Source organism: Prauserella shujinwangii, assembly GCF_003001955.1.
GTDB lineage: Bacteria > Actinomycetota > Actinomycetes > Mycobacteriales > Pseudonocardiaceae > Qaidamihabitans > Qaidamihabitans shujinwangii.
The window spans coordinates 111,365-336,697 of record NZ_PVNH01000008.1 but is presented as its reverse complement, the minus strand read 5'-3'; the positions used below and the strand labels follow the sequence as shown (position 1 = coordinate 336,697).

Genomic DNA, 225,333 nt, shown 5'->3' with positions numbered 1-225,333 from the left:
TTCACACCGAAGAGGTCACTGGTTCGATCCCAGTATCGCCCACCACGTTCACGGTCAGGCCCGGCAGTCGCCGGGCCTTTTCGTTTTTCCCTGTTTCTCCCTTGTTCAACCGCCGCGACCGGCGACTCCGTGCCCCGGCGTGAGACACGTCACGCGGTCGGCGGTACTCCCGAGCCGATCATGACCCGGCCGGTAACCCGCTTGCCGTAGTCATGCTTCCACTGATTACACAAGGTAGTGGTTGCTGGCTTGCGTCGATCACGCATCGTGACATTCTCGTTATGAAGTAACCCGGTGGATCCGCCTCTGGAGGGCGGGTAGCCGCATTGCCTCCTGTAACGCGGTGCCGAGCGTGACCGATACCACCGCAGGAATTCCCCGATCGGTTACCGACTGTGCATCGCAACTGATTACTCTGTGGAGTCGAGTTCGGTTCGCCGCCCGCGTCCGGATACGTCCCACACCACGTTGACGCGGGAGGCTCCATGGAAGAGTCGATGCGGCCGTCCTCACCCCCGCCGGGGGAGGACCTGCCACCCATCGACCTCCGCCTGGGGACCGGCCGTCCGGCCCGCTCCCTCCGTGTCGTCGGCGGCCGGGACGGCGCCGCACCGGTGCGCCCGGCCATGGCCTGGGAACGGCGGTACCGCGCCTGGGTGGTGCTCACCGACGTGCTCTGCGCCCTCGTGGTGATCGGCATCGCGACCGTGCTGATCGGCGGGCCCGGCCGCGTGGACGAGCCACACGCCCTCGGCACGCTGGGCGCGGTCCTGGTCGCGCTGCTCGCCAGCAGGGCGTGGGACATCCGGGTGCTGGCCGAGCCGACCGACGAGTTCCGCAGGCTCGGCCGGGCGTTGCTGGCCGCCGCCGTGGTCGTGGCCTTCGGCGGGCTGCTCGCGGGAGCGCTGGAGGTCCAGCCCTGGGTCTTCTACGTGGTGCCCGCCGTCGCGCTCGTCCTGTTCCCCGAGCGGTACCTGCTGCGCAGGCTGTTGCACCGGGCACGGGCCCGCGGCGAGTGCCTGCTGCCCGTGATGGCGGCCGGCCATCCCAGCACCGTCGCCGACCTGGTGGAGCGCACCCGGGTCGCCTCACACGTCGGCTGGCGGGTCGAGGCGGTGTGCACCCCGGCGGGGTCGGGCGACCACGGCGAGGTGAGCGGTGTGCCGGTCATCGGGCGGCTCGACGACCTCGCCGAGCACGTGCGCCGGGGCGGGTACCGGATCGTCGCGGTGACCCCGGACCAGTACTGGACGCCCAGCAGGCTGCAGCGCCTGGCGTGGGACCTGGAGAGCACCGGCGCCGAGCTCGTCGTGGCGCCCGTGCTGATGGAGGTCGCGGGCCCCCGGCTCAACGTCAGCGGGGTCCTCGGCATGCCGCTGCTGCGGGTCACCGCTCCGAGCTTCAGCGGCGGCAAGCGCCACGTCAAGGAGATCGTGGACCGGATCGGTGCCGCGCTGCTGCTCCTGCTGGCCGCGCCGCTCATGGTGCTGATCGCCACCGCGATCAGGGTGGGGGACGGCGGCCCGGTGATCTATCGGCAGCGGCGTGTCGGCCGCGACGGGGACACGTTCACCATGTACAAGTTCCGCACGATGGTGGTCGGCGCCGACCGGGTGCGGGACGCGCTGCGCGGCGGCAACGAGGGGGCCGGCCCGCTGTTCAAGATGCGCAGCGACCCGAGGGTGACCAGGGTCGGCGCGCTGCTCCGGCGCTACTCGCTCGACGAGCTGCCCCAGCTGTTCAACGTGGTCTCCGGCCGGATGTCGCTCGTCGGCCCGCGCCCGCCGCTGCCGGAGGAGACCGCCCAGTACGCCCCCGAGGTGCACCGCAGGTTGCTGGTGAAGCCGGGCCTGACCGGCCTGTGGCAGGTGAGCGGCCGCAGCGAGCTGTCGTGGGAGGAGAGCGTCCGGCTGGACCTGCGCTACGTCGAGGACTGGTCGCTCGCGCTCGACGTGGCGATCCTCTGGAAGACCGTGCGCGCGGTCCTCTACGGACGCGGCGCCTACTGAAGGACGGCACGAAAGCCGCTGGCGGGCGGCGGATAGCATCGACACGGCAAGCAAGCTCACGTGTCAAGGAGTCCACCGTGTCCCCATCGTCGTCAGTCCCGGCCGTGCCCTCGCAGCGCGTGGTGGTACCCGCCGGCACTACGGCGGGCGCGGCGATCCGCGCCGCGGGACTGCCCGGCAAGGGGCCGGAGGCCGTGGTCGTGGTGCGGGACTCCGACGGCGTGCTGCGCGACCTCGCCTGGACCCCGGAATCCGACGTGGAGGTGGAGCCGGTCGCGGCGGGCACCGAGGACGGCCGCAGCGTGATCCGGCACTCGGCGGCGCACGTGCTGGCCCAGGCGGTGCAGCAGGAGTTTCCCGAGGCCAAGCTGGGGATCGGGCCGCCGGTGCGGGACGGCTTCTACTACGACTTCGCCGTCGACAAGCCGTTCACGCCCGAGGACCTGCAGGCGCTGGAGAAGCGCATGAAGCAGATCATCAAGGGCTCGCAGCAGTTCTCCCGGCGCGTCGTGGACTCGGTGGAGGCCGCCCGCGAGGAGCTGGCGGACGAGCCGTTCAAGCTCGAGCTGGTGGACCTGAAGTCCGCGGGCGACTCGGTCGACACCTCCGAGGTCATGGAGGTCGGCGCGGGCGAGCTGACCATCTACGACAACCTGGACCCGCGCACCAGGGAGCGCGTGTGGAGCGACCTGTGCCGGGGCCCGCACGTGCCGACCACGAAGCACATCCCCGCGTTCAAGCTGATGCGGGTCGCGGCGGCGTACTGGCGCGGGGACGAGAAGAACCCGCAGCTGCAGCGGATCTACGGCACCGCGTGGGAGTCGGCGGAGGCGCAGGACGCCTACCTGGAGATGCTGGCCGAGGCGGAGCGCCGCGATCACCGCAGGCTCGGCGCCGAGCTCGACCTGTTCTCCTTCCCCGAGGAGATCGGCTCGGGGCTGCCGGTGTTCCACCCGAAGGGCGGGATCATCCGGCGCGAACTGGAGAACTACTCGCGCCGGCGGCACGAGGAGGGCGGCTACGAGTTCGTGAACACCCCGCACATCACCAAGAGCGGGTTGTTCCACACCTCCGGCCACCTGCCCTACTACGCGGACACGATGTTCCCGCCGATCCCGTTCGAGGGTGAGGACTACTACCTCAAGGCGATGAACTGCCCGATGCACCACCTGATCTTCCGCTCGCGCGGCCGGTCCTACCGGGAGCTGCCGCTGCGGCTGTTCGAGTTCGGGACGGTGTACCGGTACGAGAAGTCCGGCGTCGTGCACGGCCTGACCCGGGTGCGCGGGCTGACCATGGACGACTCGCACATCTACTGCACCAAGGAGCAGATGCCGGGCGAGCTGCGGTCGCTGCTGCGGTTCGTGCTGGACTTGCTGGCCGACTACGGCCTTTCCGACTTCTACCTGGAGCTGTCCACCCGCGGCGAGTCCGGCAAGTTCATCGGCGAGGACCAGGAGTGGGAAGAGGCGACCGAGATCCTGCGTGCGGCGGCCAGGGAGTCCGGGCTCGAGCTGGTTCCCGACCCCGGCGGCGCCGCGTACTACGGCCCGAAGATCTCGGTGCAGGCGCGGGACGCCATCGGCCGTACCTGGCAGATGTCGACCATCCAGCTGGACTTCAACCACCCCAAGCGGTTCGAGCTGGAGTACACCGCGCCGGACGGCTCGCGGCAGACCCCGGTGGTCATCCACCGGGCGCTGTTCGGCTCCATCGAGCGGTTCTTCGGCGTGCTCACCGAGCACTACGCGGGCGCGTTCCCGGCGTGGCTCTCGCCGGTGCAGGTGGTGGGCATCCCGATCGCCGACGAGCACGTCGAGCACCTGCGCGGCGTCGAGAAGGCGCTGCGAGGGCGTGGGGTCCGCGTCGAGGTGGACACCGGCGACGACCGGATGCAGAAGAAGATCCGCACGCACACCACGCAGAAGGTGCCGTTCCTGCTGCTGGCCGGCGGCAAGGACGTCGAGGCGGGCGCGGTCTCCTTCCGGTTCCGCGACGGCAGCCAGCTGAACTCGGTGCCCGTGGCAGAGGCGGTGGAGGCCATCGCGGGCTGGATCGGGCGCAGGGAGAACGCCTCGCCGGACGCGGAGGCGCTGGGGGCCGTCGTTGGCGGATGATCGCGGGGACGGTGGCCCGGATCTCGTGGGCCAGGACGGGGTGGGTATCCCGGACGCGCTGCAGCGCCTGTGGACCCCGCACCGCCTGGCGTACGTCCAGGGTGAGAACAAGCCGGAGGACGACGAGCCGAAGGGCTGCCCGTTCTGCCGCCTCGTCGGCATGGCGGACGACGAGGCGCTGATCCTCGCCCGCGGCGAGACCGTGTACGCGGTGCTGAACCTGTACCCGTACAACCCGGGGCACCTGATGGTGGTGCCGTACCGGCACGTCGCGGACTACCCGGACCTGGACCGGGCCGAGACGCTGGAGCTGGCCGAGTTCACCCAGCGGGCGATGCGGGTGATCCGGTCGGTGTCGGGCGCGCACGGCTTCAACATCGGCATGAACCAGGGTGTGATCGCCGGCGCCGGCATCGCGGCCCACCTGCACCAGCACGTGGTGCCGCGGTGGGGCGGCGATGCCAACTTCATGCCGGTGGTCGGCCACACGAAGGTGCTCCCGCAGTTGCTGGGGGACACCCGCGCGCTGCTCGCCGACGCCTGGGAGCACCACGTGCCCTGAGTGGCTCGTTACTGACGAATCCCGCCAGTAACGAGCCACTCAGGAACCCTCCGCGCGGCGCTCAGGCCTGCAGGACGGCCTCGATGTTGAGGTCGATCTTCACCTTGTCGCTGACCACGGCGGTCGGGATGGTGGCGCCGACCTCGAAGTCGCCCCGGCTGATCTCGGTGGTGGCCGAGACACCGATGACCTTGCTGCCCTCGGTCAGGCCGGGGCCGAAGCCACCGAGCTCCGCGGTGAGCGTGACGGGCCTGGTGACACCGTGAATGGTCAGCTCGCCGTCGATGAGGTAGTCCTCGCCGTCGGTGCGGATGCCGGTGGAGCGGAAGCCGAGCGTCTCGAACCGCTCGACGTCGAGGAAGTCGGAACCCTTCACGTGGGCGTCGCGCTGCTCGTTGTTGGTGTCGAAGCTCGCGGCGCGGATGGTCGCGGTCGCCGAGGAGCCGGTGATGTCCTCGCCGGTCACGATCTCGCCCTCGACGTCGCGGAAGCGCCCGCGCACCTTGGACACCCCGAGGTGCCGGACGGTGAAGGTCACGTCGGAGTGGACGGGGTCGATGGCCCAGGCACCCGCGACGTAGCCGGGAATCTCGGTGGTTGCGCTCGTCATGGTCGTTCCTCCTGCAAGATCCGGGGGTCGCGCTCGATGGTTGAGCGCTCAACCAAGAGCGTAGCAGAAATAGTTGAGGGCTCAACCATAGGTATCATGGAACACATGTCCGGAACTCGTTGGCTGACCGATGCGGAGCAGCGCGTGTGGCGCGACTTCTCGGTGGCCGTCAACATGCTGCGCGCGCACCTGGAGTCGCAGCTCCAGCGGGACGCGGGCATGCCGCACGCGTACTACGAGATCCTCGTCGTGCTGTCCGAGGCGCCGGGCCGGGTGCTGCGCATGAGCGAGCTCGCGCTCGCCACCCGCTCCTCGCGCAGCAGGCTCTCGCACGCGGTCGCCAGGATGGAGGCCAACGGCTGGGTGCGCCGCGAGTCGTGCGACACCGACAAGCGCGGGTCGTTCGCGCAGCTCACCGCCGCCGGGCTGGCCGCGCTGGCGGAAGCGGCCCCCGGGCACGTGGAGGCCGTCCGGGAGAGCCTGTTCGACGTGCTCACCCCCGACCAGGTGCGGCAGCTGGGCGAGATCAGCGCCGCGATCAGGGGCAAGCTGGCGCCCCGGTGCGCCGAGGCCGAGGCCGCCGAACTGGAGCGGCTGGAGCACGGCGACTGAGGCCGGCGAGGTCCGGCACGGCCGGCTCACGGTGTGTGATCCGCGCGGCCTCCCGCGTGTCCGAGGGCATCCGTGCAGGTTGCGTCGGTGTGGCTCGATAGGGTTCGTTCGGCAACCCGACCACGCGGCACCGTAGGACCGATGCTCAACATCTTCGCGCGCGCCTCCGTCTCCCGTGTCACCGATCCGATCGGTGCCGCGCTGGTCCGGGCTGGCCTCACCCCCAACGGCATGACCCTGCTGGGCACCGCGGGCGCGGTCGCCTGCGCGCTGGCCCTCTTCCCCAACGGCATGCTGCTCGCCGGCACGTTCACCGTGTGGGGGTTCACCATGCTCGACCTGCTCGACGGCGCCATGGCCAGGGCCAGGGGCGCGGGCACGCCGTTCGGCGCCGTGCTCGACTCCACCTGCGACCGGCTCGCCGACGGGGCGCTGTTCGCCGCCATCGCGTGGTGGGCGTTCGCCGTCGCGGGCAACCACCGCGCGGCGGCGGCCGCGCTGCTGTGCCTGGTGCTCGGGCTCGTCATCTCCTACGTCAAGGCCAGGGCGGAGGCCTCCGGGCTGCACGGCGACGGCGGCCTGGTCGAGCGGGCCGAGCGGCTGATCCTCGCCCTCGTCGGCACCGGGCTGGAAGGGTTCGGCGTGCCCTACGCGGTCGAGGGTTCCCTGTGGCTGCTCGCCGTGCTCTCCGTGGTGACCCTGCTCCAGCGGATGGCCGCGGTGGCCCGCTCCGCGCGGGAGGCGCACCCGTGAGCGGACTGGGCCAGCGGCTCGGCGCCCTCGGCTACGCCGCGGGGTGGCGCCTCGTGCGCTCGCTGCCGGAGCCGCTGACCACGTCCGCGTTCGCGCTGGGCGCCGACCTGGCGGCCCGGCGGGGCGGGGCCAAGGTGCGCCAGCTGCGCCGCAACCTGGCTCGCGTCGTGCCGCAGGCGGGGACCGAGGAGCTCGACGACCTCACCCGGCGCGCGCTGCGCTCGTACGCCCGGTACTGGCAGGAGGCGTTCCGGCTGCCCGCCATGGACCTCGGCGCGGTGCGGCGCGAAGCCGACCGGTCGATCACCGGCGTGGAGAACCTCGACGCCGCCCTCGCCGAGGGCAACGGCGCGGTGGTCGCGCTGCCGCACAGCGGCAACTGGGACGTGGCCGGGGTCTGGCTGGTGGGCCATTCGGGATCGTTCACGACCGTCGCGGAGCGGGTGGAACCCGCGTCCCTGTACCGCCGGTTCGTCGCGTACCGCGAGTCGCTCGGCTTCGAGGTGGTGCCCGCCGACGGCGGCGGGGCGTTCCGGACCCTCCTGCGGCGGCTGCGGGAGAACCGCGTGGTGTGCCTGGTCGCCGACCGCGATCTCACGGCCTCGGGCATTCCCGTCACGTTCTTCGGCGCGGAGGCCAGGATGCCGGGCGGGGCCGCCCGGCTGGCCGCCAGCACCGGTGCCGCGCTGCTGCCGGTCGGATGCTGGTTCACCGACGGCGGCTGGGGGCTGCGGGTGCACCCGAGGATCAGGGTCAACGCGAGGGCCGAGGTGCCCGCCGCCACCCAGGCGCTCGCCGACGTGTTCGCGGGCGACATCGCCGCCCACCCGGCCGACTGGCACATGCTGCAGCGGTTCTGGCTCGACGACCTGCCCGAGGGCCACCCGGCGCTGGCGCGGGGAGCCGGTGCGCCATGAAGATCGGCATCGTCTGCCCCTACTCGTTCGATGTGCCGGGCGGGGTGCAGGGACACGTCGTCGACCTCGCCAAGGCGCTGCTCGCGCGCGGGCACCGGGTGTCGGTGCTGGCGCCCGCCGATGAGGACGCCGAGCTGCCGGGCTTCGTGCATCCGGCGGGCCGCGCGCTCGGCATCCCGTACAACGGCTCGGTGGCGCGCCTGCAGTTCGGGCCCGTGTCCTACGCCCGGGTCCGCCGCTGGCTGCGGGACAACGAGTTCGACGTGCTGCACCTGCACGAACCCGCCGCGCCCAGCCTCTCGCTGCTGGCCCTGAAGGTCGCCGACGGGCCCATCGTCGCCACGTTCCACACCTCGACGCCCCGCTCCCGCACACTGTCGGCGTTCCAGCCGGTGCTGCGGCCGCTGCTGGAGAAGATCACGGCCCGGATCGCGGTGTCCGCGCTGGCCAGGCGCGTGCAGGTGGAGCATCTCGGCGGGGACGCCGTGGAGATCCCCAACGGGGTCGACGTGGGCTTCTTCGCGGACGCCCGCCCGCTCGACGGCTACCCGCGCACCGGTGGCACGGTCGGTTTCGTCGGCCGCTACACCGAACCCCGCAAGGGCATGGGCGTGCTGCTGGAGGCCCTGCGGATCCTGGCCCCGGAACTGCCAGGACTGCGCCTGCTCGTCGTCGGCAGGGGGGAGGAGGAGACCCTGCGCCGCCAGGCCGGCCCCGCGCTGGCGGACCGGATCGACCTGCTCGGGCAGGTCGACGACGAGACGAAGGCGAGGGCGCTGCGCAGCGTCGACGTCTACTGCGCGCCGAACGTCGGCGGCGAGAGCTTCGGCATGATCCTCACGGAGGCGCTCGCCGCGGGCACACCCGTGGTCGCGAGCGACCTCGACTCGTTCCGCCGCGTGCTCGACGACGGCCGCGCCGGGGTGCTCACCCCCACCGGTGACGCCCGTGCGCTCGCGGCCGCCCTGCGTGGGCTGCTCGCCGATCCGGACCGGCTGGCGCGGCTGTCCGCCGTGGGCACGGAGCGGGTCGCCCGGTACGACTGGGCGACGGTGGTGACGCAGGTGCTGCGGGTCTACGAGACGGCGGTCGCCGCCGATCCGCGCACCGTCTCGCCCGACCAGGAGACCGTGCGGTGACCGCGTTGCTCGTGGTGCTGGGGGTGGTGGCCGCCGTCGTCGTGCTCGGCGGGTTGTGGCTCGTGGCCACCGCCAACCGGCTCGACCGGTTGCACGTGCGGATGGACGCGGGCTGGGCCGCCCTCGACTCCGCGCTGGCCCGGCGGGCGGTGGTCGCCCGCACGGTGGCGGCGAGCGTGCTGCCGGGGGAGGAGGGCGAGGCCCTGCGCGCCGCGGCCGCGGGAGCCGAGTCCGCGCCCCGGCCGGAGCGGGAACTGGCGGAGAACGAGCTCACCCGTCTGCTGGCCGAACTGGACCGCGGTGGCCTGCCCGGCCCGCTCGCCGACGAGCTGACCGACGCCGAGGAGCGCGTGGTCATCGCGCGGCGGGTGTACAACGACGCGGTACGCGACGCGCTGGCGCTGCGGCGCAGGCGGCGGGTGCGGTACTTCCGGCTCGCGGGCCGGGCACGGCAGCCCGAGTACTTCGAGATCGCCGAGCCGGATCTCACCACCGCCGCGAGCAGGCCCACCCCGGTGACGACCGCGCGGGTGCTGCTGGTCGACGAGGCCGGGCGGGTGCTGCTGTTCCAGGCGCGGGATGTCGGCACCGTCGAGTCGTTCTGGCTGCCCGTGGGCGGCGTCGCCGCCGAGGGGGAGGACCTGCGGACGGCCGCGGTCCGCGCGTTGCGCGCGGAGACGGCCGTCGAGCCGGACCCCGGCGAGCTCGTCGGCCCGGTGTGGCGGCGCCGCGTGCGGTACAGCTCCGAGGGCCGCCCGTACGAGGGAGACGAGTGGTACTTCCTCACCGAGCTCGACGGGGCGCGGCCCCGGATCGACCCCGCGGCCTTCGCCGAACCCGGCGTGTCCTCGGTCGGTGACCACCGCTGGTGGTCCGCCGCCGAGCTGCGGGACTGTGCGGAGCCGGTGTACCCCCTGCAACTCGGGGAGCTGCTGCCCGGACTGCTGGCCGCCGGCTGGGACGGGCGCCTGCGCTCCGTCCGCTGAGGGTGGCGCGTGGCACACTGGCCACCATGGTGGACGAGGCAGACGACGCGGCGTGCGACGTCGCGCACGGCCGGGCGGAGGCCGCCGGCGGCGACCGCACGCTGGTGGCCGTGTTCGCGTCGCCGGTGGCGCGCTCCCTGCTGACCTTCGGGCACGAGCTCGGCTTCCGGCCCGTGCTGGTGGAGCCGGACTCCGCGCGCGCCGCGGCCGTGGACTCCGGCGCGGAGGTCGTCTCAAGGGTGCCCGAGCTGGATGAGGACACCGATCTCGTCGTGACCGACCACCACCGGGACGAGCTGGGGGAGCTGCTGCGCGAGGCGCTGGCGTGGCCGAAGGCACGGTGGATCGGCGTGCTGGGCAACCCCCGCCACCCCGGTCCGCACGTCGGCGCGTTGACCGCGCTCGGTGTCGGCCCGGACGACATCGCGAGGGTGCACCGGCCGGTCGGCCTCAACATCGGCTCGCGCACCCCGCCGGAGATCGCCGTCGCCACGCTGGCGGGGCTGATCGCGGATCGCAACGGCCGCCCGGGCGGCTTCGAGTTCTGACGGATGCCGCTGGGCGCCCCAGGATGGCGGCCGGGTCACGGCGCCGAGGTGACGGGCACCGGCGGCGATGGCTGCGGCGCGTCGGATCCCGCGCGGAGCGACGCCAGCGCCGCCGCCGCGAGGAGAACGAGCGCCAGCCCGCCCAGCGCCGCCCCGGCCTGGTACGGGCGCTTCGACCGCCCCTGGTGTGCCCGGGCGCCGAGCACACCGAGCACGATGGCGACGACGGCCGTCGGCAGCGCGAGCCACGCGTTGAGCGGGACCAACGGAATCGACACCGCGCCCAGCACGAGGACCAGGGGTGCGGTCCACCGCGGCCACGGCGCCGACCGCAGGGCCGGGTCCGGGGCGCCGGGGTCCCGGTCGGTTCCGGCGGCGACGCGTTCCACCGGGCCCAGCGCGGTCAGCACCTCCTCCACGTCGCGGGTGCCGACCGGCTGGGGTCGCTCGGCGAGCGCGTGATCGATGTGCTCGGCCACGGTGCTGACGACCTCGTCCCGGGATGCGGGGTCAGCGTGCCGCAGCGCACGATCGAGATCGGCCAGGTAGGCGTCGACGAGCTCGGAACCCGCTCGCGACGGCTGCGATCCGCTCATCGTTCACGCTCCTTCCAGCGTGGCGTCGACGGCCCGCCAGAACAGTGGCCACGTCGCCTTGAAGGTCGTCAGTGCCGCGTTCCCGGCCGGAGTCAGGGTGTACCGGCGAGGAGGACCGCTCCGCGGCTCCCGCAGGGGTGTCCGCGGCGAGTTGCTGGACCCAGCGGTGGACCGGCAGCGCGGAGGCCGCGGCCGGGAACACCCTCTACACCTTCGACACGGTCGGCGGCTGGTGCTACTCCGGCAGCACCGTCACCTCCACGCCCGGTTGGCGCTACGAGGGGGTGACGGCCACCGACGCCGGGGTGGTCGCCAACGAGGGACGTTCGTACGCACGGCACGAGTTCGGGCCCGGAGTGGGCGGCATCGACATCCAGCACCCGATCGAGTGCCTGCGGGTCAAGGGCCAGCCCCGTCCGTCGTCCACCGCCGACTACGTCTGCGGCATCCACCAGCCCGGACCCGCCGCCGGTGAGCCCGCGGGCCGCCTGCGCCGCGACACCCGGTGGAGGCGGCCCGCCACCGGCTCAGTGGGCCGCCGCGGCGACGTTCTCCGGCATGGGGTCGTAGCGGACGTGCCTGCGGGTGAACGTGGCACTGCCCGAGGTCAGGGAGCGCAGGTCGATCGCGTACCGCAGCAGTCCGGTCGCGGGCACCTCCGCTCGGACCACCGTCTGCCCGCCCTCCGCCGACTCGGTGCCGAGCACGCGGCCCCGGCGGGACGACAGGTCGCCCAGCACCGTGCCGAGGTGCTCGTCCGGCAGCGTGATCGTGACCTCGTCGAGCGGTTCCAGCAGCACCATCCTCGTCTTCGTGGCCGCGTCCTTGAGCGCGAGGGCCCCCGCGGTCTGGAAGGCCGCGTCGGACGAGTCCACGCTGTGCGCCTTGCCGTCGAACAGCGTGACCCGTACGTCCACGACCGGATGGCCGTCGACGAGTCCCTTCTCCAGCTGGGCTCGCACGCCTTTCTCGACGCTCGGGATGAACTGGTGCGGCACGGCGCCGCCCACCACCCGGTCGACGAACTCGAAGCCCGCGCCCCGCTCCAGCGGTTCCACCTCGATGTCGCACACGGCGTACTGGCCGTGCCCGCCGGACTGCTTGACGTGCCTGCCGTGCCCGGAGGCCTTGCCCCCGAACGTCGAGCGCAGCGGGATCCGCACCTCCTGCGTCTCGACGTCCGCGCCACCCGCCCGCAGCCGCGACAGCACCACGTCGGCGTGTGCCTCGCCCATGCACCACAGCACGAGCTGGCCGGTCTCCGCGTTGCGCTCCAGCCGCAGGGTCGGATCGCCCGCCACCAGCCGGGAGAGGTTGCGCGCCAGCGCGTCCTCGTCGCTGCGTGTCTTCGCCACCACGGCGACCGGGAGCAGCGGTTCCGGCATCCGCCACGGCCGCATCAGCAGCGGGTCGTCCGGGTAGGAGACCGTGTCGCCCGTCTCCGCCGACCCGATCTTGGTGAGCGCGCACAGGTCGCCCGCCACGCAGAACGGCACCTCGCGCAGGGTCTGCCCGAGCGGCGAGTACACGTGCGCGACGCGCTCGTCCGTGTCGTGGTCGGCATGGCCGCGCTCGGCGAGCCCGTGGCCGGAGACGTGCACGGGCCGCTCCGGGCGCAGCGTCCCGGAGAAGACCCGGACCAGCGACACCCGGCCGACGTACGAGTCCGCCGCGGTGCGCACGACCTCCGCGGCGAGCGGCCCCGCTGGGTCGGCCGCCAGCCGCGGCCTCGGCACGCCGTCGGGGGAGGTGACCTCGGGCACGGCGTGCTCGAGCGGGGAGGGAAACGCGCGGGCGATGCCGTCGAGCACCTCGGCAAGGCCCACCCCCGTGGCGGCGCACACGGGGATCACCGGGTGGAACGAGCCCCGCGCGACGGCGGTCTCGAGGTCGGTGATGAGCGTGTCCTCCGGGATGTCCTCACCCGCGAGGTAGCGGTCCATCAGCGTCTCGTCCTCGCTCTCGGCGATGATGCCCTCGATCAGCTCGTTGCGCGCGCCGGTGAGCCGTTCCAGGTCGGCCGGGTCCGGCTCCCCGAGCACGGGCGGGTGACCCGCCGAGTAGTCGAAGAACCGCTGCGTGATCAGGCCGATGAGGCCCTGCCGCCCGCCGCCCGCGGGCAGGTACAGCGGAAGCACGCCCGCGCCGAACGCCTCCTGGCACGCGGCGATCTCGCCCTCCACGTCGGCGCGCGGATGGTCCAGCCGCGCGATGACGACCGCCCTCGGCATGCCCACGGCGGCGCACTCCTCCCACAGCGCGACCGTCGCCGGGTCGACGCCTTCGCCCGCGCACACGACGAACAGCGCGGCGTCCGCCGCGCGCAGCCCGGCGCGCAGCTCGCCGACGAAGTCCGCGTACCCGGGGGTGTCGATGAGGTTGATCTTGACGTCCCCGTGCTTGACGGGGGCCACGGCAAGGCCGACCGACCGCTGCTGGCGCACCGCGGCCGGGTCGTGATCGCACACCGTCGTGCCGTCGACCACCGACCCCGCGCGGGTGAGCGTGCCGGAGGCCACGAGCAGCGCCTCGGCGAGGGTCGTCTTCCCCGCCCCGGACGGCCCCACCAGCACGACGTTGCGGACCTTGCCGGGGTCGGATACAGCGACCGCGGCCCCGGCGTCGATGGTCTTCGCTTGCTTCTCGGCCATGGCGGGCCTCCTTGCGCCGACGACGTTGTCGAGTGGTCTGTGTCCTCGATCACACACCCGTTGCGGGTCACCGGCAAGGGTCCGTCCGGTGCCACCGGAAGTGGACTGCTGAGATCGCCGCGTACTGGCCTGTATCGGCGGTCCACGTGCGACGTACAGTGGAAGGGAGAAACCCCGATTTCGTGAAAGGCTCCCGCAGTGTCAGACGCCCAGTCCCAGCACACCTCCCTGCCCGAGACCGGCACCGCCCGCGTGAAGCGGGGGATGGCTGAGATGCTCAAGGGCGGCGTGATCATGGACGTCGTCACGGCCGAGCAGGCCAAGATCGCCGAGGACGCGGGCGCCGTCGCGGTGATGGCGCTGGAGCGCGTGCCCGCGGACATCCGCGCCCAGGGCGGCGTCGCGCGGATGAGCGACCCCGACCTGATCGACGGCATCATCTCCGCGGTGTCGATCCCGGTCATGGCGAAGGCCCGGATCGGTCACTTCGTCGAGGCGCAGGTGCTGCAGTCGCTCGGCGTGGACTACATCGACGAGTCCGAGGTGCTGACCCCCGCCGACTACGAGAACCACATCGACAAGTGGGCGTTCACGGTGCCGTTCGTGTGCGGTGCCACCAACCTCGGCGAGGCGCTGCGCCGCATCAACGAGGGCGCGGCGATGATCCGCTCGAAAGGCGAGGCGGGCACCGGAGACGTCTCCAACGCCACCACGCACATGCGGCGGATCCGCACGGAGCTGCGCAGGCTGACGGCCCTGCCCGAGGACGAGCTGTACGTGGCCGCCAAGGAGCTCCAGGCGCCGTACGAGCTGGTGAAGGAGGTCGCCGCGACCGGCAAGCTGCCGGTGGTGCTGTTCACGGCGGGTGGCATCGCCACGCCCGCGGACGCGGCGATGATGATGCAGCTCGGCGCGGAGGGGGTCTTCGTCGGCTCCGGCATCTTCAAGTCCGGCAACCCGGCCCAGCGCGCGGAGGCGATCGTGAAGGCCACCACCTTCCACGACGACCCGGACGTGCTCGCCAAGGTCTCCCGGGGGCTCGGCGAGGCGATGGTGGGCATCAACGTGGACGACGTCCCGGAACCGCACCGGCTGGCCGAGCGCGGCTGGTGATGCCCGGCTGATCCGCAGGGCCCGGCTTCCCGAGGGGAGGCCGGGCCCTGCGCTGTGTCAGCCGTGTCGCTGGTGGTGGGGGACCGTGCCCGTCTCGCCGCGAGCGTGCGCGAGCAGGCGCGGGTAGTCGGCGGCGACTCCCTGGAGCAGGGTCTCCACGGCTCGTTCGATCTCGCCGTCGCTGACCGGCGCGTGCCCGAACAGGACGCGGTAGTGCACGAGTGAGCCGAGCAGGTCGAGCGTGAGCTCCAGATCGGCGTCGTCGCGCAGATCGCCGCGGTCGCGCGCGGTCGCCAGCGTCCGCCCGACCGCCGCGCGGGGCGGGTCGAACAACGTCGCCATGAACCTCTCGCGCAGCTCGTCCCGGGCCGCGCAGTCCGCCAGCAGCGGCCCGAGCACGTCGGGCGGCAGGCACCGGAACGCGGCGAGGAACAGGCTCAGGCTTTCCCCGAGGTCGCACATCGTGCAGCCGGTGTCCGGAACGACGACCTCGCCCAGCCTGCGGGCGAGAGCGTCGAGTGCCAGGTGCTGGCGGGTGGGCCAGCGCCGGTAGACGGCCGGTTTCGTCGTGCCGGCTCGCCGGGCGACCTCCTCCATCCGGAGGCCGGCGTAGCCCGACTCGTCGAGGACGGCGAGCGTCGCGTCGAGCACGGCGGCGTCGATCTGGGTGTCGCGGGGGCGTCCCGCCCGCGACGGTTCCCGGCGAGGTTGCATGAGCGCATTCTACCGGATATATTACGTTTCGTAACGTAATGAAATGGACTCGTGGGGGATCGATGACCTCGGAAGTGACCGGCGAGGCCGGCTTGCGCGCCGGTGGCAGGGAGTGGGCCGGGCTCGCCGTGCTCGCGCTGCCCACGGTGCTGCTGGCGCTGGACAACACGGTGCTCTTCCTCGCCCTGCCGCACCTGAGCGCCGACCTCGCGGCGACACCCGTCCAGCAGCTCTGGATCATGGACGGCTACGGGTTCCTCATCGCGGGGTTCCTCGTGACGATGGGGAGCCTCGGGGACCGGATCGGCAGGCGCAGGCTGCTGCTCATCGGCGCCGCGGCCTTCGGCGCCGTCTCGGTCGTGGCCGCGTACGCGCCCAGCGCGGAACTGCTGGTCGCGGCACGCATGCTGCTCGGTGTCGCCGGGGCCACGCTGATGCCGTCCGCGCTGGCGCTGATCAGGCTGATGTTCCGGGACGCGCGCCAGCGAGGTCTCGCCGTCGGCGTCTTCGTCAGCTGTTTCATGGGTGGCGGGGCGATCGGCCCGCTCGTCGGCGGCGTGTTGCTGGAGCACTTCTGGTGGGGCTCGGTCTTCCTCGCCGGGGTGCCGGTGATGGTGCTGCTGCTGGGCGCCGCCCCGTTCGTGCTGCCCGCCGACCGGGGTAGCGGTGCGGGCAGGCCGGATCTCGGCAGCGTGGCGCTCTCGCTGGGCGCGGTGCTGCTCACCGTCTACGGGCTGAAGGAACTGGCCGGCGGTGAAGGGCACTGGCCCGCGCTGCTCGCCGTGCCGGCCGGCGTGGCGCTCGGGTACACCTTCGTCCGCAGGCAGCGGCGCCTCGCGGACCCGCTGCTCGACCTGCGGCTGTTCGGCGACCGGCTGTTCGGCGCCGCGCTGGTGATCCTGCTGCTGGCCATGGCCCTGCAGGGCGGGAGCTACCTGCTCGCCGGTCAGTACCTGCAACTGGTGGAGGGCCTTTCCCCGCTCCGCGCGGGGTTGTGGCTGGTGCCACCCGCGCTCGCGCTCGCGGCCGGTTCGCTGGCCGCGCCGCTGCTGGCCCGCCGGTTCGGGCCCGCGGTGGTGATCGCCGCCGGGATGGCGGTCTCGGCGGGCGGGTTCGCGCTGCTCACCCAGGTGGAGCCGGCCGGGGGCCCGGGGCTGCTGACGGCGGGACTGGTGATCGCTTTCCTCGGGGCCGCACCCGTCGGCGCGCTGGGTATCGACCTGATCGTCGGCTCGGCGCCGCCGGACAAGGCCGGATCGGCGTCGTCGGTGAGTGAGACCAGCGGTGAGCTCGGCATCGCGCTGGGCGTGGCGCTGCTCGGCAGCGTCGCGGCGGTGGTCTACCGGGCGAGCGCCGCGACCGGACTGCCCGGTGCGGCGCCGGACGCGGCGAGGGAGTCCCTGCCCGGGGCGGCCGCCGCGGCCGCCGACCTCCCGCCCGGCGCCGCGCTGGACCTGCTCGCGGCGGCCGCGGGAGCCTTCACGTCCGGACTGCATGTCGTGGCGGGTGTGGCGGCCGCCGTGTCCGCCGGTCTCGGGGTGCTCGCCGTGGTCGCGCTGCGGCGGGCGAGGACCCAGCCGGAGTCGTGACCGGGCCGCGCGTCAGGCCACCGGACAGAGATCGACCGAGGCCCGGTGCCCGTTGGCGCCCGCGAGCTTGGCGTCGCAGGTGACCAGCGGGACACCGAGCCGTTCGGCGAGAGCGACGTACGCGGCGTCGTAGGCGGTCACCGAGTGCCGGAGCTCCCAGATGCGCGGCAGGAGCTCGCGATGAGGTACGCGAGTGACCGGGGCTTGCGGCAGGAACTCCACCAGTCCGAGGTCCGCTTCAGGTCCGGTGCCGGAGAGCCCAGCAGTTCGAGGAACGCCGAGGCGTCGACCACGACGCGACGGGCGTTCACTCCTCGCTCCGGCCGGGGCGATCACCCTCGCGCAGCTCTCGCATCGTGGTGACGATCCACTCGCGGCTCAGGTCGGGGATCCGGAACTCCTCGACGGCGGTGAGCCAGGAGTCGAGGCTGGGTCCCTCGGTCGTGAGCCTGGCTTCCTCGCGTGCCACGTACGACTCCAGGGTCAGGGACCCCTGCGGTCGGGGCCACGAGCGTCCGCGAAGCCACCGTGCGGATGTTCGGTCATGCCGTCACGTTAGCACGCTACACCGACGGTTCCGGCGCTCGTCGTCACACGTGTTCGGAGACCATCACCGCGACCGTGCCAGGTTCCAGCGCCTCGAACACGTGCGGCTCGTCGCCGGGGTAGGCGATGTAGTCGCCGGGCGACAGTTCCACCGGGTCCTCGGCCACCCCGATCCGCGCCCGGCCCGAGGCCAGCACGACGTGCTCGACCACGCCCGGCATGTGCGGATCGGACTCGCGTGGCGGGCCCGGTTGCACGGTGATCAGATAGATGTCCCGGCGCGCGTTCGGCGGGCAGGACGCCAGCAGCGTCGCCACGTAGTCCGCCCGCTCGGAGGCCACCGCGGGGCCCTCGCCCGCGCGGATCACCTGTACCCGCGGGCGGGGCGGGTCCACCAGCCGCGCGAACGGCACGTCCAGCGCGACGCCGAGCGCCCACAGCGTCTCGACGCTCGGGTTGCCGGTGCCCGACTCGAGCTGCGACAGGGTGGACTTCGCGATGCCCGCCCGCCGGGCGACCTCGGTGAGGGACAGCCCCGCCCGGCGGCGCTCGCGCCGCAGGGACGCGGCGATCACCTCGAGCGGCGCCCCACCCGCGGCCCGGCCTGCCTCCTGCCCGTCTCCGGTCATGCGTTCGCTCCAGAAGTCCTCTTGTTCGCCTTGACGAACATGCTCACCTGTGTTCAGTATAGAAATCATGCGTTCGATATGGCGAACCCTGGACCGTGACCTGCTCCGCGACATCGGTCTGGTGTGCCTCGCCGACGGCATCGTCGGGGTGTCCTTCGGTGCCATCACGGTGAGTTCCGGGCTGCCGTTGTGGCTGCCCATGCTCCTCTCCGTCGTCGTGTTCGCGGGCGCGGCCCAGTTCATGTTCGTCGGCATCGTCGCCTCCGGCGGCAACCCGCTGGCCGCCGTGCTCGCCGGGCTGCTGGTGAACGCGCGGCACGTGCCGTTCGGCTTCGCGGTGGGCGACGCGCTCGGCGGCGGGTGGGCCCGGCGGCTGGCCGGCAGCCACCTGATGATCGACGAGACGGTGGCGTTCGCCCTGGCCCAGCGGGACCTCCAGCGCCGCCGCGCGGCGTACTGGGCGTGCGGGACCGGTCTGTTCGTGTGCTGGAACGCCGGCGTCGTGCTCGGCGCCTTCGGCGGGCGGGCCGTCAGCGACACCGCCGTGCTCGGTCTCGACGCCGCCTTCCCCGCGGTGCTGCTGGCGTTGCTGCTGCCGTCGCTGCGCGACCGGCGGGCGCGGCGCGCGGCGCTGGCCGGGGTCGCGATCGCGCTGGCCACCGCACCCTTCCTGCCCGCGGGACTGCCCGTCCTGCTCGCGCTCGGCGGCGTGCTCGCCGGGCTCGGCACGGACCGCGAGCCGGAACCCGAGGAGGTGCCGTCGTGACCACCCCGCTGGTCCTCGTCCTGGCCACCGTGGTGCTCGGCGCGGGCACCTACGCGTTCCGCCTCGCGGGGCCCCTGCTGCGCGCGCGGGTGGAGCTCTCGCCCCGCGTCGAGCGCCTGATGGCCGTCTCCGCCGTGGTGCTGCTCGCCGCGCTCGTCGCCACCGCCGCGCTGGTGGAGGGCCACGAGTTCGCGGGCTTCGCGCGGCCGGCCGGGGTCGCCGTCGGCGGCGTGCTCGCCTGGAAGAAAGCGCCGTTCGTGGTCGTTGTACTCATGGCGGCGGCGACCGCGGCCGGGCTGAGGCTGCTCGGCGTGCCCTGACCCGGACGAACCGCGAACGGCGGGTCCCCGCGCCGGTGCCGTCCCCTCGCCAGTAGGCTTGACCAGGGAAATCACCGGGAAAGGGTGGATGCCGGGTGTCGAGAACGCGACCGGTCGTCGGCGTGCTCGCCCTCCAGGGCGACGTGCGCGAGCACGCCGCGATGCTGGAGCGCGCCGGAGCGCGGGCGCTGCCGGTGCGCAGGCCGCGCGAGCTGTCCGAAGTGGACGGCATCGTGCTGCCGGGCGGCGAGTCGACCACGATGTCGCGCCTGCTGGACTCGTTCGAGCTGCTCGAGCCCCTGCGGGAGCGGATCGCGGACGGTCTGCCCGCCTTCGGCTCCTGCGCGGGCATGATCCTGCTGGCGAAGCAGGCGCTGGACGGCAGGCCCGACCAGCACCAGCTCGACGCGCTGGACATCGTCGTCCGCCGGAACGCCTTCGGCCGCCAGGTCGACTCCTTCGAGGGTGACCTCGAGTTCACCGGGGTCGACGGCGGGCCGGTGCACGCCGTCTTCATCCGCGCACCGTGGGTGGAGAAGACGGGCGACGGCGTGGAGGTGCTCGCCAGGATCCCCGACTCGGGGGAGGCGGGTGCCGCTGCGGATAGGATCGTCGCGGTCAGGCAGGCAGCGGTGCTCGCCACCGCGTTCCACCCCGAGCTGACGGGCGACGAACGGGTGCACCGGATGTTCGTGCGCCTGGTCGAGGACGCCCCCTAGGGTGCGGCGCGGAACCGTGCAGGCACCGATCGAGATGGAGGAGAGATGAGCGGCCACTCCAAGTGGGCCACCACCAAGCACAAGAAGGCCGCCCTCGACGCCAAGCGTGGCAAGCTGTTCGCGAGGTTGATCAAGAACATCGAGGTCGCCGCGCGCACCGGCGGGGGCGACCCGGAGGGCAACCCCACGCTGTTCGACGCCATCCAGAAGGCGAAGAAGAACTCGGTCCCGCAGGACAACATCGAGCGGGCGCGCAAGCGGGGCGCCGGCGAGGAGGCGGGCGGCGCGGACTGGCAGACGATCATGTACGAGGGCTACGCGCCGAACGGCGTCGCCGTGCTGATCGAGTGCCTGACCGACAACAAGAACCGGGCCGCGTCCGAGGTGCGCACGGCGCTGACCCGGCACGGCGGCTCGCTCGCCGACCCCGGCTCCGTGGCCTACCTGTTCAACCGCAAGGGCGTGGTGATCATGCCCAAGAACGGTCTCACCGAGGACGACGTCCTCATGGCCGTGCTCGACGCGGGTGCCGAGGAGGTCAACGACCTGGGGGAGAGCTTCGAGATCATCTCCGAGGCCGGCGACCTGGTCGCGGTGCGGACCGCGCTGCAGGAGGCCGGGTTCGACTACGAGTCCGCGGACGCGAACTTCCTGCCTTCGGTCAACGTCCCGCTCGACGCCGAGGGTGCCAAGAAGGTGTTCCGGCTGATCGACGCGCTCGAGGACTGCGACGACGTGCAGAACGTGTTCTCGAATTTCGACGTCTCCGACGAGGTGCTCGCGGAAGTCGGCTGAGGGCCGGGCAGGGCGGGCGCACCCGCGCCCGCCGATGCGGCACAATGCCCGCCATGAGCGAGATCGCCGCCGACCGTGACGAGGAACTGCGCGAGTGGATCGTCTCCCAGGGTGAGCAGCGCGGCAACGCGATCATCACCGTGGCTCCCGACGAGCACGGAGCCGGGTTCTCGTTCACCGTCTGCGCGTGGGCTCTGCACGGCGTGCCCGAGGCGGTCGTGATCGGCCTGCCCGACCAGATGGCACACGTGCTCCTCGACGCCTACGTGGACCGGGCCGCGGCGGGGGAGCGGTTCGAGCTGGGCGGGCTGTACCACGACTTCTTCGACGGCGTGCCCATCACCTTCGAGAAGGTGGCGCAGGGTCACTACGCGGAGTTCTTCGGCAGCGCGTTCCTCGTCTACCCCGACGGCGACTTCCCCGCCGTGCAGATCATCGTGCCGACCCCGGACGGCCGCTGGCCCTGGCATGCCGACGCGCCCGCCGGCTTCGCGGAGTGGCAGCCCGTGCTGACGGTCAGCGGCCGCCCGGAGAGCTGGACCCCGGGCGGCAACGGGCCCTGAACGTCCGAAGTGGACTTCTCAGGAATTCGCGCGGCGTTCCCCTCCCCGTCTCCCGCGCGCGGCCTGCCGCACACGGTCGCGGGAGAGAGTCCTCCCCGGCCCGCGTCGCGGGCCCGGACGAAGCGGAGGAGGCTGACGTGGGTATCTCTCGGCGAGGAGCACTGGGTATCGCGGGCGCTGTGGGGGCCGCCGGGCTGCTGGGTGCGAGCCCGGCCGGTGCCCGGGAGCGCGAAGGCCGCGCGGTGATCGGCAGGGCACCTGGTGACACGCTGCACGTGATCTCGTTCAACATCCGGTACGACGCGGGCGCCGCGCCGGGCAGCGCCGACTCGTGGACCGACCGCAGGCCCGTGCTCGCGGAGTTCCTGGAGACCGAGCGGCCGACCGTGCTCGGCGTGCAGGAGGCGCTGTACCACCAGGTGAAGCAGGTCGCCGCCGATCTGCCGCCGTACACCGACTGGATCGGCCTCGGCCGGGAGGGCGGCGGCCGCGGCGAGTTCATGGCCGTGTACTTCGACATCACCCGGGTGGAGCCGCTGGACTTCGACCACTTCTGGCTCTCGGACACGCCGTCGGTGATCGGCTCGAGGTCCTGGGGCAACACGGTCGTGCGGATGGTGACCTGGGTGCGGTTCCGCGACCGCCGCACCGGCAAGGAGTTCGTGCACGTCAACACGCACTTCGACCACCGGTCGGAGAACTCGCGGGTGCGCAGCGCGGAGCTGGTCCGCGACCGGATCGCCGGGTTCGACCCGGCGCTGCCGGTGGTGCTCACCGGCGACTTCAACACCCCGGCTCCCGGCTCGGAGTCGTTCCGCGTCCTCACCGGGGGCGGGCTGCGGGACACCTGGACCGAGGGCAGGCAGCTCACCCCGGCGTGGGGCACGTTCCCCAACTACCGGGACCCGGTCGAGGGCGGCACCCGCATCGACTGGGTGCTGGTGAACCCGGGGGTGAGCGTGCTCGCCTCGGCCATCAACCCGTTCCGCGTGGACGGCCGCTACCCGTCCGACCACCTCCCCGTGCAGGCTCTGGTCCGCCTCCACTGACCGCTCCGGCCGGTCTACTGCCTGGCGGTGTTCCGGCGAGTCCCGGCGAGTCCCGGCGGGCGCGGCCGGGATCGCCGGGTAGCCTTCGTGCTCGAACTGGTGTTCGTCGTGAAGGAGACCCGTGCGAGTGCTCGGCGTGGACCCCGGGCTGACCCGGTGCGGTCTCGGCGTGGTGGACGGCGGCCTCGGCCGCACGGTCACCTGCGTCGCCGTGGACGTGGTGCGCACCCCGGCCGAGGACGATGTCGCGGCACGGTTGCTGCGCATCTCCGGCGCGGTCGAGGAGTGGCTCGACACCTACCGCCCCGACGCGGTCGCCGTCGAGCGGGTGTTCAGCCAGCACAATGTCCGCACGGTGATGGGCACCGCGCAGGCGGGCGGGGTGGTGGCGCTCGGCGCCGCCCGGCGCGGGCTGCCGGTCGTCTTCCACACGCCCAGCGAGGTCAAGGCCTCCGTCACCGGATCCGGCCGCGCCGACAAAGCCCAGGTCACCGGGATGGTGACCCGGCTGCTCAACCTGGCGGAGAAGCCGAGCCCCGCGGACGCCGCGGACGCGCTCGCCCTCGCCATCTGCCACCTGTGGCGGGAGCCGATGCGGGCGCGGCTCGCCGAGGCGGAGGCGCGCGCGGCCGAACTGGCGCGCACGCACCGCAAGCGGCTGGCCGAGGCGGCCCGGCGCAAGGGCGGCAGCGGTACGGCGGGGACGAGAGGGGTGCGGCGATGATCTCGTCGGTGCGGGGCGAGGTGCTCTCCGTCGGACTCGACCACGTGGTCGTCGAGGTCGGCGGGGTCGGTCTCGCGGTGCAGGCGACGCCGGCGACGCTCGCCACCCTGCGCCGTGGCGAGCACGCGTTGCTGCACACCGCCCTCGTGGTGCGGGAGGACTCGCTGACCCTGTTCGGGTTCGCCGACATCGAGTCGCGCGAGCTGTTCGGACTGCTGCAGACCGTGTCCGGCATCGGTCCCCGGCTCGCGCTCGCGGCGCTCGCCGTGCTCGACCCGGACAAGCTGCGGACGGCGCTGGCCGAGGGCAACATCACCGTGCTCACCCAGGTGCCCGGCATCGGCCGGAAGGGCGCCGAGCGGCTCACGCTCGAACTGCGGGACAAGGTGCTCGCCGCGGAACCGTCCGCCGCGCCGGACCAGGACACGGCGGTCGCCGGCTCCGCGACGCGGACCGAGGTCGTGGAGGCGCTGGTGGGGCTCGGCTTCCCGGCCAAGCAGGCCGAGCAGGCCGTGGAGAAGGTGCTCGCGGCGGGGGAGGGCGGCGACACCTCCAGCGTGCTCCGGGCCGCCCTCGCCACCCTCGGCCGCAAGCGGTGACGCGGTCCCATGCACGATGAGCACATGGCCCAGTCGGACCCGGAGGCCGCCCCGCTCTCCGCGCTGCCCCACCGAGGCGAGCGCGAGGTCGAGACCACGCTCCGGCCGCGCAAGCTCGACGACTTCGTCGGTCAGCCGCGCGTGCGCGAGCAGTTGCAGCTGGTGCTCGAGAGCGCCCGCAGGCGCGGTGTCCCGCCCGACCACGTCCTGCTGTCCGGCCCGCCGGGGCTGGGCAAGACGAGCATGGCGATGATCATCGCCGCCGAGCTGGACGCGGCCATCCGCATCACCTCGGGCCCCGCGCTGGAGCGGGCCGGCGACCTCGCGGCGATGCTGTCCAACCTCGCCGAGGGCGACGTGCTGTTCATCGACGAGATCCACCGCATCGCCCGCCCCGCCGAGGAGATGCTGTACCTGGCGATGGAGGACTTCCGCGTCGACGTCGTCGTCGGCAAGGGACCCGGGGCCACCAGCATCCCGCTGGAGATCGCGCCGTTCACGCTGGTCGGCGCCACCACGCGGTCCGGCGCGCTGACCGGCCCGCTGCGGGACCGGTTCGGCTTCACCGGCCAGATGGAGTTCTACAGCCCCGAGGAACTCGAACTCGTCGTGGAGCGCGCCGCGACCATACTGGGCATTACCGTGGAACCGGAGGGCACCGCGGAGATCGCCCGGCGCTCGCGGGGCACGCCCCGGATAGCGAACCGGCTGCTGCGGCGCGTCCGCGACTACGCCGAGGTCCGCGCCGACGGCCGGGCGACCAGGGACGTCGTCCGGGCGGCACTGCGGGTGTACGACGTCGACGAACTGGGCCTCGACCGGCTGGACCGGGCGGTGCTGACGGCGCTGACACGTTCGTTCGGCGGCGGGCCGGTCGGCCTGTCCACCCTGGCGGTCGCCGTGGGCGAGGAGACGACGACGGTCGAGGAGGTGTGTGAGCCGTATCTCGTGCGTGCGGGTATGCTCGCGCGGACTCCCCGTGGCCGGGTCGCTACGGCGGCCGCGTGGGAGCACCTCGGGCTACGGCCGCCCCCGGAGTACTCGCCGGTCGACGGCTCGGCTCCGACCCTGTTCGACCAGCCGTGAACCGGGGTGCCCTTGTACCAGGTGCTGGCGTACCTCGCAGTACCTGGCACACTCGATAGAGCACATCCAGACAAAATACGGACGTCGCGCCGGGGAGGCAGGCGTCTGCTGAATGGAGAATTATGGAAGGCCTTTTCCTGCCGCTGCTGCTGATGCTGGTCGTCGCCATCCCGCTGGTGATGGGCACGCGCAAGCAGAAGAAGGCGATGGCGCAGCAGCAGGAGCTGCAGAGCAGCCTTGCCGAGGGTGACCGCGTGATGACCACGTCGGGTCTGTACGCGACCGTGGCCGACGCCAGCGACGACAGCACGATCGACCTGGAGATCGCCGAGGGCGTCGTGACCACGTGGCTGCGGCAGGCGGTCCGCGAGCGGATCAACCCGGTGGCCGACGAGGACACGGCGGACGCCGACGACGACAGCACCGACGGCACCGGCGGCACTGACAGCGCCGACGGCGCCACCCGCGCGTCCACCGACGGTGACTCCGAGCAGGTCGCCTCGTCGGTGGAGCAGGGCAAGAAGTAACCACCGCCGCTGTCCCGCCGGCGCCGCGCGGTGCCGGCGGGGGCCGAACGCTGTGTTCACGCAGCGCCGAGTAGTGTCTCGGTGCTGCGTGTGTGTCCGCCGTCTCACCAGGGCGGCCCGCACCCCGGCCAAGGCCCCGACAAGCTGCTGAACCAGTTCGAGGAGAACGACCGACCGTGGCACCTCCCGCCGGGCACATCCGCCCGGGACGCTACCTCGCCTTCTTCGTCGCCATCGTCGCCGCGTTGTACGCCCTGGTGTTCTTCACCGGCGACGGCAAGCCGACCCCCAAGCTGGGCATCGACCTGCAGGGCGGCACGAGGGTCACCCTGACCGCGCGCACGCCGGACGGCTCCGACCCGACGCGTGAGCAACTCAGCCAGGCACGCCAGATCATCGAGACCCGGGTCAACGGCATCGGCGTCAGCGGTGCCGAGGTCGTGCTCGACGGCGACAACGTCGTGATCACCGTTCCCGGCGAGGAGGGCGAGCAGGCGAAGAGCCTGGGCCGCACCGCCAAGCTCGGCTTCCGCAAGGTGATCACGGCGGTGCCCGCGGGCCAGCCGCAGGGCGGCCAGCAGCAGGGCGAGCAGCAGGGCGGTCATGACCCGTCCACGGCGCCGTCGGCCGAGCCGTCCCAGTCCGGGGAGCCGGACGGCACCAGCGGCGACGGTGGCGACAGCGCTGCCACCGGCGGTGGTGGCGGTGCCGCGGGCGCCGCGCCCGCGCAGGGCTCCGGCGGAGGCCAGGACGACAACGGCACCGACGGTACGGGCGACACCGGCGGTTCCGGCAACGTCCAGGACGAGATCGCCGAGCAGATCCAGGCCGCGAAGGAAGTGCGGCAGAACCCGGCGCTGGTCCCGCAGAACCCCAACGACCAGGCGGCGGTGGCGGCGGCCCAGCAGGCCCAGCAGCAGGCACTCGCCGCGCTGAACTGCGCGGCGCAGGACCCGCTCGTCGGCAACGACGACCCGAAGCTGCCGCTGGTGACCTGCAACGAGGACGGCACCGAGAAGTACGTCCTCGGCCCGGTGTTCCTGGAGGGCACCCAGATCGCGGACGCGACGTCCGGCTACAACGACCAGCGCGGCGCGTTCGTCGTCAACCTCAACTTCAAGAGCGAGGGCGCCGACATCTGGGCGGACTTCACGTCCAACAACATCAACGAGCGCGCCGCCTTCGTGCTCGACACGAAGGTCGTCTCGGCGCCGAACATCACCGTCGCCATCCCCGACGGGCGGACCGAGATCACCGGCCAGTTCAACCAGGCCGAGGCGAAGGAGCTGGCCGACGTCCTCAAGTACGGCTCGCTGCCGCTGTCGTTCTCGTCCTCGGACGCCACCACCGTGTCGGCCACGCTGGGGCTCGCCTCGCTGGAGGCCGGACTGATCGCGGGCGCCATCGGCATCGCCCTGGTGTTCCTGTACTGCCTGTTCTACTACCGGATGCTGGGTGTGCTGACCGTGCTGTCGCTCATCCTGTCCGGTGCCATCGTCTACGCGGTGCTCGTGCTGCTCGGGCGGTGGATCGGCTTCACGCTCGACCTCGCGGGCGTCGCGGGGTTCATCGTCGCGATCGGTGTCACGGCCGACTCGTTCGTCGTCTACTTCGAACGGCTCAAGGACGAGATGCGCGAGGGCAGGACGTTCCGCTCCGCCGTGCCGCGCGGCTGGGTCCGGGCCCGGCGCACGATCCTCGCCTCCGACGCCATTCTCTTCCTGGCCGCCGCCGTGCTGTACGCGCTCGCGGTGGGCGAGGTGAAGGGCTTCGCGTTCACCCTCGGCATGTCCACCGTGCTGGACCTGATCGTCGTGTTCCTGGTGACACATCCGCTGGTGGCCATCGTGGCGAAGTCGAAACGGCTGTCCAGCCCGCGGCTGTCCGGGCTGGGCGCGGTGCAGAAACTCGGCGAGCAGCGCCGCCGCGCCACCGGCCGGGTCGGCGCGGCCCTGAAGGAGGCGTGACGTGGCGGGCGGAGACAACACGGCGGGCGGCGACAACGGCACCGGCGGCACCGGCGGCACCGGTGTGCGGACCGACGCCACCGGCGGCGAGGCCACGCCCAAGCGGTCCGCGCTGCAGCGGCTCTACACCGGCACCGGCGCGTTCGACATCGTCGGGCACCGCAAGCGCTGGTTCGGCTTCTTCGCCGTGCTCGTGCTGGTCAGCCTCCTGTCGCTGGGCTTCAAGGGGTTCAACCTGGGCATCGAGTTCGAGGGTGGCACCCAGATCCAGCTGCCCGCACAGGGCGCGAACGGCCCGATCACGCCGGACGAGGCCAAGCAGGTGTTCTCCGAGGCGCTCGGCGAGCCCGCCTCGGAGGCGCAGCAGGTCGGCCTCGGCGACGCGGCCGCGATCCAGGTCCGCTCCAACACGCTGAACGCGGACGAGGTGGCGCAGGTCAAGCAGGCGCTGTTCGAGGAACTGCGGCCGCTGAACGCGAACGGCGAGCCCAGCCCGCAGGTCATCAGCGACAGCGCGGTCAGCGCGTCGTGGGGCGACGAGATCTCGGAGAAGGCGCTCATCGCCCTGGCCGTGTTCCTCGTGCTGGTGACCGTGTTCCTCGTCATCTACTTCGAGAAGTGGATGGCGGTGGCGGCGCTGGTCGCGCTGTTGCACGACATCGTGGTCACCGCGGGCGTGTACTCCCTCGTCGGCCTGGAGGTCACGCCGGCCACCGTGATCGGCCTGCTCACCATCCTCGGCTTCTCGCTGTACGACACGGTGGTGGTGTTCGACAAGGTCAGGGAGAACACGAGGGGCCTGCTCGGCCTGACCCGCCGGACGTACCCGGAGGCGGCGAACCTCGCGCTCAACCAGACGCTGATGCGGTCGATCAACACGTCGGTGATCGCGCTGCTGCCCGTGCTCGGGCTGCTCGTCATCGGCTACGTCCTGCTCGGGGCCGGCACGCTGCAGGACCTCGCCCTGGTGCTGCTCACCGGCATGCTGGCCGGGGTGATGTCCTCGGTGCTGCTCGCCACGCCGCTGCTGGCGGCGCTGAAGATGCGGGACCCGAAGTACCGCGAGCACGCCGAGCGCGTGTGGGCGCGCCGGGCCAGCCACGCGCGCAAGGAGGCCGAGCTGGACGTCACCGACGACGACGCGCTCGCCGCCGAGCTGCGCAGGGAGAAGGCCCTCGCGGCCGCCGCCGGGGTGCCCGCGCGGCATCCGAAGGCCGCGCCGAGGGGAGCCAGGCCGACGGGCAAGCGGAAGCGATGAAGGTCGACGAGGCACTGGACCTGATCGCCGAGATCCCGGACTTCCCCGAACCGGGGATCCTGTTCCGGGACCTCACCCCGCTGTTCGGTGACCCCGCCGCGTTCGCCACCGTGATCGACGCGCTCGGGGACGTGGTCGGCCCGGACGCCGACGTGCTCGCCGCCGTGGAGGCCCGTGGCTTCGTGCTGGCCGCCGCCGTCGGCTACGCGCGCGGGCTCGGTGTCGCCCTCGTCCGCAAGCCGGGCAAGCTGCCCTCGGTGGCCGCCCGCGTGGACTACGCGCTGGAGTACGGCACCGCCACGCTGGAGCTGCCGGAGGGCTCGCTGCGGGCGGGCCAGCGGGTGGCGGTCGTCGACGACGTGCTCGCCACCGGAGGCACGGTGGAAGCCACCGCGAAGCTGGTCGAGGGCGCGGGCGCCCGGGTGTCCGGGGTGGCCGTCGTGCTCGAGCTCGCGGCGCTCGGCGGCCGGGCCCGGCTCGCCGGACTGCCCGTGACCGCGCTGCGTACCTGCTGACCACGGTCGATCGCGGCTGAGCACGGGGGGAGCGGGCACAGACCGGCACCCTCGCGCGTTACGCTTGGTGTCTACCAAGACCGGCGACACGTGCGGAGGTGCGGGTGAGCCAGGAGCTCGATTCCGTCGTGACCGGCCGGTCCGGTGCCGAAGGGCCCGGATCCCAGCCGGCGCGGGCCGGGCAGCCGGGCGGTGCCACCAGGGCTCCCTCCGCCACCAGGCGGGTCCGGGCCCGGCTGGCCCGGCGCATCACCGCGCAGCGCGCCGCCTCCGTCAAGCAGGTGCTCGAGCCGCTCGCGGCCATCCACCGCGAGATGCACCCGAGCGCGGACCTCGCCCTGCTGCAGCGGGCCTACGACGTCGCCGAGGAGCTGCACCGCGACCAGCGGCGCAAGTCCGGCGACCCGTACATCACGCACCCGCTCGCCGTCGCCACGATCCTGGCCGAGCTGGGCATGGACACCACCACGCTGGTGGCCGCCCTGCTGCACGACACAGTGGAGGACACCGGCTACTCGCTGGAGCGGCTCAGCGGCGAGTTCGGTCAGAAGGTCGGCGAACTCGTCGACGGCGTCACGAAGCTCGACAAGGTGAAGCTGGGCACCGCCGCGGAGGCCGAGACCATCCGCAAGATGGTCATCGCGATGGCCCGTGACCCGCGGGTGCTGGTGATCAAGCTGGCCGACCGGCTGCACAACATGCGCACGATGCGCTTCCTGCCGCCGGAGAAACAGGCCCGCAAGGCGAAGGAGACCCTGGAGGTCCTGGCTCCGCTCGCGCACCGGCTCGGCATGGCCACCGTCAAGTGGGAGCTGGAGGACCTGGCCTTCGCCATCCTGCAGCCGAAGAAGTACGACGAGATCGTGCGCCTGGTCGCCGACAGGGCGCCGTCCCGCGACACCTACCTGCGCTGGGTGATCGGCGAGCTCACCACGCAGCTGGAGGGCTCCCGCATCAACGCGAAGGTCGAGGGCAGGCCCAAGCACTACTACTCGATCCACCAGAAGATGATCGTGCGCGGGCGGGACCTGGACGACATCCACGACCTCGTCGGGGTGCGCATCCTGGTGGACGACGTGCGGGACTGCTACGCGGCCATGGGCGTCGTGCACGCGCTGTGGCAGCCGATGCCCGGCCGGTTCAAGGACTACATCGCGCAGCCCCGGTTCGGCGTGTACCAGTCCCTGCACACCACGGTCATCGGGCCGGACGGCAAGCCGCTCGAGGTGCAGATCCGGACCCACGAGATGCATCGCACCGCCGAGTACGGCATCGCGGCGCACTGGCGGTACAAGGAGACCAGGGGAACGCACAACGGCAACGCCGTCGACATCGACGAGATGGCGTGGATGCGGCAGCTGCTGGACTGGCAGCGGGAGGCCGCCGACCCCGGCGAGTTCCTCGAGTCGCTGCGCTACGACCTCGCCACCCGCGAGATCTTCGTGTTCACCCCGAAGGGCGACGTGATCACGCTGCCCGTCGGGTCCACGCCGGTGGACTTCGCCTACGCCGTGCACACCGAGGTCGGGCACCGCTGCATCGGGGCCCGCGTCAACGGGCGGCTCGTGGCGCTGGAGCGCAAGCTGGAGAACGGCGAGGTCGTCGAGATCTTCACGTCGAAGGCGGAGGGCGCGGGCCCCAGCCGGGACTGGCTGTCGTTCGCCGTCTCGCCGAAGGCGCGCGCCAAGATCCGGCAGTGGTTCGCCAAGGAACGCCGGGACGAGGCGATCGAGACCGGCAAGGAACTGATCACCAAGGAGGTCCGCAAGGTCGGGCTTCCGCTGCAGCGGCTGGTCTCGGCCGACTCGATGGGCGCCGTCGCCACCGAACTGCGGCACTCCGACATCAGCTCGCTGTACGCGGCCGTCGGTGAGGGACACACCAGCGCCAAGACCGTCGTGCAGCGACTGGTGGCGCTCATCGGCGGCGTGGAGGAGGCCGAGGAGGAGCTCGCCGAGCGGGCCACGCCCTCCACCGTCACCCGCAGGCGCGGTTCCGGCGACGTCGGTGTGGTCGTCAAGGGCGCCAGCGACGTGTGGGCCAAGCTCGCGCGCTGCTGCACCCCGGTGCCCGGCGACGAGATCCTCGGCTTCGTCACCCGCGGCGGCGGGGTCAGCGTCCACCGCACCGACTGCACCAACGCCGACGACCTGCGTGCGCAGCCGGAACGGCTCGTCGAGGTCGAGTGGGCGCCGTCGGAGTCCTCCGTGTTCCTGGTCGCCATCCAGGTGGAGGCACTCGACCGGCACCGGCTGCTGTCCGACGTGACGAAGGTGCTCGCCGACGAGAAGGTGAACATCCTGTCGGCCTCGGTGACCACCTCGCGCGACCGGGTGGCGGTCAGCCGCTTCACGTTCGAGATGGGCGACCCGAAGCACCTGGGGCACGTGCTCAAGGTCGTGCGCAACGTGGAGGGCGTCTACGACGTGTACCGGGTCACCTCCGCCTCCTGACGCGGTCCCGGCCGGTTAGGGTCGCAGTCCATGACCGACGGGATCGAATTCGCACGCGACGGTGAGGTCGCCCGGCTGACGTTCGCCAGGCCGGAGAAGAAGAACGCGATCAGCTACGGCATGTGGTCGGCGATCCCGGACATCGTGGCCGACGTCGAGGGCGATTCCCGGGTCAAGGCGCTGGTGCTCACCGGCGCCGGGCAGGACTTCTCGGCCGGTGCCGACATCAGCGAGTTCGGCGACCTGCGGTCGACCGCGGAGGGCGCGGCCGCCTACGACGAGGCCGTGGCCGCCGCGGTGCGGGCGCTCACGGCGATGCGCAAGCCGAGCGTGGCGATGATCCGGGGCAACTGCATCGGCGGCGGCTGCCAGCTCTCGGTCGCCAGCGACTTCCGGTTCGCCGCCGAGGGCTCCCGGTTCGGCATCACGCCGGCCAAGCTCGGGATCGTCTACGACTTCCTGTCCACCCGGCAGCTGGTGGCCCTCGTCGGCCCCGCGCACGCACGCTACTTCCTGCTGTCCGGTCTGCTGATCGACTCCACGCGGGCGCGGGAGATCGGGCTCGTCAACGACGTCTTCGCCCCGTCCGCGCTCGAGGAGTCCACCATGGACTTCGTGGGCACCCTGTGCGCGCGATCGCAGGCGTCCATCCGGGGAATGAACCGGATCATCGAGAAGATCCTGTCGGGACACGAGGAGACGGACTCCGAAGTGGAGCGCATCCGGCTCGACGCGGTGCACGGTGAGGACTACGCCGAGGGCGTGGCCGCCTTCCTGGAACGCCGCACACCGACCTTCACCTACCGCTGACGCTCGTGCGGGGGAAACGTCGCTCTCACCACGTTTCCCACTCACGACCACCCCGTCAGATCGGCTCCCACGGCGACAGTGCGCAGGCCCGGCGCAGCAGCGCGGTCAGCTCCGGATCGACGGTGAGCTCCGCGTCGTCCACAGCGGACACCGGACGCGCCGGGTCGCCCGCGTTGCACAGGAACGCCGACCGGAGTGCGCGCACCTCGGCCAGCGGCACCGGGCGGGACGCGGCGGGCACCCCGAGCCGGGCGAGCCCGTCCCGGAGCAGCCGCTGGGTGACGCCGTCGAGCATGGGCGCCTCGGGCCAGACCAGCGTGCCGCCGCCGTCGACGAAGCCGATGTTCCACACCGACGCCTCGGACACCAGCCCCTCGTCCGTGACGAACAGGGCGTCGTCGAAACCCGCCAGCCGGGCCGCCCGCGCGTGGTGCAACAGCGGGAAGGTGCCCACGTGCTTCACCTCGGGCAGGTGCCGCTGGTACCGCACCGACCGCAGCCGGACCGGGCTGCCGTCCGCCTCGCCGGAGGGCGTGACCGTGACGAGGACGTCCGGGTCCACCGGCCGGTGCGCGTCGCCACGCGGGACGCCGAGCGAGCAGACGGTCACCCTGGCCCTGACGGTGCCCTCCGCGGGCACGGCGTGCCGCAGGAAGCCGCGTACCCGGCCGGGGTCCAGCTCGCCGCCGAACAGCAGCCGTGTGCCCGCGGCCAGCCGGTCCAGGTGCGGGCCGAGGCCGCGGACGTGGCCGTCGCGCACCCGCATCGTGGTGAAGTGGCCGTAGCCCGACACCGCGGCAACCGCGAGCTGTTCCGGGGTGGCGGGTGCGCCGTTGACCTCGGCCAGCACGCTCAGGCCGCCACGTCGACCCCGGTGAACTTCACCTCCATGGTGGGCTTGCCGCCGCCGGGGCTCGGGTCGAAGCTGCCGTCGTGCCCCGCCCTGGCCACCTTGTCGAGCACCCGCAGGCCGGCGTCGTCGATCGTGCCGAAGACGGTGTAGCTCGGGTCCAGCGGGGCGTCGCCGTAGACCATGAAGAACTGGCTGCCGTTGGTGTCCGGGCCGGAGTTGGCCATCGCGAGCACGCCGCGACCGTACTTCAGCTGGTCGAACACCTCGTCGGCGAACGTGTAGCCCGGGCCGCCGCGGCCCGAGCCCGCCGGGTCGCCGCACTGCAGCATCTGCAGACCCTGGGTGCTGATCCGGTGGCAGCTCGTGTCGGTGTAGTAGCCCTGCTCGGCGAGGCTGACGAAGCTGTTCACGGCGCACGGCGCGAGGGAACGGTCGAGGGTCAGCGGGATGTCCCCGGCGGTGGACCGGAGAGTGACCTGCACCGTCCCCCGCGAGGACACGTTCTTGCCGTCCGGCGGCTGCACGTCCTTCGCCGCCGGTTCCTCGGACGCGGGGTACTCGCACGTCGTCGGGTTCGGCAGCGGCTCCGGCCGCTCGGGAACCGACACCCGCTCGGTCGGGATGTCGATCTGCTCGCTCGGCGTGGTCGAGGGCGTGGCGTTGTCCGCCGCGGCGTCGTCCCCGTCTCGTGTGGCGAGGATCACGATGAGCCCGGCCACGACGACCACGACCCCGGCGGTCACGCCGACGCCGATGATCCGGCGTCGCTTCGCCCGTTCCGCCCTGCGCGCGAGCTGCCGTTCGAGCTTGCGCTTCGCGGCTTCGCGGCGCTGCTGGTTGGTCGCCACCTGCCCCTCCCAGTTCGTCTCGACGTCACCCGGCTGCGGTGGCGGCAGTCTATGGGCACGGCCTGTGAGGACCCTGTACAGGGGTTGGCTGGTCGAGCACCCGGGTGCTGATCGTCACGCCGCACCGGGCGCGGCCGCCCGCGCGCCGGGCGGTGGTGAGGCAGAACCGGACCCACATGTTCAGCTGGACCTCCTTCGCCATCCGCAGGCGGGTGTAGAGCAGGTCGACGATCCGGTTGGCCGGCCGCGCCCACACCTCGACCTCGAACCGCAGCGGCCGGCCGTCCCGCGGCGGCCGGGCGCGGAACTCGATCTGGCCCGCCTCGAGGTGCCCGGCCAGCGTCGCCAGGTGCAGGGACGTGGGCGTGCGGCGCACCACGCGCACGGGCCCGTCCCACGGGCCCGGCAGCCGCACCACGACCTCGTCTCCCGGCCGCAGCTCACCGCCCGCCGTGCGGACCGCCTCCACGGTCGTCACCTCGGCCGGGACGGAGCCGCCGAGGTCGGCGGCGAGCAACGCGACCAGGCCTTCCGCGGACATCGTCGCGCCCTCGACATCCACCGAGAACAGGCGGTGGAACAGCGGGCCGGTCCCCTCCCGCCACGGCTGGCTGCGCTCGTCGATCAGCTCCTCGGGCAGGGGCGGCGGCAGATCGGAGGCGTCGCCGCGCCGAGCCGACCGGTGCAGGGGCGTGACCGCCCACAGGTAACGCCAGGACACCAGCAGCACACCGGCCGTCGCCCTGGCGACGGCGGCCGCGCGCTCGCGCAGTACCGCTCCCACCTGACCTCCTCGCTGCGGGCCGGTCCACGGCGACCGACACTGGAACTGTTCCCCGGGCAGCGGCCCGCAACCACCGGGGCGGGCACCGGGCAGCGGAAAGGGGCGGTGATGATCAGCGGGCTGCTGTACCGCGGCGGGATCCGCGGTGGCCACCTGGAGCTGATGTCGGCGGGCGCGATGGGGCTGAGCATCGGGCTGTGGATCCGGGCCAAGACGGTCGACCAGCAGGCGCGCGGCAACGCCGAGCGCCGCGCCCTGTTCACCGGTTTGTGGGCGCCGACGCTGTGGCTGATCGGCGACACCCTGCGTGCCTACGAGTGAGCCGCCGTGCGGGAGCGGCTGCTCGGCCCGATCGACCACGCGGCGGCGCTGCGCGAGCTCGGGCGGCGGCGGATCAACTACACGCCCGGTGAGGTGGTGCCACCGGACTGGACCTTCGACGAGCACCGCTTCCACCTCGGTGACGAGGCGCCCGGCCCACCCGAGCCCGGCGGGTTGTGGGAGACCGCGTGCGACGCGCTCCGCGACTACGAGTTCACCCCGCCGGAGCTGATCCGTGCGGTGTACGACGCCCGTGCCCCGCTGCTGGGGCGGGACCTCCTGCTGGAGGGCCGGTTCTCGGTGCTGCGCTTCTACTTCGGCGTGCGCATCACCTCGGTCGTCGACGAGGCGAGCGACACGGAGCGGGTGTGGGGCTGGGCGTACCAGACGCTGGAGCAGCACCTCGAGCGCGGCCAGGTGCGCTACGCGGTGGTGAAGCACCTCGGCGGCGGCCGGGTCGAGTTCACGGCGACCAGCTACTCGCAGCCCTCGCCCGGGCTGGGACCCGTGCTGCGCCTCGGCTGGCTGCTCTTCGGCCGCCGTGCGCAGCTGCGGTTCTACCGCCGCTGCGGCGAGCGGATGCGGCACCTCGCGCACGCCGGTCCCGCCTGCCTTCCCGGGCCCGCCCGGTCCGGCGGCCTCGTGCTCGTGCCGTCCGGCTCCCGGCCCCGCGTGCTCGACCGGATGACGCTCCGGCGGCACCACCCCGCCCGGTGACGGGAAGGCGTCCGCATGCGCGGATGGCGAACATGTGTACGCGGACCGCAGGAACAATGCGGGATCGCGCTCGCTAGGGTGGGGGAAGTCGCTGTGGCGGAGGTGTGGATTCGTGCTCGTCGTCGGGTTCCCGGCCGGCGCTTTCCAGGCCAACTGCTACCTGCTCGCGGCGGGTGCGGGCGGCGGGTGCATGGTCGTCGACCCGGGGGAGGGTGCCGAGGAACCGCTCGCGGAGGCGTTGCGGGAGCATCGGCTCACCCCGGCGGCGGTGCTCGCCACCCACGGCCACCTCGACCACGTGTACTCCGCCGCGGCGGTCGCCGACGCGCACGGGCTCCCGCTGCACATCCGGCCCGAGGACCGCGTGCTGCTCGCGGATCCGCTGCGCGGGCTCGGCGCCGAGCTCGCCGCGGCGCTCGGCCCGGTGCGGCTCGCCGAGCCCGCCGAGATCGCCGACCTCGGCGAGGAACCGGTGGAGCACGCGGAGCTCGTGATCACACCGCTGCACACGCCGGGACACACGCCGGGTTCGGCGGTGTTCCGGCTGGACAGCGCCGAGGGCGGCACGCTCGCGCTCACCGGGGACACGCTGTTCGCGGGTTCGGTGGGCCGTACCGACCTGCCGGGCGGCGACGCCGCCGCGCTCGCGGGCTCACTCGAACTGCTGCTGCGGACGCTCCCCGGCGACACCGTCGTCCTGCCGGGACACGGGCCGACGACGACCGTCGCCAGGGAGAAGGCAACCAATCCTTTCCTGCGAGAGGACCAGAGGACATCGTGAACGAACCCGAGCCCGCCGCGCCCCGGCCCACTCCGGAGCCGGAGCGCATCCCGCTGTACGGCGAGGACGCCGCCGCGCGCAGGCGGCGCGGCCTTTCCGGGCTCGCCGGCGTGGTGCTCTTCGGCGCCGCGTTCGGCGGGATCGCCGGGCTGATCGGCGGGCAGATCGCCGGGCTGGTGGTCGCCGCGCTCGTCGCCCTGCCCCTGCTGTACGTGGTTCTGTTCAACATGCGGCGGCAGCTCTGGCTGGAGGGCACCCACGTCGTCGTGCGCACCTGGCGCACCCGGCGCATCGACCTGGTGGCCGCGCAGCGGCTGGACCTCCTCGTCACCGACGTCCGCGGCACGCGCACGGTGAGCCTGCTCGTCAACGCGAGGCAGCGGGGCCGGACGGCGAAGGTGGATCTCGCCGTCTACGCGGGCACCGGCGGGCGCGAGCTGGGCATCCTCGCGCTGCGCAGGCTCGCCGACGCGCTCGCGAACAACATCGAGGCGAACGGCCTGGTCTTCTCCGAGCTGCTCGTGGCACAGCTGCGCGCGGAGGCACGGGGTGACGCCGCGGCGGAACGACCGCTCTACCGGCTCGCGTCCGCGGCGCCCTCCGGCAAGCTCGCGCAGCGGTTCACGATGGACGCGGTGAGTCGTTTCGTGGCGACCCTGGAGTGACCACGGGCACGGCGCCGGCGGCCAGCCTGCGCTCGATCGCCGTGAGCTGGTCGCGGATCGCCTCCAGCTGGTAGACGATCTCCGGCAGCTCCTGCGCGGCGAACGTCGCGAGCCGCTCCAGCTGCCTGCCCGTCTCCCGCAGCTCGGCGAGCAGGTGCGCGATCCTGGGCACCGCCTCGGCCACGGCGGCCACCGCGCGGCCGGTGCGCCGGGCGGCGGCCCACGCCGCCCGCGGGAAGCCGACTGCCGCCATCTCCATCGCGCCTCCCAGCCGGGACGCCTGCCATGTCACGCCACTTCGTACCTCACTCCACCGGGGGCCGGTCGCGCGGGGCCCGCCGGTGTGCCGCCGGTGACCTGGAGGGACCGGTGTGACTGGGGTGACCGGTGTGACCGGCGGGCAGGGGCTCCCTGGTGGCGATGAGCGCGGCGAGCACCGTCGTGATCGGTACCGCCGCGATGATGCCGATGCTGCCCGCCAGCGTCCGCACGATCTCCTGGGCGATCTCCTGCGAGGCGAGGATCGAGCCGAGCCCGGCGTCGGACAGCGCGGCGATCAGCAGCACCGGCAGTGCCGCGCCGGAGTAGGCGAGCACGAGCGTGTTCACGGCGGAACCGACGTGGTCCCTGCCGATCCGCAGCGCCGAGCGGTACAGCTCGGGCCAGCCGAGAACGGGGTTGGCGCGGCGCAGCTCCCACACCGCGCTGGTCTGCGTCACGGTGATGTCGTCGAGCACGCCGAGCGCGCCGATCACGACGCCCGCGAGCAGCAGGCCACGCGCGTCGATGCCGTGCCCGAGCGTCGCGATGAGGCTCGACGTGTCCTCGCCCAGCCCGGTCAGCCGCGCGGCGGCCGAGAACACCGCCGAGATCACCCCGATCAGCCCGAGGCTGATCAGCGTGCCCAGGACGGCGACCGACGTCCGCGCCGACACCCCGTGGGTCAGGTAGAGCGCGACGAACATGATGAGTCCCGCGCCCGCGATGGCCACGAGGAGCGGGTTCTCGCCCGCGAGGATCGCGGGCAGCACGAACAGGGCGATGGTGGCGAAGCTCAGCCCCAGCGCGCCGAGCGCGGCCAGGCCCCGCCACCGGCCGAGCAGCAGTACCGCGCCCGCGAACACGCAGGCCAGCAGCGCCAGCGGCAGCCCGCGCTGGAAGTCGACGACCTGGTAGGACGCCGGGTCCGCGGGACCGGCGCCGCTGTAGGCCAGCACCACCTGGTCGCCGGCGGCGAACCGGGGCGTGCTCGGTTCGACCGGGACCGCGCGGCTGATGGTCCGGCCCGCCGCCTCGCCGTCGGTGAGCTCGATGTCGAGGCGCAGGCACTGCCTGCCGTCCGCGGGGGCCTCGCCCACCTGCACCTGGCCCTCGGCGAGGCACGGTCCGAGGGCCGCCGCCGTGACGGTGCCGTGGACGGGCACCCCGGACGAGTGCTCGCCCGCGACCGTCCGCTCGCCCCAGGGGTACAGCAGCACCACGGCGGTGACCGCCGCCAGCGCCAGCGGTGCGAGCAGTGCGGCGAGCAGGATCCGGACCCGGCGGGAGGCGGGCGGCGCCGGGCTGTGTCCGTGTCCGTGTCCGTGCCCGTGCCCGTGTCCATGGCCATGGACGTGACCGTGCCCGTCGGTGCGGCGCTCGCCGCGGGCCGTCGGCTCCGCGGCCCGGCGCCGCCTCCGGCCGGGCTCGGCGGCGTTCCCGGCGCGTTCGCGACCACGACGGGGCGGCGGCCCGTCCGGCACCCGGCGGATCGGCCCGGTGACGGCGGCCGGGTCACCGAGGTCACCGAGGCCACCGAGGTCGCTGGGGCGGTCGGGGTGGTCGCGCGGCACCCGGTCATCTTCCTGCACCCCGGTGCGGCCGTGCGGGCAAGGGGTGACGTGGCGGGACGGCCGCGGCCCCACGTCCGACCCCCAGCCGGACGTGAGCGCCGCCCGGCGCCCGCGCCACGCCACCCGTGGCAACCGTGTGCCCGGCAGATCCGACGACCGCGGTCACCGTTCGGTTCCGTGTCCGCCCGGAACGGCCCCGGCGCGATTCCGGTCGCCGAAACGGCGTTGTTGGCGGGCGTTTCCCGCGCGGCGATAGTGTCGGCCCGCACGCGGCGACGAGGAAGTGGTGGAGTGAGCGGATACACGACGAGCAGAGCGTTCCTGGAGGCACTGGCCGAGGCCGGGGTGCGGTACGTCTTCGCCAATCTCGGCAGTGACCATCCCGGGCTCGTCGAGACCTACGCCCAGGCCCGCGACGAGGGCTGGGCGAAGCGGCTGCCGGAGCTGGTGGTGTGCCCGCACGAGAGCGTGGCGATGTCGGCGGCGCACGGCTACGCGCAGGTGACCGGCGTCCCGCAGGCGGTCGTGGTGCACGTCGACTGCGGCACCCAGAACATCGGCGGCATGCTGCACAACGCCGCGAAGGGCCGGGTCGGTGTGCTCCTCTACGCGGGCGCGTCGCCGTTCACGCAGGAGGGCGAGCTGCTCGGCAGCCGCAACGAGTTCATCCAGTGGATCCAGGACGTGCACGACCAGCGGGGCATCGTGCGCGGCTACACCAAGTACGACAACGAGATCCGCACCGGGCACAACGTGAAGCAACTGGTGCAGCGCGCCCTGCAGATCGCGCGGAGCGAACCCGCGGGCCCGGTGTACCTGGTGGGGCCGAGGGAGGTGATGGAGGCGGACGTGCCCGAGCAGCACGCCGATCCCGCCCTGTTCAGCCCGGTCGCCCCTGCCGCGCTGGCGCCGGACGTGGTCGACCGGGTCGCCGGGGCGCTCGCCGGGGCCCGCTCGCCGGTGGTGGTGACCTCGTACCTCGGCCGGGACCCCGAGGCGGTGCCCGCCCTGGTCGAGCTGTGCGAGACGCTGGGCGTACCGGTGATCGAGTCGGTGCCCATGCACCTGAACTTCCCCGCCGACCACCCGCTGCACTGGGGCTACCAGTGGAACACCCAGCAGCCCAACCCCAGGCTCGCCGAGGCCGACGTGGTGCTGGTGCTGGGCAGCGACGTGCCGTGGATCCCCACCCGGAACCGGCCGGACGCCGGCGCGCGCCTGTTCGTGATCGACATCGATCCGGTCAAGGAGCAGATGCCGCTGTGGCACGTTCCCGCGGAGTGCTTCGCGCGCGCGGACCTGCGCACGGCCGTTTCCCAGCTGACCGCGCGCGCCCGCGAGCTGGCCGACCCCGCGGTCGTCGCCCGGCGCACCGAGAGCGCCGCCGCCGAGCACGAGCGGCAGCGGCGGGTGCTGGCGGAGCGGGAGCGTCCCGAAGGAACCGTGATCACGCCGGAGTACCTGGTCGCCTGCGTGCGGGAGGCCATCGACGACGACACGCTCGTGCTGACGGAGGCGATCACCAACTACCACGTCGTCAACGAGCACCTGCGCCGCAACCGGCCGGGGACGCTGATCGGGTCCGGCGGCGGGTCGCTCGGCTGGGCCGCGGGCGCGGCGATCGGGGTGAAGCTCGCGGCGCCGGACCGGACGGTGGTGTCCCTCGTGGGCGACGGCTCGTACCTGTTCGGGGTGCCGTCGTCGGCGCAGTGGGTGGCGCGGCGCTACGGCACCCCGAACCTCACCGTGATCTTCGACAACCAGGGCTGGAAGGCGCCGAAGCAGTCCACGCTGGGCGTGCATCCCGACGGGGTCGCCGCCCGCAACGACGACTTCGGCGTCGGCTTCGCCCCGGCGGCGGACCTGCCGGGCATCGCCGAGGCGGCGGGCGGTGCCTGGGGCCGCACCGTGCGCGACGCGGGTGAGCTCGCGAGCGTGCTCGCGGAGTCGCTGGAGATGGTCCGGTCGGGCCGGTCCGCGGTGGTGAGCGTGCGGGTCCCCGCCGTCTGACCGCGAGTCCCCCCGCTCCAGATCGCGAAGTTCGCGTTCGCGACGGCGAGCTCCGCGTTCGGCGACGAGCCGCGGGCGGCTTTCACTGAGCGGAAACACCGGTTGCCCGATCCCGTGCGGCTGACCACGATCGCCCGCATGAGCGGGCAGAGTGGCCATGCCGGAGACGAACGGTCGCCGAGGTCGGTGCTGGCCAGGGGACTGTCCCTGCTCGACGCGTTCCTTGCCGGGGACACCGAGCTCGGCCTCGCCGAGCTGGCCGACCGCAGCGGGCTGCCGAAGCCGACCGCCCACCGCCTGCTCGGTGAGCTGGTGGAATGGGGCGCGGTGGAACGGTCCCGCCCGGGCCACTACCGGCTCGCGGGGAAGCTGTTCCGGCTGGGTCAGCTCGTGCCCCGGCACCGGCAGCTGCGCCAGGCCGCCCTGCCGTTTCTCGAGGAGCTGCACGCGACCAGCGGGGAGAACGTCCACCTCGCGGTGCCGGACGACGGCTACACCCTGTTCGTGGAGAAGCTGAGCGGGACGGAATCGATGGTCGTCGGTTCCCGGGTCGGCGGGCGGATGCCGTCCCACTGTACCGCCACCGGCAAGGTGTTCCTCGCGTGGGGCGGGCGGGAGCGGCTGCGGCGGGTCGTCGACGCGGGGCTGCCCCGGCTGACGCCACGCACCATCGTGCTGCCCGGCCTGCTGCACCAGGACCTCGAACGGACGCTGGCCAGGGGAGTGGGCATCAACCACGAGGAGGCCGAACCGGGTGTGTCCGCCGTGGCGGCCCCGGTCCGCGGCGCGCGCGGCGAGGTGGTGGCGGCGCTGTCGGTCACCGGCTGCTCGCAGCGGCTCGACGTCGAACGCCTCGGCCGGGTGGTGCGGGCCGCCGCGGGCGCCCTGTCGGCCCGCCTGCCCGCACTCGCCGCCGGCCGCTGACCGGGCGGGTTCTCAGAACGCGGCGATGGTGCCCGGTGCCCGCTCGGCCCGGCTCAACGCGCGCAGCACGGCGGTCGGCCCGTGCCTGCGCACGGCCAGCCGGGAAAGCAGGCCGACCACTCGCTCCACGGCTCCCGGCGGCAGCGCGGGGCCCGGCAGCCCCACGCTCACCGCGAGGTCGTCGGAATGGACCGCGAGCTCCATCATCCGGGTGACCAGCAGGTCGTCGAGCCGCAGCGACCACGGCCCCCACAGGGAGAGCCGCACCGGCCGGTCGGCCACGCCCGGCAGCCGTCCGGCCAGGTCGCCGACGGCCGCGTCGAACCGGTCCGCGAGGGCCGCCGCACCGTCCGCCGCGGCGTCCTCGCCGCCGTGCCGGATGCGGACGTTGACGTCGTCGTCCAGGTCGGCGCCGATCCACTCGACCCGCTCGTAGTGCCCGAGCAGGGACACGGTCTCCTCGGCGGGCAGCGGCGAGGAGAGCAGCGGGGGCAGCGCGAGAACCTGGTAGGCCAGGTGCCCGGCCAGCCCGCCGACGCTGAGCTTGGGCAGCGCGCTCGGCTCGGGCCACGCCGCCGCGACAGCGGGTTCCCTGAGCAATGCCCCCGCCGCCCTCGCGGTGTCCAGGAAGTCCTCCCTCGTTCCGGCCATGTGCTCCACTCTCCTCGCCGAACGCCTCCACGCGGAGCTCAGCCTGCCACGAAACGGCGGCGGCGGGCCGCGAAACCGCGGCGAAACCGCCGTGCAGCCGGCGAGCCGCACGCTGCTCCCATGACATTCGAACCGACCCGGCCCGCGATCGCGGTCCGGGACCTGCGCAAGTCGTTCGGCGACCAGGTGGTGCTCGACGGCATCGACCTCACCGTGCCGAGCGGCACCGTCTTCGCGCTGCTCGGCCCCAACGGCGCGGGCAAGACCACGATCGTGCGCATCCTGTCCACGCTGATCGGCGCGGACGGCGGCGACCTGCGCGTCGCCGGGCACGACGTCGTCCGCGAACCCGACAGCGTGCGGGCCGCGATCGGCGTGACCGGGCAGTTCGCCGCGGTCGACAACCTGCTCACCGGTGAGGAGAACCTGCTCCTCATGGCCGCCCTGCACCACCTCGGCAAACGCGCGGGCCGGCGGCGCGCCGCCGAACTGCTCGACCGGTTCGGCCTCACCGAGGCGGCGCGGAAGCCGGTGGCCACCTACTCGGGCGGCATGCGGCGCAGGCTGGACCTCGCCATGGGTCTTGTCGGCGACCCGCGGGTGGTGTTCCTGGACGAGCCGACGACCGGGCTTGACCCGCGCAGCCGCCGCGGCCTGTGGGACGTGGTGAGGGGGCTGGTGGCCGACGGGGTCACCGTCCTGCTCACCACCCAGTACCTGGAGGAGGCCGACCAGCTCGCCGACCGCATCGCGCTGCTCGACCACGGCAGGCTGGTCGCCGAGGGCACCGCGGCCGAACTGAAGCGGCAGGTCCCCGGGGGCCACGTCCGGCTGTCGTTCTCCGATCCGCGCGACCTCGCCGCGGCCGCCCGCGCACTCGGCGGCGGCTCCGCCGACGACGACGAGCTGACCCTGCGGGTTCCCGGCGACGGCGGCGTCCGCTCCCTGCGCGCCCTGCTCGACCGCCTCGACGACGCCGGAGTGGAGGTCGGGGACCTGACCGTGCACACGCCCGACCTCGACGACGTCTTCCTCGCCCTCACCGGCGGGACCGACCGTGCCGACCGTGCCAAGGAGAGCGCCCGATGACACTGGTGACCACCAAGACCCTGTCCCGCGCCTTCGGCGACTCCACGACGATGCTGCGCCGCAGCCTCAAACACATGGTGCGGTACCCGTCGATGACGGTGACGCTCATCGGGATGCCGGTGGTGTTCCTGCTGCTGTTCGTGTACGTGTTCGGCGGCACGCTCGGCGCCGGGCTCGGCGGCGCGGCGGGCGGCCGCGCGGAGTACGCCAACTACGTCGCCCCCGGCATCCTGCTGATGACCATCGCCGCGAACGCGCAGGGCACCGCGATCTCGGTGGCGATGGACATGACGGAGGGCGTCATCGCCCGGTTCCGCACGATGGCGATCGCGCGGGTGTCGGTGCTGACCGGGCACGTGCTCGGCAGCGTGATCCAGGCCGTGCTGGGGCTGGCCGTCGTCACCGGGGTCGCGCTGCTCGTCGGGTTCCGGCCCACCGCGGGCCTCGCCGGGTGGCTCGCCGCGGCCGGGGTGCTCGTCCTCATCGCCTTCGCGATCACCTGGCTGTCGGTGGCGCTCGGCATGGTGACCAAGACGGTCGAGGCGGCCAGCAACCTGCCGATGCCGCTGGTGTTCCTGCCGTTCCTGGGCAGCGGGTTCGTCCCGCCGGAGTCGATGCCCACGGTGCTCCGCGTGTTCGCCGAGTACCAGCCGTTCACGCCGTTCATCGAGACCGTGCGCGGGCTGCTGCTGGGCACACCGATCGGCAACAGCGCGGTGCTCACCGTCGCCTGGTCCGCCGGCATCGCACTGGCCGGTTACGTCTGGGCGAAGGCGCTGTTCAACCGCGAGCCGGCGGCCTGACGGTCCGCCAGCACCGCCAGCGCGGCGGGCCGCAGCTCACCGGGGGTGAGGCCGGCGTACGCCGACACCGCGTCGGCGTACGCCGGCCCCGCCGCGTGCCGGGCCGCCTCCCTGGCACGCTCGGCCGACATCGTCGGCTGGAAGTTCCGCAGGTACTGGAACCGTTCCGCCAGGGCCACCAGCCGGACCCCGGACCTCGCCGCGTGCTCGTCGCCGGCCCGGCCGCGGTCGAGGTCCACCATGGCCAGTGCCAGCAGCAGCGCACCGCAGACCGGGAAGTCCACGAACGGCGCGGGCGGCCGGTCCGGGGAGCCGGCGAGCACGGCCCGCGCGTGCTCCGGCAGTTCCCGCACCAGGGGCTCGACGCGGTCGAGCCGGCGATGCTGGGCGTGGGCCACCACGACGACCGCCCGCACCTCCAGTACCCATGGCTCGAGCCCGGGGACGGCGCCGCCCGCCCGGCCGACCGCGTCGGTCAGCCGGGCGCAGGCGCGCCGCCACGCCGCAGCCCGCCCTCGACGTCGCCGCGGGCGAGCCGGATCTCGGCGCGGACGGCGAGGTCGAAGGTGACGAGGCCGAGGTCGTCCTCCACCAGGTCCGGAGCCACCCTGCTCAGCCATTCCTCGGCCTCGTCGACGGCCCCGAGCTGGAGGTTGGCGACGACCAGCGCCCAGCGGATGCCGATCGTGTCCGGCCAGGTGCCCGCCTCCTCCATCAGGGCCAGTGCCGCCCGCAAATGCCGCCTGCCCTCCTCGCCCCGGTTGATCTGCAGGCACAGCTCGCCCATCCGGGAGTGCGCCATGAGCAGCATCCACGGTGTCGCCTCGGCGGCGAACACGTCGATCATCCGCCGGCTCGCGGCCAGCGCCCGGTCCACGTCGCCCACGCCGTGCCAGGCGTAACTGGCGAGCGCGCTGGCGAACCCGGCAACCAGCGGCTCGTCGCCGTCGCACAGCTCGTCCAGCGCGGCTGGACCGGAGCCGGCGAGCTCCGGCAGGCGGCACAGCACCGTCGCGGCGGCCCGGACCGGGGTGTCCGGCGCGGCCGGCGGCAGCCTGCGCAGGGCGAACAGCGCCCGCGCGAGGTGGGAGCCCTGCACGGTCAGGCAGTACGCGGTGCACAGCGTGGCCGCCGCGCGGGCGGCCTCCGTGACACCGGGCTCCGGCCGGACGTGCGACAGCTGCCGGACGATCTCCGCGATGAGCGGCACCATCCGGGTGTAGTCGGAGTCGCCGATCCACAGGCCGCCGAGCGCGGCGGCCGTCGCGGCCACCGTGGCGGTGTCGTCCCGGGCGATCGCGTGCCGCAGCGCCTGCAGCAGGTTGTCCTGCTCCGCGCGGATCCGCTCGCCCTCCCGGCGCGGTTCGGGGCCGAAGACGGAGGCGTGATGCGCCGTTCCGAAGTCGCGGGCCCACGCCAGGAAGCCGCGCAGCGCGGAGTCCGTCTCGCCCGCGGCCTCCCGGTGCCCGGCGCTGAACTCACGCACGGTCTCCAGCATCCGGAAACGCGTGCCCGCCCGCTCCTCGGTGACCTTCAGCAGCGACTGGTCCACCAGGTGTTCGAGCAGCTCCAGCGCGTCGCCGCCGAGCACGTACGCCGCGGCGTCCGCGGTGAACCCGCCGGGGAACACCGACAGCGCCCGCAGTGCGGCCCGCCCGTCGTCGCCGAGGAGATTCCAGCTCCAGTCGACCACGGCGCGCAGGGTGTGGTGCCGTTCGGGGGTGTCCCTGGCCCCGCCGCGCAGCAGCGCGAAGCGGTCCGCGAGCCGCCGCGTGATCTCGGCGACCGACAGCACCCGCACCCGTGCCGCGGCGAGTTCGACGGCGAGGGGGAGACCGTCGAGGTGACGGCACAGCCGATCCACCTCCGCGGCGGGCAGGTCGGCGCCCGGCCGGGCGGCACGGGCTCGCCGGGTGAACAGCTCGACGGTGGTGGCCTGGTCCAGTTCGGGCAGCGGGTACACCGACTCGGACGTCAGCCCGAGCGGGGTGCGGCTGGTGGTGAGCACGCGCAGGTCCCTGGTCGCGGCCACCAGCCCGCGCACCAGGTCGGCGACCCCGGCGACGACGTGCTCGCAGTTGTCCAGCACCAGCAGCGCCGGACCGCCGCCGAGCGCGGCGGTGACCGCGGTGGCCGAGTCCGTGGCCGCCGCGCCGACCGGGGTCCGTCGCGACTCCCCGGCGCCGAGTGCCGCCGCCACCTCGTCCGCCACCTCGGTGTCGCGCGCGATCCCCGCCAGCGCGACGAAGTGCACGACGGGCAGCTCGGTCCGGTGCGCGACGGCGTGCGCGAGGCGGGTCTTGCCGAGTCCGCCGATGCCCACGATCGACGTGACCCGCGCCGTGCGGAGCAGTTCGGTCACCGCGGTGACGTCGGCCTCCCGGCCGAGCAGCGGGTTGGGCTCGTGCGGGACACCGCGCCGGACGGCCGGTGCGGTGCCGCGCAGCAGCTGCTCGTGCAGCGCCCGCAGCGCGGGGCCGGGATCGGTGCCGAGGTCGTCACGCAGGCCGCGGCGGTAGGCGTCGAACCGGGCCAGTGCCGCCGCGGGGCCCGCCGTCGCCGCCTCGCTGCGCAGCAGCTCGTGCAGTATCTCCTCGTCGCGGGACCGCCGGGCGAACACCCGGGCCAGCTCGCCGGTGGCCTCGGCGTACCTGCCCAGCCCGGCCAGCGCGAGCGCCCGCGTCCTGGCCAGTTCCTGGTGGGCCGGTGCGCGGTCCGCGCGCAGTGCGGCGACCGGATCCGCCCACCCGGGAGGAGGATCGTCCGGCGCCCCGTCCCACAGCGCGAGCCCCGCGTCGGCGTGGGACAGCGCGGCCGGATACTCGCCCGCCCGCAGGCACCGCGCGGCGGCGGTGGCGCGCCGGAGCACCGCCGAGGCGTCCACCTCGTCCTCCCGCAGTGCCAGCCGGTAGCCCGCCGGGGTGCTCTCGATCAGCTCGCCGCCCAGTCGCGCGCGGGCTCGGGAGACGAGGATCTGCAGCGCCTTGGTGGGGTGCTCCGGCCGGGCGTCCGGCCAGAGCCCTTCCACCAGCCGGGCGGTGCCGCAGCCGGTCCGCAGGTCGTCGGCCAGCAGCGCGAGCAGGCCCCGCAGCCGGGGACCGGTGATCTCCCGGCCGCGGTACGACACCCGCGTGAGCAGGACCAGCTCGACGGCCACCGCACCAGGTTAGCCGGGGGTGCCGGTCAGAACGGGTAGCCCGCGACGTCGCCGCGCACGGTCACCCAGCGGGTCTCGGTGAACGCCTCGATGTTCGCCGCCGCGCCGCCGAAGCGGGAGCCCGTGCCGGAAGCGCGCACGCCGCCGAACGGCGCGTGCGCCTCGTCGTTGACCGTCTGGTCGTTGATGTGCACGATCCCCGTCGGGATGCGGTCGGCGAGCGCGAGTCCCCTGTTCACGTCGCGCGTCAGGATGCCAAGCGAGAGGCCGTACTCGCTGGCCGCCGCCAGCTCGGCGGCCTCCTCCGCGGTGCGGAACCGGGCCACCGGCGCCACCGGGCCGAACACCTCCTGCTCGTAGGCGGGCACGGAGGGGCCGGTGTCGGCGAGCACCGTCGGCCGGTAGAACAGGCCGTCGTACTCGCCGCCCGCGGCGAGGGTCGCTCCGGCGTCCACACTGGACGTGACGAGGGAGTGGATCTTGTCGCGCTGCCGCTCGTCGATGATCGGGCCGAGTGCCACCTCGGCGGTCGCGGGGTCGCCGACGGGCAGGTGCGACGCCGTGTCCGCCAGCCGCGCGACGTAGTCGTCGTAGACCGACTCGTGCACCAGGTGCCGCCCGGTCGTCATGCAGATCTGGCCCTGGTGGAAGAACGAGCCCCACGCCGCGGCGCTCGTCGTCCGCTCCACGTCGACGTCGTCGAGCACGATCAGCGCGGAGTTGCCGCCCAGCTCGAGATGGGCGCGCTTGAGGTGTTTGCCTGCCAGTTCACCGACCGCGCGCCCGGCGGCGGTCGAGCCGGTGAAGGAGATGGTCCGCACGTGCGGGTCCTCGATCAGCGCGGCGCCGATGTCCGCGCCACCGGGGAGCACGTGCAGCACGCCCGGGGGCAGCCCCGCCTCCTCGAACACCCGGGCCAGCGCCACGCCGCCGCACACCGCGGTGCGCGGGTCCGGCTTGAGCACCACCGCGTTGCCGAGCGCGAGCGCGGGGGCCACGGACCGGATGGAGAGGATGAGCGGCGCGTTGAACGGGGAGATCACGCCGACCACGCCCGCGGGCACGCGTCGCGCCATGCTGAGCCGGGGTGCCTCGCTGGGCAGGATCTCGCCGAGCGAGTGCGAGGGGAGCGCGGCCGCCTCGTAACACTCCTGGGCGGCGACGTGCAGCTCGAAGTCCGCCTTGCCAGGGATGCTGCCCGACTCCCGCACGAGCCAGTCCCGCAGCTCGTCGGCGTGCGCGCGCCACAGGTCGCCCGCGCGGCGCAGGACGGCGGCCCGCTCGTGGAACGGCGCCTCCGCCCACTCCCGCTGCGCCTTCGCGGCCCGCTCGGCCGCACGCGCCAGGTCGGGCCCCGCCGCCGTGCCGACGCGGCCGAGGGTCTCCCCGGTGGCCGGCTCGGTGACGGCGGCGTCCCCGCCGTCGGCGCGCTCCCACGAGCCCGTGAAGATCCGGCCCTGCCACTCCTCGCCGTCGAGAAAGCCCACGGTGACTCCTTCTGCTGCTGCGGTTTCCGGGGGACGCGCGCCATCATGCGGCCCGCTCCGCGCTCGTCGCAGACGTGCTTTCCGCTGAGCGAAACGGCAGAGATTTAGCCATTGCTTATATAAGTGGCGACTGTTAGATTGCGATCGTGCACGCGTTCGACGTCCTCGGCGACCCGGTCCGCCGCCGCATCCTGGAGCTGCTCGCCGACGGCGAGCGGACCTCCGGGGCGCTCTGCGCGGTGATCCAGGGGGAGTTCGGCATCAGCCAGCCCGCCGTCTCCCAGCACCTGAAAGTGCTGCGGGAGAACGGGTTCGCCACCGTGCGCCCCGAGGGCACCCGGCGGCTCTACGCGGTGAACTCCGCGCCGTTGCGCGACGTCGACGTGTGGCTCGACCGGTTCCGGCGGTTCTGGACGCCTCATCTCGACGCGCTGGCGACCGAAGTGGCTCGCGGAAAACGGGAACGCCGGCTTCGTGGCTCCGGTGCGGTACCGGAGCCGGACCAGAGGAGGAACTCATGATCGACGTGCGGCACCAGATCAGCGCGGTCCGGCGGCAGCTGGGCAGCCGGACACTGGAGGCGGGGGAGGCGCGGGTGCTCTCCGTGAGCCAGGTGTACGACACCACGGTGGAGGACCTGTGGGACGCGGTCACCACCCCGGAGCGCATCGCCCGGTGGTTCATGCCCGTGTCGGGAGACCTGCGCCTGCACGGGCGATTCCAGCTCGAAGGGAACGCGAGCGGCACGATCGAGCGGTGCGATCCGCCGAAGAGCTTCGCGGCGACGTGGGAGTACGGCGGCGAGGTCAGCTGGATCGAGGTGCGCCTCTCCGCCGACGACGGGAAGGCCAGGTTCGAGCTGGAGCACACGGCGCACGTGAGCGACGAGCTCTGGGCCCAGTTCGGTCCGGGCGCGGTCGGCATCGGCTGGGACATGGCGCTCATGGGCCTGGCGCTGCACGTGGCGGGCGCTCCGCAGGTCGATCCGCAGGAGAGCGCCGCCTGGACGATGTCGGACGAGGGCAGGCGGTTCCTCACCGAGAGCGGCGAGCGCTGGTACGAGGCGAACGTCGGGGCCGGCACCGATCCTGCCGAGGCCAGGGCGGCGGCGGACCGGGTCGTCGCCGCGTACACCGCGCCACCGCCCGAGCAGGACTGAGCGGACGGTCCGGTGCGAGCGGCGCGCTCAGCCCGCGGGCACGGGCAGCCCGGTCTCGCGGAGCCTGGCCGCCGCACGGACGAGTGAGGCGACCGCCGGTGAGTGACCGGTCGGCGGCCAGGCGATCACCGTGGTGACGTCCGGCGCGTCGACGACCGGTACCGCGACGTGGTCGGGCCACTGCCAGGCACGGCTGGAGGCCGGGATGACGAGCAGTGTCCTGCCGAGTGCCACGAGCTGGGCGAGCTGCGACTGGGTGCGCACCTCCGGTCCGGGTCCGTCCGGGTAGGAGCCGTCGAGCCGGGGCCACCGGGCGAGCGGCAGGTCCGGCACGTCGCTGACCTCCGCCAGCGTGAGCTGGTCGCGCGCCGCGAGCGGATGCCCCGCGGGCAGGAGCGCGACCTGGCCTTCGACGCAGAGGTCCTCGGTGTCGAACCCGGCGAGGTCGTCGAACGGCCGGTGCATGAGTGCCACGTCGGCGTGCCCGTCGCGGAGCCGCCGTGCCTGCTCGCCCACCTCGCACAGGAGGACCTCGACCGGTGCGGCACCGGGTTCGCTCGCGGCCGTGTCGAGGAGCCGTCGCAGCAGCTCGTGGGACGCCCCGGCCTTCGTCACGAGCACCAGTGGCCGCCGCGGATCCCCGGCACGCCGCGTCCGGCGCGCGGCGGCCGCGACCGCGTCGAGGGCCGTCCTCGCCTCCCGGAGCAGCACCCCGCCGGCCTCGGTCAGTGCCACGCCGCGGCGGTCCCGGTCGAGCAGCCGGACCCCGAGTCGCCGTTCCAGCCCGCGGATCGCGCGGGAGAGGGGTGGTTGTGCGATGCCGAGCCGGTCGGCGGCGCGGCCGAAGTGCAGTTCCTCGGCGACAGCGACGAAGTACCTCAGCTCGCGGGTCTCGAGATCGTCCACACGGCCACCTCACGACAGATACCTGGCGGGTATCACAGTCTACTGAATCGGTCTTGGACGGCCCGCGCGCGGCGCGCCCAGCATGGAGGGGTGAACGACACGAAGACCGCGCTGGTCACCGGCGCGAACAAGGGAATCGGCTTCGCCATCGCCCGGGGTCTCGGGGCGATCGGTTTCACGGTCGCGGTGGGCGCGCGCGACGACGCCAGGCGCGAGGAGGCCGTCGAGCGGTTGCGTGCCGCGGGCACCGACGCGTTCGGGGTCGCCCTCGACGTCACCTCCGGCCACAGCGTCGCCGCCGCGGCGGCGGCCATCGAGCGGACCGCGGGGCGGCTCGACGTGCTCGTCAACAACGCGGGCATCTCCGGGCCGACCGAGGGCGGCGCGCAGGACCCGACGACGCTCGACCTCGACGTCGTCCGCACCGTGCTCGACACGAACGTGTTCGGGGTCGTCCGGGTGACGAACGCGGTGCTCCCGCTGCTCCGCCGCGCGGACGCGCCGCGCATCGTGAACGTGTCGAGCAACATGGGCTCGCTGACCCTGCGGACCGGACCGGTCATGGCCGCGTACGCACCGTCGAAGTCGATGCTCAACAGCCTCACGGCACAGTACGCCCGCAGGCTCGCCGACACGAACGTCATCGTGAACGCCTGCTGCCCCGGCTACGTCGCGACCGACTTCACCGGCTTCAACGCGCCGAGGACGCCCGAACAGGGCGCCGCGATCGCGATCCGGCTCGCCACCCTGCCGGACGACGGGCCGCGCGGCGGCTTCTTCGACGACGAGGGCGTCGTCCCCTGGTGATCCGGCGCTCCACGGCGGGGCACGGTTGACAGTGAGTCGAACGTGTGTTCGAATCGTGGGTGTGCGGTGGAATGCCCAGCGGGCCGAAGGGCAGACCGAGCAGGCGCTGCTCGGTCTGCCCGGGCTGCTGCGCTCGGTGCGGTCACCCGAGTTCTCCGGGGTCACCTTCCACGAGGTCTGCGCCCGGTCGGTGCTCAACAAGGTGCCCGGTGCGTCGCGGATGCCGTTCCGGTGGACGGTCAACCCGTACCGCGGGTGTTCCCACGCCTGCACGTACTGCTACGCGCGGGGTTCCCACACGTACCTCGACCTCGACCCGGGCCGTGACTTCGACACGCAGGTGGTGGTGAAGGTCAACGCGCCCGAGGTGCTCGCCGCCCAGCTGCGCCGTCCCAGCTGGACGAGGGAGCACGTCGCCATGGGCACCAACACCGATCCCTACCAGCGGGCGGAGGGCCGGTACCGGCTGATGCCGGGCATCATCAAGGCCCTCGGCGGATCGGGCACGCCGTTCTCCATCCTGACGAAGGGCACCGTGCTCACCCGCGACCTGCCGCTGCTGCGGTCGGTCGCCGCGGATGTCCCCGTCGGGCTCGGCGTCTCGCTCGCCCTGCTCGACCGCGACCTGCAGCAGCGGCTCGAACCGGGCACGCCCACCCCGCGGGCGCGGCTCGACCTCGTGCGGCGGGCCGCCGACGCCGGGCTGCCGTGCGGCGTGTTCGTCGCGCCGGTGCTGCCGTGGCTCACCGACACCACCGAGGCGCTCGACCGGCTGCTCGCCGCGGTGGCCGGTGCGGGGGCCACCGGGGTCACCGTGATCCCGCTGCACCTGCGGCCGGGCGCCCGTGAGTGGTTCACCCGGTGGCTCGGAGCCGAGCGCCCGGAGCTGGTGCCGCGCTACCGGGAGCTGTACCGCGGCGGCAGCTACGCCGATCGCGGATACCGGCGCGCGCTGGCCGAGCGGGTCGCCCCGCTCGTGCGGCGGCACGGGCTCGACCGCCGCTCCGGAGGCGAGGGGCGCGGGGTGCCCGGTGACGAGAACGCGCGGTGGCCGGCGGGCAGCATGCCACCGGCCCGCGGCGGAGACGGCCCGGCCCGCGAGGGCGACCAGCTGTCGCTGCTGTGAGCCGCACGCGCTGCGGGAGCCAGGAGAGCCGCGGGAGCCACGGGACTGCGAGGGCCGCGCGGTGCGGGAAACCTGGTGGCGGGCGGCCCCGGCCGGTTCGTTAGCCTTGGCCGTCGGGCGAGCAATCGCTGACCAGACCGCGACCACGCTTTTCCGAGAGGATCCTGCGACAGTGCTCCGCACTCACGAGGCCGGCACCCTGCGTGCCGAGCACGTTGGCCAGACCGTCACCCTCACTGGCTGGGTGGCCCGGCGGCGCGACCACGGCGGGGTGATCTTCATCGACCTGCGGGACGCGTCCGGCGTCGCGCAGGTCGTCTTCCGGGAGGGGGAGATGGCGGAGCGGGCCCACCACCTGCGCTCGGAGTACTGCCTCCGGGTCACCGGTGAGGTCGCCCGCAGGCCGGAGGGCAACGAGAACCCGGAGATCGCCACCGGCGACATCGAGGTCATGGTCACCGACGTGCGGGTGCTGTCCGAGTCGGCGGTGCTGCCCTTCCCGATCGACGAGCGCGTCGACGTGGGGGAGGAGGTGCGGCTGAAGTACCGCTACCTCGACCTGCGCCGCAGCGGCCCCGCGCACGCGATGCGCCTGCGCAGCGAGGTCAACCGCGTGGCGAGGACCGTGCTGCACGAGCGCGGCTTCGTCGAGGTGGAGACGCCCACCATGACCAGGTCGACCCCCGAGGGCGCGCGGGACTTCCTGGTGCCCGCGCGGCTGCGGCCCGGCTCGTGGTACGCGCTGCCGCAGTCACCGCAGCTGTTCAAGCAGCTGCTGATGGTCGGCGGGCTCGAGCGCTACTACCAGATCGCGCGCTGCTACCGCGACGAGGACTTCCGCGCCGACCGGCAGCCGGAGTTCACGCAGCTGGACATCGAGATGAGCTTCGTCGAGCAGGACGACGTGATCGCGCTCGGCGAGGAGGTCGTCACGGCGCTGTGGAAGCTCGTCGGCCGGGACATCCCGCGGCCGTTCCGCCGGATCGGCTACGCCGAGGCGATGGCCAGGTACGGCACCGACAAGCCGGACCTGCGCTTCGATCTGGAGCTGACCGAGCTGACCGAGTACTTCGCCGACACGCCGTTCCGGGTCTTCCAGGCACCCTACGTCGGCGCGGTCGTCATGCCGGGCGGCGCCGACCAGCCGCGCCGCCAGCTCGACGCCTGGCAGGAGTGGGCCAAGCAGCGCGGCGCCAAGGGCCTGGCCTACGTCCTGGTCGGCGAGGACGGCACGCTCGGCGGCCCGATCGCCAAGAACCTCGCCGAGCACGAGCGGGCGAACCTGGTCGCCACCGTCGGCGCGAAGCGCGGCGACTGCGTCTTCTTCGCCGCGGGCAAGCCGAACGACGCGCGGGCCCTGCTCGGCGCCGCCCGCGTCGAGATCGCCCACCGGCTCGGCATGATCGACGAGGACGAGTGGTCGTTCGTGTGGGTCGTCGACTTCCCCCTGTTCGAGGCCGCCGAGGACACCGAGGACGTCGCCCTCGGGGGCGGCACGTGGACGGCGCTGCACCACGCCTTCACGTCGCCGACGCCCGAGTGGATCGACAAGTTCGAGTCCGACCCCGGCAACGCGCTCGCCTACGCCTACGACCTCGTCTGCAACGGCAACGAGATCGGCGGCGGCTCCATCCGTATCCACCGCGCCGACGTGCAGCAGCGGGTCTTCCAGATCATGGGGCTGTCCGAGGAGGAGGCGCGGGAGAAGTTCGGCTTCCTGCTCGACGCGTTCCAGTACGGGCCCCCGCCGCACGGCGGGATCGCGTTCGGCTGGGACCGGATCGTCATGCTCCTCGCGGGCGCCGACTCCCTGCGGGACGTCATCGCGTTCCCGAAGACCGGCGGCGGCTACGACCCGCTCACCGGCGCCCCCGCGCCGATCACGGCCGCGCAGCGCAAGGAAGCCGGTGTCGACGCCACCCCGGCGAAGGCACCGGGGCGCGCGTAGCCGCTCCGGCCAACCCGTCACCGATCGAAGGATGGCCACACACCGGTCACGGTTGCCGAACTGGTGGTGGTCTTCGTTGCTTGCTCGCTAGTAGGGTCGAGAACAATGACAGTGGACGCCTCCTCTACCGACGATTCGACCGTCGGGGCGGGAGAGGAACTTCTGGCAATCGAGGCTGCGGTGGCCGCTGCCGAGTCGGTGCTCGCGCACCGTTTCGGCAGCGCGATCACGCTCGTGGACGCCGAGGAGCTCGCCGGCAGCGGGCCCGCCGTCGTGGTCAGGGCCAGGGTCTCCTCGTCCCCGTTCGCGCTGCCGCGCACGCTGGTCATCAAGCACTACCCCGGCGCGCCGGGGGCCGGTGAGGCCGACCCGTTCGCGCAGGAAGCGGCCAGCTACCAGCTGTTCACCGCGCTGCCGCCGGACGACCGCACCTGCCCCGAGCTGCTCGCCCACGACGCCGGGCAGCGCGTGCTGGTGATCGAGGACCTCGGCCGCGCGCCGACGCTGGAGGACAAGCTGTGCGGCTCCGACGCGCGGGCCGCGGAGACGGCGCTGCTGTCCTGGGCCCGCTCGCTCGGCAGGCTGCACTTCAGCACCGCCAGCCGGGAGGCCGACTTCAACGCGCTGCTGCGCAGGCTCGGGGGCCGCGCCAGGAACGTGGAGGGCTCGGGCAGCAGGACGGGCGTCGGCGACAGCACCGACACCACCCCGGTCGTCGCGTGCGCGCAGCTGCCGACCCTGCTGCAGGAGACCCTCGGCGTCACCACCTCCGAACCGGCGAGGGCCGCCGCCGAACGCGCCGCCGAGCAGTCCCGCTCGGCGTCCTACCGGGCGTTCAGCCCCGTCGACCTGTGGCCCGACAACAACCTGGTCACGGCCGAGGGCGTCCGGTTCCTCGACTTCGAGCGCGGCCGCGTGCGCAGCGCCCTCGTCGACGCCGCGCACCTGCGGGTGCCGTTCGCGACCAGCCCCGGCGCGCTCGCCCTGCCGCCCGGCATGAGCGAGGCGATGGTGGCGGCGTGGCGGGCCGAGGTCGCGGAGCTGTGGCCTGCCCTGGCCGACGACGACGAGCTGTCGGCGCACCTGCTCGACGCGGAGCTGCTGCTGGTGTGGCTGACCACGTGGGAGCTGCTGCCCACCCTGGCCGGCGTCCGGGAGGCCGCCCGCACGAGCAGGCCCGCCGCCCTCGTCACCCGGTGGCGCGAGCTGTCCGTGCACGCCGAGCGGGACGGTGACGCCGACGTGGCCGAGCACGCCGCCGCCGTCGCGGCGGCGCTCGACGCGCGCTTCGGGCCCGGCCTGGAGCTGGCGCTCTACCCGGCGTTCCGGTAGCCGCGGCGCGCGGCACCGACCATTCCCCGCGCCGTCCGCTCGGCGTTACCCGGGCATCATCGTGGGGGAGCCCGGATGGCCCATGGTGTCAGCCGTGAGCGACGACAGCGCGGGAATCCCGGACACCGCGATCACGGCGCGCAGGCTGGCCGTGCTCGGCGACTCCACGGCCGTCGGCCTCGGCGACCCGCTTCCGGACGGTCGCTGGCGCGGGGTCGGCCCACTGGTCGCCGGTGCGCTGGGGATCGCCCCGGACGGCTACCTCAACTGCTCCTTCACCGGCGCGCGCATGCGCTGCGTGCGCACCGAACAGCTGCCCGCCGCGCTCGCGCACCGCGCCGACGCGGCCGTGGTGATCGCGGGAATGAACGACACCCTGCGCTCGGACTTCGACCCCGCCGCGGTGGCGGCCGACCTCGGCCACGTGGTGACCGAACTGGCCGCCGCGGGCACGCTGACCGTCACCGTCCGCTTCCACGACCACGGCCGGGTGTTCCGGCTGCCCGGACCGCTCCGCCGCGCGCTGCGGACCCGCATCGACGCCCTCAACGCCGCCGTCGACACCGTCGTCGCACGGCACGGCGTGCCCTGCCTCGATCTGGGTGCCGTGCCGGGCGCCTACGAGCTGCGGGCGTGGAGCGTGGACCGGCTGCACCCGTCGGAGCTGGGGCACCGAATGCTCGCCCGGGGCGTCACCGCGCTCCTCGCCGACGCCGGCTACCGGGTGCCCGCTCCGGTGAGCCTCAGCTGTTCCGGCGGGGCGGCCGCGACCACCGCCGACCATGTCGCCTGGCTGGTGAGCAAGGGCGTGCCGTGGCTGTACCGGCGCGGCCGCGACCTCGTGCCGTACGCGGCGGGCATCATGCTGCGCGCCGCGGCGGAACGGGCCCGGCTGACCGGGGCCGGGCAGCGGCAGGCCACCCCCGCCCCGGCGCGGGAACTCCCCGACGAGCAGCGGATCCCCGGTCAGGCCGAGCTTCCCGCGCCCGCGGGCCTCTGACCGCGCCAGCCGTCCCCGCCGCCCGGCACGCGAACCCTGGCCGCGAGCCGTCCTGAGTGGCTCATGACATTCCACCCGCGCTGGCGGCGCCGACGGGCTCCCTGTCGGCGCCTCCGGCTACCGTCGAGGTGTGCACCAGGACGAACTCTTCACGGTGAACCCGGACGTGGCGCCCCCGCCGGAGCCGGTGCGGGACGCGGGACCCGCCCCCGTCCCGCCCGGCTCGCCGCTGGCCGTGCGGATGCGACCCCGGACCCTCGACGAGGTCGTCGGCCAGCAGCACCTGCTGGGTGAGGGCGCGCCGCTGCGCAGGCTCGTCGAGGGCGCCGCACCCGCGTCCGTGTTGCTCTACGGTCCGCCCGGCACCGGCAAGACGACGCTCGCCAACCTGGTGTCCACGGCGACCGGCCGCCGCTTCGTCGCGCTCTCCGCGCTGTCCGCGGGGGTGAAGGAGGTGCGCGGTGTGATCGAGGAGGCCCGGCGGCGCCGCCGGTACAACGCCGAGAACACGGTGCTGTTCATCGACGAGGTGCACCGGTTCTCCAAGACCCAGCAGGACGCGCTGCTCGGCGCCGTGGAGGACCGCACGGTCCTGCTCGTCGCCGCGACCACCGAGAACCCGTCGTTCTCGGTGGTGTCCCCGCTGCTGTCGCGCTCGCTCGTGCTGCAGCTGCGCCCGCTGACCGACGACGACGTGCGGGACCTCGTCCACCGGGCGCTCGCCGACGAGCGGGGCCTCGCCGGCGCGTTCACGCTCACCGCCGAGGCCGAGGACCACCTGGTGCGCCTCGCGTCCGGCGACGCCCGGCGCGCGCTCACGGCGCTGGAGGCGGCGGCCGACGCGGCGGCGGCCACCGCGCACCGCGAGATCGGGCTCGGCACCGTCGAGTCCACAGTGGACAAGGCGGCGGTCAGGTACGACCGGGACGGGGACCAGCACTACGACGTCATCAGCGCGTTCATCAAGTCGATCCGCGGTTCGGACGTGGACGCGGCACTGCACTACCTCGCGCGCATGATCGAGGCGGGGGAGGACCCGCGGTTCCTCGCCCGCAGGCTCGTCGTGCACGCGAGCGAGGACGTCGGGATGGCCGACCCGACGGCGCTGCAGTCCGCCGTCGCCGCCGCCCACGCCGTCCAGTTCATCGGCATGCCCGAGGGCAGGCTGGCGCTCGCGCAGGCCACCGTGCACCTGGCCACGGCGCCCAAGTCCAACGCCGTCATCACCGCCATCGACAACGCGCTCGCCGACGTCCGGGCGGGCCGGATCGGCACGGTGCCGCCGCACCTGCGCGACGGGCACTACGCGGGTGCGGCCGCGCTCGGCAACGCGCGGGGCTACCGCTACCCGCACGACGTGCCGGAAGGCGTGCTGCCCCAGCAGTACCCACCCGACGAACTGGTCGGCCGGGACTACTACCACCCGACCCAGCGCGGGACGGAGCGGACCCTCGCCGAGCGGGTACCCCGGCTGCGGCGCACGATCCGCGGCGAGACCGAGCGCGAGGAGCGCGCGTGACCTGCCCGGCGTGGCCGGTGGTGGGCGCCGGGTGACGGCAATCCAGGGTCGCCCGGCCGGGAAAGGGCGCGCGCGGTAGCCTGACCGGCAATCGCGCCGCCGGAGTTGGAGGAGGGAACGTGTCGGCAGGGCAGATCGCCGCGCTGATCGCCGCAGGCGCCTTCGTGCTGCTGGTGTTGTTGCTGGCGATCCCGTTGATCAAGCTCGGTCGCACCCTCGACGAGGCGACGATCGCGATCCGCAAGGCGCACGAGAACACCGACCCGCTGCTGCACGGGGCGAACGACACGATCACGCATGTCAACACCCAGCTGCAGCGGGTGGACGGCATCACGGCCAACGCGCAGACGGTGACCGGCAACGTGTCGGCGCTGTCGTCGGTGTTCACCGCGACGCTCGGCGGCCCGCTCGTCAAGACCGCCGCGTTGTCGTACGGCATCGGCAAGGCGGTCCGGGCGCGGCGCAGGAAGGACGCGGGCGACAGCGGCAAGCACACGCGCCGCGGGCTGAAGGGCGGCCGCCGATGAGGCGGCTGTTCTGGCTCGGCGTCGGCGTCGCCGCGGGCGTGGCCCTGTCCCGCAAGGCGACCGAAACCGCTCGTCAAGCAAGTCCCGCGGGGTTAGCCTCGAACCTGGGAGAGGCCATCAGCGAGCTGGCCGGGGCCCTGGGCGCGTTCGGTGCGGACGTCCGGGCCGGCATGACCGAGCGGGAGCAGGAGCTGAACGACGTGGTGGAGCAGCGCTCCGGGATCGCCCGCCGCACGGTGGCCCGGCGGGACGCGTCCGCGGGCAGGCACGCGGCGACCGCGCAGGCTCGGCGAGCGCGCCGGGCGGAGGGCTGAGCAGGACTCAGCGCCGCGCGCCCTCCGCCGCAGTGGCCGTCCCCGAACCCCGGCCCGGCGCACGAGCACGTGCCGCCAGGCCCCACCACAAGGAAGACCAGTGGAAACTCACGAGATCAACAAGCGCTTCCTGGACTACTTCGAGAAGCACGGGCACACCAAGGTGCCCAGCGCCTCGCTGATCCTGGACGACCCCACCCTGCTGTTCGTCAACGCGGGCATGGTGCAGTTCAAGCCCTACTTCCTGGGCGAGGTGCCACCGCCCTACCCGCGGGCGACGAGCGTGCAGAAGTGCGTGCGCACCGGCGACATCGACGAGGTCGGCAAGACCACGCGGCACAACACGTTCTTCCAGATGGCGGGCAACTTCTCGTTCGGCGACTACTTCAAGGAAGGCGCCATCGAGCGGGCCTGGGAGCTGATCACCACCGCGCAGGACGCGGGTGGCTTCGGCTTCGACCCGGACCGCATCTGGGTGACCGTCTACGAGAACGACTCCGAGGCCGCCGGGTTGTGGCGGGAGATCGCGGGCATCCCGTCCGAGCGGATCCAGTCGCGCGGCGGCAAGGACAACTACTGGGACATGGGCGTGCCCGGCCCCGGCGGTCCATGCTCGGAGATCTACTACGACCGCGGCCCGGAGTACGGCCGGGAAGGCGGGCCCGTCGTCGACGAGGACCGCTACCTGGAGATCTGGAACCTCGTCTTCATGCAGGACGAGCGTGGCGAGCTCAGCCCGAAGGAAGGCCACCCGCCGGTCGGCGAGCTGCCGAAGAAGAACATCGACACCGGCATGGGCGTCGAGCGCGTGGCCTACCTGCTGCAGGGCGTGGCCAACGTCTACGAGACCGACCTGGTCCGCCCGGTCATCAGCAGGGCGGAGGAGTTCTCCGGCCGCCGCTACGGCACCGACCACGCCGACGATGTCCGGTTCCGGGTCATCGCCGACCACGCCAGGTCCGGGGTGATGCTGATCGGCGACGGCGTCACCCCCGGCAACGAGGCCCGTGGCTACGTGCTGCGCAGGCTGCTGCGCCGGATCGTGCGTTCCGTGCGGCTGCTCGGCGTGCACGAACCGGTCCTGCCGGAGTTCGCCGCGGTCGTGCGCGACGCGATGGCGCCGTCGTACCCGGAGATCGCGCGCGACTTCGACCGGATCAGCGACGTGATGCGTGCGGAGGAGGAGACGTTCCTCGCCACGCTCACCAGCGGGTCGAAGATCTTCGACCTCGCCGCCGAGGAGACCAAACGCTCCGGCGGTTCCGTGCTGGCCGGGGACAAGGCGTTCCAGCTGCACGACACCTACGGGTTCCCGATCGACCTGACCCTCGAGATGGCGGCCGAGCAGGGCCTGTCCGTCGACGAGGACGGCTTCCGGACCCTCATGGAGGAGCAGCGGCAGCGGGCCAAGGCCGACGCCGCCGCCCGCAAGGCGGGGCACGGCGACCTTTCGGTGTACCGGCAGCTGCTCGAGGACCACGGCGAGACCCAGTTCCTCGGCTACACGGACCTGCAGGCCACGGCCAGGGTGATCGGGCTGCTGTCGGGCGGGGAGCCGGTGCGCAGCGTCCGCGAGGGCGGCAAGGCGGAGCTGATCCTCGACCGCACGCCGTTCTACGCGGAGAGCGGTGGCCAGATCGCCGACACCGGCGTTCTGCTCGGGCACGGGGTCGAGCTGCGGGTGCACGACGTGCAGAAGCTGGTGCCCGGCCTGTTCGTGCACCGCGTCGAGGTGCTCGCCGGTGAGGTGGGCCTCGACACCGAGCTCACCGCGTCGGTCGACGCCACCCGGCGCGCGTCGATCGCGCGCTCGCACTCCGCCACCCACCTCGTGCACGCCGCGGTGCGCGGCGCGTACGGCAGGCGCGCCGCCCAGGCCGGATCGCTGAACTCGCCGGGACGCATGCGGTTCGACTTCACCACCCCCGGTGCGGTGTCGGCCGACGTGCTCACCGAGGTCGAGGAGGAGGTCAACGACTACCTGCAGACCGACGTCGAGGTGCAGGCCTACACCACGACCAAGGACAAGGCGCTCGAGATGGGCGCGATCGCCCTGTTCGGCGAGAAGTACGGCAACGACGTCCGGGTGGTCGACATGGGCGACTACTCGCGCGAGCTCTGCGGTGGCACCCACGTCGAGCGCATCGGCCAGCTCGGCCTCGTGAAGCTGGTCGGCGACTCGTCGATCGGCTCCGGCGTGCACCGGGTCGAGGCGCTCGTCGGGCAGGACGCGCTGCGGTACGTCCGCAAGGAGCAACTGCTGGTGTCGCAGCTGGCGAACACGCTCAAGGTGCCCACCGAGCAGCTGCCGTCCCGGATCGACGACATGGTCACCCGGCTGCGCAACGCCGAGCGGGAGATCGAGCAGCTGCGGGTGCAGCAGGTGCTGTCGTCCGCCGGCTCGCTGGCCGACAAGGCACAGGACGTGGGCGGGATCGCGCTCGTCGCCGAGCGGATCGCCGAGGGCGTCGACGCGTCCGGTCTGCGGGCGCTGGCCGGTGAGGTCCGCAACCGGCTCGGCTCGCGGCCAGGTGTGGTGGCGTTGTTCGCGCCGTCCGGCGAGAAGCTGAGCTTCGTCGTGGCCACCACCGCGGCCGCGCGGGACCGCGGGCTCGCCGCGGGCAAGCTGGTGCCCGCCTTCGCCGAGGCCGTCGGTGGCCGCGGCGGCGGCAAGCCGGACATGGCACAGGGCGGCGGCAGCAAACCGGGCGGAATCGACCAGGCCATCACCGCGCTGCGGGCCGCGGTCGGCGCCGCGCCCACGGGGTGAGCGACGCGGCGAAGCCGGACCGGCCCGGGGCGGACGACCCCGGGGCCGGCCGGCGATTGGGCATCGATGTCGGTTCTGTCCGGGTCGGGGTCGCGCTGAGCGATCCGGCGCCGATCCTCGCCACGCCGCTCGCTACGCTGTCGCGTGATGCGGACAACGACAGTGACGTCCATGAGTTGGCCCGGCTCGTCGTTGAGCACGAGGTGGTCGAGGTGATCGTGGGACTGCCGAGGACGCTGGCGGACCGGCACGGTGCGGCCGCCACGACCGCGAGCGACTACGCCCGGCGGGTGGCGGAGCGCATCGTCCCGGTGCCGGTGCGGCTGGCCGACGAGCGGCTCACCACGGTGAGCGCGAGCCGGATGCTGTCCCAGCGGGGCGTCCGCGGCCGCAAGCAGCGAGCGGTGGTGGACCAGGCCGCCGCCGTGGAGATCCTGCAGGGCTGGCTCGACGCGCGGAACGCGGCGATCGCGAGGGGAGCCGGCTCGTGACCGATCCCTACGACCGGTACCCCAGCAGGCCGCGGATGCGGCCACCGCAGCGCCCGCCGCAGGCCGAGCCGCCGCCGGGGCGGCCCGCTCCCGGGGAGCCGCCGCCGGTCCCCCCGCGCCGCCCGCCCGGCCGCCCGCCGCGGCACGTGGCTCCCGAGCCGGGACCGGGCACGTTCGGGCAGCGTCAGCCGGGCGACGTGCCTCCCGGTGCGCACCCGGAGCGGCCCGCCCGGCCGCCGGTGCGCCCACCGGAAGCGGGGCCGCGCAGGCGGCGCAGGCCGCCGAACGACGGCGTGCCACCGGACGAGAACCCCACCGACGTCCTCGACCTCGGGCAGGACCTGTTCGCCGACGCCGACCCGCGGGACGACGAGTACGACGACCTCGTCGACGAGGAGATCACCGGCCGCTACTACGGCGGCGTGAACGACGCTGACGCCGACGACGGCGACGGCGAGGACGACGACGAGGACGGCTTCTTCGACGACGAGCGCGCGGAGCCCGAGTACTTCGGGGACGACCGCGACGACCGGCGCCCGCGCCGCCGCGGCAGGCGCCTGCTCGGCTGGGTGGCCGCGCTCGCGGTCATCGCCCTGCTCGGCGCGGGTGCGTTCTACGGTGCCCGCGAGCTGCTCGGCTTCGGCTACGACGACTACGAGGGCGCGGGGGAGCGGGACGTCGTGCTCCAGGTGGAGGACGGCGACTCCACCCGCGCGATCGGCGTCAAGCTGACGGAGCTGGACGTGGTGGCCAGCACCGAGGCGTTCATCACCGCGAGCCAGGAGGACGAGCGGATCCTCGGCATCCAGCCCGGCTTCTACGTCGTCAAGACCAAGATGTCCGGTGCGAACGCGGTGGAACGGCTCGTCCAGCCCGACGCCAGGGTGGGTGAGCTGCAACTGAGGCCGGGCACCCAGCTCGACGACATCGAGCAGCCCGACGGCACGGTCGTCGACGGTGTCTTCACACAGTTGTCCAAGGCATCGTGCGCCGAGCTGAACGGGGAGAGCACCTGCGTGCCGGTGAAGCGGCTGCGCGAGGTGGCCGCCACCACGGATCTCGCGGAGCTCGGCGTGCCGGAGTGGGCGGTCGCCGACGCGTCGAAGGCGCCGGAGGGCCGCAAGCTGGAGGGCATGATCGCGCCCGGCGTCTACGACGTGAAACCCGGCTGGGACGCGCGGACCCTGTTGAGCCACGTGCTGGAGACCTCGACCACGCGCCTGCAGGCCGCTGGGCTGCCCGACGCGGCCGGCGCGAGCGGCTTCAGCCCGTACGAGGTGCTGGTGATCGCGTCGCTGATCGAGCGGGAGGCGGTGAAGGCCGACTTCGAGAAGGTCTCGCGGGTGATCTACAACCGGCTCGACCAGGGCTGGAAGCTGGAGATGGACTCCACCGTCAACTACGTGCTGGACCGGCCCGCCGTCCGGACCTCCGCCGCCGACCGCGCCAAGGCGGGGCCGTACAACACCTACGCGGTCAGGGGACTTCCGCCGACGCCGATCTCGGCGCCGAGCAAGGAGGCGATCATCGCGGCGGAGAAACCGGCCGACGGTGACTGGATGTTCTTCGTCAAGTGCGAGGAGAACGGGCTGTCCTGCTTCTCCACCACCCTGGAGGAGCACCAGGCCAACGTCGACGACGCGATCCGGCGCGGTGTCTTCTGAGCCGGTGCGCCGCGCGGCCGTGCTCGGCAGCCCCGTGGCGCATTCCCTGTCGCCCGTGCTGCACGAGGCCGCCTACCGGGCGCTCGGGCTGCCCGGCTGGAGCTACGACCGGGTGGAGGTCGACGCCGAGGGCCTGCCCGGGTTCGTGAGCGGGCTCGGGCCGGAGTGGGTGGGCCTTTCGGTCACGATGCCCGGAAAGCGGGCCGCGCTGCGGTGCGCGGCGGAGTCGACCCCCCGCGCCCGGCTGGTCGGCGCGGCCAACACCCTGGTGCGGCTGGGCTCCGGCGGCTGGCGGGCCGACTGCACCGACGTGGACGGGGTGGTCGGCGCCCTGCGCGCGGCCGGTGGGTTCGTACCCGGCGGCCGTACCGGGGTGGTGCTGGGGGCCGGTGGCACGGCCGCCGCCGTGGTCGCCGCGCTCGCCGATCTCGGGGTGACCGACGTCCGGCTGGTGGTGCGCGAGCCCGCGCGGGCGACGGAGACGGCCACCTCGGCGGAGCGGGCCGGTCTCGGCGTGCGGGTGCTGCGCTGGGCCGAGGTGGACTTCGCGGGACTGGCCGCCGAGGCGGCGGTGCTGGTGAGCACCGTGCCGCCGGATGCCGTGCGGCCGCATCGTGCCGAGCTCGCGGCCGCGCCGTGCGTGCTCGACGTGATCTACCACCCGTGGCCGACGCCGCTGGCGGACGCGGTGCGCGAACGTGGCGGCCGCCTCGCCACCGGGCTGGACATGTTGCTGCACCAAGCTTTCGGGCAGGTGGAGCAGTTCACCGGGCGTCCCGCGCCGCGCGCCGCGATGCGGGACGCCCTGCGGGAGGCCACGGACCGGATCCTGCCGTTGCCGATCGGCTGAGACGACACAGGAGCGCCCATGCCCGGACCGGCCGAGTACCGCGCGCGGCTGCGAGCCGACTGCGCGCGCTGCGTCGGGCTGTGCTGTGTGGCTCCGGCGTTCACCAGGTCGGCGGATTTCGCCCTCGACAAGCCGGCCGGTGAGCCGTGTCCGAACCTCCGGGCCGACTTCGCGTGCTCCATCCACGACTCGCTGCGCGAACGGGGTTTCGCGGGCTGCGCCGTGTTCGACTGCTTCGGGGCGGGGCAGCACGTCGTCCAGGTGACGTTCGCCGGGAGCGACTGGCGCACCGGCCCGGAGACCGCCGGCCGCATGTTCGCCGTGTTCGGCGTCCTGCGTGACCTCCACGAACTGCTCTGGTACCTCAACGAGGCGCTCGCGCTGGAGGCGGCCCGGCCGGTGCACGCCGAGCTGCGCCGGATGTTCGCCGAGACGGAGCGACTGACCGGGCTCGGCGCCGGCGCGCTGGCGCGCCTCGAGGTGGACGCGCACCGCGCGGAGGCCAACGTCGCGCTGCGGCGAGCGAGCGAGCTCGCCAGGGCCGGAACGCGGGGTCCCGAGCTGCGGGGCGCCGACCTGCTCGGCGAGGACTTCCACGGAGCCGGCCTGCGGGGCGCCTGCCTGCGCGGCGCCCGGCTGCTGGGTGCCGACCTCACCGGTGCGGATCTGGACCGGGCCGATCTCACCGGCGCCGACCTGCGGGGCGCCGACCTGAGCCGGGCCGCGCTCGCGGACGCGCTCTTCCTCACCCAGCCGCAGCTGGACTCGGCCCGCGGCGACGGCGCCACGACGCTGCCACCGTGGCTCACCCGGCCCGCGCACTGGACGGCACATCCGGCGCGGTCCGGGCGGCGGCCACGACCGGGCGGCCGCTGAGGCACGGTCACCGGCGAGCGGTCCCCGGTTCAGTCGATGACCGCGGTGGCTTCGACCTCGACGAGGTGGTCGGGGACGTCCAGCGCGGCGACGCCCAGCAGCGTGGCCGGGGGCACGGGAGTGGTGCCCAGCTTCGCCGCCGCCCGGGAGATCCCCTCCAGCAGCGCGGACATCTTCTCGGGGGCCCAGTCGACGACGTAGACGGTCAGTTTGGCCACGTCGTCGAAGGATCCGCCGGCCGCGGCCAGGGCGGTGCCGACGTTGAGGTAGCACTGCTCGACCTGCGCGGCGAGGTCGCCTTCCCCGACGGTGGTGCCGTCGGCGTCCCAGGCGACCTGCCCGGCGATGAAGACCAGCCTCGTCCCCGAGGCGACCGACACCTGCCGGTAGACCTCGGTCTCGGGCAACCCGGCGGGGTTCACCAGGGTGATGGCCATGCTGCCTGCCTTCCTCGTCCGGGCGCCCGTGGGCCACGGCGCCCGGACCAGTGGTTTCTTGCGGTTACCCGGAAACCATAGGAGAGTGTTGGCTGCCGTGGAAGAACGCACTTTGTCGTGACGGGGGAACCTGATGGTGACCAAGCGGTTCCGGGACTCGCCCGGGCAAGCCGACCTCAGGCGCGCGGACTCGCTGGCGCGGGAGATCTTCTCGGATGTCGCCAACAAGTGGGCCTTGCTCATCATCGAGGCCCTCGGTGCGGGCACGCTGCGCTTCAGCGAGTTGCGCGACGAGGTCGAGGGCATCAGCCACAAGATGCTCACCCAGAACCTGCGCATGATGGAGCGCAACGGCCTGGTCGAGCGAACGGTGCATCCCACCGTGCCGCCGCGGGTCGAGTACACCCTCACCGAACCGGGACGAGCCCTGCGGGCGACGGTCGGCGGAATGTGCGACTGGACCCACCGGTACCTCGGCCACATCGAGGCGGCCCGCCGCCGCGCCGACGTCTGACGGCCACCAGGTCCCGATCACCGTCGCGGAGCGTTCCCGGCTAGCGTGTGGCCTCCGGCGGCCGCCACCTGACTGGGAGGTTCCGACATGGCCAGCAAGTTCACCGAGCTCGCGATCGACTGTGCCGATCCCCGCGGTCTCGCCCGGTTCTGGTGCTCGGTCCTCGGCTACGAGGTGCAGGACGACGACGGCGAAGTCGTCACCATCGGCTCGCCCCGGGTGCCGGAGGGCAGGAACCGTCCCGGCCCGGTGCCCCCGACGCTGACCTTCGCGCACGTGCCCGAGGGCAAGACCGGCAAGAACAGGCTCCATCTCGACGTCAACCCCACCGACCGGGAGCAGGCCGACGAGGTCCGTCGCCTGCTCGACCTGGGTGCCCGGCACGCCGACGTCGGCCAGGGCGACGCGAGCTGGGTCGTCCTCGCCGACCCGGAGGGCAACGAGTTCTGCGTCCTCGCGGACCGTTGCCCCTGAACCCGGCCGCTCCCGCGCCGCCGCCACCGGGGCGCGGATAACAGTTCACCTCGTGCTCATGTCGGGGCCCGTTGTCCCGCCTAGGGTGTCGGCGTGACTCGCAGACGTGTGCTCCTGCCGGCGCTGGCCGCCGTGCTCGCCCTGACCGCCCTGCCCGTCCCCGCCGGTGCCACGCCGGGGCCCGAGATCCGGTTCGCGACGTTCAACGCCTCGCTGAACCGCGGCGCGGAGGGTGAGCTGCTCGCCGACCTGTCCACCCCGGACGACCCGCAGGCCCGCGAGGTCGCCGAGGTGATCCATCGCAACCGGCCGGACGTGCTGCTGCTCAACGAGTTCGACTATGTGGCGGGCGGTGCCGCCGCCGACGCGTTCCGGGACAACTACCTGGAGGTCGGCCAGAACGGTGCCCGGCCCATCGACTACCCGTACGCGTTCGCCGCCCCGGTCAACACCGGTGTGCCCACCGGCTTCGACCTCGACCACGACGGCACCGTCGGCGGCGGCAACGACGCGCACGGCTTCGGGCTGTTCGAGGGGCAGTACGGGATGCTGGTGCTCTCGCGGTACCCGATCGACGCGGAGCACGTCCGGACGTTCCAGCGGTTCCGGTGGAAGGACATGCCCGGCGCGCTGCTCCCGGACGACCCGGCCACGCCGGCCCCGGCCGACTGGTACTCGCCCGAGGTGCTCGACGTGCTGCGCCTGTCGTCGAAGTCGCACTGGGACGTGCCGGTCCGCATCGGCCGCCGCACCGTGCACTTCCTGACCGCGCACCCGACGCCGCCCACCTTCGACGGTGCCGAGGACCGCAACGGCACCCGCAACCACGACGAGATCCGGTTCTGGGCCGACTACGTCACCCCCGGACGGGGCGGCTACGTCTACGACGACCAGGGCAGGCGGGGCGGCCTCCCGGCGGGCGCCCGGTTCGTGATCGCGGGCGACTACAACTCCGACCCGGTGGACGGCGACAGCGTGCCCGGCTCGATCGGCAGGCTGCTCGGCGCGCCACGCGTGCACGACACCCGGCCCGCCAGCCTCGGCGGCGTGGTCGCGGCGCACGAGCAGGGCGGTGCCAACGCGGAGCACGAGGGTTACCCGTGGTTCGACACCGCCGACTTCAACGACGCCGCGCCCGGCAACCTCCGCGTCGACTACGTGCTGCCGTCCCGGGGGCTCGTCGTGCGGGGCGGCGCCGTCTACTGGCCGGTGCCCGGCACGCCGCTGGCCCGGCTCAACGACGCCTCCGACCACCACCTGGTCCGGGTGGACGTGCTCGTGCCCTAGTGCTGGGCCGCGGAGAGACGCGCTGAACCTTTCTTGGTGGGGCACTAGCGTGGGGCCATGCGCATCGCCATCCTCGACGACTACCAGAACGTCGCCCTCGAGCTCGCCGACTGGGACTCGCTCGGCGCGGAGGTCGAGGTGTTCACCGAGCACGTCGCCGACCGCGACGAGCTGGTCCGGCGGCTCGCCGGGTGCGAGGTGGTCGTCGCGATGCGCGAGCGCACGCCGTTCCCCGCGGCACTCCTGGAACGGCTGCCCGACCTGCGGCTGCTGGTGACCACCGGGCCCCGCAACGCGTCCATCGACCTGGCGGCGGCCGAGCGGCTCGGCATCGTCGTGTGCGGAACGGGCTACCTGCCGCACCCGACCGCCGAGCACACGTGGGCGCTGATCCTGGCCGCGATGCGGAACCTGCCCGTGGAGGAACGGTCGGTGCGCGAGGGGGGCTGGCAGCGCACCGTCGGCCGCGGCTTGCACGGCGCGACACTCGGCCTGCTCGGTCTGGGCCGGCTCGGCTCGCGGGTGGCGCGGATCGGGCAGGCCTTCGGCATGCGCACGATCGCGTGGAGCCGGCACCTCACGCCCGAACGGGCCGCCGAGCACGACGTCACCGCGGTGTCCGAGGAGGAGCTGCTGCGCACCGCCGACGTGCTCTCGATCCACCTGGTCCTGAGCGAGCGTACCCGGGGACTGCTCGGCGCGGAGGAGCTGGCCCTGCTCAAGCCGACCGCGTTGCTGGTCAACACGTCACGCGGGCCGATCGTCGACGAGACGGCGCTGGTGACCGCCCTGCGCGAAGGCCGCATCGGGGGCGCGGCGCTCGACGTGTACGACGTCGAGCCGCTGCCCGCCGACCACCCGCTGCGGTCGCTGCCGAACACCGTGCTCACCCCGCACATCGGGTACGTGACGCGGGACCTGTACGAGGTGTTCTACCGCGACGCCGTCGAGGACATCGCCGCCTACCAGGCGGGGGAGCCGGTGCGCGTCCTGCGCCCCTGACCGCTCACGATCCGCGCAGCTCGGTGAGCACCGCGTCGGTGAACGCGGGCCACGCCTCGGCGGCCCACGGGCCGAAATCGCGGTCGGCGAGAGCAGCACAGGCCGCGCCCGCGTCCGGGTCCACCCACAGGAAGGTGCCCGACTGTCCGAAGTGGCCGAACGTGCGCGGCGAGCTGAGCGAACCCGTCCAGTGCGGGCTCTTGCCGTCCCGGATCTCGAAGCCGAGGCCCCAGTCGTTCGGTTTCTGGTGCCCGAAGCCGGGCAGCACCCCGGTCACGCCGGGAAAGGCCACCTCCGTGGCGGTCCCGAGGGTGTCCGGGGAGAGCAGCTTCGGCCGCTGCAGCTCGGCGGCGAACAGCACCAGGTCGTCCAGCGTGGACACCGCACCCGCGCCGGGCGAGCCCTCCAGCCGGGTGTTCGTCATCCGCAGCGGGGCGAACAGCGCCTCGTCCTGGTAGTCGCGGAAGGCGATGCCCGAATGCTCGGCCAGCGCGTCGGCGAGCTGCTCGAAGCCCGCGTTCGAGTACATCCTGCGCTGTCCCGGTGGCGCCATCACCCGGTGTTCGTCGAACGCGAGTCCGGCCGTGTGCGCCAGCAGGTGCCGGATCGTGGCGCCCTCCGGCCCGGCCGGGGTGTCGAGCTCCACCACGCCCTCCTCGACCGCGATCAGCGTGGTGTACGCGGTGAACAGCTTGGTGACCGACGCCAGCCGGAACACCCGGGCGCCGTCGCCGTGCCTGCCCAGCACGGTGCCGTCGGCGCTCACCACCGCCGCGGCGGCGTTGTCCACAGGCCACTGGTCGATCAAGCGCACGCTGTCCATGACCCCCACCCTACGAAAGGGCTGGAGCTCACGGGGTGGCCAGGTGCGTGGCGAACCAGTCCGCCGCCAGTCCGGCCACCTGTTCCAGCGCGCCGGGCTCCTCGAACAGGTGGGTGGCGCCGGGCACCACCTCGATCCGCGACGGCCCGCCGAGCCGCTCCGCGGCCTGCTCGTTGAGCCGCAGCACCTGGTGGTCGTGCTCACCGACCACCAGCTGCACCGGGCAGCGGACGCTGGGCAGCGCCTCGCCCGCGAGATCGGGGCGGCCGCCCCGGGAGACCACGGCCCGCACCCGCTCGGGGCGCCGGGCGGCCGCGACCAGCGCTGCCGCCGCGCCCGTGCTGGCGCCGAACAGCCCCAGCGGCAGCCGGGCGGTGGTCTCGTGCTCCGCGAGCTCGTCGACGGCCTCGACCAGGCGCCCGGCGAGCAGCGGCACGTCGAAGCGCAGCTCGCGCGTCCGTGCGTCCACCTGCTCCTCGTCCGGGCTGAGCAGGTCGAACAGCAGCGTCGCGAGCCGGTTGTCCTGCAGGGTCCTGGCCACGGCCACGTTGCGCGGGCTGAGCCGGGAGCTGCCCGAACCGTGTGCGAAGGCGACCACGCCTGCCGCGTCGGCCGGCACGGTCAGGTCCCCGCGCAGCGCCGCGGTTTCTGTGGTGACGACGAAGGGTGCGGTCATGGTTCACTCCCCGCCGCGACGGTCACGGGCGTCCTCGAGGATGCGGACGACCTCCTCGTCCGTGGTCTGCCGGAAGTCGGCGTACCACTGGCCGACGGCGCGGAACTCCGCGGGCTCGCTCGCGCAGATCACCTCATCGGCCTCGGCACGCAGGCTCGCCGCCGCCTGGGTGGCGCACACCGGAGCGGCGAGCACGATCCGGCGGGGGTGGTCCGCCCGCACCGCCCGGAGCGCCGCGGTGGCGGTCACGCCGGTGGCGAGGCCGTCGTCGACCACGATCACGTCCCGTCCCTCGAGCGACTCGGGGTCCCGGCCCCGCTGGTAGCGGTCGACGCGGCGGCGCGCCTCCGCGCGCTCCTCCGCGCACGCCCGGTCGAGGTCCGGGCGCGTCAGGCCGAGCATGGTCGTGCTGCGCTCGTCGTAGATCGCGGGTCCGTGCGCGGTGACCGCCCCGATGCCGAACTCCGGGTGACCGGGCGCGCCGATCTTGCGGGCCACCGTGACGTCCAGCGGCGCGCCGAGCTCGGCGGCGATCTCGGCGGCGACCGGGACACCGCCCCTGGCGAGGCCGAGCACCACGGGCCGGGCCCAGTCCCGGTCCCGCAGCAGCTCGGCGAGCCGCCGTCCCGCGTCCCGCCGGTCGGCGAAAGTCTCGTTCACGGTCGTGGTCCAGCGCGTCATGGGCTGACCTCCCGTCTGCACGCGTCTCAGCCGGGTTCGCCCCGGCGTTTGCGGTGGATGACCCAGGCCAGGTCGATCGCGCTGCCGACGGCGAGGACGCCCAGCAGCGCCGTTCCCCACAGCACGCCGGTGAACGCGAACAGGACGGCCCCGCCGATGCTCAGCACGATCGCGACCGACGCCAGCACGATGCGCAGGGTGAGTGCGCTGTAGGCCGGGGCGGCGCCCCCGAAGCCGCCCGTCGGGTCGTGGTAGTCGGGCAGGCCGCGCGCGTACTCCTCGCGGGTGCGCGGCTCACCGTGCCGTCGCCTCATGACCGGGGGATACCCGGGCGCACCTGGGCTCACACGCGAAAGCGGCTCCCCGGCGAGGGACGCCGGGGAGCCGCTTCGGCCCTGCTTCAGTCGCTTCCGTCCAGGTCGCTGGCGATGAGCTCGGCCACCGCGTCGAGGGCTTCCTGGGCGCCCTCGCCCTCGGCGGAGAGCACCACCTCGTCACCGTGGCCCGCGCCGAGCGTCATCAGGTTCAGCACGCTGCCCGCCGGAACCGGCGTGCCGCCGTTCCTGGCGATGGTGACGGGCACCGCCTGCGCGGCGGCCGTCTTCGCCACGAGGGCGGCGGGCCGGGCGTGCAGGCCGACCTTGCTGGCCACCGTGACCGTTCGCTGCGGCATGGCTGCTACTCCTCCTTCGGCTTGGCGCCGGAGGAGGACTTCTCCTCGGCCGGATCCCTGGGCGTCTCCGCGGCCACGATCTCCTCGTCCTCCTCGCGGCCCGGCGTGCGCATGTTCCACTTCGTGATGACGAACCGGAAGAGGAAGTAGTAGATCGCGGCGTAGACCAGGCCGATCGGGATGAGCAGCCACGCCTTGCTCGCCGCGGGCGCCCCGGCGTTGAGCAGGAAGTCGATGGCGCCCGCGGAGAACGAGAACCCGAGGTGAATGTCCAGCGCGTTGACGATCGCCAGCGAGAGACCGGTGAGCACCGCGTGGATGAGGTACAGCGGCCACGCGACGAACATGAACGAGAACTCGAGCGGCTCGGTGACACCGGTGATGAACGACGTCAGCGCGCCCGCGACCATGATGCCGCCGACGATCTTCTTCTGGCTCGGCCGCGCCGACTGCCAGATCGCCAGCGCCGCGGCGGGCAGGGCGAACATGAAGATCGGGAAGAACCCGGCCATGAAGATGCCGGCTTCCGGGTCGCCGGCGAAGAAGTTGTTGATGTCGCCGCCGTCGAAGATGAACCACACCGGCACGTTGAGCAGGTGGTGCAGGCCCAGCGGGATCAGCAGCCGGTTGAGCGTGCCGTAGAGGCCGCCGCCGATCACCGCGTCGCTGGTGACGGCCTCGCCGATGTTCTGCATGGCCGCGTCGATGACCGGGAAGATGAGCCCGAACACCACGCCGAGCAGCAGCAGTGCGACCGCGTTGATGATCGGCACGAACCGCCGCCCGCCGAAGAACGCCAGGTACTGCGGCAGCTTGACGCGATGGAACCGTTCCCACAGCTTGGCTGTCACCAGGCCGACGATGACGCCGGAGAGCACGCTGTAGGGCCATTTGGTGGGTGCCAGATACCAGCCCGCACTGGCTTCGGGGTCGAAACCCTCCAGGGAGTCGATGGGGGCGAAGACCTGGACCACCTTGTTGAAGACCACCCAGCCGACCACGGCCGCGACGGCGGTGGAGCCGTCGCCCTTGCGGGCGAAGCCGATCGCGATACCGACGGCGAAGATCAGCGGCAGGAAGTCGAACAGCCCGCCGCCCGCGGCGGCCAGCACGGCCGCGATGTCCTCGGTGGCCGGCCAGCGGCCGAGCATGTCGCCCTGGCCGAACCGCAGCAGCAGACCGGCGGCGGGAAGGGTGGCGATGGGCAGCATCAGGCTGCGGCCGAAGCGCTGGAGACCCGCCAGCCCTTTGCCTTTACCCTTCGATCCCGCCGCCGTGGTGGGGGCGCTCATCGGGTACCTCCATGTTTCGGAAGGTGGCCGGAATCCGGGGCACTCCGGTCCAGTTGCATGGTCACCTGGTAGTGATCTCCCCGGTACCAGGACGTCATGTCCTCCACCGGCTCCCCGCGCACGCTGGAGACCCTGCGGAAGACGAGGAGCGGGCTGCCGGCGCGGATCCCCAGCAGCCGGGCGGTCTCCCGGTCGGCGGACTCGGCCCAGACGGTCTGCCACGCCCGGTCGAAGCGGATGCCGTAGCGTTCCGCCAGCTGCGCGTAGAGCGACTGGGCCAGGTCCAGCTCGAGGAAGCCGGGCACCGCGCGGGGGTGGTACCAGCCGCGTTCGACGGCGAGTGGCACCCCGTCCGCGCGGCGCAGGCGGTGCAGGCGGAACGCGGGATCCCGCCCGTCGAGCCCGAGCGCGCCCGCCGTCGCGGCGGGCGGCCGTGCCCTGGCCGCGGTGAGCACCTCGGTGGTGGGCAGCAGCCCGCGGCGGCGCATGTCCGCGGTGAACGACATGAGGTAGAGCTGCAGCTCCATCCGCTTGCTCGCCGTGAACGTGCCCTTGCCGCGCACCCGGGAGAGCAGCCCCTCGTCCACGAGCCTCCCGATCGCCGAGCGCACGGTGAGCCGGGAGACGCCGTAGCGCTCCGCGAGCTCGCGTTCGGACGGGATCGGGGCACCCGGCGGGAGCTCCCGCTCCACGATCCGGCGCAGGATCTCCCGCAGCTGAGCGTGTTTGGGCGTGGGCCCGTCCACGACCCGGTCCACGGGGACGGAGGTACCGGTGAGCGAATCCATCGGCGCCTCCATGCTCGCGTCGACCGGCGAATATTGGTACGTTCCGGTCTAGACCATTTGCTGATGGGGCAGAATGCTCCGCTACCCGATCGGGTGTCAACCACCGTTACGGGTTCGTGTTCCGTAACCCAGAGATTCAGGAGGCCGCGATGGCGGACGACAGGCCGGAGAAGATCCTTGCGGCGCTCGGCGGCGCGGACAACGTGCTCGACATCGAAGGCTGCATCACGCGGCTGCGGTGCGAGCTGGAGGACGGGTCCGTCGTCGACGAGGCGGCGCTGAAGAAGGCGGGGGCGCACGGCGTGGTGCGGGCGGGCGACGTCGTGCAGGTCATCGTCGGACCGGAGGCCGACACGATCGCCTCGGACATCCAGGACCTGATGTGACGCTGGCGGTGCACAGCCCGGTGGCGGGCACGACGATACCGCTCGGTGAGGTGCCGGATCCGGTCTTCGCGCAGGCGATGGTGGGCCCGGGCGTCGCGGTCCGGCCGGAGGGCGGCCGTGCCGACGCCGTGGCTCCCATCGACGGGACGGTCGCGACGTTGCATCCGCACGCGTTCGTCGTCGCCGCGGACGACGGCCGGGCGGTGCTCGTGCACCTGGGCATCGACACGGTCAAGCAGCAGGGTGAGGGGTTCTCGCTGCACGTGGTGCAGGGCGAGTCGGTACGCGCCGGGCAGCCCGTCGTGAGCTGGGACCCCGACGCCGTGACGGCCGCGGGCTACTCGCCGGTCGTGCCGGTGATCGCGCTCGACGCGACGGACGGCACCCTCACCGCGCCGGGCCCCGGCGCGGCGGTCTCGGCGGGCGACGAGCTGTTCACCTGGTCCGGCTGACGGGGCGGCCCCGCAGGCCGGACCAGGTGCGCCGGGTCAGGCCGTGACGATCCGGCCGTTCTCGATCTTCACGTTGATCGGTGGGAGCGGTTCGGTGGCGGGGCCGTTCTTCACCTCGCCGGTGAAGGCGTCGAACAGCGAGCCGTGGCACGGGCACTTCAGCTCCGTGCCCTCGGGCTGCACCGTGCAGCCCTGATGGGTGCACACGGCGCTGAAGCCCGCGACGGTCGACTCGTCCTGCCGGGAGACGATCGCCTCGGCGCCGTCGGGCGTGGTGACGGACTTCGCCTCGCCGACCGGCACCTCGCTCACCGAGGCCAGTGCCTGTCCGCTCGGCGGCGCCGGGCTGGCGCCGCCCGCGTCGCCTCCGGAGGCCGCGGGGTCGCTTCCGGTTCCGCTGTCGCCGCAGGCCGCGAGGGTCACGCCCCCGACGGCGGCGCCCGCGATGGCGGCTCCGGTGGTGAGCACGGTGCGACGGGTGTGGGATTGGGCAGTCATGTGTCTGGACACGAGACGGCCACGAGCCCGGTTCAATCGCGAGGAGAATTGAACCCGGCCGGGGCCCCTCCCGTGTCAGGGACGAAGGCCTTCGGAAGAACCGGCTCGGGCGGGAGCGTGTGATGGTCGGCTGGACGTTGCGGCTGCTGGTGGCTCTGGGACTGCTCGGCTCCGCGTGGGTGCACCTGGTCGTGTGGCTCGACTGGGCCAGGTACACCGACGTGGTGGGCCCGCTGTTCCTGGTCAACGTGGGTGCGGGCGTGGTGCTCGCGGTCGCCGTGCTGGCGTGGCACCACTGGCTGCCCGCGCTGGGCGCCATCGGCTTCGGCGTGGCCACCCTCGCCGCGTACGTGCTGTCCCTCACCGTCGGCTTCTTCGGCGTGCAGGAGCAGTTCCGCACGCAGGCCGAGCTGTGGGGCGTGATCACCGAGGGCGCCTGCGTGGTGTTCGGGATCGCGCTGCTCGCCGTCCAGCGGGGCCGGGTCCGCGACGGCGTGGCCAGGGAGGGCAGCCGGGCGTGAACGAGGCGGCCGAGTCGCGGTTGATGCGCGCGCTCCACGACGAGCACGCCGCCGCGCTGTGGTCGTACGCGCTGCGCCTCACCGGAGGCGAGCGGACCAGGGCAGAGGACATCGTGCAGGAGACGTTGCTGCGGGCGTGGCGCCATCCGGGTGTCCTCGACCAGTCCCAGCGTTCGGCCCGCGCGTGGTTGTTCACGGTGGCCCGGCGGATCGCGATCGACGGCTGGCGCTCCGCCGCGGCCAGGGCGGAGGTGCCGACCGAGGCGCCGCCCGAACTGGCGGTACCGGACGGCACCGAGCGCGCGCTGCAGGGCTGGCTCGTGTCGGAGGCGCTCGCGGAGCTGTCGGCCCGGCACCGGGAGGTGCTGGCGCTGTGCTACTTCCGCGGGATGTCGGTCGCCGACGCCGCCCTGCACCTCGGGATCGCCGAGGGAACCGTCAAGTCCCGCACGCACTACGCCCTGCGCGCGCTGCGCATGGCACTGGAGGAGAAGGGGGTGACCCGATGAGCAGGCTCGCCGGAGCGGACCCCGACCCCTTCGTGACCTTCGACGCGGCCTATGTCCTGGGCGCCCTGTCCCCGGAGGACCAGGCGGCGTTCGAGCAGCACCTCCGGGACTGCGACGCGTGCGCGCGCTCGGTCCGCGAGCTGGCCGGGATGCCCGGGCTGCTCGCCCAGGCCGACCCCGTGCCCGAGGAGCGACCGTCCCCGGAACTGCTGCCCGCGCTGCTCGGCCGCGTCCGGCGGGAGCGGCGCCGGCGCCGGATCGCGGGCGGCGCGGCCGTGGCCGCCGCGGCGGCCGCGTGCCTGGCGCTCGTGCTCGCGCTGGTCCTGCCCGCCCGCGGCGAGCCGGGCGAGGCCACGGCGATGACGCCGCTCGGGGCGTACCCGGTGCAGGCCAGCGCGAGCGTCAGCGAGGCGTCGTGGGGCACGCAGGTGTGGATGTCGTGCAGCTACGACGGCGGCCGTGGGGGTGACTATGTCCTGGTCGCCGTCCGGCGGGACGGGCGGACCGACGAACTGGCGTCGTGGCACGCCCTGCCCGACGGCACGGCCGAGATGACGGTGGGCTCCCCGCTGCGCCCCGGCGACATCCAGTCGCTGGAGATCCGCGTGCCGGACGGGCCGACCGTGCTCCGGCTGCCCGTGTCGGGCTGAGCGGCGGTCCGGTCTCCCCGCCGTCCCGTGCGTCTGTCTGGGGTGGCCCGTTCCGGACGTCGCCTGTCTGGGGTGGCCCGTTCCGGAGACCGCCTGTCCGGAGTGGCTCGTTCCGGGCGACCCGGAGCGGGCGCACCCGGGCCGCCGCGCTCCCGTCCGGGTGAAATCCCTGGCCCACGGCAGCGAGCGGAGCTCTCGCTCCGGTTCGCTCTTGCCGCGCGTTCCGGCGAGGCCGGAGGCTGGAGGGGTGTACAGGGAACTCGTGTTCGCCGTGGCCGGTGCCGGTGTCGGCTGGGCAGGCGGCCAGGTGCTTGCCCGTGCCCGGCGCCCCGCCGCCGTGCCCGGCCGGTGGTGCGCGGCCGGCACCGCCGTGCTGTGGGCGGCGGTGGCCGCGCGGTGGTCGGCGGGTGGCTGGCCCGGATGGTGGCTGCCCGTGCCACTCGTCGTCACCGGGCTGACCGTCCCGCTGGCCCTGGCGGATCTCGCCCACCGGCGGCTGCCCGACGCACTGACCCTGCCCGCGTACCCCCTCGCGGGCGCGGCGGTGGGCGTCGCCGCGGTGGCCGGGCCCGGCGGCACCCTGGCCGGGAGAGCGGCGCTCGCGGCCCTGGTGTTCGCCGGCGCACACGTCCTCGTGCACATGGTCGCGCCGCACGCGCTCGGCGCGGGCGACGTCAAGCTGTCGGGCAGCCTCGGCGGCGTGCTCGGCGCGACCGGCTGGCCGGCCCTCGTGGTCGCCGCCTTCCTGGCGGCGGTGACCACGCTGGGTCTGGCCGGCGCGGCGGCCCTGCTCCGGCGGCGCCGGTGGCGCGGCGGGGTGCCGCACGGGCCGGGGCTGCTGGCGGCGGCGTGCCTGCTGACGGCCTTCCCCGGCGGTGGCATCGAACCGGGTCCGGAGGTGCACCTGGGTAGCTGAAGCACGGTCCGGGCCACGTGACAGGATCGTGGCGTGTTGCGCTGGATTACCGCAGGTGAATCACACGGACCCGCCCTGGCCGCCGTGCTCGAGGGCATGGTGGCCGGGGTGGGGATCACCACGTCCGACGTGAGCGAGCAGCTCGCCCGCAGGCGGCTCGGCTTCGGCCGGAGTCCCCGGATGGGGTTCGAGACCGACCGCGTCGAGTTCGTCGGCGGTGTCCGTCACGGCCGCACCCAGGGCGGGCCCATCGCGGTGCAGATCGAGAACTCCGAGTGGCCCAAGTGGGAGAAGGTCATGGCGGCCGATCCGGTCGACGCGGCCGAGCTGGAGGGGCTCGCCCGCAACGAGCCGCTGACCCGGCCCCGGCCCGGCCACGCCGACCTGCCCGGCATGCAGAAGTACGGGTTCGACGAGGCGCGTCCGGTGCTCGAGCGGGCCAGTGCACGCGAGACCGCGTCGCGGACGGCGCTCGGCACCGTCGCGCGGGCGTACCTCCGCCAGCTGCTGGGCGCCGAGGTGATCAGCCACGTCGTGTCGATCGGCGGGGCGCAGGCACCCGAGGGGCCGCTGCCGGAGCCCGGAGACCTGGCCGCGATCGACGAGAGCCCGGTGCGGGCGTTCGGCGACGAGGCGACGGAGGTGATGGTCGCCGAGGTCGACGCCGTGCGGAAGGCGGGGGACACCGTCGGCGGGGTCATCGAGGTGATCGTCTACGGGCTGCCACCCGGGCTCGGCTCGCACGTGCACTGGGACCGCAGGCTCGACGCGCGCCTCGCCGGCGCCCTGATGGGCGTGCAGGCGATGAAGGGGGTGGAGGTCGGCGACGGCTTCACCACCGCGCGCCGGTGGGGCAGCCAGGCGCACGACGAGATCGACCCCGGCACCGGGCCGAAAGGCGTCACCCGGCGGTCGAACCGGGCGGGTGGCCTGGAGGGCGGGATCACCAACGGCGAGCCGCTGCGGGTCCGCGTCGCCATGAAGCCGATCTCGACGGTGCCCCGCGCCCTGTCCACAGTAGACGTGGCGACGGGTGAGCCCGCCGTGGCCATCCACCAGCGCTCGGACGTCTGCGCCGTGCCGAGGGCCGGGGTGGTGCTGGAGTCCGTCGTCGCCCTCGTGCTCGCCGACGCGGCGCTGGAGAAGTTCGGCGGCGACTCGCTGGCCGAGAGCAAGCACAACGCCGAGGGATACCTGCGAGCGCTGGAGGAACGCTGGTGACACCGCGGGTCGTCGTGGTGGGACCGCCCGGGTCGGGCAAGACCACGGTCGGCAGGCTGCTGGCCGGCCGGCTCGGGGTCCGGTTCCGCGACACCGACGCCGACGTGGTCGCGCACACCGGCCGGGAGATCGCCGACATCTTCGCGACCGACGGCGAGCCCGCCTTCCGCGCGATCGAGGAGGAGCGGGTCGCGGTGGCGCTGGCCGAGCACGACGGCGTCCTCGCGCTGGGCGGGGGTTCGGTGCTGTCGCCTGCCACGCGGAAGCTGCTGACCGCGCACACCGTGGCCTTCCTCAACGTCGGGCTGAGCGAGGGAATCCGCCGCACCGGGCTGTCGTCGGCCCGGCCGCTGCTGGCCGGGGTGAACCCGAGGGCGACGTACAAGGCGCTGCTGGACGCGCGGCTGCCCGTGTACCGGGAGGTCGCCACCGCCGAGTTCGGCACCGACGGCAGGGGGCCGGATGCGGTGGCGGGCGAGATCGCCGCCTGGCTGGGCACGGGCCCGCCCGGCGCTGAATAGTCCTTTGTGGAGTAACGTGGCCGTCCCGGGTGCCGCCGGGAGACAACGCTGAGGAGCACGATGACCGAGCCGGTCCGCATCGAGGTGAAGACCGCGCGGCCGTACGAGGTCCTGGTGGGCCGCGGCCTGCTGGGCGAGCTGACCGAGGTGGTGCGGGACGCCTCGACGATCGCGGTGTTCCACCCGCCGACGCTCACCACCACGGCCGAGGCGGTCCGCGCGGAGCTCGCGGAGGCCGGGCTGGACGCGCACCGCGTCGAGATCCCCGACGCCGAGGAGGGCAAGTCGTTCTCCGTGGCGGCGTTCTGCTGGGAGGTGCTCGGCCGGATGGGCCTGGACCGCCGCGGCGTCGTGGTCGGCCTCGGTGGCGGCGCCGTCACCGACCTCGCGGGCTTCGTCGCCGCCACGTGGATGCGTGGCGTGCGGCTGGTCAACGTGCCCACCACCCTGCTCGGCATGGTGGACGCCGCCGTCGGCGGCAAGACCGGCATCAACACCGAGGCGGGCAAGAACCTCGTCGGCGCCTTCCACGAGCCGGCCGCCGTGCTGGCCGACCTCGCGACGCTGGAGACCCTCCCGCCGAACGAGCTGGTCGCGGGCATGGCCGAGGTCGTCAAGGCCGGTTTCATCGCCGATCCGCGGATCCTCGAGCTGATCGAGGCCGATCCCGCCGCCGCGCTCGACACCACGGGGGAGGTCCTGGCGGAGCTGGTCCGCCGCTCGATCCAGGTGAAGGCCGACGTGGTCGCCGCCGACCTGCGCGAGTCCGACCTGCGGGAGATCCTCAACTACGGGCACACGCTCGGGCACGCCATCGAGCGCCGCGAGCGCTACCGCTGGCGGCACGGCGCGGCGGTGAGCGTGGGGCTGGTGTTCGCCGCCGAACTCGCCCGGCTGGCCGGGCGGCTCGACGACGCCACGGCCGACCGGCACGGCACGGTGCTGCGGTCGCTGGGACTGCCGACCACGTACGACGCCGACGCGCTGCCGCAACTGCTGGAGAACATGCGCCGCGACAAGAAGACCCGCTCCGGCACGCTGCGGTTCGTGGTGCTCGACGGGCTCGCCAGGCCCGGGAGGCTGGAGGGGCCCGACCCGTCGCTGCTGGCCGCCGCCTACTCGGCGGTGGCCGCGGAGGGCGACGGCGGGGCCCAGGGCGGAGGGATGTTGCTGTGAACGTGCTCGTCCTCAACGGCCCGAACCTCGGCCGGCTCGGCAAGCGCGAGCCCGGTGTGTACGGCTCCACCACCTACGACGACCTGGTGCGGCTCTGCCTGGACACCGGACGCGACCTCGGCCTGTCCGTGGAGGTGCGGCAGACCGACCACGAGGGCGAGCTCGTCGGATGGCTGCACGAGGCCGCCGACGCGGGCAGCGCCGTGGTGCTCAACGCGGGCGCGTGGACCCACTACTCGATCGCCGTGCGCGACGCGGCCGCCCAGCTCACCGCGCCGCTCATCGAACTGCACATCTCCAACGTGCACAAGCGGGAGTCGTTCCGGCACCACAGCGTGCTCTCCGACATCGCGACCGGCCTCGTCGTGGGGCTCGGCGTGGACGGCTACGCCCTCGCGCTCCGCTGGCTCGCCGGCCGCGCGGACTGATCCCGCCCCGGCGGGCGCCGTCCCGGTATCAGCCGGGGTCAGCCGGGTCACTGCCCGGACACGCCGTACCGGGCCCGCAGGACCGTGACCGCCGCCGTGTTCGCCACGACGAGCACCGCGAACACCACGGCGAGCACGGGCGCGCCCGCGGCGAACAGCGCGATCGTGGCGGCGCCGAACACCAGCGCCTTCACCGCCAGCACCCCGGCGGTGGGCAGCGGGAACCGGGCGCGGGGTGCCGCGAACAGTCCCCACACCGTCGCCGCGAGCGCGGGCGCGCCGGCTCCGGCGGCGATCCGGACGGCGACCGGGGCGCCGAGCGTGAACCCCCAGTAGGCGAGGGCGCCCAGCGCGGCGAGCTCCAGCAGGAACGCGAGGATGTCGTTCGCCCAGCGGGCGCCGGTCCCGGTCATGCGGTGTCCCGGACCATCGGGTGGGTGAACTCGGACCGGGACATCAGGACCCCTTCGACTCCGGCACACCCGGCCGGGCGCGCATCCGGCGGCGACGAACCGCGTGAGCCCGATCATGGCAGGATGCCACCTGTTCGGGTGACCTGATCCGTAAACTGGGCCGCGTTCCGGCCGGGTCGCGGCGCGATCTCCGGTCACTGGGGAGGGATGGAGGTCCGCCGTCAGCATGCTCGCCACCGCTCACCGGCGCCGCCTCGCCGCCGTGGTGCCGTCCCTGCTGCTGTGCGTGGCGCTCGTGGCCGGGTGCACGACGGCCGGGCTGCAGGCCGAGGGGGCCCAGCCGCCGCCGGGGCCCGGTGCCCCCGGCCCGGCCGGGGACGCGCCGCGGGGCGAGCCGGGCACGCTGGTCACCGGGGAGCCGCGGGCCAGCCGCGGTGTCGTCGCGGCGGGCGGCGCCGACGCGGTCTACAACTACGGCCCCACCGTCATGGCCGACGGCGGCCGGATCCGGATGTGGTGGTGCAGCCAGTACGGCAGCGCGCGGCCGCCCGGTGACGACATCCTCTACGCCACCGCCGCGGCGCCCGACGGCCCGTTCACCGGCGTGGGCGGAGGGGCGCCGACCGCCGTGCTGTCCGGCGAACCGGGCCGCTTCGACGGCGTGCACACCTGCGACCCGTCCGTGATCCGCGTCGACGGCACCTACTACATGTACTACACCGGGGCCAGGGGCGATCACGCCGTCGGCAATGCGATCGGGCTCGTGACCAGCACCGACGGCGTCCACTGGAGCCGGGTGACCGACGGCCCGATCGTCACCCCCGCCCGCGACACGCACCGCGCCAACGACTACGGCGCGGGCCAGCCCGCCGCCGTGTACCTCGACGGCTGGTTCTACCTCATGTTCACCGACACCACCGGCCGCGCGGCGGGCTGGAACGGGGCAGGCCAGTTCCTGCTGCGGTCGAAGGACCCCGCGTTCGGCGCCGGGGTGCAGGCACTCGGCCCGGAGGGCTTCGTTCCCGTGCCCGGTACGGCGAGCCCGCGGGCGCACTCACTGGTCGACGCGTTCAGCGCGGACCTGATGTGGGTGGACGCGCTGGACGCCTTCGCGATCGCCCACCAGACCGCCGACGGCACGTCGGTGACGTTCTGGAACCGGGACTTCTCGGCCACCCCGTACCACCCCGTCGTCATCCCGAGCGAGTGGGAGGAGGGCCCGGGGCTGGTGCGCAGGCCGGAGGGACACGCGCCGGTGGACCCGCGCGAACCGTGCGGCCGGGTGCCGCTCGACGTGTTCCACGCGACCGTGATCGGGGAGGCGGAGGCGCCCACCGGGCTGCGGCACTTCGGCGTGGACCTGACCGGTGTCGACGGGTGCGCGACGCCGGATCGGGCGGTGGCCGTGCTCGACGGGTTCGCCGTGCCCTCGCCGGTGCGCACGATGGACGTGGTCGTGGACGGCAGGCTGCTCCGGGTGGACCGCCGGTCGGTCGCCCTCGAACTCGCCGACCACGTGCTCGCCGAGCGGCTTGCCGTGCTCGACCGGGTGCCGGTGGCCGCCCGGCTGGCGCCCGGAGCCCGCGCGGTGCGCGCGCCGGGCGAGGGCACCGGATTCGTCCTCGACGGGACCTTGTGGCCGGTCACGAGCGCGGCGGCGGTGGGGCGCAACGAGTCCACCCCCGAGCCGGTGAGCGGGCAGGAGTGGCGGAACTACCCGGCAGGGCCGACCCTGGGCCCGCGTTCCTGAGCGTCCTCCGCGGACGGCTCGCTCCCGCGCGGGGTGCCGATCCGGCCGCCGACCGCGAGCCCGAGACCGGCGGGGACCAGCACGAGCAGCGCCGTGAACGCCGCGCCCCCGGTGAGTGCCGCGCCCAGGGCGCTGACGCCGGTCTGGTCGACGAACATGCCGCGGCCGACCACGCTCAGCACGCCCGCCACCGGCCCGGCCACGAGCGCGGCGATGAACCAGGTGCGGCCCGCGTCGGCGAGCCGCGACCAGCCGTCGAGCGCGCCCCACAGCGCGGCGACACCCACCAGCATCGCCAGCAGCACGGCCTCGGTGACGGACGAGTCCGTGGGGTGGACGACCGCGATCTTCGCCCGCGCGACGACGGCCGCGGCGTGCAGCAGGGCCAGGACGAGCGCGCGCAGAACCCAGGACGGCATCGGTCCACTGTAACCGGCGCGGGGCCGGAACCCGCCCCCGCCGCGACGGCCTAGGGTGGAGGCCGTGCCAGAACTCCACGCCGGCCGCCGCGCGGCGCTCCGGGACCTGCTCGGCGCCGAGGACCTCGACGCGCTGCTCGTCACCGACCTGCTCAACATCCGCTACCTGACCGGGTTCACCGGGTCCAACGCGGCGCTGCTGCTGCACGCCGACGGCGACGACCGCACCGTCTTCTGCACCGACGGCCGCTACACCACGCAGGCGGCCGCCGAGGTGCCGGACCTGGAGCGGGTGCTCGACCGGGCGAGCGCCCCGGCGCTGGTGCGGCTGGCCGCCGCGCATCCCCGGCGGTTCGGCCGGACGGGGTTCGAGAGCCAGCACGTCAGCGTCGAACGGTTCGCCGAGCTGGACGGCATCGCCGAGGGGGTCGAGCTGCGGCGGGCGCCGGGGCTGACCGAGCGGCTCCGGCTGGTCAAGGACGACACCGAGGTCGCCGCCCTGCGCGCCGCCTGCGCGGCCGCCGACGCCGCGCTGACCGATCTGATCGAGCACGGTGGCCTGCGCCCGGGCCGCACCGAGCGGGAGGTCGCCAGGGAGCTGGAGAACCGCATGCTCGACCACGGCGCCGAGGGCGTGGCGTTCCCCTCGATCGTCGCGGCGGGCGCGAACTCCGCCATCCCGCACCACCGGCCCGACGGCACGACGCTCACCACGGGCGACTTCGTGAAGCTGGACTTCGGCGCCGTCGTGGGCGGCTACCACTCGGACATGACCCGCACCCTCGTCCTCGGCTCGCCCGCGGCCTGGCAGCAGGAGCTCTACGACCTGGTGCTCCAGGCCCAGGAGCAGGGCAGGGCGGCGCTGCGGCCCGGCGCCGAGGCCGCCGCCGTCGACGGCGCGGCCCGCCGGGTGATCGAGCAGGCCGGGCGCGGGGAGGAGTTCCCGCACGGCCTCGGTCACGGCGTGGGGCTCGAGGTGCACGAGGCACCGAGTCTGGCCACGACGGGCGCCGGTACACTGTCCGCCGGTATGGCGGTCACCGTCGAGCCAGGCGTCTACCTCGCCGGCCGCGGTGGCGTGCGCATCGAGGACACGCTCGTCGTGCGGGAAGGCACTCCCGAGCTCCTCACTCTGAGCCCGAAGGAACTCGTGGTCGTCTAGGCGGCCCACCCGGAACACGTACAGGAGAGCACCACCCGTGGCCACCACCAACGACCTGAAGAACGGCATGGTCCTCAACCTGGACGGCCAGCTCTGGTCCGTCGTGAACTTCCAGCACGTCAAGCCCGGCAAGGGCGGTGCCTTCGTGCGCACCACGCTCAAGCACGTGCTGTCCGGCAAGGTGGTGGACAAGACCTTCAACGCAGGCACCAAGGTCGACACCGCCACCGTGGACCGGCGTGACATGACCTACCTCTACAACGACGGCACCGACTTCGTCTTCATGGACGGCGAGACGTTCGACCAGATCAGCATCCCGCGCGAGATGGTCGGCGACGCCGCGGGCTTCCTGCTGGAGAACACGCCCGTCCAGGTCGCGGTGCACGAGGGCAACCCGCTCTACGTCGAGCTGCCGACGACGGTCGAGCTGGTCATCGAGCACACCGACCCGGGCCTGCAGGGCGACCGGTCCACGGGTGGCACCAAGCCGGCGAAGCTCGAGCCCGGTGCGGAGATCCAGGTGCCGCTGTTCGTCAACACCGGCGACAAGGTCAAGGTCGACACGCGGGACGGCCGGTACCTCGGCCGCGTCTCCAGCTGAGCCGCCGGTGAGCCAGGAACCCATGCGCAGGCGCGGCGGCGCCACCGGCCGCCGCGCCTCCCGCCGGCGTGCCGTCGAGCTGCTGTACGAGGCGGCGCAGCGCGAGACCGACCCGGTGACGCTGCTCGCCGAGCGGGTCGGCGCCCCGGAGGTCGAGCCGGTCGGCGACTACACGGTCACGCTGGTCGAGGGGGTCGCCGCGCGGCGGGAGCGGATCGACGAGCTGCTGTCCGAACACGCGCAGGGCTGGTCGCTGAGCCGCATGCCGCCGGTGGACCTCGCGATCCTGCGGCTCGGGGTGTACGAGCTGCTGTGGGCCGCCGACGTGCCGGACCCGGTCGCGATCGACGAGGCGGTGGGCCTGGCGAAGGAGCTGTCGACCGACGACTCGCCCCGGTTCGTCAACGGCGTGCTCGGCCGGATCGGGAGCATCGCCGACCGGCTGCGCGCCGTGCTCTGACCCGGCGCGACCGCCCGCCGCGGCCGCCCGGGCCGGGGCCGGTCAGTCCTCCTTCGACGGCCGCGCCTCGGGCGGGAGCACACCCCAGTCGATGAGCTGCTCGGTCAGCTCACCCGGCGTCATGTCGTAGATGATGGCGAGCGAACGCAGGTCCTCGGTGCGGATCGAGAGCACCTTGCCGTTGTAGTCGCCACGCTGGCTCTGGATGGTCGCGGCGTACCGCGCGAGCGGCCCGACCTTCTCCGCGGGTAGCTGCTGCAGCCGCTCCAGGTTGATCACGATCTTGGTCGCCGGCTCCGCTCCGGACGGGACCCGGCCCTCGGGCAGCAGCTCGACCACCGGGACGCCGTAGAAGTCGGCGAGCTCGGCCAGCTTCTGCACGGTGACGGCGCGATCGCCGCGCTCGTACGACCCGACGACGACCGCCTTCCAGCGCCCGCCGGACTTCTGCTCGACTCCGTGCAGGGAGAGGCCCTGCTGCTGGCGGATCCCGCGGAGCTTCGCCCCGAGCGCCTTGGCGTAATCGCCCATGTGGTGGTTCTCCGTTTCCTCGCCCGTTCGGCCCGGATGACCGACAGGGGACTCCTGAGTCGAATACTCAGAGTAATGGTTACTCGTTGTCGTCACCAGGTCAAGCAGATCAGCGCTGGCAGCGGTTGTGGACATCGGCACACCACCCGGAAGGCGGAGCGGCGGCACCTGCTACTGTCTGTGTGATCGCCCAGCTGGTCCAGGCGATCGACATCCTTTAAGGACCCGTCCGGTGAGGCGGGGAAGGAGGTCCACCGTGGCGTCACGCTCGCGTGGCGCGGCGGATCCGGCCGCGGAGCGCGAGCTGCTCTCGGCCGGTGATGTCGCGCGCACGATCGCTCGAATGGCCCATCAGATCATCGAGAAGACCGCGCTCGGTGCCGGGCCGGACGCCCCGCCCGTGTTGCTGGGCATCCCCACCAGGGGGACCCCGCTCGCCGCCCGGCTGGGTGCCCGCATCAGCGAGTTCTCCGGCGCCGCCGTCCCGGCGGGCGCCCTCGACGTCACCCTCTACCGCGACGACCTCCGGCGCAGGCCCACCCGCCCGCTGGAGGAGACGCAGATGCCCGAGGACGGCATCGACGACCGCGTCGTGGTGCTGGTCGACGACGTGCTCTACTCCGGCCGCACCATCCGGGCGGCGCTCGACGCGCTGCGGGACCACGGCAGGCCGCGCGCGGTCCAACTGGCCGTCCTGGTCGACCGCGGGCACCGCGAGCTCCCGATCCGCGCCGACTACGTCGGCAAGAACGTGCCCACCTCGCGCACCGAGGACGTCTCGGTGCTGCTCGCGGAGACCGACGGCCGCGACGCGGTCCTGCTCCGCGAGACGGGACAGGAGCGGCGATGAGGCACCTGCTGACCACCGAGAACCTGGCGGCCGACACGGCGACGGCGGTCCTCGACACCGCCGACGAGCTCAAGCGCACGCTCCTCGGCCGGGAGGTCCGCAAGCTGCCGACGCTGCGCGGCCGCACCGTCATCACGATGTTCTACGAGAACTCCACCCGCACCAGGGTCTCGTTCGAGATCGCCGGCAAGTGGATGAGCGCCGACGTGGTCAACGTCTCGGCGGGTGGTTCGTCGGTGGGCAAGGGCGAATCGCTGCGTGACACGGCGCTCACCCTCTCGGCCGCGGGCGCCGACTGCGTCATCGTGCGGCATCCCGCCTCGGGTGCCGCGCACCGGCTCGCCGGGTGGCTCGCCGACACCGGCACCTGCGTGGTCAACGCGGGCGACGGCACCCACCAGCACCCCACGCAGGCTCTGCTCGACGCCGCGACCCTGCGGGAACGGCTCGGCGGGCTCGCCGGGAGACGGGTCGCGATCGTCGGGGACGTGCTGCACAGCCGGGTCGCCCGGTCCAACGTGTACCTGCTCGCCACGCTCGGCGCGGAGGTCGTGCTCGTCGCACCGCCCACCCTGCTGCCGCCCGGGGTGGAGCACTGGCCGGTCACCGTGTCCCACGAGCTGGACGCGGAACTGCCCGCCGTGGACGCGGTGATGATGCTGCGGGTGCAGGCCGAGCGCATGCACGGCGGGTTCTTCCCCTCCGCCAGGGAGTACTCGATCGCCTACGGCCTCGGCGAGGCCCGCCTGCGGCTGCTCCCCGAGCACGCGGTGGTGCTGCACCCGGGCCCGATGCTGCGCGGGATGGAGATCTCCTCCGTCGTGGCCGACGCGCCGAGGGCCGCGATCACCGAGCAGGTCCGCAACGGCGTGCACGTGCGGATGGCGGTGCTCTACCACCTGCTGGCCGGAGAAGGGGAACAGGCTTGAGCGAGATCCTGATCAAGGGCGCCCGCCGCTACGGCGAGGGCGACCCGGTGGACGTGCTGGTCGCCGACGGGGTGCTCGCGGAGATCGGCAGCCCGGCCGCACCCGAGGGCTGCGAGGTGCTGGACGCGGCCGGGCAGGTGCTGCTGCCCGGGTTCGTCGACCTGCACACGCACCTGCGGGAACCCGGCCGGGAGGACACCGAGACGGTGGAGACCGGTTCCGCCGCCGCCGCGCTCGGCGGGTACACGGCCGTGTTCGCCATGGCCAACACGGACCCGGTCGCCGACAACGCCGTGATCGTCGAGCACGTGTGGCGGCGGGGCCGCGAGATCGGCCTCGTCGACGTGCACCCGGTCGGCGCCGTCACGGTCGGCCTGCGCGGCGAGCGGCTGGCCGAGCTCGGCACCATGGCCAGGTCCGAGGCCGGGGTCCGGATGTTCTCCGACGACGGGCACTGCGTGGCGGACCCGCTGATCATGCGGCGCGCGCTCGAGTACTCGACGGCGCTCGGCGTCGTCGTCGCCCAGCATGCCGAGGAGCCCCGCCTGACGGTGGGCGCGCAGGCGCACGAGGGCGCGCGGGCGGCGCGGCTCGGGTACTCCGGCTGGCCCGCGTCCGCGGAGGAGTCGATCGTCGCCCGCGACTGCATCCTGGCCCGGCACGCCGGGGCGCGGCTGCACGTCTGCCACGTGTCGACGGCGGGCACGGTCGACGTGCTGAGCTGGGCGAAGGACCGGGGCACGCGCGTGTCGGCCGAGGTGACGCCGCACCACCTGCTGCTCACCGACGAGCGGCTGGCCACGTACGACCCGGTGAACAAGGTCAACCCGCCGCTGCGCGCGGAGGACGACGCCGAACGCCTGCGCCAGGCCCTCGCCGACGGTGTGGTCGACTGCGTCGCCACCGACCACGCGCCGCACGCCCCGCAGGACAAGGACTGCGAGTGGGCGGCGGCCCGGCCCGGAATGCTGGGACTGCAGACCGCGCTGTCCGTGGTGGCGCGCACGATGGTGCGGACCGGCCTGCTCGACTGGCGCGGCGTGGCCAGGGTGATGAGCGAGCGCCCCGCCGAGATCGCCGGCCTGCCCGACCAGGGCAGGCCACTGGCCGAGGGTGAGCCCGCGAACCTGGTGCTCGTCGACCCGGACGCCGAGTGGACGGTGCGCGGTCCGGAACTGGCGAGCATCGCCGCGAACACGCCGTACGAGGGCATGCGGCTGCCCGCCGTGGTGACCGCCACGCTGCTGCGCGGGCGGATCACCGCGCGCGAAGGGAAGATTGGATGATGGACAGGTTGCTGTTGACGCTGCTGGTCGCGGCGTTTTTCGCGCTGTGCCTGTACGGCATGTGGCGCGGCTGGCGGCGGCAGGCACGCGAGCAGAGCGTGCGGCTGCCGCCGTTCCCGGAGGTCCCGGCGGAACGCGGTGAGCCGGTGCTGCGGGCCGGCGGCGTGTACGTGGCCACCACCCGCGCCGGGCGCTGGCAGGAGCGGGTCGTGACGCGCGGCGTCGGCCTCCGCGGCCGCGCCACGCTGCGCCTGTTCCCGGACGGGGTCGAGGTCGATCGCGCCGGTGCGAACGGATTCTGGATTCCGCGGGAGTCCATCGTGGACATCGGGACCGCGAAGGGCATGGCGGGCAAGGTGATGGGCACCGACAGTCTGCTGGTGCTGACGTGGCGGCTCGGCGAGACCGAGCTGGACACCGGTTTCCGGGGCGACGATCTCGGTCGCTATCCGGAATGGATCGAACAGGTCAAGGGAGGTGCCCAGGTATGAGGCGCGGTACGGACACCCGGGCACCGGCGGCGCTGGTGCTCGAGGACGGGCGGATCTTCCGCGGCAATGCCTACGGCGCCGAGGGGCGGACGCTGGGCGAGGTGGTCTTCTGCACCGGCATGACCGGTTACCAGGAGACACTCACCGACCCGTCCTACCACCGGCAGATCGTGGTGCAGACGGCGCCGCAGATCGGCAACACCGGGTGGAACGACGAGGACGACGAGTCGAGCCGGATCTGGGTCTCCGGCTACGTGGTCCGCGACCCCGCGCGGGCGCCGTCCAACTGGCGGGCCACCCGTTCGCTGGACGACGCGCTGGCCGAGCAGGGCGTGGTGGGGATCTCCGGGGTGGACACCCGTGCGCTCACCCGGCACGTCCGCGAGCACGGCGCCATGCGGGCCGGGGTCTTCTCCGGCGGCGCGGTCGGCGCCGACGACGACATGGTGCGCGAGGTGCTGGCGAGCCCGCCCATGAAGGGCGCGGACCTGGCGGGTGAGGTGACCACGCCGCGGCCGTACGTCGTGCCCGCGGAGGGGGAGCGCCGCTTCCGCGTGGCCGCGCTCGACCTCGGGATCAAGACCAACACGCCGAGGGAGATGGCGCGCCGCGGCATCGAGCTGCACGTGCTGCCCGCGACCAGCGGCATCGACGACCTGCTCGCCGTCGAGCCCGACGGGTTCTTCCTCTCCAACGGGCCCGGCGACCCGGAGACGCAGACCCACGCGATCGAGCTGACGAAGCAGGTGCTCGGCAGGGAGCTGCCGCTGTTCGGGATCTGCTTCGGCAACCAGATCCTCGGCCGTGCGCTGGGGCTGGGCACGTACAAGATGCGCTACGGCCACCGCGGCATCAACATCCCGGTGCTGGACGCCGACACCGGCCGCGTCGCGATCACCGCGCAGAACCACGGCTTCGCGCTGGAGGGCGAGCCCGGGGCGCGGTTCTCCTCGCCGTTCGGCTCGGCGCGGGTGAGCCACTACTGCGCCAACGACGGCACGGTGGAGGGCATCCGGTGCGAGGACGTGCCCGCCTTCTCGGTGCAGTACCACCCCGAGGCCGCGGCGGGCCCGCACGACGCGGCGCCGCTGTTCGACCAGTTCTGCGAGATGATGGAGAAGAAGGCCCGGTAATGCCGAAGCGCACAGACATCGAGCACGTGCTCGTGATCGGTTCCGGTCCGATCGTGATCGGGCAGGCCGCCGAGTTCGACTACTCCGGCACCCAGGCCTGCCGGGTGCTGCGGTCCGAGGGCCTGCGGGTGAGCCTGGTGAACTCCAACCCGGCCACGATCATGACCGACCCGGAGTTCGCCGACTCGACCTACATCGAGCCGGTGACGCCGGAGTTCGTGGAGAAGGTCATCGCTGCCGAACGGCCGGACGCGCTGCTGGCGACGCTCGGCGGGCAGACGGCGCTCAACTGCGCCGTCGCCCTGCACGATCGTGGCGTGCTGGAGAAGTACGGCGTGGAGCTGATCGGCGCCGACATCGACGCCATCCAGCGGGGCGAGGACCGGCAGAAGTTCAAGGACATCGTGCGCACCGTGGGCGGCGACGTGCCGCGCAGCGCGGTGTGCCACTCGATGGCCGAGGTCCGCGAGACCGTCGAGAAGCTCGGCCTGCCCGTGGTGATCCGGCCGTCGTTCACGATGGGCGGCCTCGGCTCGGGCATGGTGCACACCGAGGACGAGCTGGAGCGGATGGCCTCGCTCGGGCTGGAGGAGAGCCCCGTCACCGAGGTCCTCATCGAGGAGAGCGTGCTCGGCTGGAAGGAGTACGAGCTCGAGCTCATGCGCGACCGGCACGACAACGTGGTGGTCGTGTGCTCGATCGAGAACGTCGACGCGATGGGCGTGCACACCGGCGACTCGGTGACCGTCGCCCCGGCCATGACCCTGACCGACCGCGAGTACCAGCGGATGCGGGACCTCGGCATCGCGGTGCTGCGGGCGGTCGGCGTCGACACGGGTGGCTGCAACATCCAGTTCGCGGTCAACCCGGCCGACGGGCGGATGGTCGTGATCGAGATGAACCCCAGGGTGTCCCGCTCGTCGGCGCTGGCCTCGAAGGCGACCGGGTTCCCGATCGCGAAGATCGCCGCGCGGCTGGCCATCGGGTACACGCTCGACGAGATCACCAACGACATCACCGGCGAGACGCCCGCGTCGTTCGAGCCGACGCTGGACTACGTCGTGGTGAAGATGCCGCGGTTCGCGTTCGAGAAGTTCCCCGGCGCCGACCCGGAGCTGACCACGACGATGAAGAGCGTCGGCGAGGCCATGTCGATCGGCCGCAGCTTCCCCGAGGCGCTCGGCAAGGTGATGCGCTCGATCGAGACGAAGGCCGTCGGGTTCTGGACGGTGCCCGACCCGGAGGAGGGCCCGGCCGCGACGCTCGAGGGAACGCTGGAGGAGCTGCGCACCCCGCGCGAGGGCAGGCTCTACGCGGTCGAGCGGGCGCTGCGGCTCGGCGCCACGGTGCGGCAGGTGCACGAGGCCAGCGGTATCGACCCGTGGTTCATCGACCAGATCGCGCTGATCGGCGAGGTGGGCGCGCAGGTCAGGGACGCGCCCGTGCTTGACGCCGACCTGCTGCGCAAGGCCAAGCGCACGGGGCTGTCCGACCGGCAGATCGCCGCGCTGCGGCCGGAGCTGGCGGGGGAGGACGGCGTGCGCGCGCTGCGGCACCGGCTCGGCGTCCGCCCCGTGTTCAAGACCGTCGACACGTGCGCCGCCGAGTTCGCGGCCCGGACGCCGTACCACTACTCGGCCTACGAGTCCGATCCCGGCGCGGAGTCGGAGGTGGAGCCGCAGCCGGACCGGCCGAAGGTGCTCATCCTCGGTTCCGGCCCGAACCGGATCGGCCAGGGCATCGAGTTCGACTACTCGTGCGTGCACGCGGCGCTCGCGCTGCGGGAGGCCGGATTCGAGGCCGTCATGGTCAACTGCAATCCGGAGACGGTCTCCACCGACTACGACACCTCCGACCGGCTCTACTTCGAGCCGCTGACGTTCGAGGACGTGCTGGAGGTCGTGCACGCCGAGCGCGAGTCGGGCACGGTCGCCGGCGTCATCGTGCAGCTGGGCGGGCAGACCCCGCTCGGGCTGGCGCAGCGGCTGTCGGACGCGGGCGTGCCGATCGTCGGCACCCCGCCGGAGGCCATCCACCTCGCCGAGGACCGCGGTGCCTTCGGCGACGTCCTGGTCGGCGCCGGGCTGCCCGCGCCGAAGTACGGCATGGCCACCTCGTTCGAGGGCGCCAAGCGGATCGCCGACGAGATCGGCTATCCGGTGCTCGTGCGGCCCTCCTACGTGCTCGGCGGCCGGGGCATGGAGATCGTGTACGACGAGCCCTCGCTGGAGGGCTACATCGCGCGGGCGACGGAGGTCACGCCGGAGCACCCGGTGCTGGTCGACCGGTTCCTCGACGACGCCATCGAGATCGACGTGGACGCGCTCTACGACGGTGAGCAGCTCTACCTCGGCGGCGTGATGGAGCACATCGAGGAGGCGGGCATCCACTCCGGTGACTCGGCGTGCGCGCTGCCGCCGATCACCCTCGGCCGCACGGACCTGGAGTCGGTGCGCCGCTCGACCGAGGCCATCGCGCGCGGTGTGGGTGTGCGCGGGCTGCTGAACGTGCAGTACGCGCTGAAGGACGACGTGCTCTACGTGCTGGAGGCGAACCCGAGGGCGTCGCGCACCGTGCCCTTCGTGTCCAAGGCGACGGCGGTGCCGCTGGCGAAGGCCGCCTCGCTCATCATGACCGGCTCGTCGATCGACGACCTGCGGGCGTGCGGCGTGCTGCCCCGCGAGGGCGACGGCGGCCACCTGCCGGTGGACGCGCCGGTGGCGGTGAAGGAGGCCGTGCTGCCGTTCCACCGCTTCCGCACCCCCGAGGGGCACGGCGTGGACTCGCTGCTCGGCCCGGAGATGAAGTCCACGGGCGAGGTCATGGGCGTCGACACGGCCTTCGGGACCGCGTTCGCCAAGTCGCAGGCGGGGGCGTACGGCTCGCTGCCGACGAGCGGCCGCGTGTTCGTCTCGGTCGCCAACCGGGACAAGCGCTCGCTGGTGTTCCCCGTCAAACGGCTGGCCGACCTCGGCTTCGAGGTGCTGGCCACGCCCGGCACGGCGGAGGTGCTGCGGCGCAACGGAATCGACTGCTCGGTGGTGCGCAAGCACTCCGAGCCGCCCGCGCCGGGCGAGGACTCGCCGAACATCGTCGAGATCATCCTCGACGGCGGCGTGGACATGGTGATCAACACCCCGTACGGCAACAGCGGGCCCCGCGTGGACGGCTACGAGATCCGCACGGCGGCCGTGTCGCGGGACATCCCGTGCGTCACGACGGTCCAGGGGGCCGCGGCCGCGGTGCACGGCATCGAGTCGCTGATCCGGGGTGACATCGGCGTCCGCTCGCTGCAGGACCTCCAGTCGGCCCTGCGAGCCACCCGGTGACCGCTGTGGTGACGGCGGGCAGTGAATGGCACATTCCCTGCGTTCAACGCACGCAATGTGCCATTCACTGCCCCCGCTTCGGGGGGTGCGGGGCGTGACCGGGCGGTTCGGGGCGCGGCTGGCGGCCGCCGTGGCGGAACGGGGGCCGCTGTGCGCCGGGGTCGACCCCCACCCCGGGCTGCTCCGCGCGTGGGACCTGCCCGCCGACGTGAGCGGGCTGGAGCGCTTCGCGCTGACCGCCACCGAGGCCGTCGCCGGGGACGTGGCGGTGCTGAAGCCGCAGTCGGCGTTCTTCGAGGCGTTCGGGTCGGCGGGCATCGCCGTCCTGGAACGCGTGATCGCCGCGGGCCGGGCGGCGGGCGCGCTCGTCCTGCTGGACGTCAAGCGCGGTGACATCGGCTCCACCATGGCCGCCTACGCGGCCGCGTACCTCACCGACGGTGCCCCGCTGGCGGCCGACGCGGTCACCGTGTCGCCGTACCTCGGATTCGGCTCGCTGGAGCCCGCGCTGACGGCGGCCCGCGACTCCGGCCGCGGCCTGTTCGTGCTCGCGCGAACCTCCAATCCCGACGGTGCCGAACTGCAGAATGCCGTGCCACCGCGGGGTGGCACCGTCGCGCAGTCCATTGTGGATGAGGCCGCGGCGTGCAACGCGGGCGCGCGGCCCTCGGGGGACGTCGGCGTCGTCGTGGGCGCCACCAACCGGCCCGGGGAGCTGGACCTGGGCTCGCTCAACGGTCCGATCCTGGCTCCCGGATTCGGTGCTCAGGGCGCGGGGCCCGCCGAACTCGCGCGCCTCTTCGGCGGGCCGGACGGCCCCCTGCGGCACGTGCTGCCCGCGTCCTCCCGGGAGATCCTGCGGCACGGGCCGGACGCGGCCGCGCTCCGGGCCGCCGTCCGCAAGGCACAGGACGCGCTCGCCAGCCTACCCCGCTAGCGCGCGACGGAACGCTCCCACCGAGGTCCACGCCCAAGTTGATCTTGCACTACGCTGACCGGCGTGGCGTAAGGCGGGGTTTCGGAAGCGAGACCCGGAAACCGGATTCACAGGAAGTGAGCCGAGAACCGGCGAGCGAATGTGAGTAGGGTCGTCTCTGGCCGCGCCACGGCGCCCAGCCGCGGCGCGACCGGGCCGTGCGCGAGTTGCGCCAGATGGCGTACTCCGCGTTCCGGTCAGCGCACACCCCGCATTGTGGGTCCAGGTCAAGGGTGGGTACGGTCGCCACACCCACCCAGAATTTTGAGTAATACCGGAGGAAAACGTGGCACTTCCCCAGCTCACCGAGGAACAGCGTGCTGCGGCGCTGGAGAAGGCCGCCGCCGCCCGTCGCGCCCGCGCGGAGCTCAAGGAACGGCTCAAGCGCGGCGGTACGACCCTCGCCGACGTGCTGAAGCAGGCCGACGAGGACGAGGTCCTCGGCAAGATGAAGGTCTCCGCTCTGCTGGAGGCCCTGCCGGGCGTGGGCAAGGTGCGTGCGCAGCAGACGATGGAGCGTCTCGAGATCGCTTCCAGCCGTCGGCTGCGCGGCCTCGGCGACCGGCAGCGCAAGGCGCTGCTCGCCGAGTTCAGCGGCGAGTGAGCGAGCAGGACAACCGCGGCTCGATCCAGGCCGGCGCGCGCGCCGGCAAGCCGGCAGGCGGTGAGCCGGCGCCGGGAGGTCTCTCCCGGCCCCGGCTCACCGTCGTGTCGGGTCCCTCCGGGGTCGGCAAGTCCAGCGTGGTGGCCGAGCTGCGGCGCCTCGACCCCGGTGTCTTCTTCAGCGTCTCCGTCACCACCCGTGCGCCCCGGCCGGGTGAGGTCGACGGCGAGCACTACCACTTCATCGACCGTGCGACGTTCGACGCCATGGTGGCCAAGGGCGAGCTGCTGGAGCACGCCGAGTTCGCGGGCAACTGCTACGGCACGCCAAGGGCGCCCGTCGAGTCGGCGCTCGCGTCCGGGCGGCCCGCCGTGCTGGAGATCGAGCTGCAGGGCGCTCGTCAGGTGCGCCAGGCCATGCCCGACGCCCAGCTGGTGATGTTGCTGCCGCCGTCGTGGGGCGAGCTCGTCGGCAGGCTCACGGGCAGGGGCACGGAGCGTGACGACGCCGTCCAGGCCCGGCTGGCCGAGGCGGAGCGCGAGCTCGCGGCGGCCGGGGAGTTCGACGCGCAGGTCGTCAACGACGACGTGCGGGCCGCCGCGAGGCGGTTGCTAAGCTTGGTGTCCGGCGAACACCCTCCCTCCTGACGAATCGGAGCATTGCGAGTGACCTCGATTACGTTGGGTGCCCAGAGCGAGCAGCTCGAGGGCATCACCAACCCGCCCATCGACGACCTGCTCGAGAAGGTCAGCTCCAAGTACGCGCTGGTGATCTACTCGGCCAAGCGCGCCCGCCAGATCAACGACTACTACGCGCAGCTCGGCGAGGGCCTGCTCGAGTACGTGGGGCCGCTCGTCGAGCCGGGCCCGCGGGAGAAGCCGCTGTCGATCGCCCTGCGCGAGATCCACGCCGGGCTGCTCGAGCACACCGAAGGCGAGTAGCGCCCCGGTGGACCGCAGGCCCCGGGTCGTCCTCGGCGTCGGCGGGGGCATCGCGGCCTACAAGGCGTGCGAGGTGCTGCGCGGGCTCACCGAGTCCGGCCACGACGTCCGGGTCGTGCCCACCGAGGCCGCGCTGCGGTTCGTCGGCGCCGCCACCTTCGAGGCACTGTCCGGGCATCCCGTGCACACCGGCGTGTTCACCGAGGTGCCCGACGTCCAGCACGTGCGCGTCGGGAAGGACGCCGACCTCGTGCTCGTCGTGCCCGCCACCGCCGATCTGCTGGCGCGGGCGGCGCACGGGCTCGCCGACGACCTGCTGACCAACACGCTGCTCACCGCGCGCTGCCCGGTCGCGTTCTTCCCCGCGATGCACACCGAGATGTGGGAGCACCCGGCCACTCGGGACAACGTCGCGCTGCTGCGCTCGCGGGGCGCCGTGGTCACCGAGCCCGATTCGGGCAGGCTGACCGGCGCCGACACCGGCAAGGGCAGGCTCGCCGACCCGCGCGAGATCCTCGACGTCGCCCGGCTGCTGCTGGCACGGCCCGACGCGCTGCCGCGTGATCTGGAGGGCGTGCGGGTGGTCGTGTCGGCGGGTGGCACGCGGGAGCCGCTCGACCCGGTGCGCTACCTGGGCAACCGGTCGTCCGGCAAGCAGGGCTACGCGCTGGCCAGGGTCGCGGCCCAGCGTGGCGCCGCGGTGACGCTGGTGGCCGCGCACACCCTGGCGCTGCCCGAGCCCGCGGGGGTCGACCTGGTGTCCGTGTCCACCGCCGAGCAGCTCGGCAAGGCCGTGCGGACGGCCGCCGCGGACGCGGATGTCGTGGTGATGGCGGCCGCGGTCGCCGACTTCCGGCCCGAGAGCCTCGCCGAGCACAAGATCAAGAAGGCCGACGACGGTTCCGCGCCCGTCGTCACGCTGGCCCGCAACCCGGACATCCTCGCCGGTCTCGTCGCCGACCGGCGGCCCGGCCAGCTGATCGTCGGCTTCGCCGCCGAGACCGGTGACGAGCGGGGCGGGGTGCTCGACCACGCCCGGCGCAAGCTCGCGCGCAAGGGCTGCGACCTGCTGGTGGTCAACGCCGTCGGTGAGGGCAGGGCCTTCGAGGTCGAGGAGAACACCGGCTGGCTGCTGTCGGCGGACGGCGAGGAGCGGAAACTGCCGCTCGGTTCGAAATCGCAACTGGCTGCCACACTGTGGGACGTGGTGTTCCAGTCCCTGAGACGGTGACTACTCGGACGGCGTAACACGTAGACTGACCCGAGCGACTTCACCGTGGCCGGGCAGGCCGGGTCCGTGAACCGAGGGATGTGAGGATCGTCGTGACCGCGAACCGCAGGCTGTTCACTTCGGAGTCGGTGACCGAAGGTCATCCGGACAAGATCTGCGACGCGATCAGCGACTCCATTCTGGACAGCCTGCTCGGCAAGGACCCGCGCAGCCGGGTGGCCGTCGAGACGCTCGTGACCACCGGCCAGGTGCACGTCGCGGGCGAGGTGACCACCGAGGCCTACGCCGACATCCCGGCGATCGTGCGCGAGGTGATCCTGCGTATCGGCTACGACTCCTCGGCCAAGGGCTTCGACGGCAACTCCTGCGGCGTGAACATCGCCATCGGCGCGCAGTCGCCGGACATCGCGCAGGGCGTGGACACCGCGTACGAGTCGCGGTTGGAAGACGCCCTGGACGACCTGGACAAGCAGGGCGCGGGCGACCAGGGCCTGATGTTCGGCTACGCGTGCTCCGACACGCCGGAGCTGATGCCGCTGCCGATCGCGCTGGCGCACCGGCTGTCGCAGCGGCTGGCCGCCGTGCGCAAGGAAGGCGTGCTGCCGTACCTGCGCCCGGACGGCAAGACCCAGGTGACCATCGAGTACGCGGGGGAGCAGGCCGTGCGGCTCGACACCGTCGTGGTGTCGACCCAGCACGCCGACGGCATCGACCTGGACTCCATGCTCGGCGTCGACATCCGCGAGCACGTCGTCGCCCCCGAGCTGCGGCGGCTGGAGCTGGACAGCGAGGACGTGCGGCTGCTGGTGAACCCCACCGGCCGGTTCGTCATCGGCGGCCCGATGGGTGACGCGGGCCTGACCGGCCGCAAGATCATCGTCGACACCTACGGCGGCATGGCGCGGCACGGTGGTGGCGCGTTCTCCGGCAAGGACCCGTCGAAGGTGGACCGTTCGGCCGCGTACGCGATGCGCTGGGTGGCGAAGAACGTGGTCTCCGCGGGCCTTGCCACCCGGGTGGAGGTGCAGGTCGCCTACGCGATCGGCAAGGCGGCGCCGGTGGGCCTGTTCGTCGAGACCTTCGGCACCGAGACGGTCGACCCGCTCAAGATCCAGGCCGCGATCGACGAGGTGTTCGACCTGCGCCCGGCCGCGATCATCCGCGACCTCGACCTGCTGCGGCCGATCTACGCCGCCACCTCGGCGTACGGCCACTTCGGCCGGCCCGAGCTCGACCTGCCCTGGGAGCGCACCGACCGGGTGGCGGAGCTGCGCCGCGCGGTGGGCGCCTGAGCGTCTCTGGTACACCTCGGGGCGTGAGCCGCCAGGAGACCTCCCCCCTGTGGGACCTGCCGTCGTCCGGGCCCGAGCGGACCCGGCAGGCCGCGCGCGAGCGCGCCGGCGGCCGCTCCGGGAACAAGGGCAGGGGAAAGGGCAAGGGCCAGCGGCAGCCCGCGGACACCGACCCGATCGCCCGGGTGGTCGTCGACGTCCCGCTGGCGCACCTGGACCGCACGTTCGACTACCAGGTGCCCCGGGAGCTGGACGAGGCCGCGGTGCCCGGCTGCCGGGTGCGGGTGCGCTTCGCGGGCCAGCTGGTCGACGGCTTCCTGCTCGACCGCGCCGCGACCACCGAGCACGAGGGCAGGCTGGCGTTCCTGGAACGGGTCACCTCCAGTGAACCCGTCCTGCCGCCCCGGCTGGCCGCGCACTGCCGGGCCGTGGCCGAACGCTACGGCGGCATGCTGATCGACGTGCTCCGGCTGGCCGTGCCGCCCCGGCACGCGAAGACCGAGGCCGAGCCGCCGAGGGACCCCGCCGCCCCGCCGCCGCGGCCCGAGGCGGCCGGGTGGGGGCGGTACCCGAGGGGGCCCGCGCTCGTCGACGCGCTGCGCGAGGGCCGGACGGCGCACGCGGTGTGGCAGGCGCTGCCGGGGGAGGACTGGCCCGCCCGGCTCGCGGAGGCCGCCACCACCGTGGCCGCGGGTGGCCGGGGCGCGGTGCTCGTGGTGCCCGACCATCGCGACGTCACCCGGTTGCACGCCGCGTGCGCGGACCTCGCCGGGCCGGACGCGGTGGTGGCGCTGTCGGCCGACCTCGGCCCCGCCGAACGGTACCGGCGGTGGCTCGCCGTGCTGCGCGGAGCCGTGCGGATCGTCGTGGGCACCCGGGCCGCGATGTTCGCCCCGGTCGCCGATCCCGCGCTCTACGTCGTGTGGGACGACGGTGACGACCTGCACGTCGACCCGCACATGCCGTACCCGCACGTCCGCGACGTGCTCGTGCTGCGCGCCCACGCCGACCGCGCCTCGCTGCTCGTCGCCGGGTTCGCCCGCACGGCGGAGGCGCAGCTGCTCGTGGAGTCCGGCTGGGCCCACCCGGTGGTCGCCGACCGCGCCGAGGTGCGCGCCGCCGCCCCGCGCGTCACGCCGACGGGCGAGGACTTCGACATCGCCAGGGACGAGGCGGCCAGGGCGGCCCGGCTGCCCGCCGTCGCGTTCGAGGCCGCCCGGCAGGGGCTCGCCGCGGGCGCGCCCGTGCTCGTGCAGGTGCCCCGCCGTGGCTACGTGCCCGGGCTGGCGTGCGGGCACTGCCGCACCCCCGCGCGCTGCCGCCGGTGCGCGGGACCGCTGCTGGTGCCCGGCGGGGACGGCGGCGTGCCGAGACCGCCGAGCTGCCGGTGGTGCGGCGTCACCGACGCCGCCTACCGCTGCCCGGCGTGCGGCTCGCCGCGGCTGCGCGCGGTCGTCGTGGGGGCCAAGCGGACGGCGGAGGAACTGGGCCGCGCGTTCCCCGGCGTGCCGGTGCGCACCTCGGGTGGCAGCGAGGTGCTCGCCACCGTGCCCGCCTCGGCCGCGCTGGTCGTGGCCACCCCGGGCGCCGAGCCGGTCGCGGACGGCGGTTACGGCGCGGCGCTGCTGCTCGACGGCTGGGCCCTGCTCGGCCGCCAGGACCTGCGGGCGGCGGAGGAGACGCTGCGCCGCTGGATGGCGGCCGCGGGGCTGGTGCGCCCCGCGCGCGACGGCGGGCGCGTGATCGTGGGGGCCGACGCCGGGCTGCAGCCGGTGCAGGCACTGGTGCGGTGGGACGCCGCGTGGCACGCCGAGCTGGAGCTCGCCGAGCGGCGGGAGCTCGGCTTCCCGCCCGCGGTCCGGATGGCGAGCGTCGAGGGTGCCCCCGAGGCGGTGGCGACGCTGCTCGACGAGATCGCGCTGCCGGAGTCGGCCGAGGTGCTCGGCCCCGTGCCACTCGGCGAGGTGGACGACGACGGCCGCGCCGAGCGGGAACGCGCGCTGGTGCGGGTGCCCCGCCCGGACGGCAGGGCGCTGGCCGCGGCCGCGCACGCGGTGAAGGTGCTGCGCGACGCCCGCAAGGAGACCGCGCCGGTGCGCATCCAGCTCGACCCCCTCGACCTCGTCTGAGCCGCCGGGCTCCCCAATGTGGCATTCGTTGCGTCGGGTGCCACCAATGTGGCATCCGGTGCGTTGGACGTACCCAATGCCACATTGGGGAGCTTCGCGCGGAGCGGGTGGGGGTGGCGCTCTAGACTGGCCGGTGATGTTCGTCTTCCCCGCCCCCTCGGACCGCCGATGAGGCTCGTGTTCGCCGGCACGCCCGAGGCCGCCCTGCCCTCCCTGCGTGCCCTGATCGACTCCGCCAGGCACGAGGTCGCCGCCGTGGTGACCCGCCCGGACGCCCCCGCGGGGCGTGGCCGCAGGCTCGTCCGCTCGCCCGTGGGCGCGCTCGCCGACGAGCACGGCATCGAGGTGCTCACCCCGCCCAGAGCCGGGGACCCGGACTTCCTCGCCCGGCTGGCCGAGCTCGCGCCCGACGCCTGCCCCGTCGTCGCCTACGGGGCCCTGCTGCCGCAGCGCGCGCTCGACGTACCGCGCCACGGCTGGGTGAACCTGCACTTCTCGCTGCTGCCCGCGTGGCGTGGCGCGGCGCCGGTGCAGGCCGCGATCAGGGCGGGGGACGAGATCACCGGCGCGTCCACGTTCCGGATCGTGCCCGAGCTCGACGCCGGACCCGTCTTCGGCGTCGTCACCGAGAAGATCGGGCCCACCGATACGGCGGGGCAGCTGCTGGACCGGCTCGCGACCTCCGGCGCGCGGCTCCTGCTCTCCACGATGGACGGTATCGAGGACGGCTCGCTGGAGGCCGTGCCGCAACCCGCGGACGGCGTCAGCTACGCGCCCAAGGTCACCGTCGCCGACGCGCGGGTGGCCTTCGACCAGCCCGCCGTGGCCGTCGACCGGCACGTGCGGGCGATGACCCCGGAGCCGGGGGCGTGGGCCGGGTTCCGCGGCGAACGCCTCAAGCTGGGCCCGGTCGAGCTCACCGAGCCCGCGGGCGCGCCCGCGCTGCCGCCCGGCGAGCTGCTCGTCGAACGCGAACGCGTGCTGGCGGGCACCGCGACCACCCCGGTGCGGCTCGGTGCGGTGCAGGCGCAGGGCAAGAAGCGGATGGCGGCCACCGACTGGGCGCGCGGCAGCAGGATCGAGCGAGGAGAACGCCTGACATGACACCCGGCAGGGACCGCAGGCCCGCCAAGCCGTCGCGGCCGCCGCGCAGGCGGCCGGAATCCCGCAGGGAGACGCCGCGCAAGCCACCCGCCACCGACCCCGCGCGCCGGGCCGCACTGGACGTCCTGCGCGCCGTCAGCGAGCGCGACGCCTACGCCAACCTCGTGCTGCCCGAGCTGCTGCGCACTCGCCGCATCACCGGGCGCGACGCCGCGTTCGCCACCGAACTCGCGTACGGCGCCGCGCGGGCGCGGGGACTGCTGGACGCCGTCATCGGCGCCTGCCTCGAGCGGGAGCTGTCCAAGGTGGACTCCACGGTGCTCGACGCGTTGCGGCTGGGCACCTACCAGCTCCTGCGGACCCGTGTGCCCGAGCACTCCGCGGTGTCCTCCACAGTGGACCTCGCCAGGGAGGACGCCGGCTCGCACGTGGCCGGGTTCGTCAACGCCGTGCTGCGCAAGGTCTCCGAAAAGGACGAGGAGGCCTGGCTCGCCGAGCTCGCGCCCGATCCGGCGGACGACCCGATCGGCAACCTCGCGCTGCGCACGGCGCACCCGCGCTGGATCGCACGCTCGTTCGCCGAGGCACTCGGCGACACCGGGGCCGAGCTCGAGGCGGCCCTGCGGGCGGACGACAGCAGGCCGGAGGTGCACCTGCTCGCCCGTCCCGGTGAGATCAGCGCCGACGAGCTCGCCGCGGTCACCGGCGGTGAGGTCGCACCGTACTCGCCGTACGGGGTGCACCTGCCCGCCGGTTCCGGCGATCCGGCCGACTCCGAACCGCTCCGCGAGCGGCTGGCGACCGTGCAGGACGAGGGCAGCCAGCTGGCCGCCCTCGCCGCCGCCAACGCCGCCGTCGAGGGCAGCGACGAGCGCTGGCTGGACCTCTGCGCCGGGCCCGGCGGCAAGGCGGTGCTGCTGGGCGGGCTCGCCGCGACGTCGGGGGCGCGGGTCGACGCCGTCGAGAAGGCGCCGCATCGCGCGCGCCTGGTCACGGAGGCCACCGAGGGGCTGCCGGTGACCGTGCACGTCGTGGACGGGCGCGACCCCGGGCTGGCCGAGGGCTACGACCGCGTGCTCGTCGACGCCCCGTGCACGGGGCTCGGCGCGCTGCGCCGCCGCCCCGAGGCGCGCTGGCGCAGGCAGCCCTCCGACGTGCCGGAGCTGACCCGGTTGCAGGGCGAGCTGCTCGCCGCCGCGTACCGCCTGGTGCGGCCCGGCGGCGTGGTCACCTACGTCGTGTGCTCCCCGCACCTGGCCGAGACCGAGGGCGTGATCGCCGAGGCCGCCCGCCGCGGCGGGGCCGACGTGCTCGACGCCCGCGAGCTCTTCCCCGGTGTGCCGCACCTGGGTCCCGGTCCGTACGTGCAGCTGTGGCCCCACCGGCACGGCACCGACGCCATGTTCTGTGCCGTGACCCGCAAACGGTGAGCCGTGTCCTCGGGCTCGTCGCGGCGTCCTGCGGCGGGGTGGAGACCCGGTTCCGCACGGAGCTGGCCGCGCCCGCGGCCGCGCGGGGCTGGCGGCTGGCGATCACGCTGACGCCGGTCACCGCTCGCTGGCTGGCCGCCACCGGCGAGCTGGACCGGCTGCGCGAGCTGACCGACCTCGAGGTGCGCAGCGCGCCGCGGCTGCCCGGCGAGCCCCGCCCGCACCCCGATCCCGGGGTGTTCCTGTTCGCCCCCGCCACCGCGAACTCGGTGGCCAAGCTCGCGCTCGGGCTCGCCGACAACCAGGCGCTCACCGTTCTCGGCGACGCCCTCGGCGAGGACGGGGTCACCGTCGTCGTCGGCTACCAGGTGCGGGACAGCCGGTTCCGGCACCCGGCGTGGCAGGGTCATCTCGCCGCGCTGGCCGACGCCGGGGTGCGCACCCACCGGCTCCCGGCCGAGGGGCCGTGGACCGGGGTGCTCGACCTGTTGCCGTGACCCCGCCTTCTACACTGCGCCCGTGGCTTCCCAACCGCTGATCGCACCGAGCATCCTCTCGGCCGACTTCGCCCGCCTCGGCGAGGAGATCGCCGCCGTCTCCGGCCCCGGCGCGGGGAGAGCCGACTGGGTGCACGTCGACGTCATGGACGGCCACTTCGTGCCCAACCTGACGATCGGCCTTCCCGTCGTGCGGTCGCTGCTGAACACCACCGACATCCCGCTCGACATCCACCTGATGATCGAGGACCCGGACCGGTGGGCGCCCGGCTACGCCGAGGCCGGTGCGGACAACGTGACCGTGCACGCCGAGGCCGCGCACGATCCGGTGGGCATCGCCAGGGACCTCCACGCGGCCGGGGCGAAGGCGGGGTACTCGATCAAGCCGGGCACCCCGCTCGAGGACCACCTCGACACGCTGCGGCACTACGACACGCTGCTCGTCATGTCCGTGGAGCCGGGTTTCGGCGGGCAGGAGTTCATCCCGTCCGTGCTGGACAAGGTGCGGACCGCGCGCCGCCTCGCCGACACCGGGCACCTGCGGGTGCTCGTGGAGATCGACGGCGGGATCAACGCCGACACCATCGAGCAGGCCGCCGAGGCGGGCGTCGACTGTTTCGTCGCCGGGTCGGCCGTGTACGGAGCCGACGATCCCGCGCGCGCGATCGCGAGCCTGCGGGAGCGGGCCGCGCACGCCAGGGCGGCCACGACCCCCCACGCGGCGCGCTGACGTGCGGTTCACCGCCGCCGAGCGGGCCGCCATGGCCGACGCGCTCGCGCTGAGCGAAGCTGTGCGCGGCACCACCAGCCCCAACCCGCCCGTCGGGGCCGTGGTCCTGGACGCGGAGGGACACCGCGTGGGCGCGGGCGCCACCCGGCCGCCGGGTGGCCCGCACGCGGAGGTGGTGGCCCTGCGTGCGGCCGGGACCCGGGCGCGGGGCGGCACCGCGGTGGTGACGCTCGAACCGTGCGCGCACCACGGCCGCACGCCGCCGTGCACCGGGGCTCTGCTCGACGCGGGGGTCGCCGCCGTACGGTTCGCGGTCGCCGACCCCACCGCGCAGGCCGCGGGTGGCGCCGACGTGCTGCGGGACGCGGGCGTCGACGTCGCCGGAGGGCTGCTCGCCGAGGAGGCAGCGGCCGGGCCCCTGCGGGCCTGGCTGCACCATGCCCGCACCGGCAGGCCGCACGTGACGTGGAAGTACGCGGCGACCCTCGACGGCAGGGTCGCCGCCGCCGACGGAACCAGCAGGTGGATCTCCGGCCCCGGGTCCCGGGCCGAGGTGCACGCGATCCGGGCCGCCGCCGACGCCGTGGTGGTGGGCACCGGCACGGTACGGGCCGACGACCCGTGGCTCACCGTGCGCGGCCCCGGCGGCGAGCCCGCGGGCCGCCAGCCGCTGCGGGTCGTCGTCGGCACGGGGGAGGTGCCCGGCGGCGCCCGCGTGCTCGACGACGCCGCCGAGACGCTGCTGGTGCGCACGCACGACCCGGCCGAGGTGCTGGCGCGGCTGGCTGAGCGGGACGCCGTGGACGTGCTGCTGGAGGGTGGTCCGACGCTGGCGGGCGCGTTCGTCCGCGCCGGTCTCGTCGACCGGATCGTGGCCTACGTCGCGCCCGCACTGCTGGGTGCCGGACCGGCCGCGCTCGGCCCCGCGGGCGTGTCGACCATCACCGAGATACACCGCTGGCGGGTGGAAGGGGTCACCATGAGCGGAGAGGATGTCCGGATCTCCGCGGTACCGGCGGGCAGCGAGGGAGGCAGTTGAGTGTTCACCGGCATTGTCGAGGAGCTCGGCGAGGTGGTCCGGGTCGAGCAGGCGCCGGGAGCCGCGCGGCTGACGGTGCGCGGCCCGCTGGTGACGAGTGACGCCCGGCACGGCGACTCGATCGCCGTGAACGGCGTGTGCCTCACCGTCGTCGACGTCTCCGGCGGGGAGTTCACCGTCGACGTCGTGCACGAGACCCTGCGCCGGTCCAGCCTGGCGAAACTCGACGTGGGCCGGGGGGTGAACCTGGAGCGGGCGGTGCGCGCCGACGCGCGTCTCGGCGGGCACGTGATGCAGGGCCACGTCGACGGCACCGGCACGTTCCTCTCCCGCGAGCCCGAGGGCCTCACCCACTTCGCGCTGCCGCCCGAGCTGGCGCGCTACGTCGTGGAGAAGGGCTCCATCGCCGTCGACGGCGTCTCGCTCACCGTGGCGGCCGTGTCGCGGGAGGAGTTCGCCGTCGCCCTCATCCCGACGACGCTCGAGGCGACCACGCTGGGCCGGGTGGAACCGGGCGACCCGGTGAACCTCGAGGTGGACGTGCTGGCGAAGTACGTCGAGAAGCTGGCCGCCGCGCACCTCGCCGGGGTCTCGGTGGACAATGGCCCCGGCAAGGAGGATGCGTGACCATGACACAGGCCGGGGCCGGCACCTCGCTGGACGTCGAGAGCATCGAACGGGCGATCGCGGACATCGCGGAGGGCCGGCCGGTGATCGTCGTCGACGACGAGGACCGGGAGAACGAGGGCGACCTGATCTTCGCCGCCGAGAAGGCGACGCCCGAACTGCTGGCCTTCATGGTGCGCTACACGTCCGGGTACGTGTGCGTGTCGCTGACCCAGGAGGACTGCGACCGCCTCGACCTGCCGCCGATGTACCACACCAACCAGGACCGGCGCGGCACGGCGTACACGGTCACCGTCGACGCGGCGGACGGCATCGGCACCGGGATCTCGGCGGCCGACCGCAGCCACACCATCCGGCTGCTCGCCGACGCCGGGTCGAAGGCCGCCGACTTCCGCAGGCCGGGGCACGTCGTGCCGCTGCGGGCGAAGGACGGCGGCGTGCTGCGCAGGCCGGGGCACACCGAGGCCGCCGTCGACCTCGCGCGGATGGCGGGGCTGCGGCCCGCGGGCGTGCTGTGCGAGATCGTGTCCCAGAAGGACGAGGGCGACATGGCTCGGCGGGACGAGCTGGAGGTGTTCGCCGCCGACCACGACCTGCGCCTGATCACGATCGCCGACCTGATCGCCTACCGGCGGCGCAAGGAGAAGCAGGTCGAGCGGGTCGCCGAGGCCCGGATCCCGCTGGCCGCGGGCATCTTCCGCGCGGTGGGCTACGACAGCCTGCTCGACGGCATCGAGCACATCGCCTTCGTCTACGGCGAGATCGGGGACGGCGAGGACATCCTGGTGCGGGTGCACTCGGAGTGCCTGACCGGGGACGTGTTCGGCTCGCTGCGCTGCGACTGCGGCCCGCAGCTGGAGGCGGCCCTGCACGCGGTCGCCGACGAGGGCCGGGGCATCGTGCTCTACGTGCGGGGGCACGAGGGGCGCGGCATCGGCCTGCTGCACAAGCTGCAGGCCTACCAGTTGCAGGACGCGGGCGCGGACACCGTGGACGCCAACCTCGCGCTGGGCGTGCCCGCCGACGCGCGGGACTACGGCACCGGTGCGCAGATCCTGTGCGACCTCGGCGTGCGCTCGATGCGGCTGCTGACCAACAACCCGGCCAAGCGCGTCGGCCTGGAGGGCTACGGGCTGCGCATCACCGGGCGCGTCCCGCTGCCGATCTCGCCCAACCCGGAGAACCTGCGCTACCTGCGGACCAAGCGCGACCGGATGGGGCACGAGCTGGCGCAGCTGGAGCAGTTCGACGAGGTGGGTGCCGAGGTCGGGGACATCCGCAACGGAGGCGGAGGGCAGCTGTGAGCGGTGAGGGCAGGCCCGGGCAGGGGCTCGACCTGCGGGATTGCGAGAACCTGCGGCTGGCGGTCGTGGCCACCCGCTGGCACGAGCGGATCACGGACAGCCTGCTGGCGAACGCGCTGCGCACGGCGGGGGAGGCCCCGCTCGCGGAGGACCCCACCGTGGTCCGCGTGGCCGGGGCCGTGGAGCTGCCCGTGGTCGCGCAGGCGCTGGCGAGGGGACACGACGCCGTGGTCGCGCTCGGCGTGGTGATCCGGGGCGGGACGCCGCACTTCGACTACGTCTGCGACGCCGTGACGGCGGGCCTGACCCGGGTGGCGCTGGACGAGAGCACCCCGGTGGGCAACGGCGTGCTGACCTGCGACACCGAGCAGCAGGCGCTGGACCGGGCCGGGCTGCCGGACTCCGCCGAGGACAAGGGACGGGAGGCCACCGTGGCCGCGCTCACCACCGCACACGTGTTGCGCGGCCTGCGGCAGCCGTGGACCGAGCGAGGCTTCGTGTGAGTGACGTGATGACACGGGACAGCGTGGTGATCCGGCCGCGGCGGGTCGTGTGGATGGCCAGTGTCTGCGCCGTGGCGCTGGTGGCGGTGTTCGTGGTGGTCGCCCTGCTGCTGCGCAGCTCCGACACCGGCGTGATCTTCCAGACCAGCGACCAGGTCGCGATGGTCGGCGTCGGGCTGGTGCTGGCCGGGCTGACGATGCTGTTCGCGCTGCCGAGGGCGCGGGCCGACGCCGAGGGCATCGAGGTGCGCAACGTCGTGTTCACGCGGTACTTCCGGTGGTCGGAGGTGCTGTCGGTGAGCTTCCCGGACGGGGCGTCGTTCGCCCGCCTGGAACTGCCGGAGGACGAGTACTACTCGATCCTCGCCGTCCAGGCCGTCGACCGGCACCGGGCCGTCGAGGCGGTGCGCACCCTGCGCCGCCTGCACCGCGAGGCCCAGCCTTCATGACATTCGCGGATCACAGGGCGAGGTCGACGACGACCGGTGCGTGGTCGGAGGCGCCCTTGCCCTTGCGTTCCTCGCGGTCGACGTAGGCGTCGGTGACCGCGCCGGCGAACCGCGCGTTCGCGTAGACCAGGTCGATCCGCATGCCGTTGTTCTTCGGGAACGCCAGCTGCCGGTAGTCCCAGTAGGTGTAGGGCCGGTCGTACTTCAGCGCCCTCGGCACCACGTCGGTGAGGCCGGCGTCGCGCAGCATCGCGAGCGCCTTCCGCTCGGGCTCGGTGACGTGGGTGGCCCCGGTGAACAGGGAAACGTCCCACACGTCGTCGTCGGTCGGCGCGATGTTGAAGTCGCCGAGCACCGCGAACGGGCGCTCCCCGCCGGTCTCGGCGAGCACCGTCGCGTGCAGCGCCTCCAGCCAGGCCAGCTTGTACGCGTAGTGCGGATGCCCCGGCTCGCGGCCGTTGGGCACGTACACCGACCACACCCGCACGCCGCCGCACGTGGCGCCGATCGCCCTCGGCTGCCGGGCGTCCTCGTAGGCGGGCTCGTCCACCAGCCCGCGGGTGACGTCCTCGACGCCCACCCGGGACAGCACGGCCACGCCGTTCCAGCGACCGCTGCCGTGGCACGCCACGTCGTAGCCCAGCTCGGCGACCTCCGCGTGCGGGAAGGCTTCGCCGGAGCACTTGAGCTCCTGCAGGCACAGCACGTCCGGCCGGGCGGTGCCGAGCCAGCCGAGCAGCCGGGGCAGCCGCGCGCCGACCGAGTTGACGTTCCACGTGGCGATCCGCATGGGGCCGAGAATCCCACAACGGCCACTGTATAACGTCCTATACCGCACCGCGTTGGTGTGCCCGGGGCCCCGGTGTCATCCTGACGGGCATGGCCCGAGTACCGGCAAGGAAGCCGAAGGTCGTCCTGTTCGACGTCTTCGAGACCCTCGTCCAGCTCGCCCCGCTGCGGGACCGGTTCACCGAGGTGGGCAGGCCGGGCCACGAGCTGGAGCTGTTCTTCGCGCGCTGCCTGCGCGACGGCATGGCGTTCACGCTCGCGGGGGAGGCGCCGCGCTTCCGGGACATCGCCAGGGCCCAGCTCGCCATCACCTCGGGGCACACGCTGTCCGCCGACGCGATCGAGTACGTGCTCGACGGATTCGCCCTGCTGCCCCTGCAGCCCGATGCCGAGCCCGCGTTCGACCTGCTCGCGGCGGAGGACGTGCGGGCCTACGGGTTCACACAGGGCTCCGCGTCCGTGCTCGAGTCCATCCTGGACCGGGAAGGGCTGGCCGGGAAGCTCGCGGGCGTGCTCTCGGCGGAGGAGATCCGCGCGTTCAAGCCGCCCGCCCGCGCATACCACTGGGCCTGCGAGCGGGCGGGCGCTGCGCCGGAGGACACCGCGCTCGTGGCCGTGCACTCGTGGGACATCCACGGGGCCGTGCGGGCGGGGCTGCTGGCCGGGTTCGCCACCCGGCTGGAGGGCGCCGAGCACGCGCTCGCGGAGCGGGCGCACGTCACCGCGGAGCGCGTCGACCAGGTCGTGGAGGCACTGCTCGGTCTCGGCTGAGCGGGCACCGACGCGGAGGGGTTCGCCGGGCCGGTCGTACCCAGGCCATAGGCTGGGAGCGTGGCTGACCCGTCGACCTACCGCCCCTCCCCGGGAAGCATCCCCGAGGCCCCCGGTGTGTACAAGTTCCGCGACGAGCACCAGCGGGTCATCTACGTCGGCAAGGCCAAGAGCCTGCGCGGTCGCCTCAACTCCTACTTCGCCGATCTCGCCGGGCTGCATCCGCGCACCAGGCAGATGGTCACCACGGCCGCCGCGGTCGAGTGGACCGTCGTCTCCACCGAGGTCGAGGCCCTGCAGCTGGAGTACAACTGGATCAAGGAGTTCGACCCGCGGTTCAACGTCCGCTACCGCGACGACAAGTCGTACCCCGTGCTCGCGGTGACGCTGCACGAGGAGTTCCCCCGGCTGCACGTCTACCGGGGTCCGCGCAAGAAGGGCGTGCGCTACTTCGGCCCCTACGCGCACGCCTGGGCGATCCGCGAGACGCTCGACCTGTTGCTGCGCGTGTTCCCCGCGCGGACGTGCTCGGCCGGGGTGTTCCGCAGGCACGGGCAGATCGGCAGGCCCTGTCTGCTCGGCTACATCGACAAGTGCTCGGCGCCGTGCGTCGGCCGGGTGTCCGAGGAACGGCACCGCGAGATCGTCAGCGACTTCTGTGATTTTCTCGCCGGGCGCACCGACGTCATGATGCGCAGGCTCGAGCGGGAGATGGCGGAGGCGGCCGAGGCGCTGGAGTTCGAGCGCGCGGCCCGGCTGCGGGACGACCTCGGCGCGCTGCGCCGGGCGATGGAGAAGCAGGCCGTGGTGCTCGGCGACGGTACGGACGCCGACGTGGTCGCCTTCGCCCACGACGAGCTGGAGGCCGCCGTCCAGGTCTTCCACGTCCGGGGCGGGCGCGTGCGCGGCCAGCGGGGCTGGGTGATCGACAAGGTCGAGGAGATGGACGTGCCCGCGCTGGTCGAGCAGTTCCTCTCCCAGTTCTACGCCGAACAGGCCGAGCTGGCCGCCGAGTCGCCGGAGAACGGGTCGCCGGTGCCGCGCGAGGTGCTGGTGCCGGAGCTGCCCGCCGACGCGGACGCGCTCGCCGAGTGGCTGTCCGGCCTGCGCGGGGCCAGGGTGCGGCTGCGGGTCCCGCGGCGGGGTGACAAGCGGGCGCTCGCCGACACGGTGGCCCGCAACGCGCACGAGGCGTTCGCCCAGCACAAGCTGCGCAGGGCGGGCGACCTCACCGCACGTTCCGCCGCCCTGTCCGAGCTGCAGGAGCACCTGGGACTCGACACCGCGCCGCTGCGCATCGAGTGCGTCGACATCAGCCACATCGCGGGCAGCGACGTCGTCGCCTCGCTCGTGGTGTTCGAGGACGGCGTGCCCCGCAAGTCCGAGTACCGCCGGTTCGCGCTGCGCGAGGCGGCGACCGAGGGCGACGTCGCGTCGATCGCCGAGGTGGTGCGGCGCCGGTTCGCCCGCTACCTCAAGGAGAACGGGGACACCGAGCCGGCCGAGGACAAGCCCGGCATCGATCCGGAGACCGGCCGGCCGCGCAAGTTCGCCTACCCGCCCAACCTGCTGGTCGTCGACGGCGCGGGACCGCAGGCCACGGCGGCGGCCGACGTGCTGGCGGAGCTTGGCATCACCGACGTGGCCGTGGCCGGGCTCGCCAAGCGGCTCGAGGAGGTCTGGCTGCCCGCCGACCCCGATCCGGTCATCCTGCCGAGGACCTCGGAGGCGTTGTACCTTCTCCAGCGGGTCCGCGACGAGGCCCACCGCTTCGCCATCCGCTACCACCGCCAGAAGCGGTCCAAGCGGATACAGTCGTCCGCTTTGGACGGTGTTCCCGGGCTCGGTCAGGCACGGAAAGCCGCGCTGATCAAGCACTTCGGGTCGGTACGGAAGCTCAGGCAGGCGAGCGTGGAGGAGATCGCCGAGGTGCCCGGCTTCGGCAGGCGCACCGCGGAGACGGTCCACGCCGCGCTCGCCGGGCGACAGGGGGCCGGCGGCGGGGAGAACGGCGCCGGGAAGAACAAGGAAGGGGAGTCGGACGCGTGACGGACGACGAAGCCAGGACCTCCGGTATGGAGGTCGCCGTGGTCAGCGGCCTGTCCGGGGCGGGGCGCAGCACGGCCGCCAAGTGCCTCGAGGACCTGGGCTGGTTCGTGGTGGACAACCTGCCGCCCGAACTGATCTCCACCATGGTCGAGCTCGGCGCGCAGGCGCGCGGGGCCATCACCAAGGTGGCCGTGGTGATGGACGTGCGCTCGCGCGCGTTCACCGACGACCTCGCCTCGGTGATCAAGGACCTCGACGCGCGCGGCTACAAGCCGAGGGTGCTGTTCCTCGAGGCGACCGACCCGGTGCTCGTCAGCCGGTTCGAGCAGGTCAAGCGCGGCCACCCGATGCAGGGTGACGGCAGGCTCGTCGACGGCATCACGGCCGAGCGCGCACTGCTCGCGCCGCTGCGGGAGGAGGCGGACCTCGTGCTCGACACGTCCGCCCTCTCGGTGCACGACCTGCGCGCGAAGATCGAGGACGCGTTCGGCTCCGAGGCGAGCACCCAGACCCGGGTCACCGTGCTGTCCTTCGGCTACAAGTACGGTCTGCCGATGGACTCCGACCTCGTGATGGACGTGCGGTTCCTGCCGAACCCGTTCTGGATCCCCGAGTTGCGTGACCACAGCGGACTCGACGGGGACGTGCGCAACTACGTGCTGGGTCAGGAGGGCGCCGAGGAGTTTCTCGACCGCTACCACGAGCTGCTGCGCCTCATCGGCGCGGGCTACAAGCGGGAGGGCAAGCGCTACCTCACCCTCGCGGTGGGCTGCACCGGCGGCAAGCACCGCAGCGTCGCGATCTCCGAGGAGCTGGCCAACCGGTTGTCCAAAGAGGACGGCATGGCGGTGAAGGTGGTGCATCGGGACCTGGGCAGGGAGTGACAGCGATGCATGCCGTCGCGCTCGGGGGCGGGCACGGGCTGCACGCGACGCTGAGCGCGCTGCGGCGGATCACGCCCGACGTCACGGCCGTCGTCACCGTCGCCGACGACGGTGGCTCGTCGGGGCGCCTCCGCCGGGAGCTCGGCCTGCTGCCACCCGGTGACCTCCGCCAGGCGCTGGCGGCGCTCGCCGCCGCGGAGGACGGCGGCACGCTGTGGGCGGACGTGTTCCAGCACCGGTTCGGCGGCAGCGGCGCCCTCACCGGGCACGCCGTGGGCAACCTCCTGCTGGCGGGCCTGTTCGAGGTGCTGGGTGACCCGGTGGCGGGGCTGGACGAGGCCCGCAGACTCCTCGGCATCTCCGGCCGGGTGCTGCCGATGTCCGCCGAGCCGCTGGAGATCGAGGCGGAGGTCACCGGGCTGGAGAACGGAGAGGTGAGCCGGATCCGCGGGCAGGTGGCGGTGGCCAGCACGCCGGGCAGGGTCCGCAGGATCACGCTGCACAACCCCGGCCGGCCCGGCCGCCCTCCGGTGGCGTGCCGGGAGGCCGTGGACGCGGTGCTGTCGGCGGACGTCGTGCTGCTGGGCCCCGGATCGTGGTTCACCAGCGTGCTGCCGCACCTGCTGGTACCGGACCTGCACGACGCGCTGGTGCGGACGCCCGCCACCCGGGTCGTGGTCCTCAACCTCGTGCCGCAGCCGGGGGAGACGGCTGGTTTCTCACCCGAACGGCACCTGGACGTACTCTTCGAGCACGCTCCCCGGCTGCGGGTCGACGCGGTGATCGCCGACCGCGACTCCGTGCCGACCCCCGCGCGCCTGCGCCGCGCCGCGGCCGCGCTGGGCGGGCGTGCACATCTGGCTCGCGTGGCGGCCCCCGGGGAGACGGGCCGGCACGATCCGGATGCGCTGGCCGACTGTGTGCGAGAAGCTCTCGGGATCCCCGCGAGCGGTAGGGAGGGGCAGTAATGGCGATGACGGCTGCGGTCAAGGACGAACTGAGCAGGCTCGAGATCACGCGGACCGGCCCGCGCCGGGCCGAGGTGGCGTCGATGCTGCGGTTCGCGGGCGGCCTGCACATCGTGGCGGGCCGCGTCGTCGTCGAGGCCGAGCTGGACACCGGGTCGGTCGCCCGGCGGCTGCGCAAGGAGATCCACGAGCTGTACGGCCATCACTCGGACGTGCACATCATCTCCTCCGGGGGGCTGCGCAAGGGCACCCGCTACGTCGTGCGCGTGGTCAAGGACGGTGAGGGGCTGGCCAGGCAGACCGGGCTGATCGACCACCGGGGCAGGCCCGTGCGCGGACTGCCCGCCGCCGTCGTGTCCGGGGGAATCGCCGACGCCGAGGCCGCGTGGCGGGGTGCGTTCCTCGCGCACGGCTCGCTGACCGAGCCGGGCCGTTCGTCGTCGCTGGAGGTCACCTGCCCCGGCCCGGAGGCGGCGCTCGCGCTCGTCGGCGCGGCGCGCAGGCTGGGCATCCAGGCCAAGTCGCGGGAGGTCCGCGGCGCCGACCGGGTCGTCGTCCGGGACGGGGACGCCATCGGCGCGCTGCTCACCCGGCTCGGCGCGCACGAGAGCGTGCTGGCGTGGGAGGAGCGCCGGATGCGGCGCGAGGTGCGCGCGACCGCCAACCGGCTCGCCAACTTCGACGACGCGAACCTGCGCCGCTCCGCACGAGCCGCGGTCGCCGCGGCGGCCAGGGTGGAACGGGCGATGGAGATCCTCGGCGACACGGCACCGGACCACCTGCTCGCGGCGGGCAAGCTGCGCCTGTCCAACCGGCAGGCCTCGCTGGAGGAGCTGGGTCAGCTCTCCGACCCGCCGATGACCAAGGACGCCGTCGCGGGCCGCATCCGCCGCCTGCTCGCGATGGCGGACAAGCGCGCCAAGGAGCAGGGCATCCCCGACACCGAGTCGGCCGTCACCGCGGAGATGCTCGAAGAAGAGGTCTGAGCCCTGTTGTCCCCACCGCCGGCCGTGCAGTGAAGGCCACCATCACTGCGTCCAACGCACGCAGGGTGGCCTTCACGGCCTGCCCGGGTCAGTCGGCGAGCGCGGCGTAGGCGATCACCTTCGTGATCCGGGCCCGCACCAGGTACTCGCCGGGAACGGCGTTGCGCTGGCCGAACGACTCGGCCTGGTCGGCGCCCATGTACCGGCCGCCGATCCGCGTCGCCCAGCGCAGCATCTCGGTCAGGTCCGTGGACAGCTCCGCCCGCGCGGTGAACTGCGCGAAGGAGAACGGCGGCTCCTGGTCGTCGACGACGAGCGACAGGCGCGGGTCACGGCGCAGCGCCCGCCCCTTCACCGTGTCCTCGCCGGTGTTGAACACCAGCTCGTCGCCGTCGGGGCCCTCGTTGAGCACGAACCAGACCGGCGTCACGTGCGGCGAGCCGTCCGTCCGCGTCACGCCCAGCTTGCCGGTCCGCGTACCGGCGCTCGCGAACTCCCACCACTCCGCTCGTGTCATCTCCCGCATGCGGCCGACGCTACCGCGACCACCTCCCTGAACCGGTGCGGCACGCGCGGCTCGCCTAGTCTCCTGCTGTGCGTGACGACGAGGGGGCCGGGACGAGCGGCCCGGACGAGGCCCTGGCCCGCAGGCTGAAGGCGCTCGCGTGCACGGCCCCGCTGCACGACCTGGACGCCCGCAAGGCGAAGCTGGACTGGGCCGACGCCACCGTGTACCAGATGGCCGAGATCGCCCTGCACACGATCGATCAGGTGACGATCGCGATGGACTTCGACACCGGCGCCGACCACCAGCAGGTGGTCAACCGGCTGCTGCCGTTCATCGCCGCCCAGGCCCCGCACCGCCCCGCCACCGAGCACACCCGCGTCGCCCGCTGGGTGCTCGACAACCTGATCAACGTCGGCACCACCGACCGCGGCTTCCGCCGGGTCTACGGCTCCGTCGACGGCGAGGGCCGCTACCGGCGCCGCGCGTTCGACTTCAAGCTCCTCGTCGAGCTGGCCGCACCGGACGGCGAGGTGTACCTGCGCGCCACCGACGAGGCGATCAACGTCCTCGTCGGCGCGCTCGACACCGACGTCGAGTCGGCGCAGATCGCGGCCGAGGTGAAGCTGGAGAACCTGATCAACAGGGGACGGCTCGCCGACGCCAAGCTCGCCGCCGAGCAGGCCCGCTACCGCACCGTGCAGTACGGGGAGACGCTGCGGGCCAAGCTGGAGGCGACCCGCCGCGACGTCCGTTCCGTCGACTGGGAGCGCGAGGTGCCCGAGCTGCTGGACGCCGCGCTGACCCACATCGAGTCCCGGTTCCGCGCCGAGACCGCGATCCTGAAGAACATCACGGCCTCCCGCGACGAGGCGACCGACCCCGACCGCAAGCGGCGCGCCGCCGAGCTCGTGGACATCGTCGGGGACTGTGTGCGCAGGCACACCCAGCTGCAGTCCCGCCTGCAGGCCGCCGGTGCGGTGTTCCGCGCCGAGCAGGACCGCCAGCAGTTCTCCGGCCCGCCGCAGCGGGCCACGATCGACGTGTTCGGACAGCTGCTGGTGCCGACGCTCGGCCTCCCGCTGGCCGACGCGCTGCGGCCCGCGTCCGCGTTCTTCCATGCCGGGACCGGTATCGGCGTGCCGACCGTGCCGTCGCTGTCCGCCCTGGTGTCGCTGCTGCTGCGGCCCGCGCCGGAGCGGGACAAGGTGGTCGGCGAGGTGCCCGACCCCGAGCTGATGCCCGCCGAGGAGACCGACCGGTACAGCGACGAGCAGTGGCGGCTCGCCGACGAGCTGCTCGACCTGCCGGAGGTGCCGCGCAGGCTCTCCGGGCTGCTCGCCGAGGCACGGCGGAGCGACCCCGGTGTGGCGCGCCTCGTGGCACTGCGCGCGCTGCACGCCTATGGTCCCGAGGTCGGCGCCGCCGTCCGGCAGGGGGAGCGGCGGGTGCTGCTGGCCTTCGACGACGGCACCGCACTGGACGACCCGGAGTTCGGCGGTGCCGACCTGCTGCTGCAGTCGGCCGCCGTCACCAGCACCGACAGCTCCGGCAGCGGCGGCAGTGCCGGAGGAACCGGGAACCCGGAGAGCGAGGAGGTCGCGTGAGCGCCGCCTACACCACGGCCGACACCGAGGCCGCCGCCCGGCTCGTGGCCTTCGGCATGCGGCCGAAGCAGCTGCCCGGCCGCGACGTCGTGTACGCCGAGCTGGTGCGCCGCTACGGCGAGGACAGCGCCTTCAAACAGCTCACGCACTCGGTGGCCGCCGGGCTCGGCCTGCTCGTGCTGGAGGTCAGCATGCAGGCGGGCGCGGTGCTCGCCGCCACCGACGAGTCCGTCTTCGAGATCAAGATGGACAGCTACGCGCGGCAGAGCAAGATCCGGGAGCGGCGCGACACCGAGAAGGTCCTGCACGGCCTGATTCACCTGGCCACCGCCGCCCTCGGCTTTCCCCGCCCCGACGACCTCGCCAACGACACCTACATCGGACGGGTCAGCGTCGAGCAGGTGGACGGCGTGGTGCGCGAGGCCTGCCGCATCCTCGACGAACGGGCCGCGCGCGCCGAGGCCAACAACGACCCGCTGGCCGACGCGCCCGAGCTGGAGCAGGCGTGGCGTGCCTACGCCCGCCGCCCCGCCGCGGCGGCGACCAAGGACGGCAGGCTCGCGGCCGACACCACGCGCGGGATGGTGGCCAGGGCGCTGCGATTCCTGGCCGACCAGGGCTTCCTGGTGCCGGTGAGCGGCGAGCAGGGCGGGACCTACCGCACGACGCCGCGCTACCAGGTGCAGGTGCGGGAACTCGCCGCGGACGCCGCGTTCGACGAGCTGCTGGAGCTGGGGGTCGTCTCGGTGGCCGACGGCGGCGGGACACTCCGGGCCACCGCACCGGAAACGCTGTAGGACTGGGTAGGGGGAGCGGCCAGACATGTACGAGCTCGCGAGGGTGCGCCTGCACTCGGTCGGCCCGGCAGGCGCGCGGTACCAGGACGTCCTGCTGGACCTCAGCGGCGTCGGCGAGGTGGTGCGCGCACCGCGGCAGGACGCGCTGTTCGGCGCGGGCATCCACAGCGCCGGGAGCGGGCTGCCCCGCAGGCCCAGCCCGGCCAGCGTGCTGTTCCTGGAGAACGGCGGCGGCAAGTCCGTGCTGATCAAGCTGATCTTCTCGGTGATGCTGCCCGGCAGGCGGCAGGTGGTCGGCACCACCAGCACCCGCGTACTGGAGAAGTTCGTCGGCGGCAAGGACGTCGCGCACGTCGTGCTGGAGTGGCAGCACACCGAGACGGGCGAGCGGATCATCACCGGCAAGGTGTCCGAGTGGCGCGGGCACGTGGCCTCGGCCGACCCGGCGAACCTCGTCGACTCCTGGTACTGCTTCCGCCCTGCGCCCTCACTCGGGCTGGAGACGCTGCCGCTGACCTCCGACGGCCGCCTGCTCACCATGTCCGGTTTCCACGAGCGGCTCGCCGCGGAGCACGCCGAGGTGCCCGAGCTGGAGCTGTTCTGGACGCGCAGGCACCACGAGTGGACCGAGCGCCTCGACACGCTGGGCCTGGACACCGAGCTGTTCCGGTACCAGCGCGCGATGAACGCGGGTGAGGGCGAGGCCGCCGACGCGTTCGCGTTCGGCACCGACGAGGCGTTCGCCGAGTTCCTGCTCAAGGCCGTGCTCTCCGAGGACGAGCCGAAGGAACTCGCCGAGGTGGTGGCGACCTACGCGGACAACCTCGCGCAGCGGGGCGACCTGATGGTCGAGCGCGACTTCGTGGGCGGGGCGCTGGACCTGCTGGCGCCGCTCGCCGAGGAGGAGCGCCTGGCCGCCGCCTCCCGCACCCTCGCCGACCGGGCGCGGGCCGACCTCGCCGCGTTCGCCGGGGAGGTCGCCGCCCGGGAGCGGCTGGAGAGCGAGCGGCTGGACGGCCTGGCCGCGCACCTGGCGGAGGTGGCCGACGCCGAGAAGCTGGCCGAGGGCGACCAGCGCAGGCTCACCGCCGTCGTCACCGAGCTGCGCCGCGTGGTCGCGGGCATGCGGCTCGACGAGGCAGCCCGCGAGCGGGAGCACGTGGAGGCCGAGCTGGCCGAGGCGAAGACGCTCGCCGAGGCGTGGCGGGAGACCTCCACGGTGCTCACCCAGCTCAACGCCGCCCGCAAGGCACGGGACATCCGCGAGCTGGTCGGCGCGCGGGAGCAGAAGGCCCGGCCCGCGCTGGAGGCCAGGAACGCGGCCGCGGCGGCGCTCGCGCGGGGCCTGCTGGCACTCGCCGGGCAGGCGCAGGCGCAGGCCGACGAGGCGGACCGGACCGCGGAGGACCTGCGCGCCGAGGCGGAGCAGGCCCAGCGGGAACGCGACGACGCGGCCAACACCGCCGCGGGCAGGCGGGCCGAGGCCGACACCCTGACCCGCCGTATCGAGGAGGTGCGTGGCGAGATCACCCGGGCCCGCGGCGACGGCCTGCTGGAGCCCGGTGCCGGCGACTCCGGAGGTGCCGGGGCCCAGCAGGCCGTCGCCGACGCGGCCCGCGCTGCGGCGGCCGAGCGGGAGGCGGCCGCCGCCGAGCTGGCCCGCCGCGAGGCGGAGCTGGAGCGGGTGGCCGAGGAGCTCGGCGCCGCCCAGACGGCGGTCAACGAGGCGCACCGCACCGCGGGGTCCGCGCACGACCGGGCCGAGCGGGCCGCCGACGAGCTGGACCGGGCGTACCGGCGCACCGACTCGCTCGCCGCCGAGCCCCGGCTGCGGGAGCTGCTCGGCACCGACGACGTCACGCCGGAGACCGACACCCCGGCGCTGCTCGACCGGCTACGGGAGGCCCGCGCCACCGCCGAGGCCGAGCAGACCACCCTGCGCATCGAGGAGTCCGCCGACGAGCGCGCGCTCGCCGCGCTCGGGTCCGGCGGGCTGCTGCCGCCGCCGGAGGAGGTGCAGGCCGCGCTCGACGCCCTGGAGTCGGCGGGCATCACCGCCTGGTCCGGCTGGCGGTACCTGTCCAAGCTCACCGCGGCGCGGCGGGCCGAGGTGCTGCGCCGCGCCCCGCAGCTCGTCTCCGGCGTCCTGCTCAACGAGGCCGCGCAGGTCGACCGGGCCCGCGAGGTGCTCACCGAGCGGAGGCTGCTGCCCAGCGCGGCGATCGCGGTCGGCACCACCGCCGCGCTCGCGGAGGACCCGCCCGCCGCGCCCGGCGTCGAGTTCCTCGTCCCGCCCAACCCGGCGATGTACGACGAGGACGCCGCCGACGCCGAGCGGGAGGCTGTCGCGCGGCGGCAGCGAGACCGGCACCGCAGGCTCGCCGCCCTGGAGGAGGCGATCGGCACGGACGCCGCGCTCGCCTGGAAGCTGAGCACATGGCGGGAGGACTACCCGCCGGGCCGGATCGCCGTGCTCGCCGAGGAGGCGCAGGCGGCGGCGACCGCCCGCGACGCCGCCGACGCCGCCGTGACCGACGCCCAGGCCGCGCTGGACCGGCTGACCGCGAACCGGGACTCGCTGCGCGAGCGCGTGCCCGCCCTGCGCGGCGCGCTGCGGGACGCGGAGGAACGCGAGCGCGTGCTCGGCGGGCTCGCGGACCGCGCCGCCCGCATCCCGCAGTGGACGGAGGAGCTGGAGCGGGCGGCGGAGGCCGCCGACCACGCCGACGCGCTCGCCCGCGACGCGGGAGCGCGCGCCGCCCGGCTGCGGGAACGGGCTGCCGAGGAGCAGCGCACGGCCGACGGCCACCGCCGCACGGCGAGCGGCGCGCGGGCCGAGCTGGCCGAGGTGCCGGGCGGGGGTTCCGTCACCGAGGACGAGCCCGCGCCCGCCGAGCCCGTGGACGCGCTGCGGCGCGCGTACGCGTCGGCCGCGGAGGCCTACGCGAAGGTGGAGGTCGGCAGCGACCTGCGGGCCGAGCTGGAGCAGGCCGAGCACGCGGAGTCCACGGCCAGGGCGGCGCTGGAGAACCTGGACGAGGCCGTGCGGACCCTCGCCGGTGAGCTGCTGGAGACCCCGGACGGCTCGGACGCCGCCGCGCGGGCCGCCGCGCAATCCCGCGCGGCGCGGGCGGTGGCGGCGCTGGAGGACCGGCGTTCGGAGGTGATCGGCCTCGTCGCCACCCGCAAGGCGGAGCTGGAGCAGCTGCCGAAGCAGGGGGCGTCGCTCGACCTCGCCGAGAAACCCAAGGACATCGAGCACGGCCGCGAGCTGATCGACGCGGCGAGCGAGGAGGCCTCGGCGGCCACCCGCACGTGGGAGGAGCTGCGGGAGCGCCGGGCGGCCGCGCAGGCGACCCTCGACTCGGCCCGCACCTCGGCGTCCGGCTTCACGCTGCTCGCCGAGTCGCTCGCGCCCCACGTGCCCTCCGCCGAGCCGGACCGTGTCTTCGACGGCGACCTGGAGTCCGCCCGCGCGCGGCACGGCGAGCTGACCGCGGCGCTGTCCCGCGCGCAGGAGGCCGTGGACTCCGCGGAGAAGCGCGTACGCGCCGCCGCCGACGCGCTCGCGCAGTACGCGACCGACACGCGGTTCGAGAAGCTGACCACGCCCGTGCGGCAGCAGGTCGTCTCGGTCCGCAGGGACAACCTCCCGGCGCACGCCGAGGAGTGGGCGACGGCGTTGCGGCCGCGGCTGCGGACGCTGACCGACGACCTCGCGCAGATCGACCGGCACCGCTCCGGCATCGTCACCCGGCTGCAGGGCATGGTGGAGGGTGCGCTGCGGACCCTCCGCTCGGCGCAGCGGGTGTCCCGGCTGCCCGACGGCCTGGGGGACTGGTCGGGACAGGAGTTCCTGCGCGTCCGGTTCACCGAGCTGGAGGACGCCGCGCTCGCGGAGCGCCTCGGCGAGGTGGTCGACGAGGCGGCCGCGGGCAAGACGGGCGACGGCAGGGACGTCAAGCGCGACGGCATGTCGCTGCTGCTGCGCGGAGTGCACGCCGCCGTGCCGAAGGGCTTCCGGGTCGACATGCTCAAGCCGGACTCGGTGCTGCGCACCGAACGGCAGCGGGTCTCGGAGATCCGCGACGTGTTTTCCGGCGGCCAGCAGCTCACCGCGGCCATCATCCTGTACTGCACGCTGGCGGCGTTGCGCGCCAACAACCGGGGGCGGGTGCGCAACCGGCACTCCGGCGTGCTGTTCCTGGACAACCCGATCGGCAGGGCCTCGGCGGGCTACCTGCTGGAGCTGCAGCGCGCGGTCGCCAGGGCGCTGGGCGTGCAGCTGATCTACACCACCGGGCTGTTCGACGCGGGCGCGCTCAGCGAGTTCCCGCTCATCATCCGCCTGCGCAACGACGCCGATCTGCGCGCGGGCCGCAAGTACCTGTCGGTGGACGCGACGATCCGCCGCGAGCTGGACGAGCTGGCCGAACCGGACGGCGTGGCCAGGGTGTCCGCCACCCGCGTCTACGCGAAGCCGGCCGGCTGACGCTCGCCGGACGTCCCGGCGTGCCTCACTCCCGGCCGGTGACGGCGAGGCTGGTGCCGAGTCCGATCATCATCAGCCCGCCGGTGCCGCCGACCAGCTCCAGCCGCCGCGGCGAGCGGGCGAACCACGTCCGCGCGGCTCCCGCGACCAGCGCCCACCCGGTGTCCGACAGCAGCGCCACCACGGGCAGCACGATGCCGAGCAGCAGGATCTGCGCGGGCACGGCGCCCGCGGCGTGGTCGACGAACTGCGGCAGCACGGCCGCGAGGAACACGATCGACTTCGGGTTGGCGAACCCGACCACGAAGCCGTCCCGGAGCACCCGCGCCGTCCCGGCCCGCGTCGCCCGCACACCGGAGCCGAAGGCGCCGGCCAGCGCGCGCCGGTGCCGCACCGCCTGCACCCCCAGGTAGACGAGGTACGCCGCACCGGCGAACTTGACCACGGTGAACATGGTCACCGACTGCTCGACCAGCGTGCCCAGCCCGAAGGCCACGGCCACGACCTGCAGGTAGACCCCCGCGGCGTTGCCCACCACGGTCAGCAGCGCGTCCCGCCTGCCCACCGTCAGCGCCCTGCTGATCGTGAACAGCACGCTCGGCCCGGGCACGACGACCATCACGACCGTCAACGCCGTGAACGCGGCCAGCTGTCCCGGAGAGACCATGGCGGAAGCCTACTGCGCCCGGCCCCGGTCTCGTCGCGGTTCGCGCGGTCGCGACCACGGTTCGCGCGCACGAGCCGTGGGTGTCAGCCCCGTGCGGCGGGCTCGTCCGGCTCCGCCTCGTGCCCCGGCTCGCCGGGGGTGCGGCGCCGCCGCTTCAGCCCGGCCTCGTGCGCGTGCCGCCGGCCGCCGGTGAGCTCCCACGCCGCCTCCGCCAGCTCCCGGAACGGGGTGTAGTACAGCTCGTCGTACTCCTCGACGACCTGGTAGGTCCAGCGGCCCGGCAGCACGTTGCGGCCCAGCAGCTCGCGGGAGAGCCGGGCCGCCAGCTCCCCGTGCCCGGCCTCGTCCAGTCCCGCGATCGCCTGCTCGAGAGTGAAGTCGGCGGTGCCGGTGAGGCGGTGGAACGCGTACAGGTGCCCCCGGGCGATCTCGACCGCCTCGAAGGCTTCCGTCAGCTTGCCGACCGCCGCGACCGTGCCCGCCCCGGCCTCCGGAGTCTCCGTCATGCCCGCGGGAGTACCCGGCGGGCCACGGCCCGAAGCGGCGCGGGCGGGTGGCTGGGGGAGCGCTCGCGGCCCGGCGGAGACGGGTCCCCGGAGCCGCGCGAACCGCCGGACGGCGGCTCTCATCTTGATCGATTCTCCCAAAGGCCCAGCGTGGGGCACATCTCGCCCGGGGCCTGCGGATAGGCGCAGGCCAGCACGCTAGGGTGGCGGGTGAACCCGATGATGTGTAAGCCCGGTCATAGCCGGGCCGAGCCCCGAGGAGAGCAGAGCAGTGACGGTTCGCGTAGGCGTCAACGGCTTCGGCCGGATCGGTCGCAACTTCTTCCGCGCCGTGCAGGCCAGCGGCCACGACATCGAGGTGGTCGCGTTCAACGACCTCGGTGACGTCGCCACGATGGCCCACCTGCTCAAGTACGACAGCATCCTGGGCCGTTTCCCCGAGGAGATCGGTGTCAGCGACGAGGGTCTCGTCGTCGGCGGCAAGACCATCAAGGCCCTCGCCGAGCGCGACCCGGCGAACCTGCCGTGGGGCGACCTGGGTGTCGACGTCGTCGTCGAGTCCACCGGCTTCTTCACCAACGCCGACGCCGCGAAGGCCCACATCGCGGGCGGCGCCAAGAAGGTGATCATCTCGGCCCCGGCGAAGGGCGAGGACCTCACGGTCGTGCTCGGCGTGAACGACAAGGCCTACGACGGCTCGCAGACGATCATCTCGAACGCGTCGTGCACCACGAACTGCCTCGCGCCGCTGGCCAAGGTGCTGCACGACTCGTTCGGCATCGAGCAGGGCCTGATGACCACCATCCACGCCTACACGCAGGACCAGAACCTGCAGGACGGCCCGCACAAGGACCCGCGCCGCGCCCGCGCCGCCGCGCTGAACATCGTCCCGACCTCCACCGGCGCCGCCAAGGCCATCGGCCTGGTGCTGCCCGAGCTCAACGGCAAGCTCGACGGTTACGCGCTGCGCGTCCCGGTGCCCACCGGCTCGACCACGGACCTCACCGTCACGCTGTCGAAGAGCGCCTCGCTGGACGACATCAACGCCGCCTACCGGGCCGCCGCGGACGGCCCGCTGCGGGGCGTCCTGCGCTACAGCGAGGAGCCGATCGTCTCCACCGACATCGTCACCGACCCGGCGTCCTGCATCTACGACGCGCCGTTGACGAAGGTCATCGGCAACCAGGTCAAGGTCGTCGGCTGGTACGACAACGAGTGGGGCTACTCCAACCGCCTCGCGGACCTGGCCAAGCTCGTCGGCTCGAAGCTCTCCTGAGCCATGGCGGTGAAGACGCTCGACGACCTGCTGGGCGAGGGCGTTGCGGGCCGGCGCGTGCTCGTGCGCGCCGACCTCAACGTCCCGCTCGACGGGTCCAGGATCACGGACGACGGCCGCGTGCGCGCGGCCCTGCCCACGATCCGGAGGCTGGCCGACGCCGGGGCGAAGGTGGTGGTCACCGCCCACCTCGGCAGGCCGAAGGGCGCCCCGGACGACAGGTACTCGCTGCGCCCGGTCGCCGAGCGGCTCGGTGCGCTGCTCGGCGCCGAGGTGACCCTCGCCGGGGACGTCGTCGGCGAGCAGGCGAGGTCGGTCGTCGGCGGGCTCGCCGACGGCGGGGTCGCGCTGCTGGAGAACGTGCGTTTCGACCCGCGGGAGACCAGCAAGTCCGCCGACGAGCGGGCGGAGCTGGCCGGCGAGCTCGCGGCCCTGACCGGCCAGGACGGCGCGTTCGTGTCCGACGGCTTCGGGGTCGTGCACCGCAAGCAGGCCTCGGTCTACGACGTGGCGCGGGTGCTGCCCGCCTACGCGGGCGGGCTGGTGCTCGCGGAGCTGGACGTGCTGCGCACGCTGACCGGCGACCCGCGACGGCCGTACACGGTCGTGCTGGGCGGATCGAAGGTCTCCGACAAGCTCGCGGTGATCGAGGCGCTGCTGCCCAAGGTCGACCGGCTGCTGGTCGGCGGCGGCATGTGCTTCACGTTCCTCGCGGCGCAGGGCCACGGCGTCGGCAGCTCGCTGCTGGAGCAGGACATGGTGGACACCTGCAAGCGGCTGCTGGCCGAGGCCGGGGGCAAGCTCGTGCTGCCGGTCGACGTGATCGCCGCCGACGCGTTCGCGGCCGACGCGAACACCAGGACGGTGGCCTCGACCGGTATCGACGACGGCTGGCTCGGCCTCGACATCGGGCCGGAGACGGTCAAGGAGTTCGCCGCCGCACTGTCCCAGGCGAAGACCGTGTTCTGGAACGGCCCGATGGGCGTGTTCGAGATGGCGCCGTTCGCCGAGGGCACGCGCGGGGTCGCACAGGCGATCGCCGACTCGCCCGCGTTCAGCGTGGTGGGTGGCGGCGATTCCGCCGCCGCCGTGCGCCTGCTGGGCCTGCCGGAGGACGGCTTCTCGCACATCTCGACCGGCGGCGGCGCGTCGCTGGAGTACCTGGAGGGCAAGGAGCTGCCCGGGGTCGCGGTCCTGAACGAGGGAGAGTGATGGCGCGCAAACCGCTCGTCGCCGGCAACTGGAAGATGAACCTCAACCACCTCGAGGCCATCGCCCTGGTGCAGAAGATCGCCTTCTCGCTGCCGGAGAAGTACTACGCGAAGGTGGACGTGACGGTGCTCCCGCCGTTCACCGACATCCGCAGCATCCAGACGCTCGTCGACGGCGACAAGCTCCTGCTCACCTACGGGGCGCAGGACCTCTCGCCGCACGACTCGGGCGCCTACACCGGTGACGTCTCCGGGCCGATGCTCGCCAAGCTCGGCTGCACCTACGTCGCCGTGGGGCACTCGGAGCGCCGCGAGTACCACGCGGAGGACGACGAGCTCGTCAACCGGAAGGTACGGGCCGCGCTCAAGCACGGGCTCTCGCCGATCCTGTGCGTCGGCGAGCCGCTGGAGGTGCGCGAGGCGGGTGGACACCTCGAACACGCCACCGCCCAGCTGATCGCCGGCCTGAAGGGTCTCAAGGCCGACCAGGTGCGGAACACGGTGATCGCCTACGAGCCGGTGTGGGCCATCGGCACCGGCCGGGTCGCCACGCCGTCCGACGCCGAGGAGGTGTGTGCCGCGCTGCGCGCCGCGCTCGCCGACAAGTACGGCGCGGAACTGGCCGACGAGCTGCGGATTCTCTACGGCGGCTCGGTGAAGTCGGGCAACATCTCCGACCTCGTCAAGTGCGACAACGTCGACGGCGCGCTCGTCGGCGGGGCCAGTCTGGATGGTGAGGAGTTCACCAAACTCTGCGCCATGGCGGCCGGTGGGCCGCTACCCTGATCCCGTCGGGGACCCGCTAGTGTGGAGCCCTCCGCCACCCGCAGTACACAGAGGATGACATGAAGCTTTTCCTGCAGATCCTGTTGATCGTGACCAGCGTGCTGCTGATCGTGGCCGTGCTGCTGCACCGCGGTCGAGGCGGCGGGCTGTCGTCGCTGTTCGGTGGCGGAATGCAGTCGAGCCTGGCCGGCTCCAGCGTGGCCGAGAAGAACCTGGACCGCATCACCCTCGGTCTGGGTGCGGTGTGGGTCATCGCCATCATCGGCCTGGGTCTGCTGCTGAAGATCTGATGGTAGCGGCGTGCCCGCCGGGGTACGTCAACTTTCTGGTGGGTGTGAGGATTCATGGTTGGCGGTAACGCGATTCGCGGCACGAGAGTGGGTGCCGGTCCGTCGGGCGAGACGGAGCGCGGGGAGTCGGCTCCGCGGCGGCGGGTGTCGTACTGGTGTGCCAACGGGCACGAGTCGCGGCCCTCGTTCGCGATGGACGCCGAGATCCCCGAGGAATGGGACTGCCCCCGGTGTGGTTTGCCTGCCGGGCAGGACGAGGAGAACCCGCCGGAGGCTCCGCGCACGGAGCCGTACAAGACCCACCTGGCCTATGTGAAGGAGCGCCGCAGCGACGCCGACGGTGAGGCGATCCTCGCCGAGGCGCTCGAGCGGCTGCGTCAGCGCCGGGAGATCTGACCCGCGCCGGCGTCTCCGGCAGCGCACGGCACCTTCCCCAGGTCGAACCCGGGGAAGGTGCCGTGCACTGCTGCCGGGCTCACGACGTGGGCACCGGATAGCGGGCGCTGACCCGGAATCCGCCGTCCTCGGTCGGTTCCGTCTCGAAGGTGCCGCCGAGCAGGCGCGCCCGCTCGGCCAGCCCGGCGAGGCCGTGGCCGCCGGAGGGCAGCTCACCGGCGGGCCGCTCCCTGGCCCGGTCGTTGCGCACCTCGATCGAGAGGCCGTCCCGGTCGCTGCTGATCCGCACGAACGCCGTCGCGCCCGGTGCGTGCTTGTGCACGTTCGTCAGGCACTCCTGCACGGTGCGGTACGCGGCCGCGGACACCTTGGGCGGCAGGTCCTCGGGCAGGTGCTCGACGGAGAGCTGCACGGGCACGTCCGCGTTGCGGATCAGCGTGTGCAGGTCGGTGATGTCGGGATGCGGCCCTTCGTCGGCGTCGCAGCCCGACCGGAGGACCCCGACCAGTGCCCGCAGCTCCTCCAGCGTGTGCGTGCTGAGCCTGCGGATGGTCTGTGCGGTCCGTTGCGCCTCGCCGCTCGTGTTGGACGCCGACAGCGCACCGGCCTGCATCGCGATCAGCGTGATGTCGTGGGACACCACGTCGTGCATCTCCCTGGCCAGGCGTGCCCGCTCCTCGGCCCGCACGGCCTGCGCGTGCAGCTGCCGTTCGCGATCGCGGCTCGCGGCGAGCTCGGCGAGCCTGGCCGACAGCTCGGTCCTGGCGCCGATCAGCAGCCCGATCGCGATGGGCATGCCCGCCACGATCACGCCGTAGATGGCGTCGAGTGCGTGCTCGCGCCAGGTCAGCTGGGCGAACTCCGACATCGGCCACAGCACGAACCGGCACAGCCAGATCAGGGCCGCGCCGACCCACGTCTGCCAGTGCATCTGCCTGCGGGTGGCCAGGTAGCCGAGGGCGATCATGGCCGCGAGCTGGGCCCAGCCCGCGAGGAAGCCGGGTACGGTCGCCAGCAGCACGGGGAACGGCAGCCACCGGCGGAAGACGAGGGCGACGCAGCTCGCCGCCGAGAGGGCGAGCGAGTACGGCGGCGCCTCCTCGGGGAAGACAAGCCAGACGTCGAGCGTCGCCACCACGAGCACGACGGCGTCGACGGCGAGCTTGCGGACGAGCGGACGCTGGAACAGGCGGGATCCGGGTCGGGACGCGGCCGTGGTTCGCCGCTGGGGATGGTCGGCGGCCCCCGCGCCCGAACCGCCGACCGAAACTCCGGGGATGGAGAGTCCCTCTGTGGTCATGGGTATGGACCTCTCGTCTTGTGGACTTGTCTTTGAGAGGTCTTCATATCCCGTTCGGGACGCGTGATCTTGAACAAATGTGCGACTGTTAACGAATCACCCACATCGGAACGACCATCTCATTTTTCGCGCGTTCGTACCAGAGCTCCCCAATGTGGCACTGGGTGCGTTCAACGCACCGAATGCCACATTGGGTGCGTTCAACGCACCGAATGTGGCATGGGGGGCATCCGGCGGCCGGGGCTACACGTGGGGTGGCTGGTACACCTTGCCGAGCTCGCCCGCAGCGGCCCTGTCCAGCAGCCACAACGTCCGCCGCTGCCCGCGCGCGCCCGCCACGGGCAACTGCACCTCGCCGGCACCGGCGAGGGCGAGCGCCACCGCGCCCGCCTTCGCCTCACCGGTCGTGGCCAGCCACACCTCGGTGGCCTGCCGGATCGCGGGGAACGTGAGCGACACCCGCGTCGGTGGCGGCTTCGGGCAGTTGCGCACCGCCACCACCGACCGCTCGTGCTCGTACGCCGCGGGCGACTCCGGGAAGATCGACGCCGTGTGGCCCTCCGGCCCCATGCCGAGCAGCAGGATGTCGAACGTCGGCACGTCGCCGTGGTCCTCCGGCCGCGCGTTGGCGGCCAGCACCCCGGCGTAGGCGGCGGCCGCGGCGTCGGGGTCGTCCCCGAACTCCCCGTCCGAGGGCGCCATCGGGTGCACCCGCGCCGGGTCCACCGGTACGTGGTCCAGCAGCGCCTCCCGCGCCTGCTTCTCGTTGCGCTCGTCGGAGTCGGCGGGCACGAACCGCTCGTCGCCCCAGTAGACGTCCAGCCGCGCCCAGTCGATCGCGTCGCGGGCGGGGGACCGGTTCAGCTGCTCCAGGATCGCGATGCCGGTGCCGCCGCCGGTGAGCACCACCGACGCCGACCCCTTCGCGGCCTGCAGGTCGACGATCCGGGTGACCAGCCGGGCGGCGCAGGCCGCCGCCAGCAGGTCGCCGGTCGAGTAGACGAGTACTTCGGAACCGCTCATGATGCTGTGCTCTTCGCCGGTTTCCTCGTGGTCGTGGACTTGCCCGCCGCGGTGGACTTCTTGCCCGCGCCGAGCTTGCCGAGGCCGTTCAGGGCCGCCTCGTACACCTCGTCCGGGTCGAGCCTGCGCAGCTCCTCGATCAGGCAGTCCCGCGTGTCGCGGCGCTGCAGCGCGATCCGGCGCGCCGGCTGGCCGGGCTGCGTCAGTGTCCCGGTGCGGCCGTCGGGGCGGCTCAGCTCGATCGGGCCGGAGCGGCGCTCCAGCGCCACCGACACGATGCCCTGGGCCTCGGTCGTCTTCACCCGCCGCACCGGCACCTTCAGGTACTCGGCAAGCCACCCGGCGAGCAATTCGGTCGACGGCGAGTCGCCCTCGCCGGTCACCGTCGCCGCGGTGATCCGCTCGAACGGCGGCAGGTCCAGCGCCGACACCAGCTGCGCCCGCCAGTTGGTGAGCCGCGTCCACGCCAGGTCGGTGTCGCCGTCGGCGTACGACTTCGCGCGCGTGTGCAGCGCCCGGATCGGGTTCCGGTCGGCCGCCGAGTCGGTGATCCGCCGCTGGGCGAGCCGGCCGAGCGGGTCGCCCGCGGGGGCCTTCGGACCGCCCGTGGGCCACCAGGTGACGATCGGGGCGTCCGGCAGCAGTAGCGGCACCACCGCGCTCTGCGCCTCGCGGGCCAGCGGGCCGTAGAGCCGCAGCACGATCACCTCGCTCGCGCCCGCGTCGCCGCCGACCCGGATCTGGGCGTCGATGCGGGGCGCCGCCGTCCGCGCCCCCTTGGCCACCACGATCACCCGCGACGGGTGCTCCCGGCTGGCCTCGTTGGCCGCGTCGATGGCGTCCTCGAGCTGTTCGTCGTCCTCGGCGGCGATCACCAGGGTGAGCACCCGGCCCAGCGCCACCGCGCCGCCGCGCTCGCGCAGCTCCACCAGCTTCTTGTTCAGCTGGGACGTTGTCGTGGAAGGCAGGTCGATGATCACGGGCGCCTCCAGTGCCGTCCGCTGCGCGTCAGCATCTCGTCCGCCGACCCCGGTCCCCACGATCCCGGCGGGTACTGCTCCGGAGCGCTGCCCGACTTGGCCCAGTGCTCCAGGACGGGGTCGAGGATCCGCCAGGACAGCTCGACCTCCTCGTTCACCGGGAACAGCGACGGCTCACCGAGCAGCACGTCCAGGATCAGCCGCTCGTACGCCTCCGGTGACGACTCGGTGAACGCGTGGCCGTAGCCGAAGTCCATCGTGACGTCGCGGACCTCCATCGTGGTCCCCGGCACCTTCGAGCCGAACCGCATCGTCACGCCCTCGTCCGGCTGCACCCGGATGACCAGGGCGTTCTGGCCCAGCTCCTCGGTGGAGGTCGAGTCGAACGGCAGGTGCGGCGCCCGCTTGAACACCACGGCCACCTCGGTGACACGGCGGCCCAGCCGCTTGCCGCTGCGCAGGTAGAACGGCACCCCGGCCCAGCGGCGGTTCTGCACCTCCAGCGTCACCGCGGCGTAGGTCTCGGTGGTCGAGTCCTTCGGGAATCCGGCCTCCTGCAGCAGTCCCGGCACCTTCTTGCCGCCCTGCCAGCCGCCCGCGTACTGGCCGCGGGCGGTGGTCTCGTCGAACGGCCGCACCGGCTTGGTGGCGCCGAGCACCTTCACCTTCTCCGCCCGCAGCGCGTTCGGCTCGAACGAGACCGGCTCCTCCATCGCCGTGAAGGCCAGCAGCTGCAGCAGGTGGTTCTGGATCACGTCCCTGGCCGCGCCGATGCCCTCGTAGTACCCGGCCCGGCCGCCGAGGCCGATGTCCTCGGCCATGGTGATCTGCACGTGGTCGACGTAGTTGGCGTTCCAGATCGGCTCGAACATCTGGTTCGCGAACCGCAGCGCCAGGATGTTCTGCACGGTCTCCTTGCCGAGGTAGTGGTCGATGCGGAACACCGACTCCTCGGGGAAGACGTCGTTGACGATGGCGTTGAGCTCCTTGGCGCTGGCCAGGTCGTGCCCGAACGGCTTCTCGATCACCACCCGCCGCCAGACGTCGTCGGTGGACTCCGCCAGCCCGCAGCGCGCCAGCTGCTTGGTCACCACCGGGAACGCCCACGGCGGGATGGAGAGGTAGAACGCCGTGTTGCCGCCGGTGCCGCGTTCCGCGTCGAGGTCCTTGACCGTCTGCGCGAGCCGGTCGAACGCGTCGTCGTCGTCGAACGAGCCCTGCACGAACCGGATCCCTTCCGACAGCCGGTTCCACACCGCCTCGCGGAACGGCGTGCGGGCGTGCTCGGCGACCGCGTCGTGCACCTGCTCGCCGAAGTCCTGGTGCTCCCACTCCCTGCGGGCGAACCCGATGAGGGAGAAGCCCGCGGGCAGCAGCCCCCGGTGCGCCAGGTCGTAGATCGCCGGCATCAGCTTCTTGCGGGACAGGTCACCGGTGACGCCGAAGATCACCAGGCTGGACGGCCCGGCGATCCTCGGCAGGCGCTTGTCCCTCGGGTCGCGCAGCGGATTGTTCCACCGTCGTGTCATGAAGCGAGCTCCTGTACGGCGCGGACGAGTTCCGCGAGTCCGGCGGCCCGGTCGGTGAGGTGCAGCCGCAGCACCGGCCTGCCGCGGTCGGTGAGCACCTGGCCGTCGCCGAGCGCCTGCGCCAGCTGCAGGCTGCCCAGGGTGTACGGCCGGTCCGGCACGTCCAGGTCCTCCTCGACACCGCCGGTCAGCTGGAGGAAGACGCCGTTCTGGTGCCCGCCCTTGTGGTACTGCCCGGTCGAGTGCAGGAAGCGGGGACCCCAGCCGAAGGTCGTCTGCACGCCGGTCAGCTTCGCCAGCTCGGGCCGCAGCAGCGCCGCGGACGCGTCGTCGAGCCGGTCGAGGTAGGCCTGCACCGCGAGGTAGCCGTCGGCGGGCACGGTGTCCAGGAACTCCCGCAGGATGTCCGCGAGACCACCGTTGCCCGAGGTCCCCGCCGACGCGTACACCTGCACCGCACCGACCACCGTGGCCGGTTCGGCGCCGCCGCCGAGCCCGGCGGGGTCGTCCAGCAGGGAGCGGGCGGCCTGCTTCGCGGCCTCCACGTCGGGCTGGTCGAACGGGTTGATCGCGAGCAGCCTGCCCGCGATCGCCGTCGCGTACTCCCACAGCAGGAACTGCGCGCCCAGCGGGCCCCGGGTGGACAGCTTCGCGCCCGGCGCCGACGGCCCGATCACCACCGGGACCGCGTCGGTGCCCGCGTCGGCGAAGCCCGGCGCGTCCGGCCCCTCGACCACCACCGGCAGCAGGCCGGTGCCCTGCTTGCCGGTGGACTCGGCGATGAGCTGCTCGGCCCAGTCGCCGAACCCCGCGATGCCGGAGCCGGTGTCGGCGAGGACGACCTTCTCCGCGCCCGCGTCGTGCGCCGCACCCAGCGCCGCCGCCAGCCGCAGCGCCGGGTTGTCGGCGGAGTCGGCGGCCAGCACGTCGGCCACCACCGCCGCCTGGTCGAGCAGCCGCGCCACGTCGGCGCCGGCGAGCCCCGCGGGGACGAGACCGAACGCGGTGAGCGCGGAGTACCGGCCGCCCACGTTCGGGTCGGCGAGGAACACCCGCCGGTACCCCTCGGCCTCGGCCAGCTCGGCCAGCGGGGAGCCGGGGTCGGTGACCACGACGATCCGCCGGGCCGCGTCGATCCCGGCCTCGGTGAAGGCCCGCGCGAACACGCGCCGGTGACTGTCGGTCTCCACCGTGCCGCCGGACTTGGACGACACCACGAGCACCGTCCGGTCCAGGTCGCCGGCGAGCGCGTCGGCGACCTGACCGGGGTCGGTGGTGTCCAGCACGGTGAGGGCGACACCCTCGGTGCCGGTGATCACCTCGGGCGCGAGCGACGAGCCGCCCATGCCCGCGAGGACCACGCGGTCGATGCCCTCCGAGCGCAGTTCGGCCCGCAGCGCCTCGATCTCGCCGATGAGCGGGCGGGACGTCTTGTGCAGGGTCGTCCACGCCAGGCGGATGGCCGCCTCCGGCTCCGCGTCGGCACCCCACAGCGTGGGGTCCTGCGCGGTGAGCTTGCTCGCCACGCCGTCCACGAGGAGCTTGTCCAGCAGCGGAGCCGCGGCGGCGTCGAGCGCGGAGTCGTCCACCGAGACGGTGACTCCTGCCCCCTCTGCGGCCATCGGCGTCAGCCCTTCGCCCCGGCGAGCTGGCCGGACACGGTGTCCAGCAGCTCGGTCCAGGACTTGTCGAACTTCTCGACGCCCTCGTTCTCCAGGGTCAGGAAGACGTCGGTGACGTCGATGCCGACGGCGGCGAGCCGGTCGAACACCTCCCGTGCCCGGTCGGCGGTGCCGGTCACGGTGTCGCCGGTGATCTCGGCGTGGTCGGCCGCGGCCTCCAGCGTCTGCTCCGGCATGGTGTTGACCACGCCGGCGACCACGAGCCCGTCGACGTACCGGGTGTCCGAGTACGACGGGTCCTTCACGCCGGTGGACGCCCACAGCGGCCGCTGCGGGTTGGCGCCCTGCTCCTTCAGCGCCGTCCACCGCTCGCCGGCGAACAGCTCCTGGTACGCGGCGTAGGCGAGGCGGGCGTTGGCGATGGCGGCCTCGCCGCGCAGCGCCCTGGCCTCGTCCGTGCCGATCGCCTCCAGCCGCTTGTCGACCTCGGCGTCCACCCGGGACACGAAGAACGACGCCACCGACTGGATGGAGCGCAGGTCGTGCCCGTTGGCCGTGGCCTGCTCCAGGCCGGCGAAGAAGGCGTCGATGACCTCGCGGTACCGCTCCACCGAGAAGATCAGCGTCACGTTGACGCTGATGCCCTCGGCGAGGGTGCGGGTGATCGCGGGCAGGCCCTGCTCGGTGGCCGGGATCTTCACGAAGATGTTGGGCCGGTCCACGGTCTTCCACAGGTCGGCCGCCTCGGCCACGGTCCGGTCCGTGTCCCTGGCCAGGCCGGGGTCCACCTCGATGGACACGCGGCCGTCGGCCCCGCCGGTGGCGGTGTAGACGTCGCGGAACAGGTCGGCGGCGTCCCGCACGTCCGAGGTGGTCAGCTCCCGGACGGCGGCGTGCACGTCGGCGCCCCGCTCGGCGAGGGCGCGGACCTGCTCGTCGTAGGCGTGCCCGCTGGACAGCGCCTTCGCGAAGATCGTCGGGTTGGTGGTCACCCCCACGACGTGCTTGTCGCGGATGAGCTCGGCGAGGTTGCCGGAGGTGATCCGCTCCCTCGACAGGTCGTCGAGCCAGATCGACACGCCGGCCTGAGACAGCTCGGCCAGCCGGTCGGTGTTGCTCATGACTACATCCCCTTCGCTTGTCGGGTCGCGTCAGGCGTTCTTCGCCAGCGCGCGGCGGGCCGCGTCGACCACGGCGTCCGCGGTGAAGCCGAACTCGCGGAACAGCGTCGAGTAGTCCGCCGAGGCGCCGAAGTGCTCGAGCGAGACGACCTCGCCACCGTCACCGACGAAGCGGTGCCAGGGCTGCGCGATGCCGGCTTCGACCGCGACCCGTGCGCGCACGGTGGGCGGGATCACCGCGTTCCGGTAGCTTTCGTCCTGCTGGTCGAACCACTCGACGCACGGCATCGACACCACACTGGTGGGAACGCCCTCGGCCTCCAGCGTCTTCCTGGCCGCCACGGCCAGCTGGACCTCCGACCCGGTCGCGATCAGCACCACCTCGGGGGAGCCGTTGGACGCCTCGGCGAGCACGTAGCCGCCCTTGGCGACGCCCTCCGCGCTGGTGCCCTCGAGCACCGGCACGTTCTGCCGGGTCAGCGCCAGGCCGGAGGGCGCGTGGATGTCCTCCAGCGCGGCCTTCCACGCGGCGGCGGTCTCGTTGGCGTCGGCGGGCCGGATCACGTTCAGGCCCGGGATCGCCCGCAGCGCGGCCAGCTGCTCCACCGGCTGGTGGGTCGGGCCGTCCTCGCCGAGGCCGATCGAGTCGTGCGTCCACACGTAGAGGACCGGCGCCTTCATCAGCGCCGCCAGCCGCACCGAGGGCCGCATGTAGTCGCTGAAGATGAGGAACGTGGCACCGTAGGGCCGCGTTCCGCCGTGCAGGGCGATGCCGTTGAGGATCGCGCCCATCGCGTGCTCGCGGACGCCGAAGTGCAGGTTCCTGCCGTACGGCCGGGCCGTGAACATGCCGGTGCTGGCGCCGGCCGGGCCGAACGAGTCCGAGTTCTTGATGATCGTGTTGTTGCTCTCGGCCAGGTCGGCGGAGCCGCCCCACAGCTCGGGCAGCGCGTCGCCGATGGCGTTGAGCACCTCGCCGGAGGCCTTGCGGGTGGCGATGCCCTTGGCGTCCGGCGCCCAGCTCGGCAGGGCGTCCGCCCAGCCGTCGGGCAGCGAGCGGGTGCGGAGCCGGTCGGCGAGCCGCTTGCGCTCGGGATTGGCCGCGGCCCAGGCCTCGAACCGCTCCTGCCACTCGGCCCGCAGCTTCTCCGCGCGGTCGGCGATCGACCGCGTGTGCCGCAGCACCTCGTCGTCGACGGGGAAGCTGCGCTCCGGGTCGAAGCCGAGTGCCCGCTTCACCTCGGCCACCTCGTCGGCGCCGAGCGCGGCGCCGTGCGCCTTGCCGGTGTTCATCTTGTTCGGCGCCGGATAGCCGATGACGGTGCGCAGCAGGATGAACGACGGGCGTGTGGTCTCCGCCTTGGCGGCCTCGATCGCGCGCTCGAACGCCACGACGTCCTCGCCGCCGTCCACGACCTGCACGTGCCAGCCGTAGGCCTCGTAGCGCTTCGCCGTGTCCTCGGACAGGGCGATGTTGGTGTCGTCCTCGATGGAGATCTTGTTGTCGTCGTAGATGACGACGAGGTTGCCGAGTTCCTGCCTGCCCGCGAGGGACGACGCCTCGGCGGTGACGCCTTCCTCGATGTCGCCGTCGGAGGCGATCACGTACACATGGTGGTCGAAGACGCTCTCGCCCTGGGGAGCCTCGGGGTCGAGCAGCCCGCGCTCGCGGCGGGCGGCCATCGCCATGCCCACGGCGTTGGCGAGGCCCTGGCCGAGCGGGCCGGTGGTCGTCTCCACACCCGGCGTGTGGCGGTACTCCGGGTGGCCGGGGGTCCGGGAGCCCCACTTCCGCAGCTGCTTGAGGTCCTCCAGCTCCAGGCCGTATCCGGCCAGGAACAGCTGGATGTAGAGGGTCAGGCTGCTGTGCCCGGCCGAGAGCACGAACCGGTCGCGGGCAGGCCACTCGGGGTCGGCGGGGTCGTGCCGCATGATCCGCTGGAACAGCGAGTAGGCGACGGGCGCGAGGCTCATCGCCGTGCCGGGGTGACCACTGCCACAGTTCTCGACCGCGTCGGCGGCCAGGACTCGCACCGTGTCCACCGCGCGGGTGTCCAGGTCGGTCCAGTCCGCCGGGACGTTACGGCGCAGTAGACGGTTGATGTCGCTGGTGGAGGCGGTCTCCGACATATCCGACACTGAATCGGCTCCTGAATCTGCACGTAGTGGCTGTCGTTTCCGTGGTTACCCGGCGGCCCGGCCGCCACCGGTCATCTTAATCGATCCCGAAGCGTGGTATGCCCCGAATTGCGCCGAGGTGTTCCCGCACGTCGCGACCGGTCGCCGCCAGCCTAGCCGGTGCCGCCCCGGCGGCACGGACGGCTGACGCGGGCGCGGGACCGCCCCGGAGCGCGGGGCGCCACGGCGACTACTACGATCTGTCAAGGTGCCGGGCTCTCGCGTGGTCCGGCCCGCGGCCACCCCGAGTCCGACACAGGGAGCGAAATGTCGTTGGTGCACGCTGCGCACGGGCGCAGTGACCACACCAGCGCCGTGCATCGCACCGGCGAGCCGCAGCCCGGTGGCCGGCGGGGTGTCCGGCGGACGGTGGCCGCCTACGCGGCGCTGGCCAAGCCCCGCGTCATCGAACTGCTCCTGGTCACGACCATCCCGGCGATGTTCCTCGCCGGCAGGGAGATCCCGTCGCCCTGGCTGGTGTTCGCGACACTGGTGGGCGGCACCATGGCCGCGGGCAGCGCGAACGCGCTCAACTGCGTCATCGACGCGGACATCGACAAGGTCATGAACCGCACCAGGCGGCGGCCGCTGGTCCGCGACTCGGTGCCGAGGCGCGGTGCGCTCGTCTTCGGCCTGGTGCTGGGCGCCGCGTCGTTCGCCGTGCTCCTGCTCGCGGTGAACCTGCTGGCCGCGGTGCTCGCCGTCGCGACGATCCTGTTCTACATCTTCGTCTACACCCTCGGGCTCAAGCGCCGCACGCCGCAGAACGTCGTCTGGGGCGGCGCGGCGGGCTGCATGCCCGTGGTGATCGGCTGGGCCGCGGTCCAGGGCACCGTGGAGTGGCCCGCCTTCGTGATGTTCGGCGTCATCTTCTTCTGGACCCCGCCGCACACCTGGGCGCTGGCGATGAAGTACCGCGAGGACTACGAGCGCGCGGGCGTCCCCATGCTGCCGGTCGTCGCCACGCCGCAGCACGTGGCGCGGCAGATCGTCATCTACTCGTGGGTGATGGTGGGGTGGACGCTGCTGCTCGCGCCCGCCACCAGCTGGCTGTACGCCACGTTCGCGGCCCTCGCCGGCGCGTGGTTCCTCTTCTACGCCCACCGGCTGCACGCCACCGTGCGGCGCGGCGTCGCGACCAAGCCGATGGCGCTGTTCCACCGCTCCAACACGTACCTGATGATCGTGTTCTGTGCCCTCGCCGTCGACTCCGCGATCGGCCTGCCGGTGCTCGGCCTGCCGTTCTAGACCCGGCCCCGGCCCCCGGGCTGCTATCGTCACCCGGGTGGGTGGCGAGGAGACGAGCCGTCGACGGTTCCTGCGCGGGGCAGGGCTGGTGGGTGCCGCGGTCACGATTCCGGCGATCTCCGGCTACGTCGGCTACCGCTGGCCGCGTTCCGTCGCCGAGTCGGCACCACCGGCACCCGCGCCCGGGGGCACTGCCGCGAGCTCCGACGTCGAGCGGTTCGTCTCGCGCCCCGACCTGCGGCCACCGCGGGTGCGGATCACCCGTAGCCGTACCGCCGCCGCCCCGGCCGGGCCGAGGTACCTGCTGTTCGCCCCGAAGGGTTATCGCGAGGAGGGACCCGGCCAGCAGGGGTGCCTGATCACCGACCGGCGCGGCGAGCCCGTCTGGTTCCTGCCGTCCACCGGTCCGGACCGGGTGCCGATGGACTTCCGGGTGCAGACCTACCGGGGAGAGCCGGTGCTGACGTGGTGGACGGGCACCGTGCACGAGGGCTACGGCCACGGCTTCGGCGTGGTCTACGACCGCACCTACCGCAAGATCGCCGAGGTGCACACCGGCAACGGCCGCCAGGCCGACCTGCACGAGTTCCTCATCACCGACCGGGACACCGCACTGCTCGTGGCCTACCCGCCCGCGGCGGCCGACCTGACCCCCGTCGGCGGGCCCCGCCAGGGCTGGGTGTTCGACGGCGTGGTGCAGGAGGTGGACATCGCCACCGGCGAGGTGCTGTTCGAGTGGAGCGCCCTCGACCACGTGGGCATCGACGAGACGCGGAAGGAACTGGGCGGCACCGGTGGCCGCGACCAGCCGTTCGACTACTTCCACATCAACTCGGTGGCGGAGGATGCGAACGGCGACCTCGTCGTCTCGGCCCGCAACACCTGGGCCGTCTACGCCATCGCCCGGGACAGCGGCGAGGTCCGCTGGCGGCTCGGCGGCACGCGGTCGGACTTCGTGCTCCGCGACGAGGACGTGTTCGCCTGGCAGCACGACGCGCGACCACAGCCGGACGGCACCCTCTCCCTGTTCGACAACTCCGCATCCCCGCAGCACGGCGAGCGGTCGCGGGGCATGGTGCTGCGGCTGGACCCGGCCACCCGGCGGGCCACGGTGGAGCGGCGGTTCCGGCACCCGGCCGACCTGCTGGCCGACAACCAGGGCAACATGCAGCTGCTCCCGGACGGCCGCGCGCTCGTCGGCTGGGGCGCGCAGCCGTTCGTGTCGGAGTTCGCGCCGGACGGCGAGCTGCTGCTCGACGCGCGGCTGCCCGCGCCCGACCAGACCTACCGCGCGTACACCGCCGACTGGACCGGCAGGCCCGCCGACCCCCCTTCCGTCGCGCTCGGCCCCAACAACGCGGGCGGGCTGACCGTCTACGCCAGCTGGAACGGCGCGACGGAGGTCCGGGGGTGGCGGGTGCTCGCCGGTCCGCGGCCCGCCGCGCTGGAGCCCGTCGTCACCGTGCCGCGCGGCGGGTTCGAGACGGCCGTCGTGGTCCGGGCGGAGGGCCCGCACTTCGCCGTCGCCGCGCTCGACGGGGACGGCAGGGAGCTCGGCCGCTCGGAACCGGTGGCCCGCGAGCGCTGACCTGCCCCGCCCGGGAATTCTCGGCGGGGGAGACTCGTTATCCCTGCGCCAATCAACCCTTGTCGACGCGAAAGTGGGCTGCCGTTGTCCGTGTCCCCGTACGACCGGGAAACCGACACCACCACGATCACCGGGAGCGCCGGGAACGCCGCGAGGACCGAGCACGCCGGGAAACCCGGGAAACCCGGGAAATCGTCGGAGATCGCCGCGGAGCAGGAGTACCTCTCCCTGCTCTACGCCAAGCTCGACGAGGAACGGGAGCTGGCCTCCCGCAGGCTCACCGAGACGCTGCGGCAGAGCGGCGGCACCCCGCAGGCGGCCGCCGAGCGGGAGGCCGCGACGGCTCTGCACAGCGACCGGCTGGCCCAGCTGAACTCCGTCGAGCAGGGCCTGTGCTTCGGCAGGCTCGACTTCCAGCCCGGGTACGACGGTGACTCGCCCCTGCACATCGGCCGGGTCGGGCTGTTCGACGACAGCGACGACTACGCCCCGCTGCTCATCGACTGGCGGGCGCCGGCCGCGCGGCCGTTCTACCTCGCCACCGCCGCGTCCCCGGAGGGCGTCCGCAGGCGCAGGCACATCCGCACGCTGAGCAGGCGCGTGGTCGGCATCGACGACGAGATCCTCGACCTGTCCCAGGCCGAGGGCAACGACGATCTCGGCCTCGCCGGCGAGGCGGCCCTGCTGGCGGCGCTCGAACGCAGGCGCACCGGCGAGATGTCCGACATCGTCGCCACGATCCAGGCCGAACAGGACCGGATCATCCGGGCCGACCCGGGCGGCGTCCTCGTCGTGCAGGGCGGTCCCGGCACCGGCAAGACCGCCGTGGCCCTGCACCGGGCCGCGTACCTGCTCTACACCTACCGGCGCCAGCTGACCTCCCGCGGCGTCCTGGTGGTCGGGCCGAACAGCACGTTCCTCCGTTACATCGGGCAGGTGCTGCCGTCCCTGGGGGAGACGGGCGTGCTGCTGGCGACCGTCGGCGAGCTGTTCCCCGGCCTCGCCGCGACCGGGACCGACACCCCGGAGGCGGCCGGGATCAAGGGCAGGCTCGTGCTGGCCGACGTGCTCGCCCAGGCGGTGCGGGACTGCCAGCGCGTGCCGGACGACGTGCTGGAGGTGCCCGCCGAGGAGGGGACCCTGACGTTGGACCGCGCGACGTGCGAGCGGGCCCGGGAACGGGCGCGGCGCACCCTGCGGCCGCACAACGTCGCGCGCCGCGTGTTCGTCGACCGCATGCTGGACGAGCTCGCCGCGCAGGCCGCCGCGAACCTCGAGGCGAGCGCGGCCGAGGGCGTCCCGGACATCCCGCTCGCCGACGGCGAGGTCGCGGCCGACGACGTGCTCGACGCCCGCGACCGCGCCACGATCCGGCAGGAGCTGGCCGAGGACAAGGCCGTGTGGTCGGCGCTCAACGCGCTGTGGCCGAAGCTGAGCCCGCAGGAGCTGCTCGCCGACCTGCTCACCTCGCCGGAGCGGCTGGACAGCGCGGCCGCCGGGCTGCTGTCGGCCGACGAGCGCGCGGCCCTGCTGCGCGCGCCCGGTTCCTGGTGGACGCCCGCCGACGTGCCGCTGCTCGACGAGCTCGCCGAGCTGCTCGGGGAGGACGACACCGAAGCGCGCGCCGAGCGCGCCCGCCGGGAACGGGAGGAGCGCGCCTACGCCGAGGGCGTGCTGCACGTGCTCGAACAGGACGAGGAGATCATCGACGAGGAGGTGCTGCGGGTCCGCGACGTTCTCGACGCGGAGCTGCTCGCCGAGCGGCAGGAGCGCAGCAGCGCCCTCACCGCGGCCCAGCGGGCCGCGCGGGACCGCACGTGGACATTCGGGCACGTCATCGTCGACGAGGCGCAGGAGCTGTCGGAGATGGACTGGCGCCTGCTGATGCGCCGGTGCCCCAGCCGTTCGATGACCGTCGTCGGCGACGTCGCCCAGACGGGCTCCGCGGCGGGCACCTCCGCCTGGGGCGACGTGCTCGGCCGCTACGTCGAGGACCGCTGGCGGCTGCGCGAGCTGACCGTCAACTACCGCACGCCGGCCGAGATCATGGACGTCGCCGCCCGGGTGCTCGCCGAGATCGATCCCGCACTGCGCGCTCCCACCTCGGTGCGGGAGACCGGCGTGCCGCCGTGGTCGCTGCGGCTCGGCGCCGGCGAGCTCCCCGGACGCCTGCCCGGGCTCGTGGACGAGGAACTGCGCGCGGTCGACGGCGGCACGGTGGCGGTCGTGTGCGCCGAGCGGCTGCGGGACACGCTCGCGGACGCGCTGGCCGGGCACCAGGCCACGACCGAGGACGACAACCCCAGGGTGTCGGTGCTCGGGGTGGACCGGGCGAAGGGACTGGAGTTCGACTCCGTGCTCGTCGTCGCGCCCGACGAGATCGTGGCCTGCTCGGCGCGGGGCCGCAACGACCTCTACGTCGCGCTGACCCGGGCGACGAAGCGGCTCGGTATCGTCCACACGGGAGCGGAGCTGCCCGCTCTCGCGGGTGCGCACGAGCGCCGCCCGGCGCCCGGCTAGGGTGTCCGACATGCGCAAAGCTGGCACGATCATCGTTGTGGCGGCGGCCACGCTGGTCCTCGCGGCGTGTACGCCGTCCCGCGAGCAGCCGTCGGACCTGCCGCCCGGCACCGACCCCTCTCCGTCGCTGCGGTTGCCCCCGCCGCAGTCCACGCCGCCGCCGCAGGACCAGGTGTGCGCCGCCGACGACATCACGGTCACCGGGGAGTACGGCCAGGAGCCGCAGGTGCGGATCCCGGAGGACTGCGCGGCGCCCACCGAGCTGCTGCGCCGCGACCTCGAGGACGGGCTCGGCGAGGGCGTGGATCTGTCCGGCACCATCGAGGTGAACTACGCGCTGTTCACCTGGTCGGACGGCCAGCTGAAGGACAGCTCCTTCGGGGAGCAGCGCACGCTCAGCGTGACGCTCGGCCAGGGCGACGTCATCGAGGGCTTCAACGAGGCCCTCGTCGGGATGCGGCAGCAGGGCCGCAGGCTCGCCGTGGTCCCGCCCGACCTCGGTTACGGGGAGCAGAGCGGGCACCCGCTGCAGGACGAGACCCTCGTCTTCGTCATCGACGCCGTCCGGATCAACCCGACCGAGTAGCCGTTTCGCCTGGTCACCGGTCGTGAGTGTGTTCGGTTGTTCTAACCACGTTCTTCACTCACGACCGGTGACCGGCGCGTTCGGGGTCAGGGGAGCAGCAGGACCTTACCCGTGGTGCGCCTGCCCTCCAGGTCCTCGTGCGCCTGCCGGGCCTCGGTGAGCGGGTAGCGGCCGCCGACGCGGATCCGCAGTGAACCGTCGGCCACCGCGGCGAGCAGCTCGCCGGTCCGCCACTCCAGCTCGGCCCGGTCCCGCAGGTAGTCGCCGGTCTTCGGGCGGGTCAGGAACAGCGAGCCGCCCGCGTTCAGCCGCTGCGGGTCGATCGGCGGCACCGGCCCGCTCGACGCGCCGAACAGCGCGAGCATCCCGCGCACCCGCAGGCTGTCCAGACTTCCTTCCACAGTGGACTTGCCGACGCCGTCGTAGACCACCGCGACGCCCTCGCCGCCGGTCAGCTCCCGCACCGCCTCGGTGAAGTCCCGCTCGGTGTAGCGGATCACCTCGTCGGCGCCCGCCTCGCGGGCGAGCCGCTCCTTCTCCTCGGTCGACACGGTGCCGATCACGCGGGCACCCTTCGCCTTGGCGAGCTGCGTCAGCAGCAGACCCACACCGCCCGCCGCCGCGTGCACCAGGATCGTCTCGCCCGCCCGCACCGGGTAGGTGGAGTTCACCAGGTAGTGCGCGGTCACGCCCTGCAGCAGGGTCGCGGCGGCGACCTCGTCGGACACGCCGTGCGGCACACGCACGACGATGTCGGCGGGCACGAGCGTCCGCGCCGCGTACCCGCCGGGGGAGCCCTGCCAGGCCACCCGGTCGCCCACGGACACGTCCGTCACCCCGGCCCCGACCGCGGCCACCGTGCCCGCGCCCTCGAGCCCCGGCACGTACGGCAGGTCCACCGGGTAGATGCCGCTGCGCTGGTAGGTGTCGATGTAGTTCACCCCCGCGGCCGCGACGTCGACGAGTACCTGTCCCGGGCCGGGCTCCCCGGGGTCGACCTCGGCCGGCTCGAGCACCTCGGGGCCACCGGTCCGCTGGATCCGAATCGCCGTGGGCATGCGTCCTCCTTGTCGCGTGGGGTCGTCAGCGGGTGCAACTATGGCCATGACCACGATGTTCCTCCCCGGCTGGGGGAGATCCCTACACTGATCGCGTGGCTGAGTCCGAGAAGTCCGAGCAGACCGAGCAGACCCCCGCCCCGACGGCCCGGCACCTGTCCGCGGCGCGTGGCTTCGTCGCCGCGCACGGCAAGCCGGCGAAGGCCGTCGTCGAGTACCTCGGCAACGCCGGGGCGCGGGTGGTGCTGATCGGAGCCGACGGCGCCCTCGGCGACGTCGTGGTGCCCAGCACGGCGACCGGTGCGGCGCTGATCGAGGCGGTCGCCGACCTCGAACCCGCGACCTGGGACGCGGAGACGGTGAACGCCACCGTCATCGGGCCGGGGCACCGCCGCCGGATGGCCGGGCACCTGGCCAAGCGGCGGTGACCGCCCGCGCGGTTCTCGTCGGCTGCGCGAAGCTACCCGAGGGGGACGGGGACGAGCGCGCGGTGCTGCCCGCGCTCGCCGAGATCGGGGTCACCGCGGGCTGGGCGGTGTGGGACGACGATGCCGCCGACTTCGCGACCGCCGACCTGGTGATCCTGCGCGCCACCTGGGACTACACGGCCCGCCGCGCGGACTTCCTCGACTGGTGCGCCTCGGTGCCCACGCTGCGCAACTCGGTCGACGTGGTGCACTGGAACACCGACAAGACCTACCTGCTCGACCTGGAGTCGGCCGGGGTGCCGATCGTGCCGACCCGGCTCGTGCCTCCGGGCACCGAACCGGACTGGCCGGACGTGCCGTTCGTGCTGAAGCCGACCGTCGGCGCGGGCTCGCGCGGCGCGGCCCGGTTCGCCGGCGGCTCCGGTGACGCCGCCGCGCACCTGCGGTCGCTGCACCAGCGCGGCCACGCCGTCCTGCTGCAGCCGTACCAGTCCAGCGTGGACGCCGAGGGGGAGACCGCGCTGGTGTTCTTCGGCGGGGTGTACTCGCACGCGTTCACGAAGGCCGCGATGCTCACCGGCGCCGGGGTGGACGGCTCCGGCCTGTTCGTCTCGGAGAAGCTCGGCCCGGTCGAGCCCGAGCCGGGGTTCCGCGCGCTGGCCGAGGACGTGCTGGACGCGGCCGTCGAGCGGCTCGGCGGCAGGCGCGCCGATCTGCTGTACGCGCGGGTCGACGTGGTCCGCGGCGACGACGGCAGGCCGGTGCTGCTCGAACTGGAGCTCGCCGAACCGTCGCTGGGGTTCGCCCACGCCGACGCCGCGGCCCCGCTCCGGTTCGCGTCCGCCGTCCGCCAGCAGCTGCGCTAGCGATACCCCGGCAGACCACTGTCATGAGTGGCTCGTCACTGCCATTCTTCGTCAGTAACGAGCCACTCATGACACGCGGGGCGGACGGTCAGGCCGGGGTGGCGCGCTTGGCGGCGAGCCGCTCCGGCTTGGGCCAGCGGACGTTGCGCGCCCAGCCGAGCTTCTCGAACACCCAGATCAGCCGTGCGGAGATGTCGATCTGGCCGCGCAGGACGCCGTGCCGGGCGCAGGTCGGGTCGGCGTGGTGGGAGTTGTGCCACGACTCGCCCATCGACAGGATCGCCAGCGGCCAGAAGTTCGCGGCCTTGTCCCGGCTGGTGAACGGGCGCGAGCCGACCATGTGGCAGATCGAGTTCACCGACCAGGTGACGTGGTGCAGGAACGCGATGCGGACCAGGCCGGCCCAGAAGAACGCGGTCACGGCTCCCCACCAGGACCACGTCAGCAGGCCGCCGAGGATCGCCGGGAGCGCGAGGCTCAGCGTGATCCACAGCCAGAAGAACCGGTTCACCAGGCGCAGGTCGCTGTCGGCGAGCAGGTCGGGGGCGAACCGCTCGTAGTTCGTGACCTCGCGGTTGAACATCCACCCCATGTGCGCGTGCCAGAAACCGCGCAGCAGCGCGGCGGGAGAGGTGCCGAACAGCCAGGGGGAGTGCGGGTCGCCCTCCCGGTCGGCGAAGGCGTGGTGCCTGCGGTGGCTGGCGACCCAGAAGATCACCGAACCCTGCACGGCCATGCTGCCCGCGATGGCGAGGGCCACGCGCAGCGGGCGGTTCGTCTTGAACGCGCCGTGGGTGAAGTAGCGGTGGTAGCCCACCGTGACGCCGAGCGTCGCCACCGTGTAGAAGACGACGGCCAACCCGACGTCGACCCAGTTGAGGCCCCAGCCCCACGCGAACGGAACGGCGGCGAGCAGGGCGAGGAACGGGATCAGCAGGAACGCCTTGAGGACGATCATCTCGGTGGTGGAGCGCCGGCCCGAGACGAGCGGCTTGGAGCCGCTCGTCGTGGCGGGCGCTTCGGCGGAGGTGCTCATGGCTCGGTATGACCTCGAATCGACAGGAAGAGCTGGTCACCGGAACTGGTACCCGTTCGGACGCGGGCCGACACAGGGTACCGGCGCATCGGGGCAGCGGAATGGCCGGAGTGTGACGGCCGGGAGAAGGTCGGGTCAGCGGGCGGCGGCGGCCGCCTCGGCCGTGGGGGCCGGGTGCCTGCTGGTGGCCGGGCCGCGGTCGCGGGCGGCGCACCACAGCGACGCGGTCGCGACGATGACCAGCGCGGCGCCGAGGACGTGGAGGGAGACCAGCGCCTCCGGCACGCCCAGCGCGTACTGCAGGCTGCCGACCCCGCCCTGGGCGAGCGAGACGGCCCAGGTGGCGGCGTAGCGGCGCCACAGCGTCCCGGACGCGCCCGTGCGCAGCCACCGCAGGCCCAGCAGGGTGAGCACCACCAGGTAGCCCACGAGCAGCGCGCCGTGCACCTGCGCCAGCACCTCGATCGGGGCCTGCAGGCGGGGGGTGCCGGGGTCGCCGCCGTGCGGTCCCGCGCCGGTCACGGTGGTGCCCGCGACGAGCACGGCGCCCAGCGCGGCGACGAGCGCGACCAGCAGCGCCCTGCCCGAGGGAGGGACCCGCCAGCGGGGTGTCTCGTCGCCCTCGCCGAAGGCGTGCAACAGCAGCACGGAGAACCACACCAGCACGCTGGAGACGAGGAAGTGGACGGCCACCGTCCACCACAACAGGTGGGTCAGCACGGTCAGCCCGCCGATCGCGGCCTGGGCCACCACCCCGGCGGGCATGACCCACGCGAGCCGGAGCAGCCGCTGCCGCCCCGGGTGGTCGAGCACCACCCGCCACGCGACGAGCACGCACAGCGCGGCGACCAGGATGACCACGCCCGTCAGCAGCCGGTTGCCGAACTCGATCCACTGGTTGAGCGTCTCGTACTCGGGATGCTCGACGGGGAACATGCTGCCGGAGACGCACTGCGGCCAGGTCGGGCATCCGAGCCCGGAGCCGGTGACGCGCACGATCGACCCGGTGACGCCGATCCCGCCCTGGGTGACGATCGCGGCGACGGCGACCGCCCGCTGAACCGCCCACGACGGGTACGGCAGGCGGGCGACGAGCGAGGAGAGCTGCACGGCCCGAGTGTACGACCGTGCGTAGTGCCCGCTCGCGCCGGTGCCCGCCCGCGGTGAAGGCCACCCCGGGTGCGTTCGGCGCACTGATGGTGGCCTTCACCGCCCGCGCGCCGTGGGCGGGGTGGTGGTCAGGTGAGGCGGGTGGTGCGGGTGGCGAGGGCGGCGGCCACAGCGCCCCATGCGGCCAGCACGGCCAGCGGCCTCCAGCTCACCGTCCCCTCGGTGAGGGCGGCCCGCAGGCCCTCGGCGAGCGCGCCGGACGGCAGCAGCGCCACGATGTCCCCGGCCGCCCCGGGCAGCGTCGCGGGGGCCAGCAGGATCCCGCCCGCCAGCAGCAGCACGAACCACACGAGGTTCGCCAGCGCCAGCACGAGCTCGGGGCGCAGGGAGCCGCCCAGCAGGACACCGAGCGCCCCGAAGCTCAGGGTGCCCGCGACGAGCAGCACCACTCCGTAGGCGGCGCCGGAAAGGCTGGGCGCCCAGCCGAGCAGCGCGGCGACCGCACCGAGCACCACCACCTGCAGCGCGACGACGACGAGCGCGGCGGCGAGCCGGCCCGCCACCAGCAGCCAGCGCGGCAGCGCGGTCGCCGACAACCGCTTGAGCACGCCGTACCTGCGGTCGAAGCCCAGTGCGATGGCCTGTCCGGTGAACGCCGAGGACATGACCGCGAGGGCGAGGATCCGCGGCGTGATCCAGTCCACGCGGGCGAGGGACCCCTCGGTGGGCAGGATGTCGAGCAGGCTGAGGCCGACGAGCAGGGCAAGCGGGATGAGCAGGGTCAGCAGGATCTGCTCGCCGTGCCGCAGGGTGAGGCTGGTCTCCACCCGCGCGTGGGTCAGCAGCATCCGGCCGCGCCGCCCGCTCCCGGGCGCGGGGGTGAAGGTCCCCGGCGCGAAGCGCGGCCGGCCGGCGGACGGCGTGGTCGTCACGTGCGCAGCTCCCGTCCGGTCAGTTCGAGGAAGACCTCTTCCAGGTCCCGCTTGCCCACGTGCAGCTCCTCGGCGAGCACGCCCTGCTGCGCGCACCACGCGGTCACCGTGGACACGACCTGCGGGTCGACGATCCCGGCGACCCGGTAGGCGCCGGGCGCGGACTCGCGCACCAGGTAGCCCTCGGGCAGCGCGGCGGACAGCAGCTCGGTGTCGAGACCCGGCCTGGCCCGGAACCGCAGCTGGGCGTCGTCCGCGTGCTCGGCGGTCAGCGCGCTCGGCGACCCCTGCGCGATCACCCGCCCGCGGTCGACGATGACGATGTCGTCGGCGAGCGTCTCCGCCTCCTCCATAAGGTGCGTGGTGAGCAGCACGCTCACGCCGTCGGCGCGCAGCGCCTCCAGCAGGTCCCACACCAGGCGCCGCGCCTGCGGGTCCATGCCCGCGGTCGGCTCGTCGAGGAACACCAGCTCCGGCCTGCCGACGAGCGCGCACGCCAGGGACAGCCGTTGCTGCTGGCCGCCGGAGAGCCGCTTGAACGGCGTGCGCCGGGCGCCGCCGAGGCCGAGCACGTCGAGCAGCCACGCGGGGTCGAGCGGGTCGGCCGCGCACGCCGCCACGAGTCCCAGCATCTCCTCGGCGCGGACTCCGGGGTAGGCACCGCCGCCCTGGGGCATGACCCCGATCCGGGGCCGCAGCGCCGTGCCGTCGCGGCGCGGGTCGAGCCCGAGCACGCGCACGGTGCCCTCGTCCGGGCGGACGAAACCCTCGCAGATCTCCACGGTGGTGGTCTTGCCCGCGCCGTTCGGGCCGAGCAGGGCGAGCAGCCCGCCGCGCGGCATCTTCAGATCGAGGCCGTCGACCGCGGTCACGGACCCGAAGCGCTTCACCAGTCCGGTGATCTCGACGGCGTCACCCACGGAAACCAAGGGTACGGCGTGTGCTAGCTCGCGTCGGCGGGTGTCCCGTCCGCGCGCCGGCGGAACAGCAGCGGCGCCGCACGCCACGTCGCGAGTGCCGCGCCGAGGATGATGAGCCCGCCCGCGACGTAGGCCTGCGGCAGGATGTAGGACCGCCCGTCGAACGTGCTGCCGGTCGGCGGGATCACCAGCGCGAGCACCACGCTGAGAGCGGTCGCCGCCACGCGGAAGCGGGAGGTGCCCGCCGCCGCGGCGAGCGGGATCACCGCCCACAGCAGCCACCACGGCTGCATGGCCACGTGCAGCATCATGAAGGCGCCCAGCGACACGCCGAGGCCGATGATCGGCCGGTAGCGCCAGCGGAAGCTGTCCCACAGGAACTTGACCGTGATCGCGGCCGCCACGAGGTAGCCCAGCATGCCGAGGATCGCGATCACCGCCGCGGTGTGGTTGCCGAGCCCGAGCGCGACCCCGAGCACACCGCCGATCTGGCCCAGCTCGGCGATCGGCGAGATCCAGCTCCACACGACGCTGGGCGTGCCCAGCGCCCCGACCCAGCCGAAGCCGAGACCGGTGCTGAACCCGACGGCCACGGTCACCACGGCGAAGACGGTGAGCATCAGCGCGGCCGCACGCAGCAGATCGGTGATCCGGCCGTGCCAGCGCCGCGCGATCATCACCCCGAAGAAGCCCAGCGCGACGACGGCGTGGATCTTCACCATCGCGGCGAGCGAGATCACCACCGCCCCCAGCACGAGGTGGCGCAGTTCGCCGGGCGCCAGCGGGGGCGGGCTGTCCCCGGCGACCCGGATCGGCAGCCGCCGGATCCCGATCTCCAGCCCGGCCAGCATCAGCCCGATCCCCAGCGCCTCGTTGTGCGCGCCCGCCACCAGGTGGAAGAGCACGAGCGGGTTGAGCGCCCCGAGCCACAGCGCGGTGGCGGGCTGCACCCCGAACCGGCGCGCGAGCCGGGGCAGCGCCCACAGGATGAGGCCGAGGCCGGCGAGCGCGAGGGCCCGCTGCCACAGCACGCCCGCCGCCACGTTGGTGCCGACGACCGCCGAGATCCAGCTGCCCACCTGCAAGAACAGCGGCCCGTACGGAGCGGGCGTCTCCCGCCACAGGTTGGACACGCCCGCGGTGAGCGGGTCGGCGACGCCGAGCGCCTCCGCGGGGCCCATGGCGTAGGGATCCATCCCGCGGTGCACGATCTCGCTCTGGGCGAGGTAGCTGTAGACGTCCCGGGAGAACAGCGGGGGGATCAGGGCCAGCGGGATCACCCACGCCGCCAGCGTGCGCAGCAGCTGCCCGTCGCTCGCCAGCCGCGCCCGTCTCGGCCGGGCGAACCGGCCGAGCAGCAGCCAGGCGAGCACCATGAGGCCCATCCCGGCGAACGCGACGGCCAGCGACACGGTGGGGATGCGGGCGAACAGCCGGAGCACCGGGATTCCGAGCACGGGGTTGAGCACCGGCGCCGCGCCCGCGCCCAGCGCCCCGAACGCCAGCAGCAGCGAGCCGACCGTGCCCAGCGTGCGCACGACGTTCAGCGCGCGGACCTCGCCCGCGTCGAGCGGTTCCGGGTCGCCGGGGTGCACGGGGGAGCGGACGGCGGCCCCGGGGACGGCGGCGTGCCCGTCGCGCACGTCCTGCTGCCGCGTCCCGCTCTTGCCCGAAACCACCACGAGAGCGTATCGAGTGCCGCTGGACGTGAGTCCGGTCACTCGGATTTCGTGTCCCTTTGCCGGGGGCCGCGAAATACGACACACTTATGTTGTGAAAAAGCAGGGAGCCCGGGAGACCGGTGAGCAGGCGGGCGTGCGGCCCGTGCCTGCGGACCTCCCTGCCCAGCCGGCCTCCGGCGCCCCCGGGCCCCCGGCCGCCCCCGCCTCTTCGGTCGAGGGCAGGACCAGGCACGAGGTCGCCCGCCTGCTCCTCGAGCAGGGACCCCTGTCGGCGGTGGCCGTCGCGGAGGAACTGGGGATCAGTCCCACCGCGGTGCGCAGGCATCTGGACGCGCTGGTCGCCGACCACGAGGCCGAGACCAGGAACGCGCCTCGGCGGGGCCCGAGGGGCCGGGGCCGACCGGCCAAGTTGTTCCTGCTCACCGAGCAGGGCCGAGCCCGGTTCGGGCACGCCTACGACGACCTGGCGGTGTCCGCCATCCGGTTCCTCGCCGAGCACGCGGGCGAGGAGGCGGTGCGCGCGTTCGCCGAGCGGCGCGTCGCGTCACTGGTGGAACCCCACCGGGACGCGATCACGCGCAGCGGCGATCCCGCGACCAGGGCGGAGGCCCTCGCCACCGCCCTGACCAGGGAGGGCTACGCTGCGTCGACCCGCAGGGTCGGCGTGGGCGAGCAGCTCTGCCAGCACCACTGCCCGGTCGCCCACGTGGCAGCCGAGTTCCCGCAGCTGTGCGAGGCCGAGACGGAGGCCTTCGCCGAGCTGCTCGGGACCCATGTGCAGCGGCTGGCGACCATCGCACGCGGTGACGCCGCGTGCACCACACACGTACCCGCGGACAGCCCGCCGGGTATGCAAGAAAGTCATCGACGAACGTGAGAACGGAGCGAGAAGTGAGGACGACGCACGCGTCGTGGCGATGCTTCGGTCACCGGCGGCCCGGGTATGCGGCTGCCGTGGCGGGGCAGGGCCGCGCAGGTGCCGCCTGGCTGCCCGCATCCGTCGCCGCGCACGTGGATGACCGTGCTCCGAATGGAGGGACAACCGCATGACTGCCGCTGCCGAGCAGCGCAATCCCACCACCGCGCAGCTGAGCCAGGAAGAGACCATCGACTCCCTTGGCAAGTACGCGTTCGGCTGGGCCGACCCGGACGAGGCCGGTGCGAAGGCCCGGCGTGGCCTGAACGAGGACGTCGTCTCCGAGATCTCGGAGAAGAAGGACGAGCCCGAGTGGATGCGCGAGACGCGTCTCAAGGCGCTCAAGCTGTTCGAGCGCAAGCCGATGCCGAACTGGGGCGCCGACCTGTCGGGCATCGACTTCGACAACATCAAGTACTTCGTCCGGTCCACGGAGAAGCAGGCCACCAGCTGGGACGAGCTGCCCGAGGACATCAAGAACACCTACGACAAGCTCGGCATCCCGGAGGCGGAGAAGCAGCGCCTGATCGCCGGTGTCGCCGCCCAGTACGAGTCCGAGGTCGTCTACCACAAGATCCGGGAGGACCTCGAGTCGCAGGGCGTGCTGTTCCTCGACACCGACACGGCGCTGCGGGAGCACCCGGAGATCTTCAAGGAGCACTTCGGCTCCGTCATCCCCGCCGGTGACAACAAGTTCTCCGCGCTGAACACCGCCGTGTGGTCGGGCGGCTCCTTCATCTACGTGCCGAAGGGCGTGCACGTCGACATCCCGCTGCAGGCCTACTTCCGGATCAACACGGAGAACATGGGCCAGTTCGAGCGGACGCTGATCATCGTCGACGAGGACGCCTACGTGCACTACGTCGAGGGCTGCACCGCGCCGATCTACCAGTCGGACTCGCTGCACTCGGCCGTCGTCGAGATCGTCGTGAAGAAGGGCGGCCGCTGCCGCTACACGACGATCCAGAACTGGTCGAACAACGTCTACAACCTGGTCACCAAGCGCGCCAAGGCCGAAGAGGGCGCGACCATGGAGTGGGTCGACGGCAACATCGGCTCCAAGGTCACCATGAAGTACCCGTCGGTCTTCCTGATGGGCGAGCACGCCAAGGGCGAGGTCCTCTCGGTCGCGTTCGCGGGCGAGGGCCAGCACCAGGACGCGGGCGCCAAGATGGAGCACCTCGCGCCGCACACGTCCTCGACCATCGTGTCGAAGTCGGTGGCCAGGGGCGGCGGCCGCACGTCCTACCGCGGCCTGGTGAAGGTCGCCAAGCGGGCGCACCACTCGCGGTCCACGGTGAAGTGCGACGCGCTGCTGGTGGACACGATCTCGCGGTCGGACACGTACCCGTACGTGGACATCCGCAACGACGACGTGTCCATGGGCCACGAGGCCACCGTGTCCAAGGTCAGCGAGGACCAGCTGTTCTACCTGATGTCGCGTGGCCTCACCGAGGACGAGGCGATGGCGATGGTGGTGCGCGGGTTCGTCGAGCCGATCGCCCGCGAGCTGCCCATGGAGTACGCGCTGGAACTGAACCGCCTGATCGAGCTGCAGATGGAAGGAGCCGTCGGCTGACATGACGGTGACTGAGGAAAACACCGCCAACACAGCCTCGGCCGCCGAAGCGGTCGTCCCCGCGACCTCCCGCGGGGAGCGGTTCTCCTCCTACGACGTCGAGGCCTTCGAGGTCCCGGGCGGGCGCGAGGAGAACTGGCGGTTCACCCCGATGAAGCGGCTGCGGGGCCTGCACGACGGCTCCGCGGCCGCCACCGGTGAGGTCAAGGTCGACGCCGAGGCCGCGCCCGAGGTGCGGGTCGAGACCGTCGGCCGGGACGATGCCCGCCTCGGCGAGGCGGGCACGCCCTCCGACCGGGTCGCCGCGCAGGCGTACTCGGCGTTCACCGGCGCCACGCTCGTGACCGTGCCGAAGGAGACCAAGGCCTCGAAGCCGACGGTCGTCCGGATCACCGGCCCCGGCGAGGGCAGGACCGCGTTCGGGCACGTGCAGGTCCGCGCCGAGCGGTTCGCGGAGGCGGCGATCGTGCTCGACCACGTCGGCTCCGGCACCTACGCCGACAATGTCGAGTTCGTGATCGGCGACGGCGCGCAGCTCACCGTGGTCAGCGTGCAGGACTGGGCCGACGACGCCGTGCACGTGTCCGAGCAGCACCTGCGGCTCGGCCGCGACGCCACGCTCAAGCACATCGTCGTCACGCTGGGCGGCGACCTCGTGCGGGTCAGCCCCACGGCCACGTTCGCGGGCCCCGGCGGCGACGTCGACATGCTCGGCCTCTACTTCGCCGACACCGGCCAGCACCAGGAGCACCGGCTGTTCGTCGACCACGAGGCCCCGCACTGCAAGTCCAACGTGCTCTACAAGGGGGCACTGCAGGGCGACGGCGCCCACGCCGTGTGGATCGGTGACGTGCTGATCCGCGCCGCGGCGGAGGGCACCGAGACCTTCGAGCTCAACCGCAACCTCGTGCTCACCGAGGGCGCCCGCGCCGACTCGGTGCCGAACCTGGAGATCGAGACCGGCGAGATCGAGGGCGCCGGGCACGCGAGCGCGACGGGAAGGTTCGACGACGAGCAGTTGTTCTACCTGCAGTCGCGGGGAATCGCGGAGGAGCAGGCACGCAGGCTGGTCGTGCGCGGCTTCTTCCACGAGATCCTCATGAGGATCGACATCCCGGAGGTCCGCGAGCGGCTCGAGAACGCGATCGAGGCCGAACTGCAGGCGATCGGCGCCTGAGCGCGCTCCACCACCGTCTTCTGAGCCACTGACGAGAGAAACGAAGAGGCATGGCCACACTGGAAATCAAGGATCTGCACGCCGGCGTCGTCACCGACGAGGGCAGCAAGGAGATCCTCAAAGGCGTCAACCTGACGATCCGCTCGGGGGAGACCCACGCGATCATGGGCCCGAACGGCTCGGGCAAGTCGACCCTGTCCTACGCCATCGCGGGGCACCCGAAGTACGAGGTCACCTCCGGCGAGGTGCTGCTCGACGGCGAGAACGTGCTCGACATGGGCGTCGACGAGCGCGCCCGCGCGGGGCTGTTCCTCGCGATGCAGTACCCGGTCGAGGTGCCCGGCGTCTCGATGTCGAACTTCCTCCGTTCCGCGGCCACCGCGGTGCGCGGCGAGGCACCGAAGCTGCGGCACTGGGTCAAGGAGGTCAAGGACGAGATGGCCAAGCTGGACATCTCGGCCGAGTTCGCCGAGCGCAGCGTCAACGAGGGCTTCTCCGGCGGCGAGAAGAAGCGGCACGAGATCCTGCAGCTGGCCCTGCTCCGGCCGAAGTTCGCGATCCTCGACGAGACCGACTCCGGGCTCGACGTCGACGCGCTGCGCGTCGTGTCCGAGGGCGTCAACGAGTACACCGCGAACAACGACGTCGGCGTCATGCTGATCACGCACTACACGCGGATCCTCAAGCACATCCACCCGGACTACGTGCACGTGTTCGCCGGTGGCCGGATCGTCGAGTCGGGCGGTAAGGAGCTCGCCGACGACCTGGAGGAGAACGGCTACGTCGCCTACATCGAGAAGGCCGACGCCGCGGCCGTCTGAGCCGGGCGCGCAGGAGGACGAAAGGAGTTGGCGCGATGAGCACGACCCTGCCAGGCACCGCTGACTCGCTGCCCCTGGATGTCGCCGCGGTGCGCGCCGACTTCCCGATCCTGTCCCGCACCGTCCGCGACGGGAAGCCGCTGGTCTACCTGGACTCCGGGGCGACCTCGCAGCGTCCCGTCCCGGTGCTCGACGCCGAGCGGCGGTTCCTGGAGACGGCGAACGCGGCCGTGCACCGGGGTGCGCACCAGCTCGCCGAGGAGGCGACCGACGCCTACGAGGACGCCAGGGCACGCATCGCCGAGTTCGTCGGCGCGGTGCCGGGCGAGCTGGTGTTCACCAAGAACGCCACCGAGGGCGTGAACCTGGTCGCGTACGCGATGAGCAACGCGGCCACCGCGGGCCCGGAGATGGAGCGGTTCACGCTCGCTCCCGGCGACGAGGTCGTGGTGACCGAGATGGAGCACCACGCCAACCTCGTGCCGTGGCAGCAGCTGTGCCAGCGGACCGGGGCGACGCTGCGCTGGTTCGGGGTCACCGACGAGGGCAGGCTGGACCTGTCGAACCTCGGTGAGCTCGTCAACGAACGCACCAAGATGGTGGCGTTCACCCACCAGTCCAATGTGCTCGGCACCGTCAACCCGCCCGCGCCGATCGTGGAGCGCGCACGGCAGGTCGGGGCGCTGACGCTGCTGGACGCCTGCCAGTCGGTGCCGCACGCGCCGGTGGACCTGCACGAGCTGGACGTGGACTTCGCGGTGTTCTCCGGGCACAAGATGCTGGCCCCGTCCGGGATCGGTGTGCTCTACGGGCGGCGGGAGCTGCTCGACGCGATGCCGCCGTTCCTCACCGGCGGCTCGATGATCGAGATGGTGCGGATGGAGAGCTCGACCTTCGCGCCGCCGCCGCAGCGGTTCGAGGCCGGGGTGCCGATGACGTCGCAGGCCGTGGGCCTCGGGGCCGCCGTGGACTACCTGTCCGCGATCGGCATGGACCGCGTCGCCGCGCACGAGCACGTGCTCACGGAGCGGGCGCTCGCCGGGCTGGCCGGGCTTCCCGGGGTCCGGGTGATCGGGCCTGCCGGCACGGAGCTGCGTGGCGGCGCGGTGTCGTTCGTCGTGGACGGGGTGCACCCGCACGACGCGGGCCAGGTCCTGGACAGCCTCGGCATCGCGGTGCGCGTCGGCCACCACTGCGCGTGGCCGCTGCACCGCAGGATGGGCGTGCCCGCGACGGTGCGCGCCTCGTTCTACCTGTACAACGATGTGTCCGAAGTGGACGCCCTGGTGGAGGGTGTGCGCGAGGCGCAGAGGTTTTTCGGGGTGCGCTGATGGACCTGGAGAACATGTACCAGGAGATCATCCTGGATCACTACAAGAACCCGCACGGCCGCGGCCTGCGGGAGCCCTACGACGGTGAGTCGTTCCAGGTCAACCCGACGTGCGGCGACGAGGTGACGCTGCGTGTCCGGGTCGGCGACGGCACGATCGACGACGTCTCGTACGAGGGCCAGGGCTGCTCGATCAGCCAGGCCGCGACGTCGGTGCTCACCGACCTCGTCGTCGGGCACACCGTCGACGAGGCGCTGGGCACGATGGACGCCTTCGTCGAGCTGATGCAGGGCCGGGGGCAGGTCGAGCCGGACGAGGACGTGCTGGAGGACGGCGTCGCGTTCGCCGGTGTCGCCAAGTACCCGGCCCGCGTGAAGTGCGCGCTGCTCGGCTGGATGGCGTTCAAGGACGCGCTGGCGCAGACACCGCACGGCGACCGTGCGGCGAAGACCGTGATCGACTAGCGGCCGTCGGCGCTGCCGCGACGCGAAGAACGGGAGTGGAAGGCTCATGACCGAGGAACAGACCCAGGCCACCACCACGGAGAATCCGGAGAACCCGGCTCCGGAGCACCGGGACGGCCGCACGGCCGCGGACCTGCCCGAGCAGGCGCGGCCGAGCGCGGACGTCGCCAAGGTCGAGGACGTCGAGGAGGCCATGCGCGACGTGGTCGACCCCGAGCTCGGCATCAACGTCGTCGACCTCGGCCTCGTGTACGGCATCCGGGTGGAGCCGGACAACACCGCCACCATCGACATGACGCTGACGTCGGCGGCCTGCCCGCTGACCGACGTGATCGAGGACCAGACGGCGTCGGTGCTCACCGGCGGCGCCGGGCTCGTCTCCGACTTCCGCATCAACTGGGTGTGGATGCCGCCGTGGGGCCCGGAGAAGATCACCGACGAGGGCCGCGAGCAGCTGCGCGCCCTCGGCTTCACGGTCTGACCGCCCGCTCGCCCGCGCGTGCGTGCCGACGTGCTCACGCGCGGGCGGGCCGGGGCCTGCCGAACCCGGCCAGCGTGGGCCGCAGCCGCCCCGGAACCGACCGGAACAGGGCGGCCATCGCCGCCGCCGTTCCCGGCAGATCCTCCCGGCCCGACGTGAAGGCGCGCTGCCGCTCGGCGGGCAGCGCGAAGAACACGTCGAAGAACCCCGGCACCTCCCGGGGCGGCAGGGCGAGCAGCGCGCGCAGCGCGTGCCGCCGCAGCACGTGCACGGCCAGCGCGCTCGGCGACCACACCTCCCCGCGGGCCGCCCGCACCGCCGCTACCGGACCCCTCGGCAGCGTGGTGGCGATCGCGCCCGCCACCCGCGGTGCGAGAATCAGCGACGCCGCCACGCTGTACCCGGTCGCCGGGTGGACGAGACCGGCGGCGGCCCCGAACGGCACGGTGCGCCCCGGCCGGGGCGGCGGCGTGTCGAGCGGGATCCGGACCAGCTCCTCGGACACCTCGGAGCACCCCGAGGTGTCCACCCCGGCGGCCGCCAGCCGCCGGCGCAGCCGCCGGGCCAGCACCGCCGGGTCCAGCCCCGGCCTGCGCGCCAGCGAGGTCTCCTCGGCCAGCACGCGACCGTCGCCGAGCGGCACCCGGTACAGGAAGCTGGGGTCCGGTCCCGGCGGGATGCCGCGCCAGTCCATGAACACCGCCGTGTCGTCCGCTCCGGGGAGCGCCCGCGCGGGCAGCACCAGGCCGTAGGCCACCTGCTCGGCGCCGGGGACCCGGCGGGCGGGTGCGCCGCGGGCGTCCGCGACCACCCTGGCCGGGAGCCGCTCGCCGGACGCGAGCTCCACCGACGAGCCCGCGCCGCCGTGCCGTACCGCCACCGCGCGCCCGCTCACCAGCCGGACCCGGTCGTCGGCCAGCCACCGGCGCAGCCCGGCGTTGTCCAGCACCACGTACTCGCGGGGCACGGGGTGCGGCTCCCGCCCCGCCGCCAGCGCGGTGCCCGGTGCGGCCGCGACCGCCCCGGCGGGCAGGCCGGGCAGCTCGTCGCGCCACAGGCCGAACGTCCGTGCCCACGGGCGGTGCGGGTCGGGGTCGGCCACGACCGTGTGCAGCCCCGCCCGGGCGCACGCCCCCGCGAGCGCCAGCCCGGCGGGGCCCGCCCCGAGCACGACGACGTCCGCCACCCGGTGATCACACCACGTCTGGCGCGGCAGGTCACCTAGGGTGTCAGCTATGTCAGCAGCGCCGGATCCCCGAACGGAGCGCAGGGACGCCGAGCCGGCCCCGCCCGGCCTGACCGACCTGGCGGGCAGCCCCTTCCGGATCGACCGGGACCGCATCGCGGCCTCCCCGTTCTTCGCGCGGCTCGGCGGCGTCACGCAGGTGGTCAGCGCGGGTGGCTCCGGTCTGCTGCACAACCGGCTCACGCACAGCCTCAAGGTCGCGCAGGTGGCCAGGGCGATCGCCGAGCGGATCACCGGAGCCGAGGACTCCCGCGAGCTCGTGGCGAAGCTCGGCGGGTGCGACCCCGACGTGGCGGAGGCCGCCGCGCTGGGGCACGACCTCGGTCACCCCCCGTTCGGCCATCTCGGGGAGCAGGTGCTGGACCGGATCGCCCGCCACCGCTACGGCCTGGCCGACGGCTTCGAGGGCAACGCGCAGACGTTCCGGATCGTCACCACGACCGAGGTCGGCGGACCCACCCCGGTCGGGCTCAACCTCACCGCGGCCGCGCGGGCGGCGCTGCTCAAGTACCCGTGGGCGCGGCTGCACTTCCCGGACCCGCACCCCGCCCGGATGCGGGTGCCGCCGAGGGGCGCGGGCGAGCCGGACGGCGCACCCGGCACGGGGTCGAGCAAGTTCTCCGCCTACAGCACCGAGCTGGACGACCTCGTGCAGGCCAGGGCCCCGTTCACGGGGCGGGTCGAGCACTGGCAGCAGACGGTGGAGGCGTCGGTGATGGACATGGCCGACGACATCGCCTACGCCATCCACGACCTGCAGGACTTCCACCGCATCGGGGTGCTGCAGCACGCCTCGGTGGCCACCGAGCTCGGCCAGTGGCTGGCGCGGGTGGGGGAGCTGGCCGAGCTCAGCGAAGCGCAGCTGCGGTCGGCGGACCGCAAGCCGGGCCGCTCGCTGGAGCTGCTGCGCCGCCGCATGCACGCCAAGGACTCGTGGATCGTCGACGACGACGCGTTCGCGCAGGCGGTCGCGCGGGTGCGGGCCGAACTGGTCGACGACCTGCTCGCCAGCCCGTTCGACGGATCGATCGAGGCGGAGCAGGCGCTGGCGGCGTTCTCCGCCCGCTGGTCGGCCCGGCTCGTCGACGGCGTCCTGGTGACCCCGGCCCCGTCGACGCGCACCGGCCACGTGACCCTGCGTCCCGCGCAGTGGCACGAGGTGCAGGTGCTGAAGTTCGTGCACCGCCGGTTCGTGCTGCTCCGCGCCGACCTGGCCCTGCACCAGCGCGGCCAGGCCAACGTGCTGGCATCGCTGGTGGACGCGCTCGACGCGTGGCTGGCCGACCGGGACGAGGCGTCGCGGCTGCCGCGCAGGCTGCACGACCTGGTCGAGGTCGCCGGGGCGGAGTACGCGAGCCTCGCGCGTCGCGCCCCCGACCTGCTGGTCGGTGCCACCGGGGAGCCGGTCGAGGGCACCGACGCCGTCCGCGGGCTCGCCCGGGGCAGGGCGGTGGTGGACTTCGTGGCTTCGCTGACCGACAACCAGGCCGTCCGGATGCTCGACGCCATCGAGGGCCGCACGGCCCAGCCGTGGTCGGAGTCCTTCGTCCTGTGAGGAGGCGGTCGTGGCGCGCACGCGTGCGGTGAGTGGTGGCGGCCGGGCCGTCGAGGTGGAACCCGAGCGACTGGATCGCTGGTTCGCCCGGTTCGCCGAGCGCAACGACGGGGTGCGGGAGACCGTGCTCCGTCCCGAGCGGGTGGTGGTGACCGGGGGCGACGGCACCACGGCCACGGCGCGCGTCCCGTTCCCGCCGCTGCCGGGCGCGGCCGGGGAGGTGCGGCCGGGGCTGGCGGTGGCGCCGCTGGTCGAGCACGCCGGGGTGCCGCGGCGGCTCGGGCTGCTGCTGGTCCGGCTCGGCGGGCACAGCGTCGGCGTCGCCGAGGGCGGCCGCGTGCTCGTCTCCCGCACCGACCGGCACCTCGTGCACGGCCGCAGCGCGGCGGGCGGATGGTCGCAACAGCGGTTCGCCCGCCGCAGGGAAGGGCAGGCGAGGCAGGCGCTGCGCGCGGCGGCGGACGACGCCCTCGACGTGCTCGGCCCGCACCTGGGCGAGCTCGACGGCGTCGTGCTCGGCGGGGACCGGAAGGCGCTCGACGAGCTGCGCCGCGACCCGAGGCTGGAGCGGGTGTTCGCGCTGGCCGTGACCACGTTGCCCGACCTCGGCGAACCGCGCCGCACGGTGCTCGACGAGGCGGCCGGCCGCGCCCGCTCCGTGGAGATCGTCGTCCGCGACCCCGCCTGAAGCTCCCCAATGCCACAGTGGGTGCGTTGGACGCACCGAATGCCGCATTGGGTGCGCCGAACGCACCGGATGCCGCATTGGGTGCGTTGGACGTACCGGATGCCGCATTGGGTGCGTTGGACGTACCGGATGCCGCATTGGGTGCGCCGAACGCACCGAACGCCGCATTGGGTGCGCCGAACGCAACCGATGCCACATTGGGGAGGTGGCGCCGGGGGATGGGTGAGCCGGGTCACCGGGGCGAAAACCGGTGGACCCCGGTCCGTACACTGGGTGTCGTGGTCGTCCGGCTGGAATAGCTGTCCCCGCCCCGCGCGGGTGTCTCGCGCTGTCCGGTTTCCGACGTTCCCCTCACCACGGAGTCTCCTTTGATCACGGCCACGGGCCTCGAACTGCGTGCCGGTTCGCGCATCCTCCTGTCCGGCACCACCCTGCGCGTCCAGCCCGGCGACCGCATCGGCCTCGTCGGGCGCAACGGTGCGGGCAAGACCACCACCCTGCGCGTCCTGGCGGGGGAGGGGGAGCCGTACGCGGGCGAGGTGCACGTCGGCGGCGACCTCGGCTACCTGCCGCAGGACCCGCGCGAGGGCGACCTCTCCTTGTCCGCCAAGGACCGGGTGCTGTCGGCGCGCGGGCTCGACACGCTCGTGCGGGACATGGAGAAGGCGCAGACCGCCATGTCCGAGCTGGTCGACGAGGCCGAGCGGGACCGCGCGGTACGCCGCTACGGCAGGCTGGAGGAGCGCTTCGCCGCTCTCGGCGGGTACGCCGCCGAGAGCGAGGCCGCCCGCATCTGCGCCAACCTGGGGCTCGAGGAGCGGATCCTGGCGCAGCCGCTGAGCACCCTGTCCGGCGGTCAGCGCCGCCGGGTGGAGCTGGCCCGCATCCTGTTCGCCGCCTCCGAGGCGGGCGCGGGCGGCCGCTCGGACACGGTGCTGCTGCTCGACGAGCCCACCAACCACCTCGACGCCGACTCGATCAGCTGGCTGCGCGGCTTCCTCAAGGCGCACGAGGGCGGTCTCGTCGTGATCAGCCACGACGTCGAGCTGCTCGGCGAGGTGGTGAACAAGGTGTGGTTCCTCGACGCCACCCGGGCCGAGCTGGACACGTACAACATGTCGTGGCAGCGCTACCTCGACGCGAGGGCGACCGACGAGAAGCGCCGCAGGCGCGAGCGGGCCAACGCGGAGAAGAAGGCGGCGGCGCTGCAGCAGCAGGCCGCGAAGCTGGGGGCCAAGGCGACGAAGGCGGTCGCGGCGAAGAACATGGCGCGCCGCGCCGAGCAGATGCTCGCCGAGCTGGACGAGGAGCGGCAGTCCGACAAGGTGGCGCGGATCAAGTTCCCCGCTCCCGCGCCGTGCGGGCGCACGCCGCTCACCGCCGAGGGACTGTCCAAGTCGTACGGTTCGCTGGAGATCTTCACCGGCGTCGACCTCGCGATCGACCGCGGTTCCAAGGTCGTGGTCCTCGGTCTCAACGGCGCGGGCAAGACGACGTTGCTGCGGCTGCTGTGCGGGCTGGAGACGCCCGACACGGGCCGGGTCGTCGCCGGGCACGGGCTCCGGCTCGGCTACTACGCCCAGGAGCACGAGACCCTCGACCACGACGCGTCCGTGTGGGAGAACACCCGGCACCTCGCGCCGGACACCGGGGCGCAGGAGCTGCGGAACCTGCTCGGCTCGTTCCTGTTCAGCGGCGAGCAGCTGGACCAGTCCGCGGGCACCCTCTCGGGCGGGGAGAAGACCCGGCTGGCGCTGGCCGGGCTGGTGTCCAGCGCGGCCAACGTGCTGCTGCTCGACGAGCCCACCAACAACCTGGACCCGGCCAGCCGCGCGCAGGTGCTCGACTCGCTGCGCAGCTACACGGGTGCCGTCGTGCTGGTCACGCACGACCCGGGCGCGGTCGAGGCCCTCGAACCGGAGCGGGTGATCCTGCTGCCGGACGGCACCGAGGACCACTGGTCCGAGGAGTATCTGGAGCTCGTGCAGCTCGCCTGAAACGCCTGGTCACCGCTCGTGAGTGAGGAACGTGGTCCGCACCACGGAAAACACGCACGAGGGGCGGGCCGGGCGCTGAGACGTTCTTCCGGCCGATCTCGTTAGTTGCGGGTGAGCAAGCACTGAATCGGCCCAATATGGCCGGGTTTTCGGAGGTTTTTGCCTCGCCGTCTGGCATTCGGCGGCTGTCTGTTCGATCATTGCGGCAGGCAGGGGTCGAATGTGGCCCGAATTACCCGACCGGGGCGGAAGGTTTGGAAGGTGGATTGACGTGGCTGACCTGAAGAAGGGCGCGCGCATCACCGGAAACACGCGCGACAAGCTAGCCGCCGATCTGAAGAAGAAATACGAGAAGGGCGCGAGCATTCGGGCCCTCGCCGAGTCCACCGGACGCTCGTACGGATTCGTGCACCGGGTTCTCTCCGAATCGGGAGTGCAGCTCCGCGGCCGCGGCGGCGCGACCCGGGTCAAGAAGAAGTAGCGGCGGCACACGCGTCCGGATCGCCCTCGTCCCTGGTGTCCGGCCTGCCCGGGAAGAACAACACCGCGCCGAGCAGGACGACCGGGTACACCAGGTAGCCGAACCGGGTGGCGGGGGTGAGCAGGGTGAACGCGCCCAACCCCACCGCGATGCGCAGCAGCGCGTCGGCACCCGTCCCGGGTGGCCGCCGGACGAGCCAGACCAGTACCGCCAACGCGGCCGCACCGAGCAGGGCGAGTGCGACGGCCTTGCCCGCCGCGCCCGTCTCGGCGATCAGGTGCCCCGGCAGCGGGCTCGCCGCGGGTGAGCTGACCGCGCCCAGCCCGGCCGGGAACCGGATGACGTGTTCGGTGAACGCGGCCGGGTCGGCCAGCAGCACCGGGACGTTCAGCACGGCGCACCCGGCGCCGAACGTGGCGGCGTAGCGGCCGAGCGCGCCGCCGCCGAGCCTGCGCAGCACGAGGAAGCCCAGCACCACGGCCGCAGGCAGCACGATCAGCTTCGCGCTCGTCACGACCGCGAGCGTGACGGCCGCGGGCACGGGACGGTCGGTGGCGGCGAGGGCGGCCGCCAGGAGGAGCAGCCCGAGCATGGCGAGGTCGGGTCCGGCCACCGCGAACGTCAGCGCGGTGAACGGGCCGACGAGGGCCAGTTGCGCGGCGCGGACCGGCACGGCGCGCGTGCCGAGCACCCGCAGCGCCGCGACCACGCACCCGGCGGCGACCAGCGCGAACACGATCCGGGCGTCGGTGAGCGCGGCTCCGAGGGGAGTGCCGCCGAACAGAGCCCTCGGCATCCCGAACACGGCCATCACCGGCCCGTACGGCGTGTAGTCGAGCCAGTGGGGTGCCCGGCCGAGGGCCGAGACGTCGACGTAGGGCGTCCCGTTCTCCAGCAGCAGCCTCGCCGACCGCTCGATCACCCAGACCTCCGGCTGGGCGCTCCAGGCCCCCGGCGCCTCCTGCCAGTCGCCGCCGCCGAGCCTGCGCACGACGAGCGTGGCCAGGGGCGCCAGCATCCCGACCGTGCCGGCCGCGGCGACCCCGGTCCAGCGGGAGCGCCACCACGGCGCGCGGTCCCGGGGTCGCGCGGGGAGAAGCAGCAGCGCGACGGTGTGCAGCAGCGCCAGCCCGTACCCCGCCGCGGCGAAGGCGCCCCACACGCGGAAACCGAAGAACTCGTTGGTGAGCGCGACGGTGCCGGCGTACCCGCAGCACAGCAGGTAGAAGGCGGCGTCCAGGGGCAGCGGACGCTCGGCCCAGCTCCGGTGCAGCCACCGTGGAACCCCAGGTGCCGACACGTGTTCCCCTCCGCTGTCGAGCCCGCCGGTCGGACCCAGGCTAGGCGATGGCCCGCGCCGGGTGTCCCGCGGTGCCGGAAAATGTCGGTGGCGTCGGGAAGGATCTCCCAGCACACTGCGTTGTGCAGCTCAGATGGGTCAACAACCTTGACTATAGTCGAGGTTTGCGGTCGGTGCGGGAAGGTTGGGGGTCGTGGACAACACCTGGTCGTTGCTGAACGGGGCCATGCGGTCGGCGGACACGCCGAAGGGACTGCGCAGGGGCACGGTCCGGCGGGTCGCGGCTTTCGCCCGGCCGCACTGGGCGCGGCTCGCCGTGTTCCTCGGCCTCACCGTCGTCTCCGCGGTGCTCGCCGTGAGCACCCCGCTGCTCGCGGGCCGGGTCGTCGACGTCATCGTCGGCGGGGGAGCGGCCGCCACGGTCGCCTGGCTGGCCCTCGCCATCGCCGGGCTCGCCATCGCCGACGCGGCGCTCGGCCTGGTGGAGCGCTGGCAGTCCGCGCGCATCGGCGAGGGGCTGATCTTCGACCTGCGCCGGGCCGTGTTCGAGCACGTCCAGCGGATGCCCGTCGCGTTCTTCACCCGTACCCGCACGGGTGCGCTCGTGAGCAGGCTGAACAACGACGTCATCGGCGCGCAGCGGACGTTCACCGCGACGCTGTCCGGTCTGGTGACCAACGTGATCCAGCTGGTTCTCTCGCTCGCGGTGATGGTGACGCTGTCCTGGCAGGTCACGCTGCTCGCGCTGGTGCTGCTGCCGGTGTTCGTGCTCCCCGCGCGGCGGATCGGCCGCCGGATGGCCGCGCTGCAGCACGAGTCCGCCGAGCTGAACGCCGCCATGACCACGCAGATGACCGAGCGGTTCTCGGCGCCGGGCGCGACGCTCGTCAAGCTGTTCGGCAGGCCGCGCGCCGAGTCCGCGGAGTTCGCCGCCCGCGCGGGGCGCGTCCGCGACATCGGTGTGCGCACCGCGATGCTCACCCGCTGGTTCATGACCAGCCTCACCCTCGTGTCGGCGCTCGCGCAGGCGCTCGTCTACGGGCTCGGCGGCTGGCTCGCCCTGCGCGGCGACCTCGCGGCGGGCACGGTCGTGGCCCTCGCGCTGCTGCTCACCCGGCTCTACACGCCGCTGACGGCGCTGGCCAACGTCCGCGTGGACGTGATGACGGCGCTGGTGTCGTTCGAACGCGTCTTCGAGGTGATCGACCTCGATCCCATGATCAAGGAACGGCCCGACCCCGTGCCGCTGCCCGCCGGTGGCGTCTCCGTCGAGTTCGACGACGTGCGCTTCGGCTATCCGTCGGCCGACCGCTACTCGCTCGCCTCGCTGGAAGAGGTGTCCACACTGGACAACCGGGGTGGCGAGGAGGTGCTGCACGGCGTCAGTTTCCACGCGGCGCCGGGCCAGATGGTGGCGCTCGTGGGCTCGTCGGGGGCGGGCAAGTCCACCATCGCGTCGCTGTTGCCGCGCCTGTACGACGTCGACTCCGGCGCGGTCCGGCTGTCCGGGGTGGACGTTCGCGACCTCGCGTTCACGGACCTGCGGCGCACGGTCGGCGTGGTCACCCAGGACGGCCACCTGTTCCACGACACGATCCGCGCCAACCTCACCTACGTCCGGCCGGACGCGGGCGAGGAGGAGCTGTGGGACGCGCTCGGCAGGGCACGCCTGGCGGCGCTCGTCCGCTCGCTGCCGGACGGGCTCGACACGCTGGTCGGTGAGCGCGGTTACCGGCTCTCCGGTGGCGAGCGGCAACGGTTGACGATCGCGCGGCTGCTGCTCGCCCAGCCGAGGGTGGTGGTGCTCGACGAGGCCACCGCGCACCTGGACTCGGAGTCCGAGGTGGCGGTGGGCGAGGCCCTGTCCGACGCGCTCGACGGCAGGACCGCGCTGGTCATCGCCCACCGGCTGTCCACCGTCCGCGCGGCCGACCTGATCCTCGTGGTCGAGGACGGCGAGGTGGTCGAGCGCGGCACGCACGAGGAACTGCTCGCCGCGGACGGCAGGTACGCCGAGCTGTACCGCACGCAGTTCAGCGAGGGTGAGCGGGAACACGCCGCCGCCTGACGTCCGGGCATCGGCCCCCAGGGCCACCTTGGTTGCGGTGAACGCCACCAAGGTGGCCCTGGGGGCAGGAGAACACCGGAAGCGGAGACGAGGAGTGGGTGGATGGTCAGGGACGAACCGGTGCTGACGGTGCGCCCCGCACGGAGCGGCACTCGCGCGGTGGCGCTCGTGCTGCACGGCGGGGCTCAGTTCGGCGTCGCCTCCGTGCGGCCGTGGCGGCTGGCCTACCTCCGGATGGTCCCGCTGGCCAGGGCGCTGTCGGCCGCGGGCCGCCGGCACGGGCTCACGGTGGCGCTCCTGCGCAACCGCGTCCGCGGCTGGAACGCGCCGCAGCTCGACCCGGTGCGGGACGCCCGCTGGGCACTCGGCCGCCTGCGCGCGGAGTTCCCCGGCGCCCCGGTGGTGCTGGTCGGGCACTCGATGGGCGGTCGGGTGGCCCTGCGCGTGGCCGACGACCCCGCGGTCGTCGGGGTGTGCGCCCTGGCCCCGTGGACACCCGGCGACGAGCCGGTGGACGCCGTGCGCGGCCGGTCGGTGCTCATCGTGCACGGCACCCGCGACCGGATCACCGGGCCGGCCGACTCCCGCGCCTTCGCCGACCGCGCCCAGGCCACCGCCGCCCGGATCGCCCGGTTCGAGGTGGCGGACGAGGGGCACGCGATGCTGCGCCGCTCCCCGGTCTGGACCGGCCTGGTGACGGGGTTCACGCTGGCCACCCTGGGGATGCCGGTGACGGACGGCGAACCGCTCGCCTCGGCGTGGACCAAGCCCGCACCGCATCGGCTGCGAATACCTCTCTGACCGATGTCGCCCCGCCGCACCGGCCGGGTGACTCCAGCGGAAGGAGTGCCTTGACCACCTCGAGCGTCGACCGGCCCGGCACGGACGCCTGGCCCGGCCTGAAGACCCCGCCCCGCTCCGTGTTCCGCGCCCGAATCGCCGAGGCGCTGTTCCGGCGCGCCGTGCGGGCACTGGACGTCCGGGTGACTTTCCCCGACGGCACCCGGCTCGGCGCGGGCGGCCCCGGGGCTCCCGAGATGCGGCTGCACCGGCCGGAGACGTTCTTCCACCGGCTGGGGGTCGACGCCAAGATCGGCTTCGGCGAGGCCTACATGGCGGGCGACTGGTCGGCAGCGGATCCCGCGGCCGTGCTCACCCCGTTCGCCGAGCGGATGGCGACGCTGGTCCCGCCTCCGCTGCAGCGCTTCCGCCGGTTCGTCGACCGCGGGCAGCCCGCCGCCGAGTCCAACACGATCGAGGGCGCCCGGTCCAACATCCACCGGCACTACGACCTGTCGAACGAGCTGTTCGGGCTGTTCCTGGACGAGACGATGACCTACTCGTCGGCGCTGTTCGGCCCCGGCGACGACCTGGTCGCGGCCCAGCGCCGCAAGATCGACGGTGTGCTCGACCACGCCGGCGTCGGCCAGGGCAGCCGGGTGCTGGAGATCGGCACCGGCTGGGGCGAGCTCGCCATCCGGGCGGCCGCGCGCGGGGCGCACGTCACGTCCCTCACGCTGTCCGAGGAGCAGCGCACGCTCGCCACCAAGCGGGTCGCCGAGGCGGGCCTCGGCGACCGCGTCGAGGTGCGGCTGGAGGACTACCGGCAGGCCACCGGTGAGTACGACGCGGTGGTCAGCGTGGAGATGATCGAGGCGGTCGGCGCACGGTACTGGCCCGACTACTTCGGCGCCGTGGGCAGGCGGCTGCGGCCCGGGGGCCGGTTCGGGCTCCAGGCGATCACCATGCGGCACGACCGGATGCTCGCGGCCGCGTCCTCGTACACTTGGATGCACAAGTACATCTTCCCCGGTGGCCTGATCCCCTCGGTGGAGTCGATCCGGCAGGGCGTGGCCGAGCACACCGCGCTGCGGCCGCGGGCGGTCCGGGAGTTCGGCCAGGACTACGCGCGTACCCTGCGGCAGTGGCGGGAGCGGTTCCTGCACCGCTGGGACGAGGTGGCCGAGCTCGGCTTCGACGACGTGTTCCGCCGGATGTGGGAGTTCTACCTGGCGTACTCCGAGGCGGGTTTCCGCTCCGGCTACCTCAAGGTCCACCAGTTCTCGTTCGGCTGACGTGCGCACAACCCGATCGGGGTGCCGCACGTCCACACACCGGGGGAGTGCGGTTCACTAGGCGGCGACACGGCCGGAGACCGAATCGGGAGAGGCGATGACCTACGGCGGACACGGCGGGCACGGCGGCGGGCAGCGGCCCCATCCAGGGCGCCGTCAGCCGCCCCGCGGTCCCCGGGAGCACCAGCGTGCGCAGATGCTCCCCGTGCCGGGGAGGGAGGGCGCGCGGCAGCGCCCACCGCAGCGCACTCGGGTCGCGCCGCCGCCCCACCAGCCGCCGCCCGCGCGGCAGGGCCCGCCGCCCGGCGGCGGGAAGCCGAAGCGGAAGAAGTGGACCTTCGGCCGTGTCGCGCTGAGCCTGTTCATGGTGCTCGTGCTGTTCGTCGCGGGCACCTGGGTCTACCTGGAGTTCTCGATCAACCGGATCGACGCGCTGCCCGAGTACGACGGCAAGCCGGCCGCGGCCGAGGGCACCAACTGGCTGATCGTGGGCTCGGACTCCAGGGCCGGGTTGGACCCGGAGGAGCAGGCGAGGCTGTCGACCGGCGACTCCGGCGGCCAGCGCACCGACACGATCATGATCGCCCACATCCCCGACAACGACACGGCGCCGACACTGCTCAGCCTGCCGCGCGACTCCCAGGTGGAGATCCCCGGCCACGGCACCAACAAGATCAACGCGGCGTTCTCGTTCGGGGGCGCACCCCTGCTCGCGCAGACCGTCGAGCAGGCCACCGGACTGCGCATCGACCACTACGCGGAGATCGGGTTCGGCGGGTTCGCCAACATCGTCGACGCCGTCGGCGGGGTCGAGATGACCATCCCGGAGCGGATGAAGGACACCAAGACCGGCGTGGTGATCCCCGCCGGCGAGCAGACGCTGGACGGCGCGCAGGCACTCGGGTTCGTCCGCATGCGCTACAGCTCGGCCACCCCCCGCTCGGACCTCGACCGGGTGGCCAACCAGCGGAAGTTCATCGGCGCGCTGGCCGACGAGATCGCCAGTCCGGCCACGCTGCTGAACCCGTTCCACCTGTTCCCGCTGCTGTCCTCGGCGCCCGACGCGCTGACCATGGACTCCGGCGACCACCTGCACCACCTGGTCGGGCTCGCGTGGGCGATGCGCGGCATCTCCGGCGGGGGCGTGGTCACCACGACGATGCCGACCACGTCGGCCTCGGCGGAGTACTGGGACGAGGCGAAGTCGCAGCAACTGCTCGACGCCCTGCGCAACGACACCCCGGTGCCGGACAGCGTGATCGTCAACTGACCGTGCCGCGCCCGGCAACGCGAGTGCCGTGTTCGGGGCCGCGAGTGCCGCGTTCAGGGACGTGAGTTCCGCGGCCGGGCGCGCAGCACCTCGAGTGCCTTGTCGGCGTGCACGCTCATCCGCAGCTCGCTCTTGATGACCGCGAGCACGCGGCGGTCCGTGTCGACGACGAAGGTGTGCCTGCGGGTGAGCAGCGGGCCGAACCGGCGCCGCACGCCGAACTGCGCCGCGACCTCCCCCTCGGGGTCGGACAGCAGCGGGAAGTCGAAGCCGTGCGTGCTGGCGAACTCACGCTGCTTGCCGACCGCGTCCGGGCTGATGCCGACCCGGTGGGCGCCGACCTCCGCGAACTCGGCCGCGAGGTCGCGGAACTGGCAGCTCTCTGCCGTGCACCCCGGCGTCATGGCGGCCGGGTAGAAGAACAGCACCACCGGTCCCGTCTCCAGGAACTCCGAGAGCCTGCGCTGCGTCCCCTGGTCGTCGGGCAGCGTGAAGTCGGGCGCCAGATCACCGTGTCGCATGGCTGGAGAATACGGCAGGGCGGGTCAGCCGGCGTTCTTCCGGATCAGCGCCTCGACCTCGGCGGACGTGACCGGCCCGCCGAAGACGGGCCCGCGGGCGGCGACGATGCCGACCTCGCGCAACCTGCGGGCGTGTTCCAGGCCGCGGACGTTCTCGGCGCCCACCCGGTGCAGGCCGAGCTCCCGGCAGCGCCGCAGCAGCGTGGCCAGGTGCGTGCGGGCGCCCGCGGCGTCGGGCTCGTCGTCGGCGAAGGCGTCCACGAGCGGACCCGACACCACGACGAACCCCACGGGCAGCTTCTGCGCGTTGATCAGCTCCAGGTCGGCGGCCCCGGTGACGACCATCGCGATCTGCACGTCCAGCTCGGACAGCACGGACAGCGCCTCGAGCGCCTCGCCGCGCGGGTCGAGCAGCGCCCTGGTATCGGCGCACAGCCGCATCTTCCCCGGCGGGAACCCGGTCTCCTTCAGCTCGTCGCGGACCAGCCCGACGAGGTTGCTGTCGATGGCGAGCCGGTTGGGCAGTGGCAGGCACAGGTCCGGCGCGGCGGGGCCGAACTCGGCGCGCCAGCCCGCGGCCTGGCGCAGGGACGCGGCGAGCAGCCAGCGGCCGAGGGCGAGCGTCATGCCGGTCGTGTCGGCGAGCGGGTAGAACTCGCGGGGCCGCAGCTGCCCGTGCTCGGGGTGGTTCCAGCGCAGGGCGGCGTTGACGACCGCGATCTCGTTGCTGCCGTCGAGCTTGACGGTCGGCTGGTACTCGATCTCGAACTCGCCGTTCTCCAGCCCGCCCGCGATCACGGCTCCGATGCCGTAGCGGCGGCGGTCCCACCGGTCCAGCTCCGGCTCGAACAGCATCCACTGCGCGCGCCCGTTCTCCTTGGCGCGGTGCAGCGTGATCTCGGCGGCCCGGTGCAGGTCCTCCTGGGTCTGCCCGGCGGCTTCGCGGACGACGATGCCGACGCTGACGCTGACCCCGACGCCCCGGCCGCCGAGGTAGATGGGCTCGGCCAGCTCCGCCATCGCCTCCTCGACGAGGTCGATGACGTCGGTGCTGGTCAGGTTCCCGCGCAGGAGGACGGCGAAGCCGTCTCCGGAGAGCCGGGCGAGGAAGGCCTCGTGGTCGGTGAACACCGCCCTGAGCTTGCGGGCCACGTGGCGCAGCATCTCGTCACCGGCGCCGGGTCCCAGCCCGTCGTTGACGACCTTGAAGCCGTCGATGTCGAGGTAGACGAGTGCGATCTGCTCGCCGTCCGCGGAACCGGCGAGCGTCGCCTCGAGCCGGTTGACGAAGCTGCCCGCGTTGGGCAGGCCGGTGAGCTGGTCGTGCACGGTCTGCCTGCGCAGGGTCTCGTGCAGCAGGTCGAGCTCGCTGACGTCCTCGAACATCAGGACGGGGTACACCGGCTCCCGTTCGCTGCCGGGCAGCCCGGCGATCGTCAGTCTCGCGCGCACCGGGACGTCGTCCTCGGCGGAGGCGAGATCGAGCGGCTCCCGGACGCGGGGCCGCCGCACCGTGCCGAGGTCGGCGAACGCCGCCCGGATCAGCTCCGCGTCGGCGGCGGACTCGGCCAGCTCCGTGACCGGGGTGCCGCGCAGGTCGTCGACCTGGCGGCCGAGCATCTTGGCCAGCGCCGGGTTGGCGTCGACGATCCGGCCGTCCCGGTCGGTGAGCGCCACGCCGATCGGGGCGGCGTCGTAGAACGCCGCGAAGCGATGGACCAGCGCTTCCCGTTCGGCGTCAGCCTGCGCACGGGACTCCTCGGCCACCGCGCGGAGGACTCGTTCGAGTTCGTCGCCGGGTCGTGTTACCCCTTCCGCGTCAGCGAGCGTCGCCGCCCATCTCCGGACGATCTCCTCCACCCCTGGTGCGCCACCAGGTTCCGGCACACTTCACCTCTCCCGGAAGCGATGAGGGCCGACACACCGCCGTCAGGAGGTCGGGGAACCCCGGATCGGCGTGGGTCGGCCGAGAGCCTTGATACCGCATCATGCCCCGTCCGCCATGTCTACCGGCTGAAAGGGTGGTGGTGTGTCCTGCGGGGAACACGCTGTGTGATGATCACGCGTGTCCGTCGCCGCCGCTCACCGGCGGTGCAGCCGCACGGGGAGGCCGTCCACGGGCACGGGGAGTGACACGTAGTCCCACCGCACCGTGTAGTCCCTGGGCACGGTCCAGCGGTAGGCCCGCAGCATCTCGTGCAGCAGCAGCTTCACCTCCAGCGTGCCGAAGTGCAGGCCGATGCACTTGTGCGCCCCGCCGCCGAACGGCAGCCAGGCGTACCGGTGTGACTTGTCCTCCCTGCGGTCGTCGGCGAAGCGTTCCGGGTCGAACGTGTGCGGGTCGGTCCAGTACCGCGCGTCGAAGTGGTTGGCGGTGGGGGAGACCCCGACCAGCGTGCCCTCCGGGATGTACCGGCCGAGTACCTCGGTGTCCCTGACCGTCATCCGGGACAGGCTCGGCACCGGCGCCACCAGCCGGAGCGCCTCCTTGATCACCAGGTCGAGCGTCCGCAGGCTCTCGACCGCCTCGATGTCCGGGATGTCGTCGCCGAGCCGGAGCGACTCCTCCCTCGCCCGCTCCTGCCACTCCGGGTACCTGGCGAGGTAGTACGCGGCGGCCGCGCTGGTGATGGTCGAGGTGTCGTGCGCGGCCATCATCAGGAAGATCATGTGGTTGATTACGTCGGCGTCGGTGAACCGCTCGCCGTCCTCGGTGGTGGCCTCGCACAGCGCGGAGAACAGGTCGTCGCCCGGGGCCGCGCGCTTGGCGGGCAGGTTGCGGGCGAAGTAGCTCTCCAGAACCTTGCGCCCGTGCAGGCCTGCCGCCCAGCGCCCGCCGGGGACCGGAAGACGGACCACCGCCGTGGCCGCGCGGACGGTGTCGACGAACGCCCGGTTGACCGCGTGGGCCTCGGGGCCGCTGCGCATGTTCATGAACACGCGCGTGGCGACATCGAGCGTCAGCTGCTTGAGCGACCAGTACAGCCGGGGAGCCGGGTTCGACTCCCAGTCGGCGATGCCGGCCCGGAGCGTGGGCCCCATCTGGCCGACGTAGTTCACCAGCCGGTCGCGGGTGAACGCCTCCTGCATGATCCGCCGGTGCATGTGGTGCTCGCCGAAGTCGAGCAGCATCAGTCCCCGGTGGAAGAACCGCTCGATGAAGAACCGCCAGCCCTCCTGGGAGAACGCCTTGTCCTTGTTCACCAGTGCGATCTGGGTGGCCTCGGGGCTGGCGAGGGTGACGATCCGGCGGCCGAACGCGCCGGACCAGAAGACGGGGCCGTACAGCTCGATGCGCCGCAGCGCGTAGTCGACGCCGTAGCGCATGAAGTCGAGCGTGTGCCCGATCAGCGGCGGGCCCTCGTCGCCGAGAACCGGTTCGAGGCCGCTGCCCGCGGGCGGGGCGGCGAGCTCGCGCACGGGCCACCGCTTCGCGAGGATGCGCCGGTCCACCGCCCTGGGCAGGGGCAGGGCGGTGAGCGTGGGCACCCGTTCCCTGATGGTCCCCGTCATCCTGCCGACGGCCGACGTCATCGTCACCACCCCGTATTCGCTGTCGGAGCAACCGCCTCCACGGTCCCGTACTGTTGGCAATCTGACAAGAGGCGTCAACCGTTCGGTGCCGGAGGTCGCGGGTGGTCCCCCAAGGCCACCTTGGTCGCGTGAATCGAACGCAGCGGCGCACAGCGTCTCCGCCTGGGTGGCGGGGGGAGACGGGTGGGCCGCGACCAAGGTAGCCTGGGGGTCTGGCTCAGTCCCAGTCGAGGGCGGCGCCGCTGCGGTACTCGATCACCCTGGTCTCGAAGAAGTTCTTCTCCTTCTTCAGGTCCATCGCCTCCGACATCCACGGGAACGGGTTCTCCCGCTGCCCGAAGATCGGCTCGAGACCCAGCTGCCCCGCCCGGCGGTCGGTGATGAAGTGCATGTACTGCTCGCACAGCTCCGCCGAGAGGCCGAGCATCCCCCGCGGCATGGTGTCGCGGGCGTACGCCACCTCGAGCTCGCACGCCTCGGCGAGCATGTTCCGCACCTCACGCTGGAACTCCGGCGTCCACAGGTGCGGGTTCTCCAGCTTGATCTGGTTGACGCAGTCGATGCCGAAGTTCAGGTGGATCGACTCGTCCCGGAGGATGTACTGGTACTGCTCGGCGATGCCGACCATCTTGTTCCGCCTGCCGAGCGAGAGCACCTGCGCGAAGCCGGTGTAGAACCACATCCCCTCGAACACGACGTAGAACGCCACGAGGTCACGCAGGAAGGCCTGGTCGGCCTCCGGCGTGCCGGTCGCGAAGTCCGGGTCCTCCAGGTTGCGGGTGTACCGCAGCGCCCACGCGTCCTTGTCGGCGATCGAGGGGACCTCGCGGTAGGCGTTGAACAGCTCGCCCTCGTCGAGCCCGAGGCTCTCGCAGATGTACTGGAACGTGTGCGTGTGCACGGCCTCCTCGAACGCCTGCCGCAGGAGGTACTGGCGGCACTCGGGGTTGGTGATGTGCCGGTACACGGCGAGCACCACGTTGTTGGCCACGAGCGACTCGGCGGTGGCGAAGAAGCCCAGGTTGCGCTTGAGCATCCGCCGTTCGTCGGCCGTGAGCCCGTCCTCGGACTTCCACAGCGCGATGTCGGCCTGCATCGCCACCTCGGTGGGCATCCAGTGGTTGTCGCAGCCGGCCAGGTACTTGTCCCACGCCCAGCCGTACTTGAGCGGCAGCAGCTGGTTGACGTCGGCGCGGGCGCCCAGCATGGCCTTGTCGTCGACGCTGACGCGAGCGGCGCCGCGGGCGATCTCGCCGAGCCCGGTCGTGTCCGGTGTGTCCACAGTGGTCACGCTTGCTCCTTGCGGTGGATGGTTCACTGGCAGGCCTCGCAGCCGGGGTCGTCGACCCGGCACGCGGCGGGCTCCGGCGAGGGCGAGGGCGCGGCAGGGGCGACGGGAACGGCGTTGAGCTTGCCGTCGGTGCCCCGCAGGGTGCTTTTCTCGACGTGCGTGGCCGCCTGCGTCCGCAGGTAGTACGTCGTCTTGAGGCCCTTGCGCCACGCGTGGCGGTACAGCTCGTCGAGCTTGCGGCCGCTCGGCGACGCCAGGTAGAGGTTCAGCGACTGGGCCTGGTCGATCCACTTCTGCCGCCGCGACGCCGCGTCGACCAGCCAGCGGCTGTCCACCTCGAACGCGGTGGCGTACAGCCGCTTCAGGTCGGCGGGCACGCGGTCGATCTCGCCGAGGCTGCCGTCGAAGTACTTCAGGTCCGACACCATGACCTCGTCCCACAGGCCGCGCTCCTTGAGGCTCGCGACCAGGTGCGGGTTCACCACCGTGAAGTCGCCGGACATGTTGGACTTGACGAACAGGTTGCGGTACAGCGGCTCGATCGACTGGCCGACCCCGCAGATGTTGGAGATCGTCGCCGTGGGCGCGATCGCCAGCACGTTGGAGTTGCGCATGCCCGCCGTGCGCACGCGCTCCCGCAGCGTGTCCCAGTCCAGCGTGGTGGACGTGTCCACGTCGAGCCCGTCGCCCTCCCGCGCCCCGGCGAGCAGCCGCAGCGAGTCGATCGGCAGGATGCCCCGGCTCCACAGGGAACCGTCGAACGACTCGTACCGGCCGCGCTCGGCGGCGAGGTCGGCGGACGCGGCGATGGCGTGGTAGCTGAGGTGCTCCATGCTGCGGTCGGCGAACTCGACCGCCTCGTCCGACGCGACCGGCAGGCCCAGCGTGAACAGCGCGTCCTGGTAGCCCATGACGCCGAGCCCGATCGGCCGGTGCCGCAGGTTGGACCGGCGGGCCTCGGGGATCGTGTAGTAGTTGATGTCCAGCACGTTGTCGAGCATCCGCACCGCGGTGCGCACGGTGCGCCGCAGCCGCCCGGTGTCCAGCCCGTCCGCGGTCACGTGCCGGGCGAGGTTGACCGACCCCAGGTTGCACACGGCCACCTCGTCGGCGCTGGTGTTGAGGGTGATCTCGGTGCACAGGTTCGACGAGTGCACGACACCGGCGTGCTGCTGCGGGGAACGCAGGTTGCACGGGTCCTTGAAGGTGATCCACGGGTGCCCGGTCTCGAACAGCATCGTGAGCATCCGCCGCCACAGGTCCACGGCGCGCACGGTCCGGAACACGGCGATCTCGCCGCGCGCCGCGGCCGCCTCGTACGCGCGGTAGCGTTCGGCGAACGCCGTGCCGTAGAGGTCGTGCAGGTCGGGCACCTCGTCGGGGGAGAACAGGGTCCACTCGCCGTCCGCCTCGACCCGGCGCAGGAACTCGTCGGGAACCCAGTTGGCGGTGTTCATGTCGTGGGTCCGCCTGCGCTCGTCGCCGGTGTTCTTGCGCAGGTCGAGGAACTCCTCGATGTCGATGTGCCACGTCTCCAGGTAGGCGCAGGCCGCGCCCTTGCGCTTGCCGCCCTGGTTGACCGCCACCGCCGTGTCGTTGGCGATCTTGAGGAACGGCACGACGCCCTGGGAGCGGCCGTTGGTGCCCTTGATGTGCGCGCCGAGCCCGCGGACCGGGGTCCAGTCGTTGCCGAGCCCGCCGGAGTACTTGGCCAGCAGGGCGTTGTTGCGGTAGGAGCGGAAGATCGCGTCGAGATTGTCGTCCACGGTCGTCAGGAAGCAGGACGACAGCTGGGGGCGGGTGGTCCCGGAGTTGAACAGGGTTGGCGTGGAGGCCATGAAGTCGAAGGACGACAGCAGCTCGTAGAACTCGATCGCCCGCGCCTCGCGGTCGTCCTCGCGCAGCGCGAGACCCATCGCGACCCGCATGAAGAACGCCTGCGGCAGCTCGAAGCGCACTCCGTGCTCGTGCAGGAAGTAGCGGTCGTAGAGGGTCTGCAGGCCGAGGAAGCCGAAGTCGAGGTCCCGCTCGGGGCGCAGCGCCGCCGCGATCCGGTCCAGGTCGAACGTCGTCAGCTCCGGGCTGAGCAGCTCCAGCCCGACGGCGTGCCGGACGTAGTCGCGGAAGTAGGCCGGGTACCGCTCGGCCATCTCGGCCTGGTTCGCCTGCCGGGGCCCGCCCGCCAGGTGGCCGAGTGCCTCGCCGCGCAGCCGGTCCAGCAACAGGCGGGCGCTCACGCTCGAGTACGCGGGCTCCCGCTCGACGAGCGTGCGCGCGGCCATGACCTGCGCGAGCGAAAGCTCGTCGGCGGTGATGCCGTCGTAGAGGCTGCGCCGGACCTCGGTGAGCACGGGCTCGGCCGAGGTACCGGGCAGCCCGGCGACGGCCTCGGCGACGACGCGCGTGACGCGCTCCCAGTCCAGCGGCGCCACCGTGCCGTCGCCTGCCCTGACCCGGATGTCCTGCCGCGCGGGCCCTGGCCGTTCCGCCGCGCGGGCCCTGGCGCGTTCCTCCCGGTAGAGCACGTAGGCGCGGGCGACCTTGTGGTGGCCCGCGCGCATCAGCGCGAGCTCGACCATGTCCTGGATGTGCTCGATGTGCAGGGTCGGTTCCGCCCCGGCGTGCCGGAGCAGGGAGGCCTCGACCTGCCCGGTGAGCTCGGCGACGACGTGGTGCACCCGCGAGGAGGACGCGGCGCCGTCGCCCTCGACCGCGAGGAAGGCCTTGGTCATGGCCACCGAGATCTTGCCGGGGTCGAACGGCGACCCGCTGCCGTCCCTGCGGATCACCCGCACGGGCGGCGCTGCTGCTTCGGTCGTGGACGGTGGTGTGGAGGAGGTCCCCACGGACATGCGCGGCTCCTGGAAAAGGGTGTGTTCGGCCGGCCCGCGGGCCGGTGGGCGCGCGGGCGGCAGGGCGGTGTTCGGTATGGCTGCGGCGGGCTCGCGCCCTGGCTCTGGCAGGGCGCGGGGCCGGGCTCACCGTTGAGCCCGGCCGTGCGCCACCGGCTCGCAGGAGACTACATGTTGGGGTGGGTCAGGTCGTGGACCCCAATATGATCGCGTGTCGGGGTGGTCTTCCCCACGTGACCCGATCGGGGTCAGGTGCGCGCGGTGCCCACCCGGAAGTCCGCGGGGTCGAGCCCGCGGGTGCGCCTGCGGTACTCCGCGGTGCGTCCCGGCCAGTTGCTGACCACCCGGCCGTGCTCGTTGCGGTACCAGCTGCTGCAGCGGGTCCACACCGAGCGGGCGAGGCGCCGCTGCACCTCGGTGTCCCAGCGCTGCTCGGCCTCGGGCCGGACGTCCAGGTAGGCGCCGGGCCGCGCGGTGAGCCTGCGGACCGCGTCGCGCACGTACCGGGCCTGGCTCTCCAGCATGTAGATGATCGAACCGCCGCCGAGGTTGGTGTTCGGGCCGTACATCAGGAACATGTTGGGAAACCCGGGCACGGTGATGCCGAGGTGCGCCCGCGCGCCCTCGCTCCACGCCTCGGACAGCGGGCGGTGGTCGAGTCCGTGGATCTTGATGGGCGCGAGCAGGTCGAGTGCCGCGAAACCGGTCCCGTAGACGATCACGTCGGCAGGGTGCTCCGTGCCGTCGGCGGTCCGCACGCCGTCCGGTGTGATCTCGGCGATCCGCTCGGTCACGAGTTCCACATTGGACTTCGTGAGTGCGGGGAAGTAGTCGTTGCTGAACAGGACGCGCTTGCAGCCGATCTCGTAGTCGGGCGTCAGCTTCCGGCGCAGCCTCGGGTCGGCGACCTGCGCGCGCAGGTGCTTCTCGGTCTGCTTCTTGAACACCGGGATCATCACCTGCCACCGGGAAAGGCACTGCTGGGCGAACTCGGCGTAGAGCCAGAAGCTCAGCCGGTCGAGCGTCTGCACGAACGGCAGCGCGCGGAACAGCCGGTGGTGCCAGCGCCGGTAGGCGTGGTCGCGCTTGGGCATGATGTACTGCGCGGACCGCTGGAACACGGTCAGCCGCGCGGCCTTCGGCTGGATCTCGGGCACGAACTGGATCGCGCTCGCGCCCGTGCCGATCACCGCCACCCGCTTGCCGGTGAGGTCGCAGCCGTGGTCCCACTCGGCGGAGTGGAACGAGCGGCCGCGGAACGTCTCGATGCCGGGGATGGCGGGGAACGCGGGCCGGGAGAGCTGTCCGGTGGCGGGGATCAGTACCCGCGCCGAGTACTCGCCGCCGTCCGCGGTGCGCACCCGCCAGCGGGCACTGGCCTCGTCGAACTCGGCCGAGGTCACCTCGGTGCCGAAGCGGATGTGGGAGGTCACGCCGTACTTGCGCGCGGTGCCGTCGAGGTAGGCGTGGATGTCCGGCTGCGCCGAGTAGCGGCGCGGCCAGAGGTGGTTGCGTTCGAACGAGAACGAGTACAGCGGCGAGGGCACGTCACACCCGGCGCCGGGATAGGTGTTCTCGCGCCAGACGCCGCCGAGGTCGTCCGCCTTCTCGAGGATGACGAAGTCGTGGAACCCGGAGCGGCGCAGCTCGATCGCCATCGCCACGCCGCCGAAACCGGCGCCGATGATGAGCGCACCGGTGCGGACGGTGTCGTTCGGCGAGTTCACGGTCGTCATGCCGGGAAGGCTAGGTCGCCACCGGGGATGCCTCCAGCGGCAGGGCGGACAAGATATTGATATTTTCGGACACGTGACGGTGGACGACGTCGACGGTGCCCAGGTGGAGGTGCGGCGTCCCCCGGTGACCGACTGGGACTTCCCGCGGGGCGTCGGCAGCGTCGCGCTGCTCGCCGGTTTCGCCGAGGAGCTGGGCGTGCCCGGCGAGCGTGTGCTCCGTGGCACGGGCATCGACGCCGCCACGGCGCGGGACCCGCTGGGCCAGGTGGAGGCGCACCAGGAGCTCGCCGTCGTGCGCAACCTGCTCGCCGCGTCCGGGGACGACCCGGCGGAGCTGGGGCTGCGGGCGGGCCAGCGGTACCACGCCACGTCCTACGGCATCTGGGGCTACGCGGTGATCAGCAGTGGCACCGTGCGCGACGCGGTCGAGGTCGCCCTGCGCTACGTCGAGCTGACGTTCGTGTTCTGCGTCCCCGAGCTGCGCGGCGACGGCGACCTGGCGCAGCTGTGCTGCCACGACGAGGCGGTGCCCTCCGACGTGCGGCCGTTCCTGCTGGCGAGGGACATGGCGGCGATCTTCACGCTCATCCGGGAGCTGCTCGGCACTCCGCTGCCCGCGCGGGCGGTGCGGCTGCGGCTGCCCGAACCCGCCGATCCGGCGCCGTTCGCGGAGGTGTTCGGCACCGTCCCGGAGTTCGGCTGCGCGAGCAGTGGCGTCGTGTTCCCCCGTGAGCTGCTGGACCGGCGCATGCCGCAGGCCAACGAGCACACCGCCGCGCTGTGCGAGCAGCAGTGCGGGCAGCTCCTGGCCCGCCGCCGCGAGCGCACCGGTGTGGCCAGGGTCGTGCGGGACCGCCTGCTGGCGCCGGGCGGCTTGCGTTCCGGCATGGCGGAGGTGGCGGCCGGGCTCGGGATGACCGAGCGGACACTGCGGCGGAAGCTGGCCGCGGAGGGCACGAGCTTCCGGGCGCTGGCCGACGAGGTGCGGGAGGCCTTCGCTGAGGAGCTGCTGGCCACGGGTGCGCTGTCGGTGGAGCAGATCGCCTACCGCCTCGGCTACGCGGAGGCCTCCAGCTTCATCCACGCGTTCCGGCGCTGGAAGGGAACCAGCCCGCGCGCCGCCCGCTCGTGAGCGGCCTACCCGCCGAACCGGATCCGGAAGTCCTTCAGGTGCCCGCTCGCCAGCGGGCGGCGGCCCGCGAGATAGCCGAGCGGGCCGTCCGCGTTGACGTTCCAGCTCGCCGTGGCCGGTTGCGGCCGCCCGGCCGAACGCACCGCGCTGGTCCGGACGCCCTCGGCGGCCGCCTGCGCGATCGAGAACCCCGCGGGCGGCGCGGGCGCCGGGACGCCGCGCGGGACGAACGCGGCGGTGGCGATCCAGCCGGACGCGGTGCTCGCGGCGGCGGCGAACCCGCGCCCGTGCCGGAACTCGAGCGTGGCGAGGTCCTTGGGGATCGCCCACAGCGCACGTCCGCCGGCGAGCGACACCTCGCTGTCCACCCAGATCTCGGTGATGGTGGCGGTGGCGCGCAGTCCGTTGCGGACGACCACCGCGGCGAGCAGCTCGTGGTACGCGAGCGCGCCGGGCGGCCGGTAGTCGATCCAGGCGGTCCAGACGATCGCGCGGCCACCGAGGGTCACCGGCGTGACCTCGGCGGGCACGCGGGGCAGGTCGGCGCGCGGCACCGTCCACACCGAAAGGTACGCCTGCCCGGCGAGGTGCCACGGTTCGGGTGGGTACTCGGGCATCGACACTGTTCACCTCCAGGGCAGGAAGTCCGGCAGGTCGTCGTTCACGCGCTGGGTGAACGTCGGCGGCCGCTTCTGCAGGAAGGACAGGACGCCCTCGACGGCGTCCGGGTTGGTGGGGATGCTCGCGATGAGCCGGGAGTCCACCTCGTGCACGGGTGCGGGGGAGTCCACTCCGGACATCCGGTACAACAGCTGCCTGGTGACGGCCACCGAGACCGGGGCGGTGTTCGCCACCAGGTCGGCGGCGAGCTCGTAGGCGGCGTCGAGCAGCCGCTCCGGTTCGTGCAGCCGGTGCACGAGTCCGGCGGCCTGCGCCTCCTCGGCGTCGAACACGCGCCCGCTGATCATCCAGTCCATCGCCCTGCCGAGCCCGACGAGCCGGGGGAGGAACCACGCCGAGGCGCCCTCCGGGTAGATGCCGCGCCGGGTGAACACGAACCCGAACCGCGCGTCGGTGGCGGCCAGCCGGTAGTCGGCGGAGAGGGTGATCGTGATGCCGCCTCCGATGGCCGCGCCCCGGATCGCCGCGATCACCGGCTTGTTCATCGCGAACACCTGTTTGGACACGCGGCCCGCGGGCTCCTGCCAGTGCGCGCCCGGGCCGGTCTCGTCGAAGTCGAAGCCGCCCTGGGACAGGTCGGCGCCCACGCAGAAGTCGCTGCCCTCCCCGGTGAGCACGGCCACCCGGACGTCCTCGTCGGCGTCGGCGCGGGCGAAGGCGTCGGCCAGCTCGTCGGCCATGCGCACGGTGTAGCCGTTGCGCGCCTCGGGGCGGTGCAGCGTGACGGTGGCGACGTGGTCGGCCACCCGGTAGGTGATTTCGGCGTAGTCAGGCACGGCGTCTCCCCACGGTGTCGGTGCCCCTGACCGTATTGCACCCGCAGGCTTGCTGGCAACATGCCAATAACTCCAAAACAATCAAGCGTGCTTGATTTTTCCGTCGGCGGGTGTCACGCTCGGCGCCGACGGCGCAAGGAGGTGCTGGCGTGGCTGAGCTCGGGCCGATCCTGGGTGACCTCGCGGCGGAAAGCCAGGAGCTCGACGATCTGGTGGCCGGGCTGCCCGAGGGTGACTGGCGCCTGCCGACCCCGGCGGCGGGCTGGACGATCGCGCATCAGATCGCCCACCTCGCCTGGACCGACGACAAGGCCCTGCTCGCGGTGCGCGACCCGGACGGGTTCGCGGCCGAGGTCCGCGCGGCGCTCACCGCCGGGCCCGGCTTCGTCGACGAGGGAGCCACCGAGGGAGCCGCCGCCCCGCCCGCCGAGTTGCTGGCGTCCTGGCGCGCGGGCCGTGCCCGGCTGGCCGACGCCCTCGCCGCGGTGCCCGCGGGCACCAAGGTGCCGTGGTTCGGCCCGCCGATGAGCCCCGCCTCGATGGTCACCGCGCGGCTGATGGAGACCTGGGCGCACGGCCAGGACGTCGCCGACGCGCTCGGCGCCACCCGCACTCCCACCGCGCGGCTGTGGCACATCGCCCGGTTCGGCGTGCGCACCAGGGACTTCGCCTTCCAGCTGCACTCGCTCACCCCGCCCGCCGAGGAGTTCCGCGTCGAGCTGACCGCCCCGGACGGCGCCACCTGGAGCTTCGGCCCCGCGGACGCGCGGGAACGGGTCACCGGCAGCGCGCTCGGGTTCTGTCTCGTCGTGACCCAGCGGCGGCATCCCGCCGACACCGACGTGCGCGCCGGGGGACCGGCGGCCGAGGAATGGCTGCGCGTCGCGCAGGCCTTCGCCGGGCCGCCCGGCGAAGGCCGGAAGGCGGGGCAGTTCGCGTGACCCTGCGCATCGGCAACGCCTCCGGCTTCTACGGAGACCGCTTCTCCGCCGTGACCGAGATGCTCACCGGCGGGCCGCTCGACGTGCTCACCGGCGACTACCTCGCCGAGCTCACCATGCTCATCCTCGGCCGCGACCGGCTCAAGGACACCGCCCGGGGATACGCCAAGACGTTCCTGCGGCAGCTGGAGGACGGCCTGGGGCTGGCGAAGGACAACGGCGTCCGGATCGTCAGCAACGCGGGCGGGCTCAACCCGGCCGGGCTCGCCGACGCCGTGCGCGAACTCGCCGACCGTCTCGGCCTCGACGTCGCGGTCGCCCACGTCGAGGGGGACGACCTGCTGGAGCGGGCCGGGGAGCTCGGCTTCGGCTCCCCGCTGACCGCCAACGCCTATCTCGGCGCGTTCGGCATCGCCGAGTGCCTGCGCGCCGGCGCCGACGTCGTCGTCACCGGACGGGTCACCGACGCGTCGATGATCGTCGGCCCCGCGGCCGCGCACTACGGCTGGACCCGTGACGACCACGACGCGCTCGCCGGGGCCGTCGCCGCGGGCCACGTCATCGAGTGCGGCGCGCAGGCCACCGGCGGCAACTACGCCTTCTTCACCGAGCACGACCTCGGTGTCCCCGGCTTCCCGATCGCCGAGATCGAGGCCGACGGCACCAGCGTGATCACCAAGCACGAGGGCACCGGAGGGGTCGTCACCGAGGGCACGGTCACCGCGCAGCTGCTCTACGAGATCGCCGGGCCCCGGTACGCGGGCCCCGACGTGACCGCGCGGTTCGACACCCTCGACCTGCGGCAGGACGGTCCCGACCGGGTGCGGATCAGCGGCGTGCGCGGGGAGCCGCCGCCGCCACGGCTGAAGGTGTGCCTCAACGCGCTCGGCGGGTTCCGCAACGCGGTGACGTTCGTGCTCACCGGGCTCGACATCGAGGCCAAGGCGGACCTGGTCCGCACCCAGCTGGAGACCGCGCTGCACGGCAGGGCACCCGCCGAACTGACGTGGACGCTGGCGCGCACCGACCACGCCGACGCCGACACCGAGGAACGCGCCAGCGCCCTGCTGCACTGCGCCGTCAAGGACGCCGACCCGAAGGTCGCCGGGCGGGCGTTCAGCGGTGCCGCCGTCGAGCTCGCGCTCGCCAGCTATCCCGGCTTCCACGTCACCGCGCCGCCGGCGGACGCCTCGCCCTACGGCGTCTACACGGCCGCGTACGTCGACGCCGCCGAGGTGCCGCACGTCGCCGTGCTCCCGGACGGGACCCGGGTGGGCGTGCCGCACCCCGAACGGACCCGTGAGCTCGCCGACGTGCCCGAGCCCGCGCTGCCCGAGCCGTTGCCGCCCGGCCCGTCCCGGCGGCTGCCGCTCGGCACGGTCGCCGGCGCCCGCAGCGGCGACAAGGGCGGCAGCGCCAACGTCGGCGTGTGGGCCCGCACGGAGGGCGCGTGGCGCTGGCTGGCGCACACGCTCACCGTCGCCGAGTTCCGCCGCCTGCTGCCGGAGACGGCGGACCTGCCCGTCGCCCGGTACGTCCTGCCCAACCTGCGCGCGCTCAACTTCGTCGTCGACGGCCTGCTGGGGGAGGGTGTCGCCGCCCAGGCGCGGTTCGACCCCCAGGCGAAGGCACTCGGCGAGTGGTTGCGCGGCAGGTACGTGGAGATCCCGGAGGCACTGCTGTGACCGACCCGTTCCGCACGCCCGAGCGCGTGGCACTGCGCAAGACCGTGCGCCGTTTCCTGGAGGCCGAGGTGCTGCCCCACCTCGACGACTGGGAGCGGGCGGGCGAGCTGCCCAGGGACCTGCACCGCAAGGCGGGCGCGATCGGCCTGCTCGGCATCGGTTTCGGGGAGGACGTCGGGGGCAGCGGCGGCGACTTCGCCGACGCGCTCACCGTCACCGAGGAGATCCACTACGCGGGCGGCTCGGGCGGGCTCGTCGCGTCGCTGTTCACGTGCGGCATCGCGGTGCCCCACCTCGCCGCGGCGGGTGACGCCGAGCAGATCGCGCGGTGGGTCCGGCCCACCCTCGCCGGGGAGAAGATCGGCGCCCTCGCCGTCACCGAGCCCGGCGGCGGTTCCGACGTCGCGTCGGTGCGCACGACCGCGCGCCGCGAGGGGGACCACTACGTCGTCGACGGCGCCAAGACGTTCATCACCTCCGGCTGCCGTGCCGACTTCGTCACCACCGCCGTGCGCACCGGGGAACCGGGCGCGCACGGCATCTCGCTGCTCGTCGTCGAGCGCGGCACGCCCGGTTTCGCCGTCACCCGCAAGCTGGAGAAGATGGGCTGGCACTGTTCCGACACCGCGGAGCTGTCCTTCACCGGCGCCCGCGTGCCCGCCGCCAACCTCGTCGGCCCGGAGAACGCCGGGTTCGCGCAGATCGCCACCCAGTTCGTCACCGAGCGGCTCTCGCTGGCGGTGCAGGCCTACGCGACCGCGCAACGCGCGCTCGATCGCACCGTCGAGTGGTGCCGGCTGCGAGAGACGTTCGGCAGGCCGCTGCTGTCCCGCCAGCTGGTCCAGCACAAGCTCGTCGAGATGGCCCGGCGCGTCGACGTCGCCCGCACCTACGTGCGGCAGGTCGCGCTCCGGCACGTCGCGGGCGAGGAGGTCGTCGCCGAGGCCTGCTTCGCGAAGAACACCGCCGTCGAGGCGGGGGAGTGGGTGGTGAACGAGGCGGTCCAGCTGCACGGCGGCCTCGGCTACATGAGCGAGTCGGAGGTCGAGCGGCACTACCGCGACATGCGCATCCTCGGCATCGGCGGCGGGACCAACGAGATCCTCGCCGGCCTGGCCGCGAAGCGATTGGGGTACACGGCGTGAGCACACTGAAGTCCACTCTGGACACCACGGGTCCCGAGTACGCCGCCTACCGCGAGGCGATGCTCGCCAAGCTGGACGAGCTGGAGGCCGAGCACGCGAAGGCGGTGGCGGGCGGCGGCGAGAAGTACACCGCCCGCCACCGCGAGCGCGGCAAGCTGCTGGTGCGGGAGCGCATCGAGCTGCTGCTCGACGAGGACGCGCCGTTCCTCGAGCTCTCGCCGCTGGCCGGCTGGGGCAGCGACTTCCGCGTGGGCGCCAGCGTGGTCACCGGCATCGGCGTCGTCTCCGGCGTCGAGTGCATGATCATCGGCAACGACCCCACGGTGCGCGGCGGCGCGAGCAACCCGTGGACCACCCGCAAGATCTTCCGGGCGGCCGACATCGCGCTGGAGAACCGGCTGCCCGTCATCAACCTCGTCGAGTCCGGCGGCGCGGACCTGCCCACGCAGAAGGAGATCTTCATTCCCGGCGGCAGGCTGTTCCGCGACCTCACCCGCCTCTCGGCGGCCGGGATCCCGACGGTCGCGCTCGTGTTCGGCAACTCGACCGCGGGCGGCGCCTACGTGCCCGGGATGTCCGACTACGTCGTGATGATCGAGGAGCGGTCCAAGGTGTTCCTCGGCGGCCCGCCGCTGGTCAAGATGGCCACCGGGGAGGAGTCCGACGACGAGGCGCTCGGCGGCGCCGCGATGCACGCCCGGGTCTCCGGCCTCGCCGACTACCTGGCCCGCGACGAGCCCGACGCGCTGCGCCTCGGCAGGCGGATCGTGGCGCGGCTGAACTGGCGCAAGCACGGGCCCGCGCCCGCGCCCGCCACCGAGCCCCGCTACGACCCCGAGGAACTGCTGGGTGTGGTGCCCGAAGGGCTCAAGGTGCCGTTCGACCCGCGCGAGGTGCTCGCCCGCGTCGTCGACGGTTCCGAGTTCGACGAGTTCAAGCCCGAGTACGGCAACAGCCTCGTCACCGGCTGGGCCCGCGTGCACGGTTACCCCGTCGGGGTGCTCGCCAACGCGCGCGGGATCCTGTTCAGCGAGGAGTCGCAGAAGGCCGCGCAGTTCATCCAGCTGGCCAACCAGACCGACACCCCGCTGCTGTTCCTGCACAACACCACCGGCTACATGGTCGGCAGGGACTATGAGCAGGGCGGCATCATCAAGCACGGCGCGATGATGATCAACGCGGTGTCCAACAGCAAGGTGCCCCACCTCTCGGTGCTCATCGGCGCCTCCTACGGCGCGGGCCACTACGGCATGTGCGGCCGCGCCTACGACCCCCGCTTCCTGTTCGCCTGGCCGAGCGCCAAGTCCGCCGTCATGGGGCCCCAGCAGCTCGCCGGTGTGCTCTCGATCGTGGCGCGTGCGGCCGCCGAGTCGCGTGGCCAGCCGTTCGACGAGGCCGCCGACACGGCCATGCGCGAGGCCGTCGAGGCGCAGGTGGAAGCCGAGTCGCTGCCGATGTTCCTGTCCGGCAGGCTCTACGACGACGGGGTCATCGACCCCCGCGACACCCGCACGGTGCTGGGCCTGTGCCTGTCCGCCATCCACAACAACCCGGTCCGGGGTGCCCAGTTCGACGGCACCGGTTTCGGCGTCTTCCGGATGTGAGGCTGGAATTGATCGAGAACCTGCTCGTCGCCAACCGCGGGGAGATCGCGCTGCGCGTGTTCCGCACCTGCCGCGACTCCGGGATCGGCACCGTGGCCGTGTACTCCGACGCCGACGCGGGATCCCCGCACGTCGTCGCCGCCGACGCGGCGGTCCGGCTGCCCGGCAGCGCTCCCGCCGACACGTACCTGCGTGGCGACCTGATCGTCAAGGCCGCCACCGAGGCCGGAGCCGACGCCGTCCACCCCGGGTACGGCTTCCTCTCCGAGAACGCCGCGTTCGCGCGCGCCGTGCTGGACGCGGGGCTGACCTGGGTCGGCCCCGGACCCGAGGCCATCGAGACGATGGGCTCCAAGGTGGAGTCCAAGCGCCGCATGGCCGAGGCCGGCGTGCCGGTGCTGCCGGAGCTCGACCCGGACCGGGTCACCGAGGCCGACCTGCCCGTGCTGGTCAAGGCGTCCGCGGGCGGCGGTGGCCGGGGCATGCGGATCGTGCGCTCGCTCGACGGGCTCGCCGAGGCGGTCGAGGGCGCCGGCGCCGAGGCCGCGTCCGCCTTCGGCGACCCGACCGTGTTCTGCGAGCGGTACCTGGAGACCGGGCGGCACATCGAGGTGCAGGTGCTCGCCGACACCCACGGCACCGTGTGGGCGGTGGGGGAGCGGGAGTGCTCGATCCAGCGCAGGCACCAGAAGGTGGTCGAGGAGGCGCCCTCGCCGCTGGTCGATCCGGCGATGCGAGAACGGCTGTTCACCGCCGCCCGGCAGGCGGCCTCGGCCATCGGCTACGTCGGCGCGGGCACGGTCGAGTTCCTCGCCACCGCCGACGGCGAGTTCTTCTTCCTGGAGATGAACACCCGGCTGCAGGTCGAGCATCCCGTCACCGAGTGCGTCACCGGGCTCGACCTGGTGGCGCTGCAGCTCTCCGTGGCCGAGGGCGCGCCGCTGCCCCCGGAACCTCCACAGTGGACCGGCCACGCCATCGAGGTCCGGCTGTACGCCGAGGATCCCACCGCCGGCTGGCGGCCGCAGAGCGGGACGCTGCACGCGTTCGCCGTGCCCGGCGTCGCCGCCGAGTTCGCCGTCCCGGCGCGGTACGGGCTGCGGCTGGACAGCGGGGTGACCGGCGGTTCGGTCGTCGGCGTGCACTACGACCCGATGCTGGCGAAGGTGATCGCGTGGGGCCCCGACCGCGCGGCGACCGCGCGCACGCTGGCCTCCGCGCTCGCGCGAGCCCGCATCCACGGTGTCGTCACCAACCGGGACCTGCTCGTCAACGTCCTGCGCCACCCCGCCTTCCTGGCCGGGGAGACCGACACGGCCTTCCTCGGCCGGCACGGCCTCGACACGCTCGCCGCGCCGCTGGCGGGGGAGCGGGCGGTGCGTCTGTCGGCGCTCGCCGCGGCACTGGCGGAGGCCGCGCACAACCGGGCGAGCGCCACCGTGCTCGGCGGGCTGCCCGCCGGGTGGCGCAACGTGCCCTCGGCGCCGCAGCGCAAGGCCTACGCGGCAGGCGGCGCCGAGTACGAGGTGCGCTACCGGCACACCCGCTCGGGGCTGCGGGCCGAGGGGCACCCCGAGGTCGCGCTGGTGGCGGCGCATCCGGACCGGGTCGTCCTCGAGGTCGCGGGCGTCCGCAGGACGTTCGACGTCGGCAGGTACCCCGGCCTGGTCGCGGTCGACTCGCCGCTCGGCCCGGTGAGCCTGACCCCGCTGCCCCGGTTCACCGATCCGGACGCGGCGGTCGCGGCGGGCTCGCTGCTCGCGCCGATGCCGGGCACGGTCGTGCGGGTCGCGGTCTCGGCCGGGGACCGGGTGCGTGCGGGGGAGCCGCTGTTGTGGCTCGAGGCGATGAAGATGGAGCACCGGATCGCGGCGCCAGCGGACGGCGTCGTCACCGACCTTCCGGTGACGGCGGGCCAGCAGGTGGAGCAGGGTGCGGTGCTCGCGGTGGTCAGCGGCAGTGAGGAGCGGGAATGAACTTCGTCGAGTCCGCGGAGCGGCAGGCGCTGCGCGAGGCGGTCGCCGAGCTGGGCCGGAGCTACGGGCACGAGTACTACCTGGAGAAGGCCCGCGGCGGCGGGCACACCAGCGAGCTGTGGGACGAGGCGGGCCGCCTGGGCTACCTCGGCGTCTCGGTGCCGGAGGAGTACGGCGGCGGGGGCGCGGGCATCGGCGACCTCGCCGCGGTGTGCGAGGAGTTCTGCGCCGCGGGCACCCCGATGCTGCTGATGGTCGTCTCGCCCGCCATCTGCGCGACGGTGCTCGCGCGGTTCGGCACCGACGAGCAGAAGAAGCACTGGCTGCCTGGCTTCGCCTCCGGCCAGGTGCGCATGTCGTTCGCCATCACCGAGCCCGACGCGGGCTCCAACTCCCACCGGATCACCACCACGGCGCGGCGGGACAACGGCGGCTGGGTGCTGAACGGCCGGAAGGTGTACATCTCCGGCGTCGACGAGGCCGACGCCGTGCTCGTCGTGGGGCGGATGGAGGACGCGCGCACCGGCAACCTCAAGCCCGCGCTGTTCATCGTGCCCACGGACACGCCCGGCTTCGAGTACCGGGAGATCGCGATGGACCTGGTGTCCGCGGACAAGCAGTTCGGGCTGTTCTTCGACGACGTCCGGCTGCCCGCGGACGCGCTGGTCGGCTCCGAGGACGCGGCGATCGCGCAGCTGTTCGCGGGGCTCAACCCGGAGCGGATCATGGGCGCGTCGTTCTCGCTCGGCATCGCCAGGTACGCGCTCGGCAAGGGGGTGGGCTACGCGAAGGAACGCAGCGTGTTCGGCGCCCCGATCGGCTCCCACCAGGGGCTCGCTCACCCGCTGGCGCAGGTGAAGATCGAGCTGGAACTGGCGAAGCTGATGACGCAGAAGGCCGCGGCGCTGTACGACGCGGGGGACGACTTCGGCGCCGGAGAGGCCGCCAACATGGCGAAGTACGCGGGGGCCGAGGTGGCGATCAAGGCCGTCGACCAGGCGGTGCAGGTGCACGGCGGGAACGGCCTGGCGTCCGAGTACGGGCTCGGCACGCTGATCGGCGCGGTCCGGGTGGGCCGGATCGCCCCGGTGAGCAGGGAGATGGTGCTGAACTTCGTCGCGCAGCATAGCCTGGGCCTGCCCAAGTCCTACTGATCGGTAACACGAGGAGCCTGTTGTGAGCACGCTGGCGGGAAAGACCCTGATCATGTCGGGCGGCAGCCGGGGCATCGGCGAGGCGATCGCCGTGCGGGCCGCCCGCGACGGCGCGAACGTCGCGCTGATCGCGAAGACCGCCGAGCCGCACCCCAAGCTGCCCGGCACCATCCACACGGCGGCGAAGGCCATCGAGGAGGCCGGTGGCAAGGCGCTGCCGATCGTCGGCGACATCCGCGACGACGAGGCCGTCGAGGCGGCCGTCGCGCGCACGGTCGAGCAGTTCGGCGGGATCGACATCGTCGTCAACAACGCCAGCGCCATCGACCTCACGCCGTCGGAGTCGATCCCGATGAAGCGGTACGACCTGATGCAGGACATCAACGCGCGGGGCTCGTTCCTGCTGTCCCGCACCGCGATCCCGCACCTGCGCCGGGCGGAGAACCCGCACGTGCTCACGCTCTCGCCGCCGATCCGGCTGGAGGAGAAGTGGTTCGAGGCCGGTCACCTGGCTTACAGCATCGCGAAGTACTCGATGAGCCTGGTGACCATCGGCCTTGCGGCGGAGCTGCGCGGCGACGGCGTCGCGGCCAACTCGCTGTGGCCCCGCACGACCATCGACACCGCCGCGATCCGCAACGTGGTCGGCGCGGAGCTGGCGAGCCACTCGCGCACCCCGGAGATCATGGCCGACGCGGCGCACGCGATCCTCACCAAGCCGAGCCGGGAACTGACCGGCCGGTTCCTGATCGACGACGAGGTGCTGGCGGCGGAGGGCGTCACCGACTTCTCCCGCTACCGGATCGGGGAGCGGGAGGAAGACCTGCAGCTCGACTTCTGGGTCGAACCGGCCTGACCATGCGCCAGCCCCAACAGGAGCGCAGCAGGACCACTCGGCGGCGGCTGGTCGACGCCGCCGTCGAGTGCCTGGCCGAACGCGGCTGGAACGGCACCACGGTCGCGGTGATCGCCGAGCGCGCCGGCGTCTCGCGCGGGGCCGCCCAGCACCACTTCCCCACGCGGGAGGACCTGGTCGCCGCCGCCGTCGAGTACCTCGGCGAGGAGCAGATCAGCGAGCTGCGGGCCCGCGCGGCGGCGCTGCCCGACGGGCCGTCGCGGGCCGAGCCGGTCGCCGAGATGCTGCTCGACCTCTACACGGGCCCGATGTTCCGCGCCGCGCTGCACCTCTGGGTCGCCGCGTCGACCGACGAGAACCTGCGGGCGGTGCTCGTCCCGCTGGAGGCGCGGGTCGGCCGGGAGGCGCACCGGGTCGCCGTCGAGCTGCTCGGCGCCGACGAGGCCCGGCCCGGGGTGCGGGAGACCGTGCAGGCCACCCTCGACCTCGCCCGCGGCCTCGGGCTCGCCAACCTGCTCACCGACGACACCCGGCGGCGCAGGCAGATCACCCGCCAGTGGGCGAGGATCCTCGAGCCCGCCGTGGCCACCCGCACCGTCCGCGAGTCCGCCTGACGCGAGTCCCCCGCCCCGGCACGCGAGTGCCCCGTTCCGGACCTCCCGGCCGGTGCCGGATCAGTCGAACGGCGGCCCGGAGCGGGCGATCTCGTGCTTGGCCATGTGGCCGTCCTCGAGGTCGATCCGGACCGACGGTGACGGCGCGCTCGCCCGCCAGGCGTCCAGCACCTCCTGCGACTCCCAGTGCTCGAAGATGTTCACCCGGCTCGCCTCGAGCGGATCGGCGGAGATGGACAGGTCCAGGCAGCCGGGATACGCCCGCGCCCGCTCGACGAGCTGGCGGTGCCCGGCGACGAACCGGTCCCGGTTCTCCGGAGCCACGTGGACCGCGCCGGCGACGATGACCTGCATGGGGCACTCCTTCACGGAAGAGTCGGCGTTCCACCGGTGTCTACCGCCGCCGGGTCCGGAAGTCGTCGGTGCGCTGGTCAGCCGCGGGCGGGCGGGTCCTCGCCGATGTCCTCGAACCACAGGTCGGGCCGCCGCCGGACGAACCCGGCCATCAGCTCCGCGCACGTGGGGTCGTCCAGCAGGGTGATGCGCACGCCGTGCCCGGCCAGCCAGTCGTGCCCGCCGGAGAACGTCCGCGCCTCGCCGATGACCACGTGCGGGATGCCGAACTGCCGCACGAGCCCGCTGCAGTACCAGCACGGGGACAGCGTCGTCACCATGATCGTGTCGCGGTAGTGCGGCCTGCGGCCCGCGGCGCGGAAGGCGGAGGTCTCGGCGTGCGTCGAGGGGTCGCCGTCCTGGACGCGGCGGTTGCGGCCCCGTCCCAGCAGCTCGCCGTCCCGGCCGAACAGCGCCGCACCGACGGGCACGCCGCCTTCGGCCGCTCCGCGCCGGGCCTCGTCCAGCGCGACGGCCAGCAGCGCGGCGGGGTCGATCTCGTCCATGCGCCTCACCCTGGTCCGGTTGGCCGGTACGGGCAAGCGGGCCTGCCGGGGAACGGACACGGGTAGCGGACGAGCTGAGCGACCGCTTAGTATGTCGCTGCGCCGAGGTCGGTCTGGAGGTGAGCGTGAGCCGGGGTCAGTCGGACGCCGCGCCGAGCATCCGGAGTGCCAGCTCGCCGTACTGCTTGCCGAGCTCCTCCGGGGTCAGCGGCGCGCGATCGGAGTACCAGCGGGCGACGTCGATGCCGAGCGACAGCACCGCGCGGGCGGCGGTGCGCGGGTCGGTCGTGCGGAACTCGCCCGCCGAAACCCCGGCCGCCACAAGATCGCGCACGATCTGCTCGATCCGCCTGCGCAGGCCCGCGACCACGGCGTACTCTTGCTCCGGCAGCGCGCCGAGCTCGTACTGCACGACGCGGGCCACCGTGTGCCTGCGTGCGTGCCAGGCCACGAACTGCTCGACGATCGCCCGCATCGCGGCAGGCGGAGAGTCCGCGTGGGCCGCCGCCGCCTTCTCCACGACACCCAGTGCCTGCTCGTGGCCACTGCGGCTGATGGCGAACAGCAGGGCGGCCTTGGAGGGGAAGTGCACGTACAGCGCGGCCGGGCTCATCCCGGCGCTGCCCGCGATGTCGCGTGTGGTGGTGGCGTGGTACCCGCGGCTGGCGAAGGACTCGACCCCGGCCAGCATCAGCCTGCGCGCGGTCTCCGGCTGGACATCCGGCCACAACTCGGCCGACAGCGACAACGACATGGCAAGGATTGTAAGCGAGCGCTTAGTGTCCCCGGGCGCAGCGCCTGCGAGTAGAGGAGAACGCTACCAGTGAACTCGTTCAAGGACCGCGTCGCCATCGTCACCGGCGCCAGCCGGGGCATCGGCCTCGGCATCGCCAAGGAGCTGGTGGAGCGCGGAGCCAAGGTCTGCATCACGGCGCGCAAGCCGGAGCCGCTCGCGGCCGCGGTCGAGGAGCTCGGCGGCCCCTCCGTGGCTCTCGGCGTGCCCGGCAAGGCCGACGACGCCGACCACCAGCAGGAGGCGGTCGCGCGGACCCTCGAGACGTTCGGCAGCCTCGACCTGCTGGTCAACAACACCGGGATCAACCCGGTGTACGGCTCCGTCCTGGACGTCGAGACCGACGCCGCGGCCAAGATCTTCGCGGTCAACGTCCTCGCGCCGCTCGCCTGGATCCGGGCCGCCCGCGACGCGTGGATGGGCGAGCACGGCGGCGCGATCGTCAACGTCTCGTCGATCGCGGGCGTGCGCACGTCACCCGGCATCGGCATGTACGGCGTGAGCAAGGCCGCCCTCATCCGGCTGACGCAGGAGGTCGCCGAGGAGCTGGCGCCCCGGATCCGGGTCAACGCCATCGCCCCGGCGGTGGTGAAGACCAAGTTCGCGACCGCCCTCTACGAGAACCGGGAGGACGAGGTCGCCGCCGCGTACCCGATGAAACGGCTCGGCGTGCCGGAGGACATCGCGGGCGCGGCCGCGTTCCTGCTGTCCGACCAGGCCGGCTGGATCACCGGGCAGACGCTCGTTGTCGACGGCGGTGTCACGCTGGGCGGTGGCCTGTGAGCGTGCGGCTGTCCGGGGCCGGGGTGGTCATCACCGGCGGAGGTGCGGGGATCGGGGCCGCCATGGCCCGGCGGTTCGCGGCCGAGGGCGCCCGCGTCGTGGTCGCCGACCTCGACGGCGAGGCGGCGGGCGCGGTGGCCGAGGAGATCGGCGGCGTGGCCGTCGCCGGGGACGCCGCGGGGGAGGAGGGCGTGCGCGGGCTCGTCGCCACCGCGAAGGAGACCCTCGGCGCGATCGACCTGTTCTGCGCCAACGCCGGCGTCGCCCCGCTGGGCGGACCGGAGGTTCCCGAGGACGCCTGGGCCCAGGCCTGGGACGTCAACGTGATGGCGCACGTGCGGGCCGCGCGGGAGCTGCTGCCCGACTGGCTCGACCGGGGACGCGGTCACTTCCTCGCCACGGTGTCGGCGGCGGGGCTGCTCACCAGCCTCGGTTCCGCGCCGTACTCGGTCACCAAGCACGGGGCGCTGGCGTTCGCGGAGTGGCTGGCCGCGAGCTACCGGCACCGCGGCATCACCGTGCAGGCCGTGTGCCCGCAGGGCGTGCGCACCCGGATGCTCGCCGACAGCGGACCCGGCGGCGAGCTGCTCATGGGCCGGTCGGCCATCGAACCGGAACAGGTCGCCGACACGGTGCTGGAGGCGTTCGGGGACGGGCGCTTCCTCGTGCTGCCGCACCCCGAGGTCGCCGAGTACTACGCGGCGAGGGCGACCCAGAACGAGCGCTGGCTCGGCGGCATGAACAAGCTGCAGCGCAAGATCGAGAGCGTGCTCAACCAGTAGGTGCCGGGCGCGCCCGAGCCGGAAGGAGGGTGCCCGTGGCGACGGTCGAGACGGTACGGGGCGCGGTCGACCCGGCCGCGCTGGGCCGGGTGCTGGTGCACGAGCACATCTTCGTGCTCAGCCCCGAATTCCTGGCCAACTACCCGGAGGACGAGGGTTTCCGCGAGGAGGAGCAGGTGCCGCGCGCGATCGCGCGGCTGCGCGAGCTGGCCGCGGAGGGTATCGGCACGATCGTCGACCCCACCGTGATCGGGCTCGGCCGCTACCTGCCGCGGATCCAGCGCGTCGCCGCGGAGGTGGATCTCAACATCGTCGTGGCGACCGGTCTCTACACCTACCGGGACGTGCCGCACTACCTGCACTTCCGCGGCCCGGGCACGCTGCTCGGCGGGGAGGATCCGCTGGTCGGGATGTTCGTCGGCGACATCACCGAGGGCATCGCGGGCACGGGCGTGAAGGCCGGCGTGCTCAAGTGCGCCACGGACACCCCGGGCGTCACCAAGGGCGTGGGCCGCGTGCTGCGTGCCGTCGCCGCCGCGCACCGGGCCACCGGCACGCCGATCATGACGCACACGCACGCGGCGAGCAGGCAGGGGCTCGCCCAGCAGAACGTGTTCGAGGAGGAGGGCGTCGACCTGTCGCGGGTCCTCATCGGGCACTGCGGGGACAGCACGGACCTCGGCTACCTCATCGAGCTGGCCGACCGGGGCTCGCTGCTCGGCATGGACCGGTTCGGTGTGGACACGATCCTGCCGTTCGAGCAGCGCGTCGACACCGTCGCCGAGCTGTGCGCCCGGGGCTACGCCGGGCACCTGGTGCTCTCCCACGACGCGTCCTGCTACATCGACTGGTTCCCGCAGGCGGAGCTGCCCCGGCTGATGCCGAACTGGCACTACCTGCACATCACCCGGGACGTGCTGCCCGCCCTGCGCGGCCGCGGCGTCAGCGAGCAGGAGATCGAGACCATGCTGGTGCACAACCCGCGCCGGTTCCTCGAGGCCGGAGCCCGTGGGTGAGGAACGGGTCCGCGCGTCCGGGGCACGACACCGACCGGTCGGTATGCTGCCCGGCATGACGGGAGCCGGGGACGCCGACGAGCAGGGCTCGGTGCCACGCAGGCTGCTGTCGGTCGCGACCCGGCTGTTCGCCGAGCAGGGCTTCGACCGCACCTCCGTGCAGGAGATCGTGGCGGCCGCCGGTGTCACCAAGGGCGCGATGTACCACTACTTCGGGTCGAAGGACGACCTGCTGTACGAGGTGTACGCGCGGGTCCTGCGGGACCAGACCGAGCGGCTGGAGAAGTTCGCGGCCACCGCGGCGCCGATCCGCGAGCGGCTGTTCTCCGCGGCGTCGGACGTGGTCGTGAGCAGCATCGCCAGCCTCGACGACACGAAGATCTTCCTGCAGTCGATGCACCACCTCAGCCCGGACATGCAGCGGGCGGTCCGGGCCGAGCGGCGCGAGTACCACGAGCGGTTCCGCGGCCTGATCGAGGAGGGGCAGCGGGCGGGGGAGTTCCGCGCGGACAAGCCCGCCGAGGTGATCGTGGACTTCTTCTTCGGCGCCGTGCACCACCTCGGCTTCTGGTACCGGCACGAGGGCGAGCTCTCCGCGAAGGAGGTCGGCGACCACTTCGCGGACCTGCTGCTCGGCGCACTCCGGCCGGACTGACGCGGCGTTTGTAGGGTGGAGCCATGCCGGTTGATCACGTCATCGTCGCCACCACCACCGACTCGGAGGAGGCCGCGCGCACGCTCGCGGCCGGAGCCGTCGAGGCGAACCTCGGCGCGTGCGCGCAGATCGTCGGTCCGATCACGAGTGTGTTCCGCTGGGAAGGCATCGTCGAGAACGCCCGCGAGTGGCGGGTGGAGGTCAAGACCGCCGCGGACCGCGCGGACCCCCTCGTCGCGCACCTCACCGAGCACCACACCTACGACGTGCCCGAGGTGATCGTCACGCCGATCACGGGCGGGCACGGCGAGTACCTGTCCTGGTTGGTGACCGAAACCCGCGACTGACCGCTCGTGAGCGGGAAACGTGGTTAGAACCACGTTTCCCGCTCACGAGGCTGTGGCGCGCGGGCGGTCAGGCGGGCAGGTCGACGAGGTCCGCCAGCGTCGTGCGGTGCCTGCCGGGCGTGCCGAGCGCGATCTCGTCCGCCTTGGCGCGCTTGAGGTACAGGTGCGCCGGATGCTCCCACGTCATCCCGATGCCGCCGTGCAACTGCACGCACTCCTCCGCGGCGTGCACCGCCACCGACGCGCAGTAGGACTGCGCGACCGCCACCGCCACGCCGGTGTCCGGGCGATCCGAGGCCAGCGCGTCCGCCGCGTACCGGGCCGCCGCCCTGGCGGCCACCAGCTCCAGCCAGACGTCGGCGAGCCGGTGTTTCAGCGCCTGGAACGACCCCACCGGCCTGCCGAACTGGTAGCGCTCCTGCACGTAGCCCACCGTCTGGTCCAGGCACCACTGCGCGACGCCCAGCTGTTCCGAGGCGAGCAGGCCGGCGCCGGTGAGCAGCGCCCGGTCCAGTGCGGCAGCGGCGCGCTCCGGCCCGGCGAGCAGCCGCCCGCGCGCTCCCGACAGCGCCACGTCGGCGACCCGGCGCGTCAGGTCGAGCGACACGCGCTCGGTCACGGCGACGCCCTCGGCGGCCACGTCCACCGCGTACAGCGCGGGCCCGTCCGGGCCGGTCGCGGGCACCACGAGCACGTCGGCGGCCGACGCGTCGGCCACCGTGCCGACCCGGCCGGTCAGCGTCCCCTCCGGGTCGGCGCCGACCAGCTGCGGGAACGGCGCTCCCGGACCGGTCGCCAGCGGCACGGCGAGCGCCCCGGTGGCCTCGCCCGCGGCCAGCCGCCGCAGCAGCCCGGCGGCCTCCTCCCCGGCGGGGTCGGCGCCCAGCAGCGCCGTCGTCGCGAGCACCGCGCTGCCCAGGAACGGCACCGGGGCCACACTGCGGCCGAGTTCCTCCAGCACGAGCGCCGTCTCGCGGGTGGAGGCGCCCTGCCCGCCGCGTTCCTCCGGGACGTGCAGCCCGGCGGTGCCCAGCTCGGCGGCCAGCGTGGTCCACAGCTTCCGGTCGTAGGGCTCGGCGCTCTCGACGCGCGCCAGCAGCGCCGAGGCCTCGCAGCGGTCGGCGAGCAGGTCCCGCACGCTCGCCCTGAGGTCGTCCTCGACGTCGGAGTAGAGCAGGTCAGGGTCACTCATCGCGGCAGGTCCTTCCAGGCGACGTCCTTGTCCACGCGCGGCTCGGCGGGCAGGCCGAGCACGCGCTCGGCGACGATGTTGCGGAGGATCTCCGACGTGCCGCCCTCGATCGAGTTGCCCTTCGCCCGCAGGTAGCGGTAACCGGCCTCACGGCCAGTGAAGTCGACCTGCTCGGGCCTGCGCATCGTCCAGTCGTCGTAGGTCAGGCCCTCGTCGGCGAGCAGCTCGACCTCCAGTCCGGACAGCGCCTGGTTGAGCCGGGCGAACGCCAGCTTCATGCCCGAGCCCTCCGGTCCCGGCTCGCCCACGGCGAGCTGCTGGCGCAGCCGGACCCCGGCGAGCCGGAACGCCTCCACCTCGACCCACAGCCGCAGCAGCCGGTCGTGCAGGTCGGGCGTGCGCAACTCGGGCCGCTCCCGCCAGGTGCCGGCCACGACGCCGACCATCCCGCCCTCGCGGGGCAGCGCGTGGCCGCCGATCGCGACCCGCTCGTTCATCAACGTGGTCTGCGCGACCTTCCAGCCCTCGCCGACGGCGCCCAGCCGGTGCGCGTCGGGAATGCGCGCGCCGTTGAGGAAGACCTCGTTGAACTCCGCCTCGCCGGTGATCTGCCGCAGCGGGCGGACCTCGACCCCGGGATCGGTCATGTCGCAGACGAAGTACGTCATGCCCTGGTGCTTGGGCACGTCCGGGTCGGTCCGCGTGACGAGGATCGCCCAGCGCGCGGTGTGCGCGGTGGACGTCCACACCTTCTGCCCGGTCACCACCCAGTCCGCACCGTCGCGGACGGCGCGGGTGCCCAGCGCGGCCAGGTCGGAGCCCGCGCCGGGCTCGCTGAACAGCTGGCACCACACCTCCTCGCCGGTCCACAACGGACGGAGGAAACGCCGCTTCTGCTCTTCGGTGCCGAACCGCAGGATCGTCGGCGCGGCCATGCCGAGCCCGATGCCGATCCGGCGCGGGTTGTTGTCCGGCGCGCCCGCCGCCGCGAACTCGGCGTCCACCACCTGCTGCAGCGCGCGCGGCGCGCCGAGCCCGCCGAGCCCGGCGGGGTAGTGCACCCAGGCCAGGCCCGCGTCGAAGCGGGCGCGCAGGAACTCCAGCCGGTCGGTGGTGGCCGGATCGTGCTCGGCGAGGAACGCGGCGACCCGGTGCCGCAGCTCGTCGGCATCCACTATGGACTCACTCATCGGTGCTCACCCTCCGGGAGGTACTGCTTGAGCTCACGGCGCGCGAGCGACCGCTTGTGCACCTCGTCCGGCCCGTCCGCCAGCCGCAGCATGCGCGCCGCGGCCCACAGGCCGGCGAGGGGGAAGTCCTGGCTCACGCCGCCCGCGCCGTGGGTCTGGATGGCCTTGTCGAGGATCCACTCGACCGACGCGGGAGTCGCGATCTTGATCGCCTGGATCTCGGTGTGCGCGCCCTGGTTGCCCACCGTGTCCATCAGCCACGCCGTCTTGAGCACGAGCAGCCGCAGCTGCTCGACGCGCACCCGGGACTCCGCGATCCACTCCTGCACCACGCCCTGCTGCGCGAGCGCCTTGCCGAACGCGACCCGGGACGTCGCCCTGCGGCACATCAGCTCGATCGCCCGCTCGGCCATGCCGATCAGCCGCATGCAGTGGTGGATCCGGCCGGGGCCCAGCCGCGCCTGGGCGATCGCGAAGCCGCCGCCCTCCTCGCCGATCAGGTTCTCCGCGGGCACCCGCACGTCGTCGAACACCACCTCGGCGTGCCCGCCGTGGTCGCCGTCGGTGTAGCCGAACACCCGCATGCCGCGCTCCACCCGCAGGCCGGGGGTGTCGCGGGGGACCAGCACCATGCTCTGCTGCCGGTGCGGCTCGGCGCCGGGGTCGGTCTTGCCCATGACGATGAAGATCCGGCAGTTCGGGTTCATCGCGCCGGAGATGAACCACTTGCGGCCGTTGATGACGTAGGAGTCCCCGTCCCGGGTGATGCGGGTGGCGATGTTGCGCGCGTCGGACGAGGCCACGTCCGGCTCGGTCATCGCGAACGCCGACCGGATCTCGCCGTCGAGCAGCGGCTCCAGCCACTCCTTGCGCTGCCGCTCGCTGCCGAACATCGACAGCACCTCCATGTTGCCGGTGTCGGGCGCGGCGCAGTTGAGCGCGACCGGAGCCAGTTGCGGGCTGCGCCCGGTGATCTCGGCCAGCGGGGCGTACTGCAGGTTGGTCAGCCCGCCGCCGTGCTCACCCGGCAGGAAGAAGTTCCACAGGCCGCGCCTGCGGGCCTCGGCCTTCAGCTCCTCCACGACGGGCACCGTCGACCACTCGTCCTCCCTGGCCGCCAGCTGCTCGGCGAACACCGGCTCGGCGGGGTAGACGTGCGAGTCCATGAACTCCAGCAGGCGTTCCCGCAGCTCCTCGGTGCGCGGGTCGAACGCGAAATCCATCAGTCCTCCTTCAGGGTGGCGTTGCCGTGCGCCACGAGCGGAGCGACGCCGGAGCCGATCTCCTCGAACCCGGAACCGACCGTCTGGCCCTGGCTGAATCGGTAGTAGATGCCCTCGAGGATCACGGCCAGCTTGAAGAACGCCATGCCGAGATACCAGTTCAGTGCGGAGACGTCCCGGCCGGAGCGCTCGGCGTACCGGGCGATCACGTCGTCGGTGCCGGGATAGCCGGGCGCGGAGCTGACGTCGCTCACGAAGCTGAGGTTCAGCGTGTCGCGTTCCGCGTACGCCACCAGCAGCGCCAGGTCGGTGAGCGGGTCGCCGAGCGTCGACATCTCCCAGTCCAGCACGGCGTTGATGCGGTCGCCGTCGCCGACGAGGACGTTGTCGAGGCGGTAGTCGCCGTGCACGATCGACGCGGCCTGGGGTTCCGGGATCCGGGCCGCGAGCCGGTCGTGCAGCTCGTCGATGCCCGGCAGCTCGCGGCTGCGCGAGGCGTCGAGCTGCTTCTTCCAGCGGCGCAGCTGCCGTTCCAGGAAGCCCTCGGGCCTGCCGAAGTCGGCGAGCCCCACGGCGCCCGGATCCACCGCGTGCAGGTCGACCAGCGTGTCGACGAGCGCGTCCGCGATCGCCCGCGTGCGCTCGGGGCCGAGCTCGGCGAGCTGGTCGCGGCTGCGGTACGGGACGCCCGGCACGAACTCCATCACGTAGAACGGAGCGCCCAGCACGGAGTCGTCCTCGCAGAGCAGCAGCGTGCGCGGCACCGGAACCGCGGTCTCACCGAGCGCGCTGATCACCCGGTGCTCACGCTTCATGTCGTGCGCGGTGGGCAGGACGTGGCCGAGCGGAGGCCGCCGGACGACCCACCGGTTCGTCCCGTCGTCCACCACGTACGTCAGGTTGGAGCGCCCGCCTTCCACCACCTCGGCGCTCAGTGGCCCGGACACCAGCCCGGGCAGCTCCCGGTCGAGGTGCGCGCGCAGCCGCGCCAGCTCGAGACCGGGTGGATCCTGGTCGCTCATCCGACCTCCTCGTCATCGGCGACACGACGATACCGACCAGTCGGTATGTCACCCGAGTGCCGGGCCGCTCCCGGCCCGCGGTCACGGGACCAGCACGCCCACCGTCTCCGCGACGCAGGCCGGCTTGGCCTCTCCCTCGATCTCGATCGTCCACCGCACGATCGCCTGCTTGCCCTGCGCCGCGTCGGTGACCTCGACCAGCTCGGCGTTCGCGCGGATCCGCGAGCCGACCTTCACCGGCTGCGGGAAACGCACCTTGTTCAGGCCGTAGTTGATGCCCATGCGCAGGTTCTCGACGCGGTAGATCTCCTGGCCGAACATCGGGATCAGCGACAGCGTCAGGTACCCGTGGGCGATCGGCGCGCCGAACGGGCCCGCCGCGGCACGCTCCGGGTCGACGTGGATCCACTGGTGGTCGCCGGTGGCGTCGGCGAACAGGTTCACCTGTTCCTGCGTGACCGTGTGCCACGCACTGCGGCCGAGCGGCTCTCCGACGGCGCCGACGAACTCGTCGAGGTTCGCGAACACGCGCGGCTCGCTCATGCCTTCGGCCCTCCCGCGACGTAGACGACCTGGCCGGAGACGAACGACGCCCGGTCGCTGACGAGGAACGACACGACGTTCGCGATGTCCTCGGGCTTGCCCACCCGGCGCACCGGGATCTCCTGCGCGGCGGCCTTCTGGAACTCGTCGAACGGCACCCCGAGCCGCTCCGCGGTGGCGGCGGTCATGTCGGTGACGATGAAGCCGGGAGCGATCGCGTTGACGGTGACGCCGAACTTGCCCAGCTCGATCGCGAGCGTCTTGGTGAGGCCCTGCAGGCCTGCCTTCGCCGTGGAGTAGTTCGCCTGGCCGCGGTTGCCGAGCGCGGACGTGCTCGACAGGTTGACGATGCGGCCCCAGCCCTGTTCGGTCATGTGCCGCTGCACGGCGCGGCTCATCAGGAACGAGCCCCGCAGGTGGACTCCGATCACCGAGTCCCAGTCCTCGTCGCTCATCTTGAACAGGAGGTTGTCCCGCGTGATGCCCGCGTTGTTGATCAGCACGGTGGGAGCGCCGAGCCGCTCGGCGACCGTCCGCACCGCCGCCTCGACCGAGTCGGTGTCGCTGACGTCCACGCCGACGCCGACCGCGCGCCCGCCGTCGCCGGTGATCGCCTCGGCCCCGGCCTCGCAGCCGGACTGGTCCAGGTCGAGCAGCCCGACGGCGAACCCGTCGGCGGCCAGCTGCCGCGCGACGGCGGCGCCGATACCACGGCCCGCCCCGGTGACGATCGCGACACGGTCAGGGGACTCTGTCACTGGTACCTCCTCATCGAGTAAGCGTGCGCTTAGCAAGGTACTCGCAGCCTACCGCGACGCGCTGTGACGTCCATCATGCCGGTCCGGCCCCGGAGCGTGCCCAGGGCGAGCGCGGTGATCGCCAGGACCTCGTTCAGCGCCAGCGCGCGCTCGACCAGCCCCAGCGGGATCGCCCGCCACCACGGCGGCCCACCGGCGAGCATGACCGCCACCGCGCCGAGGATGACCCCGAACCACAGCAGCGACGTCACGGCGAGCGCCCGGGTCAGCCGCCGCCGGACGGGGGAGTGCGGGTGGACGGCGCGGGCGGCGAGCAGCACCGCCAGCGGCAGGCAGACGAACGCCACCACACTGGCGTACCGGTGGATGGTGCCGCCCAGGCTCGGGCCCACCGACCAGTCCGTCTTCTCGAACGCCACGATCGTGAGCAGCCCCGCCGTCCACAGCGCACCGAACCCGGTGACGGCCGAGCGCGCCCGCACCACGCCGTGCCGGACGAGCCCGCCGAACACCGCGGCGGAACCGAGGGCCACCAGCAGCACCGCGACGTCGAACAGCCACTTGCCCGGCCCGAGCGCGTACTCGCTGATCGTGCGCCGCACCGGGTCGACCCCGTGGGCGTAGGGCAGCACGTGCAGCAGCGCCATCAGCACCGCGCCGCAGGCCAGCCCCGCCAGTCCCGCCACCGCGAACGCGTTCACCCGGTTCGTCTCGCCCATCCGCTCACCGCCCGGCATGCGCCCTCCCTCCGTGCTCCTCCGTTCCGCGAGGTTAGGCAACCCGTGGCGAGATCCCGGTGAACGAACGGAGCCGCGCCCGCGTGTCCGCGATCCGCGCACGCGAGATCGCGTCGTGCGGCGCGGGCACGCGGGCACGGACGGCGGACACGGTTTAGGTGACGACGCGGTCCAGCACCGTGCGGAACACGGCCCGGTCGACCGTGGACGGGTCGGCGGCCAGCCAGTCCCCGATCTCGTGCACGAACGCCTCCGGCGTCAGCGGCGGCACCTCGGCGTCCCCGGCGGGACCGGTGCTGATCCGGCCCGCGCGGCTCGGGTACAGCACAAGCGCCCCGCGCACCTCCACCTCGGGCAGCAGCCGGCGGTACGCCTCGACGCCGTCCGCCAGCCGGGTGCCGCCACCGCGGAACCGCCGTCCGTCCCGCAGCAGCCCGCCGTCGGCGTCGAGCGTGTAGTGGCCGGGCAGCCACAGCTTCGACTCGATCAGCACGAGCCGCCTGCCGCACAGCACCGCGTGGTCGATGTCGGCGAACACCGAGTCCGGCCACGCGAGGCCGTGGAAGACCCGCGCGCCGGGCAGCCGGGTGAGGTAGCGGGACAGCAGGTCGGCGGTGAGCCGCTCGCCGACCTGGTCGGCGTCGGAGCCGGGACGGCCGAACACGGTCCGGCCGCCGAACTCGCCGCGGAACGCCCGCGCCGACCGCAGTGACCGCAGGTGCCTGCGCACCAGGTGGTACCCGCCCGCGACGGTGAGCGCGGTCAGCAGCAGCCACACCACCAGCAGCGGCACCGTGAAGTCGACCGGCAGCAGGAGCGGGCCGGCGAGCACGAGCAGGGCGGCCACCGCGGCGAGCCCGGGGGCGTGCCCCGGTGAGCCCGGGTGGGCGTAGTGCACCCGTTCGGCCGAGTCGACCGTGTGCCACCACGGGATCGCGCCGACGTCGAGCCGCACCGGCTGGGGGACGTAGTCGGGATCGTCGCCGAACCGCCGGGCCCGGTGCGCCCGCGGGGCCGAGCGGGGCCGGGCCCTGGTGACCGTGCTGCCCGCGGCGCGGCTCGCCTGCTCGTCCTCCGCGGGGTCCGGCTCGCCCGCTCCGCCCCGGTCGTACTCCGCGCGGCGCACCGGGTCGCCCAGCGTCTCGTAGGCTTCCCGCAGCAACCGGAAGGTGCCCGCGGTGCCGCCGGTGTCCGGGTGCATCGTCCTGGCCAGCGTCCGGTAGGCCGACTTGATCTGCGCGGGCGTGGCGTCCGGCCGCACACCCAGCAGCTCGTAGTAGTCGACGTCGTGCACGCATCACCTCCGGTGGGGGCGCGCTCACCCTATGGCGTCTGCGCTCGCGTCCGAGCACCGACCGCCCGGCACGTCCGAGTGGACCGGGGATGTGCTATGGCCCGGGCGTGCACCCGATGTGGCTTTCGGTGCGTCCGACGCACCGAAAGCCACATCGGGTGCGGTCGCGTCCCACCAGGGCGGCGGCCCGCAACCGGTCCGGACCGCGGTGCCTGCCCGCTGCCGGACGGCTGGTTACCCTGGTCCGCGTGCGGCCGGAGGATCTCGGCGGGCGGCCGATCGTGCTCGACGGCGGGCTCGCGACGGAGCTGGAGGCGCGCGGGCACGACCTGTCCGACGCGCTGTGGTCGGCCCGTCTGCTCACCGACGCACCGGACGAGATCGCGGCGGCGCACGCGGCGTTCTTCCGCGCGGGGGCCGAGGTCGCGATCACCGCGAGCTACCAGGCGAGCGTCCCCGGCTTCGCCACGCGCGGCCTCGGCGCGCGCGACGCCGAGGTCCTGTTGCGCCGCAGCGTGGATCTGGCCCGCCGGGCGCGGGACGAGGTGTCCGGGGACGGCCGCGCGCGGTGGATCGCGGCGTCGGTCGGTCCCTACGGGGCGTTCCTGGCGGACGGATCCGAGTACCGCGGCCGCTACGGGCTCACCCGGCGGGAGCTCGTCGCGTTCCACCGGCCGCGGCTGGAGGTGCTCGCGGAGGCCGGCCCGGACGTGCTGGCGCTGGAGACCGTGCCGGACGCCGAGGAGGCCGAGGCTCTGCTCGAGGCACTGGACGTGGTCGACGTCCCGGCCTGGCTTTCGTACACCGTGGACGGTGCGCGCACGCGCGCGGGGCAGCCGCTGCGGGAGGCGTTCTCCGTCGCGGCCGGCCGGGGCCGGATCCTCGCGGTCGGGGTGAACTGCTGCGCGCCGGGGGACGTCGCAGCCGCGGTGCGGATCGCACGCGAGGTCACCGGGAAACCCGTGGTGGTCTACCCGAACAGCGGTGAGGGCTGGGACGCCGTCCGGAGAGAGTGGACGGGCGAGTCGCGGTTCGCGCCCGGTGACGTCGCGGGCTGGCTCGGCGCGGGGGCGGCGCTCGTCGGTGGCTGCTGCCGCGTGGGGCCTGCCGACATCGCGGCGCTCGCCCGCGTGTGCTCCGCTGTGGACTGACGTCTCCGCACGGCACGCGGACTATCACTCGAACGGTGGGTTGTCCTGGTTCGGCTCGGCGCTTCCCGGCCGGTCATGTGAACCTGGGGTTCCGGGTACCCAGCGTTGTCCATTCGCGACATTCCGGCCGGTGGTGACCGCCGTCGGCCGAGGAAGGACGTGGAACCGGATGAACATCATGGAATCGTTCAACGACGCGCTCCGAGCGGTGATCACGTTCCTGCCGAAGTTCGCCGTCTTCCTGGTGATCCTGCTGATCGGCTGGCTGGTCGCCAAGGGGCTGCGCAAGCTCGTGCACGTCGTCCTCGACCGGCTGAACTTCAACCGGGCCGCCGAGCGCGGCGGCATCCAGCAGGCGCTCGCACGGTCCAAGTACGACGCCACCGGACTGATCGCGGCCCTGGTGTACTACGCGGTCCTGCTGATCGCGTTGCAGATCGCCTTCGGTGTGTTCGGGCCCAACCCGGTGAGCACGATGCTGACCGCCATCGTGGCGTGGCTGCCGCGCGCGATCGTCGCGATCGTGATCGTCGTGGTGGCGGCGGCGATCGCCAGCGCCGTGCGCGATCTGGTCGGCAGCGCGCTCAGCGGGCTCGGCTACGGCGCCGTGATCGCCAGGGTCGCGCAGGTGTTCATCGTGGCGCTCGGTGTCATCGCGGCGCTCAACCAGATCGGGGTGGCCACCAGCGTGACCACGCCCGTGCTGGTCACCGTGCTCGCCACCCTCGGCGGTGTGATCGTGGTCGGCGTCGGTGGCGGTCTGGTGCGGCCGATGCAGCAGCGCTGGGACGGCTGGCTCAACCGCGCCGAGCGCGAACTGCCGAACGCCAAGGCGCAGACGCAGGCCTACCAGCGGGGCCGGGAGGACGCGGCCAGGGTGGGTGCTCAGGACCCGCCCACCGAGCCGACGCCGCAGCAGCCCGCCGGGCAGGCGGGGGCGCCCAGGGACTACCCGGGGTGAGGTGACCCGGCGAGACAGGTGGGGTGTGGCCGAGGGCCGCACCCCACCGTCGTGCCCGGGCGGGTCCTCAGGAGAACAGCGACGGATCGAGGCCGGTGCCGGGCAGCAGTACGGGGCCCGCGACCGCGAGCAGGCACACCGCGGCGAGCCGCAGGGCGAACCAGTCCGTGCCCGCGGACTGCCATCCGGACTCGGCGGCGACGTCCTGCACGCCCCGCGCGTAGCCCGCCAGTTCCACCACGTCGACGCGGCCGCCACTGAACGCCAGGATGTCGCGGACGGCGGCGGCGTGCTGGTCGACCCTGGCGAGCAGACCCGGGGTGAGCGCGCCGAGACCGACGCCGGCACGGCTGAGCCGGTCCGCCAGCGACGCCAGCTCACGGCGCGCGGCGGACTCGTGCCACACGTGCAACCATCCGCTCATCGCCCGTAGCATACGAGCCGCCGTTCGCGCACGGCGAAACGGGGTGAACCACTCGTTCGTGAGTAGTGGTGGGAGCGGGTCGCGGCGCTCTCGGACAGTGACCTCGGGCCCACTCCCGGTAGCGCGAGACGGCGGTGCCGCCGGTTCACCGTGCGGCGCACCGGCCGCCCGGCGGCCACGGGCCACGGCGGACGTGGCGGGTGGACGCTCTAGTCTGGCCGCGTGACAGGGAGGTGCCGGTGAGTAGTGACGAGGGACGGCTGATCGCCGGCCGCTACCGGCTGCACAGCCGCATCGGCAGCGGAGCCATGGGCGTCGTGTGGCGCGCGGTGGACGAGCGGCTGGACCGCACGGTCGCGGTGAAGCAGCTGCTCCTGCCACCCGGGCTGAGCCAGGCGGAGGCCGAGAGCGCCCGGCAGCGGGCGTTCCGCGAGGGCCGGATCGCCGCGCGCCTGCAGCACCCCAACGCCATCGCCGTCTACAACGTCGCGGACGACGAGGGCAGGCCCGTCCTCGTCATGGAGTACCTGCCGTCGCGCAGCCTCGCCGCGGTGCTCGACGAACGCGGCACGCTGCCGCCCACGGAGGTCGCGCGGATCGGAGCGCAGACCGCGTCCGCGCTGGTCGCAGCGCATGCCGCCGGGGTGATCCACCGGGACATCAAACCCGGCAACATCCTTCTCGGCGACGACGGCGCCGTGAAGATCACCGACTTCGGCATCTCCCGTGCGGCAGGCGACATCACCGTCACGAAGACCGGCCTGCTGGCCGGGACCCCCGCGTTCCTCTCGCCGGAGTCCGCGCGCGGCGAGGAGCCCGGCCCCGCGTCCGACGTCTTCTCGCTCGGCGCCACGCTCTACGCCGCCGTCGAGGGCAGGCCCCCGTTCGGCTCCAACACGAACGAGATCGCCCTGCTGCACTCCGTCGCGACCGGCCGGGTGGACCCGCCCCGGCAGGCGGGGCCGCTGACCGGGCCGCTCAACGCGATGCTGCGACCCGAGACGGCCGCCCGGCCCACGATGGCCCGTGTCGTCGAGCTGCTCGGGGACGTGGCCGCGGGCAGGCAGCCCGCGGCCCCGGCGGATCCGCCGACCGTTCCCGCGGCCCCGCGCCCGCCCTCCACCAGGCTGGACCTGCACCCCGCGCCGGTGCCGCCCCCACCCGTGCCCGCGGAGGGTCCGCCGCCACCGGCACCCGGCGCTCGGTCCGGCAAGCGGGTCGTCCTGTCCGTGCTCGCCCTGCTGGCCGCCGCGGCCGTCGGCGTGCTCGTCGCGGAGCTGTTCGTCGGCGCGGGTGCCTCGACCTCGGCGAACGAGGATGCCGCGGGGAACGCGGCGGCCGCCACCACGACCGCCAGCCCCGCTCCGGCCGGCTCGGCCGCCCCCACCACGACCACGACGACCACCACCACGACCACGACCACCACGACGTCCGAGACGACCGACCCCGAGGTGCTGACCAAGGCGGTCAAGGACTACTACTCACTCCTGCCCCGGCAGACCGAACGCGCCTGGGAGCGGCTCGGCCCCGGGCTGCGCGCGCAGGGCCAGGAGGCCTACGAGCGGTTCTGGAACGGCATCGAGAAGGTCAAGATCGTCTCCGGCCCGCAGGTCGCCGGAACGAACGTGGTGGAGGTCGGTCTCGAGTTCAAGCGCGAGGACGGCGGCCGGATCCGGGAGATCCACCGGCTCGGCTTCGTCGCCGAGGAGGGGACCGCGCTCATCGACTCCGACGAGCTGGTGTCCTCCACACAGGTCGAGGACGGCGACCAGGACGACGACAACTGACCTGCCCGGACGCAGGGGTACCCGGCCCGGCCGTGCCCGGGGGTGAGATAGTGCTGCAGCCGCACACCGCGTCAGTGAACACCGGGGGAGCGTTGTCCGAGGAGAATCCGACCGAGCCACGCAGCACCGAGGGCACGGGCGACCACGGTCCCGACACGACCACTCCGTCCGGTGCGGCATCCGGCGACCAGGCGGAGGCCACCGTCGTCACCAGCGTGGCCAGCCCGTGGCCCGGAACCGACCCCGACGTCACCGCCGACGAAGCCCGCGACGCCACGGAATCCACGGAATCCACGGAATCCACGGTCACCACGGATACCGTGCCCGCCACGGATCCGGAGGCGACCGTGCGGACGGCCGTGGTGCGCCCGGATTCCGGCGAGGCCGGTGCCGACGCGGGACCCGAGCCCGGGGATTCCGGGGACGGCGGGGATGCCGAGCGGACGGCGTTGCTGGGCGCGGTGGCCGCTGATGTGGTGCCGGAGCGTGGTGCCGCGGGCGTGGGTGGGTCTGGTGCCGACAGTGGCGGCGAGCCCGGCGAGTCTGGGGAGCCCGGGGATTCTGGGGAGGCCGGGGGCACCGACGGCGCCGGGGATGCTGGTGGTGCCGGGGATGCCGAGCGGACGGCGTTGCTGGGTGTGGTGGCCGCTGATGTGGTGCCGGAGCGTGGTGCCGCGGGCGTGGGTGGGTCTGGTGCCGACAGTGGCGGCGAGCCCGGCGAGTCTGGGGAGCCCGGGGATTCTGGGGAGGCCGGGGGCACCGACGGCGCCGGGGATGCTGGTGGTGCCGGGGATGCCGAGCGGACGGCGTTGCTGGGTGTGGTGGCCGCTGATGTGGTGCCGGAGCGTGGTGCCGCGGGCGTGGGTGGGTCTGGTGCCGACAGTGGCGGCGAGCCCGGCGAGTCTGGGGAGCCCGGGGATTCTGGGGAGGCCGGGGGCACCGACGGCGCCGGGGATGCTGGCGGTGCCGGGGATGCCGAGCGGACCGCCTGGCTGGGCGCGGTGGCCGCCGGCCCGACGCCGGACCACGGCACGGAAACCGGCTCCGGAACCGACCCGGACACCCCGGCCGAATCCGCGGCGGCGTCCGCTGTGGACAGCACGGTCTCGCGGCACCGGCTCGTGGCGCGGCTGCGGAAGGCCGGTGTGGTCGCGGGCGCGGTGGCCGGCGCCCTCGCCCTGCTGTACGCGCTCGACCTGCTCGTCACGAGCGGTGACGTCGTCCGCGGCACCACGATCGCCGGTGCCGACGTCGGCGGGCTCGACCGCGCCGAGGCCGAACGGCACCTGCGGGACACCGTGGGGCCGCGCCTCGACGAGCCCATCCAGCTCTCCGCGGCGGGCACCATGCAGGCGCTGGACCCCACGGCGGTGGACCTGACCGTCGACTGGGCGGCCACCCTGGACATCGCGACCGACCAGCCGCTCAACCCGGTCACCCGGATCGCGTCCTTCTTCACCACCAGGGAGACCGGGGTCGTGTCCCGGGTGGACGACGAGCGCCTCGCCGCCGCCGTCGAACGGGTGCGCTCCGAGGTGGACCGGGAGGCGGCCGAGGGCACCGTCCGGTTCGACGGGGTCCGGCCCGTCCCCGTCGATCCGGTGCCCGGCAGGCGGCTCGACGTCGCGGCCACCACCGACCTGATCCTGCGGCACTGGGCCGGGCCGGGCCCGCTGCGGCTGCCCGTCGCGACGATCCCCGTCCTCACCACGCCGCAGTCGGTCCAGGACGCGCTGCGCCGGATCGCCGCGCCCGCCGTGTCCGCCCCGGTCACCGTCCACGGCGACGGGGCGGACGCCCAGCTGCCGCCCGCGGCCATCGCCCGGTCCCTCACCTTCGCCCCCGGCCGCGACGGCACGCTGCGGCCCCGGATCGACCAGGACGTCCTCGCCAAGGCGGCCGGGCCCGCGCTGGCGGACACGGAGAAACGCGGCCGGGACGCCCGGTTCTCGTTCCAGGGCACGAAGAAGGTGTCGATCGAGCCGTCGCGGCCGGGCCGGGAGATCGACTGGAACGCCACCTTCGCCGGACTGCCCGACGTGCTCGCCAGGGAGGACCGGCGCGCGGTCACCGCGAAGTACACCGAGCGGCCCGCCGCGCTGACCACGGAGGAGGCCAGGGCGCTCGGCATCCGCGAGGTGATCGGCGAGTTCACCACCGGCGGATTCGCCTACGACTCGGGCATCAACATCCGCGTCGTCGCCGAGGAGGTCGACGGCGCGGTCGTCAAGCCGGGGGAGACGTTCAGCCTCAACGGTTACACCGGTCCGCGCGGCACCGAGCAGGGTTACATCGCGGCCGGCGTCATCAAGGAGGGCGCGCCGTCCAGGGCCGTGGGCGGCGGGATCTCCCAGTTCGCCACGACGCTGTACAACGCGGCGTACTTCGCGGGCATGCGCGACACCGAGCACAAGGAGCACAGCTACTACATCAGCCGGTACCCGGAGGCACGCGAGGCGACGGTCTTCCAGAACCCGGACGGCAGCAGTGTCATCGACCTGAAGTTCACCAACGACGCGCAGACCGGGGTGGTCATCCAGACCATCTGGACGCCGTCGGACATCACGGTGCGCCTGTGGGGCACCAAGCGGTACGAGGTGGAGTCGGTCACCGGTGAGCGCCACTCGTACACCTCGCCGCAGACGATCACGAAGCCGGCGGGCAACTGTTCGCCGAGCAGCGGATCCAGCGGGTTCACCAGCAGCGACACCAGGATCATCCGGGACGCGGAGACGGGGGAGGAGATCCGGCGGGAGACCCGCACGGTCGTCTACAACCCGCAGCCCCGCATCGTGTGCGAGGAGCCCGAGCCCGAGGAACCCGAGGAGTCCGAGGAACCCGCCGAGCCCGAGGGCGCGGGGCAGCCGTCCGGTTCCGCCCAACCGGACGGCTGAGTTCCCTCACGAGGGCAGCAGCGGGCCGTCGAACGCGGCGAGGAGCGGGCCGGCCAGCAGCCCGACCGCGATCGTGACCGGCGCCGCCGCCAGCGCCACGGCACCGGCCTGCGGCGCCGGGCGGCCCGCGAAGTCGCCCGACCGCACCGCGGGCACGATCCAGCGCAGGTAGTAGAAGACACTCGCCACCGTGTTCACCACGGCGAGCACCACCAGCCAGCCGAAGCCCGCGTCCAGCGCGGCGGTGAACACGGTCAGCTTCCCGGCGAACACCGCCGTCGGTGGAGTGCCGACCAGCCCCAGCAGGAGCACGACGAGCGCCAGCGCGAGCCACGGATACCGCCGCCGCAGCCCCGTGTAGTCCGCCAGCGTGCGTGTCTCGGGCAGCGCGCACACCACCGCGAACGCGCCGAGGTTCGTCACCGCGTACGCCGCGAGGTACAGCAGCAGTGCGGGCAGCGCCAGGTCGCTGCGCGTCGCCGCGGCCACCGCCAGCAGGACGTAGCCGACCTGGCTGATCGTCGAGTACGCGAGCAGCCTGCGCACGCTGTCCTGGAAGAACGCCGCCAGGTTCCCCAGCGTCATGGTCGCCGCGGCGATGATCGCCACCACCAGCGGCCAGTCCAGGTCCGTCGGCGCGAGGACGGTCCCGGCGAACCGGTGGATCGCCACCACCGCACCGATCTTGGGGACCGTCGTGACCAGCGCGCCCACCGGTGGCCGCGCGCCCTCGGTCACGTCCGGCACCCAGAAATGCGCCGGAACCGCACCCGCCTTGAACAGCAGCCCGGCGAACAGCGCCAGCACCCCGACGGCCACGGCGGCCCCCGGTCCGCGCGGCAGCGACTCCGCCAGCACCCGGTACGCGGTGGCGCCGCCGCCGCCGAACAGCACCATCACCCCGAACAGCAGCGTCACCCCGAGCAGCGCGCCGAGCAGGTAGTACTTCAGCGCGCCCTCGGTGCCCGGCGCGTCCTTGGCGAACGCCGCCAGCGCGTACAGCGGGACGCTCGCCAGCAGGTACGCCGCCGCGAGCAGCATCGTGTCGGCCGCCCCGGCCAGCAGCACCGCGCCCAGCCCGCCGAGCAGGGTGAGCACGACGAACTCGGTCTCCCGCGCCGCGCCGCGGACCTCCCCGGCCGCCAGCGCGAACACGAGCAGCAGCGCGCCGAGCACGATCACTCGCGTCCCGGCGAGTGCGACGTCCACCGTGTACACACCGTCGAACGCGGGCGTGCCTCCGGCGGGCCAGCGGGCCACCGCCACCGCCAGCGCCGCCGCGACCGCCGCGGCGGCCAGCGCGCGGACGACCCACTGCCGGTGCCGCGGCAGGAAGGAGCCCAGCAGCAGGCCCAGCACCGCGGCCGCCGCCACCAGCATCTCGGGCAGCACGCGCAGCAGGTCACGGGACATCGAGGTGCTCATAGCACTCCCCGCGCCGCCGGTTCGATCACGTCGAGCAGGAACCGCGGGAACAGTCCGATCGCGACGGACAGGGCCATGAGCGGTCCGATCGCGAGCGTCTCGCTCACGGTCAGGTCGCCGGTCACCACCGTACGGCTCGGGCCGAGGAAGATCCGCTGGTAGGCCCGCAGCAGCAGGACGGCGGTCAGCAGCACCCCGAGCAGTGCCACGGCCGTGGCCACCGGGGCGCCGGAGAGCGATCCGGTGAAGATCTGGAACTCGGCGACGAAGCCGGAGAACCCGGGCAGCCCCAGCGAGGCGAACACGGCGAGCGCGGTGAGCCCGGCGAACGCGGGCAGTTGCCGCGCCAGCCCGCCGTAGGAACCCAGGTCATAGGTGCCGCCCCGGTCGTGGAGCACCCCGGCGAGCAGGAACAGCGCCCCGGTGATCAGTCCGTGGCTCACCATCTGCGTCACCGCGCCGGTGATCGCCAGCTGGCGCGCCTGCTCCTCGGACGCGGCGACCAGCGCGGCCGCGCCGAACGCGAGCACGATGTATCCCATGTGGTTCACCGACGTGTAGGCGATCATCCGCTTGAAGTCCCGCTGCGCCATCGCCACTAGCGCGCCGTACAGCACGCTCACCACACCGACCACGACGATCACCGGCGCGTACGCGCGCCAGGTGCCCGGCAGCACCGGCAGCACGATCCGGACGAACCCGTACGTGCCCATTTTCAGCAGGATCCCGGCCAGGATCGCCGAGCCCGCCGCGGGCGCCTCCACGTGCGCGGGCGGCAGCCACGTGTGCACGGGCACCGTCGGCGTCTTGATCGCCAGCCCCAGCACGAGCGCCAGCAGCACCAGCCCCGCCACGGCGCCCCGGCCCGCGGCCGGGTCCTGCCGCGCCAGCTCGACGATGTCGAAGGAGTGCGGGGAGGAAAGCAGGTAGAGCCCGAGGAACCCGAGCAGCAGCACCAGCGAGCCGAGGAACGTGTAGAGGAAGAACATGAGCGCGGCGCGCGCGGCGCCCCGGTGGCCCCACCCCGCGATCACGAAGTACATGCCCACGATGGACAGGTCGAAGAAGACGAAGAACAGCAGCAGGTCGAGCGCGGTGAACACGCCGAGACACACGGTCTCCAGGAACAGGAACAGCGCCGCGAACGCGCGCATCCGCCGCGTCCGGCGCACCGAGTAGACCGCGCAGGCCAGGAACAGCACCGCGGTCAGGGCCAGCAGCGGCAGACTGAGCCCGTCGGCGCCGACGTGGTAGCCGGCGCCGACGCTGGGGATCCAGCGGTGGTGCTGCTCGAACGCGTAGCCGTCGGGCGCGGGGGAGTAGGTCACCCACATCGCCGTGACGAGCGCGACCTCGACCGCGCTCGTGGCGATCCACGCCCAGCGCACCGTCCGGTCGCCCGCGCGGGGCACCGCGAGCAGCACGGCCGCCACCACCACGGGCAGGAAGATCACCAGGGTGAGCACGGATCCCCTTTCCTCAGAGCACGATCAGCAGCAGCGCGAGCACCGCGAGCGCCACCACCGCCTGCGCGTAGTACTGATGCAGCTGCCCGGTCTGCGGTCGCCGCGCGAGCCCGCCCAGCCACCGCCCGCCGCGCGCCACGCCCCGCACGGCCGCGTCGACCGTGGGCTCGAGCCGTGCGCCGGTGAGCCTGGCCGAGGCCAGGCCGGCCCGGGACACCGCCCGCACGCCGCCGTCGACCAGCCGGTCGTCGAACCGTGCCAGCAGGGTCGCGGCGACGTCGGCGGGCAGGACGACCGCCCGTCGTGCCGCGTGCTCGAGACCGAGCCACCCGGCGAGCGCGGGGGAGGAGGGCAGGTCGCCACGCCGCCGGACCGCTGCCGCCGCCGCGGCGGCGGCGAGCAGCGCGATCGCCGCCGACGTGGCCAGCTCCGCGCCCGTCGGTTCCGGCGTGGCGGCCGCATCGACGGTGTCGCCGAACGCGTGCCACACCGGCGGCAGGGCGAGCGCACCGCCGAGCGCCGCGCCCGCGGCGAGCGGGGGCAGCGGCGCCACCTGCCACCGGCGCACGCGCCGGGATCCCTCGGGAGCCGGGGCAGGCCCGTCGTCCGGCGGCGACCACACGAGCGCCAGCGCGCGGCCCGCGTAGCCCGCGCTGAGCGCGGTCGCGGCGAGTCCCAGCAGGTACAGCGGGACCGACGTGTGCAGCACGCTCGCCAGCACGGCGTCCTTCGCCGCCCACAGGGACAGCGGCGGGAGACCGGCGAGCGTCACGGCGCCCACCGTGAACGACAACCCCACCACCGGATCGCCGCGCGCGGCGGCCCGCAGCAGGGGCAGTTCCTGCGTGCCGAGGGCGGTCAGCCACGCGCCCGCGGCGAGGAACAGCATGCTCTTCGTCACCGCGTGGGCCGTCAGCTGTGCCGTGCCCGCCGCCACGCCGCCCGCGCCGGCGGCCATGACCATGAAACCCACCTGGGCACAGGTCGACGCCGCGAGCAGCTGCTTGAGATCACGCTGCACCACCGCCACGGCGCCGAGCGCCAGCGCGGTGAGCAGCCCGGCCCAGAGGGTCAGCGCCGCGGCCCAGCCGGTGGCCGCGAGCAGCGGCTGCAGGCGGAGCAGCAGATAGGCACCGGCCGCGACCATGGTCGCCGAGTGCAGCAGCGCCGACACCGGGCTCGGGCCCGCCATCGCCCGGGACAGCCAGAAGCTGAACGGCAGCTGCGCCGACTTGCCGAACGCGGCGAGCAGGACACCCGCCGCGGCCAGGTCGCGCCAGCCCGCGGGCAGGGTCCCGAGCTCGTCCAGTGCCAGCGCGGTGGCGCCACCGGCGAGCGCCGCGCCCGCCGCGAGGTACAGCCCGAGATCGGCGGCCCTGGTGGTGAGGAAGGCGATCGTGCCGGAACGGGCGCGGTCGGCGTCCTGCCACCAGAAGCCGATCAGCGCGTAGGAGGTGGCGCCCATGATCTCCCACGCCAGCAGCAGCGTGGGCAGGCTCGTGGCGGTGACGGTCACCAGCATCGCGTCGGCGAACAGCAGCAGGAAACCGCACAGCCGCGCGCGGGCCTCCGCTGGGCCGAACTCACCCGCGCCGAACACCAGCACGGCGAGCAGGACGACCCCGACGAGCACCACCAGCACCGCGGACAGCCCGTCGACGCGCAGCCCGAACGGCATCCCGGCGAGAAACGGCGCCGACACCGAGGGCCGCGTCACGGCGGCCGTGACCGTGAGCGCGAGGGTCACGGCCGCGGCGGGCAGCGCCACGGCGGGCGCCCAGCGGTCCGCGCGCCCGCCCGTGAGCAGCAGGGCCGCGCCCGCGACGAGGGGGACGGCGACGAGGACCCAGAGCACGGTCAGCCCCGCAGATCCGCGGCCATGTCCGTCATGTCCACGTCCCTGGCCCGGAACACCGCCGTGGTGACGGCGAAGCCCACGGCCATCTCGATCGCCATCGCGGTCACCGCCAGCACGACCACCACCTGCCCGTCCGGGCGGTCCGGGGCGGCGAAGTACCAGAACGCGGCCGACCCGACGAGCACCGCGTTGATCATCAGCTCCAGCCCCATCATGATCATCACGATGGACTGCTGCGACAGCGCGCCGAACAGGCCGACGCTGAACAGCGCCGCCGCCAGGAGCAGGTAGTCCTGCAGGCTCACCGGCCGACACCTCCCCGCACCGGGTCGTCGGGACGGTCCCGGTCAAGGCGGTCGCCGTAGCGGTCGTAGCGGCCCCGGTGCGTGGCCAGCACCACCGTCGCCACGATCGTCGCGAACAGCGCGAGCCCCAGCACGATCATCACGAGCATCTTCGAGCCCATGAGCGCCTCGCCCAGCGAGTACACCGGCTGCTCCGGCCGCGGCGCGCGGGAGGTCGGCCAGTCCACGAGGTAGACACCCGCCGCGAGGACCGCGAACGTGCCCCCGGCGATCGCCAGCGAGCCCTTCTGGTTGTGCAGCATGCTCATCGGCATCAGCCCGGCCGGGTTCATCATGTACATCACCATGAACACGACCATGATGACCATCTCCATGATCATCATGAGCACGACCAGGATCCCGAGGTAGGTCAGCTCCACGAGCAGGATCGTGCCCGCGCCGAAAAGGAACGACGCCAGCAGCGCGAAGGTCGCGCGCGCCATCGAGTCCACCCGGAACACCACGATCCCCGAGGCCACCGCGCCCGCGGCGCACAGCCAGAAGACGATCTCACGCCACACCGGACACACCGTCCCTCGTCCACTCGCGACTACAGCACCAGGATCGACACGAACAGGGCCTGCAGCAGCGTCGCCGGGATCAGCACGAGCCACGCCACCTCGGCGAACCGCTCCATCCGCACGGCCGGCAGCCGGTGCCCGGCCCAGACCAGCACCGCCAGCACCGCGGCCGTCTTGAGCACCGACCACAACCAGCCCGGCAGCAGCGGTCCCCCGCCCGCGCCGAGAAACAACGCGACGGCCATCCCGGCTCCGGACACCAGCAACACCCACCGGCCGGCCAGGAACACCAGCCGGTCCACACCGGACAGCTCGGCGAGCACGCCGCCCGCGACGTCCTGGCCCGTCGGCTGGTCGAAGGGCGGGCGGAACGCCATCGCCAGCACGGTGAGCAGGAAGACCACGAAGGCGACCGGCATCCACACCACGAACCACAGGTCCCGCTGGGCGGCCACGACGTCGGCCACCCGCAGCGAGCCCGCACCGATCGCGGCCGACGTCAGCGCGAACATGTGCGGCAGCTCGTAGGCCAGCCCCTGCGCGACGAACCGGTACCCCGCGACCAGCCCGAACATCGAGTTGGCACCCCAGCCCGCCAGCCACACCGCGCCCCAGGCCACGATCTCCATCGCGTTGAACCAGACGATGCCCACGGACAGGTCACCGACCGACCACCGGCCCAGCGGCGTCACGAGGGAGGCGAGCACCCCCGCGGCGAGCAGCGCGACCCCCGCGGTACGCCACAGCAGGGTGTCGGCGGCCGGCGTGCGGCGCCGCTGCTGCACCAGCAGGCCCGCCGCCGAGCGCACCGGCAGCAGCGCGGCCGCGGCCGGGCCCGGCGCGCCGGCCGTCCTGGCGCGCAGCGCGGCGTCGAGCGAGCAGGCGCCGGCCGCGAACACCGCGACCACGGCGGGCAGGAGCAGCGCGCTCCACCACGGACCTGGCTCAGGCACCGGCCACCTCCCGCGCGGCGAGCGCCTCCAGGTCCGGGTCGAGGCTCGCCACGGTGAGCCGGGCGAGTGCGAGTTCGCTGCCCCGCAGCAGCCAGGGCAGCGCCTCGACCGTCCACTGTGCCTGCTCGGCCCAGTCCGGCAGCGGAACGTCCTGGTCGAACCGGTCGAGCGCGGCCTCCGCCGCGGTGGCGTGGCGGCGCAGCCGCGCGAGCGCGTCGCCGGCCAGTTCGGGCGGCGGGGCGGCGTCCGCGGGCACGGCGCCCACGCCGGCCAGCGACCAGCGCAGCAGCGGGGACCGGCGCACCCGCCGGGCCCACTGGTGCAGCGGGCGGGCGACCTCCGCCGCGGCGAGGCCGGTCAGCACGCCGTCGCGCAGGCGGCGGGCGGCGACCGCCGCGCGGTCGTCCCCGGCGATCGACAGCAGCGTGGCGGCGGTGTCGAGATGGCGGGCCGCGCGCCGCCTTCCCGGCGGCCCCGGGCCCTCGCCCCACCACCAGGTCCTCCCGCCGGCCTCGGCGAGCCCGGGCGTGTCGACCTCGGCCTCCTGCAGCACGTCACCCTGCAGGACCGTGCGCACGACGAGACCCGCGGGCCAGCCGGGCAGCACCGGTCCCAGCGGGACGTGCAGCTGGTCGAGCGTCAGCCCGTCGCGGTCCTCGCCCCGCCCCGCCATCTCCGGCTCGGCTCCGCCGTGGACGGAGTCGGGGGCCGGCCGGCGCTGCCGGAAGGCGTCGCGCAACGTCGCCTCCGCGGCGGCCAGCTCGCCGTCCGCGTGCCCGGGATCGAGCACCGCGGCCCGCGCGCGGGGCGCGGGCAGCTGCTCCCACACGTGCTCCACCGCGTCGGCCGGTTCGCCCGTGGCGGGACCGGCGACCACGAGCAGGTTCGCCTCGGCCGGGCTCGCGGCCGGATACCATCCCCGGGTACGGATCAGCCGTTCGACGCGCAGGCGGGCCCCGGTGCCGCCCGGTACGGTGACCACCAGGGGGCGCACCGGGATCCGGCGCAGGAGCAGGGCGGTCAGGTCCGTCACGTCCACCGCAGCGCTCCTTCCCGCCCGGCATAGACCACGCCGACCAGGAGGATCCCGAGGAAGACGAACATCTCCGTCACCGCCTTCGCGCCCTGCTCGGCGACGACCACCGCCCACGGGTACATGAAGACCATCTCCATGTCGAAGGCGAGGAAGATCATCGTGATGGCGTACCAGCGGACATGGAAACGGGAGACCGCGTGCTCGGCCGCGTCGTGCCCGGAGAGGAACGGCCGCGCGCCCGCCCTGGTGCCGCCGAGGCGCAGCAGGTACGCCACCCCGTACAGTCCGCCCGCCGCGGCGAGCACCAGGGCGAGCGCGACCAGCGCGCCGGTGAGCGCCACCTGCACCTCCCTGCGACCGGAGCGGGATGTTGGCGCCTGTCGGCTACCCGGAACGGCCGGTTCTATGCATACGGTCGGCGGGAGACCGCGCCCGCCCTCGTTTGCTGCCCTACCCCCCTAGGGTATAAAGTGGGAGCATCGCCCGGCGGACGAGGAGATGGCGAGATGCGCGGATACACCGGAGACAAAGAGGCGTACCTGAAGCGGTTGCGCCGGATCGAGGGGCAGATCCGCGGCCTGCAGCGGATGGTCGAGAACGACGAGTACTGCATCGACGTGCTGACGCAGATCTCGGCGGCGACCAAGGCGCTGCAGTCCGTGTCCATCGGCCTGCTCGACGAGCACCTCAAGCACTGTGTGACGGAGGCCATCGCCGAGGGTGGCCGGGACGCCGAGGAGAAGGTCCGGGAGGCCAGCGAGGCCATCGCCCGGCTCGTCCGCTCCTGAGCCAGACACACCGACATCGCGAGAAGGGAAACGTTGATGACCCAGACGACCTACACCGTGACCGGCATGACCTGCGAGCACTGTGTCCGCTCGGTCACCGAGGAGGTCGGCGCGATCGAGGGCGTCACCGACGTCGCCGTGGACCTCCCCACCGGCGCGGTGACCGTCACCAGCGCGCACGAGGTCGACGACGCCGCGGTGCGCACCGCCGTCGAAGAGGCCGGATACGAGCTGCGGCCATGACCTCGCACGTCGACACGAGGCCGGGCGCCGCGCACGAGGTCGAGCTCGCGATCAGCGGCATGACCTGCGCGTCGTGCGCCAACCGCATCGAGCGCAAGCTCAACAAGCTCGACGGCGTCACCGCGAGCGTCAACTACGCCACCGAGAAGGCCACGGTGTCCTACCCGGCGGACGTCGAGCCGGAGCGGCTGGTCGCCGAAGTCGCGGCGGCGGGCTACGCGGCCACCCTGCCGCGGCCCGAGCCCCCTGCGGACCAGGGGGACGGCCAAGGCACCGGGGACGTGGGGGACGCCTCGGACATCTCGGACGCCTCGGACACCTCGGACCCGGCCGCGCGGTCGCTGCGGCAGCGGCTGATCGGGTCGGTCGTGCTCTCGGTGCCGGTGATCGCGCTGGCCATGGTGCCCGCGTTCCAGTTCACCTACTGGCAGTGGATCTCGCTGACCCTCGCCGCGCCCGTGGTCGTGTGGGCGGGCTGGCCGTTCCACCGCGCGGCGTGGACCAACCTGCGGCACGGCGCCGCCACGATGGACACGCTCATCTCGATGGGCACGCTCGCGGCGTTCGGCTGGTCCCTGTACGCCCTGCTGTTCGGCACCGCGGGCATGCCCGGCATGACCCACCCGTTCGAGTTCACCGTGGAACGGGTGGCCGCGGGATCCGCGATCTACCTCGAGGTCGCCGCGGGCGTGACGACGTTCATCCTCGCCGGCCGGTTCTTCGAGGCGCGCTCCAAGCGCCGCGCGGGCGCGGCGCTGCGGGCGCTGCTGGAGCTGGGCGCGAAGGACGTCACCGTCCTGCGCGACGGGCGTGAGCGGCGGATCCCCGCCGACCGGCTGGTCGTGGGGGACGAGTTCGTCGTCCGGCCCGGGGAGAAGATCGCCACCGACGGCGTCGTCGTCGACGGCGGTTCCGCGGTGGACGTGAGCATGCTGACCGGCGAGTCCGTGCCGGTGGAGGTCGGTCCGGGGGACACTGTGGTCGGCGCCACCGTCAACGCCGGGGG

At 73.3% G+C, this 225,333-nt stretch carries 220 protein-coding genes and 1 tRNA gene (2 of these 221 only partly in view); 145 read left to right on the top strand and 76 right to left on the bottom strand.

All coding sequences use genetic code 11. From position 1 onward, the window contains the following. From B0I33_RS20720 to B0I33_RS20705, 4 genes are all read left to right on the top strand, one after another. A tRNA-Val gene (locus tag B0I33_RS20720) sits at nt 1-45 on the top strand (it extends 30 nt beyond the left edge of the window). 440 nt (nt 46-485) lie between these two features. Then, nucleotides 486-2,009, top strand: a complete 1,524-nt coding sequence (locus B0I33_RS20715) for a sugar transferase (RefSeq protein WP_106180477.1) — start codon at nt 486-488, stop codon at nt 2,007-2,009. A 77-nt stretch (nt 2,010-2,086) separates the two neighbouring features. Then, a complete protein-coding gene (gene thrS, locus B0I33_RS20710) occupies nt 2,087-4,126 on the top strand; it encodes a threonine--tRNA ligase (RefSeq protein WP_106180476.1) in 2,040 nt (679 codons plus the stop codon). A 25-nt stretch (nt 4,127-4,151) separates the two neighbouring features. After that, entirely contained in the window at nt 4,152-4,688 is a 537-nt protein-coding gene (locus B0I33_RS20705; RefSeq protein ID WP_281259448.1) for an HIT family protein, read from the top strand. A gap of 61 nt (nt 4,689-4,749) precedes the next feature. Here the strand turns inward: B0I33_RS20705 and B0I33_RS20700 are convergent, their stop codons facing one another. Next, a complete protein-coding gene (locus tag B0I33_RS20700) occupies nt 4,750-5,298 on the bottom strand; it encodes a YceI family protein (protein WP_106180474.1) in 549 nt (182 codons plus the stop codon). A gap of 105 nt (nt 5,299-5,403) precedes the next feature. Here B0I33_RS20700 and B0I33_RS20695 point away from each other — a divergent pair, with 105 nt between their 5' ends. The 6 genes from B0I33_RS20695 to B0I33_RS20670 all read left to right on the top strand — a co-directional run bounded on the left by B0I33_RS20695 (nt 5,404) and on the right by B0I33_RS20670 (nt 10,253). Then, nucleotides 5,404-5,910, top strand: coding sequence for a MarR family winged helix-turn-helix transcriptional regulator (locus tag B0I33_RS20695; protein ID WP_106180473.1), 507 nt, complete (start codon nt 5,404-5,406; stop codon nt 5,908-5,910). Between the two features lie 141 nt (nt 5,911-6,051). After that, complete coding sequence (gene pgsA, locus B0I33_RS20690; protein ID WP_106180472.1) at nt 6,052-6,663, top strand: phosphatidylinositol phosphate synthase; 612 nt, start codon at nt 6,052-6,054, stop codon at nt 6,661-6,663. Further along, nucleotides 6,660-7,580 carry a phosphatidylinositol mannoside acyltransferase gene (locus tag B0I33_RS20685; protein WP_106180471.1) on the top strand — a complete coding sequence of 307 codons (921 nt, stop codon included), beginning with the start codon at nt 6,660-6,662 and terminating at the stop codon, nt 7,578-7,580. Before pgsA ends, B0I33_RS20685 begins: the two co-directional genes overlap by 4 nt. Continuing rightward, nucleotides 7,577-8,719: a glycosyltransferase family 4 protein gene (locus B0I33_RS20680; protein ID WP_106180470.1), complete on the top strand. Its 1,143-nt coding sequence runs from the start codon at nt 7,577-7,579 to the stop codon at nt 8,717-8,719. Before B0I33_RS20685 ends, B0I33_RS20680 begins: the two co-directional genes overlap by 4 nt. After that, the gene (locus B0I33_RS20675) at nt 8,716-9,705 is read left to right on the top strand and encodes an NUDIX hydrolase (RefSeq protein ID WP_106180469.1); all 990 of its coding nucleotides are present in this window, start codon (nt 8,716-8,718) and stop codon (nt 9,703-9,705) included. The genes B0I33_RS20680 and B0I33_RS20675 overlap by 4 nt, the downstream gene beginning before the upstream one ends. A 26-nt stretch (nt 9,706-9,731) precedes the next feature. Continuing rightward, nucleotides 9,732-10,253, top strand: coding sequence for an XdhC family protein (locus tag B0I33_RS20670; protein ID WP_106180468.1), 522 nt, complete (start codon nt 9,732-9,734; stop codon nt 10,251-10,253). 35 nt (nt 10,254-10,288) lie between these two features. On the opposite strand, the gene B0I33_RS20665 is transcribed toward B0I33_RS20670, so the two are convergent. Next, nucleotides 10,289-10,849, bottom strand: coding sequence for an HAAS signaling domain-containing protein (locus tag B0I33_RS20665; RefSeq protein ID WP_106180467.1), 561 nt, complete (start codon nt 10,847-10,849; stop codon nt 10,289-10,291). A gap of 527 nt (nt 10,850-11,376) precedes the next feature. Further along, entirely contained in the window at nt 11,377-13,500 is a 2,124-nt protein-coding gene (locus B0I33_RS20660) for an elongation factor G-like protein EF-G2 (protein WP_106180466.1), read from the bottom strand. Nucleotides 13,501-13,698: 198 nt separating this feature from the next. On the opposite strand from B0I33_RS20660, the gene pdxS reads away from it, so the two are divergent. Next, on the top strand, nt 13,699-14,613 hold the full coding sequence (pdxS, locus tag B0I33_RS20655) for a pyridoxal 5'-phosphate synthase lyase subunit PdxS (RefSeq protein ID WP_106180465.1): 915 nt from the start codon (nt 13,699-13,701) through the stop codon (nt 14,611-14,613). A 57-nt stretch (nt 14,614-14,670) separates the two neighbouring features. On the opposite strand, the gene B0I33_RS30730 is transcribed toward pdxS, so the two are convergent. Further along, nucleotides 14,671-15,327, bottom strand: coding sequence for a TetR/AcrR family transcriptional regulator (locus tag B0I33_RS30730; RefSeq protein ID WP_106180464.1), 657 nt, complete (start codon nt 15,325-15,327; stop codon nt 14,671-14,673). 38 nt (nt 15,328-15,365) lie between these two features. On the opposite strand from B0I33_RS30730, the gene B0I33_RS20645 reads away from it, so the two are divergent. After that, nucleotides 15,366-16,916, top strand: coding sequence for an MFS transporter (locus tag B0I33_RS20645; protein ID WP_425440502.1), 1,551 nt, complete (start codon nt 15,366-15,368; stop codon nt 16,914-16,916). 12 nt (nt 16,917-16,928) lie between these two features. Here B0I33_RS20645 and B0I33_RS20640 read toward each other — a convergent pair whose 3' ends face one another. The 3 genes from B0I33_RS20640 to B0I33_RS20635 form a co-directional block, all read right to left on the bottom strand. Beyond that, entirely contained in the window at nt 16,929-17,057 is a 129-nt protein-coding gene (locus tag B0I33_RS20640) for a type II toxin-antitoxin system VapC family toxin (RefSeq protein WP_181193380.1), read from the bottom strand. Nucleotides 17,058-17,223: 166 nt separating this feature from the next. Next, nucleotides 17,224-17,385, bottom strand: a complete 162-nt coding sequence (locus B0I33_RS30035; protein WP_181193379.1) for a hypothetical protein — start codon at nt 17,383-17,385, stop codon at nt 17,224-17,226. A 121-nt stretch (nt 17,386-17,506) separates the two neighbouring features. After that, nucleotides 17,507-18,091, bottom strand: coding sequence for a helix-turn-helix domain-containing protein (locus B0I33_RS20635; protein WP_106180462.1), 585 nt, complete (start codon nt 18,089-18,091; stop codon nt 17,507-17,509). A 67-nt stretch (nt 18,092-18,158) separates the two neighbouring features. On the opposite strand from B0I33_RS20635, the gene B0I33_RS20630 reads away from it, so the two are divergent. From B0I33_RS20630 to B0I33_RS20560, 15 genes are all read left to right on the top strand, one after another. Then, complete coding sequence (locus B0I33_RS20630) at nt 18,159-18,857, top strand: AzlC family ABC transporter permease (protein ID WP_106180461.1); 699 nt, start codon at nt 18,159-18,161, stop codon at nt 18,855-18,857. Next, nucleotides 18,854-19,177, top strand: a complete 324-nt coding sequence (locus B0I33_RS20625; RefSeq protein WP_106180460.1) for an AzlD domain-containing protein — start codon at nt 18,854-18,856, stop codon at nt 19,175-19,177. The genes B0I33_RS20630 and B0I33_RS20625 overlap by 4 nt, the downstream gene beginning before the upstream one ends. Before the next feature lie 95 nt (nt 19,178-19,272). After that, nucleotides 19,273-19,896 carry a pyridoxal 5'-phosphate synthase glutaminase subunit PdxT gene (gene pdxT / locus B0I33_RS20620; protein ID WP_106180459.1) on the top strand — a complete coding sequence of 208 codons (624 nt, stop codon included), beginning with the start codon at nt 19,273-19,275 and terminating at the stop codon, nt 19,894-19,896. Nucleotides 19,897-19,941: 45 nt separating this feature from the next. Beyond that, the gene (locus B0I33_RS20615) at nt 19,942-20,691 is read left to right on the top strand and encodes a YebC/PmpR family DNA-binding transcriptional regulator (RefSeq protein WP_106180458.1); all 750 of its coding nucleotides are present in this window, start codon (nt 19,942-19,944) and stop codon (nt 20,689-20,691) included. Between the two features lie 53 nt (nt 20,692-20,744). After that, nucleotides 20,745-21,254: a DUF4262 domain-containing protein gene (locus B0I33_RS20610; RefSeq protein WP_425440501.1), complete on the top strand. Its 510-nt coding sequence runs from the start codon at nt 20,745-20,747 to the stop codon at nt 21,252-21,254. 137 nt (nt 21,255-21,391) lie between these two features. Then, entirely contained in the window at nt 21,392-22,303 is a 912-nt protein-coding gene (locus tag B0I33_RS20605; protein ID WP_106180456.1) for an endonuclease/exonuclease/phosphatase family protein, read from the top strand. Nucleotides 22,304-22,424: 121 nt separating this feature from the next. After that, a complete protein-coding gene (gene ruvC / locus B0I33_RS20600) occupies nt 22,425-23,027 on the top strand; it encodes a crossover junction endodeoxyribonuclease RuvC (protein ID WP_106180455.1) in 603 nt (200 codons plus the stop codon). Next, nucleotides 23,024-23,626, top strand: coding sequence for a Holliday junction branch migration protein RuvA (gene ruvA, locus B0I33_RS20595; RefSeq protein ID WP_106180454.1), 603 nt, complete (start codon nt 23,024-23,026; stop codon nt 23,624-23,626). The genes ruvC and ruvA overlap by 4 nt, the downstream gene beginning before the upstream one ends. Nucleotides 23,627-23,650: 24 nt before the next feature. Beyond that, on the top strand, nt 23,651-24,712 hold the full coding sequence (gene ruvB, locus B0I33_RS20590) for a Holliday junction branch migration DNA helicase RuvB (RefSeq protein ID WP_245900870.1): 1,062 nt from the start codon (nt 23,651-23,653) through the stop codon (nt 24,710-24,712). 122 nt (nt 24,713-24,834) lie between these two features. Then, nucleotides 24,835-25,239, top strand: a complete 405-nt coding sequence (gene yajC, locus B0I33_RS20585) for a preprotein translocase subunit YajC (protein WP_106180452.1) — start codon at nt 24,835-24,837, stop codon at nt 25,237-25,239. Between the two features lie 176 nt (nt 25,240-25,415). Further along, entirely contained in the window at nt 25,416-27,206 is a 1,791-nt protein-coding gene (gene secD / locus B0I33_RS20580; RefSeq protein WP_106180451.1) for a protein translocase subunit SecD, read from the top strand. Nucleotides 27,207-27,270: 64 nt separating this feature from the next. Beyond that, nucleotides 27,271-28,464 carry a protein translocase subunit SecF gene (secF, locus tag B0I33_RS20575; RefSeq protein ID WP_106180557.1) on the top strand — a complete coding sequence of 398 codons (1,194 nt, stop codon included), beginning with the start codon at nt 27,271-27,273 and terminating at the stop codon, nt 28,462-28,464. Beyond that, nucleotides 28,461-28,979 (top strand): adenine phosphoribosyltransferase, encoded by a 519-nt coding sequence (locus tag B0I33_RS20570; RefSeq protein ID WP_106180450.1) that lies wholly within the window; start codon nt 28,461-28,463, stop codon nt 28,977-28,979. The genes secF and B0I33_RS20570 overlap by 4 nt, the downstream gene beginning before the upstream one ends. Nucleotides 28,980-29,083: 104 nt before the next feature. Beyond that, on the top strand, nt 29,084-31,432 hold the full coding sequence (locus tag B0I33_RS20565; RefSeq protein WP_106180449.1) for a RelA/SpoT family protein: 2,349 nt from the start codon (nt 29,084-29,086) through the stop codon (nt 31,430-31,432). Nucleotides 31,433-31,462: 30 nt separating this feature from the next. Further along, nucleotides 31,463-32,242 carry an enoyl-CoA hydratase/isomerase family protein gene (locus B0I33_RS20560; RefSeq protein WP_106180448.1) on the top strand — a complete coding sequence of 260 codons (780 nt, stop codon included), beginning with the start codon at nt 31,463-31,465 and terminating at the stop codon, nt 32,240-32,242. A 55-nt stretch (nt 32,243-32,297) separates the two neighbouring features. Here B0I33_RS20560 and B0I33_RS20555 read toward each other — a convergent pair whose 3' ends face one another. From B0I33_RS20555 to B0I33_RS20545, 3 genes are read right to left on the bottom strand one after another with little or no spacing between them, the layout of a single operon-like run. Then, nucleotides 32,298-33,092, bottom strand: a complete 795-nt coding sequence (locus B0I33_RS20555) for an aminotransferase class IV (RefSeq protein ID WP_106180447.1) — start codon at nt 33,090-33,092, stop codon at nt 32,298-32,300. A gap of 2 nt (nt 33,093-33,094) precedes the next feature. After that, nucleotides 33,095-33,943, bottom strand: coding sequence for a peptidylprolyl isomerase (locus tag B0I33_RS20550; protein ID WP_106180446.1), 849 nt, complete (start codon nt 33,941-33,943; stop codon nt 33,095-33,097). 49 nt (nt 33,944-33,992) lie between these two features. Further along, entirely contained in the window at nt 33,993-34,727 is a 735-nt protein-coding gene (locus B0I33_RS20545; RefSeq protein WP_106180445.1) for a DUF1990 family protein, read from the bottom strand. A gap of 108 nt (nt 34,728-34,835) precedes the next feature. On the opposite strand from B0I33_RS20545, the gene B0I33_RS20540 reads away from it, so the two are divergent. The 4 genes from B0I33_RS20540 to B0I33_RS20525 all read left to right on the top strand — a co-directional run bounded on the left by B0I33_RS20540 (nt 34,836) and on the right by B0I33_RS20525 (nt 37,211). Next, the gene (locus tag B0I33_RS20540) at nt 34,836-35,048 is read left to right on the top strand and encodes a hypothetical protein (RefSeq protein WP_106180444.1); all 213 of its coding nucleotides are present in this window, start codon (nt 34,836-34,838) and stop codon (nt 35,046-35,048) included. Nucleotides 35,049-35,054: 6 nt separating this feature from the next. Further along, nucleotides 35,055-35,765 carry a DUF1990 family protein gene (locus tag B0I33_RS20535; protein WP_106180443.1) on the top strand — a complete coding sequence of 237 codons (711 nt, stop codon included), beginning with the start codon at nt 35,055-35,057 and terminating at the stop codon, nt 35,763-35,765. Nucleotides 35,766-35,877: 112 nt separating this feature from the next. Beyond that, nucleotides 35,878-36,546 carry an MBL fold metallo-hydrolase gene (locus tag B0I33_RS20530; RefSeq protein WP_106180442.1) on the top strand — a complete coding sequence of 223 codons (669 nt, stop codon included), beginning with the start codon at nt 35,878-35,880 and terminating at the stop codon, nt 36,544-36,546. Beyond that, the gene (locus B0I33_RS20525) at nt 36,543-37,211 is read left to right on the top strand and encodes a hypothetical protein (protein WP_425440500.1); all 669 of its coding nucleotides are present in this window, start codon (nt 36,543-36,545) and stop codon (nt 37,209-37,211) included. The genes B0I33_RS20530 and B0I33_RS20525 overlap by 4 nt, the downstream gene beginning before the upstream one ends. On the opposite strand, the gene B0I33_RS20520 is transcribed toward B0I33_RS20525, so the two are convergent. Then, nucleotides 37,168-37,470: a hypothetical protein gene (locus B0I33_RS20520; protein ID WP_106180441.1), complete on the bottom strand. Its 303-nt coding sequence runs from the start codon at nt 37,468-37,470 to the stop codon at nt 37,168-37,170. The genes B0I33_RS20525 and B0I33_RS20520 overlap by 44 nt on opposite strands. Before the next feature lie 46 nt (nt 37,471-37,516). Continuing rightward, nucleotides 37,517-39,043: a YibE/F family protein gene (locus B0I33_RS20515; RefSeq protein ID WP_245900868.1), complete on the bottom strand. Its 1,527-nt coding sequence runs from the start codon at nt 39,041-39,043 to the stop codon at nt 37,517-37,519. A 291-nt stretch (nt 39,044-39,334) separates the two neighbouring features. Between B0I33_RS20515 and B0I33_RS20510 the strand changes: the two genes are divergently transcribed. Next, nucleotides 39,335-41,053, top strand: a complete 1,719-nt coding sequence (locus tag B0I33_RS20510) for a thiamine pyrophosphate-requiring protein (RefSeq protein ID WP_219927233.1) — start codon at nt 39,335-39,337, stop codon at nt 41,051-41,053. Between the two features lie 138 nt (nt 41,054-41,191). Next, complete coding sequence (locus B0I33_RS20505) at nt 41,192-41,977, top strand: IclR family transcriptional regulator (protein ID WP_106180553.1); 786 nt, start codon at nt 41,192-41,194, stop codon at nt 41,975-41,977. Between the two features lie 12 nt (nt 41,978-41,989). On the opposite strand, the gene B0I33_RS20500 is transcribed toward B0I33_RS20505, so the two are convergent. Continuing rightward, on the bottom strand, nt 41,990-42,628 hold the full coding sequence (locus B0I33_RS20500; protein WP_106180440.1) for a maleylpyruvate isomerase N-terminal domain-containing protein: 639 nt from the start codon (nt 42,626-42,628) through the stop codon (nt 41,990-41,992). 120 nt (nt 42,629-42,748) lie between these two features. Between B0I33_RS20500 and B0I33_RS20495 the strand changes: the two genes are divergently transcribed. Together B0I33_RS20495 and B0I33_RS20490 are read left to right on the top strand one after the other, a co-directional pair. Further along, nucleotides 42,749-43,717 carry an ATP-binding cassette domain-containing protein gene (locus tag B0I33_RS20495; protein WP_106180439.1) on the top strand — a complete coding sequence of 323 codons (969 nt, stop codon included), beginning with the start codon at nt 42,749-42,751 and terminating at the stop codon, nt 43,715-43,717. After that, nucleotides 43,714-44,520, top strand: coding sequence for an ABC transporter permease (locus B0I33_RS20490; protein WP_106180438.1), 807 nt, complete (start codon nt 43,714-43,716; stop codon nt 44,518-44,520). Before B0I33_RS20495 ends, B0I33_RS20490 begins: the two co-directional genes overlap by 4 nt. On the opposite strand, the gene B0I33_RS30475 is transcribed toward B0I33_RS20490, so the two are convergent. Genes B0I33_RS30475 through B0I33_RS20480 form a run of 3 tightly spaced genes read right to left on the bottom strand, consistent with a single transcriptional unit; the run spans nt 44,475 to nt 49,164 of the window. After that, nucleotides 44,475-44,936: a hypothetical protein gene (locus B0I33_RS30475; protein WP_245900866.1), complete on the bottom strand. Its 462-nt coding sequence runs from the start codon at nt 44,934-44,936 to the stop codon at nt 44,475-44,477. The genes B0I33_RS20490 and B0I33_RS30475 overlap by 46 nt on opposite strands. 59 nt (nt 44,937-44,995) lie before the next feature. Further along, a complete protein-coding gene (locus B0I33_RS20485; protein ID WP_245900864.1) occupies nt 44,996-47,677 on the bottom strand; it encodes an ATP-binding protein in 2,682 nt (893 codons plus the stop codon). Nucleotides 47,678-47,703: 26 nt separating this feature from the next. Further along, complete coding sequence (locus tag B0I33_RS20480; RefSeq protein ID WP_106180437.1) at nt 47,704-49,164, bottom strand: benzaldehyde dehydrogenase; 1,461 nt, start codon at nt 49,162-49,164, stop codon at nt 47,704-47,706. Nucleotides 49,165-49,310: 146 nt separating this feature from the next. On the opposite strand from B0I33_RS20480, the gene B0I33_RS20475 reads away from it, so the two are divergent. After that, nucleotides 49,311-49,685: an ArsR/SmtB family transcription factor gene (locus B0I33_RS20475; RefSeq protein WP_106180436.1), complete on the top strand. Its 375-nt coding sequence runs from the start codon at nt 49,311-49,313 to the stop codon at nt 49,683-49,685. Further along, the gene (locus tag B0I33_RS20470) at nt 49,682-50,323 is read left to right on the top strand and encodes an SRPBCC family protein (RefSeq protein ID WP_106180435.1); all 642 of its coding nucleotides are present in this window, start codon (nt 49,682-49,684) and stop codon (nt 50,321-50,323) included. Before B0I33_RS20475 ends, B0I33_RS20470 begins: the two co-directional genes overlap by 4 nt. Before the next feature lie 27 nt (nt 50,324-50,350). Here B0I33_RS20470 and B0I33_RS20465 read toward each other — a convergent pair whose 3' ends face one another. Next, on the bottom strand, nt 50,351-51,229 hold the full coding sequence (locus B0I33_RS20465) for a LysR family transcriptional regulator (RefSeq protein ID WP_106180434.1): 879 nt from the start codon (nt 51,227-51,229) through the stop codon (nt 50,351-50,353). 90 nt (nt 51,230-51,319) lie between these two features. On the opposite strand from B0I33_RS20465, the gene B0I33_RS20460 reads away from it, so the two are divergent. The 13 genes from B0I33_RS20460 (at nt 51,320) to B0I33_RS20400 (ending at nt 66,453) form a co-directional block, all read left to right on the top strand. Continuing rightward, nucleotides 51,320-52,036, top strand: a complete 717-nt coding sequence (locus tag B0I33_RS20460) for an SDR family oxidoreductase (RefSeq protein ID WP_106180433.1) — start codon at nt 51,320-51,322, stop codon at nt 52,034-52,036. 61 nt (nt 52,037-52,097) lie between these two features. Further along, nucleotides 52,098-53,162 carry an Rv2578c family radical SAM protein gene (locus B0I33_RS20455; protein ID WP_106180552.1) on the top strand — a complete coding sequence of 355 codons (1,065 nt, stop codon included), beginning with the start codon at nt 52,098-52,100 and terminating at the stop codon, nt 53,160-53,162. A 172-nt stretch (nt 53,163-53,334) separates the two neighbouring features. Beyond that, nucleotides 53,335-55,110, top strand: coding sequence for an aspartate--tRNA ligase (gene aspS, locus B0I33_RS20450; RefSeq protein WP_106180432.1), 1,776 nt, complete (start codon nt 53,335-53,337; stop codon nt 55,108-55,110). A gap of 105 nt (nt 55,111-55,215) precedes the next feature. After that, nucleotides 55,216-56,442 carry a phosphotransferase gene (locus B0I33_RS20445; RefSeq protein ID WP_106180431.1) on the top strand — a complete coding sequence of 409 codons (1,227 nt, stop codon included), beginning with the start codon at nt 55,216-55,218 and terminating at the stop codon, nt 56,440-56,442. Nucleotides 56,443-56,524: 82 nt separating this feature from the next. Further along, nucleotides 56,525-57,442: an SGNH/GDSL hydrolase family protein gene (locus tag B0I33_RS20440; RefSeq protein ID WP_106180430.1), complete on the top strand. Its 918-nt coding sequence runs from the start codon at nt 56,525-56,527 to the stop codon at nt 57,440-57,442. Nucleotides 57,443-57,572: 130 nt separating this feature from the next. Further along, nucleotides 57,573-58,961, top strand: coding sequence for a replication-associated recombination protein A (locus B0I33_RS20435; RefSeq protein ID WP_106180429.1), 1,389 nt, complete (start codon nt 57,573-57,575; stop codon nt 58,959-58,961). Nucleotides 58,962-59,080: 119 nt separating this feature from the next. After that, complete coding sequence (locus tag B0I33_RS20430; RefSeq protein WP_106180428.1) at nt 59,081-59,488, top strand: DUF948 domain-containing protein; 408 nt, start codon at nt 59,081-59,083, stop codon at nt 59,486-59,488. Then, nucleotides 59,485-59,802 (top strand): hypothetical protein, encoded by a 318-nt coding sequence (locus tag B0I33_RS20425; protein WP_106180427.1) that lies wholly within the window; start codon nt 59,485-59,487, stop codon nt 59,800-59,802. The genes B0I33_RS20430 and B0I33_RS20425 overlap by 4 nt, the downstream gene beginning before the upstream one ends. A 100-nt stretch (nt 59,803-59,902) precedes the next feature. Beyond that, nucleotides 59,903-62,572: an alanine--tRNA ligase gene (gene alaS, locus B0I33_RS20420; protein ID WP_106180426.1), complete on the top strand. Its 2,670-nt coding sequence runs from the start codon at nt 59,903-59,905 to the stop codon at nt 62,570-62,572. Further along, nucleotides 62,569-63,063: a Holliday junction resolvase RuvX gene (gene ruvX / locus B0I33_RS20415; protein WP_106180425.1), complete on the top strand. Its 495-nt coding sequence runs from the start codon at nt 62,569-62,571 to the stop codon at nt 63,061-63,063. The genes alaS and ruvX overlap by 4 nt, the downstream gene beginning before the upstream one ends. After that, nucleotides 63,060-64,727, top strand: a complete 1,668-nt coding sequence (gene mltG / locus B0I33_RS20410; RefSeq protein WP_342750079.1) for an endolytic transglycosylase MltG — start codon at nt 63,060-63,062, stop codon at nt 64,725-64,727. The genes ruvX and mltG overlap by 4 nt, the downstream gene beginning before the upstream one ends. Before the next feature lie 4 nt (nt 64,728-64,731). Further along, entirely contained in the window at nt 64,732-65,577 is an 846-nt protein-coding gene (locus tag B0I33_RS20405) for a shikimate dehydrogenase (RefSeq protein ID WP_245900860.1), read from the top strand. Nucleotides 65,578-65,595: 18 nt separating this feature from the next. Beyond that, nucleotides 65,596-66,453, top strand: coding sequence for a pentapeptide repeat-containing protein (locus tag B0I33_RS20400; protein ID WP_106180423.1), 858 nt, complete (start codon nt 65,596-65,598; stop codon nt 66,451-66,453). 29 nt (nt 66,454-66,482) lie between these two features. Here B0I33_RS20400 and B0I33_RS20395 read toward each other — a convergent pair whose 3' ends face one another. After that, nucleotides 66,483-66,890: a RidA family protein gene (locus B0I33_RS20395; RefSeq protein WP_106180422.1), complete on the bottom strand. Its 408-nt coding sequence runs from the start codon at nt 66,888-66,890 to the stop codon at nt 66,483-66,485. 133 nt (nt 66,891-67,023) lie between these two features. Between B0I33_RS20395 and B0I33_RS20390 the strand changes: the two genes are divergently transcribed. The 4 genes from B0I33_RS20390 (at nt 67,024) to B0I33_RS20375 (ending at nt 70,167) form a co-directional block, all read left to right on the top strand. Beyond that, nucleotides 67,024-67,404: a winged helix-turn-helix transcriptional regulator gene (locus B0I33_RS20390; RefSeq protein WP_106180421.1), complete on the top strand. Its 381-nt coding sequence runs from the start codon at nt 67,024-67,026 to the stop codon at nt 67,402-67,404. 87 nt (nt 67,405-67,491) lie between these two features. Next, a complete protein-coding gene (locus tag B0I33_RS20385) occupies nt 67,492-67,878 on the top strand; it encodes a VOC family protein (RefSeq protein ID WP_106180420.1) in 387 nt (128 codons plus the stop codon). Nucleotides 67,879-67,971: 93 nt separating this feature from the next. After that, nucleotides 67,972-69,165 (top strand): endonuclease/exonuclease/phosphatase family protein, encoded by a 1,194-nt coding sequence (locus B0I33_RS20380; RefSeq protein ID WP_425440499.1) that lies wholly within the window; start codon nt 67,972-67,974, stop codon nt 69,163-69,165. A gap of 57 nt (nt 69,166-69,222) precedes the next feature. Next, nucleotides 69,223-70,167, top strand: a complete 945-nt coding sequence (locus B0I33_RS20375; RefSeq protein ID WP_106180418.1) for a D-2-hydroxyacid dehydrogenase family protein — start codon at nt 69,223-69,225, stop codon at nt 70,165-70,167. Nucleotides 70,168-70,171: 4 nt separating this feature from the next. Here B0I33_RS20375 and B0I33_RS20370 read toward each other — a convergent pair whose 3' ends face one another. From B0I33_RS20370 to B0I33_RS20340, 7 genes are all read right to left on the bottom strand, one after another. Then, on the bottom strand, nt 70,172-70,990 hold the full coding sequence (locus tag B0I33_RS20370) for a serine hydrolase domain-containing protein (protein WP_106180417.1): 819 nt from the start codon (nt 70,988-70,990) through the stop codon (nt 70,172-70,174). A 28-nt stretch (nt 70,991-71,018) separates the two neighbouring features. Next, entirely contained in the window at nt 71,019-71,666 is a 648-nt protein-coding gene (locus B0I33_RS20365) for a dienelactone hydrolase family protein (RefSeq protein WP_106180416.1), read from the bottom strand. A 3-nt stretch (nt 71,667-71,669) separates the two neighbouring features. Beyond that, nucleotides 71,670-72,347: a phosphoribosyltransferase gene (locus B0I33_RS20360; RefSeq protein ID WP_106180415.1), complete on the bottom strand. Its 678-nt coding sequence runs from the start codon at nt 72,345-72,347 to the stop codon at nt 71,670-71,672. Between the two features lie 26 nt (nt 72,348-72,373). Next, nucleotides 72,374-72,661 carry a DUF6343 family protein gene (locus B0I33_RS20355; protein WP_106180414.1) on the bottom strand — a complete coding sequence of 96 codons (288 nt, stop codon included), beginning with the start codon at nt 72,659-72,661 and terminating at the stop codon, nt 72,374-72,376. Between the two features lie 86 nt (nt 72,662-72,747). Continuing rightward, the gene (locus B0I33_RS20350; RefSeq protein ID WP_106180413.1) at nt 72,748-73,020 is read right to left on the bottom strand and encodes an HPr family phosphocarrier protein; all 273 of its coding nucleotides are present in this window, start codon (nt 73,018-73,020) and stop codon (nt 72,748-72,750) included. 5 nt (nt 73,021-73,025) lie between these two features. Then, on the bottom strand, nt 73,026-74,312 hold the full coding sequence (locus B0I33_RS20345; RefSeq protein WP_106180412.1) for a PTS transporter subunit EIIC: 1,287 nt from the start codon (nt 74,310-74,312) through the stop codon (nt 73,026-73,028). Beyond that, nucleotides 74,309-75,100 carry a GntR family transcriptional regulator gene (locus tag B0I33_RS20340; protein ID WP_106180411.1) on the bottom strand — a complete coding sequence of 264 codons (792 nt, stop codon included), beginning with the start codon at nt 75,098-75,100 and terminating at the stop codon, nt 74,309-74,311. Before B0I33_RS20340 ends, B0I33_RS20345 begins: the two co-directional genes overlap by 4 nt. Before the next feature lie 149 nt (nt 75,101-75,249). Between B0I33_RS20340 and B0I33_RS20335 the strand changes: the two genes are divergently transcribed. Continuing rightward, nucleotides 75,250-75,486: a PTS sugar transporter subunit IIB gene (locus tag B0I33_RS20335; protein ID WP_106180410.1), complete on the top strand. Its 237-nt coding sequence runs from the start codon at nt 75,250-75,252 to the stop codon at nt 75,484-75,486. Next, the gene (locus B0I33_RS20330; protein WP_106180409.1) at nt 75,483-75,938 is read left to right on the top strand and encodes a PTS sugar transporter subunit IIA; all 456 of its coding nucleotides are present in this window, start codon (nt 75,483-75,485) and stop codon (nt 75,936-75,938) included. The genes B0I33_RS20335 and B0I33_RS20330 overlap by 4 nt, the downstream gene beginning before the upstream one ends. 36 nt (nt 75,939-75,974) lie before the next feature. Here B0I33_RS20330 and B0I33_RS20325 read toward each other — a convergent pair whose 3' ends face one another. After that, on the bottom strand, nt 75,975-76,436 hold the full coding sequence (locus tag B0I33_RS20325) for a Rieske (2Fe-2S) protein (RefSeq protein WP_106180408.1): 462 nt from the start codon (nt 76,434-76,436) through the stop codon (nt 75,975-75,977). Nucleotides 76,437-76,558: 122 nt separating this feature from the next. Here B0I33_RS20325 and B0I33_RS20320 point away from each other — a divergent pair, with 122 nt between their 5' ends. From B0I33_RS20320 to aroQ, 8 genes are all read left to right on the top strand, one after another. Beyond that, nucleotides 76,559-76,957: a hypothetical protein gene (locus B0I33_RS20320; RefSeq protein WP_106180407.1), complete on the top strand. Its 399-nt coding sequence runs from the start codon at nt 76,559-76,561 to the stop codon at nt 76,955-76,957. Next, nucleotides 76,954-77,466 (top strand): sigma-70 family RNA polymerase sigma factor, encoded by a 513-nt coding sequence (locus B0I33_RS20315; protein ID WP_106180406.1) that lies wholly within the window; start codon nt 76,954-76,956, stop codon nt 77,464-77,466. Before B0I33_RS20320 ends, B0I33_RS20315 begins: the two co-directional genes overlap by 4 nt. Further along, nucleotides 77,463-78,116, top strand: a complete 654-nt coding sequence (locus B0I33_RS20310) for an anti-sigma factor family protein (protein WP_106180405.1) — start codon at nt 77,463-77,465, stop codon at nt 78,114-78,116. Before B0I33_RS20315 ends, B0I33_RS20310 begins: the two co-directional genes overlap by 4 nt. A 247-nt stretch (nt 78,117-78,363) precedes the next feature. Beyond that, nucleotides 78,364-79,032 carry a prepilin peptidase gene (locus tag B0I33_RS20305; protein WP_106180404.1) on the top strand — a complete coding sequence of 223 codons (669 nt, stop codon included), beginning with the start codon at nt 78,364-78,366 and terminating at the stop codon, nt 79,030-79,032. A gap of 33 nt (nt 79,033-79,065) precedes the next feature. Continuing rightward, nucleotides 79,066-80,253: a chorismate synthase gene (gene aroC / locus B0I33_RS20300; RefSeq protein WP_106180403.1), complete on the top strand. Its 1,188-nt coding sequence runs from the start codon at nt 79,066-79,068 to the stop codon at nt 80,251-80,253. Further along, nucleotides 80,250-80,774: a shikimate kinase gene (locus tag B0I33_RS20295; protein ID WP_181193378.1), complete on the top strand. Its 525-nt coding sequence runs from the start codon at nt 80,250-80,252 to the stop codon at nt 80,772-80,774. The genes aroC and B0I33_RS20295 overlap by 4 nt, the downstream gene beginning before the upstream one ends. Nucleotides 80,775-80,834: 60 nt before the next feature. After that, nucleotides 80,835-81,950, top strand: coding sequence for a 3-dehydroquinate synthase (gene aroB, locus B0I33_RS20290; protein WP_106180401.1), 1,116 nt, complete (start codon nt 80,835-80,837; stop codon nt 81,948-81,950). After that, nucleotides 81,947-82,378, top strand: a complete 432-nt coding sequence (gene aroQ / locus B0I33_RS20285) for a type II 3-dehydroquinate dehydratase (protein WP_106180400.1) — start codon at nt 81,947-81,949, stop codon at nt 82,376-82,378. The genes aroB and aroQ overlap by 4 nt, the downstream gene beginning before the upstream one ends. Nucleotides 82,379-82,425: 47 nt before the next feature. Here the strand turns inward: aroQ and B0I33_RS20280 are convergent, their stop codons facing one another. Continuing rightward, nucleotides 82,426-82,791: a YrdB family protein gene (locus tag B0I33_RS20280; protein WP_106180399.1), complete on the bottom strand. Its 366-nt coding sequence runs from the start codon at nt 82,789-82,791 to the stop codon at nt 82,426-82,428. 226 nt (nt 82,792-83,017) lie between these two features. Here B0I33_RS20280 and B0I33_RS20275 point away from each other — a divergent pair, with 226 nt between their 5' ends. Further along, on the top strand, nt 83,018-84,541 hold the full coding sequence (locus tag B0I33_RS20275; protein WP_106180398.1) for a glycoside hydrolase family protein: 1,524 nt from the start codon (nt 83,018-83,020) through the stop codon (nt 84,539-84,541). On the opposite strand, the gene B0I33_RS20270 is transcribed toward B0I33_RS20275, so the two are convergent. Further along, a complete protein-coding gene (locus B0I33_RS20270) occupies nt 84,505-84,960 on the bottom strand; it encodes a B-4DMT family transporter (protein WP_106180397.1) in 456 nt (151 codons plus the stop codon). The genes B0I33_RS20275 and B0I33_RS20270 overlap by 37 nt on opposite strands. A gap of 64 nt (nt 84,961-85,024) precedes the next feature. On the opposite strand from B0I33_RS20270, the gene B0I33_RS20265 reads away from it, so the two are divergent. Genes B0I33_RS20265 through nusB form a run of 3 tightly spaced genes read left to right on the top strand, consistent with a single transcriptional unit; the run spans nt 85,025 to nt 87,183 of the window. Next, nucleotides 85,025-86,122 carry a M24 family metallopeptidase gene (locus B0I33_RS20265; RefSeq protein ID WP_106180550.1) on the top strand — a complete coding sequence of 366 codons (1,098 nt, stop codon included), beginning with the start codon at nt 85,025-85,027 and terminating at the stop codon, nt 86,120-86,122. A 37-nt stretch (nt 86,123-86,159) separates the two neighbouring features. After that, nucleotides 86,160-86,723 (top strand): elongation factor P, encoded by a 564-nt coding sequence (efp, locus tag B0I33_RS20260; RefSeq protein WP_106180396.1) that lies wholly within the window; start codon nt 86,160-86,162, stop codon nt 86,721-86,723. 22 nt (nt 86,724-86,745) lie between these two features. Then, nucleotides 86,746-87,183: a transcription antitermination factor NusB gene (gene nusB, locus B0I33_RS20255; protein ID WP_106180395.1), complete on the top strand. Its 438-nt coding sequence runs from the start codon at nt 86,746-86,748 to the stop codon at nt 87,181-87,183. A gap of 42 nt (nt 87,184-87,225) precedes the next feature. On the opposite strand, the gene bldD is transcribed toward nusB, so the two are convergent. After that, nucleotides 87,226-87,714: a transcriptional regulator BldD gene (gene bldD / locus B0I33_RS20250; RefSeq protein ID WP_003096372.1), complete on the bottom strand. Its 489-nt coding sequence runs from the start codon at nt 87,712-87,714 to the stop codon at nt 87,226-87,228. 256 nt (nt 87,715-87,970) lie between these two features. On the opposite strand from bldD, the gene pyrR reads away from it, so the two are divergent. The 22 genes from pyrR (at nt 87,971) to B0I33_RS20140 (ending at nt 110,588) form a co-directional block, all read left to right on the top strand. Then, a complete protein-coding gene (gene pyrR / locus B0I33_RS20245) occupies nt 87,971-88,564 on the top strand; it encodes a bifunctional pyr operon transcriptional regulator/uracil phosphoribosyltransferase PyrR (RefSeq protein WP_106180394.1) in 594 nt (197 codons plus the stop codon). Further along, entirely contained in the window at nt 88,561-89,493 is a 933-nt protein-coding gene (locus B0I33_RS20240; protein WP_106180393.1) for an aspartate carbamoyltransferase catalytic subunit, read from the top strand. The genes pyrR and B0I33_RS20240 overlap by 4 nt, the downstream gene beginning before the upstream one ends. Beyond that, entirely contained in the window at nt 89,490-90,779 is a 1,290-nt protein-coding gene (locus B0I33_RS20235) for a dihydroorotase (protein WP_106180392.1), read from the top strand. The genes B0I33_RS20240 and B0I33_RS20235 overlap by 4 nt, the downstream gene beginning before the upstream one ends. After that, complete coding sequence (locus B0I33_RS20230; protein ID WP_106180391.1) at nt 90,779-91,270, top strand: PH-like domain-containing protein; 492 nt, start codon at nt 90,779-90,781, stop codon at nt 91,268-91,270. The genes B0I33_RS20235 and B0I33_RS20230 overlap by 1 nt, the downstream gene beginning before the upstream one ends. After that, complete coding sequence (carA, locus tag B0I33_RS20225) at nt 91,267-92,403, top strand: glutamine-hydrolyzing carbamoyl-phosphate synthase small subunit (protein WP_106180390.1); 1,137 nt, start codon at nt 91,267-91,269, stop codon at nt 92,401-92,403. The genes B0I33_RS20230 and carA overlap by 4 nt, the downstream gene beginning before the upstream one ends. Then, nucleotides 92,403-95,732, top strand: a complete 3,330-nt coding sequence (gene carB, locus B0I33_RS20220; RefSeq protein ID WP_106180389.1) for a carbamoyl-phosphate synthase large subunit — start codon at nt 92,403-92,405, stop codon at nt 95,730-95,732. Before carA ends, carB begins: the two co-directional genes overlap by 1 nt. Nucleotides 95,733-95,826: 94 nt before the next feature. Then, nucleotides 95,827-96,669 (top strand): orotidine-5'-phosphate decarboxylase, encoded by an 843-nt coding sequence (gene pyrF / locus B0I33_RS20215; protein WP_181193377.1) that lies wholly within the window; start codon nt 95,827-95,829, stop codon nt 96,667-96,669. Between the two features lie 325 nt (nt 96,670-96,994). After that, nucleotides 96,995-97,312 (top strand): integration host factor, actinobacterial type, encoded by a 318-nt coding sequence (gene mihF, locus B0I33_RS20210; protein ID WP_005455668.1) that lies wholly within the window; start codon nt 96,995-96,997, stop codon nt 97,310-97,312. Continuing rightward, on the top strand, nt 97,309-97,959 hold the full coding sequence (gene gmk, locus B0I33_RS20205; protein ID WP_181193376.1) for a guanylate kinase: 651 nt from the start codon (nt 97,309-97,311) through the stop codon (nt 97,957-97,959). Before mihF ends, gmk begins: the two co-directional genes overlap by 4 nt. Nucleotides 97,960-97,977: 18 nt before the next feature. Then, nucleotides 97,978-98,253 (top strand): DNA-directed RNA polymerase subunit omega, encoded by a 276-nt coding sequence (gene rpoZ, locus B0I33_RS20200; RefSeq protein ID WP_106180387.1) that lies wholly within the window; start codon nt 97,978-97,980, stop codon nt 98,251-98,253. Between the two features lie 7 nt (nt 98,254-98,260). Continuing rightward, nucleotides 98,261-99,484, top strand: a complete 1,224-nt coding sequence (gene coaBC, locus B0I33_RS20195) for a bifunctional phosphopantothenoylcysteine decarboxylase/phosphopantothenate--cysteine ligase CoaBC (RefSeq protein WP_106180386.1) — start codon at nt 98,261-98,263, stop codon at nt 99,482-99,484. 110 nt (nt 99,485-99,594) lie between these two features. Beyond that, on the top strand, nt 99,595-100,776 hold the full coding sequence (metK, locus tag B0I33_RS20190; RefSeq protein ID WP_106180549.1) for a methionine adenosyltransferase: 1,182 nt from the start codon (nt 99,595-99,597) through the stop codon (nt 100,774-100,776). Nucleotides 100,777-100,799: 23 nt separating this feature from the next. After that, nucleotides 100,800-102,905, top strand: a complete 2,106-nt coding sequence (locus B0I33_RS20185; protein WP_181193374.1) for a primosomal protein N' — start codon at nt 100,800-100,802, stop codon at nt 102,903-102,905. 168 nt (nt 102,906-103,073) lie between these two features. Then, on the top strand, nt 103,074-104,009 hold the full coding sequence (gene fmt / locus B0I33_RS20180) for a methionyl-tRNA formyltransferase (RefSeq protein WP_106180385.1): 936 nt from the start codon (nt 103,074-103,076) through the stop codon (nt 104,007-104,009). Further along, nucleotides 104,006-105,439 (top strand): RsmB/NOP family class I SAM-dependent RNA methyltransferase, encoded by a 1,434-nt coding sequence (locus B0I33_RS20175; protein WP_106180384.1) that lies wholly within the window; start codon nt 104,006-104,008, stop codon nt 105,437-105,439. Before fmt ends, B0I33_RS20175 begins: the two co-directional genes overlap by 4 nt. Beyond that, entirely contained in the window at nt 105,436-105,936 is a 501-nt protein-coding gene (locus tag B0I33_RS20170) for a flavoprotein (RefSeq protein ID WP_106180383.1), read from the top strand. The genes B0I33_RS20175 and B0I33_RS20170 overlap by 4 nt, the downstream gene beginning before the upstream one ends. A gap of 37 nt (nt 105,937-105,973) precedes the next feature. Then, nucleotides 105,974-106,666: a ribulose-phosphate 3-epimerase gene (rpe, locus tag B0I33_RS20165; RefSeq protein WP_106180547.1), complete on the top strand. Its 693-nt coding sequence runs from the start codon at nt 105,974-105,976 to the stop codon at nt 106,664-106,666. A gap of 31 nt (nt 106,667-106,697) precedes the next feature. Beyond that, a complete protein-coding gene (gene ribD / locus B0I33_RS20160; RefSeq protein WP_106180546.1) occupies nt 106,698-107,705 on the top strand; it encodes a bifunctional diaminohydroxyphosphoribosylaminopyrimidine deaminase/5-amino-6-(5-phosphoribosylamino)uracil reductase RibD in 1,008 nt (335 codons plus the stop codon). Further along, a complete protein-coding gene (locus tag B0I33_RS20155) occupies nt 107,706-108,332 on the top strand; it encodes a riboflavin synthase (RefSeq protein ID WP_106180382.1) in 627 nt (208 codons plus the stop codon). A 2-nt stretch (nt 108,333-108,334) separates the two neighbouring features. After that, entirely contained in the window at nt 108,335-109,636 is a 1,302-nt protein-coding gene (locus tag B0I33_RS20150) for a bifunctional 3,4-dihydroxy-2-butanone-4-phosphate synthase/GTP cyclohydrolase II (protein ID WP_106180381.1), read from the top strand. After that, nucleotides 109,633-110,139 (top strand): 6,7-dimethyl-8-ribityllumazine synthase, encoded by a 507-nt coding sequence (ribH, locus tag B0I33_RS20145; protein ID WP_106180380.1) that lies wholly within the window; start codon nt 109,633-109,635, stop codon nt 110,137-110,139. The genes B0I33_RS20150 and ribH overlap by 4 nt, the downstream gene beginning before the upstream one ends. An 8-nt stretch (nt 110,140-110,147) precedes the next feature. Then, nucleotides 110,148-110,588 carry a PH domain-containing protein gene (locus B0I33_RS20140; protein WP_106180545.1) on the top strand — a complete coding sequence of 147 codons (441 nt, stop codon included), beginning with the start codon at nt 110,148-110,150 and terminating at the stop codon, nt 110,586-110,588. Between the two features lie 10 nt (nt 110,589-110,598). On the opposite strand, the gene B0I33_RS20135 is transcribed toward B0I33_RS20140, so the two are convergent. Beyond that, entirely contained in the window at nt 110,599-111,378 is a 780-nt protein-coding gene (locus B0I33_RS20135; RefSeq protein ID WP_106180379.1) for an exodeoxyribonuclease III, read from the bottom strand. 89 nt (nt 111,379-111,467) lie between these two features. Here B0I33_RS20135 and B0I33_RS20130 point away from each other — a divergent pair, with 89 nt between their 5' ends. Genes B0I33_RS20130 through whiA form a run of 5 tightly spaced genes read left to right on the top strand, consistent with a single transcriptional unit; the run spans nt 111,468 to nt 117,035 of the window. After that, complete coding sequence (locus B0I33_RS20130; protein ID WP_106180378.1) at nt 111,468-112,148, top strand: HAD family hydrolase; 681 nt, start codon at nt 111,468-111,470, stop codon at nt 112,146-112,148. A 60-nt stretch (nt 112,149-112,208) separates the two neighbouring features. Further along, on the top strand, nt 112,209-114,197 hold the full coding sequence (gene uvrC / locus B0I33_RS20125) for an excinuclease ABC subunit UvrC (RefSeq protein WP_106180377.1): 1,989 nt from the start codon (nt 112,209-112,211) through the stop codon (nt 114,195-114,197). Between the two features lie 26 nt (nt 114,198-114,223). Next, on the top strand, nt 114,224-115,081 hold the full coding sequence (rapZ, locus tag B0I33_RS20120) for an RNase adapter RapZ (RefSeq protein ID WP_106180544.1): 858 nt from the start codon (nt 114,224-114,226) through the stop codon (nt 115,079-115,081). A 5-nt stretch (nt 115,082-115,086) separates the two neighbouring features. Then, a complete protein-coding gene (locus B0I33_RS20115; protein WP_106180376.1) occupies nt 115,087-116,049 on the top strand; it encodes a gluconeogenesis factor YvcK family protein in 963 nt (320 codons plus the stop codon). Beyond that, complete coding sequence (gene whiA, locus B0I33_RS20110) at nt 116,049-117,035, top strand: DNA-binding protein WhiA (protein WP_106180375.1); 987 nt, start codon at nt 116,049-116,051, stop codon at nt 117,033-117,035. Before B0I33_RS20115 ends, whiA begins: the two co-directional genes overlap by 1 nt. 88 nt (nt 117,036-117,123) lie before the next feature. On the opposite strand, the gene B0I33_RS20105 is transcribed toward whiA, so the two are convergent. Next, on the bottom strand, nt 117,124-117,561 hold the full coding sequence (locus B0I33_RS20105) for a PPOX class F420-dependent oxidoreductase (RefSeq protein WP_106180374.1): 438 nt from the start codon (nt 117,559-117,561) through the stop codon (nt 117,124-117,126). A gap of 68 nt (nt 117,562-117,629) precedes the next feature. Between B0I33_RS20105 and B0I33_RS20100 the strand changes: the two genes are divergently transcribed. From B0I33_RS20100 to B0I33_RS20090, 3 genes are read left to right on the top strand one after another with little or no spacing between them, the layout of a single operon-like run. Beyond that, entirely contained in the window at nt 117,630-119,147 is a 1,518-nt protein-coding gene (locus tag B0I33_RS20100; protein WP_219927228.1) for a hypothetical protein, read from the top strand. 56 nt (nt 119,148-119,203) lie between these two features. Further along, nucleotides 119,204-119,944, top strand: coding sequence for a hypothetical protein (locus tag B0I33_RS20095; RefSeq protein ID WP_425440505.1), 741 nt, complete (start codon nt 119,204-119,206; stop codon nt 119,942-119,944). 25 nt (nt 119,945-119,969) lie between these two features. Beyond that, complete coding sequence (locus B0I33_RS20090; protein ID WP_106180372.1) at nt 119,970-124,436, top strand: hypothetical protein; 4,467 nt, start codon at nt 119,970-119,972, stop codon at nt 124,434-124,436. Between the two features lie 25 nt (nt 124,437-124,461). Here B0I33_RS20090 and B0I33_RS20085 read toward each other — a convergent pair whose 3' ends face one another. Both B0I33_RS20085 and B0I33_RS20080 read right to left on the bottom strand, forming a co-directional pair. Beyond that, on the bottom strand, nt 124,462-125,103 hold the full coding sequence (locus tag B0I33_RS20085; RefSeq protein WP_106180371.1) for a LysE family translocator: 642 nt from the start codon (nt 125,101-125,103) through the stop codon (nt 124,462-124,464). An 83-nt stretch (nt 125,104-125,186) separates the two neighbouring features. Then, entirely contained in the window at nt 125,187-125,609 is a 423-nt protein-coding gene (locus B0I33_RS20080) for a hypothetical protein (RefSeq protein ID WP_106180370.1), read from the bottom strand. A gap of 271 nt (nt 125,610-125,880) precedes the next feature. On the opposite strand from B0I33_RS20080, the gene gap reads away from it, so the two are divergent. The 5 genes from gap to B0I33_RS20055 are packed head-to-tail and all read left to right on the top strand — an operon-like array spanning nt 125,881 to nt 129,568. After that, nucleotides 125,881-126,885 carry a type I glyceraldehyde-3-phosphate dehydrogenase gene (gene gap / locus B0I33_RS20075; protein WP_106180369.1) on the top strand — a complete coding sequence of 335 codons (1,005 nt, stop codon included), beginning with the start codon at nt 125,881-125,883 and terminating at the stop codon, nt 126,883-126,885. 9 nt (nt 126,886-126,894) lie between these two features. Beyond that, nucleotides 126,895-128,097 (top strand): phosphoglycerate kinase, encoded by a 1,203-nt coding sequence (locus B0I33_RS20070; protein WP_181193391.1) that lies wholly within the window; start codon nt 126,895-126,897, stop codon nt 128,095-128,097. Continuing rightward, nucleotides 128,097-128,882, top strand: coding sequence for a triose-phosphate isomerase (gene tpiA, locus B0I33_RS20065; RefSeq protein WP_106180367.1), 786 nt, complete (start codon nt 128,097-128,099; stop codon nt 128,880-128,882). Before B0I33_RS20070 ends, tpiA begins: the two co-directional genes overlap by 1 nt. A 59-nt stretch (nt 128,883-128,941) precedes the next feature. Then, complete coding sequence (secG, locus tag B0I33_RS20060; RefSeq protein WP_106180366.1) at nt 128,942-129,172, top strand: preprotein translocase subunit SecG; 231 nt, start codon at nt 128,942-128,944, stop codon at nt 129,170-129,172. Nucleotides 129,173-129,226: 54 nt separating this feature from the next. Beyond that, nucleotides 129,227-129,568 (top strand): RNA polymerase-binding protein RbpA, encoded by a 342-nt coding sequence (locus B0I33_RS20055; RefSeq protein ID WP_106180365.1) that lies wholly within the window; start codon nt 129,227-129,229, stop codon nt 129,566-129,568. 79 nt (nt 129,569-129,647) lie between these two features. Here the strand turns inward: B0I33_RS20055 and B0I33_RS20050 are convergent, their stop codons facing one another. The 7 genes from B0I33_RS20050 to tkt all read right to left on the bottom strand — a co-directional run bounded on the left by B0I33_RS20050 (nt 129,648) and on the right by tkt (nt 139,273). Then, nucleotides 129,648-130,868: a sensor histidine kinase gene (locus B0I33_RS20050; protein WP_106180364.1), complete on the bottom strand. Its 1,221-nt coding sequence runs from the start codon at nt 130,866-130,868 to the stop codon at nt 129,648-129,650. Nucleotides 130,869-131,111: 243 nt separating this feature from the next. Beyond that, entirely contained in the window at nt 131,112-131,891 is a 780-nt protein-coding gene (pgl, locus tag B0I33_RS20045; protein ID WP_106180363.1) for a 6-phosphogluconolactonase, read from the bottom strand. After that, on the bottom strand, nt 131,888-132,871 hold the full coding sequence (opcA, locus tag B0I33_RS20040; RefSeq protein ID WP_106180362.1) for a glucose-6-phosphate dehydrogenase assembly protein OpcA: 984 nt from the start codon (nt 132,869-132,871) through the stop codon (nt 131,888-131,890). Before opcA ends, pgl begins: the two co-directional genes overlap by 4 nt. Then, nucleotides 132,868-134,400 carry a glucose-6-phosphate dehydrogenase gene (zwf, locus tag B0I33_RS20035; RefSeq protein WP_106180361.1) on the bottom strand — a complete coding sequence of 511 codons (1,533 nt, stop codon included), beginning with the start codon at nt 134,398-134,400 and terminating at the stop codon, nt 132,868-132,870. Before zwf ends, opcA begins: the two co-directional genes overlap by 4 nt. After that, nucleotides 134,397-136,022 (bottom strand): glucose-6-phosphate isomerase, encoded by a 1,626-nt coding sequence (locus tag B0I33_RS20030; RefSeq protein ID WP_106180360.1) that lies wholly within the window; start codon nt 136,020-136,022, stop codon nt 134,397-134,399. Before B0I33_RS20030 ends, zwf begins: the two co-directional genes overlap by 4 nt. A gap of 5 nt (nt 136,023-136,027) precedes the next feature. Beyond that, nucleotides 136,028-137,143 (bottom strand): transaldolase, encoded by a 1,116-nt coding sequence (gene tal / locus B0I33_RS20025; RefSeq protein ID WP_106180359.1) that lies wholly within the window; start codon nt 137,141-137,143, stop codon nt 136,028-136,030. 30 nt (nt 137,144-137,173) lie between these two features. Continuing rightward, on the bottom strand, nt 137,174-139,273 hold the full coding sequence (gene tkt / locus B0I33_RS20020) for a transketolase (protein WP_106180358.1): 2,100 nt from the start codon (nt 139,271-139,273) through the stop codon (nt 137,174-137,176). A 315-nt stretch (nt 139,274-139,588) separates the two neighbouring features. Between tkt and B0I33_RS20015 the strand changes: the two genes are divergently transcribed. The 4 genes from B0I33_RS20015 to B0I33_RS20000 all read left to right on the top strand — a co-directional run bounded on the left by B0I33_RS20015 (nt 139,589) and on the right by B0I33_RS20000 (nt 145,263). Continuing rightward, a complete protein-coding gene (locus tag B0I33_RS20015; protein WP_106180357.1) occupies nt 139,589-140,569 on the top strand; it encodes a heme o synthase in 981 nt (326 codons plus the stop codon). A 37-nt stretch (nt 140,570-140,606) separates the two neighbouring features. Then, on the top strand, nt 140,607-142,157 hold the full coding sequence (locus B0I33_RS20010) for an arylsulfotransferase family protein (protein ID WP_106180356.1): 1,551 nt from the start codon (nt 140,607-140,609) through the stop codon (nt 142,155-142,157). Between the two features lie 84 nt (nt 142,158-142,241). Next, nucleotides 142,242-144,677 (top strand): HelD family protein, encoded by a 2,436-nt coding sequence (locus B0I33_RS20005; RefSeq protein ID WP_106180355.1) that lies wholly within the window; start codon nt 142,242-142,244, stop codon nt 144,675-144,677. 10 nt (nt 144,678-144,687) lie between these two features. Beyond that, nucleotides 144,688-145,263 (top strand): FKBP-type peptidyl-prolyl cis-trans isomerase, encoded by a 576-nt coding sequence (locus B0I33_RS20000; RefSeq protein ID WP_106180543.1) that lies wholly within the window; start codon nt 144,688-144,690, stop codon nt 145,261-145,263. A gap of 86 nt (nt 145,264-145,349) precedes the next feature. Here B0I33_RS20000 and B0I33_RS19995 read toward each other — a convergent pair whose 3' ends face one another. Continuing rightward, nucleotides 145,350-146,321 carry a quinone oxidoreductase family protein gene (locus tag B0I33_RS19995; protein WP_106180354.1) on the bottom strand — a complete coding sequence of 324 codons (972 nt, stop codon included), beginning with the start codon at nt 146,319-146,321 and terminating at the stop codon, nt 145,350-145,352. A gap of 95 nt (nt 146,322-146,416) precedes the next feature. On the opposite strand from B0I33_RS19995, the gene B0I33_RS19990 reads away from it, so the two are divergent. Both B0I33_RS19990 and B0I33_RS19985 read left to right on the top strand, forming a co-directional pair. Beyond that, a complete protein-coding gene (locus B0I33_RS19990; protein ID WP_106180353.1) occupies nt 146,417-146,749 on the top strand; it encodes a hypothetical protein in 333 nt (110 codons plus the stop codon). After that, nucleotides 146,746-147,615 (top strand): ATP-grasp domain-containing protein, encoded by an 870-nt coding sequence (locus B0I33_RS19985; protein WP_106180352.1) that lies wholly within the window; start codon nt 146,746-146,748, stop codon nt 147,613-147,615. The genes B0I33_RS19990 and B0I33_RS19985 overlap by 4 nt, the downstream gene beginning before the upstream one ends. Nucleotides 147,616-147,703: 88 nt before the next feature. Here the strand turns inward: B0I33_RS19985 and B0I33_RS19980 are convergent, their stop codons facing one another. From B0I33_RS19980 to mptB, 5 genes are all read right to left on the bottom strand, one after another. Then, entirely contained in the window at nt 147,704-148,651 is a 948-nt protein-coding gene (locus B0I33_RS19980; protein WP_106180351.1) for an acyl-CoA desaturase, read from the bottom strand. Between the two features lie 135 nt (nt 148,652-148,786). Further along, nucleotides 148,787-149,761, bottom strand: a complete 975-nt coding sequence (locus B0I33_RS19975; protein WP_106180350.1) for a COX15/CtaA family protein — start codon at nt 149,759-149,761, stop codon at nt 148,787-148,789. 128 nt (nt 149,762-149,889) lie between these two features. Beyond that, nucleotides 149,890-150,693 carry an ABC transporter permease gene (locus B0I33_RS19970; protein WP_245900856.1) on the bottom strand — a complete coding sequence of 268 codons (804 nt, stop codon included), beginning with the start codon at nt 150,691-150,693 and terminating at the stop codon, nt 149,890-149,892. Then, nucleotides 150,690-151,613 carry an ABC transporter ATP-binding protein gene (locus tag B0I33_RS19965; RefSeq protein WP_106180349.1) on the bottom strand — a complete coding sequence of 308 codons (924 nt, stop codon included), beginning with the start codon at nt 151,611-151,613 and terminating at the stop codon, nt 150,690-150,692. Before B0I33_RS19965 ends, B0I33_RS19970 begins: the two co-directional genes overlap by 4 nt. Nucleotides 151,614-151,636: 23 nt before the next feature. Beyond that, on the bottom strand, nt 151,637-153,256 hold the full coding sequence (gene mptB / locus B0I33_RS19960; protein WP_106180541.1) for a polyprenol phosphomannose-dependent alpha 1,6 mannosyltransferase MptB: 1,620 nt from the start codon (nt 153,254-153,256) through the stop codon (nt 151,637-151,639). A gap of 130 nt (nt 153,257-153,386) precedes the next feature. On the opposite strand from mptB, the gene B0I33_RS19955 reads away from it, so the two are divergent. The 7 genes from B0I33_RS19955 to B0I33_RS19925 all read left to right on the top strand — a co-directional run bounded on the left by B0I33_RS19955 (nt 153,387) and on the right by B0I33_RS19925 (nt 160,064). Then, the gene (locus tag B0I33_RS19955; RefSeq protein ID WP_146147537.1) at nt 153,387-154,172 is read left to right on the top strand and encodes a helix-turn-helix transcriptional regulator; all 786 of its coding nucleotides are present in this window, start codon (nt 153,387-153,389) and stop codon (nt 154,170-154,172) included. Between the two features lie 169 nt (nt 154,173-154,341). After that, nucleotides 154,342-155,790 carry a Fe-S cluster assembly protein SufB gene (gene sufB / locus B0I33_RS19950; RefSeq protein WP_106180348.1) on the top strand — a complete coding sequence of 483 codons (1,449 nt, stop codon included), beginning with the start codon at nt 154,342-154,344 and terminating at the stop codon, nt 155,788-155,790. Nucleotide 155,791: 1 nt separating this feature from the next. Next, nucleotides 155,792-156,967 carry a Fe-S cluster assembly protein SufD gene (sufD, locus tag B0I33_RS19945; protein ID WP_106180347.1) on the top strand — a complete coding sequence of 392 codons (1,176 nt, stop codon included), beginning with the start codon at nt 155,792-155,794 and terminating at the stop codon, nt 156,965-156,967. 50 nt (nt 156,968-157,017) lie between these two features. Continuing rightward, the gene (gene sufC / locus B0I33_RS19940; protein WP_106180346.1) at nt 157,018-157,788 is read left to right on the top strand and encodes a Fe-S cluster assembly ATPase SufC; all 771 of its coding nucleotides are present in this window, start codon (nt 157,018-157,020) and stop codon (nt 157,786-157,788) included. 35 nt (nt 157,789-157,823) lie between these two features. After that, nucleotides 157,824-159,119, top strand: a complete 1,296-nt coding sequence (locus B0I33_RS19935; protein WP_106180345.1) for a cysteine desulfurase — start codon at nt 157,824-157,826, stop codon at nt 159,117-159,119. Then, nucleotides 159,119-159,583 (top strand): Fe-S cluster assembly sulfur transfer protein SufU, encoded by a 465-nt coding sequence (gene sufU / locus B0I33_RS19930; protein ID WP_106180344.1) that lies wholly within the window; start codon nt 159,119-159,121, stop codon nt 159,581-159,583. The genes B0I33_RS19935 and sufU overlap by 1 nt, the downstream gene beginning before the upstream one ends. Before the next feature lie 46 nt (nt 159,584-159,629). Then, nucleotides 159,630-160,064 (top strand): metal-sulfur cluster assembly factor, encoded by a 435-nt coding sequence (locus tag B0I33_RS19925; RefSeq protein ID WP_106180343.1) that lies wholly within the window; start codon nt 159,630-159,632, stop codon nt 160,062-160,064. Between the two features lie 34 nt (nt 160,065-160,098). On the opposite strand, the gene B0I33_RS19920 is transcribed toward B0I33_RS19925, so the two are convergent. Further along, complete coding sequence (locus B0I33_RS19920) at nt 160,099-161,250, bottom strand: lycopene cyclase family protein (protein ID WP_106180342.1); 1,152 nt, start codon at nt 161,248-161,250, stop codon at nt 160,099-160,101. 49 nt (nt 161,251-161,299) lie between these two features. Here B0I33_RS19920 and B0I33_RS19915 point away from each other — a divergent pair, with 49 nt between their 5' ends. From B0I33_RS19915 to B0I33_RS19900, 4 genes are all read left to right on the top strand, one after another. Continuing rightward, a complete protein-coding gene (locus B0I33_RS19915) occupies nt 161,300-162,865 on the top strand; it encodes a deoxyguanosinetriphosphate triphosphohydrolase family protein (RefSeq protein WP_106180341.1) in 1,566 nt (521 codons plus the stop codon). A 10-nt stretch (nt 162,866-162,875) separates the two neighbouring features. Beyond that, nucleotides 162,876-163,553, top strand: coding sequence for an acVLRF1 family peptidyl-tRNA hydrolase (locus B0I33_RS19910; protein WP_106180340.1), 678 nt, complete (start codon nt 162,876-162,878; stop codon nt 163,551-163,553). A gap of 368 nt (nt 163,554-163,921) precedes the next feature. Next, complete coding sequence (locus B0I33_RS19905) at nt 163,922-165,550, top strand: ABC-F family ATP-binding cassette domain-containing protein (RefSeq protein WP_106180339.1); 1,629 nt, start codon at nt 163,922-163,924, stop codon at nt 165,548-165,550. A 271-nt stretch (nt 165,551-165,821) separates the two neighbouring features. Then, on the top strand, nt 165,822-166,031 hold the full coding sequence (locus B0I33_RS19900; RefSeq protein ID WP_005437638.1) for a helix-turn-helix domain-containing protein: 210 nt from the start codon (nt 165,822-165,824) through the stop codon (nt 166,029-166,031). Here B0I33_RS19900 and B0I33_RS19895 read toward each other — a convergent pair. Then, a complete protein-coding gene (locus B0I33_RS19895) occupies nt 166,018-167,331 on the bottom strand; it encodes a glycosyltransferase 87 family protein (protein ID WP_106180338.1) in 1,314 nt (437 codons plus the stop codon). The two genes, B0I33_RS19900 and B0I33_RS19895, sit on opposite strands and share 14 nt — an antisense overlap. Before the next feature lie 193 nt (nt 167,332-167,524). Here B0I33_RS19895 and B0I33_RS19890 point away from each other — a divergent pair, with 193 nt between their 5' ends. From B0I33_RS19890 to B0I33_RS19875, 4 genes are all read left to right on the top strand, one after another. Further along, nucleotides 167,525-169,399: an ABC transporter ATP-binding protein gene (locus B0I33_RS19890; RefSeq protein ID WP_106180337.1), complete on the top strand. Its 1,875-nt coding sequence runs from the start codon at nt 167,525-167,527 to the stop codon at nt 169,397-169,399. A gap of 102 nt (nt 169,400-169,501) precedes the next feature. Beyond that, on the top strand, nt 169,502-170,200 hold the full coding sequence (locus B0I33_RS19885; RefSeq protein WP_106180336.1) for an alpha/beta hydrolase: 699 nt from the start codon (nt 169,502-169,504) through the stop codon (nt 170,198-170,200). Nucleotides 170,201-170,250: 50 nt separating this feature from the next. Further along, the gene (locus B0I33_RS19880) at nt 170,251-171,474 is read left to right on the top strand and encodes an SAM-dependent methyltransferase (protein ID WP_106180335.1); all 1,224 of its coding nucleotides are present in this window, start codon (nt 170,251-170,253) and stop codon (nt 171,472-171,474) included. Nucleotides 171,475-171,571: 97 nt separating this feature from the next. Further along, nucleotides 171,572-172,744, top strand: a complete 1,173-nt coding sequence (locus B0I33_RS19875) for an LCP family protein (protein ID WP_106180334.1) — start codon at nt 171,572-171,574, stop codon at nt 172,742-172,744. 53 nt (nt 172,745-172,797) lie between these two features. On the opposite strand, the gene B0I33_RS19870 is transcribed toward B0I33_RS19875, so the two are convergent. The 6 genes from B0I33_RS19870 to B0I33_RS19845 all read right to left on the bottom strand — a co-directional run bounded on the left by B0I33_RS19870 (nt 172,798) and on the right by B0I33_RS19845 (nt 182,678). Further along, nucleotides 172,798-173,265, bottom strand: coding sequence for a peroxiredoxin (locus tag B0I33_RS19870; RefSeq protein WP_106180333.1), 468 nt, complete (start codon nt 173,263-173,265; stop codon nt 172,798-172,800). 24 nt (nt 173,266-173,289) lie between these two features. Beyond that, nucleotides 173,290-175,032, bottom strand: a complete 1,743-nt coding sequence (locus tag B0I33_RS19865) for a GGDEF and EAL domain-containing protein (protein WP_245900854.1) — start codon at nt 175,030-175,032, stop codon at nt 173,290-173,292. A 315-nt stretch (nt 175,033-175,347) separates the two neighbouring features. Next, complete coding sequence (locus B0I33_RS19860) at nt 175,348-176,799, bottom strand: cytochrome P450 (protein ID WP_106180539.1); 1,452 nt, start codon at nt 176,797-176,799, stop codon at nt 175,348-175,350. A gap of 217 nt (nt 176,800-177,016) precedes the next feature. Then, the gene (locus B0I33_RS19855; protein WP_106180331.1) at nt 177,017-178,090 is read right to left on the bottom strand and encodes a ribonucleotide-diphosphate reductase subunit beta; all 1,074 of its coding nucleotides are present in this window, start codon (nt 178,088-178,090) and stop codon (nt 177,017-177,019) included. 23 nt (nt 178,091-178,113) lie between these two features. Beyond that, the gene (locus tag B0I33_RS19850; RefSeq protein ID WP_106180330.1) at nt 178,114-180,942 is read right to left on the bottom strand and encodes a ribonucleoside-diphosphate reductase subunit alpha; all 2,829 of its coding nucleotides are present in this window, start codon (nt 180,940-180,942) and stop codon (nt 178,114-178,116) included. Nucleotides 180,943-181,190: 248 nt separating this feature from the next. Next, the gene (locus tag B0I33_RS19845; protein WP_106180329.1) at nt 181,191-182,678 is read right to left on the bottom strand and encodes a flavin-containing monooxygenase; all 1,488 of its coding nucleotides are present in this window, start codon (nt 182,676-182,678) and stop codon (nt 181,191-181,193) included. A 124-nt stretch (nt 182,679-182,802) separates the two neighbouring features. Between B0I33_RS19845 and B0I33_RS19840 the strand changes: the two genes are divergently transcribed. Beyond that, nucleotides 182,803-183,810, top strand: coding sequence for an AraC family transcriptional regulator (locus B0I33_RS19840; RefSeq protein ID WP_106180538.1), 1,008 nt, complete (start codon nt 182,803-182,805; stop codon nt 183,808-183,810). A gap of 5 nt (nt 183,811-183,815) precedes the next feature. Here the strand turns inward: B0I33_RS19840 and B0I33_RS19835 are convergent, their stop codons facing one another. Together B0I33_RS19835 and B0I33_RS19830 are read right to left on the bottom strand one after the other, a co-directional pair. Then, nucleotides 183,816-184,427, bottom strand: coding sequence for an acetoacetate decarboxylase family protein (locus B0I33_RS19835; RefSeq protein WP_106180328.1), 612 nt, complete (start codon nt 184,425-184,427; stop codon nt 183,816-183,818). Between the two features lie 9 nt (nt 184,428-184,436). After that, on the bottom strand, nt 184,437-185,267 hold the full coding sequence (locus B0I33_RS19830; protein ID WP_106180327.1) for an enoyl-CoA hydratase-related protein: 831 nt from the start codon (nt 185,265-185,267) through the stop codon (nt 184,437-184,439). A 149-nt stretch (nt 185,268-185,416) separates the two neighbouring features. Between B0I33_RS19830 and B0I33_RS19825 the strand changes: the two genes are divergently transcribed. Genes B0I33_RS19825 through B0I33_RS19790 form a run of 8 tightly spaced genes read left to right on the top strand, consistent with a single transcriptional unit; the run spans nt 185,417 to nt 195,242 of the window. Further along, entirely contained in the window at nt 185,417-186,208 is a 792-nt protein-coding gene (locus B0I33_RS19825; protein ID WP_106180326.1) for a TIGR03084 family metal-binding protein, read from the top strand. Beyond that, nucleotides 186,205-187,893, top strand: a complete 1,689-nt coding sequence (locus B0I33_RS19820; protein ID WP_106180325.1) for an acyclic terpene utilization AtuA family protein — start codon at nt 186,205-186,207, stop codon at nt 187,891-187,893. Before B0I33_RS19825 ends, B0I33_RS19820 begins: the two co-directional genes overlap by 4 nt. Then, nucleotides 187,890-189,038: an acyl-CoA dehydrogenase family protein gene (locus B0I33_RS19815; protein ID WP_106180324.1), complete on the top strand. Its 1,149-nt coding sequence runs from the start codon at nt 187,890-187,892 to the stop codon at nt 189,036-189,038. Before B0I33_RS19820 ends, B0I33_RS19815 begins: the two co-directional genes overlap by 4 nt. After that, on the top strand, nt 189,035-190,642 hold the full coding sequence (locus B0I33_RS19810; protein WP_106180323.1) for an acyl-CoA carboxylase subunit beta: 1,608 nt from the start codon (nt 189,035-189,037) through the stop codon (nt 190,640-190,642). The genes B0I33_RS19815 and B0I33_RS19810 overlap by 4 nt, the downstream gene beginning before the upstream one ends. 8 nt (nt 190,643-190,650) lie before the next feature. Then, entirely contained in the window at nt 190,651-192,618 is a 1,968-nt protein-coding gene (locus tag B0I33_RS19805) for an ATP-binding protein (RefSeq protein WP_106180322.1), read from the top strand. Next, nucleotides 192,615-193,772 carry an acyl-CoA dehydrogenase family protein gene (locus tag B0I33_RS19800; RefSeq protein WP_106180321.1) on the top strand — a complete coding sequence of 386 codons (1,158 nt, stop codon included), beginning with the start codon at nt 192,615-192,617 and terminating at the stop codon, nt 193,770-193,772. Before B0I33_RS19805 ends, B0I33_RS19800 begins: the two co-directional genes overlap by 4 nt. Before the next feature lie 22 nt (nt 193,773-193,794). After that, nucleotides 193,795-194,628, top strand: coding sequence for an SDR family oxidoreductase (locus tag B0I33_RS19795; RefSeq protein ID WP_106180320.1), 834 nt, complete (start codon nt 193,795-193,797; stop codon nt 194,626-194,628). Between the two features lie 2 nt (nt 194,629-194,630). Next, the gene (locus tag B0I33_RS19790; protein WP_106180319.1) at nt 194,631-195,242 is read left to right on the top strand and encodes a TetR/AcrR family transcriptional regulator; all 612 of its coding nucleotides are present in this window, start codon (nt 194,631-194,633) and stop codon (nt 195,240-195,242) included. A gap of 60 nt (nt 195,243-195,302) precedes the next feature. Here the strand turns inward: B0I33_RS19790 and B0I33_RS19785 are convergent, their stop codons facing one another. The 3 genes from B0I33_RS19785 to B0I33_RS19775 form a co-directional block, all read right to left on the bottom strand. Continuing rightward, nucleotides 195,303-195,596, bottom strand: a complete 294-nt coding sequence (locus tag B0I33_RS19785; protein WP_106180318.1) for a putative quinol monooxygenase — start codon at nt 195,594-195,596, stop codon at nt 195,303-195,305. Nucleotides 195,597-195,673: 77 nt separating this feature from the next. Then, on the bottom strand, nt 195,674-196,141 hold the full coding sequence (locus B0I33_RS19780; RefSeq protein ID WP_106180317.1) for a nucleoside deaminase: 468 nt from the start codon (nt 196,139-196,141) through the stop codon (nt 195,674-195,676). Nucleotides 196,142-196,277: 136 nt separating this feature from the next. Further along, entirely contained in the window at nt 196,278-196,895 is a 618-nt protein-coding gene (locus B0I33_RS19775; RefSeq protein WP_106180316.1) for a TetR/AcrR family transcriptional regulator, read from the bottom strand. 69 nt (nt 196,896-196,964) lie between these two features. On the opposite strand from B0I33_RS19775, the gene B0I33_RS19770 reads away from it, so the two are divergent. The 5 genes from B0I33_RS19770 to cutA are packed head-to-tail and all read left to right on the top strand — an operon-like array spanning nt 196,965 to nt 200,517. After that, nucleotides 196,965-197,717 (top strand): SDR family oxidoreductase, encoded by a 753-nt coding sequence (locus B0I33_RS19770; protein WP_106180315.1) that lies wholly within the window; start codon nt 196,965-196,967, stop codon nt 197,715-197,717. Beyond that, the gene (locus B0I33_RS19765; protein ID WP_106180314.1) at nt 197,714-198,499 is read left to right on the top strand and encodes an SDR family oxidoreductase; all 786 of its coding nucleotides are present in this window, start codon (nt 197,714-197,716) and stop codon (nt 198,497-198,499) included. Before B0I33_RS19770 ends, B0I33_RS19765 begins: the two co-directional genes overlap by 4 nt. Before the next feature lie 35 nt (nt 198,500-198,534). After that, entirely contained in the window at nt 198,535-199,515 is a 981-nt protein-coding gene (locus B0I33_RS19760) for a phosphotriesterase family protein (protein WP_106180313.1), read from the top strand. Nucleotides 199,516-199,570: 55 nt separating this feature from the next. Then, a complete protein-coding gene (locus B0I33_RS19755; RefSeq protein WP_245900852.1) occupies nt 199,571-200,170 on the top strand; it encodes a TetR/AcrR family transcriptional regulator in 600 nt (199 codons plus the stop codon). A gap of 23 nt (nt 200,171-200,193) precedes the next feature. Then, entirely contained in the window at nt 200,194-200,517 is a 324-nt protein-coding gene (gene cutA, locus B0I33_RS19750) for a divalent-cation tolerance protein CutA (protein ID WP_106180311.1), read from the top strand. A 67-nt stretch (nt 200,518-200,584) separates the two neighbouring features. On the opposite strand, the gene B0I33_RS19745 is transcribed toward cutA, so the two are convergent. The 8 genes from B0I33_RS19745 to B0I33_RS19710 all read right to left on the bottom strand — a co-directional run bounded on the left by B0I33_RS19745 (nt 200,585) and on the right by B0I33_RS19710 (nt 208,476). Further along, entirely contained in the window at nt 200,585-201,709 is a 1,125-nt protein-coding gene (locus tag B0I33_RS19745) for an acyl-CoA dehydrogenase family protein (RefSeq protein WP_106180310.1), read from the bottom strand. After that, nucleotides 201,706-202,899, bottom strand: coding sequence for an acyl-CoA dehydrogenase family protein (locus B0I33_RS19740; protein WP_106180309.1), 1,194 nt, complete (start codon nt 202,897-202,899; stop codon nt 201,706-201,708). The genes B0I33_RS19745 and B0I33_RS19740 overlap by 4 nt, the downstream gene beginning before the upstream one ends. Beyond that, nucleotides 202,896-204,122, bottom strand: coding sequence for an acyl-CoA dehydrogenase family protein (locus tag B0I33_RS19735; protein WP_106180308.1), 1,227 nt, complete (start codon nt 204,120-204,122; stop codon nt 202,896-202,898). The genes B0I33_RS19740 and B0I33_RS19735 overlap by 4 nt, the downstream gene beginning before the upstream one ends. Then, on the bottom strand, nt 204,122-205,144 hold the full coding sequence (locus B0I33_RS19730; protein WP_106180307.1) for a phosphotransferase family protein: 1,023 nt from the start codon (nt 205,142-205,144) through the stop codon (nt 204,122-204,124). Before B0I33_RS19730 ends, B0I33_RS19735 begins: the two co-directional genes overlap by 1 nt. Before the next feature lie 81 nt (nt 205,145-205,225). Further along, nucleotides 205,226-205,687, bottom strand: a complete 462-nt coding sequence (locus B0I33_RS19725) for a MaoC family dehydratase (RefSeq protein WP_106180306.1) — start codon at nt 205,685-205,687, stop codon at nt 205,226-205,228. Then, the gene (fabG, locus tag B0I33_RS19720; RefSeq protein WP_106180305.1) at nt 205,684-206,445 is read right to left on the bottom strand and encodes a 3-oxoacyl-ACP reductase FabG; all 762 of its coding nucleotides are present in this window, start codon (nt 206,443-206,445) and stop codon (nt 205,684-205,686) included. Before fabG ends, B0I33_RS19725 begins: the two co-directional genes overlap by 4 nt. A gap of 29 nt (nt 206,446-206,474) precedes the next feature. Continuing rightward, nucleotides 206,475-207,182 carry a DUF998 domain-containing protein gene (locus B0I33_RS19715; RefSeq protein ID WP_245900851.1) on the bottom strand — a complete coding sequence of 236 codons (708 nt, stop codon included), beginning with the start codon at nt 207,180-207,182 and terminating at the stop codon, nt 206,475-206,477. Between the two features lie 154 nt (nt 207,183-207,336). Next, a complete protein-coding gene (locus tag B0I33_RS19710; RefSeq protein WP_106180304.1) occupies nt 207,337-208,476 on the bottom strand; it encodes a J domain-containing protein in 1,140 nt (379 codons plus the stop codon). 248 nt (nt 208,477-208,724) lie between these two features. Here B0I33_RS19710 and mmuM point away from each other — a divergent pair, with 248 nt between their 5' ends. Together mmuM and B0I33_RS19700 are read left to right on the top strand one after the other, a co-directional pair. Continuing rightward, a complete protein-coding gene (gene mmuM / locus B0I33_RS19705; protein ID WP_245900850.1) occupies nt 208,725-209,627 on the top strand; it encodes a homocysteine S-methyltransferase in 903 nt (300 codons plus the stop codon). 169 nt (nt 209,628-209,796) lie between these two features. After that, the gene (locus B0I33_RS19700) at nt 209,797-210,588 is read left to right on the top strand and encodes a mechanosensitive ion channel family protein (RefSeq protein WP_106180303.1); all 792 of its coding nucleotides are present in this window, start codon (nt 209,797-209,799) and stop codon (nt 210,586-210,588) included. Nucleotides 210,589-210,655: 67 nt separating this feature from the next. On the opposite strand, the gene B0I33_RS19695 is transcribed toward B0I33_RS19700, so the two are convergent. Beyond that, nucleotides 210,656-211,012: a DUF6401 family natural product biosynthesis protein gene (locus B0I33_RS19695; RefSeq protein ID WP_106180302.1), complete on the bottom strand. Its 357-nt coding sequence runs from the start codon at nt 211,010-211,012 to the stop codon at nt 210,656-210,658. A gap of 239 nt (nt 211,013-211,251) precedes the next feature. Between B0I33_RS19695 and B0I33_RS19690 the strand changes: the two genes are divergently transcribed. Both B0I33_RS19690 and B0I33_RS30725 read left to right on the top strand, forming a co-directional pair. Then, nucleotides 211,252-212,799 (top strand): serine/threonine-protein kinase, encoded by a 1,548-nt coding sequence (locus B0I33_RS19690; protein WP_281259443.1) that lies wholly within the window; start codon nt 211,252-211,254, stop codon nt 212,797-212,799. A 74-nt stretch (nt 212,800-212,873) separates the two neighbouring features. Further along, nucleotides 212,874-215,693 carry a VanW family protein gene (locus B0I33_RS30725; protein ID WP_281259441.1) on the top strand — a complete coding sequence of 940 codons (2,820 nt, stop codon included), beginning with the start codon at nt 212,874-212,876 and terminating at the stop codon, nt 215,691-215,693. Between the two features lie 6 nt (nt 215,694-215,699). Here B0I33_RS30725 and B0I33_RS19680 read toward each other — a convergent pair whose 3' ends face one another. The 8 genes from B0I33_RS19680 to B0I33_RS19645 are packed head-to-tail and all read right to left on the bottom strand — an operon-like array spanning nt 215,700 to nt 223,637. Further along, nucleotides 215,700-217,118 (bottom strand): NADH-quinone oxidoreductase subunit N, encoded by a 1,419-nt coding sequence (locus B0I33_RS19680; protein WP_106180301.1) that lies wholly within the window; start codon nt 217,116-217,118, stop codon nt 215,700-215,702. After that, nucleotides 217,115-218,584: a complex I subunit 4 family protein gene (locus tag B0I33_RS19675; protein ID WP_106180300.1), complete on the bottom strand. Its 1,470-nt coding sequence runs from the start codon at nt 218,582-218,584 to the stop codon at nt 217,115-217,117. The genes B0I33_RS19680 and B0I33_RS19675 overlap by 4 nt, the downstream gene beginning before the upstream one ends. 13 nt (nt 218,585-218,597) lie before the next feature. Further along, nucleotides 218,598-220,439 carry a proton-conducting transporter transmembrane domain-containing protein gene (locus tag B0I33_RS19670; protein WP_106180299.1) on the bottom strand — a complete coding sequence of 614 codons (1,842 nt, stop codon included), beginning with the start codon at nt 220,437-220,439 and terminating at the stop codon, nt 218,598-218,600. 2 nt (nt 220,440-220,441) lie between these two features. Beyond that, the gene (gene nuoK, locus B0I33_RS19665; RefSeq protein ID WP_106180298.1) at nt 220,442-220,747 is read right to left on the bottom strand and encodes an NADH-quinone oxidoreductase subunit NuoK; all 306 of its coding nucleotides are present in this window, start codon (nt 220,745-220,747) and stop codon (nt 220,442-220,444) included. Beyond that, on the bottom strand, nt 220,744-221,307 hold the full coding sequence (locus tag B0I33_RS19660; protein ID WP_106180297.1) for an NADH-quinone oxidoreductase subunit J: 564 nt from the start codon (nt 221,305-221,307) through the stop codon (nt 220,744-220,746). The genes nuoK and B0I33_RS19660 overlap by 4 nt, the downstream gene beginning before the upstream one ends. 29 nt (nt 221,308-221,336) lie before the next feature. Continuing rightward, nucleotides 221,337-222,260, bottom strand: a complete 924-nt coding sequence (locus B0I33_RS19655; RefSeq protein WP_106180296.1) for an NADH-quinone oxidoreductase subunit H — start codon at nt 222,258-222,260, stop codon at nt 221,337-221,339. Next, nucleotides 222,253-223,299, bottom strand: coding sequence for a hypothetical protein (locus B0I33_RS19650; protein WP_245900849.1), 1,047 nt, complete (start codon nt 223,297-223,299; stop codon nt 222,253-222,255). Before B0I33_RS19650 ends, B0I33_RS19655 begins: the two co-directional genes overlap by 8 nt. Beyond that, entirely contained in the window at nt 223,290-223,637 is a 348-nt protein-coding gene (locus tag B0I33_RS19645; RefSeq protein WP_106180295.1) for an NADH-quinone oxidoreductase subunit A, read from the bottom strand. Before B0I33_RS19645 ends, B0I33_RS19650 begins: the two co-directional genes overlap by 10 nt. A 165-nt stretch (nt 223,638-223,802) precedes the next feature. Between B0I33_RS19645 and B0I33_RS19640 the strand changes: the two genes are divergently transcribed. The 3 genes in view from B0I33_RS19640 to B0I33_RS19630 are tightly spaced (at most 36 nt apart) and all read left to right on the top strand, a layout consistent with a single transcriptional unit that may run on beyond the window. Further along, nucleotides 223,803-224,084 (top strand): metal-sensitive transcriptional regulator, encoded by a 282-nt coding sequence (locus B0I33_RS19640; RefSeq protein WP_106180294.1) that lies wholly within the window; start codon nt 223,803-223,805, stop codon nt 224,082-224,084. A 36-nt stretch (nt 224,085-224,120) separates the two neighbouring features. Next, nucleotides 224,121-224,327, top strand: a complete 207-nt coding sequence (locus B0I33_RS19635; RefSeq protein ID WP_106180293.1) for a heavy-metal-associated domain-containing protein — start codon at nt 224,121-224,123, stop codon at nt 224,325-224,327. Further along, nucleotides 224,324-225,333 carry the 5' end (the start) of a heavy metal translocating P-type ATPase gene (locus tag B0I33_RS19630; RefSeq protein ID WP_106180292.1) on the top strand. The gene runs 1,297 nt beyond the window's last position, so 1,010 of the gene's 2,307 nt are visible here — the first part of the coding sequence; it begins with the start codon at nt 224,324-224,326; the stop codon falls past the right edge of the window. The genes B0I33_RS19635 and B0I33_RS19630 overlap by 4 nt, the downstream gene beginning before the upstream one ends.

What these genes read in the sequence shown, in the direction of transcription:
- B0I33_RS19915 (WP_106180341.1), top strand. Translation starts at nt 161,300, where the DNA reads ATGTCAGCAGCGCCGGATCCCCGAACGGAGCGCAGGGACGCCGAGCCG.
- B0I33_RS20310 (WP_106180405.1), top strand. Translation starts at nt 77,463, where the DNA reads ATGAGCAGGCTCGCCGGAGCGGACCCCGACCCCTTCGTGACCTTCGAC.
- zwf (WP_106180361.1), bottom strand. Translation starts at nt 134,400, where the DNA reads ATGACACGACGGTGGAACAATCCGCTGCGCGACCCGAGGGACAAGCGC.
- aroB (WP_106180401.1), top strand. Translation starts at nt 80,835, where the DNA reads ATGACCGAGCCGGTCCGCATCGAGGTGAAGACCGCGCGGCCGTACGAG.
- B0I33_RS20230 (WP_106180391.1), top strand. Translation starts at nt 90,779, where the DNA reads ATGGACAGGTTGCTGTTGACGCTGCTGGTCGCGGCGTTTTTCGCGCTG.
- B0I33_RS19790 (WP_106180319.1), top strand. Translation starts at nt 194,631, where the DNA reads ATGCGCCAGCCCCAACAGGAGCGCAGCAGGACCACTCGGCGGCGGCTG.
- B0I33_RS20500 (WP_106180440.1), bottom strand. Translation starts at nt 42,628, where the DNA reads ATGGCCGGAACGAGGGAGGACTTCCTGGACACCGCGAGGGCGGCGGGG.
- B0I33_RS20355 (WP_106180414.1), bottom strand. Translation starts at nt 72,661, where the DNA reads ATGAGGCGACGGCACGGTGAGCCGCGCACCCGCGAGGAGTACGCGCGC.
- B0I33_RS20665 (WP_106180467.1), bottom strand. Translation starts at nt 10,849, where the DNA reads ATGAGCGGATCGCAGCCGTCGCGAGCGGGTTCCGAGCTCGTCGACGCC.
- B0I33_RS19695 (WP_106180302.1), bottom strand. Translation starts at nt 211,012, where the DNA reads ATGAGCGGATGGTTGCACGTGTGGCACGAGTCCGCCGCGCGCCGTGAG.
- B0I33_RS20360 (WP_106180415.1), bottom strand. Translation starts at nt 72,347, where the DNA reads ATGACGCGCTGGACCACGACCGTGAACGAGACTTTCGCCGACCGGCGG.
- B0I33_RS20150 (WP_106180381.1), top strand. Translation starts at nt 108,335, where the DNA reads ATGACACAGGCCGGGGCCGGCACCTCGCTGGACGTCGAGAGCATCGAA.
- B0I33_RS20140 (WP_106180545.1), top strand. Translation starts at nt 110,148, where the DNA reads ATGACACGGGACAGCGTGGTGATCCGGCCGCGGCGGGTCGTGTGGATG.
- B0I33_RS19860 (WP_106180539.1), bottom strand. Translation starts at nt 176,799, where the DNA reads ATGACGTCGGCCGTCGGCAGGATGACGGGGACCATCAGGGAACGGGTG.
- yajC (WP_106180452.1), top strand. Translation starts at nt 24,835, where the DNA reads ATGGAAGGCCTTTTCCTGCCGCTGCTGCTGATGCTGGTCGTCGCCATC.
- carA (WP_106180390.1), top strand. Translation starts at nt 91,267, where the DNA reads ATGAGGCGCGGTACGGACACCCGGGCACCGGCGGCGCTGGTGCTCGAG.
- sufC (WP_106180346.1), top strand. Translation starts at nt 157,018, where the DNA reads ATGGCCACACTGGAAATCAAGGATCTGCACGCCGGCGTCGTCACCGAC.
- B0I33_RS19635 (WP_106180293.1), top strand. Translation starts at nt 224,121, where the DNA reads ATGACCCAGACGACCTACACCGTGACCGGCATGACCTGCGAGCACTGT.
- B0I33_RS20090 (WP_106180372.1), top strand. Translation starts at nt 119,970, where the DNA reads ATGTACGAGCTCGCGAGGGTGCGCCTGCACTCGGTCGGCCCGGCAGGC.
- B0I33_RS20615 (WP_106180458.1), top strand. Translation starts at nt 19,942, where the DNA reads ATGAGCGGCCACTCCAAGTGGGCCACCACCAAGCACAAGAAGGCCGCC.
- B0I33_RS20325 (WP_106180408.1), bottom strand. Translation starts at nt 76,436, where the DNA reads ATGACTGCCCAATCCCACACCCGTCGCACCGTGCTCACCACCGGAGCC.
- carB (WP_106180389.1), top strand. Translation starts at nt 92,403, where the DNA reads ATGCCGAAGCGCACAGACATCGAGCACGTGCTCGTGATCGGTTCCGGT.
- B0I33_RS20000 (WP_106180543.1), top strand. Translation starts at nt 144,688, where the DNA reads ATGCGCAAAGCTGGCACGATCATCGTTGTGGCGGCGGCCACGCTGGTC.
- B0I33_RS20115 (WP_106180376.1), top strand. Translation starts at nt 115,087, where the DNA reads ATGCATGCCGTCGCGCTCGGGGGCGGGCACGGGCTGCACGCGACGCTG.
- B0I33_RS19780 (WP_106180317.1), bottom strand. Translation starts at nt 196,141, where the DNA reads ATGGACGAGATCGACCCCGCCGCGCTGCTGGCCGTCGCGCTGGACGAG.
- B0I33_RS19745 (WP_106180310.1), bottom strand. Translation starts at nt 201,709, where the DNA reads ATGAGTGACCCTGACCTGCTCTACTCCGACGTCGAGGACGACCTCAGG.
- B0I33_RS20135 (WP_106180379.1), bottom strand. Translation starts at nt 111,378, where the DNA reads ATGCGGATCGCCACGTGGAACGTCAACTCGGTCGGCGCGCGGCTGCCC.
- B0I33_RS20080 (WP_106180370.1), bottom strand. Translation starts at nt 125,609, where the DNA reads ATGACGGAGACTCCGGAGGCCGGGGCGGGCACGGTCGCGGCGGTCGGC.
- B0I33_RS19995 (WP_106180354.1), bottom strand. Translation starts at nt 146,321, where the DNA reads ATGCCCACGGCGATTCGGATCCAGCGGACCGGTGGCCCCGAGGTGCTC.
- ribD (WP_106180546.1), top strand. Translation starts at nt 106,698, where the DNA reads ATGGCCGACGCGCTCGCGCTGAGCGAAGCTGTGCGCGGCACCACCAGC.
- B0I33_RS19845 (WP_106180329.1), bottom strand. Translation starts at nt 182,678, where the DNA reads ATGACGACCGTGAACTCGCCGAACGACACCGTCCGCACCGGTGCGCTC.
- secG (WP_106180366.1), top strand. Translation starts at nt 128,942, where the DNA reads ATGAAGCTTTTCCTGCAGATCCTGTTGATCGTGACCAGCGTGCTGCTG.
- B0I33_RS20370 (WP_106180417.1), bottom strand. Translation starts at nt 70,990, where the DNA reads ATGGACAGCGTGCGCTTGATCGACCAGTGGCCTGTGGACAACGCCGCC.
- B0I33_RS20680 (WP_106180470.1), top strand. Translation starts at nt 7,577, where the DNA reads ATGAAGATCGGCATCGTCTGCCCCTACTCGTTCGATGTGCCGGGCGGG.
- B0I33_RS19800 (WP_106180321.1), top strand. Translation starts at nt 192,615, where the DNA reads ATGAACTTCGTCGAGTCCGCGGAGCGGCAGGCGCTGCGCGAGGCGGTC.
- tkt (WP_106180358.1), bottom strand. Translation starts at nt 139,273, where the DNA reads ATGTCGGAGACCGCCTCCACCAGCGACATCAACCGTCTACTGCGCCGT.
- B0I33_RS20505 (WP_106180553.1), top strand. Translation starts at nt 41,192, where the DNA reads ATGAGCGGGCAGAGTGGCCATGCCGGAGACGAACGGTCGCCGAGGTCG.
- B0I33_RS19715 (WP_245900851.1), bottom strand. Translation starts at nt 207,182, where the DNA reads ATGCCGGGCGGTGAGCGGATGGGCGAGACGAACCGGGTGAACGCGTTC.
- B0I33_RS20520 (WP_106180441.1), bottom strand. Translation starts at nt 37,470, where the DNA reads ATGGAGATGGCGGCAGTCGGCTTCCCGCGGGCGGCGTGGGCCGCCGCC.
- B0I33_RS19870 (WP_106180333.1), bottom strand. Translation starts at nt 173,265, where the DNA reads ATGCGACACGGTGATCTGGCGCCCGACTTCACGCTGCCCGACGACCAG.
- B0I33_RS20670 (WP_106180468.1), top strand. Translation starts at nt 9,732, where the DNA reads ATGGTGGACGAGGCAGACGACGCGGCGTGCGACGTCGCGCACGGCCGG.
- B0I33_RS20340 (WP_106180411.1), bottom strand. Translation starts at nt 75,100, where the DNA reads ATGGATTCGCTCACCGGTACCTCCGTCCCCGTGGACCGGGTCGTGGAC.
- B0I33_RS20385 (WP_106180420.1), top strand. Translation starts at nt 67,492, where the DNA reads ATGGCCAGCAAGTTCACCGAGCTCGCGATCGACTGTGCCGATCCCCGC.
- B0I33_RS20560 (WP_106180448.1), top strand. Translation starts at nt 31,463, where the DNA reads ATGACCGACGGGATCGAATTCGCACGCGACGGTGAGGTCGCCCGGCTG.
- B0I33_RS19885 (WP_106180336.1), top strand. Translation starts at nt 169,502, where the DNA reads ATGGTCAGGGACGAACCGGTGCTGACGGTGCGCCCCGCACGGAGCGGC.
- rapZ (WP_106180544.1), top strand. Translation starts at nt 114,224, where the DNA reads ATGGAGGTCGCCGTGGTCAGCGGCCTGTCCGGGGCGGGGCGCAGCACG.
- B0I33_RS19725 (WP_106180306.1), bottom strand. Translation starts at nt 205,687, where the DNA reads ATGAGCGAGCCGCGCGTGTTCGCGAACCTCGACGAGTTCGTCGGCGCC.
- whiA (WP_106180375.1), top strand. Translation starts at nt 116,049, where the DNA reads ATGGCGATGACGGCTGCGGTCAAGGACGAACTGAGCAGGCTCGAGATC.
- ruvA (WP_106180454.1), top strand. Translation starts at nt 23,024, where the DNA reads ATGATCTCGTCGGTGCGGGGCGAGGTGCTCTCCGTCGGACTCGACCAC.
- B0I33_RS19730 (WP_106180307.1), bottom strand. Translation starts at nt 205,144, where the DNA reads ATGAGCGACCAGGATCCACCCGGTCTCGAGCTGGCGCGGCTGCGCGCG.
- B0I33_RS20395 (WP_106180422.1), bottom strand. Translation starts at nt 66,890, where the DNA reads ATGGCCATCACCCTGGTGAACCCCGCCGGGTTGCCCGAGACCGAGGTC.
- B0I33_RS30730 (WP_106180464.1), bottom strand. Translation starts at nt 15,327, where the DNA reads ATGCAACCTCGCCGGGAACCGTCGCGGGCGGGACGCCCCCGCGACACC.
- nusB (WP_106180395.1), top strand. Translation starts at nt 86,746, where the DNA reads ATGCGCAGGCGCGGCGGCGCCACCGGCCGCCGCGCCTCCCGCCGGCGT.
- B0I33_RS19775 (WP_106180316.1), bottom strand. Translation starts at nt 196,895, where the DNA reads ATGTCGTTGTCGCTGTCGGCCGAGTTGTGGCCGGATGTCCAGCCGGAG.
- B0I33_RS20445 (WP_106180431.1), top strand. Translation starts at nt 55,216, where the DNA reads ATGACAGTGGACGCCTCCTCTACCGACGATTCGACCGTCGGGGCGGGA.
- B0I33_RS19935 (WP_106180345.1), top strand. Translation starts at nt 157,824, where the DNA reads ATGAGCACGACCCTGCCAGGCACCGCTGACTCGCTGCCCCTGGATGTC.
- B0I33_RS20015 (WP_106180357.1), top strand. Translation starts at nt 139,589, where the DNA reads ATGTCGTTGGTGCACGCTGCGCACGGGCGCAGTGACCACACCAGCGCC.
- B0I33_RS20240 (WP_106180393.1), top strand. Translation starts at nt 88,561, where the DNA reads ATGAGGCACCTGCTGACCACCGAGAACCTGGCGGCCGACACGGCGACG.
- B0I33_RS20695 (WP_106180473.1), top strand. Translation starts at nt 5,404, where the DNA reads ATGTCCGGAACTCGTTGGCTGACCGATGCGGAGCAGCGCGTGTGGCGC.
- B0I33_RS19875 (WP_106180334.1), top strand. Translation starts at nt 171,572, where the DNA reads ATGACCTACGGCGGACACGGCGGGCACGGCGGCGGGCAGCGGCCCCAT.
- B0I33_RS20320 (WP_106180407.1), top strand. Translation starts at nt 76,559, where the DNA reads ATGGTCGGCTGGACGTTGCGGCTGCTGGTGGCTCTGGGACTGCTCGGC.
- B0I33_RS20275 (WP_106180398.1), top strand. Translation starts at nt 83,018, where the DNA reads ATGCTCGCCACCGCTCACCGGCGCCGCCTCGCCGCCGTGGTGCCGTCC.
- B0I33_RS20470 (WP_106180435.1), top strand. Translation starts at nt 49,682, where the DNA reads ATGATCGACGTGCGGCACCAGATCAGCGCGGTCCGGCGGCAGCTGGGC.
- B0I33_RS20130 (WP_106180378.1), top strand. Translation starts at nt 111,468, where the DNA reads ATGGCCCGAGTACCGGCAAGGAAGCCGAAGGTCGTCCTGTTCGACGTC.
- B0I33_RS20635 (WP_106180462.1), bottom strand. Translation starts at nt 18,091, where the DNA reads ATGACCGGAGACGGGCAGGAGGCAGGCCGGGCCGCGGGTGGGGCGCCG.
- B0I33_RS20630 (WP_106180461.1), top strand. Translation starts at nt 18,159, where the DNA reads ATGCGTTCGATATGGCGAACCCTGGACCGTGACCTGCTCCGCGACATC.
- B0I33_RS20495 (WP_106180439.1), top strand. Translation starts at nt 42,749, where the DNA reads ATGACATTCGAACCGACCCGGCCCGCGATCGCGGTCCGGGACCTGCGC.
- ruvB (WP_245900870.1), top strand. Translation starts at nt 23,651, where the DNA reads ATGGCCCAGTCGGACCCGGAGGCCGCCCCGCTCTCCGCGCTGCCCCAC.
- tpiA (WP_106180367.1), top strand. Translation starts at nt 128,097, where the DNA reads ATGGCGCGCAAACCGCTCGTCGCCGGCAACTGGAAGATGAACCTCAAC.
- B0I33_RS20280 (WP_106180399.1), bottom strand. Translation starts at nt 82,791, where the DNA reads ATGACCGGGACCGGCGCCCGCTGGGCGAACGACATCCTCGCGTTCCTG.
- B0I33_RS19850 (WP_106180330.1), bottom strand. Translation starts at nt 180,942, where the DNA reads ATGTCCGTGGGGACCTCCTCCACACCACCGTCCACGACCGAAGCAGCA.
- sufB (WP_106180348.1), top strand. Translation starts at nt 154,342, where the DNA reads ATGACTGCCGCTGCCGAGCAGCGCAATCCCACCACCGCGCAGCTGAGC.
- B0I33_RS20030 (WP_106180360.1), bottom strand. Translation starts at nt 136,022, where the DNA reads ATGGCCGCAGAGGGGGCAGGAGTCACCGTCTCGGTGGACGACTCCGCG.
- B0I33_RS19680 (WP_106180301.1), bottom strand. Translation starts at nt 217,118, where the DNA reads ATGAGCACCTCGATGTCCCGTGACCTGCTGCGCGTGCTGCCCGAGATG.
- pgl (WP_106180363.1), bottom strand. Translation starts at nt 131,891, where the DNA reads ATGAGCGGTTCCGAAGTACTCGTCTACTCGACCGGCGACCTGCTGGCG.
- B0I33_RS19755 (WP_245900852.1), top strand. Translation starts at nt 199,571, where the DNA reads ATGACGGGAGCCGGGGACGCCGACGAGCAGGGCTCGGTGCCACGCAGG.
- B0I33_RS20335 (WP_106180410.1), top strand. Translation starts at nt 75,250, where the DNA reads ATGGCGGACGACAGGCCGGAGAAGATCCTTGCGGCGCTCGGCGGCGCG.
- bldD (WP_003096372.1), bottom strand. Translation starts at nt 87,714, where the DNA reads ATGGGCGATTACGCCAAGGCGCTCGGGGCGAAGCTCCGCGGGATCCGC.
- B0I33_RS19640 (WP_106180294.1), top strand. Translation starts at nt 223,803, where the DNA reads ATGCGCGGATACACCGGAGACAAAGAGGCGTACCTGAAGCGGTTGCGC.
- B0I33_RS19835 (WP_106180328.1), bottom strand. Translation starts at nt 184,427, where the DNA reads ATGCCCGAGTACCCACCCGAACCGTGGCACCTCGCCGGGCAGGCGTAC.
- tal (WP_106180359.1), bottom strand. Translation starts at nt 137,143, where the DNA reads ATGAGCAACACCGACCGGCTGGCCGAGCTGTCTCAGGCCGGCGTGTCG.
- B0I33_RS20490 (WP_106180438.1), top strand. Translation starts at nt 43,714, where the DNA reads ATGACACTGGTGACCACCAAGACCCTGTCCCGCGCCTTCGGCGACTCC.
- B0I33_RS20660 (WP_106180466.1), bottom strand. Translation starts at nt 13,500, where the DNA reads ATGGCCGAGAAGCAAGCGAAGACCATCGACGCCGGGGCCGCGGTCGCT.
- pgsA (WP_106180472.1), top strand. Translation starts at nt 6,052, where the DNA reads ATGCTCAACATCTTCGCGCGCGCCTCCGTCTCCCGTGTCACCGATCCG.
- B0I33_RS19925 (WP_106180343.1), top strand. Translation starts at nt 159,630, where the DNA reads ATGACCGAGGAACAGACCCAGGCCACCACCACGGAGAATCCGGAGAAC.
- B0I33_RS20085 (WP_106180371.1), bottom strand. Translation starts at nt 125,103, where the DNA reads ATGGTCTCTCCGGGACAGCTGGCCGCGTTCACGGCGTTGACGGTCGTG.
- B0I33_RS19740 (WP_106180309.1), bottom strand. Translation starts at nt 202,899, where the DNA reads ATGAGTGAGTCCATAGTGGATGCCGACGAGCTGCGGCACCGGGTCGCC.
- B0I33_RS20350 (WP_106180413.1), bottom strand. Translation starts at nt 73,020, where the DNA reads ATGCCGCAGCGAACGGTCACGGTGGCCAGCAAGGTCGGCCTGCACGCC.
- B0I33_RS19735 (WP_106180308.1), bottom strand. Translation starts at nt 204,122, where the DNA reads ATGGATTTCGCGTTCGACCCGCGCACCGAGGAGCTGCGGGAACGCCTG.
- sufD (WP_106180347.1), top strand. Translation starts at nt 155,792, where the DNA reads ATGACGGTGACTGAGGAAAACACCGCCAACACAGCCTCGGCCGCCGAA.
- B0I33_RS20440 (WP_106180430.1), top strand. Translation starts at nt 56,525, where the DNA reads ATGGTGTCAGCCGTGAGCGACGACAGCGCGGGAATCCCGGACACCGCG.
- B0I33_RS20540 (WP_106180444.1), top strand. Translation starts at nt 34,836, where the DNA reads ATGATCAGCGGGCTGCTGTACCGCGGCGGGATCCGCGGTGGCCACCTG.
- fmt (WP_106180385.1), top strand. Translation starts at nt 103,074, where the DNA reads ATGAGGCTCGTGTTCGCCGGCACGCCCGAGGCCGCCCTGCCCTCCCTG.
- B0I33_RS20095 (WP_425440505.1), top strand. Translation starts at nt 119,204, where the DNA reads ATGCGGCCGAAGCAGCTGCCCGGCCGCGACGTCGTGTACGCCGAGCTG.
- cutA (WP_106180311.1), top strand. Translation starts at nt 200,194, where the DNA reads ATGCCGGTTGATCACGTCATCGTCGCCACCACCACCGACTCGGAGGAG.
- B0I33_RS20425 (WP_106180427.1), top strand. Translation starts at nt 59,485, where the DNA reads ATGAGGCGGCTGTTCTGGCTCGGCGTCGGCGTCGCCGCGGGCGTGGCC.
- B0I33_RS20400 (WP_106180423.1), top strand. Translation starts at nt 65,596, where the DNA reads ATGCCCGGACCGGCCGAGTACCGCGCGCGGCTGCGAGCCGACTGCGCG.
- sufU (WP_106180344.1), top strand. Translation starts at nt 159,119, where the DNA reads ATGGACCTGGAGAACATGTACCAGGAGATCATCCTGGATCACTACAAG.
- B0I33_RS20055 (WP_106180365.1), top strand. Translation starts at nt 129,227, where the DNA reads ATGGTTGGCGGTAACGCGATTCGCGGCACGAGAGTGGGTGCCGGTCCG.
- B0I33_RS20105 (WP_106180374.1), bottom strand. Translation starts at nt 117,561, where the DNA reads ATGCGGGAGATGACACGAGCGGAGTGGTGGGAGTTCGCGAGCGCCGGT.
- B0I33_RS19785 (WP_106180318.1), bottom strand. Translation starts at nt 195,596, where the DNA reads ATGCAGGTCATCGTCGCCGGCGCGGTCCACGTGGCTCCGGAGAACCGG.
- B0I33_RS20365 (WP_106180416.1), bottom strand. Translation starts at nt 71,666, where the DNA reads ATGACCGCACCCTTCGTCGTCACCACAGAAACCGCGGCGCTGCGCGGG.
- B0I33_RS20715 (WP_106180477.1), top strand. Translation starts at nt 486, where the DNA reads ATGGAAGAGTCGATGCGGCCGTCCTCACCCCCGCCGGGGGAGGACCTG.
- B0I33_RS20375 (WP_106180418.1), top strand. Translation starts at nt 69,223, where the DNA reads ATGCGCATCGCCATCCTCGACGACTACCAGAACGTCGCCCTCGAGCTC.
- B0I33_RS20175 (WP_106180384.1), top strand. Translation starts at nt 104,006, where the DNA reads ATGACACCCGGCAGGGACCGCAGGCCCGCCAAGCCGTCGCGGCCGCCG.
- B0I33_RS20610 (WP_425440501.1), top strand. Translation starts at nt 20,745, where the DNA reads ATGAGCGAGATCGCCGCCGACCGTGACGAGGAACTGCGCGAGTGGATC.
- B0I33_RS20700 (WP_106180474.1), bottom strand. Translation starts at nt 5,298, where the DNA reads ATGACGAGCGCAACCACCGAGATTCCCGGCTACGTCGCGGGTGCCTGG.
- B0I33_RS20570 (WP_106180450.1), top strand. Translation starts at nt 28,461, where the DNA reads ATGAAGGTCGACGAGGCACTGGACCTGATCGCCGAGATCCCGGACTTC.
- B0I33_RS20645 (WP_425440502.1), top strand. Translation starts at nt 15,366, where the DNA reads ATGAAATGGACTCGTGGGGGATCGATGACCTCGGAAGTGACCGGCGAG.
- B0I33_RS19700 (WP_106180303.1), top strand. Translation starts at nt 209,797, where the DNA reads ATGAACATCATGGAATCGTTCAACGACGCGCTCCGAGCGGTGATCACG.
- B0I33_RS19980 (WP_106180351.1), bottom strand. Translation starts at nt 148,651, where the DNA reads ATGAGCACCTCCGCCGAAGCGCCCGCCACGACGAGCGGCTCCAAGCCG.
- B0I33_RS20270 (WP_106180397.1), bottom strand. Translation starts at nt 84,960, where the DNA reads ATGCCGTCCTGGGTTCTGCGCGCGCTCGTCCTGGCCCTGCTGCACGCC.
- B0I33_RS20050 (WP_106180364.1), bottom strand. Translation starts at nt 130,868, where the DNA reads ATGACCACAGAGGGACTCTCCATCCCCGGAGTTTCGGTCGGCGGTTCG.
- B0I33_RS20390 (WP_106180421.1), top strand. Translation starts at nt 67,024, where the DNA reads ATGGTGACCAAGCGGTTCCGGGACTCGCCCGGGCAAGCCGACCTCAGG.
- B0I33_RS20345 (WP_106180412.1), bottom strand. Translation starts at nt 74,312, where the DNA reads ATGAGCGCCCCCACCACGGCGGCGGGATCGAAGGGTAAAGGCAAAGGG.